This is a genomic window from Lacticaseibacillus casei DSM 20011 = JCM 1134 = ATCC 393 (assembly GCF_000829055.1).
Lineage (GTDB): Bacteria > Bacillota > Bacilli > Lactobacillales > Lactobacillaceae > Lacticaseibacillus > Lacticaseibacillus casei.
Window position 1 is genome coordinate 634386 of record NZ_AP012544.1, and the last position, 230686, is coordinate 865071.

The following is a 230686-nucleotide window of genomic DNA, read 5'->3' on the forward strand; positions in this document are numbered from 1 at the left end:
CCCCTGAATTTAGCGCGCCGGTGAATCAGACTGACATGCTTGGCCACCGGCTCCAGCGCCAAAGCCCAGTCAATGGCTGAATCGCCACCGCCGGCAATTGCCACGTCCTGATCGCGAAAGGTCTCCAGATCCTGAACAAAGTAAAACAATTGCCTGCCTTCTAATGCCGGATCGTAATCAACGGCCAATTTACGCGGCGTAAAAGCCCCGCCACCTGTCGCAACGATGACGGTTTTACTCCGGAAGTCGCCTTGACTTGTATGCAGAGTAAACGTCCCGTCTTCTGCTTCATCAATCGTTTGCACTTCCGTTGCGGTTTTAACATCCGGGTGAAAATGCATCAGCTGCGTTTTCAGCTGTGAAACCAGGTCTTTTCCGCTGACATGGGGGAACCCGCCAATATCGTAAAGAATTTTGGCTGGGTATAAATTACCGGTTTGGCCACCAAGTTCGTCCAGACTCTCCAGCAATAAGACGTCTGCCTGACGCAAGCCAGCATAAAAGGCGGCGAACATACCAACAGGCCCGCCACCAATCACGGTGATTTCATATACATGTTGCACTGACATTTGCAATGCTCCGTTTCTATATAGTATTACGTTCATACCCTACCATATTTTACGAATAGTTACCAAGTTGACGAAGGCGGAGGACGGCGTCAACTTTTCGTGGGTTCAAATCTGAAGTTTTTTGCTAGAATGATTTTCCTTTTGACGACAAGTGCTGCGACCCCTCTCTGGCCGCGGTGTTGCCAAAGCGAGTGGCGCTTATCACAGCTGGCGCCGTGATTTGTTTGATTATTGTCTGTTTTGATTCGACTTTCGCGACAAATGGCTCGTCGCTTCAACTTCTTCCGGCCAAGCCGACTGGTTGCTGTTTCTTCTTATATCGATGTTAAGACCATGTCGCTCATAGTTTTTTTAAATTTAGTGTTTGGGTGGGCTTAGTGCGTCATGCCGTATTGCCAACCGCGATGGCGACCACTGGCTAGTTCCACAAACGATGCCTCGACTGCCTGGGCATACTTGGCCATCTCTGCTTTGTAGCGAACTTTGATCCGATCATCGATGCGAATGTCGATTTTAGCTTTGTGCTGTCGTTTGGCGTTTGCTTCCAGTTTTTCAAACATATGACCACCTTGGAAGACGAAGACCCGCGTCTGGGATAAGCTATCCGTTCCTGCCTGTGACCAGCCCATAGGCCGCGAACTAAAGCGTTCTGAAAGCATATGACTAATATGGCCTTCAGCTGAAGTGCCATGAAAGCCTGGTGCGTGATTGGCTTGGATCTGTTTCCAATTACGATGAATTAAAGTCCGTGCGTGAAGGACTGCTTTACGTTCTGATGGACGCAGTTGAGGATCGTTGAGCCGCACGCGGAAATAGTCATTGAGATAGCTGGAGTGCCCTTGCATGGCCCAACTCATCAAGATATCGCCGAGGTTGCCTGGAACGCCGACTGCCGCTTGTTTGCACGCTTTACGCAGATGAAACTTGTCATAGACCAACGTACAGTTTGGTAAAAAATCTGCCCCTGTTTTGATCCAGTTAGCCCCATCGCCAGCCAAGAAGAAACGTTTGGGCATCTGGCCGCCATATTGTTTCATCATGCAGTCGAGCACCGTCTGCCAGATTTCTTCGGTTCCTTCAGTTCCAGGATATTCACCTGTGATATAGAACGGGCGGATCAAGCTGAACTTTTTCCCGACGGCCCGGTAACCCTCGTGCACATAAACCATTTTAAGAAAGTGATTGTGCCATCCTGGTGCGGTACATGATCTTCATCGGCTTCAACGAACAATATCTCAGGAACTGGCGCGGGTTCATCCTCAAGCTGATCTAAAGCTGAAATATCTTTCCCTGAGTGGTGGACGACATGCATCACCGCACTCTTGGAGATCTTAGCTTCGCCGCCATGGCGTTCACCTGATTGTTTGTATGATAATCGGGTCGCGTCTTCCAACAACTTGGCTTTGAGATCGAGTGACAGCCGACTGTGCTTTTCAATGCCCACGATTTCATCCAGAAGGAAAAGCCGCTCATTGGTTCGTTTATCCTCATAGTATCGACGAGTGAAAACCAAGGGCCCAATTGATGATAGAAAGGTGCGCTCGCGCTTGTCCTTGATCCGATAAAACTGACGGCGATACGAGCTCTCCATGATGACTTGATCCTTCTCTTCCAAGGCTTGGCCAATTAATTGGCACAGATGATTTCTAAAGCTCTGCTCACTGGCCAAGACCAACTGACTCAAACCACCTCCCCCTCGATCATGTCTGCGACTAAACCACTGAATTCTTTCACCATATCTGAGATGATTTGTTGTACCATAGATGACAAGAGCGAATTCCTCCTAATAGCTAGCTTGTTTTTCTTTCCAGTTAACATTCTAGCACGAAGGGATTCGCTCCCTTTTTGTCTATTCACATATCACCCACTAACTTTACACCATGAAACAGGCTCTTATTTTTGATCTAACTAATAGAAGGTGATAGGATGAGGTTGACTTTTTATGAAAGTCAATACAATCATTGTAGGATTTAACATGGATAATCGAAAGGTTGACATGCAACGGTTGGCAGAATTGGCAGAAATTTCTGACGGCAACATGGAAGTTAACACCACCTGGACGATTCCTTTGGGCGAGTTCACGTTTACGCTCGGAACCGCAGCCTACACGGCTTGGAAGCAACACCACAAACATTAGTAGCCATTGCTACTAATGTTGGAACCGAATGCCAAGACATTCGGTTTTTTATTATCACGATGAGTCTTAAGGAGCAGAGATGTTAAACCAAATCGTCGCAACAACTTGTTATTCAATAAAACGGGAACTAAAAAAAAGTGCCTACTGGGCTAGTATTCTGTGGGTGCCTTCACTACTAGTCCTGTTAAGCATGTTTATTACGATAACGAACACTTCCGCGCCGACGTTCAATTCAAAGATGGTTGCAACAACCTGGGAGGCTTTGTTGGGCGGCGGTGTTTTTGCAATCACGTTATTATTTTCTGCGATGACCGTACGTGAATTGTTCAATGATCGGGCCACGAAAATTAACGAGTTGCTCTGGGCAATGAGTAGTCCTGAAGCTCAATTCTATGGCAAACTAGGCGCGATGAACGCCCTGATCGGGAGCACGCTCTTGTTGTACATTAGCTTCATATTGGGGGTCATGTCGTTTGTGCCGTGGTTCAACCACGTGATTCGTGATTTGTGGCGAGGCTTGAGTGGGGGACAACTCTTGTTAGGGTTGCTGTTGCTGGTGGAAATCATCGAGTGGGTTGAACTAGCGGCGGCCCACTTGGCAACGAAAATCACCAATAAAACGCACATCAATCAGGCCGTTGTTACTTTGAATTTGGCTGTGGGTTTGGCGGTGTATGTCAGTTTATTCGCCTCTTTGTCAGAATCACGGTTCATTCAAGGTCTAGCGTATGTGCTGCCTGTTTTTTCTCAGCTCCGAGTGTTTAAAGCTGGATGGGATCAGTCTTTATCGGCAGTTTTCCTAGCCATGATCTTGGTGAGCGAAATTTTGCTACTCGGATTGTATTTCGCTTACGTACGTTACTTATATGTGCAACGGCATTGAGTTAAAGTGATTGCTAAGAGTTAAATGGGGGTTGATGATGAACGTGAAACAAATCGGAGCGGTGTTTCAACATGAATTTTTCAGTCAGTGGCGTTCTTTAACGTACTGGGGCATTATTCTATGGCCTCTAGCAATTGGCCTTGTATTTGCTAAATATGCGCAGTGGCAACTGCCGGAACAGATCCAAAAGCTTTCTTCACAGCAAGTGGCCTTTATTTGGGGCGTCGGCACGCCCACCTTCATTTTTATGTTATGTCTATCCTATGCGACCATCATGGCTAGCTCCGTGGCGAGTGATAAGACCAACAAACGAGCGGAGTTACTGCTATCAATGGTTGGAGCGAAGGAACAACTGGCAGGGAAAGTGTTAGCAGTTTACGGCTTAATCGCGTTCCAGCTATTATGTTATGGCATCGGCTTTTGTTTGTATAGTGTGTGGGATCATAATCCCATTGGCAGTATCCTCTTGAGTCAAACACCACCGTTTTTCATCGGTTATGTGGTCATCGACATTGTGGTTGCGATGTTGATGGTTTTGGTGTGGACAACGGAAATTGCCGCGTATGTTAATGACGACGCGCAAACAGCGCTAGCGGTGATCCCGGTGATGATTTTAATTATGACGGGAACAGCTGTCGCGGTTCTTTTGAATGTTGATTGGCGTGGTGTCGATTTGGGGGCACCTCTTAGGATTATTTTTAACCTTGGTTTTGCGATGCCTCCAGTAGGATCCATGCTGTTCCCGACATTGATAATTAACCAAGGATTCTCTTATTTTGAAGCCATTTTGAATTTAGTACTTGAGTTGGCCATTATGATTTTGATTTTCCGCACCAGCGTCAAACAATATCAACGTGGTCTGTTATCTACCGACAAAAAGAATCCGTTCATGCAAGCATTGAGTAACGACCCGCTGACTTTTCATGAACATGGGGGCCATTAAGTTGAATCCAGTGACAGATGTCCAACAATTCGCGCAAACTATTAAACTCTCGTTATTGGATGAACAAGCTGATCTGAAACGATTATGGCATGATGCAACGCATGATTTGGATCCCAAACCGATCGCGGCAGCATTGGATACTCAGGTTTTAAAGGTAGTCGGTGAAGCCATCATCCACAATTTCAATCAAATTTTTATGCCACAAGAAGCTGCAGGTATTGTTCAAGGTTGGGCAAATTTTAAGTCAAAATTTAAACTGTCCACCTTTTGGGCAACTTATCCAGGATTACAAGATGATGCAATCGGGGCCATGCAAGACTATCTCACACAAATCACGACTATTAAGTAGCAGTGGCAAGCCGATCACAATCAAGTTGAGGCAAAATTCAAACAAGATTTGGGTTCGCTCATACAGATTGACCCTCAGATGGGTGATCTACACAGTGGTCGGTCCGTAGCAAAGCTTACTTTTCAACGCGGATACCTCATCTATAAACCACAAGCCTACACACAGCATCGATTATTAAAAATGGTGCTTGATTGGTTAAATCATCGGACAACACGTCCAATAGACTATGTGATTCCACAAACTGTCGTAGTAGGCGCTCATGCTTGGGTGGCGTTCATCACGTCAGAACCGTTAGATCCCAGCCAGACAGATCAATTTTTCTATGAATGTGGGGTGTATTTGGCAATTTTTCACGTGTTGGGTTCTAATGACATGCATCTAGAGAATCTTCTCGTCCAAGATCAACATCCTGTCTTAATTGATTTAGAAACTTTGTGTGCTTATAAACAGGATCAAAATGTAAAATCGTTGAATTACAGTGTTTTATCAGCTGGTTGGATCCCGACGAGTACCACCAAAGCCATGGATCTTAATCTCAGTGCCTTGTTTCGCCGTCCCGAACAAACTTCGCTTTTTATTGCGCAACCCGTCTTAGCATTCGATGAACAACAAGGCTTTCATTACATCAAAGCTTCGCTCAAGTTGACATCAAATACGGCAAACCGGAAGCAGGAGCTTTTATTGTATGGCGATGAAGAAGGGTTGGCTCAACTATTGGCTGGTTTTGTGGGGAGTATCCGCATCATTCAACAGCATAGAGCTAATTTCAAACAAGCCGTCCAAGCCTTGTTTCAAGAACAGCCGCTGCGCTTTCGCGCGTTGGTTCGCAGCACGCAAGTTTATGGCGAATTTCTTGATGGGGTTCGCAATCCCAACACACGTTACCATCAACAACAAGGCAAAATTCTACAGATGCTGAAACGACCACAAGGACGCCTAAAAAAATCTTTCTGACAGCGAGATACGAGCAATTCAACACGGATGGATCCCTAGTTATTACGTACAGGGGGCTGATTTGACTTTATATGATGCTGACGGTCATGTGGTCGAAGAACACTTTTTAGAAGAAACTCTGATACAAAAAATTAAACACAAGGTGGCACATTTATCTGAGGCACAATTAAAGTATCAGATGAGAATGATTAAGTTAGCCTACTTGGAGACTCATCCACCTAAACTACCAATCGCTACCACTGGCGTGACGCGGGCAGCAGTAACGCACGCCTTCATAGACCAGTTGATGCAAAATCGATTGAATGAGCTGCCTGACAATTATTATGGTATCCAGATTCAACCACATGGGCGATTCAACATCTGGAGCGTGAGCCCTAGGCTTTTCAATACGTCTGGCTGGATCTTAGTGCTAGCGTCAACGGGTGATCCAGGCATGTTAAAAATTGCCGCTCGCCTCAATCAATTGTTGTTTGAACAAATCGATCACCAACAGTTTGAGCGCTATTTTGAGCCTGATGACAGTTTGGAAAGTGGCCTTTTGGGAAGTTTGGTGGGTGCGCGGGCGCTGCAACAAGCTGGCTTCAATCCGACCTTTAAAATGGTCAACTATTCGTTGGCTACCGAACGTTTGACTGTGCAGGAACAAGCCATCTATGCGCAACTGCAGCATGGTCAGTTGCCACTTCAGACGGTGGCACAGACCATTCAGATGGGGGAACCTGTCGGTCTTAATCAAGCGTTGGCTTTTTCAATGTCTGCCAAATTAACAGGAGTAATCGATGACTGGGCAAAGCAACAACACCAATGACAATGATTTCTTGAAACAAACAAATGCGACGCTTCTACAAGGTTTTGATCTGCCGACACGATGGCTGAGATCCGAAAAAATAAGCCGGATGGCCTTAATTGATACTGGGGTGAGTGCTCAGAATCCCTATTTTAGCCAAAAAGCGCTAGAAATGATCGGAGATCGTACTGACTGGGCTTGGCACGGGACCGCTGTAGCTGGTATGATCGCGATGTCGGTAACACGTCCTATCGTTCTGCACAGCTATAATGCTGTGCAAAATGGGCGGGTTCAAAGCGAAACTGTTCTTCAACTGATTGAAGCAGCACTCCAGGATGGCGCTCAATTGATCAATGTTGCTATGAACGCGCTACTGGATTTGCGAACACCGCGGGGACTAAAGCTTTGGCAACAATGGGAGCATGTTGTGTCGCTGACTCAGCAGGCTGGTGCACAGCTGATTGTTTCTGTAGGCAATAATGGCTTGGATCTCGATCAAATTGCCTCTTTAAAACTTTGTCCAGCCATGTTACCTGGGGTTCTCACTGTGGGGACGGCGGAGACGTTATATGCTAACCACGGGAAAGCCGTGGATATCACGGCTCCTGGTGGAACTGATCAGCTACCTTTGATCACCACGCGCAGTCTCGATTATGCTGAGTATGCTCCCTCATCAATTAGGGGCTTGCCGCCTATCTTCATGCGGTCGTATGGAACAAGTTTGGCGGCCGGACTCGTGACCGGGTTGTTATTAAGTTGAGCATCAAAAACATCAAAATACGGGAGGTCACCGAGACCATGTTAGAACTTAAAAACGTTAGCAAGCGTTACGGCACTTTTACGGCCTTATCCGACTTATCTTTTCAATTAAGACCAGGTGAGATTGTCAGTCTCATTGGCCAGAATGGTGCCGGAAAGTCCACGACGTTTCACATTATTCTGAATTTTATACAACCCACCCAAGGGACCGTAAAGGGTGATCCCGACTATTTGAAACAGCTTGGCTATATGCCAGAAGAACGTGGACTATATCCGAAAGAAACCATCCAAAGTCAAATGTTATATTTCGCTGCCCTGCATGGCATGGATCGGAAAACAGCTAAGCAGGAGCTTCACCATGGATGCAGAAACTAAACGTCATTGGGGAAGTAACGGATAAAGTTGAATCTTTATCAAAGGGGAACGCACAAAAAGTGCAGCTCATCACATGTCTCATGTTCAAACCCAAACTGTTAATCCTGGATGAACCTTTTTCTGGTCTGGACCCAGTGAACGCGGAGCTGTTAATTGATGCCATCCTTGAAGCCAAGCAGCAAGGTACCATGATTATTTTTTCCACTCATAACATGGCCAACGTCGAGCGTTTGTCAGATTATATCGTGATGCTCCATCATGGGCGCACGATTCTTCAAGGCACACCGCAGGACATTTATGCGCAATTTGGGCGGCGTCAATTAGAAATTGAGGGTTATCACGGCGATGTCCAACAATTGGCGGCTTGGCCAGGCGTTACAAAACTTGCCGAAAGGCCTTCCGGGCGATTAAGCTTGGAATTAGTTGATGAATCCGTAGGAAAGGCTATTTTTCGTGAAGTGACCCAAAATGGCTACCTGCCGGTATTTGATCAGCATTATCCAACGCTAGACGAGATTTTTAAATATGAGGTGGCTCATGCAAAGTAAGCAAGCAACTAAGTCTGAATTCTTTAGTTTGGCGGCTTTTATTAAGGAAAATAAATATTCTCTTTGTGGAATAGTTGTGAGTTGTATAGTCGCTGTCGTCTGCACCATGGTCTATCTTTACGGCATGAAGTTTTTAATCGATGATGGGCTACTAAAAAAGCACTTCACTTTGTTGATGTATCTTATTCCCATCATGAGTGGGAGTATTGTGACGTAAATTGCAAGAACAAGTTAGCCAGTCGTTGAGGACAATCCCAGAACAGGCCGTTATCAAATAGAAGTTGTGGCGCTAGAGAGACTACTGGGCCATGCGGCGAACGCGCCGAGCTTCGGCCTCAAAGTTTTGCTGGGGTGTGCAGTAGCCCTGTTGTTTGCGAGGCAACTGATTCAAGCGGTCTTGCGTGGCCTGCACTTGACTAGGGCTAATGTCATCTAGGGACATGCCCTTAGGGAAGTCCTGGCGAATCATCCGGTTATGTGCCTCGTTGGTGCCACGGTCGCAGGACGTGTAAGGATGGGCGTAGAAGATCTCAGTTTCCGTCCCAGCAAAAGCAGTATTTAAGGCGGTGAACTCGGGTCCGTTGTCGGCTGTGATGGTCTTGATGCAAGCTCCCCATTCGCGCTTGATTCCACGCAATGCATAGCTCACAGAGTCTGCATCTCGTCCTTCGATCAAGCGGAGAAGTTGGCAACGGGTCTTGCGCTCAATCAGAGTCAAGATGACGCTCTCCTTGCCATTGCGTTTACCGACAATGGCATCCATCTCCCAGTGACCGAACTGCCTGCGTCGTTCAACGACCTTAGGCCGTTCCTCGATACTGCGGCCAGCCAGGCGCTTAGCCTTGGTGTGGTGCTGGTGAGAGGTCTTCCGCTTAGTCTTCTCCAACAGGTCGATATTTCGAATCTCTAGGCGTTGGTCGTCAATGTACTGGTACAAAGTCGAGGCACAAACAAGCTCTTCAGGAGTAAACAGCTTGTGTCGCTTGGCATAGCCGATTGAAGCATCCGGCGACCATTTGTCCTGCTTAGCTCGCTGTACGTACCAGGCTAAGAAGACCTGTACGCTGGCGAACTTGTCAGGACGATGACAGCTCAAGCGTGCAGTCTCGTAACGTGCCTGAGCAGCCTCTGGCAGGTATTGTCGATGGTAGACGCGCTTGCCATTACTCTTCTTGACCTGATCTACTGTACCTCGCTTGATTTCATTATTAATGGTCTGCGGGCAGACGCCAATTTCAGCAGCAATCCAACGATTGGACTTCCCAGCTTGGCGGAATCCGGCCACTTTTCCGCGCTCGAGTGATGTTAAGTGCTGACCTTTTTGGCGGTGTGTGCTATCCTGTTTCTGCATCAAGACAATATCCTCTTCCATTGTTTGTGTAGGAACTTCAATGATACAGGATATCTGTTCTTGATGTTTTTTATTGTCCAAAAAATTTTGAGACAGTGGCTAACTTGATTCTAAAATGCGCGGGGAGTATTGTGATCGAGGTGATTTTGAATTATTTAATTAGTTTTTTCTCAGCTAAAATTTCGCAGAATTACATTCAAAAAAACGTACTGTGTTGCTACAATTCACCCTGCAGCAAACTGATGTAATTGACAAACCCGTTTCACTGTCAACACTTCTCAATAGTGATTTTGAACGAGTTGGTGATTATCTAGCAGATTTAATAGTTGGCACCCTAATTGCTATCTTAACCATTCTTTTCTATCTTGCGGCCTTATTCTCACTAACACTATGGCTGACACTGCTTATTTTGGCCTTTATTCCCCTTGTTATTATCGTAAATGTCAAGCTGGGTAATTATGTACAATCAGTCTACTTAAAAGTGCAAAAAAATCTGGACCATCTGAACGGAGAGATTGCCCAGATACAAGCAGGACTGGTCTTAATTCATGCTTTCAAAGGAGCACAACGTGTACTCGATCGGTTTGAACATTACAACGAGCGCCTGAAGCGCGATAACATCAAATATGTGGCCGCTAGTTCATTTTTGAACAATAGTTTATCCCTGGTAGCAAGCGTTGTTCCCTTTCTGATTCTCATGTTAGGCAGCTTCTTTGTTTTGCAGGGAACGATGTCGGTGGGATCCATTATGGCTGTCTTTAGTTTCAGCTCAACTATTTTTGTACCTATTGCCGGATTAATTAGCATGATTCCCCTTTACAAAGAATTACAAGGGTCGATAGTGCGGATCAACTCATACGTGGACACTTCTAATGGCAATCAATATAAGGAACACATTTTGTCAGAGGACATTGACGCAACTGAAGCGCGCATCGAATTAAAAGACTTCAATGTCGGATACGCACAAGCCCCTCGCCTTACACACTTAAATCGTACGATTGTTGGCTTAACTTTTATTATTGGTGAAAACGGCAGTGGTAAAAGCACGCTAGCGAAGACAATCGCGGGACTGATTCCTAGCCTATCTGGCACGCTCACAATTAAGGGTGCCCAACATGTTGCTTATATTCCAAATACCAGTTTTTTTATTTCAGGGAACAGTAGAAGACAATCTTACCATTGGGTTAACCGACGTTAGTCACAAAAAAATGTCTGATCTGTGTCAACTATTGGAGTTAGAGGTACCTTTGGCGACAGTGGGGGGGTATGATCACTCTTTAAGTACAGGACAAATTCAAAAGATTAAAATCATTCGGGCACTGTTAGATGAAAGAACAATTCCAATTTTTGATGAAATCTTTAGCAATCTATCAAAAAAAATCCAAGCTAAAATGTATGCTTATTTGAAAAACTTATCTGGTAAAACGATCATCATCATCGACCACAACGCACCTAAAGTAACGGGAGCCACTTATTGGGAGTTGTAATCACGAGTCTATTCTGTCTAGATGATCATATCTATCGTGCACGCCATTTGCTCAAGAACTCTTTAATCAAAAAAAGAACCGTTACGGCGTAGCTATTTGGCATCAGTGGTTAAGTTGGTACTTCTGGCGATAACGGCGAAAGGTGGCCCGCAAGACACTTTCACCATGTACTTGACGCCTATGCCGGACATCCTCAAAAATAGCCATATCCCCCTGATAGGATACGGCTATTTTGCTATCGTGACACAATAGTTAAATTATTGCGCTATAGCATTCTATTCATATACATATCTGGTATTAGTATAGCGTCCGGATGCAGCTGTTCCTTGAGTTTGGTAGGTGTATTTAACAGTTAAACCAGTCCCACGATCATAGGCCTTACGGAAGGGCTCAGACCAATGGCCCCATGCGCCACCAAAGTAAAATGCTAGTGCACTTAGCTTAGGATTGAAACCAGCAACAGAGGCAACCCCAGAATAACTTTCAAAACGTTTATAGATAGTCTTCACTTCTGACCTTGAAAACCGGAAAGACATATCGTATGAATACCATTCTGTTGTTGCTGCATGTACAACCTTTGCACCATCATTCGAAGCTAACACGGCACCTTCGGTATTGTGGACTTTGTTTTGCGAGTAATCCCTCTACTAATGCCAATGAGTGCAAGTGTGGCAATTAGGATAACAGCAAAAATGGCTAATGTTAACTTATTCCCCTTGCGAAGAAAGTTGATAACTAGATCATGCCGTGTAATTGCAAGAACCAAAACCAGCCAACTGATCCAGAAAAGTGTCGGATTTACAAATTTAAAAGTTGTCCAGAGGAGATACCATAAACCACCAGCAACAACGGCAAGTAGGCCAGTAACAACTCGTTGTCGGTTAAAATGCAGTGACAGCTTCATCATAAACGCCCCTTTATATAACAAATAATAACGCCCATTAAGCAACAAATCAACTTTAGTATATGGATTAAACTTGATAAGTCTTCAATCGCCAATCGATCGAAAGCATGGAGATTCTCCATTCTGATATCAGCACTATGTACCGATATATATTCTGAAAGCCTTATGGTCAGCAGCTTCTCCGTGTGAACAACTGGCTATGTTAATTGATTTTACATGTAATTGGTATATTACTTTGTTAAGGGGGATATATTCTATAAATAACGATATTTCATCACCATTGCGGCATTAATATTGGGGACTTTCACCCTAACGATGAAGAGTTTCCACTTAACTCGAAGTTTAGAATCGACACAAAAGACCTGCACAGATAGAGGGACTCTTTTAAATGCCGTCTGCGAACTATCACATTGACTTAAATCTGTCCTTGTAAAAGCCACTGCTCTGTCACGTTTTAGCTTAGGGAATGTTTGAGACTCGGTCAGTAATACCTTCCGCTTTTCGAGAATCTAATTTGTCCTTCTCATTTGCAGATAATGCGTCACGGCAAGAACCAACGTCGGTAGAAGAAAATAGTTATCGATTAACCTTCGCATCGGCGCGGATAGCAAAGCAAATACCAAATCAAATAGAACGCAACAACGCCGTCGTCAAAGCCTGTGCTCGCTGCTGACCACGTCGCTTATCGGCCGGACGAATCACGGTCAGCTGATCCGCCTCTGGATCCGCCGCGATGACCCCAAAGGGTGCGGGTACATCGGTCGCTGCTTGGGCCCGCATCGCAGGTGTATCGGCAATGACCACCCACAAATAATCAACGAAGTCAAGGCGGAGAATGCCGGCAATTTAGGGAGATTAAAGTGCCATAAAGCGCGGGCGTTGCGTTAATTGGGGAAAAGTGTAGAAAGCGCAGCAACTGATTTTTAATGCCAACGTTAAGGTTATAGAAGGGTTCCATCTATTCATTTGATTGGCGCAAGTTGCCGATGCTGGTATACTACGCCTAGAACGATGCACGTTATTTGATTAAAGAAGGAGAACGAACATGAACTATCCACAATTAGAACTGGCCGATTTCAAAGGCCCAAAAGCGATCTTTAAAACCAGTGAAGGGCAATTTGAAATTGCATTATTTCCGGAGCAAGCCCCTAAAACCGTTGAGAACTTCATCGGCTTGGCCAAAAAGAACTATTATGATGGCATCATTTTTCACCGGGTTATTGAAGACTTCATGATTCAAGGCGGTGATCCGACTGGCACTGGCATGGGTGGTGAAAGCCTCTGGGGAAAGCCGTTTGCGGATGAATTTTCGAATCAGCTTTTCAATCTGAAAGGTGCGTTGTCAATGGCCAACGCTAGGCCCAATACGAACGGCAGTCAATTTTTCATCGTGACAAATACGCATTTGGATCCAAGCATGAAGGCTCAGCTAAGCGAAGCGGGGTTCCCGGAACCGATCATTGACGCTTACCAACAAGGCGGGACACCATGGCTTGATCATCGCCATACAGTTTTCGGGCAGGTATTGTCTGGAATGTCAGTGGTTGAGAAGATCAGTAAAGTCAAAACGGGTGCCAATGATAAGCCAGTTGAGCCTGTGACGATTGATGAATTGACAATTCAAGACTGATATTGGTTGCAAGTGATTTTTAGGGTATACTCAAAGAGAAATCCAATGAAATGAAGTGTCAGAATGGAATATCGCATAGGAGATATCTTGACTGGCAAAGTCACCGGCGTCCAACCATACGGGGCGTTTGTGATGCTGGATGAGCACACGCAAGGATTAGTGCACATCTCAGAATGCCAGCATGGTTACGTCAAGGACACCAGCGATATTTTTACCGTCGGCCAGCGAGTTGAAGTTGTGATTTTGGACATCGACGAATATACCCATAAAATCAGTTTATCCTTACGTGCTTTACAGGCGCCGCCTAGATTAAGCAAGAAACGCCGCTGCAAGCACTATTGGACCAGTCGTAAATTTCACACCGGCTTTGCGCCGATTGCCGCTCACTTAGATGGGTGGGTCGCTGAAGCACTTGAACATTTAAACGAAGAAACCACTCAAAAATGAGTGGCTTTTTTCTTCCGTTGATGCGATAGGCAGTTGTGAAAGCGTGAGGGCATGGCAAGTAAGAACGGGAGGGTACGGGCCTTGGATGGCTGGTTTGCGGAAACTAGTAGACTTTCATTGAGAAGTAACGATGCAATAACGATCGGTGGCTGATTTGTAAAACTGATACAAGCGCGGGCACTGCACGTTATTGGGATGACTGGGTATCAACGATTAGAATCGGTTAGCTAAGCGAAGTGATTTTCAAGATTTGAAGTTTAGCTGAAATGGCGTTTATTATTTTAGATGATTGGCAAATACATGTGAGCGAAGTGCGTCCAGTGACCGTTTTGCTCAGTAGTTAGGGCAAACTGCAGCATACACGGCTATAAGTGCTATGAGTTTAGTGAACTTTAAATGTGTTTTGCTGAATATTGTTCGCGATCAATGCGAATATTTATACAATTTGGATTAAAATGTTCGCTATTTATCGGAACTGACAATTCTTTGAATTTCTGCAATTTTTTTGTTGACTAGATTGTTGAAGTGCTGGTATGATACTTGTTGTTGTCAAAACAAAGACGTCGATTCATGACGGATGAAATAAACCACTCGTATGATGAAGCCACAATTGAAACAGATTGAATAAATATTCACTCTAAAAAGTTGTTGACATGATACGTTGGTCATGATAATCTATCAAAGTTGTCTTTTGGCAAGATCGTCCTTTGAAAACTGAACAAAGTTTCGTTTAAATGTGCAGGGTCCTTGATACTTCGGTATCGAGGCAAAAAGTAACATTTGCGAAGTCAATTCGCTAGAACAACAAATCGAGCTATTCGAACAGCTCATATTTATATGAGAGTTTGATCCTGGCTCAGGATGAACGCTGGCGGCGTGCCTAATACATGCAAGTCGAACGAGTTTTGGTCGATGAACGGTGCTTGCACTGAGATTCGACTTAAAACGAGTGGCGGACGGGTGAGTAACACGTGGGTAACCTGCCCTTAAGTGGGGGATAACATTTGGAAACAGATGCTAATACCGCATAAATCCAAGAACCGCATGGTTCTTGGCTGAAAGATGGCGCAAGCTATCGCTTTTGGATGGACCCGCGGCGTATTAGCTAGTTGGTGAGGTAACGGCTCACCAAGGCGATGATACGTAGCCGAACTGAGAGGTTGATCGGCCACATTGGGACTGAGACACGGCCCAAACTCCTACGGGAGGCAGCAGTAGGGAATCTTCCACAATGGACGCAAGTCTGATGGAGCAACGCCGCGTGAGTGAAGAAGGCTTTCGGGTCGTAAAACTCTGTTGTTGGAGAAGAATGGTCGGCAGAGTAACTGTTGTCGGCGTGACGGTATCCAACCAGAAAGCCACGGCTAACTACGTGCCAGCAGCCGCGGTAATACGTAGGTGGCAAGCGTTATCCGGATTTATTGGGCGTAAAGCGAGCGCAGGCGGTTTTTTAAGTCTGATGTGAAAGCCCTCGGCTTAACCGAGGAAGCGCATCGGAAACTGGGAAACTTGAGTGCAGAAGAGGACAGTGGAACTCCATGTGTAGCGGTGAAATGCGTAGATATATGGAAGAACACCAGTGGCGAAGGCGGCTGTCTGGTCTGTAACTGACGCTGAGGCTCGAAAGCATGGGTAGCGAACAGGATTAGATACCCTGGTAGTCCATGCCGTAAACGATGAATGCTAGGTGTTGGAGGGTTTCCGCCCTTCAGTGCCGCAGCTAACGCATTAAGCATTCCGCCTGGGGAGTACGACCGCAAGGTTGAAACTCAAAGGAATTGACGGGGGCCCGCACAAGCGGTGGAGCATGTGGTTTAATTCGAAGCAACGCGAAGAACCTTACCAGGTCTTGACATCTTTTGATCACCTGAGAGATCAGGTTTCCCCTTCGGGGGCAAAATGACAGGTGGTGCATGGTTGTCGTCAGCTCGTGTCGTGAGATGTTGGGTTAAGTCCCGCAACGAGCGCAACCCTTATGACTAGTTGCCAGCATTGAGTTGGGCACTCTAGTAAGACTGCCGGTGACAAACCGGAGGAAGGTGGGGATGACGTCAAATCATCATGCCCCTTATGACCTGGGCTACACACGTGCTACAATGGATGGTACAACGAGTTGCGAGACCGCGAGGTCAAGCTAATCTCTTAAAGCCATTCTCAGTTCGGACTGTAGGCTGCAACTCGCCTACACGAAGTCGGAATCGCTAGTAATCGCGGATCAGCACGCCGCGGTGAATACGTTCCCGGGCCTTGTACACACCGCCCGTCACACCATGAGAGTTTGTAACACCCGAAGCCGGTGGCGTAACCCTTTTAGGGAGCGAGCCGTCTAAGGTGGGACAAATGATTAGGGTGAAGTCGTAACAAGGTAGCCGTAGGAGAACCTGCGGCTGGATCACCTCCTTTCTAAGGAAACAGACTTTAAGTCTGACGGAAACCTGCACACACGAAACTTTGTTTAGTTTTGAGGGGACGACCCTCAAGCACCCTAGCGGGTGCGACTTTGTTCTTTGAAAACTGGATATCATTGTTGTAAATGTTTTAAATTGCCGAGAACACAGCGTATTTGTATGAGTTTCTAATTTAGAAATTCGCATCGCATAACCGCTGACGCAAGTCAGTACAGGTTAAGTTACAAAGGGCGCACGGTGGATGCCTTGGCACTAGGAGCCGATGAAGGACGGAACTAATACCGATATGCTTCGGGGAGCTATAAGTAAGCTTTGATCCGGAGATTTCCGAATGGGGGAACCCAGTACACATCAGTGTATTGCCTGCAAGTGAATTCATAGCTTGTCGGCGGCAGACGCGGGGAACTGAAACATCTCAGTACCCGCAGGAAGAGAAAGAAAACTCGATTCCCATAGTAGCGGCGAGCGAAGTGGGAAGAGCCCAAACCGAGAAGCTTGCTTCTCGGGGTTGTAGGACTGGACATTGGAGTTACCAAAGTTCGACGTAGTCGAAGTCAGCTGGAAAGCTGCGCCATAGAAGGTGAAAGCCCTGTAAACGAAACGGCGGACCCTCCGTCCAGGATCCTGAGTACGGCGGAACACGTGAAATTCCGTCGGAATCCGGGAGGACCATCTCCCAAGGCTAAATACTCCCTAGTGACCGATAGTGAACCAGTACCGTGAGGGAAAGGTGAAAAGCACCCCGGAAGGGGAGTGAAACAGTTCCTGAAACCGTGTGCCTACAATTAGTCAAAGCCCGTTAAGGGGTAATGGCGTGCCTTTTGTAGAATGAACCGGCGAGTTACGTTTGCCTGCGAGGTTAAGATGAAAAGTCGGAGCCGGAGCGAAAGCGAGTCTGAACAGGGCGAATGAGTAGGCAGATGTAGACCCGAAACCAAGTGACCTACCCATGACCAGGTTGAAGGTGTGGTGAAACACACTGGAGGACCGAACCCATGTATGTTGAAAAATGCTGGGATGAGTTGTGGGTAGCGGTGAAATTCCAAACGAACTTGGAGATAGCTGGTTCTCTCCGAAATAGCTTTAGGGTTAGCCTCGGAGGATGGATCATGGAGGTAGAGCACTGTTTGAACTAGGGGCCCATCAAGGGTTACTGAATTCAGATAAACTCCGAATACCATCGATCTTACTCCGGGAGTCAGACAGTGAGCGATAAGGTCCATTGTCGAAAGGGGAACAGCCCAGATCACCAGTTAAGGTCCCTAAATTTATGCTAAGTGGAAAAGGATGTGGCGTTGCACAGACAACTAGGATGTTGGCTCAGAAGCAGCCACCATTTAAAGAGTGCGTAATAGCTCACTAGTCGAGTGGCACTGCGCCGAAAATATACCGGGGCTAAGCATAATACCGAAACTGTGGGTGCACCCGTAAGGGTGCGCGGTAGGAGAGCGTTCTAAGGGCGTTGAAGGTCGATCGTGAGGACGGCTGGAGCGCTTAGAAGTGAGAATGCCGGCATGAGTAGCGAAAGATCAGTGAGAATCTGATCCACCGTATGACTAAGGTTTCCTGGGGAAGGCTCGTCCTCCCAGGGTTAGTCGGGATCTAAGGCGAGGCCGCAAGGCGTAGTCGATGACAAGCAGGTTGAGATTCCTGCACTAGTTTATTTTGTTTAAGCGATGGAGGGACGCAGGAGGCTAAGGAAAGCGCACGGCTGGAAAAGTGCGTCCAAGCCGCAAGTCTGGTGGCGAGTGAAATGCTTGCGACCATAAGGACAAGCGGTGATGGGGAGCGAAATTAAAGTAGCGAAGTTCCTGATGTCACACTGCCAAGAAAAGCTTCTAGTGAGAAATAAACTACCCGTACCGCAAACCGACACAGGTAGTCGAGGAGAGTATCCTCAGGTGAGCGAGCGAACTCTCGTTAAGGAACTCGGCAAAATGACCCCGTAACTTCGGAAGAAGGGGTGCTGACCGCAAGGTCAGCCGCAGTGAATAGGCCCAAACAACTGTTTATCAAAAACACAGGTCTCTGCTAAATCGAAAGATGATGTATAGGGGCTGACGCCTGCCCGGTGCTGGAAGGTTAAGAGGATGAGTTAGCGCAAGCGAAGCCCAGAATTGAAGCCCCAGTAAACGGCGGCCGTAACTATAACGGTCCTAAGGTAGCGAAATTCCTTGTCGGGTAAGTTCCGACCCGCACGAAAGGCGTAATGATTTGGGCACTGTCTCAACGAGAGACTCGGTGAAATTATAGTACCCGTGAAGATGCGGGTTACCCGCGACAGGACGGAAAGACCCCATGGAGCTTTACTGTAGCTTGATATTGAGTGTTGGTACCGCTTGTACAGGATAGGTAGGAGCCGTAGAGATCGGAACGCTAGTTTCGATGGAGGCGTTGGTGGGATACTACCCTAGCTGTATGAACACTCTAACCCGCGCCACTGATCGTGACGGGAGACAGTGTCAGGTAGGCAGTTTGACTGGGGCGGTCGCCTCCTAAAATGTAACGGAGGCGCCCAAAGGTTCCCTCAGAATGGTTGGAAATCATTCGCAGAGTGTAAAGGTAGAAGGGAGCTTGACTGCGAGACTGACAAGTCGAGCAGGGACGAAAGTCGGGCTTAGTGATCCGGTGGTTCCGTATGGAAGGGCCATCGCTCAACGGATAAAAGCTACCCTGGGGATAACAGGCTTATCTCCCCCAAGAGTCCACATCGACGGGGAGGTTTGGCACCTCGATGTCGGCTCATCGCATCCTGGGGCTGTAGTCGGTCCCAAGGGTTGGGCTGTTCGCCCATTAAAGCGGTACGCGAGCTGGGTTCAGAACGTCGTGAGACAGTTCGGTCCCTATCCGTCGCGGGCGCAGGAAATTTGAGAGGAGCTGTCCTTAGTACGAGAGGACCGGGATGGACGTTCCGCTGGTGTACCAGTTGTGCCGCCAGGCGCATCGCTGGGTAGCTATGAACGGAAGGGATAAACGCTGAAAGCATCTAAGTGTGAAGCCCCCCTCGAGATGAGATTTCCCATTCCTATATGGAAGTAAGACCCCTGAGAGATGATCAGGTAGATAGGCTGGAAGTGGAAGTGCAGCGATGCATGGAGCGGACCAGTACTAATCGGTCGAGGACTTAACCAAGTAGAGCGTGAGCAGGAGCGCTTAGAAACCGGAGCATAAGCGGGCCTGAGTTCGTTGGCCGGGTTTTGGCCAATGGATTCAGGGTTCTTATGTGGAGGTTTCTGCGACTGCGAACGCGTTTCGATGAAATACACTGGTTCCCGACAACACAAAAACAACAATGATAGCCAGTTTTGAGAGCGCAAAGTTCTCATAAGTGTGGTGGCGATAGCAAGAAGGATACACCTGTTCCCATGCCGAACACAGAAGTTAAGCTTCTTCACGCCGAGAGTAGTTGGTGGGAAACTGCCTGCGAGGGTAGGAAGCTGCCACGCTTACATATGGAGGATTAGCTCAGTTGGGAGAGCGTCTGCCTTACAAGCAGAGGGTCACAGGTTCGAGCCCTGTATCCTCCATTGAGCCGTTAGCTCAGTTGGTAGAGCAACTGACTTTTAATCAGTGGGTCGACAGTTCGAGCCTGTCACGGCTCAGAGAATTATTGGTTTTAAATGGCGGCTCAAGTCGATATTTTTGCCGACTTAGCTCAGTTGGTAGAGCATCTGTCTTGTAAACAGGGGGTCGAAGGTTCGAATCCTTTAGTCGGCATGGCACCAATAATTTGATAAGCTTTTTGTTTCATGCGGAAGTAGTTCAGTGGTAGAACATCACCTTGCCATGGTGGGGGTCGCGGGTTCGAATCCCGTCTTCCGCTTTCCAAACGCAGTGCCGAGGGTGCGTTTGGTCGAAAGATTCCTCGGTATTATCATGATTTGCACCCATAGCGCAATTGGATAGAGTGTCTGACTACGAATCAGAAGGTTGTAGGTTCGACTCCTACTGGGTGCATTTGACGGGAAATAGCTCAGCTTGGTAGAGCACCTGGTTTGGGACCAGGGGGTCGCAGGTTCGAATCCTGTTTTCCCGATTGGACGCTAGTCCATATGGTTTTTTCGCGGTGTAGCTCAGCTGGCTAGAGCGTCCGGTTCATACCCGGGAGGTCGAGGGTTCGATCCCCCCCGCCGCGATTGAGCTTGGACCTTTAGCTCAGTTGGTTAGAGCAGACGGCTCATAACCGTCCGGTCGTAGGTTCGAGCCCTACAAGGTCCATCTTTACAGGGTGGTCACTGTTCGGTATAATCGATTTGTTACTGTTATCGCGGGATGGAGCAGTTCGGTAGCTCGTCGGGCTCATAACCCGAAGGTCGCAGGTTCAAATCCTGCTCCCGCAATTATATGGTTCCATGGTCTAGTTGGTTAGGACGCCTGCCTGTCACGCAGGAGATCACGGGTTCGAGTCCCGTTGGGACCGTTTGCGGCTCGGTAGCTCAGTCGGTAGAGCAATGCATTGAAGCTGCATGTGTCGGCAGTTCGATTCTGTCCCGAGCCATTTTCATAATCACCCTTATGCGGGTGTAGTTTAGTGGTAAAACCACAGCCTTCCAAGCTGTTGTCGCGAGTTCGATTCTCGTCACCCGCTGCGATTATGATATGGGCCTATAGCTCAGTTGGTTAGAGCGCACGCTTGATAAGCGTGAGGTCGGTGGTTCAAGTCCACCTAGGCCCATTGTTCCATTAGTTTTATATTGCACATGGAGAAGTACTCAAGTGGCTGAAGAGGCGCCCCTGCTAAGGGTGTAGACCGGGAAACTGGTGCGAGGGTTCAAATCCCTCCTTCTCCGTTGTGGCCCGTTGGTCAAGTGGTTAAGACACCGCCCTTTCACGGCGGTAACATGGGTTCAAATCCCGTACGGGTCATGGTTAGATGGAGAATTACCCAAGTCTGGCTGAAGGGAACGGTCTTGAAAACCGTCAGGTGGGCGTAAGTCCACGCGAGGGTTCGAATCCCTCATTCTCCTTTATTATTATCGCGGGATGGAGCAGTTCGGTAGCTCGTCGGGCTCATAACCCGAAGGTCGCAGGTTCAAATCCTGCTCCCGCAATTACATGGTTCCATGGTCTAGTTGGTTAGGACGCCTGCCTGTCACGCAGGAGATCACGGGTTCGAGTCCCGTTGGAACCGTCCCCCTCTAATTGAGGGGAACATCAACTTCATAAAAACGATCTAAATGGCTCGGTAGCTCAGTCGGTAGAGCAATGCATTGAAGCTGCATGTGTCGGCGGTTCGATTCCGTCCCGCGCCATTATGGAGGAGTAGCGAAGAGGCTAAACGCGGCGGACTGTAAATCCGCTCCTTCGGGTTCATAGGTTCGAATCCTATCTCCTCCATTTATAGGGATATAGTTTAATGGTAGAACTACGGTCTCCAAAACCGTCAGTGTGGGTTCAACTCCTACTATCCCTGCTTATCATGGCGGTATTGGTGAAGCGGTTAACACACCGGTTTGTGGCACCGGCATACGTGGGTTCGATCCCCACATACCGCCCTTTTACTGGGGTATAGCCAAGCGGTAAGGCAACGGACTTTGACTCCGTCATGCGCTGGTTCGAATCCAGCTACCCCAATTTTCTCCAACTGCCATAGGAGAAACGCGCTTAACTTGATGAATATGGCGGTGTAGCCAAGCGGTAAGGCATGGGTCTGCAAAACCTTGATCGTCGGTTCGATTCCGATCACCGCCTTATCTTGCGGTTAACGCCCAGCAAGAGAGTGCCATTTTACATTATGCCGGTGTGGCGGAATTGGCAGACGCGCGGGATTCAAAATCCCGTTCCAGCAATGGAGTATCGGTTCGACCCCGATCACCGGTATATTGGCCCCTTTTAGGGGCTTTTTTAGTGCTCAGAAATGGCTTTAAACCGGCATTATTGCATTTATCTGAACTCCGAAAAACCCCTAAAAAATATAATCCATCGAACCACATCGAACCAAATAGCCTGAAATTGCGATTTTTTAGGAAAATGGTTCGTGATCTAAAATTGAATGTGTGCTGTAGGCCTTGCGGCAGTTGACATTGATCCGTGTTCTCTGGTTCGATTTTGAGTCACAATACATTCAGTGCTTTCTCGTCTTGCTTCTGTGTCATCGCGTCCAGTAGATGCGTATAGATCTTGGTGGTAATGCCGACGTTCTCGTGTCCGAGGCGGTGTGATACGTATTGAATATCAAGACCTTTATAAAGCAGGTAGCTGCCATGCGTGTGCCGCAATCCGTGGAAACCGAACCCAGGACGCTCAATACCGAGATGTTTGAGAGCACGGCGAAGTTCCTTGTTGACACCGTTACTATATATTGGCAAGCCGGTCGGCCCAAGAAATAGTAAATGGTACGGATTGCTAATCGCTTTTATTTTATCAGCCAATATGAGCTTATGGAGGCTAGCGATAAGAACTGGACTTACTTTGATGGTACGAACACTCGAAGGAGTTTTGGTCGGACCGAAGACTTCTTCACGGTCTGGCCAGCTACCATCAGCGCCGCGAATGACAAACCTGTACTTGAAGGTCTTGTCGATACTGATGGTGCTCTTCTTCTCATCAATATCTTCCCACGTTAAGCCACCAATTTCTCCAAGCCGAGCGCCAGAGTATATGGCCGTTTGAACCATCATGAGAGCAATTCGTTGCGGGTTGGCAAATTGATCAACATAATCTCGCAGTTTCTCGAACTGATCAGCTTCAAGAAATTTTGTGTCTTCTGATCTGCCTGCGGTACCACCCAGTTCTGCATGAGCGGCATAATCGCGCCTAATCAAGCCTTCGTCTGCTGCGGCCATAATTGCTTGATGAGCGTGTGAATGTAGCTTCTGGACTGATTGCCTTGCGTGCTTGTGGCCGTAACCGTCATCAATATAGTTGTTAATAAACTGTTGATAAACCATGCGCGTTAAGTCAATTAATTTAAGGTCTTTGAAGTAGTTTCTGATGATTGTACCCGAAGTTGCATACTTGGTCATCGTCAGTTCGGACACAGAACGTATCTTATACGTATGCAACCACTTGTCATACCAATCTGCGAAAGTAATCACTGGATCGATTTTTACAGATCCTCCAGTAGAAGTGAGGTACTCTGCCTCAGCAGCCTTAGCTTCTTTTCTTGTTTTGTAAAATGATGTTTTCTGCTTGGAAATACCGTCCACTTTGTATGAATACTGGAATCCCCAAGGCTTACTTTTTCGGTTAGCTCGCTTGAATACCGCCATATTATTGTCCTCCTGTGTTAAAATGTGTATACAAAGAGCCTTATGACTCCGAGTATTTGTTAGGCGTCTACCCGTTCACTTTGGTCGGTGGGGTAGGCGCTTTTTTATTTTGTGTTCAGCCCCACTCTCCGGCTTGCACGGGGACGCCGCTTGCGTGGGGGAAGAAACAAGTCACTGAAGGTTAATGGTGGCATCGTAATCTTTGTTGGCATTGTCGTCTTCCATGTCATCGGTGTCGTAATTTGCACTCCACTTAAGTCGGATAGTCTTTAACGATCTAGGATCATCCATTTTTTCTAGTGCCCAAACGACAGTGCCGTCGCGATCTACATCTTTAGAAATTTGCCCGTCAAAATCATCACCACTAAAGTTGGTGCCATCTACTTGCTGACCGTCAGAAGTTACCAATGTGCCCTGACTCGGGTAGATTGAAATATCACGAGTTGTATGAATTTTAAAGTGAGCGGTGACTAACCCCTGATAGGTTTTCTTACTTGCATCCGTGAATGGTTTGACACGATAAACGGTTACCTTGTCAATTCCAACGGTTGTTCCCGCCCAAGAATTATCAGAATAGCTTACGGGGTATGTTGCCTTGCTTAATACAGATACGTCTTGGTAATTGTAAGTAATCTTTTCTGAGCTGTCTGAAGACCCTTTACTACTAGATGTATTTTGTCCTTTAGCAACAGACACCTTATTGCTACTTGAACTGTTGCTATTAGCAGAACTACTGCAACCAGCCAATGCCAACGCAAGCAACGCAACAGACACTAATACTAGCTTCTTCATGATGAATCCCTCCAAAAAATCCAGCTTTTAACGTCGATCAGGGGTTGGACGTAGCATAATCCTTGGCTAAATTAAAAAATTGCGTTGATAGTATGAATTAATTGAAGATGACGCAGTGTCTTCAAGCCAACTTGGTATTGCCAGGTCATTCATAAACTGAAATAGATTCGCTTCATCAGCTTCTATATCTTTAAAGTACATCGGAATGACAATTGAAAGTGCTCGCTTATTGGCATTGCCCTCAGTTCTACTTTTGGAATAAAAGTTTGAATATTTGAATTTCCCACGATCACCGTTTAGAACATGCGAGCATTCGTGTGCTGCTTGAAAAGCCATCTCGTTTGGCTGATACCAGTTTGAGTTTAGAACAATCAGCCTCAATTCAGTGTTGCAAGTTGGTGGTGTTTCGGAGTTGTCAAAGGGTACCATGCTATAGCTGATTTTGTGGTCATATGCATAGTTGAGAACATTAGCCAGCATTTCATTCATGGTTCTTACCCCTTTTCTTGCGATAACTGTCAAGAATGTAACGGAGAGTTTCCATGTCCTCTTCTGGAATAGGCTTACCTTGATACATAAAAAGATTGTCGTCGGCAAGGTCAGGTGGTTTAACTGATGACTTAGGTGAAGGGTTATCCGTATTCCCCAATAGATAGTCCACAGAAACATGAAGAACGTCTGCAACTGCTTGCAGTTTGTCAGCAGAAGGCTTTGTCTTTTTCCAACGATAAATAGCATTTGTTCCTAAGCCAGCCTTTTCGTTTAATTCCCGAAGGCTCATGGCATGTTCTCTTGAAACTTTTTGTATACGTTCAAACAGTGTCATAAAGGCATTTCTCCTCTATGATGGCCAAAAATTAGCAGATATGTTAAAAATGTCCTTGCAAAGTTTAACATATATGCTTATACTTGGTTCATCAAGTAATAAAGCAGTAACTTAATAACCCTTTACCGGATGAGTTTTGGAAGACGATCACTGGTAAAAAAGGATCAGTAGGTTTATTTGCTATGGGTATATTTTAGCATATTTGCTAAATTGTGCAACTTCTTGATTAATTAATTAAATGTAGGAGGTGAGTACATGGTAAACGTGCAACTCAATTGGACTGCTAATCGTAATGACTGGAAAGGCTATTTATTACATTTGAATTTGTCACAGCTCGAAATTGCTAAATTTCTCGGTATCAGTGATCAGGTAATGGCAATTCTGGTTAAGAAGATGACTGACGGCCAGGGATTAACTGCTAATCAAATCGACAAAGACCGTTGGAAGCGAGCTATCGAATACGTCAAATATAAGCAGTCACAGCAAAAGGAGGCCGTCTAGATATGAACGAACTACAGCATTTTGATTTTAAAGGTCAGCAAGTAAGAACGGTAGTTGTTGATAATGAACCAATGTTTGTCGGTAAGGACATTGCAGAAGTGCTGGGATATAGTAAGCCAGCTAACGCAGTAAACAAATATGTACCCGACAAATTCAAAGGGGTCACCAAATTGATGACCCCCGGTGGAAAACAGGATTTCGTTGTTATTGCCGAACCCGGGCTTTATAAATTAGTTTTCAAATCTGATATGCCAAACGCAGATGAATTTACAGATTGGGTAGCAGAGAAAGTTCTCCCATCAATCCGCAAGCATGGTGCCTACATGACGCCTGAAACGATTGAGAAGGCCATCTATAACCCAGACTTCATTATCAATCTGGCAACGCAGCTAAAGGACGAACAAGCCAAAACAGCGGCACTTACGGCTGATAACGAAACAATGAAGCCTAAAGCGTTGTTTGCAGACGCGGTAGCCACAAGTCACACGACTATCTTAGTTGGTGATCTTGCAAAAGTGCTCAAACAGAACGGCGTTGACATTGGTGCCAAGCGGTTGTTCGCCTGGCTGCGTGAGCAAGGCTATCTGATCAAACGGATTGGTGCCGACTATAACTCACCGACACAACGCGCGATGGAGCTAGGCTTGTTCGAGGTCAAGGAAACGGCGATCAGTCACTCGGACGGCCATGTAACAGTTCAGAAGACCCCAAAGGTTACCGGCAAAGGCCAGCAGTATTTTATCAACAAGTTTCTACAAAAGGAGGCTGTCTAAATGAACGGACGCACACAGGAAAAACTAGAAAATGCCGTTACAGAATTTGTTGTTGCTCAACTGAAGAACAAAGGAAAAAGCCCCGAGATGGTGGCAGCCATCGCGGAGCTCATCGGATCACTTAGCAAGAACTAAATACAGTATATCGGCGCCATTAGCTTGGAGCGAATCAGCATGGCCAACAAATGAATAGGTAATTTTATTTTCCAAGTAAATATTGGAAAAGTCTTCAGCTTTAACAACACTTTTATCCATTCCTAGGCAAACCACTGATTCAAAGTCTGGGATTTCTTCCGTGTTGCCATCGCGGAAATGAACAGTTAGATCCATATCAATCACCTCCTTTCGGGTTTCATTATCCGTCAGGAGGCGATCACAGGAAAGGAGGAAATGCCATGCCGCTAACAAAATTAGATATTCGGCCTATCACGCCTCCAGAAAATTGGCGTATGGATCTTGGCGGTAAGACTTGGACCATCACCGATGTTGCCAAAGAGCTACATCGCAAAGTCGATTATGTCAAAGACAACGTGATAAAGCCGAATCGATTGCAACTTGATGCTGAGCACGGAGGTCCTGTGCGCTGGTCAAAAGGACATGGCAGCCCGTATTTAATCAAAGCACGTGAAATGAGTTACTGGATAGACAAAAACTGGCAGCAGATTCAGAAGGGAGGATGGAGCTGATGCTACAAACGGTATTGTATGTTTTGCTCACGCCAACTGCACCGATATGGCGTTACCTGCTATTGGTAGTGACAGGCGTCATCATCGGCACAACGATCGCAAAGGGATGGAGGCAGTGGATTGAATGAAGCAGAACGTACCATTGGTGATTTGCTGAAAGATCACAACAAATTGACGTTAGACATCATTCGCGGCAACCACACACCAATTGCAAAGATGTTGCTTGCCGAGAATAAGAAGTTGCGTGCACGACTAGCAAAACTAAGGGGATGACGTGATGACCAATGAGGAATACGAACGAATTCTAGCCGAAGCGAACCGCCAGATCGCGGCATATCGCAAGGTTGCCACTGACTATAGGCCCGACAATACTGATTTCCACCAAACGTATGCGATGGGTCAAGAAGATGGGGCACACGCAATCCTATTCATTATCAAACAAGCCATGAAAAAAGCCGCTGGCCCGCACGCCAACGACTGATAGAAAGGAAAATATTATATGTCAGTATTATACGACTTAACAGACAAATTGACCAGTTTGCAACGAATGGCAGAAAGTGGCAACGCTGATCCACAAGCGATTGCTGACACGATGGAAATGGTTGATGGTGACTTTGAAGACAAGGCAGTCGGCTATGTCAAGGTTTACAGATCAATTGAAGCAGACGTCAAAGAAATCGACGCTGAAATCAGGCGTTTGCAAGAACGAAAGACAAGTGCCAAGAAAAACGCTGCGACAATCAAATCACGATTGGCGCAAGCGATGGTTGAAACTGGTCGTGAACACATTCATACACCACTGTTCAGCATTTACACACGCAGAACAATGAGCGTGGAAGCACCAGAAGACCCGAATAAGTTGCCACCAGAGTTCATTAAGACAACGTTGATGGTCAACAAAGCTGACTTGAAGAAAGCACTACAAGCTGGCCGCGAGGTACCAAACGCGCGACTGGTTGAGAACATCGGACTGGGGGTGCGGTAGATGATGGTTGATAAAGAGACTTGGCTGGATGTTGACGGATATGAAGGCTTATATAAGGTTAGTAGCCTTGGAAACGTATCGACCACAAGGCGCCAAGGAACAACGGGAAAACCATTGAAACCAATTCTTGAGAACACCGGTTATTTTAGTGTTCGTCTGTGCAAATATGGACACACTAAAAAATACTATGTACATCGATTAGTCGCTGCCGCTTTTCTTGGATTCTATCCATTAATGCAAGTCAATCACAAGAATGAAGTCAGAAATGACAATCGTATTTCCAACTTAGAATGGGTGACACCTAAAAATAATTGCAATTATGGCAACCACAACTCACGAATGGCAGCAACTAATCGGGGCGGTAAAAAATGGGTTATTCAATATGATTTAAAAGGAAACAAAATTAATTGTTACAAAATTTTACATGATGCAGCACTCGCTGTTGGTGGGAATGCAATCAACATCAGCCGAGCGGCACGAGGGACTAGAAACCGGAAAACAGCATATGGATATGTCTGGAGGTATGAATAATGGCAATTGTAAATGGCAAAAAATTGCATCGTTCAAAAAATTGGAAAGTATTGATTTACGGGAAGCCAGGGGTTGGAAAAACCAGCGCTGCAAGAGAACTGAGCGGTAAAACGCTTTTGCTGTCACTAGATAATAGCCATCGTGTTCTTGCTGACTTTGACATTGATGTATGGAAAGATCCAACGCTAGATCCAGATGACGAATCAGCAATGTTTGACCGCATTCATCCCAATGAATCACTAACACGTTTTTTAGAAGAGCATGGAACAAACAAGAATGATTACACGAATTTTGTTATAGACAATGTCTCTTCCCTTGAAAAAGACTGGTTTGTTGAGCAAGGACGCAAAAGCCATAACAAAATTAGCAATGAGATTCAGGACTATGGGATGTGGAGCAACTATTTTTCTAGAATTATGACAACGATATTACTCATTCCAAATGTTAACGTACTAGTAACTGCTTGGGAGAACACACGAGATGTTACGAGCGAAACTGGACAATCGTTCAGCCAGTATGCACCAGCAATTCGTGACAGCGTACGTGACGGACTATTAGGCCTGACGGACGTTGTAGGACGCGTTGTAGTCAATCCCAAGACTGATGGACGTGGCGTCATTCTTGAGGGAACTGATGCAATCTTTGCTAAAAACAGACTAGACAATCGGAAACTGGTGCCAATTAATGAGCTGTTCAATTTTGGAAATCAGGAAAAGCAAAGCAAACAGGAGGACTAAAGCATGGGAATCAAAATGGACTATTCAAAAGCAGCAGAAGGAAACGGCGACATTCAGAACGGTGTATATGAATGTGTTATTAACCGTTTCGGATTTGACAACTACAAAGATCGTGAGTTCATCAAGTTCGACCTAATCGTACGCAATGACGTTCCACAGAAATATCAGAACAAGCATATCTTCGACAACCAGTATCCGAAAAAGGACACCGGAGAGTATGCAATGAGTTACCTGTTCATGATTGGCAAAAATGCTGGCATTCCAGATCACAAAGAATGGAATGATCTTGCCTCAATGCTTCGTGACTTTGCTGGACACGCTGTTAAAGTAACCGTCAAAAACGAAGAGTACAACGGTAAAACCTATCCGCATATCAAGAAGTGGGAGCCAACAGCCTTTCCGCAGATTCAGCATCGTTGGAAAGACAGCAAAGATGCGTCTTCTTCAAATTATAATCCATCTTTCGGCACACCGGCACAAGCGAGCCAAGCCAATACGGCCGATCCATTTGCCAATAGCGGTCAGCCAATCGATGTTAGCGATGATGATCTTCCATTCTGATTTGAGGTGATCACATGGCAGACGGAGGCTGGATAAAAGTATACCGAAAAATACGCCAGTCCTTCGTATGGACTGACGCGAATCAGTTGAAGCTTTGGTTGCTTATTTTGATGAAAGCATCTCATGAGGGTAACCGGTTTTTGTTCAATGGTCAGCAGGTGGACGTGTCCAGCGGACAATTCGTCACGGGGCGCGACGCACTGGCATTTGAGTTCAACGAAGGTGTTAAGCGTGACCATCGGATTGTTGCAAGAACGTTATGGAGATGGATAAAGCAATTTGAAAAAGAGCAAATGTTGTCCATCAAATCAACCCCGCAATACAGCGTCATTACAGTGATTGAGTGGTCAACATATCAAGACGGTGACCATCAAGTGTCCATCGACCGTCCATCAAGTGTCCATCACTTGTCCACAATCAAGAATGCTAAGAATGCTAAGAATGCAAAGAAAGAAGATAGTCAGCAATCACGCAAGCGTGAATATGCTGACGACTCTCCTGAAATGATTGAAGCTGTCTATCTCTGGAAAAAGATCAAAGGCAACAACCCTGAGCATAGAAAACCAAACTTGCAGTCTTGGGCTGATGACATTAGAAAGATGCACGAGTTGGATCATCGACCATTCGATAAGATTCATAAAATGATTGACTGGTGTCAGTTCGATTCATTCTGGCAAACAAACATTCTAAGCGCATCAAAGCTGAGATCGAAGTACGACACCATGGCAGCTCAAGCAAATCGCAAGTTTTCATCTGGCAGACGGATAGAGCACACGGAAACAAAGGAGAACTGGGGATATGGAGTCGACTAAAGGACTATTCACACATGCGGACGTGCAAAGAATCATTGAGAAGCGTGGGATTGACGTTAATACGCTGCCAACTCAGGCCGAGATCGAGCACCGCTTCTACGAACGCTCTATGGCCACTCTGAACCGTAAAAAGGCACGCGCCATTTATCGCTACTCAGTCTTCCCCGGAAACGTTCCGGCTAAGTTTACGTTCGAAAAATGGCAGCCTGAAATGCAGACGGATTTGCAGAAATCAAGAGATCTGGGAAATAGGGCATACAAGTTGGCAAAACAAATGCAAAAAACGCCTGAAACCGTGATTTTATTTGGCCCTCGTGGAACAGGAAAGACATCACTTGCTTTGGCGATGCTGACGAGCATACGAGATGAAGGCCAGTCAGGGCTGTTTATTTCAACAGCAGAGCTGAGTAACCTAATGAGCTTGCAATATGATGCACCAGACGTTCGCAAGCGTTTGGCAGGCATTGAGCGGGCAATGAAAGAGGCTGACGTGCTGTTGTTGGACGACTTCGGGACAGAAGGCGGCATGAAACTCGACATCAAGCCGGTTAGACGCGACATGCAAGAGCTGATGTATCGTGTTGCGAATGCCCGTCTTGATTTTGAGAGCAACAGTCCTCGTCTATCAACAATTGTCACAACGAACAACGAGATGAGCGAGCTTGAGCACATGTACAACAGCAAACTCATCAGTCGAATTATTCCAAAATCAAAAGACTGCACATTAAATTTTGAAAAGCTAACCGACGTAAGGGGGAAAAGATCGTGACAGCAGAAGAAATGACGAATAGATATTTGCAACGCTTGGATAAGCGACTGTGGGCCTACGGAATGTCCTTGAATCAAACAGTAGCGGACATCGAACGTGATTATGACAGTGGTTGCCTAAACGTTACTGAAGCACAGTGGCAAGACATTGTCGTTCTTGTTGAGAGCATTGTTCAGGCAAATACACGCATGATTCATGAAGCGTCAGATAGCATATATGCTGATGGCGAAGTTTCGGAAAGCTTGCTTAAACTGCTTGAGCTTGCCAATCACTTCGCAACACTGGACTTCTCAGAAACGTCATTAATCAAGCAGGGGGCAGAATTATGACACAAGTAACAGTGCGTTTATACAAGCAGGGCGACAAAGTGTGGTGCGACTTCAAGGCTGAATTGCGAAAGCGATACGAAAACGCAGTTAAGCTAGATATCTCAAAAAGCGAAGCATTCTCAAAAATTGAGAAGCAAGAGTTCAATAACCTGATCGTTGTATCCAAACGCGCGATTGTTGATAAACGTGCGGTATCTGGTATTGATGACAGTGACATTTTGAAGACCTCAGTCAACAACGGCCTTAAAAAGATTTCAAAAAAGCGAAAAGAAGCCCGTGCCAAATACGCGCGCGGAATTGCAGAAGCGGCCTCACAATGCGACACACTGACTGACGTTGCAAAACGGATTGGAAAGTCAACAACGTTCGTGAAGCGAGTTGCAAGCGAGTTTGAGATCAAGTTGCCCCGCCGCAACAACGGCCATGAAGAGATCGTGAGTCGTTAGCCATGGTTATCCGCAAGAGACGCAGAGGCAAGTACAATGCGCAGCCAGTCGTAATTGATGGCATTCGATTTGCAAGCAAAGCAGAAGGCGCCTACTACATGCTGATACGCAACAATCCACAGAAAATTACAATGCAGGAACATTTCGAGATTATTTCGGCATTCACGATAAATGGAAAGCGATATTCAGCACGAAGATACACTCCAGATTTCTGCTTTTATAAAAATGGCAAGCTAACGAAAGTGGTAGACGTCAAAGGTGGGAATGCCACACTGACGCGTGATTCTAAGCAGAAAATGTTGCTGTTCATGATCAGGTACAAGATACCAATCACGATTGCTAGATATGACTATCAAACAGGGCTATTCACGGAAGAACAACTTTAAAAACTAAGGAGAAAAAATCATGAATAGCCCAGTAGAATTATGGAAAAAGCACCCAGACATTGACAAAATTGAAGTTAGCTCGTTTGGCAGGGTTCGATCAGTGAAGGGGCACTATTATACGAGTTGCCATGATCATGGCGGCTATCTGCTAGTAGGGTTTCGCATGAATGGAAAACATGTTAGTAAATTAGTTCACCGGCTTGTAGCACAAGCATTCATACCTAATCCGAATAATCTACCGCAGGTCAACCACAAAGACAGCGATAGAACGAACAATAACGTTAGTAATCTTGAATGGTGCAACAACTCTTATAACCAGATATACATGGAGAAATTTGGAATATCAAACACAGAATCACGAGGAAAACCCGTCTTCGCAATCAATTTAACCACTCTAGAAGTATCTCGGTTTCGTTCGCAACATGAAGCTGAACGAGCACTTGGGGTTTACCAAGCAAACATTAACAGCGTTATTAGGGGAAGATACAAGCAGACAGGTGGTTACTGGTTTGTAAATGATGACGGTCATAAAGACGCCCAGATTCAGCAAAAGATCGTTGAAGGCCAGCGAGCGGTTGCCCAGAAACAGGCTGAGGTCGATGCTAAGCAACAGAAAATCAATGATCTTACATCTCAGTTAGAAGCCGTCAAACAGGCAAACAATGACTTATCACAGGCCATCAAAGACGCACAGAGCATCAAGGACTATTCCGATCAGGCTGTGAAGTCAGTCAGCGCGAAATGAGAGGCTAACAAATGTACGTAGTAGCAGGCTTAAACACAGGAACCGAGTATTACCGATCCAAGTATCAATCTCGGTGTATCCGCTGGATAAACGAGAACATGGCCAAGCACAAAAAGGCACACAATACCCGTGGTGATGACATTAAAGTCGATATTCCGGAACCACTGATTATCAAGAAAGTAGAGGACGAAAAATGAAAGTAACGTCAGCATTTGCATTGCCGCATGACCACTACGATTGGAATCAGGGACTGTATCAGTTGGCGATGGTTACGCGTAACTACTTAGTTGACAATGATCATGAAAATTTTCGGAAGTACAATGTCATGCTTTGCAATTACGCACGGGAAATCTTTAAGATTCCTAACTTGATGATTGTTGAATGGGAGCCGTCAAATGACATTGCAGTCATCGTGTTAGATGGTACACCGGATGGTCGTTGTCACACAGCATATGACATTGGCCATCATCTTCCAGAAGAATACAAGGGAGATGACGCGCACTTTAGCATTCCATTAATCCATTCGCAAGAGGAACTTGACGATACGCTGGCACACATTCACAGCATGAACATCTTACACAAGTTGGAGGACGAAAAATGAGCGAAGAAAAACTGTACGCGGTAAAAAACGATGAAGGCGAATGGTTAGATCAAGACCATATTTTCGGGCCAGGAGCATGGGCAACACCAGACAAAGATGAGCGTGAAAAAGTTGCAAAATGTTATGGTGGCCACGTTGTCGCGCTCGTTGAGGAACCTAAAAAGGTAGTCCTAACCGAGGAACAAGCCGAAATCGTTGAAGGTGCTCGTGATTCTGCGTGGCCAGCAAATTATATTTCTGGTAATGGTGCAAATGAGGAATTGCTGATGAACGCTTACGTCAACGGCTACACCGTGGCAAAGGAGAAGAAGTACAACGTCAAGGTGCCACATGCGGAAGGCTGGCATTTTCAGAAGTATTCTAGTGCGTCCAAGCTAGGGGTTCGCAATAACTGGAGACCATTTCCAGCGAAAGACATTGATTCCAATATGAGCAAAGAATTATTCCAGTTCACCGAAGCGGAGATCGAGCATTACGGATTGCAAGACTGCGAAAAAGAAGAGGTGACTGACGATGAGCAATGAAACGAAGCGGGACGTGTTTGAGGCGGCACTAGACGACTGGAAACAAAATTTTATTAGTAGTTTGCCTAGGGACGGGTCATTTGAAGACTGGTCGGAAAGCCTGTCTGATTATAGTGCTCGTTACGCCGGAGCCTTGCCAGATGATCTGCCAGTGATTCCTAAAGAGGTGGGAGAGATATTGCGGTCAGCACACGGGCAAAATAATTTGCTTTGCGTGTTGTACACGGCCAAAAACGGACACAAGGTTAGCGAGACATTGGCATGGATAATTGCTAATCAAAACACATTTGCCCTTGCATGGTTGCTAGGTATCTGGCGCGTTGAGGAAACCGGTGAAATCGTGAAATTGGAGGAAGAAAAATGAGTAAACATTTTGAAGAAATGAGCCAACTGGATAGGATTGATAAAAAAATGAAATTCAAGATTGTGGGCCGCAATGGCGAAACCAAAATCAAGGAATTCAGGTCTCAGTACGAAGCAGATTTATACTGCGAGCGTCTCAACCATGAGCGGTTGGAACGCCTTGGCTTGATTGAGCACCTGAACACACCAGCAATCGAATTTGAGTAGGAGTACATCACCATGAAGACATACACCAAGCGGCGCTGCGGAAGGAAAGCCAGAATGTATTGAGCAATGTGTAACATGGAGAAATCGTGAAATTGGAGGCTGAGAAATGAACATACATGAGCAGTTTAAAGGTGGTTTCACACGTGGATCAGGGATTAATACCGAGGAAATTTTACATGATGATCGTGTCACGAATGAGCATAAACTACAATTCTTGATGTATGATGCTAACTTGTATCCTTGCCCAGACTTAAGTACTTGGAAGCCAAAGGCTAAGCAAGAAGTAATTGACTTTGTAAAAGAACAAGTGGCCAAAGTAAATGCTGATGTTTGGGTTGATGACGTGCAAGTCAAGACATATGAGGTTGAGAAATGAAGAAATACGATGCGGAAAAAGACGTTTCAACTGTTCAAAGCGCACTTAGGAAATATATTCTTGATGACTTCATGGATGGAGATGGCGATAGCGATTTAGAAGACTTGATTGATTCACTTGAAAATAAGCCAAAGTATCTAGTTGAGGGCAAGGACATAGACGCATTTGATCGTCTTTACAATTATAATCAAGCTAAATTTGTTGAGATTATTTCTTCTGAATGGCATGAGGTGGAAGCCTGCAACATTAATGCCTTATTAGACTACTGCCATGAGCAAAAATTTGAACACTACTGTGAAGATAGCGAGGATAAGAAATGAGAATCGGCATTAATCGGTTCATGTCATGGATTGGTTTCACGTTAGCTGTTGTGGCTTCATTCATGCCTGAGAAGCATTTGGCTTATGGCCATTACAAAACGTTTGTTTGCTTGGCACTAGGAGCAATATTGTTTGCGCTTTGGGACATCGCGGATGTAATCAGGGAGGCGCGGGAATGAAACGAGAGATTAAGTTCAGAGCGTGGGATAAGGAAAATGAGTGTTACTTGTATGACATACAAAGAGCATACGACATGCTGAGTGGCTGTGTTAAGTATGACGATGGTGAGGATGCTGTTTATGAAGAAGAATGCTTTGCCGGATTCTTAGATAATGAGCAATATATTATCGAACAGTACACCGGCCTTAAAGACAAGAACGGACGAGAAATCTACGAAGGCGATATTATTGTTACTCACCCTAAAGGAAAATACGAGATTCCTAAGATTGGTGTAGTTCAGTATGGTGATTGTCGCCCCATGTTTCAATACAAATCGGGAGATGGGGAAGAATATAGCATCTGGAGCAATAATGTTTATCGAACATACGAGATCATAGGGAATATCTTTGAGGATAAACAGCTACTGGAGGGGAAACAATGATTGCCGTCATGTTGCTAATCGCAGGTGTTGCAATGTGGATGTGGGCTAACTGGAAAAGAATCAAATGATTGCAAATGAAAAAGCGCACCACGAGGGCACGCCTTTGCTTGATTATCCACAAAATAATTATACCATAAGGGGTGGCACTGGTGATGGAGCTTTTATCAATTAGTGATGACAAGGATAGAGCAGCAGTCGAGGATATACTCAACAAATATCGATCAGAGCGTGGCTTCATGATGGCTCCAATCAATCCAAAGATCACGAGTGCATGGGGAGACGGGACAGCAGCCAGTACGGCCGATCGTCCCTCATATGCGCAAGAAAGACTGGAGAGACAGTCGTCAGCACAAAAGTTTTGCGACTGGTGCGATAGTTGCATTGCCGCAATGCCCAAGCAGTCGCACCAACGCTTACTTAGAATTAGGTACTGTGATGGGCCGGAAACTGAAACCCCTGATGGTACGACCATGGATATACTCGACATTTCGGCAGCAACATACACACGAAGAAAACGGAATGCGCTTTTGGCAGCGGCATGGTACTTTGGAGTTACGCCCAGAAAAAGTAGTGAGCAATGAATGAGCACTAATTGAGCACTAATTGAGCGATAAATGAGTGGTAAACTAAAAACGCAAACCATTATGATTGTATTGTGCCAAGGGAGCGATCCTGAGGCACCGCGTTTTTCCTCCGAGCCATGGTGATGATAAAGCTGTGGCAAGGCGTGGCAAATGGACTGGCTGTGATAGTCAGGCGGGTTCGATTCCCGCATGCCACATTGTCCAGTTTAGCGACCGGACACAGCTTGCGATGACCCCATCTGACACTGGGAGAGCGAGCAGCAACTGACGTTTAGGCGTTAATGGGAACCAGAAATCGCGTTTTCGTGGTACCTGTTATCAGGTTCGATTCCTGACAGTTGCATTGGATCAAGTCTGGTAAACCCTAGGAGTAGGCACCGGACTATGGCACTTCACTTTTCGTGAGGTGCTATTTTTATACATATTTTCGGAGGCGAGTAGATGCAATGGACAGATGAACAAATTAGCGGCATTAGGAAGCTCGCCTCTGAAGGCTTTACCAGACGAGAGACGGCCGACAAGCTCGGGATTAGCTATGACGCGCTTCAGGGCAAAGCAAGACGGCTTGGCATCGAGTTCCAAAAGCCATTGAAGAATGAATACGATTCAGCGAAAACAGATAGAAAGAGCCAACCCGTTGATAGAAAAGTCGCTCTTAATGCTGATGGTAGTCAAACAGTCACGGCCTTAATGAGACTCAAGCATGAGCCAAATAAAGACCCACGAACTTTGATGGAGTTGTGTGGATACGATCCTGATAAGTTCGAGATGGTCTTAGGCGATTACAAAGTGTATGAGCAGCATAGTACCGAAGACGGCACAGTTCCGCAGTACAGCATTCATATTCGCGTAAAGCCGAAACAAGGCTTATCGATAAGTGAAATGGCTGAAGCGTTCAACGACAAAATCATTCCGGTCAATTACGGCATGAAGAAATCGGGCGATCGCAACTTAGTCATCCCATTGCCTGACCTGCATTTTGGCTGGACAACATTCGCCGATCTAAAAGACATGGTGAGTCAACTTAGAGAGATCATCATGGACGGCTACAACGAGATTGTGATCGAGCAATTGGGAGATCTGTTCCATAGTGATCAGATTCATGCAACACAAACGGTTAGAGGGACACAACTAGATCACGCAAACATGCGTCAGGCATTCCATGATGCTGTGAAGTTGTTTGACCAGATTATTCCGCTGGCAATTGAATATAGCAATCGCGTCTCAATCAAGAGCGTGTTCGGTAACCATTCAGGTGATCTCGAATACGCTTTTCTTTATGCGCTGATAGATCGCTATCCACAAGTACACGTTGATCTCAATGACAGCAATTTGGCAACCGACTGGCGCTGTGCATACTTGCTAGGGCATGTTGGCATTATGCTCGCCCACGGAGATGTAGCTAGGGACAAGCTGACAGGGCTTTTTCCATTTGAGTACAAAAAGATATTCAATATGGCGAAAACATACGAACTTCATTCTGGACACTATCATAGCGAGCGGTTTAAAGATGATCGTGGCATTATGTGGCGTCAGCTTGGAACTGCGAAACCAAATGATCCCTATGAGATTAAGAATGGCTTCACCACGGGCAAACATCTGCTGTATGCGTTCGTTTATGATGATGAAAGGCTACGGTGCACTTATGAGCTCAACTGAAATTTGGAAAGATATTGAAGGATTTGAAGGCCTCTACCAAGTTAGCAACATGGGAAGAGTAAGAAGCCTTGACCGCGAAGACATGCGAGGGCATCACGTAAAAGGGAAGGCGCTATCCGAACGCCCAAACAAGGGGTATCTAGGGGTTGCTTTGTACCGAGATGGGAACGCCAAAGGTTACCCAGTTCATCGCCTCATTGCTAAAGCGTTCTTAGATAACCCGAGCAACTTACCTGAAGTCAATCACAAGGACGAAGACAAGACGAACAACGCGACGTCTAACCTCGAGTGGTGCACGCGTCGCTATAATTGCAACTACGGAACCCGCAACGATCGTGTAGGGAAAGCGAGCGGAAAATCAATCTATGTTGTGATGAACTCAGGACATTGCTATTTCTTCCGTAGTGCCACAAAAGCCGCTGAACTCCTTGGGTTAAACACGCAAGCGATATGTAACTGTCTTCACGGTAGATGTAAACATCACCGCGGATTTTCATTCGAGTGGGCGGTGTAAGCTATGTCTGGTATGAATCGAGTAAGTTATGGATACGTTAGCCGCACGGAGCAAGCAATCATCGAAGAATTGTCTAGAGAAGAAAAGAAAATACAAGCAATCATCTACACGAAGCCGCACTGTAAAAAGTGCTGGCGAACAGTATATAAGCTATCACGTGTCATGCCAGTGCAAACCATCACAGCCGACGAGTGTGACATTGAACGGTTCCGGAAACAAGGCTATCGATCGTTTCCCGTTGTAACCGTGTATAAGGCGAATGGCGTACATGACCGCTGGTGTGACTTGCGGGTTGACAAGATCAAACAATACACGGAGGTGATTTAGCATGTGCAATTTTTTATTACTGCTAACACTAATATTCGTGCTTGCTAAGCTATTCGGCTTGATCGCATGGAGTTGGCTGCTAGTATTCGCGCCACTAATAGTGATGATTGCTTTGCTGGCGTTGTTTATCTTATTTGGGATCATCATTAGATTGCATGAGGACTAGTGCATGCGTGTGAAGGTATGCCGCAAGGCTGGATGCAACAATGTAATCCCGTATGATCAAGCAAACCCATACTGCGCTAAGCACGCATCCTTGTATAAGCCTAACCATGCTGATGCCGCAAAGCACGTTAAACGTGACACATCGTACTACGACAAGTACAAGCGCGACAAAGAGTCTGCTGCATTCTATAAGTCTAAGATATGGGAACACACCGCACGTGATGCCAAAGCTCATGCCTACTTCACTTGCGCGTGCTGTGGCAAGACCTATGACAAGCCTGGCTATCTAGTCACTGATCACATCGTGCCTTTGAGAGTTGACAGAAGCAAGTGCTTAGACCATTACAACCTATGGGTGCTGTGCAAAGGCTGTCACTATTGGAAGACACAGCTTGAGGACAAGATATATAAATCACAATCACGAATAGAGAATCTTGACACTGCGACAAAATGGACACGAGAAAAAATATCAGCATGGATTCTCGCTCACAAAAAATAACGGGGGCCCCTATGTAGGTCGCAGGGGACCTCACACACCAGTGTCCATTTGCCGAAAACCCATTTTTTGAAAAATTTCGGCTTTTTAGACTTGAATCCCAATAAATAGCGGTTTCTGATGCTGAAAGGAGGTGTGTTTTTTGCCTGAAAATCAACCAAAATTGACAGTATTGCACTCAAAAAGCTCAAATACCGTGACAGCTGATGACGATGATCTTAAGGAGATCCAGAACACACCGCCAGCTCATCTTGATGACGAAGCAAGCCGACTTTGGAAGGCGATTGTTCCGGAAATAAAGAAAATTGGCTATCTTAAAAAGATAGATCAGCCAGCGCTTGAATTGTATTGCCGTTATTACGCTCTTTACATCAAGTCAGAGCAGCTGATTGAACAGCAAGGGTTGTGGATCTATGACAATGACAATGTTGCTGTTAAACGTTCTCCCGGAGCGATACAGATGGACTCTTGTGTAAAAAACATGAAGTCACTAGGACATGATTTAGGCCTTACGTTTGATTCTGGATTACGTCAGATAACTGTCGAAGAGCCAGAAAAGCCTAAGCAAGATAGCCCATTAAAGGAGGTTGGATTTGGTGCAGACGTTTGATTTTACCGGCGTGCGTGATATCTGTAGCTGCGTAAAGCCATACCAATCGGACTATCAAAAGTTGCTAGATAAGTACCATGATCCAGGGACAAGGTACGCTTATGACGTGATGTTTACGGATAAGTACATGACTGGTAGAGACGTTCAGCTGGCATGTATTCGGCACTTAAACGATTTGCTTAGAATTGGCAATGATGATTTCCCCTACCAATACAGCTCAGACATGGTCAACGCAATTGAATACTTTTCACGGTTGCTGCCCAATCCAGACGACACCTCAAAGAAAATTCAGCCATTCAAATGGCAATCGTTTATCCTTGATAGCTTGATTGGTTGGCGAACCGTTGACAATGGCACCCGATTCACAACTTCCAACATATCTATTGCTCGGCAGCAAGGCAAGACTTGGCTTGCTTCTATCCTGATCAATTTCTACTACTTTGTAGTGTGCTGGAATGCGACATCACAGGACTTGCTGGTGGCCAGCTACGATAGTGAACATGCAACCAAGCTGTTCAATGACGTATCTTTACAGGCAAAGACAATTTTATCTCTGCCGGACTTTGCAGATGATGCAAGAGAGCGAGGCGTGGAAGCTCAAACCACGCAAGTTATTGCAAAAAACACTAAGAACACGATCCGAAAAGGTACCTCACAGGGCGGTGGCTTTGATAGTTTCCACAATGCAATCGCTGTTTATGATGAAATTGGCAACTTAAGGCCGGCCTTGAATGAGACCTTAAAGCAGATTACATCCGGGCAAAATGGCATTAAGAACCGAATGTTTGTCAAGATTTCAACAGCTTATCCTGATATCAAGGTTAAGTTTAAGAATGATGAAGACGTAACTAGGGCTGCCATTGAGCATGACGCCGTTCGAGACGCTGACAACGTTTTTCAAGTAATTTATTCTCAGGACTCGGAGGATGAGGTATTTGAACCCGAAACATGGGCCAAATCAAATCCTAATTTGATTGAGCTGCCTAAAAGCAAACGCGATAACCTTCAAAAGGCTCTTAATCAAGATCGCAACGATAACGAACGTGAGGGAACGCTTGAAACCTTCGTAAATAAGTCATTAAACCTGTGGAGCCGGCGCTTTCAGAACAGCTATCTGTCTCTAGATACCATTCAGCGCAGTATTATCGACCATTTTGATGTGAATGGACGTGATGTGTTCATTGGATTTGACGGATCACAGACCAATGATAATACATCTTTTGGCTTCATTTATCCGTACACTGATCATGACAAACACATGTTTCATGTTCAGCAGCACAGCTTTATTCCCTTCGCACAGGCAAAAACCATTGAAGCCAAGTCGAAACAGGACGGATTAGATTACCTTAAATTGCAAGATAAAGGCTTTGTTGACATCACCAATCTTGCATCAGGCGTAATCAATACCAATCAGGTTTATCAGTGGTTGGTTGATTACGTTAATCAACATCGGCTCAAAGTAAAATTCATTATTGCAGATCCAAACCATGGTGAATGGCTAGAAAAGAAACTGGAGAATTATCAACCGCAGTGGCAATGGTTTCCCTTGCCTCCTACCTCGTTCAAGCTGAATGAGCCTACTAAAGACTTTCAGAATTTGTTTATTAATGGCAACATTTCGATGCTGAACGATCCCCTCCTGATTGATGGGCTGAACAACGCTGTGTTGGTAGAAGATCGCGGCGGTTCGGTCAAGATTGACCGTCAAAATCGCACGAGTGATCATATTGATACGACTGATGCGCTTATTAATGCCCATGCGCAGGCAAAGTTCTATTTTGAAAACTATCATGATGAGGGATATAACCCGTTGAATGATTTGGACGCGCAGGAAAAACGTGACTTTTTCAAGGCAATGTTTGGAGGTGGTAAATAATGGCAAAGATTATTAGCAATTTATTTAGCAATTGGGGCACAGTGATGCTGTTCGTCATTGGCTTAGCACTGATTGCATTGGCGGCATTCACCTTTAATATTGTAATTGGCTATCTAGTTGCGGGTATTGAGACGTGCTTAGCTGCTTATATTTTGGACAAAGAAAGGGGGTGAAGCTAAATGGGACTTCTAACCCCTAAAAATTTCAGCAAACGCAATGCCAAAAATATGGTCTATCCGAGCAATTCTGCTTTTTTCACGACCACGGTTGGCGGCATGCAGCTGTCTTATGTTTCGGCGCTGTCCGCTTTGCAAAATACTAATGTTTATAGCGTAATCAACCGTATTGCGAGCGATGTTGCCTCGGCACACTTCAAAACTGAAAATACTGCGACATTGAACCGACTTGAGAGTCCTAGCGGCTTGATAGGCCGGTTTTCTTTTTGGCAAGGTGCGTTGATGCAACTTTGCTTGTCAGGTAACGACTATATCCCGTTAGTTGGGCAGAATATGGAGCATATTCCTAACTCTGACGTCCAAATTAATTATTTACCAGGCAATATGGGCATTGTTTATACGGTTTTGGAGAGCAATGATCGGCCTCAAATGGTGCTTAGGCAAGACCAAATGCTGCACTTTAGGCTCATGCCAGACCCACAATATCGGTATTTGATTGGTCGATCGCCTTTAGAGAGCTTGCAAAACGCCCTTAATTTGGACGATAAAGCCTCAAAGAGCAACATGAGCGCTATGGAAAATCAGATTAATCCTGCCGGTCAGCTAAAAATAAGTAACTATTTAAGCGATGGTAAAGACTTAGAATCGGCTCGTGAAGAGTTTGAAAAGGCGAACACCGGTGATAACTCCGGTCGCTTGATGGTTTTACCCGATGGGTTCGATTACACCCAGCTTGAAATGAAGACTGACGTTTTTAAGGCCTTGGCTGACAATTCAGCATACTCTGCTGATCAAATCTCCAAGGCCTTTGGTGTGCCCAGCGACATTTTGGGTGGTGGCACATCGACTGAAAGCCAACATTCCAACATTGACCAAATCAAGGCAACATATCTGGCAAACTTAAACTCATATGTTAATCCGATCCTGGATGAGTTGCGCTTGAAGATGAACGCACCTGACCTCGAATTGGATATCAAAGATATGTTGGATGTTGATGATTCGGCGCTTATCAACCAGGTATCAAATCTTGCTAAAGCTGGGGTGCTAGGTGCAGAACAGGCACAATTTATACTCACCCGATCTGGTTTTTTGCCAGATAACTTGCCGGAGTTCAAACCACTTACTAACCAAACGAAGGGAGGTGATGACAAGTGATTATTCCTGTTAAGGGCTACATTACAAGCGATGATTCTGCCCCTATTTATCGTGATTGGTTAGGAATGACTGTAACATCTCCATCCGATATTGTTCAATCACTTCCAAATGACGGGTCTGATGTTGTATTAGAAATCGCGTCAGATGGCGGGGAAGTTGACCCAGCTACAGAAGTATGCAACGCACTGCGTGATTATAAAGGCAATGTAACGGCAAAGATCGTATCAAACGCATACTCTGCTGCAACAATTGTTGCTATGGGGGCCAATAAGGTTCAGATGGCGCCAGGTGCCAAGATGATGATTCATCGAGCATCAAGTGATGCTAGTGGCAATTCGCACGAGATGGATGCCGCTTCTGGCATGCTACAAACCACCGATAGCGCAATTGCAAACCTGTACTCTGCAAAGACGGGCAAGCCTGCCAATGACTTTTTGGCATTGATGGACAAAGAAACTTGGCTCGACGCAGACGATGCAATCAATCTGGGCCTAGCCGATGAAAAGCTAGACTTCGATACGCCAATTGTAAATGCGGTGGGCCCGATTATTTCGCATCAAGCAGTTCAACGAATTAAGAATCTGAAAGATGAAAATGAAAAGCTACGTAGTCAACTTCCAAAGCAGAACGATCTGCTAACCAAGAAGCTGGCTATTTTTTATGACAAAAAGGAGGTCCAATAATGGACAAATTACAAACGCTTTTTAATGAAGTTAGCGCCAAGTGTGCCGACCTAAATGCTCAACTCAACGCCAAGTTACAAGACGAAAACGCTTCGGTTGACGATTTTCAAAAGATCAAGGATGACTTGACCGCTGCGAAGGCACGCCGGGACGCTATTAACGATCAGATTAAAGCACTTGAAGCTGAAAACAAGGATGATTCTAACTCTGAAAAACCAAACGACAAGGCTAATCCGAATGGTACCGACTTAAAGAAAAAGCCAATTGACGCCAAGAAGAAAGCTATCAACGACTTTATCCATAGTCATGGCAAGGTAATTGATGCTGCAGCCGGCCACGTCACTTCGACCGAAGCAGGCGTGCTGATTCCGGAAGAAATCATCTATGACCCTAACGCAGAAGTAAATTCGGTTGTGGATCTTTCCACTCTGGTCACCAAGACACCGGTTACCACTCCTAAGGGCACGTACCCTATTTTGAAACGGGCAACCGATCGTTTTTCTAGCGTGGCAGAACTGGCTGAGAATCCGGCACTTGCTGAACCGAATTTCACTCAAGTAGATTGGTCAGTCACTACGTATCGTGGCTCAATCCCACTTTCGGAAGAGGCTATTGCCGATTCACAAGTCGATTTGACTGCGCTTGTTGGTCAATCTATTAAGGAAAAGTCTGTTAATACTTACAACGCGATGATTGCGCCAGTATTGCAGTCATTTGCAGCTAAAGCAACGACAACTGATACTTTGGTAGACAGTCTTAAGCACATCCTGAATGTTGATCTTGACCCGGCATATAGCCGTGCGCTTGTGGTTACTCAGTCTTTGTTCAACACGCTTGACACTTTAAAGGATAAGAACGGCCGCTACTTGCTTCATGACGCCTCCGATTCTATTACTGACGGAACTGCAAAGGGCACGATTCTTGGTGTTCCCGTATATGTTGTTGGTGATACTCTTCTCGGCTCTCTTGCCGGTGATCAAAAGGCATTCGTTGGTGACTTGAAGCGTGGTGTCCTGTTTACGGATCGTCAACAGGTGACGCTTGCATGGATTGACAACAGCATTTGGGGCCAATATCTTGGTGCCGCATTCCGGTTTGGCGTCCAAAAGGCCGATAGCAATGCCGGATATTTTGTAACCAACACAGATGCTGCATCCGGTTCAACTTCAGGTACTGGTAAGTAATACGATTTCAGTCGCCTAAGAAATAAACAATTCGCCGATATGACGGGCGGCTGCTGAAGGAGGGCTGAATATGGCAGATGAAACGGCTGATACCGTTGGAGTTACCGCTGATGATATGCAATCCTATCTTAATCTGGACAGTGATGGCGATGCATCGATTCTAGAAGGCTTGATTAGTACGGCGGAAAGCGCAGTGATGAATGCCATCGATGACACGATTGCGGTTGAAGTTTATCGAACGTACCCTCTGTTCAATCAGGCGGTTCGGGTTCTGGTAGACTTCATGTACTACAGTCGTGGCACGTTGTCTGACCAAAGTAAGGCCTATCCACCCAGCTATGCTTACATGATCAACAGTATTCGTTGGAAGATTCAGCGTGATCAAGCAGCAAAGGCTGGTGGGAATGATGGCTAAATTTAAAGTAGCCGATTTCAGCCGCAAGGTTGATCTCGGCTCTCCACAATCACACAAGACTGGTGCCGGCATTAATATCACTAGCTTTGTTCCGAATTATAGTCTGCATTTCAAGCAGCAGACGCGGACACTCACCCAGCAGTACACTCTTGTGGGCACACGTTTGGACAATTCAATCACTATTATAGTCCGTCACGACACTAGAAATGCTAGTCAGAAACAGGCACGCCTTGATGGTATTGTGTATGACATTTCAGACATTAGCCCGGACGACAGTAACGATGCTATTCGTTATGACTATCTGACCCTAGTCAAAACAACTAAGGGGGCATAACCGTGGACATGGATGAAGCACTTGGCCAATGGCTTAAGCAAGTATCAAAGGCCGCACAGCTTTCTGTATCCGACCAAGAGAAGATTACCAAGGCTGGTGCTGATGTTTACGCCAAGGAGCTAGCAGAGACCACCAAAGAAAAACACCCAAATACTAAGGGAGACGGCGGTAAGTATGGACATTTGAGCGAGGACATCAGTAGTGCTGCGGGAGATATTGACGGTGACCATAATGGAAGTTCAACGGTTGGGTTCCACAATAAAGCCCACATTGCTCGCTTCTTAAATGACGGGACAAAGAACATCCGTGCTGACCATTTTGTTGATAATGCCCGTGACGATGCCAAAGATGCTGTATTTGCCGCTGAAGCCGAGAAATATCAGGCAATGATTGCCAAAGCGAATGGCGGTGACAGCAAGTGAGTGCAGTAGATGATGCAGTAACAGTGCTGAATCAGGCACATATTGCTGGTATTGACGCTATTTATGGTAATAACTTGCCAAAATCAGAGCTAGACAATGTGAACAAAACAGTTGTTCTTGTCACTGATTCCGCCGATGATCCAGCATCTTTTGGTAATAATGACTTTTGGTCACTAAATCAAGAAGTTGAATTGCAGATTTGGTACGCGCAATTGCTCGATTCTGATACCGAGGCCATTGAGATAGCCATGATGAAGGCTTTTACTCATCAGCATTGGCAGGTAGCCGCGGTTAGACAACGAACATTTGACCCAGACACACAGCAACTTTTTAACACATTTTATTTCAGTAGAACAAAGAATATTTAGGAGGCATTCAAATGGCAACAGTAGGTTTATATGGGATTGCTTTTGGGTTAGTTGACAATAACCAGAAGATTATTGCAGATGCAACTAACGGATTAGGGACAGACGGAGTTTATCAGGTTGGACGTGCAGATCTTGGCGGTAAAACTGCTAACATCACTGGCTTATCAGCCGCACCTGTCAAAATTTATGGATTCAATCAAGTACAAGACGTGACAATGCCAACGAGCGAGCCTTCGGTGGCCATTGACATTAATAATTTGAACTTCCAAATTAAGCAAAAGATTAAGGGGTTTGTATCAGATGGCAAGGGCGGATATGTTGACGAAAACCTGAAAGCACATGTGGCTTTGCTTATCACGGCGCAAACGATTGATCGACAGCATTTTGTTTATTACGGTTTTGGCGATGGTATTTTGACCGAAACCGCAGCTAACATCCAGACTGATAACAATGCTGAACAGCGTACTGATGACACTTTAACTTACACTGCTCTTTCCACGATTGCCTTCAATAGCCAACCGTACAAGATTTACAGTGATCTTGATCCTAAGTTCGACAAAGCCAACATGTACAAAGAGGTATTCGGTGGCTACGTATTGCCGGCAAGTTCAACAGGATCTGGTACCACTGCAACTCCAGCTAAATAATGCTGACAGACGCAATCTGACACAGTTTCATAGCAACAACTGATGAATGGCTCACGAACGTGCACTATTTTTTATGCTCAAAAGTCGCTTTCTGGTGAACTTGGTGGTGTCCGATTCACCACAGCGACCTTATCAAATACAAAGGATGGTATTACCAATGAAAATCAAAGTTAGTCAACTTAGCAATCGTGTACATGAAGTTAAGACAACCAATCGCAACATGGAAAAGATGTACGACTTACAGTTACTGATGGCCAAGGCAGACGATGTTGCCGATATGGAACCAGTAGAAATTATTAAGATGCAGCGCGATATGTTGCATGACTCAATCGACTTCTTGACCACCGTTTTAAACCTGAACAAGCAAGAAACGGACAAGCTTGGGGATCTAGAATTTGCCGACACTATTCAGGCGGTTAATTACACTTTTGAACGCATGATGGGCATGAGTGATGAGGATATTGACTTAGCTGCCAAGAAGCAGGATGCCAGCAAAAGCAAAGATTAACCCAGCCGTCAAAGTTTATGAACTTGAAAATCAGCTACAAGACTTTAGATTGATGAAAAAGCAAGCAGTCATGTATTTCCACTGGTCAATGCAGGATTTTGATGATGCCGACTATTTTGAAATGCTGGAAATGATGTCCGCCAAGGATAAGAAAGACCGGCCAATTGATCCGGCAATTATGTGGAAGCAATACCAAGAGAAAGGGTGATTAAAGTGGCACAACAAATTAACGCAACAATGAGTACCAAGATTGCCCTTGATCTATTGTCGGCAAGCGAATCCGTCAAATCATTAACAGCGGTTGTTCGTTCGAGCCAAAATGCTTGGAAAGCTCAAGAAGCGGAGATGAAATCTGCTGGTGATGCAGTTGGCGCTGCTCAGGCTAAATATGACGGCTTGGGTAAGTCTATTGAAGCACAGCAGTCTAAGATTGACGCTCTCAAAGCTAAGCAAAGCGAACTCAAGGGCAACACTGCCGATGTTGCTCAACAGTTCTTGAAGTATCAACAGCAAATTGATGGTGCCACTAAGCAACTGGCCAGTATGCAAGCTCAGCAAGACCGCGCTAAGCAAGCAATGGACTATCAAAAGTCCGGTTTGGCTGGCCTACAGCAAGAGTACACAGCTGCTGCACGCGCCAATCAAGCCTATGTGACTCGCCTAGAGGCTGAAGGCAATCAGCAAGAAGCCAATAAGGCAAAGATGGAGGGTTATAAGTCCTCCATTGTCAACCTTAACGAACAATTGGCCAAGCAATCTGCTGAGTTGGATAAGATTGCGGCGGCTAGTGGCAAGGATTCAGACGCTTGGCGAACGCAGAAGACACGTGTTGACGAGACAGCAACCAGTTTAGCCAAAGCTAAGTCATCAATGACCGGCTTGCAAGCTGAAATGGACAAGGCTAATCCGTCTATTTTTGATCGAATCAAGAGCCACATTGCAGGCACGAAGAGTGAAGCTGACAAGACAAAATTAAGTTTCAAGAAAATGGTTAGCGCTACTGCAATTGGACAAACAATAAGTAATGGTTGGTCAGAATTTAGTGGCACTATTAAATCGACCATAACGCAAGGCATTCAATTAGCTGAAGCTGGAGAACAAGCAACACGAGTATGGAAAACTTTAGGCGTCAGCGGCAAGGGTGCAGAACAACTAGTTGGTCAAATGCGTGACTTGAAGTCTGAGACTAACTTGTCAGCAGATCAAGTATCTGTTTTGCAAAAGCGCTTTTATGGCATGACAGGTAATGTTGACAAAACTAAGGCTTTGACACTAGGCGTAGCCACACTTGCAGACAAGCTAAGGCTTTCTGGTGACGGTGCAAGTACATTTGCTAAGTCCTTGCAGCGTGCATTTAACAATGGGAAGCTTACTACTGGTGTTCTAACACGTATGGAAAATGCTGCGCCTGGTCTTGGAAGTGCATTGGCTAAGGCCGGTGGCGTATCTGAAACGGCCTTTAACTCCATGGTAGCAAGCGGTCAAATCAGCAGTAAGAAACTGCAGGATTTGATCGTAAAAATCAGCAAGGACAGCAAGTCTACTTTTAATGACTTTGGTAATACTGCCGAGGGTGCTACGCAAAGATTAAAGGGCGCTTGGCAGGGAGTTGAAGCAACACTTGCTAAACCTTTGGTATCAGTTCAAAGCACTGGTATTAACAGCATTGTTAATGTTTTAAAGTCGTCCGCAGTGACTTCCTTGTTTACTTCATTGGGGAAAGCCATGGCCGGTGTAGCGCAACAAGCTAGCAACTTATTGAATTATGTGGCTCAACATCAAAAAGATATTGGCGGCATTATCACCAGCTTAGGTACCATTGTGAAGATTTTTGCCAGTGCTGTGTGGCATACAATTTCTGGAGTCATATCTGGGATTGCTAAGAGTATGGGGCTTGTTAGTGATAATGCAAAAAAAGCAAGTGACCCACTAAAATCAATGAACTCGTTTTTGAGAAACATAGCTAAAAACAAAAGCGGGATTGAATTTGTTGCTAAGGCACTTTTGGGAGTCTATGCTGCTGTAAAGCTAATGACGACGGCTCAAAAAGCACTCAACTTCGTGATGGCTGCCAATCCGTACATTCTGCTGGCTGGTGCAATCATTGCCGTGGGTGCAGCGCTTATTGCTTTATACCAGCACAACAAAAAGTTTAAAGCATTTGTCGATGGCATCGTCAAGTCTGTTCAAAACATGTGGAAGGGCATGCAGAAATGGATTGGCCAGATTGTCAAGGGCTGGAACAACTTTTGGTCATCGGTCGGTAAGGGCTGGAATAGATTTTGGAACGGCATTAGCAAATCCACTGATGCTGCGCAAAAAAAGCAGCAGAAACAGCAAGAAGCAGCTGATAAGCAGGCGCAGAAAGAATGGAATGGATTTTGGAACGATGTTGGTAAAGGCTGGACTAGCTTTTGGAATGATGTAAACAAGAGGAATTCTAGCGCACAAAAGCAGCAGCAGAAGCAACAGGATGCTGCTAATAAGCAGGCGCAAAAAGATTGGAATGGATTTTGGAACGATGTTGGCAAGGGCTGGAATGGATTTTGGAATGATGTAAACAAGAAAAATTCTAGTGCACAACAGCAACAGCAAAAACAGCAAGATGCAGCTAATAAGCAGATAAAGAAAGATTGGGATAGTTTTTGGAGTAATGCAAGCAATGGCTGGAACAACTTTTGGTCAGATACTTTAAAAAATGCCAAAAACGGTATGAATGATACAAAATCACGGATTGATAGTGGCAATGACAGTATCCACAAAGGCTGGGATAGCTTCTGGTCGAGCACTTCGGAAAACTGGAACGGATTTTGGGGAAATGTTGGTAAAAATGCTCAAAGTGGAATGTCAACAGTCCGCGGTTGGATTAGTGACGGCAACAGCAAAATAGATTCCGGATGGCGTTCCATGTGGTCAGGGATCAAGTCTTACTTCGGCAGCATATGGGATGGCATTAAAAATGATGCAGAGAATGGCATGAATGCTGTTATCAACGTTATTAACGGTGCTATCGGCGGCATCAACTGGGTTTGGGAAAAGTTCACTGGCAAAGACGCCCTGAGAAAACTATCTCATGTTCACTTTGCCAATGGTGGTATTGTCACCCAAAAGATGCACCTTGTCATGGTCAACGATGGTGCTGGACCTGATTGGAAAGAACTTTATCAGCTACCAAATGGGCAACTCGGTATGAGTCAACAGCGTAATGCCACAGGACTATTGCCAGAAGGCACTCGTGTCTTCAATGGGAAAGAAACCAAAGCCATCATGAAGATGGCTGGCGTTGAACACTATGACTTAGGTGGTGTAATTGGCGGTGTTGGCAAATTCTTTTCTGGTGCTTGGGACAAGTTGGAGGCCGTTGGTGATTGGCTTGCTAACCCAGTTGGGAAAGTAACCGATTTAATCAAGTCAAGTATTAGCGGCATTTCAGGCGGTGTTGAAATGTTTAGCAACTTAGCCAGTGGTGTTATTAACAAATTGACAGGCAGTGTTGTTGATTGGTTTAAAAAAGAACTAGCAAAGTTGCAAGACACACTAGGCGCTAACCCCGGTGGATCAGGCGTGCAACGTTGGCGCCCATACGTTATTCAAGCTTTAAAGGCCAATGGTTTTGATGCTAGTGATTATCAAGTTGCTGCATGGATGCGAGTTATCCAGCGTGAATCCAATGGTAATCCTAAGGCAATAAACTTGTGGGATAGCAACGCTAAAGCCGGCATACCTTCAATGGGGCTTGTACAAACCATTGGGCCAACGTTCAATGCGTATAAGTTCCCCGGCCACAACGATGTCTATAACGGCTATGACGATCTACTTGCTGGTATTCACTACATGAAGGCCATCTACGGCTCTGGAAGTTCTGCTTTTGCTCGTGTCAGTGGCCCTGAAGGTTACGCCAATGGTGGCTTGATCACACAGCCAATCCATGCGCTTGTTGGCGAAGATGGTCCAGAAACAATTCTACCGTTAACTAAAACAAGCCGTGCTTGGCAACTATTGGGACAGGCTGTTACCAACATCAATCACGGCTTGGGTAATGGTGCGGTTGCTGAAAGTGAAAGCAGCGGTACAGATGATTTAGGAAAGAAGTTGGACAATATTGCCGATCTTCTCACGAAACTCAGCTTCGTTCTGCAAGTTGGGGACGACCAGTTTTATCCAAAAGTTGCGCCAAAAGTTAAGCAGTACAACGACAGAAAAGACAGGTTCAATGCTTATTGGAAAGGAGGAACCGTTTAATTGAAACAAGCAGGCATGACCATCACATACGCCGGAGTAGATATTACCCAATGGATGTATGTACAGATGGTCAAACGTGATGTAGGAACTAATCACATCAACACAATGCAAAAGGTCGGCATCAGCGATGGTCAGATGTTGAAATACATGTCACGGGACGTCAAGACAATTGTGGTAACTGGGATCGTTATGAATGACAATTTGGTGCCACTAAGACGTTCTTTTGCCGCTGCTATTGATGCGGACGAACCCCAGCAGCTAATCTTTGGGGATGAGCCAGATAAATATTATCTTGCCATCGTAGACAGTCAGCCTACCTTCACCGAAGGCTTTCGATCAGGAACAATCTCAATCAGCTTCATCTGTCCAGATGGTGGCATTGCGCACTCGGTAGCCACGAAGACGTTTGACAATATGCCATACAATGACTTGCCAGTAAACATGCTGGTCGACTCTGGTTTTGAATCAGGAAAAACCCCAGCAAACCATGTTTGGGGTGACGGTAAAGACACAAATGATAGAATGTTACAAGTAATCGGACAAGCTCCTTCATTCCCAACGCCATTTGGAAATTATATGCTTGAAATTGCAAACTGGAGTACTGATTCATCAACTATTCCAGATCAGTACGTCCAAATTCCTTTATCCGAACCAGTTTACATTAAGAAAGGCGAAACATGGACTTATAGCTACTACTACGCAACTGCTGGATCAGCAGTTGGGCAAGCGTCTGACTATTTGCTGACAACCGAACCAGATCCACTTACTGAATTGTCAATGGGGCATGACGCACGGGATGCTTCAGGAGGTCAGACAACGTGGCATCGTTTTGTAAAAACGTGGACGGCGGACAGAGACGTAACTGTAACCACTTTGCGCTTTGGCTTTACTAAAACATCGGCAAGCGCAGGATGGGTATGTATTGACAATGTAAAGCTAGCACAAGAACCCACCGTTTCTCCGTGGTCACCTAACCCAGCGGATCCTGAATACTATACCAACACCATCACGGTTCACAATGGCGGTACTTATCCTGTCGAGCCAGTTATTACGGCAACTATGCATGCTGATAACGGCTTTCTAGGATTTGCCAATAGTCAGGGTGGCGTTCTTCAATTTGGCAACCCCGAAGAAATTGATGGCTATACCAGCGAAGAAAGTGAAGTGGCCTTGAATTTGGCAGCCGTTCAAGGATCGCACATGGATAATCAAGCAGCTTCCAATAATCTTTACTGGGGAGACAATCCAGCTACGCCGAATGAACAGATTGGCAATGCGATTTGGACAGAGGACAGGTTCGATGGCTGGAAGGTTGAGCCTAATTGGCCCAGTATTACTGGCGCCCACAAGTATTGGAATGGTCCTTCAATCAAACACAACCTTGCTCAGACACATAACGGTAACTTTAAGAGCAATCTGACTTGGGATGTCATGGCACGTTTTCAAACTAATGCCTATGAGGTTGGTACACTCGAAACAACCTTAGAAAGTGACGGCAAGCCAATCTTTCAGATGATGCTGAAAGACAATAGTTCACTGTCTGACCAAATATGGTGGATATGTTACTACAAAAATCAGCTAGTCGTCTATGAACAGTTGGATCGCAATATCTTCACTAACGACAAATTCATTCAGCTGGAATTGCAGAAATTTGGTAATTCGGTTGTTTTCAGAGTGTCACCATGGGTTGGCAATCGAGGACGAGAGACGACTATTACCCGTCAATTCACTTTTGCGGACGCTGCTAGTGTCGAGACTAAGCAATTTTCAGCATGGTTTATGCGAGACAAGACATGGGGCGAGTCGACTATGTATCTAATTGCATCTATCGTTAAATGGCAGAACGTCAGTTGGTATACAGATATTAAGAATCGCTTCAGCAATGGCGATGTAATTACGGTCGATGTGGCTAATACCAAAACTTATTTCAATGGCAGTGAAGATCGCACTTTGCATACATTAGGCAACCTGGATGTAAGCTGATTCCTGAGACAACTTTTAAGAGAGGGTATAATGAATAAATCGTCTCTCAAAAGGAAGGAATTTTTACATGACAAGTCGTTACGACAAAGAATTCAAACAAAACATTATCAACCTATATAAGCAAGGCGAATCAGCTGCCCAAATGGCCAGAGAATATGGCATTGGCTATTCAACAGTTCATAAGTGGATCCAGGGCCAGGCCAAAACTCAATCCGGTAAATCGCCAGACGAAATCAAAGCGATGGAAAAGCGACTGGCTTCGCTGTCTGAGGAGAACGAAATCCTAAAAAAAGCCCTAGGCTTTCTTGCGCAGAAGTAACCAATATCTTTGATTACATTCACCAAGAAAGCCATCACCACCAGGTAACCAAGATGTGCCGAATCCTCGGTGTTTCCAGAGCTCAGTATTATCGTTATCGATCCCCCAAACCTTCAAAACGCCGGGCCGAAGATGCGGGCTTGAAACAACGGATTCTGCGGATCTTTGCGGAATTTAAGCAGCGATACGGTGTTATGAAGATCCACCATGAATTGAATCTGGAACTTCAACCACTGCAGCTTCGGTGCAGTCCACGACGGATTTCCCGGCTCATGAAGGAACTGGATATCCACTCCGTTACCGTCAATAAGTGGAAAGCGGCTTCGGCTTCCAAAACCAAGGTTGAACAGCGTCCCAACTTGCTTAAGCAGGATTTCTCGACCACTGGTTTAAATCAAAAATGGACCGCTGATATGACCTATATTCAAACGAAGCGTAATGGCTGGTGTTACTTATCAACCATCATGGACCTGCACTCACGACGGATTATCGGCTATTCGTTCTCAAAAAAGATGGATACTGATTTAGTCTTAAAGACCCTTGAAAGCGCGGTTAAAAATCGAACCATTACTGGGGACCTGATTATCCATACGGATTTAGGATCACAGTATACCAGCGATGATTACAATCAACGTTTAACTGAGCTACATATCCGCCACTCATACAGCCGTAAGGGTTGTCCGTATGATAATGCGCCAATGGAATCCTTTCACGCTTCCCTCAAAAAGGAATGTGTTTATCCAGTGCCGGTCTTTGAAGATTATGAAACTGCCGCTGCCGTCCTTTTTGAATATGTGCATGCTTTCTACAATAGGAAGAGAATTCATAGTTCACTGGGCTACCAGACCCCCTTACAAGTTGAAATTGCAACACTTACGAGCCAAATGGCCGCCTGACTTAATGCTTTCCAGGGTTCAAATAAGTTATTAATCGCAATTAATGATTTATTTGAGCTGTGGAAGGTAAACGCGGTTCTGAATGTCTCTTAAAATCTGTCTCAAATATTGACTTCAATCCAACCAGTGGGACAAGTTTCTTTTGCCACCCGGAGATACCATCATTCAGCTCATGCCATCAAGCTGGGCACAACCATTTGCGTGTGAAGTTGATTTGAAGGAGGCGTGGTTATAAGTGGAATACTATTTCTCAGACCGAAAATTCAACATCATGGGTGTTGCACGTACAACTGGAAAAGGCGAATGGCTGGTTAGCGCTGATAGTGAAGTAAAAGCAACTGATGATAGGCCTTCCATTGCCTTGACCTTGACGATTCCATTTAAAACTGAGCAAGAGCAGGCCATTGATGAAATGGCGGCTGAAAACAATTTTGTCTTATATCAAGATGAAGAAGGCAATGGGCATCAAATGGTCATTGCCAGTGTTACTCACGATACATTAGCGCATATTCATACAGTCGTTTGTACGGATGCAGGCAATGATCTGATGAATGAAGTGGTGGGCGCCTATGCCGCTGACAAAGCCTATACTATCGCTGATTACATCCTCAGGTTTACAAATGATTCTGGCTGGGAGATCGGTATTAATGAATTTCCTACAGACGTCAGAACACTTACATGGACAGATGAAGACACTGCACTTAGCCGCATTAAATCAGTCGCAAAAGATTTTGATGCAGTGCTTAGCTTTGGCTTTGTTTTTGTAGGTACGACTGCCGTAAAACGTGTTATCAATATCAGACATGAGGAAACTTCCGACAGCTTGATTTCCTTTGAGATGAACAAAGACATCAACAATATCGTAAAGACAGTTGATATATACGACATGGAAACCTCGGTGAAGGCCTATGGTGCTACACCTGATGGTTCAAACGATCCAATTAATTTGATTGGGTATAGTTGGACTGATCCAACCGGACAATTTGTACTTGACCAGTACGGATTCTTGCACGATGCCATTGCTGTGCAGAAATATTCACGTTTGTTAAGCAACAACAACCCTAACCCAACACAATCTGATTGGAATCGGGTCAAAACATTTGATTCGACTACTCAGGCCACGTTATTACAAGCAGCCCTAGCAGACCTGAAAAAGTATAACCATCCAAATGTCAACTATGAAGTTGATTTGGCAAATGCGCCCTATGTGCCATTGAATCAAACGGTACACATTGTTGACGAGAACCAGAATCTATTTCTTTCTGCGAAAGTGTTGTCGGTTGAACGCAGCCGCGCTGGTCATTATACCAAGCTCACTTTAGGAGATTACGCAAATGAGCAGCCTAATTTGTATTCAGCGCTTAAGGATATGGCAGTTAAGATTGAAAATATCCCTAAAACCGTTCAATACTATCCTTGGCTTCGTTATGCCGATGATGATCAAGGAACAAATATGAGTGCCTTCCCAACTGGTAAGAAGTATATGGCAATCGTTTGGTCGAACAAGTCGTCAGTCCCGAGTGACAATCCGGCCGATTATGCTGGCAAGTGGGCACTGATTAAGGGAGCGGATGGTGCTAACGGTAAACCGGGGCCTAAAGGTGCCGACGGTACCAGCAGCTATCTTCATACTGCGTATGCTAATAGCATCGATGGTAAAACTGATTTTTCAGTAACAGACGCTAGCGGCAGATCTTACTTCGGGCAGTACGTTGACGAAAATCAAGCTGACAGTACCGACCCGACACGCTACTTGTGGGCATTATTTAAAGGCGCCGATGGGCGCGATGGTAAAGACGGTAGTGACAATGTTCCAGTTGTGACGGTTGGCCCGAGTTATCCTGATAAGCCAAAGGCCGGCGACCAGCACTGGCTAACTGATGAGGACGGCAATGTTTCCGCTTTTGCTATTTTTGATACCACAAACGGGTGGGACACAAAGCCAATTGCCGCGGCAGCGTTAAATGCCGAAACTTTTAATGGTATGACTTTCAATGGGGTAACTTTTAACGGTTCTACTTTTATCTCGTCTTTTAAGGGTTTCAAGCCTGCCGGATTTGCCAATACAGTCAGTGGGAAAACCGTCATTGGCGATGGAACCATTGTTACAGATGCCAAGATGGACGGTAACGACAAGGCAGCGTATCACAATGAGACTAACCAATTGGGCTTCATTTCGCAATATATATATGATGGTCAAGTATTCAGTTCGTTCAGCGCTCAGGGCGGCAGCATGGTGTTGTCTTCCACGTATGCCCCGCATGGAACGAACGTTAAGCTGACATCGGCTTTCAACGCTTCGGATGCTGTCTACTATCAACACATTGACAGCGGACTTGAAACCAATGATGTTAAAAACATGAGACTTGGATATTCGAGGCAAGGCCCTAACGTTACCATTGGGATTGCTTTTGAAATGAAAACTGGCAATGGATGGGTCAGAATTGCCGACATTCGATCGGGGTACAAACCATTTAACAATGACGATGCAGCAAGGCTACTTGGGAGCATGTCATATACAGGGGCGGCCTGTCAATTGTATGCTTCGGCAGGGGGATTTTACATCATTCCATGGCGTGGGCAAGGCTCCTATTATGGAAGCGTAAACTTTGTCACTCGAGACGATTATCCGATTGATGATGCGGTGGTGATATAAGATGAAAATTAAGATTTGGCTGAATAAACAAAACAGACTGACAAACTGGGCCTATCAAGCGGAAGATGCCAAGGTAGGCCCAACAGAGGACGGTCAACAAATCATAGAAGCAGATGACGTGTCTCAGTTTTTTGAGGGTCACGCATCTCTTGTAGACGGCAAAATCGTTGCCGATGAGGGTTACGATCCGGCTAATGATCATCCATTGCCACAACCGTCCCCCTCTGACTTAGCAAATGCTGAAACTATGAAGACGATTGCTAGTCTAACTGTGTCAAACGCAGCTTTGATAAAGCAGGTGGCAACGTTAACCAAGGAGGCAAAGTTGTGAGCGCATATACACCATTGATTATCAGCTACTATCAGCAAGGGATCTACAACAAGGATGACTTATCGTTGTTCGTGAGTGTTGGTTGGATTAGCCAAGCGGAAGTGGATGAGCTTGTTAAGTAAGTCGCCAGCAAAAGCTAGCGGCTATTTTTGTGGAAGGAAGTGATGACAATGTTAAATAAAATTAGAGATCACCCGATGCATACAGTACTCGCCATTGGCATAGTTGCCATTGGCTTGTTTCTAATCATCAATGACCATTATTTCATCTGGCCCCCACATTACACTGACTGGTTAAACGATGACATTGTGGGGTTTTTGTTTGTTATTGATGGGCTCGGGATTTGGGGTTGGGTTCTATGGGAAACACAGTTGGCAGTAATCAATCGTCTGTTGCTTACGACTACCAGCTTTTTAATGTCATTCTTGACAATACTGCAATTGCTGACCTCGATCTCAACTGGAATCTACACAAGTTGGATCAGCAATGCGATCATAACAGCCTTCGTGCTGATTCTGGCGCGAAGGAGTGACAGCCGTGACAGCAGCGATAACCAAAGCAATTGTTGATTTTGCCCCATATCTTGCCGGTATAGCATCGGCCGTTATTGCCTTCATGACCTACCGCGAGGGTAAACGAAAAAACAGGCATGATGAGCTTGAGGATATGAATGACAGATTACGCGCAGACAATGACCGTTTGAGACGTGAGAATGAGCGTCTCAGGAAGGAAAACAAATCATGAATAATTGGACAGAACTTTTAGTATCACTCGCAGTAGCAGCAATCCCAATCATTGGGGCTTGGATCTCAAAACAATTGCTGGCTAACAAACAGGCACTCACCTTGGTAAAGGTACTAGGCCCATTGGCAAACGCTGCGGTAACAGCAGCAGAACAGCTCGGTGTGACACAGGCGATTGACGGTGCGGTTAAGAAATCGACTGCCATTCAAGCGGTTAAAGATGGTTTGAAGTCGCTTGGCTTCACCAGCACAGACGAGCAGACGATTGCCAACGCGGTTGAGAAAGCTTATGCGGATTTGAAAGACAGCCTAGCAGAAACCTATCCGAAAAGAGAAGGCATTCAAGTAACGAATTTGCAATATTATCCCCATGTTGCTTATGCCAACAGCGCTGACGGCACAGTAGACTTCTCTACAAATGATCCCCTTGGAAAATCATATATGGGTGCATACTTCAGCTATGACCAAGAAGATAGCAATGATCCAAGCAAATACCAGTGGACAAAGCTGGTTGGCCCTAGCTATGGAGAATCGGCTACTCAGGCAGCACCATCATCTGTTGCTCCACAACAATAAGGAGGGCACCATGAAATTTAAAACTAAACTAATCACTTTGGTAGTCGCCTTCTTGGCGGCTATTTCTTTTGCCCTGCCATCGCAGGTGAATGCGGCCAAGGGAGATCAGGGTGTCGACTGGAGCCGATACCAATATGCTAACGGTGTGTTCGGCTATTCCAGCGACAAGTTCGGAATTTCTCAGATTGGTGGTTACGGCAGTAATGGCTTGTATAACCAGAGCACATACAATACGCAAGTTGCTTCACTGATTGCCGCGGGTAAGCGAGCACACACCTACATTTGGTGGCAGAATATCAACGATACGAACTTGGCCAAGCAAGTGCTTGACTACTTCTTGCCGAAGGTTCAGACACCAAAAGGCTCGATCGTTGCGCTCGACTATGAAAGTGGTTCAGGCAACACTGCTATACTGCTGTGGGCACTTGATTATATCCGTAGCGCTGGATATACGCCAATGCTGTACGGGTATAAGAACTTTCTGGTAAATCACGTCAACCTATCTCAGATTGCCTCCCGCTACCAGTTGTGGCTCGCTGAGTATCCAGACAACAATGTCACCACCTCACCGAATTACAACTACTTCCCGAGCTTCGAGAACGTTGGAATTTTTCAATTCACCTCGACTTATCGCGCTGGTGGACTAGACGGGAACGTCGACCTGACAGGCATTACTGACTCGGGTTACAACGGTAGCACGACAACTGACAGCGGCAAGACCTACGTCAAGCCATCAACCGATACACCGGCAACCAACGCAGGCCAGCAAGCTAATAACACCACGCTTAGCCAGATCAAAGTTGGCGATAGTGTTAAGGTAAACTTCGGCACAACCCGTTGGGCGAACGGTGTCGCAATGCCTAGCTGGGTTCAGGGCAAGACGTACACCGTGCAGCAAGTATCTGGATCTAACGTATTGCTTGGTGGCATCATGAGCTGGATCAATCGTAGCAATGTTGAGTTGCTGACAACGACCAGTGTGCCGTCAGTAAGCTCTGGCTCTACCTACACGGTTCAGTTTGGTGACAGCTGGTGGTCGATTGCTTACAAGTATGGCATGAGCATGTATACTTTGGCCTCTACCAACGGCAAGTCAATCTACAGTGTGATTCACCCAGGCGATGTATTGCGTGTCTCTGGTGGCTACTCAGTGTCCGTATCAAGTCACACGTACTACACAGTCCGCTCTGGTGACAGCTTCTGGAGCATTGCCAGCAAGTACGGAATCAGCATGTACACACTGGCAGCCAACAACGGCAAGTCAATCTACAGCCTGATCTACCCGGGCGAAAGTCTATACATCAGGTAACAAAAATGCCTCCTACCAGCAATGGCGGGAGGCTTATTTTTGTGCCCATATTTCTGAACTCTTAAAACGTATTTCTACCAATTATATAGAGATGTGTTGTTGGTCGCTGTCGTTTGAAGCATCGAACCACATCGAACCACTTTTTGTCATAAACGCAATCATATCAGCACGTATACATTCAGTGATACCCCGATCACCGGTATCTTTGCCCCTATAGTGGGGCTTTTTTTGTACCTTGAAATAGGTGAGGGGTCTAAAGAAAAAATGATCGGCTATCTGGTAATTTCTGTGCCAAATGCCGATCATCTTTCATTCATGAACCGTTTTCGAATTTACTGTTCGGTGTTTGATTTTTGTCATTTGCCGCCAGCTTTTTCTGGTGAATAGGCTCATGGTGTGGTCTGAGTGGTACTTTTCGGTGCGCATAAGGAACTTTGGGCTTTATTTTCCGATTTATTGGGTCTGAGACAGGCTTACTGTCCATTTGCCATGAATTTAAGAATGACGATCCCTAAACCGATGATGATGAGCAGTATCGCGATCAGATTAACGCCGCGGTTGACACTTCGATAGTGGGTGAAGAATCCATAATCAATGCGCGTGTTTACGGCTGCGATCAACATGCCTAAGACAAATAGCGCACCACCGATAACAATAACGATATCCATTTTGATTTCCTCCATTTCTGCGTGGAAATTGACTGCTCAATATTTTGGTTCTGTTTTGAAAAGAGGAATGCCAAGCAGTCATAAATAAGTGTATGGCAGCGTTAGTCATTCATCACTGTGGACGTGTGAATGCGGCCTCAGGCTTTTTCAATGTCATCTAATTAACAGGTACCTTCTGTAGATGTGATGGACAAGCTCAGGTTAGTGTTTTTTGTGTCACCAGGTTTTCTGAGTGCATGTGAGACGCGCTGTCTTTTGCAGCACACATCTTGAGGCCTGTCGCTGTTGCTTTTCCATAACTTGTCGCCTTCTATTGATCATATCAATAATGACGCCAAAAATCGACTCTTCGGAATCGATCGATCTCTACGTGTGTCCAACTGGCTTGGTAGGCTGATTTGAAGAGATTTCGGCGTGAGCTGGACTGTTTCAATACTGAATAGATAAAGTTTTTTAAAGTGGCAAGTTTTACAAGGATTTGACACTCCAACTTGGCTGGATTGATGCGTATTGCTTGCTTAAAAGTTGTGGGTTAGCTTTTTGTGTTTGCTGTCCCAAATCCCTAAACGTGGTCGCTTTAACGGAATGAGACTATGGCCACTCTCAGGATTCCAGAAAGTTGAAGATAAAAGCACTCCTAAGCTAAATGCCGGCTTGTAACCCGGTTTTTAGCTAAATAAGTTCATATCACGCAAAACTGCCTTACCGTGTCCGTTGTTAACGGCCATGGTAAGGCAGTTGTGGCGTTTCAGCAATCCCGGGAAGCTTTTTGGAGTTCTTGTTACTCGTCTTCCCGCGAGAACTTCAGAATCTTCGCGCGAGCGCGTTCCAACGCGCGTCGATGCCGATCAAGCATGGGCTTTTTGGACGGATATAGAATGGCCGCCTCAAATGCCTCATATTCCAAGGGTGACAAACTTTCCAGAAACTGTAAGAATTCGACGCGCATTAGCAGTCCGTCTTCAACTGAGCGAATTGCCAGTCGATCATGCAAGGACTCGAGTGACGTGTCATTGACCGGAATAGCGTTGGCGTCAATGCGGCGTTTATGGGCAAAGTGTTTGCGCAACACCGAGCGCAGGTGGGATTTTAAAACCATCCGATAGTAGGGGCCAAACTGTGAACCGCTGCTGCCGTCATAGCGAACAACGGCTTTAAGCATCGCAATCCGGGCCTCCTGCATCCAGTCGTCGTATGAAAAGTCTCTGAGATGGTAAGGTTTTAAAACCGTCAACACCAATGGCCGATACTGAGCGAACAGTTTGCCAAATGCTGCCGAATCGTTTACAGCTTCACGTATGAGTTCTATTTCTACTTGTTTCATATCGCCTCCTCCCTCCGATTAACTAGCAGTATTACCCTGTAATGACAAGATTATTCTACAATAAAACGTTTGCAATTGAATAGCGAACAATTGTTCAGTTATACCATTTAATCACTTGTATGCTCGCAAAAAGGAGAACTGATAGCACTTTTGAAAATACAAAATTAATAACATTATTTTCTTATTTTTTCGCGAAAAAATGAGAGCGTGCGTATTTAATGCCGAAGTGACAACTTTTTTAAATGAGATCCCGCAATTGAAGCTTCAACTAAATCCCACATTAACGATTGCCAAAATAAAATCGGTATGTGAGGACAGATCGTTTCTATTTTTCGTTTCAGGTGACAAGGATGATTGATTTCTGCAAAGACCTCAAAAAATCTCAGGTACGCGCCACCAGTCCCATGACTTTGTTTGTGGCGCCATCCTACGAGTCAGGTTATTTTACATATGGAGAAATCTGCGTTAAATTATAAAAGTCATTTTATAAGGAGGGTTCATATTATCGCTTCTAAAGGGAAAGATAATAAAATTGGTCTATTTCAATTAGTCATGCTGGCGCTTGGTTCGTTGATCGGTTCCGGCTGGCTTTTTGGATCATGGGAAGCAGCCGCAGTTGCCGGACCAGCTGCGATTTTTTCCTGGATCATTGGTGGCGTCATCATTGGGGTCATCGCTTATAACTATGTCGAACTGGGGACCATGTTTCCTGAGTCTGGCGGGATGAGCAAATTTGCCCAGTATTCACATGGTTCGCTGGTCGGTTTCATCGCATCATGGGCCAACTGGATTTCGTTGGTCACCTTGCTGCCGATCGAAGCTGTGGCGGCCGTGCAGTATATGGCGTCGTGGCCGTGGCAATGGGCGGGCTTTACTCGCGGCTTTTTAAAGGCAGGCAAGATAACGCCGGAGGGCTTGCTAGTCGTCTTTGCGTTTATTATTATTTTCACATTGCTTAATTACTGGTCAGTCACGCTGTTGACGCGGTTTACCAGCTTCATTTCGATTTTTAAAATCGGGGTGCCACTGCTGACGATTATTTTGCTGGCAATGTCGAGCTTCCATCCCGAAAATTATGGACACTCGTTTGCCAGCTTGATGCCATATGGGAGCGCACCGATTTTTGCGGCAACATCGGTATCAGGAATTATTTTCTCGTTTAATGCGTTCCAGACCGTGATCAATATGGGCAGCGATGTTAAACGCCCGCAGAAAAACATCGGACGCGGCATCGGCATCTCGCTGTTAATCAGCGGGGTGATCTATATTTTGCTGCAAAGTGTCTTCATTACGACGATCTCGCCGAACATGTTGGCAACGCACGGGTGGAAAGGATTGAATCTCAATTCACCATTTGCTGATCTGGCCACTTTATTAGGAATTCACTGGTTATCCGTTTTACTTTATATGGATGCCTTTGTGTCGCCATTTGGTACCGGCGTCTCGTTTGTCGCTTCATCAGGGCGCGCACTTCAGGCCATGGTCGGGAACAACCATATTCCTAAATTCATCGGTAAAATTGACGAAAAATACGGAACGCCGCGAGTCGCAATGGTAGTCAATGCAGTCTTGAGTATGGTCATGGTCTCGATTTTCCCGTCTTGGGGAACACTGGCAAGCGTCATTTCGACGGCCACGCTGATCGCTTATCTGACTGGTCCGGTTACGGGTATCTCATTACGCGACATGGCACCTGACTTTAAGCGACCGGTTAAGTCAGCCAGATTGCGTTTCATGGCACCCTTGGCGTTTGTGTTAACTTCACTGGCAGCATATTGGGCGAAGTGGCCAACGACAGTGGAAGTCATCGGCGTCATCTTCTTAGGCATTCCACTGTATTTATTTTATGAATGGCGTTCGGGCTGGCGTTCGACATGGCAACAGCTGAAAGCGTCCGCGTGGATGATCGGCTACCTGATCTTCCTGTCGGTCATTTCCTTAATTGGCAGTCGTGAGTTTAATGGTTTAAACTGGATTCACTATCCCATGGACTTTGTGGTGATTGTGATAGGCGCGATTGTTTTCTACTTCTGGGGAATCAACAGCCACATTTTTTCCAAGTATTTCCGCAGAGCACGGCGGGTCAATGCCAAAGTTAAAATGCCGCCATCTGATGACAGCACCCATGCCGAGCAGACGGCTAAAAGATGATTGCTTTGTTGGCTATTATTAAAAATGTTATGGATAGCGAATGGAGAAGATAGTTTATAAAAGGCTTGGCTTCAACAATGCTTACAAAACGACTGGGAAAAAACTTACGACTTTTGCCTGATGAGGTTAATTTGACGGCAAGGTAAGATAATTCTAAAGGTTTGTGAGAAAATTGCATTTAGCTAAGCCTATCTTTATACTTATACTAAACAAATGACGTCTGGAGGGGATCAGGTGAATATCGGGATTTTTACAGATAGCTACTTTCCGCAAGTCAGCGGTGTCGCGACGTCCATCAAGACCTTGAAGGACGATCTAGAACGCAAAGGTCATCAGGTTTATATTTTTACGACCACTGACCCACATGTGCCGGATGATGCTGTCGAGCCCAACTTATTCCGTTTTACGAGTGTGCCATTCGTGTCCTTTACCGATCGGCGAATTGCGGTGCGCGGATTGTTCCATGCTTATGCCGTGGCTAAGGAACTGAACCTGGATATTGTCCACACACAAACCGAGTTTTCAATGGGTTACATCGGCAAATTTGTGGCAAAGCAACTTAAGATTCCAACCATCCATACTTATCACACGATGTATGAAGATTACCTGCACTATGTTTTAAATGGCCATCTGCTAAAGCCTTATCATGTGAAGCAATTTACGCGCGCCTTTCTTTATCATGTCAGTGGCGTGATTGCGCCGTCTGAACGGGTTTACGACACGTTACGGCGCTATGGTGTTAAAACGCAGATTAAGATCATACCGACCGGAGTTGACTTAACCCAATTTGCCGAGCAAAAAGATCCGCATCTTCGTGAAAAGCTGGGCCTAGCTGATGTACCGGTCTTGATCTCACTCAGTCGGGTTGCTTATGAGAAGCGGATCGACAAGGTGATCAGTGCGATGCCGGCCATTTTGGCGCAGATTCCTAACGCCGTGCTTTTAATTGTTGGTGACGGTCCAGCGCGAGAAGATCTGGAGACACAGGCCGCCGAGTTAGAAATTGCCGATCATGTGCGATTCACCGGTGAAATCAATCATGATGATGTGGGTGATTATTACCGGGTTGGCGATGTTTTTGTGTCGGCAAGTGATTCGGAGTCCCAGGGGTTAACCTACATTGAAGCCATGGCGGCAGATCGAAAAGTGGTGGCTTTGTCAGGCGATTACACCGATCATTTACTTGATGATCCGGCACTTGGAACCACTTTTTCAACGGAAGCGGAAATGGTTCATCAAGTTGTGAATTATCTGCGTCATCCTAACGCTTATGATGACCCTAAACCGCGTGCTGAAAAACTAGCTGCCATTTCTGCGGATCGTTTCGGGGATCGCGTGCTTGATTTCTATCGTGATGTTATCAGTCATTATTCGCCTAAAGAAGCTGATGAATCTGCGCCATGGACCGATGAAAGTACGAGTAAACGGACCATGAAAGGCTAACTATGATCGTTATTAACATGTTTTCGTCCGCTAATAAAGTGGCGGGGCAAGGCGTGGGGGCAGTTTACACAGAATTAATGGGGCTGCTCAAGCATGACTTTGCCAATGAGTTTCAAATCAATGTGAATCGTTATACGCGCAGTGACATTAGCCATTATCATACAATTGATCCTAAGTTTTACGCCTCAACTTTTTCCAAAAAACGAGGTCGAAAAATCGGATTTGTTCATTTTGTTCCCAGCACGTTGGATGCCAGCTTAAAGTTGCCGCGAGTTGCGCGGTGGACGCTTGATAAATATACGCTTGCCTTTTATAAGCGGATGGATGAATTGGTCGTGGTCAATCCCAATTTCATTCCGAAATTGGAAGCTTATGGGATCAGTCCCGAAAAAGTGACGTATATTCCGAATTTTGTTTCGCAACGGACGTTTCATCCAGTGTCGGCCGAAAAAAGGCAGGCATTGCGCCATGCGAATGGGTTTAAGCCCGATGACTTTGTGATCTTTGGTGCCGGTCAGGTGCAAGATCGGAAAGGCGTCGGTGATGTTATCAAATTGGCCCAAAGGAATCCTGACTTTCGGTTTGTATGGGCTGGCGGATTTTCATTTGGCCGGATCACTGAAGGCTATGAACGGCTTAAGCAGGCAGTAGCAAATGCGCCGGCAAACCTGGACTTTACCGGCATTATGCCGCGGGAAACCATGATTGATTACTATAACATGGCGGACCTGTTTCTTTTGCCGTCTTTTGAAGAGCTGTTTCCGATGTCGGTGCTTGAAGCTTTTGCAACCGGTACGCCGGTTATGGTACGTGATCTTGAGCTTTACCAGCAGATCATCACCCCTTATGCCATTACCGCGGCTGATGTCGATGATATGCAGGCGCGGATTCGAGCCTTGGCGGATGATCGGGAGTTGTTGGCAACTTATGCGACTAAAAGTCATCAGGCAGCGCAGGTTTATGCGGAAAGCCGCCTTGAAAAGATCTGGCACGATTTCTACGTAAAGCAAGCCGCGTTAGGGAAGCAATAGCCGAGGAATTATATGACACGGAAGAACAAACTGGCCGTCCTAATCATGGTTCTGATTGGCGCCGGCATTTTTATTTACGAAGCGCGTGATTTGAATGGCGCCAAGCTGGTGCACGAGTTATTATCACTTGATCTCAAGTGGTTGCTGGTGGCCTTTTTGCTCATGTTCGGCTCATGGATCGTCGAAACGTTTGTCGTCCAGATTTTTATCAAGAACGGGACGGACACATTGAATTTTAAGACGGCGCTGCGAGTGCCACTGGTCGAGCAGCTGTTCAACGCAATTACGCCAATGGCTTCCGGGGGTCAACCGGCTCAGCTGTTTGCGTTGATGCAAAGCGGCGTTGAGGCGGGTCGCGCGAGCTCGGTGCTTTTGATGAAGTTTGTCGTCTATCAATTTATGGTCCTGATCAATTTCATTTTAACGTTGGTCATCGGTTTTGATCAGGTTTCCAGACATTTCGGCGCGCTGGCTTTATTTATTGTGTTTGGCTTTGTCATTCATGTCATCATGATTGTCGGTTTGTTGATGGTGATGTACTATTACAAATTTACCAACCGGCTGGTCAGACTCATCATGGTGCCGGTTGGCTGGTTTGTGAAGCCGGAAAGAAAACTGGCGATGCAGACCGATCTTGATCATAAAATCGATACGTTTTATGCGGAAAGCCTGCATTTAAAGCGGGAAAAAGTGCGCGTGATCAAGGCCTGTTTACTGACGTTGGTGCAGCTGTTGCTTTATTATGCAGTGCCGTATTTTGTTCTTCTGGCACTCGGGGTTAATCACGTCAGCATTGTTGAGGTGATTGTTCTGCACGTCATGATCGTTATGATCGTCAGCCTGTTCCCGATTCCTGGCGGTGCTGGCGGTGCGGAATACAGCTTTAAGACGCTGTTTGCGACGTATGTTGCCTCGCCATCCAAGTTGGTGTTAGGGATGTTATTGTGGCGTTTTTTAACTTATTATCTCGGCATGATTTGCGGCATCATTGCGATGGCCTTACCACCCAAGAAATCGGATAAGGTTTCCTGAGCATCAGGTCTTGCGCTACGGTTTGTGCGTAAAGATTCAGACAAATTAAAAGTGACGTTAGAGACATGAATCAAGATTGTCTCTAACGTCACTTTTTTAGGTGCTGTGTTCAGTCAGTACATTTTTGGCAGCAATCAGTCAGTGCGGCTGGCGATGAAAGCACGCAGCCGTTTGACCGCTTCTTTAAGGTCGTCCATTGAGGCGGCATAACTGATCCGGATGTAGCCTTCACCACCCGGGCCGAATGCAGTTCCGGAAATCAGGGCCAGTTTCTGTTCATTGGCTAACGCTTGGGTAAATTCACGCGAATGCATATGAAGCCGTTCAGGAATTTTGGCAAAAAGGTAAAAAGCACCATCAGGGCGGGCTACTTCAAAGCCCATTTGAATAAGGGCAGCATAAACAAAATCGCGCCGTTTGATATAGGCCGCCTTCATGATCTGGGCATCGTCTGCCCCCTTAGTCAGAGCTTCGATGCCGGCACGTTGCGCAATGGTAGTTGCGGCAGTAACGAGATACTGGTGCACCTTTTTGGCTTCAGCGATTAAGTGACGCGGACCCATCAGGAAACCGATGCGCCAGCCGGTCATGGCGTGGGATTTAGATAAGCCGTTGACGACGAATGTCCGATCGTAAGCGTAACGCCCCATTGAAATATGGGTAGCGTCATAAGTTAACTCAGAATAAATTTCGTCACAAATAATATAAAGGTCGTGTGCTTCGGCAATCGAGGCGATGGCCTTAACTTCGGCAGCGTGGTAGGTCACGCCCGTGGGATTGCTAGGGTAATTCAGGATGATACCCTTAATTTTGGCATCAGGGTTGGCAGCAATGGTGGCCTCGATGAGCTCCGGCGTCAATACAAAATCAGTTTTGCTGGTGTCGATATAAATCGGGGTCACATGATTCAAAGTCAAAAGCGGAATGTAGCCGGGGTAAATGGGGGAGGGAACCAGGATTGCATCACCTGGATCGCTAATCGTGGTAATTGCTGTTGCTAAGGCTTCGGTCGCCCCCACGGTCACCAGGATTTCATCCGCGGCATCATAATCCGTTCCATACTTAGTTTTGAAAAAATGCTGGGCCGCTGCCCGTAATTCAGGATCACCGACCATGCCGGTGTAATGGGAATAGTTTTCCTGAATGGCCGCGATACCCGCCTGTTTAACGTGTTCTGGTGTGTTAAAATCAGGCTCACCCAAGGTCAATTTCAAAATGCCGGGAATTTTACTGACACTTTCATCAAATTGCCGGATTTCACTGACCTCAATCGCCGGTAATTGTTCATTTAGTGGCTGCAATGTCATACGCGCGCTCCTTATATGTAGGTTGCAAATAGCATAGTCCATTTACCCGTCGTCGCGCAACGTTATCAAAGCGGATAAAACTGCAATTTGAAGTGATATTTCTCCCACAGAGGCGGCGGTTTATGCTAAGCTATTTCTTGAAATAGGAAAATTAGGAGGCCATTTTATGAAACAATCACAGCTCGTGGCCATCATCAAACGCCTCGAAGCCATGCAGACAGGCGACGGCGAGACACAGTCACGCCGCTTCGAAAAAAATGGTGATGAAAAGGGCCTCGTGACATACGATCCCAAGACCGAAACTTATGAACTTGAAGAACTTGGAACGCACCAGACTTTCCAGTTTGACAACATCGATCTTGCGGCCATGGAAATCTATGATCTGATGGATTTTGATGAAGACGAGGACACTAATGATACTAACGACAGCGACCAGGCTTAAGTCTGAGTGCTGAACGAGGCGGACTTGAAAGGGTTGGCCTCTTTTTTATGTGAGCGTGAGCAGGAGCGCTTAGAAATCGGAGTGTAAGTGGCCTCAAGCCTAAATGGCTGGGTTTTGCCATTTAGGCTTGAGGCCACTTACACTCCGATTTCTGCGACTGCGAACGCGTTATAGAAAGCGAAAATCAATTAGCTTTTTGCCTCTAATAGAACAATCCCCAGTAAGAAATCATTGACCACTGCGACCAAGGTCCTTACAATGCAGACTTCTGTGCCGGTGAACAGCTCTATGGAAAGCAGAGCTTCGCATGACACGCACCGTAAATAATACAACACTCGTTCTCCACGATATCCGGACGTCCCATTTTAAGGCTTCTTTAAGATTGCCCATAATTAAGCTTTAATCAACGGTGAACATTTGTCTTTTGAGAAACAAGCGGTTATCCTAGCGAATGTGCTATACTTTTGACATTAAACAATGACTTGGAGGCTCCAAATGAACCAGATCGGCACTAAACTTCGAGGTTTTTTCAATACAAGACTCGGCTTTTTGGCCCTTGCCATTGTCTTATTCTGGGCAAAGACGTACTGGGCATATCAAGCCAAATTTAACTTGGGAATCACCGGCAGCTTTCAACATCTGATTTTGGCGATTAATCCCATCCCGACAACGCTTTTTCTTTTTGGCATTGCTTTATATATGTCCGGACGAAAATCGTATGTCACGATGCTGGTGATTGATGCATTGACGTCTGTTTGGCTTTTTGCCAATGTGCTTTATTATCGGGAATTCTCAGACTTCTTGACGTTTGCGTTGATCAAAGGATCGGGAGCAGTTTCCAATAACTTAAACAAAGGGATCATGGGGATTGTTCAACCAACGGATTTCCTGGTTTTTGTTGACGTTGTGGTTTTGATTTTGTTGCTGGCGTTTAAAGTGATTCGCATGGATATTCGCCCGATCAAAAAACGGTTTGCTCTCGGTGTTTCGTTGCTGGCGGTATTGATGTTTGGCGCCAACTTGGCGATGGCCTACAGCGATCGTTCTGGTTTGCTGACCCGGACTTTTGATAACAACTATATCGTCAAGTATCTCGGCCTGAATGCTTACACGGTTGTCGATGGGGTTAAGACAGCTAAAAACAGCGCCACCAAAGCTAATGCCGATTCGAGCGATGTTAAGTCAGTACTGAATTACTTAAACAAAAATCGCGTTGCCCCAAATGCGGAATACACGGGTGTGGCAAAAGGTAAAAATGTTTTCATCATCCACCTGGAGAGCCTGCAGCAGTTTATGATCGACTTCAAATGGGATGACCAGGAAGTCACGCCAAACTTGAATAAGCTGTATCACGAATCTGACACTTTATCGTTTGATAACTTCTTTAATCAAGTTGGCCAAGGTAAAACCGCGGATGCCGAAATGATGATGGAGAACTCATTATTTGGCTTACCTGAAGGCGCAGCTATGGTGACAGATGGCACGACCAACACATTCCAGGCAGCTCCGGCTATTTTGGATCAGCATGGCTACACGACTGCTTCATTCCACGGGGATGTACCAAGCTTTTGGAATCGCGATAATACGTATAAGTCTTGGGGGTATGATTACTTCTTCTCGAAGAATTACTTCTCAAGCGGTAAGAATTATGACGTGGGCTATGGTCTGAAAGACAAGATCTTCCTTAAAGATTCGGCTCAATACATTGAACAGCTACCTCAGCCGTTTTATGCCAAAATGATCACGGTTACCAACCATTATCCGTATACTCTAGATAAGGCCAACCAAACGATCAGTAAAACCGATACAGGCGATGACACGGTAGACGGGTATGTGCAGACGGCGCGCTATCTTGACGAAGCCATGGGTGAATTTTTCAATTGGTTAAAAGAAACCGGGTTGTATGATAAGTCGATGATTGTGCTCTACGGCGACCATTATGGGATTTCTAACAACCATAAGAAGGCGATGGCTAAGTTAACCAACATCCCCGGCTTTAATGACTATAACAACGCTATGTATCAACGGGTGCCGTTTATGATTCACATGCCAGGGCTAAAAGGTGGCATTAATCACACGTACGGTGGAGAAATTGATGCCTTACCAACGATTTTGAATCTGCTTGGGGTCAAGGACAACAACACCGTTCAGTTTGGCTCCGATTTGCTGTCGCCCAACCATCCACAAACAGTTGCATTCAGAAACGGGGATTTTGTGACGCCTGACTTTACCAAGGTGGGAAGTCAGTACTTTAACACCAGCACTGGCAAGAAGATCAGCAAACTATCAGCCAGTCAGAAAAAGACAGTTGATGCGGCTACCAACCGCGTGACGACTGAACTTTCCTTGTCAGATCGCGTGATTAACGGCGACCTTCTCCGATTCTATACGCCAAGCGGCTTTAAAAAAGTCGATCGCAGTGACTTTTCGTATAAGTTAACCGATACGAAGAAGAAGCTCAAAGCTGCCCAAAAAGACGGTACGAGTCTGAAGGCGCAAAATAAGGGTAAGTCTACGGTGGATGAATACAAAACCGATGCACCTGAGCTTAAAAGTAGTAGTGATGACGATAGCAGCGATGACTCAAAGTAGTCATGATGATTATGGTTTAGCAGTGCCCACTGAGGCGCTGCTTTTTTCAATTGATAGCCTGTCTTCGTAGGGCGCTTTGTAATGTGTAAAGGTGACATTATGACCAAAGCCCTTGGCCAAATTAGATGTATCAGGGTTGTCGCTGAGGGTTAATCCGTTTTGGTGTACACAAATTCATGCGTGAGTCTTAAGTATCTAGTACTGAGAAATTCTAAACTTTTGTAAGTAAAGGTTGTGCTACATTAGAAAAAGGCGTACAATTTTACTAGATGATAATGTTTATAAATTAGGAGGTTGGCGATGAATCAGGCAGTTTATAACAAGACAATTAACTTGCTCAAAGCAAAGCAGATTCGGGTCACACCACAGCGTGAAGCGATCATTTCATACATGATCGACAGCACTGCACATCCGACAGCCGAGATGATTTATGCAAAGCTTTCACCGCAATTTCCGCATATGAGTGTTGCCACGGTGTATAACAATTTGCGTCTGTTGGTGGACCTTAATCTAGTTGAAGAAATGTCTTCCAATGATGCGGCAACACATTTTGATTTTCCAATTGAACCGCACTACCATGCGATCTGCACAAATTGTGGTAAGATTTTTGACTTTACCTACCCAGGAGTGACAGACGTTGAAGCCGTTGCTGCCAAAGAAACCGGATTTAAGGTGAGCGGTCATCACCTTGAAGTCTACGGTATTTGTCCTGATTGCCAGGTTAAATTGGGTATGAAGCCAGCAAAGCAGCATACAAAGTGAACAATAATTTGCGTCGAAAAAGTTAAGTTATTTCAGTTTATGCGGCAATCAGGCCTAGCCTGATTGCCGCATTTTTTGATTTTGCAAGAAAAGTTGTGAGTGGATACTTTTCCTTTGTGACAAGCATTTTACGACCATGATTCATGCAGATATTTTGAGGAAAATGCTTGCGCGCCGACGAGGTTACTGGTATTATATTATTGCTGTCAAAAACCGAACTTTCTTTTTAGAAAGTGATAGAAGGCGCTTCATAATCTTGTTGTGAAGCTGATTAATAAAAAGTGTTGACACTCGTTTGTTGGCATGATAATCTATCAAAGTTGTCTTTTGGCAAGATCGTCCTTTGAAAACTGAACAAAGTTTCGTTTAAATGTGCAGGGTCCTTGATACTTCGGTATCGAGGCAAAAAGTAACATTTGCGAAGTCAATTCGCTAGAACAACAAATCGAGCTATTCGAACAGCTCATATTTATATGAGAGTTTGATCCTGGCTCAGGATGAACGCTGGCGGCGTGCCTAATACATGCAAGTCGAACGAGTTTTGGTCGATGAACGGTGCTTGCACTGAGATTCGACTTAAAACGAGTGGCGGACGGGTGAGTAACACGTGGGTAACCTGCCCTTAAGTGGGGGATAACATTTGGAAACAGATGCTAATACCGCATAAATCCAAGAACCGCATGGTTCTTGGCTGAAAGATGGCGCAAGCTATCGCTTTTGGATGGACCCGCGGCGTATTAGCTAGTTGGTGAGGTAACGGCTCACCAAGGCGATGATACGTAGCCGAACTGAGAGGTTGATCGGCCACATTGGGACTGAGACACGGCCCAAACTCCTACGGGAGGCAGCAGTAGGGAATCTTCCACAATGGACGCAAGTCTGATGGAGCAACGCCGCGTGAGTGAAGAAGGCTTTCGGGTCGTAAAACTCTGTTGTTGGAGAAGAATGGTCGGCAGAGTAACTGTTGTCGGCGTGACGGTATCCAACCAGAAAGCCACGGCTAACTACGTGCCAGCAGCCGCGGTAATACGTAGGTGGCAAGCGTTATCCGGATTTATTGGGCGTAAAGCGAGCGCAGGCGGTTTTTTAAGTCTGATGTGAAAGCCCTCGGCTTAACCGAGGAAGCGCATCGGAAACTGGGAAACTTGAGTGCAGAAGAGGACAGTGGAACTCCATGTGTAGCGGTGAAATGCGTAGATATATGGAAGAACACCAGTGGCGAAGGCGGCTGTCTGGTCTGTAACTGACGCTGAGGCTCGAAAGCATGGGTAGCGAACAGGATTAGATACCCTGGTAGTCCATGCCGTAAACGATGAATGCTAGGTGTTGGAGGGTTTCCGCCCTTCAGTGCCGCAGCTAACGCATTAAGCATTCCGCCTGGGGAGTACGACCGCAAGGTTGAAACTCAAAGGAATTGACGGGGGCCCGCACAAGCGGTGGAGCATGTGGTTTAATTCGAAGCAACGCGAAGAACCTTACCAGGTCTTGACATCTTTTGATCACCTGAGAGATCAGGTTTCCCCTTCGGGGGCAAAATGACAGGTGGTGCATGGTTGTCGTCAGCTCGTGTCGTGAGATGTTGGGTTAAGTCCCGCAACGAGCGCAACCCTTATGACTAGTTGCCAGCATTGAGTTGGGCACTCTAGTAAGACTGCCGGTGACAAACCGGAGGAAGGTGGGGATGACGTCAAATCATCATGCCCCTTATGACCTGGGCTACACACGTGCTACAATGGATGGTACAACGAGTTGCGAGACCGCGAGGTCAAGCTAATCTCTTAAAGCCATTCTCAGTTCGGACTGTAGGCTGCAACTCGCCTACACGAAGTCGGAATCGCTAGTAATCGCGGATCAGCACGCCGCGGTGAATACGTTCCCGGGCCTTGTACACACCGCCCGTCACACCATGAGAGTTTGTAACACCCGAAGCCGGTGGCGTAACCCTTTTAGGGAGCGAGCCGTCTAAGGTGGGACAAATGATTAGGGTGAAGTCGTAACAAGGTAGCCGTAGGAGAACCTGCGGCTGGATCACCTCCTTTCTAAGGAAACAGACTTTAAGTCTGACGGAAACCTGCACACACGAAACTTTGTTTAGTTTTGAGGGGACGACCCTCAAGCACCCTAGCGGGTGCGACTTTGTTCTTTGAAAACTGGATATCATTGTTGTAAATGTTTTAAATTGCCGAGAACACAGCGTATTTGTATGAGTTTCTAATTTAGAAATTCGCATCGCATAACCGCTGACGCAAGTCAGTACAGGTTAAGTTACAAAGGGCGCACGGTGGATGCCTTGGCACTAGGAGCCGATGAAGGACGGAACTAATACCGATATGCTTCGGGGAGCTATAAGTAAGCTTTGATCCGGAGATTTCCGAATGGGGGAACCCAGTACACATCAGTGTATTGCCTGCAAGTGAATTCATAGCTTGTCGGCGGCAGACGCGGGGAACTGAAACATCTCAGTACCCGCAGGAAGAGAAAGAAAACTCGATTCCCATAGTAGCGGCGAGCGAAGTGGGAAGAGCCCAAACCGAGAAGCTTGCTTCTCGGGGTTGTAGGACTGGACATTGGAGTTACCAAAGTTCGACGTAGTCGAAGTCAGCTGGAAAGCTGCGCCATAGAAGGTGAAAGCCCTGTAAACGAAACGGCGGACCCTCCGTCCAGGATCCTGAGTACGGCGGAACACGTGAAATTCCGTCGGAATCCGGGAGGACCATCTCCCAAGGCTAAATACTCCCTAGTGACCGATAGTGAACCAGTACCGTGAGGGAAAGGTGAAAAGCACCCCGGAAGGGGAGTGAAACAGTTCCTGAAACCGTGTGCCTACAATTAGTCAAAGCCCGTTAAGGGGTAATGGCGTGCCTTTTGTAGAATGAACCGGCGAGTTACGTTTGCCTGCGAGGTTAAGATGAAAAGTCGGAGCCGGAGCGAAAGCGAGTCTGAACAGGGCGAATGAGTAGGCAGATGTAGACCCGAAACCAAGTGACCTACCCATGACCAGGTTGAAGGTGTGGTGAAACACACTGGAGGACCGAACCCATGTATGTTGAAAAATGCTGGGATGAGTTGTGGGTAGCGGTGAAATTCCAAACGAACTTGGAGATAGCTGGTTCTCTCCGAAATAGCTTTAGGGTTAGCCTCGGAGGATGGATCATGGAGGTAGAGCACTGTTTGAACTAGGGGCCCATCAAGGGTTACTGAATTCAGATAAACTCCGAATACCATCGATCTTACTCCGGGAGTCAGACAGTGAGCGATAAGGTCCATTGTCGAAAGGGGAACAGCCCAGATCACCAGTTAAGGTCCCTAAATTTATGCTAAGTGGAAAAGGATGTGGCGTTGCACAGACAACTAGGATGTTGGCTCAGAAGCAGCCACCATTTAAAGAGTGCGTAATAGCTCACTAGTCGAGTGGCACTGCGCCGAAAATATACCGGGGCTAAGCATAATACCGAAACTGTGGGTGCACCCGTCAGGGTGCGCGGTAGGAGAGCGTTCTAAGGGCGTTGAAGGTCGATCGTGAGGACGGCTGGAGCGCTTAGAAGTGAGAATGCCGGCATGAGTAGCGAAAGATCAGTGAGAATCTGATCCACCGTATGACTAAGGTTTCCTGGGGAAGGCTCGTCCTCCCAGGGTTAGTCGGGATCTAAGGCGAGGCCGCAAGGCGTAGTCGATGACAAGCAGGTTGAGATTCCTGCACTAGTTTATTTTGTTTAAGCGATGGAGGGACGCAGGAGGCTAAGGAAAGCGCACGGCTGGAAAAGTGCGTCCAAGCCGCAAGTCTGGTGGCGAGTGAAATGCTTGCGACCATAAGGACAAGCGGTGATGGGGAGCGAAATTAAAGTAGCGAAGTTCCTGATGTCACACTGCCAAGAAAAGCTTCTAGTGAGAAATAAACTACCCGTACCGCAAACCGACACAGGTAGTCGAGGAGAGTATCCTCAGGTGAGCGAGCGAACTCTCGTTAAGGAACTCGGCAAAATGACCCCGTAACTTCGGAAGAAGGGGTGCTGACCGCAAGGTCAGCCGCAGTGAATAGGCCCAAACAACTGTTTATCAAAAACACAGGTCTCTGCTAAATCGAAAGATGATGTATAGGGGCTGACGCCTGCCCGGTGCTGGAAGGTTAAGAGGATGAGTTAGCGCAAGCGAAGCCCAGAATTGAAGCCCCAGTAAACGGCGGCCGTAACTATAACGGTCCTAAGGTAGCGAAATTCCTTGTCGGGTAAGTTCCGACCCGCACGAAAGGCGTAATGATTTGGGCACTGTCTCAACGAGAGACTCGGTGAAATTATAGTACCCGTGAAGATGCGGGTTACCCGCGACAGGACGGAAAGACCCCATGGAGCTTTACTGTAGCTTGATATTGAGTGTTGGTACCGCTTGTACAGGATAGGTAGGAGCCGTAGAGATCGGAACGCTAGTTTCGATGGAGGCGTTGGTGGGATACTACCCTAGCTGTATGAACACTCTAACCCGCGCCACTGATCGTGACGGGAGACAGTGTCAGGTAGGCAGTTTGACTGGGGCGGTCGCCTCCTAAAATGTAACGGAGGCGCCCAAAGGTTCCCTCAGAATGGTTGGAAATCATTCGCAGAGTGTAAAGGTAGAAGGGAGCTTGACTGCGAGACTGACAAGTCGAGCAGGGACGAAAGTCGGGCTTAGTGATCCGGTGGTTCCGTATGGAAGGGCCATCGCTCAACGGATAAAAGCTACCCTGGGGATAACAGGCTTATCTCCCCCAAGAGTCCACATCGACGGGGAGGTTTGGCACCTCGATGTCGGCTCATCGCATCCTGGGGCTGTAGTCGGTCCCAAGGGTTGGGCTGTTCGCCCATTAAAGCGGTACGCGAGCTGGGTTCAGAACGTCGTGAGACAGTTCGGTCCCTATCCGTCGCGGGCGCAGGAAATTTGAGAGGAGCTGTCCTTAGTACGAGAGGACCGGGATGGACGTTCCGCTGGTGTACCAGTTGTGCCGCCAGGCGCATCGCTGGGTAGCTATGAACGGAAGGGATAAACGCTGAAAGCATCTAAGTGTGAAGCCCCCCTCGAGATGAGATTTCCCATTCCTATATGGAAGTAAGACCCCTGAGAGATGATCAGGTAGATAGGCTGGAAGTGGAAGTGCAGCGATGCATGGAGCGGACCAGTACTAATCGGTCGAGGACTTAACCAAGTAGAGCGTGAGCAGGAGCGCTTAGAAACCGGAGCATAAGCGGGCCTGAGTTCGTTGGCCGGGTTTTGGCCAATGGATTCAGGGTTCTTATGTGGAGGTTTCTGCGACTGCGAACGCGTTTCGATGAAATACACTGGTTCCCGACAACACAAAAACAACAATGATAGCCAGTTTTGAGAGCGCAAAGTTCTCATAAGTGTGGTGGCGATAGCAAGAAGGATACACCTGTTCCCATGCCGAACACAGAAGTTAAGCTTCTTCACGCCGAGAGTAGTTGGTGGGAAACTGCCTGCGAGGGTAGGAAGCTGCCACGCTGTTTATTCCGGTTTAGCTCAGTTGGTAGAGCACCTGACTGTTAATCAGGTTGTCGTCAGTTCGAGCCTGACAACCGGAGTTTTTTATGGAGAGTTGTCCGAGAGGCTGAAGGAGCATGGTTGGAAACCATGTATACGGGTTTTACCTGTATCAAGGGTTCGAATCCCTTACTCTCCGTTTTTATGCTTCTAGATGCTTTCTATAGCTTCCCAGAATGCTGGTATAAAGGCATTCTGGGATTTTTGTTTCCTTTTATTTTCGGTTGTTTTTTCCCTCCGGTGCACAAAATGTGCACAAGCTAAAGTCTTGAAAGTGCTTGTAGCGTCTGGGATACCTGCTCTTTTCTTTGATCTTCAAGAAGATGAGCGTAGACTTTTTGAGTGATCATTGTATTGGCATGCCCAAGTCTTTTTGAAATATAGTTAATGTCAACGTGATTGGCAATCAAATAGGAAACGTGAGTGTGTCTAAGCCCATGGAAAGTAATCGCGGGGGAAATGTCGAGAGTCTTCTCGATCGTCCTTAGATCCTTATTAATTGCCGTGCTCGATAGCATGTTATGCCGTATGCTGCGAAATAATAGTTGTTTGCTATCACGATATCCCTGAGCAAGGTAGACCTCTTGCTGTTCTTTCTTGAGACGTAAAAGCAAGTCTGCAAGTTCTCTCGTGATGTCGATGTCACGTACACTTGATTTGTTCTTAGTAGCAGCAAAGCCGCTGCCATATCTGTGATCCCACGTTTTTGTAATGTGCACAACGCGCTTTTTAAGATCAACACGATCCCACGTGAGCCCAAGAACTTCAGAATACCTAGCTCCGGTCAGTGCCCCGGTTGCGATGATGTAGTAAGCAATATGCTCGTAGTCTGCAAATTCTAGGCAGTAATTGACGAGCTTGCGCAAATCCTTTACTTGCAAATATTTGATGATTCCTGCTTGGCCTTCATTACCAGTGAGGACGACGTTATGAGTGAAGTTAGTATATATTATTTGGTCATCGACGGCAGAATCAGCCATTGAGCGAACATAGCCATTCAATTTGCTGACTGTATCTTTAGCCCTTTTTTTGCCAAACTCATTGATAAACCCCTGCCAGTCTGATTTTGAAATTGATTTTAGTTCACGGCTTTCGCCCCAGTAGGCTAATAACTGTTTACGAATTGTTTTATACCGGGCTTCGGTGATACGAGAATGCTTACCAGATTTGTACAGCTCAATCCATTTGTCCCAGTAGTCGATTAACGTTATCTTGTTAAGATCCAAATTTGCACCGCGATTATGCTGACGTTCGACTTCGATTGCCGCTATATCAGCAGCTTTTTTTGAGGGGAAGCCACCTTTGTTGACATACTTGCGTGTTCCATCATTATCCTTGTACGAGACACGATATTGCCATTTTTTGCCACGTTTACTAATGCTGGCCATCATTTACACCTCCTTGTGCTACAATAAAGACGGGTGCTATTGCACCTAATCATGCAATCACGTTCTGTTAGGCGTCTACCCATTCACTTTGGTCGGTTGGGTAGGCGCTTTTTAGGCAAAATAAAAACCCACACGAATGTGGGTTCCAACAAAGAGTAGGGTGCATTTCTGCACAATCCATGAATGGCCGAATCTCCTTATTTGACAGAAGTATTACTTCTTAACCACATTCTAGCATATAGTATTGCTTAAGTCACGGTAGTTTTAGTCTTATTACGTCTGATTTTTCAAGGCCCTTCTCAACATCATTATGTCCGTGAATATAGTGATTCCACTTTGCATTAGCTAAAACGTCACAGAGCTGTATTCGCCTGTCAAAATTGGAGTCCATAAATTTTACGCTTATTTTAGCATTTGAGGTAATGTATGACGGAGAATAGTACTGGGCGTGAAGGTGATTTGATAAATAGTTGGGAAAGTCATCATATGAAATCATTTTGGTTTTTGGCTGATCATCTATGTATACGTTTATTGTTTCTGATGTATACCCACATTGTCGAAAATCTACAATACACTTTTCGACAAATCGACGAAGAAGATAGTTCTTATGAAGCTGCTTTTCTTCCTTTGTGCTCAGCGGTTTTTCTAGAGATTTTAGATATTCAGAAACAAACACAGGATGAAAAGATCCTTCGCTATCTGAAACGATTTCGCTCAGTAGAATTCGCTCTTTTCGATGCTTCATCGTCGAAGCTTTTTTCTCACCATTTTTACAACTGGGGAAAAGCCTAATTAATTCTCTGCCAAAATTTGCTGAAATATTTTCAGACTGATCAGAGGTACACCAAAAACCTCCATATACAAAATAGTCAGGACTAGCATCACTTTTACAAAGGGTGCCAGATTCGTCTATATAAATTGATAGTTGTGTCTCATCCATGTGTTATGTCTCCATATCATTTTATATTAATATTTTTTGTATCCAGCCAACACTCAGTTAAACTGCTCGACATTTTGATCATCGTCTTGGTCACTAGCGCAAGCGGTTGTTGCACCAGCCAACAAAACAATGAGTAAGATGGCAACTATCTTTTTTAGCATGATGACTCACATCCTTTACTTGGTATGCGATACAAGCCCCACTCTCCGGCTTGCACGGGGATGCTGCTTGCGTGGGGGAAAGGACTAATCACCATAGTCGTCGGGAGCAGTTCCGGCGTCATCAATCTTCTTGGCCAAAGCCAATGGAACTGTGATTTTGCCACCCATGGTAGATTTGTAAGTGGTGGTACCCAAGCTTTCAGCATAGAAGGTGATCTTGTCATTTTCTAGAATGCGAGAGCCGTTCATAATATCTGGATCATAACCGACCATGATTACATTGTCATAATTACCATCAACTGCAACACGCAAATCAGTTTCATCGTCACCCTCAACGACTTGAATAACTTCGCCCGTTAAAGTGATGTTCTTGCCCTTGTAGTCGTCTGGAGTCCGTGCTAACTGTTCATAAGTGATCCCAGTGTTGTAGTCAGCTGCGTTGAATGTTTCTGTGCTTGATGATTCTTCATCATCAGAGTCATCGCTATCAGTGTCTTCGTAACTGTCATCATCATCTTGTGACGATTTTGCCTTTGACGATTCAGCCTTCGAAGACGAACTAGATGCAGCTGACCTGTTGCTTTCTCCCGAATAGGTGCCAATCCAAAAAAAGATTGCAATAAATGCTATCGCCGACAACGCGGTAATAATAAGGTTCCGTTTTAGTTTTCTCGAATCCTTTCGTTGAACTATAGACAATGTGCCAAATACTGCAGCCAATAGGAGCGATCCCAAAAAGGCAATTAAGATAAGTAGTTTCATTATTCCCCTCCAAAAAATCCAGCTTTTAACGTCGATCAGGGTTTGGACGTAAGATTATTTAAATGCGTATGACCCGACAACTTTGCCGATCACATCAATATTGTCGGTTTCGTCCGCGTAGAAGTCTGGGTAGATACGTTCGCCCGTTTTTTCGTCCACATCATCATTCAATGAACGAAGACACAAACGGTTCTCTTCAAAAATCAGCTTCTTAATAAATGTCATACCATTAATATCAACTACCGCGATCATTCCGTTCGTAACGTCTTGCGTTTTCTGAACAAATACGAACTCACCATCATCATAGGTAGGGTGCATACTGTCGCCGACAACCTTAAAACAGTAATCGTAGTGAGCTGGAATAGCGCTGTCCGGAATCTTAACTGTATCCATTGGCTCATCGCGATCATCATTAAAGGCACCATAGCCAGCGGCCACAATACCATCAACCTCAACATTGAACTCTGGTTCATCGAGATTACGTTCTACACGCGCTTCATCTAAGCTGACAACGTTGTCGGGGTTCTGCTGTTCATTGAGCTGCTTTTCAGCATAAGTGTAGACTTTCTGCTGACGTTCAGGGTGGAGCTTACTATATATAGGGAGAATGTCATTTGTTTTGGTCATAATGTTGCTATTGACTGAATTGTCAATAATTTGGTCATTTTCAGACCATGATTCGTGTATAAAAGCATTGGGATCGACTCCAAAAAAATTGGTTATCAATCGTACATAGAACATTTGTGGATCAGCTTTGCCGTTTTCCCAGCGAGATATCATGCTCTTGCTAATTTTAGCTTTATTGTTTGGATCATGTTTAGCTGTCCAGTCATTTAGCTTATCTGCAAGCTCCTGCTGAGACATTTTTTTTAATAGCCTAAGATTGTGTAGCCTCTTGCCAAATAGGGCTTCTGTCATGATTGCACATTCCTCCTTTAGGAACATGGTAACACGATTGTTCCTAAAATGGAACTCTTTTTGTTGACTGAAAGCATGAACTGGGCTAAGATATATTTGTTCCTTGATAGGAACGGAAACTATAAAGGGAGGTTAAGCCATGAATAATCCTGGATACAGAGATTTGAAAGGGTGGTTAGTTGCGCGGGGAATTTCGCAAAATAAAGTTGCTAGTTTTCTTGGTACTACTCCAAATTATGTAAACAAAAAGCTCAATGGAACTGGTCCTGATTTTCGTTTGTCAGAAGCACGCAAGCTTCATACGGGCTTTGGGGTACCAATGGCATATTTTTTTGAAGTTGATGTTCCTTTTTCGGAACGAAAGGAGACTGTTTAAATGAATGAACTAATTAAGACCATCACACGTGATGATGGAACGATCGCGGTAAGCGGCCGCGAGCTACACGATTTCTTGGAAGTAGATACGCCATATACACAGTGGTTTGACCGCATGATTGACTATGGATTTACGGAAAACACTGACTTTAAAGGTTTATCACAAAAAAGTGAAAAACCTATTGGTGGTCGTCCACGGATTGATCACGTCATGACGCTCGACATGGCAAAGGAAGTTGCAATGATTCAGCGAACCGATCGAGGCAAGCAAGCGCGTCAATATTTTATCGAAATTGATAAGCAGGCACATCACGATATGACCGGTCTAAGTCCAGCGACACGGGCGGCTGTTGCAGCTACGCAAGCGCTAGCCGCACAAGAGCGACGCTTGAATCGAGTTGATGCAAAAGTAAATGCCATCAGTGACATCGTAAGTATTTCCACAATGGACTGGCGCCGAGCAACTCGGGACATCATTACTAAGATCGCACATATGAGAGGAGACGATTATCAAGCCACACGGAAAGATATCTACAAAGATGTCGAACAACGAGGCGGATACAGCTTGAGTACACGGCTTACCAACCTACGCAACCGAATGGCTGGGGAAGGCCAATCTTTATCCAAGCGAAATAAGACTAACAAAGTTGATGTGATCGGCAATGACAAGCGGCTCATTGAGATCTACATGGCGGTTGTTAAGGACCACGCCATCAAGTATCGCGTCTGGGACAACGAGTATTAAAGGAGATGTCAGTATGAAAAATGTTTCAAATAGCACCAAAGCACCTGATTTAGGCATGGCGTCTTTTGATCTTTATACAGTAAAGGAACTTTTAGAAGCTCTTCGTGATCAGTTCGACACTATGGAAGGCTCTGTAGTTTCATATCGAAACAATCGTACCGAAAAAAATGCTGCAATCTTGGCATACGGTACGAATCGATCATTTTATACATGGATGGCACTCCTGAGGCCAATTCAAGAATACGTTGAAAGCAGCCTGGCAACAATTGATGAGGTAAACAAATGATTAAAACACCTGAAGCTAAGCTATTTGATCTTCGGCTTGCTGCTTATGAGCGAATTTCATCGATGGTGATGATTGAGCTTTCAACTAACACAAGTCCACTGCACCGCATGCAGGTAGCCCAATGGTCACTTCCAAAGCTCGTGTACTACGGGATAAAAGCCTATGCATTTTATGACCGTACGGCTGAGTTTGATGATCAGCAAGACCGATTTTTACAAATGGAGGAAGTGCTAACCAGTGTTGGAGGATTAACGCCACGCGAGTTCATGGGCATTTTCCCAATAGAGAAAACTTATGACGGCAAGAAGTACGGATGCAAAGACTATTTCAGTACCATGTTGGATTCGATTAATGCTAACGGAATTGATAAGCCAATTGCTGAACCCTTCAAATTTTTGATGGAGTACTGGAACGATGACATCACCGATTTCATGGTCAATATGATGATGACCATGTCACGAATTAACCGTGAAAAAACAGGAAAAGGACTGTTTGAACAGTTCATGGACGAAAACAGGTTATAGGGCCAAGGAGGATATCTAAATGAACGGACGCACACAGGAAAAACTAGAAAATGCCGTTACAGAATTTGTTGTTGCTCAACTGAAGAACAAAGAAAAAAGCCCCGAGATGGTGGCAGCCATCGCGGAGCTCATCGGATCACTTAGCAAGAACTAAATACAGTATATCGGCGCCATTAGCTTGGAGCGAATCAGCATGGCCAACAAATGAATAGGTAAGTTTATTTTCCAAGTAAATATTGGAAAAGTCTTCAGCTTTAACAACGATTTTATCCATTCCTAGGCAAACCACTGATTCAAAGTCTGGGATTTCTTCCGTGTTGCCATCGCGGAAATGAACAGTTAGATCCATATCAATCACCTCCTTTCCGGTTTCATTATCCGTCAGGAGGCGATCACAGGAAAGGAGGAAATGCCATGCCGTTGTTGCAGGTTGTTGAAGATGATCAGATTTCAAGCAAAAAGTATTTAGCGGTCAATGAAGAAGAACTGGCAAAGATGATCGAGGAGAACCAAGAGCTAAAGCGCAAGCTAGCAGCACGAGGCATGTGGACGCTCACCACCGCAACAAGCTATGTCGAAGGACATAACAACACGTGGGTAGTTAACAATATCTTGAACGTCCCACGCTTCCACAAGTTCTTGCAAGATACCGTGGTTTCATATCCACCGCCTGGCAAAAAGGGGTATCTGTTTCATCCGAAACCATGGCTCGAGTTCTTAGACAAATGGTTCCCAGAGATTTCAAGGTCACTTAGAGAGAAGGACAAATAATGATTGGTTATTTACTAATTGCTGGTGGCTTCGGCGTGATCATTGGTCACTGCTTAGGTCACAGCGGAAATTGGAGGCAGTGGATTGAATGAAGCAGAACGTACCATTGGTGATCTTCTTAAAGAGCATAACAAATTGACGTTAGACATTATGCGTGGCAACCACACACCAATTGCAAAGATGCTGCTTGCCGAGAACGAGAAGCTACGTGCACGACTAGCAAAACTAAGGGGATGACGTGATGACCAATGAGGAATACGAACGAATTCTAGCCGAAGCGAACCGTCAGATCGCGGCATATCACAAAGTTGCTACCGACTATGGGCCGAACAACACAGACCCTCACCAAACGTATGCGATGGGTCAAGAAGATGGCGCACACGCGATCCTATTTATTATCAAGCAAGCCATGAAAAAAGCCGCTGGCGTCCAGACCAACGACTGATAGAAAGGAAAATGTTATATGTCAGTATTATACGACTTAACAGACAAATTGACCAGCTTGCAACGACTGGCAGAAAGTGGCAAGGCTGATCCAAAAGCTATTGCTGACACGATGGAAATGACTGAGGGCGACTTTGACGACAAAGCGGTTGGCTATGTCAAAGTCTATAAATCAGTCGAAGCAGACATCAAAGAAATCGACGCTGAAATCAGGCGTTTGCAAGAACGCAAGACAAGTGCAAAGAAAAACGCTGCGACGATTAAATCACGATTGGCGCAAGCGATGGTTGAAACTGGTCGTGAACACATTCATACACCACTATTCAGCATTTACACACGCAGAACAGTAAGCGTGGAAGCACCAGAAGACCCGAATAAGTTGCCACCAGAGTTCATTAAGACCACATTGATGGTCAACAAATCCGACTTGAAGAAAGCATTGCAAGCTGGCCGTGAGGTACCAAACGCGCGACTGGTTGAAAACATCGGACTGGGGGTACGGTAGATGCAGCCAATTAAACATGCATCTTCAATTGATCGAACAAAGAACTGGCGAGTTTTAATTTATGGAAAGCCTGGTGTCGGTAAGACGTCAGCTATCCGCAATCTTGATGGCAAAACACTCGTATTAGATCTGGATGACAGTTCCAAGGTGCTATCCGGTGCAACGAACATTGATGTGCAACCATTTGACCGAAGCAAGCCGAGCGAGGAATGGAAAGAATTTCTGAAGAATCTGGCTGAACGTGTTTCTGGATATGACAATCTGGTGATCGACAACGTATCAGCATTCGAAAAAGACTGGTTTGTCGAACGTGGTCGTGCCAGCAAGAACGGCATTGGCAACGAGATTCAGGATTATGGACAATGGGCGAATTACTTTGCCCGTATCATGACCATGATTTTCATGGACGCACCAGTAAACGTGCTAGTAACCGCTTGGGAAAACACACGAGACGTTACGAGCGAAACTGGGCAATCATTCAGCCAGTATGCACCAGCAATTCGTGACAGCGTGCGTGACGGGCTATTAGGTCTGACAGATGTGGTAGGACGCGTGGTCATCAGCACAAAGACAAGCCATCGAGGAGTTATCCTTGCAGGCTCAGATGCAATTTTTGCCAAAAATCGTTTGGATGATCGAACTGCGTGTGCCATTGAGGACCTCTTTAAGTTTGGAGGTGACAGTGATGTTTCAGCTTCATCCTTACCAGAAGGAGCTAGTTAATCAAGCAAGAGAAAAGCTGGCTGACGGTCACAAATCTGTACTGCTAGTCAGCCCAGCGGGATCTGGTAAGTCAGTTATCATCGCTGAAATAGCTAGGTTGGCAGTCGAACGTGGCGGCCATGTGATGTTTATGGTGCACCGACAAGAACTAGTTAACCAGATCGTGCAGACTTTTCAGGCTGATGAGATCGACTTGCAGGCAACCACAATCATGACAGTTGGTAAGATTGCCAACCGCCTGAATCGATTGCCGCGACCCTCTTTGATCGTTACCGACGAGAGCCATCACTCTCTGGCAAAGACTTACCTAAAAATATACAGCTTTTATGCAGATGTTCCGCGTCTCGGCTTTTCGGCCAGTCCGTGGCGAATGAATGGTCAAGGATTAGGGAATGTTTACGAAGCGATGGTAGAAGGTCCATCAGTTAAATGGTTGATTGATCACCAGTACCTAGCACCTTACGACTATTATGCCCCCACACTGATTGATGTTCAGAAACTGCAAACATCTAGTACCGGCGATTATACTAACAAGTCGATGGATGCGGCCGTGCCTAAGGCCATCTTCGGTGATGTGGTTAGCCACTATCAGCATTTGGCTGGTGGCCGCCAAGCGATCGTTTACGCCCATAGTATCGAGGCGAGTAAACAGGTCGTTGAGGCATTTCAATCGGCAGGCATCACAGCTGTGCATGCGGATGCGAAAACACCAAAAGGACAACGTGATCACATTATGGCTGACTTTAAAGCCGGAAAAATCACCATTTTATCCAACGTGGATCTGATCAGCGAAGGTTTTAACGTACCCGATGTCGGCGTGATCATCATGCTGAGGCCAACTGCTTCGTTGGTACTGGATATTCAGCAGTCAATGCGCGGCATGCGATACAAGCCGGGAAAACGGTCGATCATTATCGACCATGTAGCCAATGCATATCGGTTCGGCTTACCTGATACTGAGCACGAATGGACACTGAATGATCGGCCTAAAAAGAAAAAACGTGACAATATGGGGCCGCCTATTAAGACGTGTGATGCCTGTTATGCGGTCATTCCAGTACAGTACAAGATTTGCCCTATCTGTGGGCATGAGCTTGAAGCCGAATCGACAGGGATGGACGTTGACGAAGCCGCAAAGCTTAAAAAGTTAACTGCCAAAGACTTTAAGTTTGTGGTGCATCATCCGAACCGTATGCAGCCATCAGAAGCAAAAAGTCTCAAAGATTTACAGGAAATTGCCCGCGTTCGGGGTTACAAACCGGGATGGGCTTACTATCAAGCAAAAAATCGCGGCTTTATTGCCGACAGAAAATGGAGGAAACAAGCATGACTTTCAGTATGACAACAGACTATTCCAAGATTGAGGACCAGAGTTTTGAAGCTTTACCAACTAACTCCTATGAAGCACTGATTGAGAATGTGCAGGAACGTGCAACCAAGAATGGAGCAGAGTCATTACAAATCAAGTTGCGCATCCGAAACGACCTAGATGCGGCACTGCCAGAAACAAACGGCAAATATCACAATCGCGTTGTGTTCATGGATAACTGGAAGCGTAAGGCCACCAATCAATATGACATGGAAGGTTTGCAGTACGTTCTTGAGGCAGCACAGGTTCCGGAGGGTACTGCGATCAACTCATTTGAAGATTTTGGCCGTGCGCTTATTTTGAAGCCAGTCCAAGTCTTTATCAAAAAAGAAAAAAATACGTACAACGGCGAGACGACCGACGTCAATCGGATTGCCCCGTGGAATTTCAAGAAGACACAGTATCCGCAGGTGAACCACAAGTGGAAGGAAACTCCTACCAATCCAACGCAAGATAGCGGACAGCCAATTGATGTTTCAGACGAAGATCTTCCCTTCTAGGAGCGCGAGGTGGTGAATATGTATGAACAAATTCCATCAGAACTCCGGTCCCTAAAGCAATGGGGACTTTATCAAAAAATTTGGCAACCGGAAAAACACAAATATACGAAAATCCCATGGTCGGCGGTGACCGGAAAACGTGCTAGCTCTACAAATCCAGATGATTGGACGACCTTCGACAACGCTTTACAGTATCTGAAACAATCAGATTTCGCGGGTTTAGGCTTCTTTTTTGTTGATGGTTATGTTGGCATTGACGTTGACCACATCGGCCCCGACTTGGATCGCTTGGAAAACGGCGACAAGCAGGACAATATGGCGTTTGAATTTTTGGATGCAATGAAATCCTATGCCGAGACGTCCTTGTCAGGTGAGGGCATCCACATCATCATTCGCGGAAAATTGCCTGGTAGTCGGCACCGCAAAAAAAACGTTGAGATGTACGAATCAGGACGATTTTTTGCCATGACAGGCAATAAAATTGGCCCCTATAGCGGAATTAATAAACCGGATCCGCCAGCCTTAAAAAAGCTTTACGAAAAGTACATCGAACCGAAGTCAGTTTTGAAGATGCCAATGCGGACTGACGATCGCTTTGCCGTCAACAATCTTTCAGAGGATGAGATCATTGCAAAAATGCTTAATAGCAAGACCGGTGATCGGATCCGTTTGTTGTTAGTCGGTGGCTGGGAGAAGTTTTACACATCGCAGTCAGAAGCCGACCTGGCACTTGCAAATGATTTGGCATTTTGGACAGGCCGAGACTTCAGCAAAATGGACAGTATCTTCCGCGGATCTTCGCTCATGCGACCTAAGTGGGACGATAAACATGGCAAAACCACGTATGGCGTGGCCACACTCAATAAGGCCATCAATGAAACATCGAATGTTTATCATCCTGAACGTGAGCGAATGAAGTACGACCTCTCTGGCTTAATGGGGGAGTCCAAGAAACCGAAGAAGAAACTGCCGCCGCGGTCGTGGGATGACACCGGCAATGCCCAGCGCTTTGTTGATCATTTTGGAGATGCTGCCCGATATTCCTATGTTGACAAAGCATGGTATGTCTACAACGGCAGTTACTGGGAGCTTGATAAGCAAGGAAAACTCGGCTCAATGGTGGACATTGTCGTGGACGACATGAAACGCGAGAAAATTGTCATCGCAGATGGTATGGATCCGGAAGAAGCAAAGAAGAAATGGTCAAAATTTTTGAAACAATCACGTTCCAATTCTGCCAAGAAAGCCATGACCGAACAACTGCGACACCGTTTGGCCGTCATGCCGGAAGAATTCGATCGGGATAAGATCTTGCTAAATACCATTAACGGTTATGTTGATTTGTCCGATGGTGAACTGCATGACCATGACGTTAAGAAAATGTTTTCCAAAGAAACCGGTGTTGAATATACCGATACCGTGGATGCCCCAGAATGGCGGCAGTTCCTTGATCAGATATTTGATCACGATGAAGAGCTGATTGATTATCTGCAAAAAGCGATTGGCTATTCGTTAACTGGATCTACTGAAGAACAGGTCATGTTCATTCTTTATGGTAATGGGCGGAATGGTAAGTCAGTTTTCATGGATACGCTGAAACATGTGGCCGGATCCTATGCAAAGTCGATGTCAGCAAAATCAATCATGATTAAACAATCGGATTCTGCCGCCAATTCTGACATTGCCCGGCTCAAGGGCGCACGACTGGTCACGGCCAGCGAACCGAATGAAGGGGTGCGCTTAGATGAAGGCTTGGTCAAAGAACTAACCGGAGGAGATATGGTCACCGCGCGCTTCTTGTATGGTTCGGAATTCGAGTACAAGCCAGAGTTCAAGCTATGGTTGGCAACAAACCACAAGCCAATTATTCGCGGCACAGACGATGGTATCTGGAGGAGGCTGATGCTGATCCCGTTCAATGTTCAGATTCCAGAGAACAAAGTCGATAAACGCCTGGCATATAAACTTGAGCGCGAGTCGGTCGGCATTCTGAACTGGGCTGTGGACGGCGCGTTGAAATGGCAACGAGAGGGTTTGAAAGCACCGGCCAGCGTTCAAGCGGCAAGCAAATCTTACCGCGCCGAGATGGACACGCTTGAGTTGTTTGTCCGAGATTGCTGCGATCTGGGACCAGATTATCAAGCCCCGGCTGGTGAGCTGTTCAAAGCTTACCAGAGTTGGGCAGAGAGCAATGGCGAATACAAGATGCGCAAGCAGAAGTTTGGTGCGGAGATGAAACAAAAATTTAGGAGTAAGAAAAACAACAGCATTTTCTATGTGGGTTTGAAAATCAAAAGCGATCCAAGACTGAACTGGGCACAACGGGAGTAAAGATGGTTACGGGAGGATGAACGGGAGGATATAAAAATCTCCAAACCCTTTGTGGATCTAGTATTTGTCTCCTCTTTTCTTCTTACGGGAGGATGAATTCAAAAAGTATATATATAAAAACAAAAAATATATACGTAGAGAAAACTTTGTTTTGATTTATCCTCCCGTTCTCCCGTAACAGTTCTAAAACCCTTGTGAGAGTATGGACTAGCATCTGTATGCATCATCCCGTAAGTCCTCCCGTTGAAAAAGAAAGGAATGATTGAGATGAAAGTAACCGGAATGAACTTTGATGTCATTCAAGATGAATATGGCAAGATAAAAGTTGCTTTGTTTGCAGAAGATGAAAATGGATCATTAGATAGGGTGTTGTTGGTGACTGATAATTACGAACAATTGGTTCGAGCAGCACAGGCTTTGAACTTTGAAACTGTTAAAGGCACTTTAAGAACAACCGGCCTGAATTTTAATGATAGTGAAGAAGTAACCGGGGAAAATGAAAATACCGTGCGAACATCTGAGGGGTACTTCAAAACGACAAATCAATTCGGCGAATGGTCGATATCAAAAATGAATCCGGCTTATCATCTGACCGGCGGTGGTGCCGATTGAAATCAGAACACGAAATTCAATCAGAAATTATGTTGGCATTGTCGCGAGCTGACTGCACGATTATTCGTACGAATGTCGGAAAAGTCAGAACTGAAACTGGTCGAATATTCATTGCTGGACCACCGAAAGGATGGCCGGACCTAACCGGCTTTCGCCATCGCGACGGTCGGTTGATTTTAATCGAAGTCAAAAACGAAAAAGGCCGTCTTCGACCAGAACAAAAACACTTTGCCGAATTTATTCAGCGGTTTCCGGTAATTTACGGCGTATGCAGATCGGCAGACGATGCTGTGAAGCTATTGGAGGAAAACAAATGTACGTAGTAGCAGATTTAAACACAGGAACCGAGTATTACCGAGCCAAGTATCAATCTCGGTGTATCCGCTGGATAAACGAGAACATGGCCAAACACACGGAATCGCACAACACCCGTGGCGACAACATTAAGGTCGATATTCCGGAACCACTGATTATTACGAAAGTAGAGGACGAAAAATGAGCGAAGAAAAACTGTACGCGGTAAAGAACGATGAAGGAAAATACTGGGACTTTTCGGATGGTTCTGGTTTCTGGATATTAGACATCCCAGATTGCCCTACAACTACTAGTAAGGAAGAGGCTGAACTAGTAGCTAAAAATCAGGGTGGGCACGCTATCACGCTCGTTGAGGAGCCTAAAAAGGTAGTACTGAGCAAGGAAGAGGCCAAAATCGTTGAAGATGCACATAATGACAAATATCCAGCAAGTTATATTTCTGGAAACACCGATGGAGAGAAGTCTCTAATGGAGGCATTTGTCAACGGATACACCGTGGCAAAGGAGAAGAAATACAACGTCAAGGTGCCACATACCAAAGAGGTTTGGTATTACAAGTCTGGCGATACAGATTTGTTGACGATTTGCCCAGCGGATAAAGAGTTTCGTGGAAAGTTCACTGAAGCAGAGATCGAACATTACGGCTTGCAAGACTGCGAAAAAGAAGAGGTGACTGACGATGAGCAATGAGACGAAGCGGGACGTGTTCAACGATTTAGTAGAGCAACATCAAAACTATGTTATTACTGTTGTTGGTGACTGTGGAGTTAAAGACAAAGCAATTGAAGGCTGGAACAAACGCTATTCCGCCGCCTTGCCAGATGATCTGCCGGTGATTCCCAAAGCGGTGGGCGAATACATCCGATGGTGCAAATCATATGATGGCATTCATGGTATATCGGAAGCACTCTACTACGCAACGGAAAGCAATAGAAAATGGATATATAATGCAAAAAATTCAGATACCTTTGCCCGTGCATGGTTGCTAGGTGTCTGGCGCGTTGAGGAAACCGGCGAAATCGTGAAATTGGAGGCGGATCATGGCTAACAATAGGTGGAAAACAAGTTTTGGAGCAGAACGAAGATTTGAAGCGAAGCATGGCATTTATACGCAACGTAGGTTCTATATTCAGGCGTACAAGCTTTATCAAGCTGGGATAAAAGTTGGCCGAATGAAGTCTTCTATTGATGAATTCATAGGTGAGCTTTTGTGCATGAGCCAAATCTATCATATCGAAGAACTGCGATGGAACAACAAAAAAATTGACGAGTTCGTGAGAAAGAACAAGCAAAAATTGGAGGAAGAAAAATGAACATACATGAGCAGTTCAAAGGCGGATTCACACGTGGATCAGGAATTCGTACTGAGGAAATTCTACATGATGATCGTGTTACAAACGAACATGTGCTTCAGTTCCTGATGTATGATGCGAACTTGTATCCTTGCCCGAATCTAAGTACTTGGAAACCAAAAGCTAGGCAATCGGTAATCGATTTTGTTAAAGAGCGAGTTTCCAAAGTTAATGCTGATGTTTGGGTCGATGATGTGCAAGTCAAGACATATGAGGTGGAGAAATGAAGAAATACGATGCGGAAAAAGACGTTTCAACTGTTCAAAGCGCACTTAGGAAATATATTCTTGCTGACTTCATGGATGGCGATGGCGATAGCGATTTAGAAGACTTGATTGATTCACTTGAAAATAAGCCAAAGTATCTAGTTGAGGGCAAAGACATAGACGCATTTGATCGTCTTTACAATTATGATCAAACTAAATTTGTTGAGATTATTTATTCTGAATGGCATGAGATGGAAGCCTGCAACATTAATGCTTTATTAGACTACTGCCATGAGCAAAAATTTGAACACTACTGTGAAGATAGCGAGGATAAGAAATGAGAATCGGCATTAATCGGTTCATGTCATGGATTGGTTTCACGTTAGCTGTTGTGGCTTCATTCATGCCTGAGAAGCATTTGGCTTATGGCCATTACAAAACGTTTGTTTGCTTGACACTAGGAGCAATATTGTTTGCGCTTTGGGACATCGCGGATGTAATCAGGGAGGCGGAGAAATGAAACGAGAAATTAAGTTCAGAGCGTGGGATAAGAAAAATGAGTGTTACTTGTATGACATACAAAAAGCATACGACATGCTGAGTGGCTGTGTTAAGTATGACGATGGTGAGGATGCTGTTTATGAAGAAGAATGCTTTGCCGGATTCTTAGATAATGAGCAATATATTATCGAACAATACACCGGCCTTAAAGACAAGAACGGACGAGAAATCTACGAGGGCGATATTGTAAGCTTCGGTAGTGTCTGGGATAACGGTGATAATGAAGACCTAGATGAAGAGATTCATATCGGGGTTGTTGAGTATGATCCGCATTATGCTGTATACAGTGTAAATTGCGAGGAATCAGGCGAACGTCGCTTTCTGTTCACGGATGTTGTTAATTATGATGGCTTTGGAGTCATCGGGAATATTTTTGAGAACAAAGAGCTGCTGGAGGGAAAGCAATGATTGCCGTCATGCTGCTAATCGTAGGTGTTGCAATGTGGATGTGGGCTAACTGGAAAAGAATCAAATGATTGCAAATGAAAAAGCGCGTCTGATGAAGGACGCGCCGGAGGCCATAATGCATATGATTGATAGCAAATGGAATCATTTAAAAGGAGTTGGCCTCCTCGAGCATTATAACAAAAGCGCACCATCGCGGCACGCTTATCCTCAAACCCAGCAAAATTATACCATAAGGAGTGGACGCAGTGGTGCGAGCAACGAGATATTTTAGCCCAATTGATCATGACAAAACAATTGAAAACGCCAAAGAGGTCTTGAGGAACTACTGGCATCACAAGCGGCTCGCTCAACGCACCAAAATAGCGCTCAGAAGTCCCGTGATGGACGGCATGCCCAAGTCACCTAGCTATGGCAACAAAGCCGAGGAAAAGGTAATATCGCACGCTGACGAGCTGTACTACGTTGAATGTTGTGAATCGGCAGTTGATGCTATTGAAGATGAGGATTACAGAACGATATTGTCTGAAAGCTACCTTATTCCAGCAAGCAAACGAAAAACAAACGAAGCACTTTTCGATTTGATAGGTGTTGGCAAGACGGCATATCAAGACAAAAAGAAGCAAGCACTTATTGCATTCGGTGAACTATGTCCGCTGGTAAAGCTAGAGCGAACTAATGGCGAACTATATGCGAACTAAGTGCGAACCAACCAACCGTATTTCCGTCATATGATTGTATTGTGCCAAAGGTGAGAAACCTGAGACACCGCATTTTTCCTCCGAGCCATGGTGATGATAAAGCTGTGGCAAGGCGTGGCAAATGGACTGGCTGTGATAGTCAGGCGGGTTCGATTCCCGCATGCCACATTGTCCAGTTTAGCGACCGGACACAGCTTACGATGACCCCATCTGACACTGGGAGAGCGAGCAGAAGACATATGAAGCACAGATATCACCTCAATGTAGTATTCCAGTTCATGCTGGGGTACTATTTTGTTGACCTCCTATTTTCCACCCGTTATACTTACTTTGCTAAGGAAAAGATTTCATTACCAGCTTGATGCGAGGAGGAGAATGATATGATTTGGTCAAACGAACGCAAATTGTCGCTTAGCGGTTGGCTACAAAAAAACGACTATTCTAGTTTCGATACCCCATTGAAGCTGCAAAAGTTTTTATTTTTTTATGAGTCTTCTGCTAAAGTAGAGGCTGACAATTACGATTTCGCAAAACTAAAGGGATATAAGAATGGCCCTGTTTTTAGTCAAGTGTGGGGAGACTACACTAAAGAACGGCAAGGATTCGAGGAGAAAAGTAGGACCGCTTATGAAGAAGATCCTTCAATTGTCAACGAGCCACGCGCGAAAATAATTGACTTTTTCATCAGAGTTAGTAGCCCTGTTGAACTTTCTGAAGTTACACATCACATGGATATTTGGTCTAAAAAGAAGGATCGAATAGATCGAGATGAAAAACAAGTTGAGCTTGACAGTGACGACTTTTCCAAGCACGATGCCGACATTATAGAGACTATTAGAGAGGCATTTCCTATTTCATATGTGGAAACTCATAAGGTTTTACCAGTGGGCAATAAGAGTTTCGTGATGAGTAATGAGGATGCTGTGAGGTTAACGCCTGAGCAATCAGCTACTCTTCAAGCGCTTTCCCAAGAACCAGAGCTAGATAATCCTGTTTATGTGCATTTGGACGCAAACGGAGGGATTATTGTTGATTAAGGAAAAAGATGTGATAACCCTTTTGGTTCCTTATCCAACGGAGGAATCGGCGTTGGCCTCGAATTCGCATATGTACATTTGTGAAATTGCCAATGAAGGAGATGCGGCTCTAATAAAATGTGAAACTTTCAAAATTAAATTTTTGGCTCATCCTCCTGTCAGATCATTTGTTAAAGAATATCCTTCAATCGAAAGAAACCCGTTTGTTAATCCTACCCTAATAGATTGCGACAAGGATTTCCATGTCACTGGAGTTTACATTCCTGAAAAACTCTTAGCAAAAAGACGGAGAAATATATGCGATCCCCTTTTTTCAAAAGTTATTGAGATGTTGGACGATAACGGTCATGAGAGTGAGGAGCTTAACCCTAGAGAGCTAATGGTTCTAAATGCTGCATTATAGACATTATCTGAGACGCCACGTCGTCTTTTATTTACCCAAGCACTCCGCCAAACGGTGAGGTGCTATTTTTGTGCAACAAAAAAGCCTCCAGCCACCCAAGCTGAAGGCACACATGAGGAAGTAAGTGTGATTGCAAGGTGACCTGCCTTGCAAGATCAGTATAGCAGGTGAGTTTATCAAATGCGTAAAGCTCTTGTACCGGATTTGTACAGGTTTAAAAAGGCAATAAAAAAGCCGGCAGTTTGCCGGCCAGTTAATTAGTCTTTCTTATCTGTGCTGAGCTTGTTTTTCACATCATCTAATGTATCTTTAACAGCATCTTTGGCATCATCAAGCTTTTCCTTGGCCTTGCCAAGTATTCCTTCTGCTTTGCCCTGTGTTTCACGAGCCTTATCACCCGTTACTTTGCCTTCAACTTCTTTAGCTTTACCGGAGATCTTGTCCTTGGTGCTGTCGACTTTACCATCTAAACTCATAGATATTACCTCCTTTTAACATCAATTATCATATAAGCTTATCTAAAGTGCAACAAAAAAGGCCCTCTGAGCGATTAACTGAGGGCCAGCAATTATGGGAGTGAGCAATGACAATTGACTTGGAGGAGAAAGGCCACTGCTCACGCATACATAATAGCACATTCCTTGTATAAGGGTACTAAAAAAGCCCTCGGTTGGGGGCCGAGGGCCTAAAGATAGGGTATTACAGAGGAGTGAAAATGAGTATCTGTTGGGAACAATTTAATTTTAGCTTATCGAAATTATTTAAGCAACAAAAAAGCTCTCGGAGCCGAATCCGAGGGCTTAAGAACTCGGGAAGTTCTTTTTGAGGAAGCTTAGCAGAATCGCTAAACTGCTCACGATTATTATATTTTAGGAGGCGAGTAGATGCAATGGACAGATGAACAAATCAGCGGCATTAGGAAGCTCGCCTCTGAAGGTTTTACCAGACGAGAGGCGGCAGACAAGCTCGGGATTAGCTACGATGCGCTTCAAGGCAAAGCAAGACGGCTTGGTATCGAGTTCCAAAAGCCACTAAAGAATGAATACGATTCAGACGGCACAAATAGGGAGACACCACCCGCTGACAGAAAAGTAGCTCTTAATGCTGATGGTAGCCAAACAGTCACGGCATTAATGAGACTCAAGCATGAGCCAAATAAAGACCCACGAACTTTGATGGAGTTGTGTGGATACGATCCTGATAAGTTCGAGATGGTCTTAGGCGACTACAAAGTGTATGAGCAGCATAGTACCGAAGACGGTACAGTTCCGCAGTACAGCATTCATATTCGCGTAAAGCCGAAACAAGGCTTATCGATAAGTGAAATGGCTGAAGCGTTCAACGACAAAATCATTCCGGTCAATTACGGCATGAAGAAATCGGGCGATCGCAACTTAGTCATCCCATTGCCTGACCTGCATTTTGGCTGGACAACATTCGCCGATCTAAAAGACATGGTGAGTCAACTTAGAGAGATCATCATGGACGGCTACAACGAGATTGTGATCGAGCAATTGGGAGATCTATTCCATAGTGATCAGATTCATGCAACACAAACGGTTAGAGGAACACAACTAGATCACGCAAACATGCGTCAGGCATTCCATGATGCTGTGAAGTTGTTTGATCAAATTGTTCCGCTGGCAATTGAATATAGCAATCGCGTCTCAATCAAGAGCGTGTTCGGTAACCATTCAGGTGATCTCGAATACGCTTTTCTTTATGCGCTGATAGATCGCTATCCACAAGTACGCGTTGATCTCAATGACAGTAATCCGGCAACAGACTGGCGCTGTGCATACTTGCTAGGACATGTTGGAATTATGTTGGCTCATGGTGACGTCAGCAGGGACAAGCTGACAAGCCTTTTCCCATTTGAATACAAAAGGATATTCAGTGTGGCAAAAACATACGAACTTCACTCAGGCCACTATCATAGCGAGCGGTTTAAAGATGATCGTGGCATTATGTGGCGCCAGCTTGGAACAGCAAAGCCAAATGATCCCTATGAGATTAAGAATGGCTTCACCACGGGCAAACATCTGCTGTATGCGTTCGTTTATGACGATGAAAGACTGAGGTGCACTTATGAACTCAACTGAAGTTTGGAAAGATATTGAAGATTACAAAGGACTATATCAGGTTAGCAATCTTGGCCGAGTGAGGAGCCTTGACCGTGTGGACGCGAACAAACATTACAGAAAAGGGAGAGTTATTGCGTACAGTATGAGTAGTTCGGGGTTGGGGTATCGTCAGGTTAGCTTATGGCGAGACGGAAAGAGAGAGAACAGGCTCGTTCATCGTCTCGTGGCCTCGACGTTCCTAGACAACCACGATAATCTCCCTCAGGTAAATCACAAGGACGAAAACAAAGAGAACAACACAGTATCGAACCTTGAGTGGTGTTTGGCACTATACAATGTCATGTATGGTACTCGCAACGAACGCATGGCAAAAACGGAGGGACGCCCAGTTTATGTAATTGTTAATTCCGGACATCGTTACTTCTTCAGGAGTGTCAAAATGGCTTCAGAACTCCTTGGGTTAGACATAAGGGCTATGCACAGGTGCCTTCACGACAAGCGCAAACATCACCATGGCTATTCATTCGAGTTGGCGGTGTAAGTCATGTCAGGTATGAAACGTGTTAGCTATGGCTACGTTTGCAAAACCGAGCAAAAAATCATTGAAGAGATATCAAGGGAAGAAACACGTATGCAAGCTGTAATTTACACGAAGCCGCACTGTCAGAAATGTCGCCACACAGCGATGAAGCTAAAGCAGGTCATGCCGGTGTCAACCATTACAGCCGACGAGCGTGACATTGAACGGTTCCGGAAACAAGGCTATCGATCGTTTCCCGTTGTAACCGTGTATAAGGCGAATGGCGTACATGACCGCTGGTGCGACTTGCAAGTTGACAAGATCAAACAATACACGGAGGAATAGACATGCTAAAAGTAGTGAAACGGCCAAAGGAATACATTGCAATCAAGGTGCCGGAAGATTGCGAAGACGTAGGTAAGTTCGTCAGCAACAAGTTCAAAGAGAATGGCATTCCGATTATAGTTAACGTTTGCTATGGCGACTATGTCGTTACTACGTGTGGAGAAGGAAAAGATCAGCATCTTGTGAAACAAGGCGATATGCTTGTGACTGACTACAGTGAACCATGTGGATATGTGGTGCATGCAATGAGTCAAGAAGAGTTCAACAAACAATTCATGCCAGCTGATCACACAGAAGAAACTTCACCAACCTTAACTGCGTATGGTCTATATGTTGATAGTCCGCTTGATATCGAAGGCGTTGCGCTACCTGCTCGGCCTGGGTTCAGCGAATCATTTATTGCAGAGCTAGACAAAGCACTGAACGACTATCGGCAAAAGTTTGTCATTCAGCATTATGAACATGACGGTAAGAACATGCCTAAGGAGATCAAGACCGGGGAACGCTCGAGCACCGACAAAGATGACTAACATATCTTATACGGGAGATGTTCACAGTCACGCTGGGCGTGCACACTTCTATCGTTCAGCTGAATGGAAAGCATTGCGCGAACAGGTTCTTGAACGTGACCACTATGAATGTCAATGGTGCAAAGCGGAAGGACGCGTGACTACTGGCAATGACATGACACTGGAGATTGACCACATCAAGACGCTAGAGGAACGTCCAGACCTAGCGCTTGATCCAGATAACCTGCGCACACTCTGCCGCGACTGTCACAACAAGCGACACGGACGATTCAATTATAAACGTTTGGGGAGACCAAAAAATCCGTATGCCAACGATGAGAGATGGTAAAATAACATACCCCCGGGTCAAAAAATTCAATGCCATTTTGAAATTCGGGGACCGGTGGACGGGCTCGTCTTCCGCAAAAATGTTTCGTTTTTTTCGCGCGAGGGGGGGTACCCTATACCAAAAATGGGAGGTGATAATCCATGGACAAGCTAGATAAGCTTAAAAACAGGCTCTTGTCTCAGATAGACAAGACTAATCCAATTGAAACCGAGAAGGTGGACCGATATGTTTCAATGGTTGACATGTTCTACAGGCTTCAAAAAGAAGCTATCAAGCAGCCAATTATTGAAATTGAGAATGGCAGTCAGCATTTCACTAAATCTAATCCTGCTTTGGCTGATATGAACAAGATCAATGCAAGCCTAATTTCACTTGGCAAGGACATGGGATTGTCCGCTCCGCCTGGAATTGATGGAAAGGGCACGGGATATGATCCTGATGATCTGCTTTGATTCATAACAAGTATGTTAATGATTACATCAATGATTATGAAGAAGGACACCTGCTGTTTAATAAGGAACGTATTCAGCTTGTTGATTATCTAAAAAAGTCTGTGCTATCTGACGACACACTGCATTTTGACAACGAACAGATTGAGAAATGCATTAAGTTCAGTGAGAAGTGGTTTTTCAAACTTCAGTCGTTCCAAAAGTTCTTGTGCGATAATCCCTTTATGGTTGTCAGATGAAATATCATAATTCATCTGATGATCATGGAGGGATTTTCTATGCCCAGATCTAAGCATACAGCTCAAGAAAAGTTACTCATATTGGAGGAGTTCAGACATTCGAATATAAGTATCAGTAGTTTCTCCCGTCAACACGGTCTTGGTGATCGCACATTACAACGTTGGCAGGCGCGCTATGAACGCGATGGGATTAAGGGATTAGAGGAAGCTCGAAAGAATCAACATTATACCAAGGAACAAAAGCTTGAAGCAGTACTTGCTTATCTCAGTGGTGAAGGGTCATTAGCCGAAGTCACGATGCAATTTGGTCTGCGCTCATCAACACAATTGCAAAGATGGATAGCCATGTATAATAGGGATCATCAATCTTTGACGGCTTCACCGTCTAGAAAGCAGGTCCCCACCATGAGTCGTACAACCACCTTCGAAGAACGCATTAAAGTCGTTGAATATGTCACTAAGGGTAAGCACTCCTATACTGAAGCGGCAGCCCATTTTGATGTGTCTTATCAACAGGCACGGTCTTGGGTGATCAAGGCTCGCGAAGGCGGTTATGAGACGCTGGTAGATAACCGTGGTCACCACAAAGACAAGCGTGATCTAACCGAATTAGACAAGGCCAAACTGCGCATTCGTCAACTAGAAGCTGAGCTCAAGGACAAAGAGCTAGTGGAGGCCTTTGTAAAAAAATTACTGGAAATCCAGCACAAGGAGTGATCAAACAACACCGACAAGCTTACCGTGCCATCGAAGAAGTTAGTCAAGGCCAACATGGCGCTGTCACAAAGTTATTGGACGTTATTGGCATCAGCCGTCAAGCTTATTACAAAGGCTTAAGGCGGGAGGAAACAGTGTGGGAGGTCCACGATCGGCGGCTTAAGGAGCGGACTCAATATTGGTTTGATTTTCATCGCCAAGGCATTGGTGCTGGGAATCTTCTGATCAACTTACAACAAGATGAGCTGATTGACTTTCCGATCACGATCAAACAAGTTCGTCGCGTCATGCGCGAGCTTGACATTCGATGTCAGATCCGCCAAAAACGGCATAGTCGCGTCAAGCAATCTGAACAGTACCTGCAAGACAATGTGCTCAATCAATGTTTCTACGTGGAACGCCCTAATCAAGTCTGGCTAGCCGACTCAACCGAGTTGAAATACGGTATCAACGGCGAGTACAAGATGCGCCTCAGTGGCGTTCTTGACCTCTATGGCCGCAATCTGTTGGCTTACAACCTGAGTGCAACCGAAACAACCGCTGCCGAGATTCAGGTCTTCCAGCGCGCTTTCACTCGCGCTGGCAACGTCCATCCGCTCATTCATACTGATCGTGGTTCCGCCTATACATCCAAGGCATTCAACCGCTACCTCAACCAATTTGAAGTCACACGAAGTATGTCACGGCCGGGAACGCCCTATGACAACGCACCGATAGAGCGCTGGTGGAACGAGTTTAAACTGCGGTGGATGGATCGTCATCCAATGGCAAAGACTTACAAGGAATTCGTCAAGCTCGTTGAAGACGGGATCCACTATTTCAATCACGACAACCGTTCAGGACAAAGAGACGGCCTTACCCCAGAAGAATACTGGAATAAGGCCATCTAAAGGCTACCAAAATTTTATATTATTTCATCTGTCAACTTGACAGGGCCGACCGCATTGATCGCGTTCGTTTTTTTGTATCACGAAGACGGGACCAATTATTATGAAGACTTTTTGTGGATGATGGGTCGTGGGTCCGGTAAAAATGGGCTAATCTCTGCGCTCGGCACATTTTTGATTTCGGAGTTCAATGGGGTTCGTGGATATAACGGATCGATCATTGCCAACAGCGAAGAACAGGCGAAGACATCAGTAGCCGAAATAAAAGACGTCGTGGACAGCAGCCCAGCACTTGGCCGCGCGTTTTACGCGACAAACACCCAGATCAAATCGCGCCGGACAAACTCGACGCTTAAATATCGGACATCAAATGGTAACACCAAGGATGGTTTGCGAGACGGGTTTGTTATTTTTGACGAGATTCACGAATACCAAGACGATTCTAATGTAAAAGTGCACTTATCTGGCCTTGGCAAGAAGGCAAACCCCCGTGTTTTCTTCATTGGGACCGATGGCTACGTTCGCGATGGGTTCATTGACACCAAGAAGAAACAAGCGGAAAGCGTTTTGAAAGGCAAGGCGGCGCCTGATTTTCTGTTCCCATGGATTTGCAAGATTGACAGTGAGGACGAAATAGACAATCCCAGGATGTGGGAAAAGTCAGTGCCAATGATCGTCAAGCCCTTGTCCACATACGGAAAAACGTTATACCGGCAGATTAAAAAAGACTACGACGCATTGGTGGAGGCGCCAAGCGGCCGTGAAGAGTTTTTGACCAAAAGGATGGATTACCCCAGCCAGGCGATGAACAGTAATGTGGCGCCCTGGGAAGAGATTTTAGCGACCAATCAGCCGATCCCCAAAGATATTGATGGCCGAGAAGCGATTGGAGCTGTGGATTTCGCCAGTGTACGAGATTTCATTGCTGCCGCCGTTACCGTTCGTTATAAGGACAAGCTGGTGACTGTCGAAAAGCAATGGGCGCGAAAAGGATTCTGTGACAAATATTACGCATACAGTCGCAAGGAACGGATTGCCACACCTAATCAGCGAATCAATATTCCTCTGCACGACTGGGAACGTAGCGGCCTGGTTGAAGTCATCGACGAGCCGTTGATGGACCCAAAACATGCGCTGGAATGGATGCAACAGATGGCTCAGCAATTCAACATCAAAAAGGTGGTCATGGATAATTACCGAGCCCAGATCATGCGAAAAATGTTTGAAGACGGTGGCTTCGATGTAGATATTATTCACAACCCTACTTCAATCGACGGGTTGCTCGCATCGATTATCGACGATGGGTTTCCGCGCCACAGATTTATTTGGGGAGACAATCCAATGCTTCGCTGGAACGCGCAAAATGTGTTGGTTAAGGTCAACAAAGCAAACGGAAACAAGTCCTATGAGAAGAAAGAGGAAACTCGTCGTAAGACAGATGGTTTTAAGGCCTTTGAATATACGTTGTACAGAGCAAATGAATTATCCGATGTGGACGTCAGTGAATCGCTGGCGTTTTTAAATGACCTTGACTTCTGAAAGGAGGTGAAAGCGTGAACTTCAACTTATTTGATCTGTTTACTCAACGAAAAGATGCCAGTTTTGCCTATGATCTTGATTTGATTGGCGGACAGCAGACGCAAGTTTACCTGAAACAGTATGCGTTAAATACGTGTGCATCTTTTTTAGCCAGAACGGTTTCTCAGTCCGAGTTCAAAACTAAAAACGCTGCGCTTTATTACAAGCTAAATGTCCGACCAAACTATAATCAAACAGCAACGAGCTTTTGGCAGGAACTGATCTTTAAACTCATTACAGATAATGAAGTGCTGGTCGTTCAGGACGATACAGGCGACCTACTGATTGCTGACAGCTACGTTCATAATGTCAAGGCAGTATATCCTGATACATTTTCTGGAGTGGTGGTCAATGACTATCAGTTTCAGCGTGTGTTTGGAATGGATGACGTTTGGTTTATCAAATACAACAACGACAACCTAACCACATACACAAATCAGTTGTTATCCGACTATGCTAATTTATTCAGCCGCATGATTAGTTTCGCTATGCGTAACAAGCAGCTAAGAGCAACGGTGGATTTCTCAGGCGTTACAAGTTTTGACAGCCAAACGCCTAAAGATGATACGAATGGCAATAAGAAAGAGAATCCAGCTCAGAAATTCATTGATAAGCTCTTTAGTGCATTCAGAGACAACGACATTGCAATTGTGCCTTTACAAAAGGGTATTAAGTACGACGAAGTTTCGAGCCAGTATAGTGGCGCAGATCAGGCATTTTCTGACATTACTGCTGCACGTAAAGAGGCAGTTGACAGCGTTGCAGAGATTCTAGGAATTCCACCAGCATTGATCCACGGTGCACAGGCGGAAGTTGATCAGAATCAACAAGAATTATTGAATTTTTGCATTGCTCCGCTTAATCAAAAAATTGAGGATGAGTTAAATGCCAAGGCTGTAAGCCAGTCTTCATATGATCAAGATAAGGTCACCGTTTGGGGACTGAATAAGCCTGACCCATTCAAGCAAGCAGAAGCGATTGATAAGATCACAGCGGTTGGTGTCCTTAGCCGAAATGAAGTGCGTGCTCGTCTGGGATATGAACCAGTAGATGGCGGAGATGCGTACTACATGACTAAGAACTATCAAGTTATTACGGACACTCCTCAACCGGAAACCGACGATCTAAATGCAAAAACAATCAATGAACGGCGAAAAGCTCAGGGCCTAGAACCGTTGGCTGGCGGAGATGCTATCTGGATGTCAGATAAGCAAATACCGGTCATTCCAATCAAAGCATCACCGAAGGGAGGTGATAATAATGACGACAGTAATTCCAATTAACACTCAGCTTGTTGATGATGAGACTGCGAGTGTCATGAAGTCATGGGGACTGGATTTAGTAGCTCCAAACGTGATCCGCGAAATGCTTCCGACTGATAATTCAGACGTTGTAGTCGAAATTGATAGTCCAGGTGGATTGGTTACCGCCGGGAGCTCAATTGCGACGCTTTTGAAAGACTATCCCGGAACTGTAACGGCTAAGATTATCGGTCAGGCAGCATCTGCAGCTACAGTAGTAGCACTATCAGCTGACAAGATTATGATGGCACCGACGGCTACATTCATGATCCACCGTGTGTCAGTCTCTGGCATTTCTGGAAACTCCGGTGATCTTGACAAGTACAGTGATGTTCTTTCAATGCAAGATAAACAATTTGCTAACTTGTATGCATCAAAAACTGGGAAAACAGCTGATGAGATGCTCAAGCTAATGACAGACGAGACGTATATGTCAGCACAACAGGCCAAAGATATTGGTTTTGTTGATGAAATTATGTTTGAGGAACAGCCTACCTTGGTAGCAGGCCCAAAAACGATGCTGACAAAAGAGATCGTTGATGCCCTTAAGGAGTATCGAGAAATCAAAGGCAAGCAAAGTAATCCAGTTCTAAATGTCGACACTGATGAACTAGCAGAAAAGCTTGCAAACAAATTGAAAAACCATGAGGAACCTAAGCAAAGTAAGTTTGCAGGGTTCCTTTTTTAATACGAAAGGAGTCATAAAAATATGACTATGAGCTTTAAGAATTTAGATACCTTTGCGGAAAAACAAAAGGCATTCGCAGACATCGTCAAAAGTGGTGGTGATGCTGAAGCCCAAGGCAAGGCGTTTGGTGAAATGATGGACGCGCTTTCCACTGATCTCAATAGCTTCCAAGAGAAACTTAAGAATAAAACCCAAGAGGAAATTGATAACATCGTTGCAGCCAACACCGGTGATGTGAAGATGACACAAGATGAAGTTAAATTCTTCAATGATATCTCGACTGATACTGGGTTCAAAAACGACCAGCTTATTCCACAAACCACTGTGGATAAGATTTTCGAAGATATGACTTCTAATCACCCTCTGCTGCAAGCGATTGGTTTGCAGAACAACGGTGTGCGCCTGAAAATCTGGAAATCTGATGCTAAAGGTGCCGCTGTATGGGGCAAGATTTTCGGCAACATTCAAGGGCAGCTTGATGCTACGTTCACGTCTGTTGATGCAGAGATGAGCAAACTGACAGCATTTGTTGTGCTGCCTAATGATCTTGATTCATTCGGTCCGGCATGGGTACGCACATACGTTATTACCCAAATCACCGAAGCGTTTGCGGCCGCAGCTGAATCAGCATTTGTTGATGGTGATGGTAACAGCAAGCCAATTGGGCTTGATCGCGATCCGTCAAAAGGTGCCACATCCGTTGGTGTGACAACCTACCCGGTGAAGGCTGATGCGGGCACCGTAACTCTGAAAGATGCCGACACGGCTAAGTTTGAACTAATGACCATCATTAAGGCTCTGTCCAAGAATGCAAAAGGCAAGCCTGTAGTTGCACGTGGCAACACCATTTTGGTTGTACAGCCGGGTGCTTCGCTTGACTTTGAGCGTGCAATGACCATGCAAAACGTGAATGGTCAGTGGGTATATGCGCTGCCATATGGCATTCAGATCATCGAATCTCAGTACGTTCCAGACGGGAAGGCTATTGCTTTTGTTAAGGGCCGTTATGATGCATACATGGCTGGTGGCTTGAACATTTCTGATTTTAACCAAACGTTGGCCATTCAGGACGCAATTCTGTTCACTGCTAAGCAATTCTTCTATGGTGCGCCAGCAGATAGTAATGCCGCACTTGTCTATGCACTGAATATCGCTGCGCCAAGTGCTTCCACAACTGGTGGTTTGGGGAAATAGTATCCCCCGTTGAGGCGGGGGCAGACAGCAACTCCACCGTTGCACAGCTTAAGTCGTACCTCGATTCAAAGAGAATCAGTTACCCAAGCAATGCATTAAAGGCCGATTTACAGAAACTTGCGGGGGTGACACCAGATGAATGATAATCAGGTTAAATCGCTTTTGACAGAATTTAAAGCTCGAATGAGCATTTACCACTCGTCAGAAGATGCTGAGCTTGAGAACATGCTGCAGGCCTCGTACGATGCAGTTAAGCGCATGACTGGAGTGTCTGATATCACCAATAACCAATTCAAAGAGCTTATCATTGAACGCACCAGGTATGTCTACAATGATCAGGCTGAATTTTTCGAAGACAACTTCCTATCAACGATTATTGGCTTGAATTTACAAGCATATGGTGAGGGGGACGATGACAATGGCTAGTCGTCCAAGTTTTCAGTATCAGCCTCCCAAAGTTGATAGTGGAAAATTAAGAATACCGATTCACTTCTATGCTCAAGATGCTGGTGATTCACCTGAACCAACAGACATTGAGCCTAAGGAAGTGTTCTTTTGTCTTTGCGATGCCTATTCGCCAAGCAATAAGGACAAGGTAGTTCTTGATAGCCATGAGGTTGACCTGGGCGTCACTGTGATTATTCGCGATACCAAGGGTGAATTCATCCCGAACAACAAAATGACAGCATTTATTGACGACTCTCGCTATCGGGAAGTTAAGGAATGGCAGATTGAAGAAGTTCGCCATGATTTTGAAGCCAACAGGTTCATTACGTTGGTATTGGGGGCGAAGCAATGACAGTAACTTTGGACGTTAAAGGTTTAGAAGACTTAGAAAACAAGCTAAGTCAAAAGTTTAGCGATCGCAAAGTTGCTAAATATACGCGCATTTTAGAATCAAGTTAGCCACTGTCTCAAAATTTTTTGGACAATAAAAAACATCAAGAACAGATATCCTGTATCATTGAAGTTCCTACACAAACAATGGAAGAGGATATTGTCTTGATGCAGAAACAGGATAGCACACACCGCCAAAAAGGTCAGCACTTAACATCACTCGAGCGCGGAAAAGTGGCCGGATTCCGCCAAGCTGGGAAGTCCAATCGTTGGATTGCTGCTGAAATTGGCGTCTGCCCGCAGACCATTAATAATGAAATCAAGCGAGGTACAGTAGATCAGGTCAAGAAGAGTAATGGCAAGCGCGTCTACCATCGACAATACCTGCCAGAGGCTGCTCAGGCACGTTACGAGACTGCACGCTTGAGCTGTCATCGTCCTGACAAGTTCGCCAGCGTACAGGTCTTCTTAGCCTGGTACGTACAGCGAGCTAAGCAGGACAAATGGTCGCCGGATGCTTCAATCGGCTATGCCAAGCGACACAAGCTGTTTACTCCTGAAGAGCTTGTTTGTGCCTCGACTTTGTACCAGTACATTGACGACCAACGCCTAGAGATTCGAAATATCGACCTGTTGGAGAAGACTAAGCGGAAGACCTCTCACCAGCACCACACCAAGGCTAAGCGCCTGGCTGGCCGCAGTATCGAGGAACGGCCTAAGGTCGTTGAACGACGCAGGCAGTTCGGTCACTGGGAGATGGATACCATTGTCGGTAAACGCAATGGCAAGGAGAGCGTCATCTTGACTCTGATTGAGCGCAAGACCCGTTGCCAACTTCTCCGCTTGATCGAAGGACGAGATGCAGACTCTGTGAGCTATGCATTGCGTGGAATCAAGCGCGAATGGGGAGCTTGCATCAAGACCATCACAGCCGACAACGGACCCGAGTTCACCGCCTTAAATACTGCTTTTGCTGGGACGGAAACTGAGATCTTCTACGCCCATCCTTACACGTCCTGCGACCGTGGCACCAACGAGGCACATAACCGGATGATCCGCCAGGACTTCCCTAAGGGCATGTCCCTAGATGACATTAGCCCTAGTCAAGTGCAGGCCACGCAAGACCGCTTGAATCAGTTGCCTCGCAAACAACAGGGCTACTGCACACCCCAGCAAAACTTTGAGGCCGAAGCTCGGCGCGTTCGCCGCATGGCCCAGTAGTCTCTCTAGCGCCACAACTTCTATTTGATAACGGCCTGTTCTGGGATTGTCCTCAACGACTGGCTAACTTGTTCTTGCAATTTACGGTTGCTAAATATATCAACAACGCATTAACCATCGCTGGACGATATGCCGTTGTTGAACTTAAACAAGCTGCAGCAAGCTATCGAGACACTGGTGCAACGGTCAATGAAATTACTGCGGGCAAACCACGGCTTCGTGGTGGGGTTCGCAATATCAAGATTGGGTGGTCTGGTGATGGTTCAAAACAACGGTGGCGCTTAGTTCATCTCAACGAATTTGGGTACACCCGAAATGGGCGCACGTATGCTCCAAGAGGCATAGGGAAAATTCGATCATCCTATGATGAAATGCAGCCGAAGCTGAAAGAGCTAGAAGCGGCTGAATTGAGGAAACTGCTATGAAAGACATGCTGAACACGATTTATACAGAGATACGTGGTGATCCGCTAGTATCTCAGTACCCGATTAAGTATTACGACTATCCAGAGGCGGCTTCTAAGGAAACGTTTGTTCTCATCAAACCGTTATCTCCTCCAACAGCTGCTTTTGGTGCCAGTGATAAAGAATTAGCACAACAGCTAACTTACCAGATTGATGTGCAATCCGGTGATCACATGCTGTGTAAGCAGATACAACAAGCAATCAAAAAACACATGTACTCGTTAGGCTTCTCGCAATTATCCGAGGGTCTTGACGAGTTTTTTAGTGACACAAAACGGTATGTCGATGCACGGCGATATCGAACTGTCACACAGCTTTATGACGCTAACTATTAGAAAGGAGTCATCACATGACTTTAGTACATTTTCCACGCATGACCATTCAACCGTTTGACGCTAAAGGTGCCCCAAATGGAGAACCAATCGTTGTTCAAGGGGATACCAACAAAGGTGGTACCATTACAGCTGAAATCTCTGGGTTGTCTAGTAATCCACTGAAGACAGCTGCATCAGATATTGAATATTGGATTTCACAAGAAGGCGTTGGTGAGGTTTCGGTAGACTTCACCCTGATTGACTTGCCATTTGACGCAGAAGCGAAAATTCTCGGTCAAAAGACTACCGAAGCAGGCATTACCTATGTGGGTAATGACACTAACCCACCATACTGCGGCGTTCTTTTGGAAGCAGAAAGCTTGGCTGGGGACAGCGCATACTTAGGCTTCTTCCGCGGCAAGTTTGCCAAGGACAAAGAAACCTTGAATACACAAGATCCAGCTGACAAGAAGGCACCAGAAGGCGATAGCTATACGTTTACTGCGGCCGGTTCACCTGATAATGGTGATCAAAAAGGCGAGTACGTTGCTAAATATGTCGGGTCTGATACAAAAGCTATTAGCACGGTGAAAGCGCAGGTTTTAAAGGCAACCCCAAAACTGTAACGGTGTCTGGGGTATATCTGACACCGGCAACAGCGAGCGTAAAAGTGGGAGCAACCACGGCATTAACGGCTACAGTTAGCCCGGAAGATGCGACTGACAAGGCTGTTAGCTATGAATCCAGTAAAATATCGGTCGCTACTGTCAACAGTAGTGGCGTAGTAACTGGCGTTTCTGAAGGCTCTGCTACCATTACCGCAACAACACACGATGGCAGTAAAACCGCAAGCACGGCAGTAACAGTCACTGCCGCTTAAAAAGACAATTGTCGCCTCAGAAATAAACAATGCTGAATTGAATTCAGGGCGGCATTTAATATAAGGAGATTTATCATGCTAAAACTTGATTTACGTAATAAAGATGGCAAGGTTGAGCACTTTCAAGAAACATTCGTGCCTGCCTTAAAACTGATCGAAGGCCTAAAACTAACTCCCGAGAACTTTCCTGATCTAGATGAATCAGATTGGATGGAAAAAAACGCAGAATTTATGGCTTCTTGTTTTGAAGACAAAAGCGTAACTAAGCAACGAATTTTAGACGGTGTTGCCGCTTGGGATTTCAACAAAGTATTTAACACCTTCAATCAGCAGCTTTTCGGGATTGACCCAAAAAAAGTGGAAGCGAGCGAATCAGCAGAAAAGAAGCATTAAATCAAATCTACAAAATGATTCGTTCGGTCGTTACAAACGTTCCGGGGTTCACGATCAATGACATTATGAGAACTGATTGGGAGACGCTACAAGAGGTGCTGCTGCAAAGTGAACCAGAAAAAGAAAAGGCAGTATCGCTTACCGACTTTATCAAATCAATGTAGGAAGGAGGAAACAAATTGGCAGAACCATTAGGTCAAATGATGATCGAGCTTGGGCTTGATGATACCAAGTTCGGTAACGGTCTGAAGAACGCCAAGTCACAGTTGAAATATTTCGGGTCTGAGATGAAAGCTCAGGCCTCTTTTTATGACGCTTTTGGAAGTAAAGTAGACGGCTTAAGTGCCAAAGAACAAGGCTTGACCAAGATGATTGCTGCACAGTCAAAGGTTTTAGCTGAATCTAAGAAGGCGTACGACGGATCACTGACTTCAAAAGGCGAAATGACAAAAAGTTCCGCTAGACTTGCAGCTAATTTTGAAGCCGAACAAGCAAAACTTGCATCACTGGCTAAACAGTACATCAGTACCGCGCAAGCAGAAGCGGAAATGAGTGTTAAAACAACCGGCGTCACCGGTGCGATTAACAAGCTTGGTACGGCCCAGATAGCTATTGGCAATCGCATGAAGTCACTTGGCGACAGCATGACTACCGGCATAACCGTTCCTATAGCTACAGCTTTTGCAGCAGCCACAGCCAAGGCTATTGGATTCCAAAATAAACTTTTGGTAATCAAAAACCTTTTAACTACTGGTGGTGAGTCGGCAAAAGAGGCTATTTCTGGCGTCAATAAAATGCAGTCGGACGCCATTCAATATTCCAACCATTATGGTGTATCAGTAAGCAAGATTGCTGATGGCTATGAAGAGCTTGTGCGGCGTGGTTATACATCGAAGCAAGCTATCGCTGCCATGAAAACAGAACTTCAAGGTGCTTTGGCATCAGGCGATGATTTCAATGATGTTGTTTCTGTGGCATCATCCACATTGGAATCATTTGGTATGAAATCAAGCAATACTGCAAAAATGACTAGAAACACTAAGACAGCCGTCAATGAGCTTGCTTATGCGGCCGATTTGACAGCTACTAACTTCCAGGACTTGGGTGTTGGTATGTCATATGTTGGTGCTACTGCTCACCAAGCTCATTTCACCTTGTCAGAAACGGCATCTGCTTTAGGTGTTCTGTCTAACAATGGCGTGGAAGCTGACAAAGCTGGCACTGGGCTGCGTAAAGTGATTGTCAGCTTGAACACTGCCGTCAAAAATATTGGCACTAAGAATGACGTCTTGGCAAGTCTTGGCATCAAGAAAGAAGAAATCGTCGGGTCCAACGGTCAGCTCAAGAGCTTGAGCACTGTCATGGACGTACTCAATCAGCACACCAAGGACATGAGCGCGACTAAAAAAGCAGCTGTATTTAACAGTCTTTTTGGTACCACTGGTCAGCAAGCCGGTATTATTCTCGCACAAAACAGCAAACAGTTAGCTGAATTGAATAGCCAGGTTGATAAGGCTGAGAAAAAGAACTATGTGGGCAGCTTATCGGAAAAGAACCTTAAGTCTGCTCAAAATCAGTTAAAAGTTCTGCAACAAAATGTTGAAAACTTGGGGATGACGCTTGCACAAAAAGTTCTACCTAGTGTGCAGCCCATTATCAAGGATTTGACTGATGCTGTTAATTGGTTTGGTAAACTAAATCCACAAGTCCAGCAAAACATTGTTAAGTGGGGGTTGTTGGCTGCTGCCATGGGCCCGGTGCTTAGCATTGGTGGAAGATTAACTACAGGACTTGGAAAATTAGGTACCTCATCAGTTGGCCTTATTGCAAAAATAGCCGGATTGGGTGCTAAGTCGCAAGCAGCCAAGACGGTTATGGGTCAGTTAACAGATGCAACGGGTAATGTTGTAGGAACCTTGACGAAAGCTGGCGGTGCCGCAACCAATACAGGTGGCTTAATTGGAAATTTAGCCGGAAGAATGACTGTTGCCGCTGGTGAAACAGGCGTTTTAGGAAGCGCATTGACTCCGTTAGGACTTGGAATGATAGCTGTAGCCGGTGCGGCAACGATTGGTGTCGTTGCTTGGGAAGGCTTCGGAAAACAGATGGTTGAGTCTTCCAACCGTGCTTCGCGATGGGGATCTGACATCGGAAAAACGGCCGATACTGCGGCAACTGAAATGTCGCAATATCAAAGCAAAGTTGATGTTGCCATGTCTGGGGCATCCGGCTCTGTATCTAGCAATGCAAAGACTATTAACTCAGCATTTAGCGGTATGATTACATCTGCTCAAAAGGCAAGCAAGGCTCAGAAAAAGGCTGCTGATGATGTTGCCAAGGCTATTGGTGGTGAAGCTGCTGCTGCTCTTGAAGAAGAGGCCGGCAAAGAAGAAACCGCTCGTAACAAAGAGATTGCGAAGATGAAGTCATATGCTAAAGAAGCACATGACATTTTGAAAAATTCCGCTGACAACAACGTTGCTCTTAATGCAGAACAACGCGTTAAGATTGGCAACATTCAGGATGAAATGGCCGAAGCTCAGATTAAGACACTTGGATTAACGGCAAAACAGCAACGTCAAGTGCTTGCTGCTGAGCTAGGCGAAACCAGCAAGATGTCCGTAAAGCAATTGTCATCAATGGCAAAGTCCATTGGTGATGCTTCGTACCAAGAGATGTCGAGCTATGAGCAAAGGCTTAAAGCAATCAACGGAAATGCGCAGCTTTCTGAAACTGAAAAAAACGTGGCCATTGAAGCTCTTGAGCAAGAACACATTGCAACGATGGATAAGCTCGGCGGAGACTATATCAGAGTTGCTAAAGCGCAAGGCAAGTCACATTCTGAAATCATTTCTGAGCTGACACAAGAATATGGCTTTACTGCTACGCAAGCAGCTGAAGCTTGGGATACGTATAACAGCAGAACTAAGGCCGCCGCAGATGAAACAAAAAAAGCCGTCAGCGTCTCATTAGATGGCCTATCTGGCTCTGTCAAAAAGGCTGCCGAAAGCTGGAACAACCTGAAGCTGACAGACAAGGACGGTAAAGTCAAAACTAACGCCGTCGAAGAAGTTCAGAAGGCTGTAAAAAGTGGCAAGACTTGGAATGCTATTCAGCTTTTGCTACAAGAAGGCAAAATGACAACAAACGCTCAAGACATGGTTGCAAAAGCCCTAGCTGCTAACAAGCAGTGGGACGATTTGAAGTGGATTGAGAATGATCTGCACTTGTCTTCAAATGCTAAAGAGCAAGTTGCAAGCGCCATGATTGCTAACAATCAGTGGAATGTTTCTGACTGGAAGGAAGCTCAGATATGGGCAACTAACAAGACAAATAGTGCAACAATTGAAGCTCTTGCAAACGTAGGCAAATGGGATAGTTTGACCCCAGCACAGCAGCAATTGATTGCGCAAGCTAAGACAGGGGCTGCACTGAAACAAACATTGCAAGACTTGGGCTTATGGAATGATATGTCTGCGAAAGTTAGAAAAGCAATTTTGAAAGCCATTGACGAATCTACGCAACCCGCTGCACAAGCTAAGCGAGCTGTTGATTCATTTGTTGAACAAACCAAAACATCTGTTTTGAAAACTATTTATGTTGAAGAACATATCACGCAGGGACGAGCTGGTGGCGGTTCAGCAAATGTAGCAACACGAGCTAAAGGTGATTCTAATTTTGCCGGCGGCCTTGCAATGGTTAACGATCAAAAAGGTCCAACGTTCCGTGAAGCTATTTTCCATCCTAATGGTGGAATTGAGATTCCATTTGGTCGTAATGTGATTAAACCAATCGAAAAGCATGCTCAAATTGTCCCTGCCGGAATGACGGCTAGAATGTTTCCAAAATTGCCTCAGTACGCCAATGGTAAAGACATTCCAGCAAACGCAACAGCACTTAGCCTAGCAAACCAAGTGACCCAATCGCTTGGACAAGCATCTTCAGTCACAGTCACTAATAACTCTGACAACAGCAATATAGAAACATTGCTTGGATCAATAAAAGCGTTGTTAGCCACTTTGCTGACAAGAGAAACTGACTTTACCATAAATGGACAATCTGTAGCGAAAATAATGTATCCATATCTTGATCAGATACAAAAGATTAGTGACAAAAGACAAGCACGAGGAAGGGGCATCACAAGTTGAAAAAAGTTATTACGGTAACATTCGGAGATGTGGATTTGTCTCCTTATTTTATCGTGTCAAATATTACAATGCCATTTTTATATAAGGACAACAAATACGACCAGGTCGGCCTATCTGACGGGGAACAACTGACTTATTCGCGCAATGCTAAAACGCCAATTACGATTGAAGGCACAATACTTTCTGAAAATTCAGACTTAACAGTTGCTGAAACGCGAGATCATCTTATTTCATTGTTAAGCGGAAACGCGACAAAGCAACTGAAACTATCGAATTATCCAGATCGCTACTTTGATGCAATATTTGAAGGAACACAGGAATATGATGGAACATTTGATTATATTGCTAAAGTTGATTTGGTATTCATGGTCCCCGATGGCATTGCGCACTCGGTAGCCACGAAGACGTTTGACAATATGCCATACAAGGACGTGCCAGTGAATTTGTTGACGGGAACTAGTAACCAACCTCAGACAGCCACGGGCATCGACTATTTAATTAGCACCATTGGCACCTTTAATCCAAACAAAGGCATGCAGTACACGGGCAGCGTCGACATAAAGCAGATGGACCATACTATGCTTTTTCAAGTATGGACAATGTCAGAGAGTAAGAGAGTAAATCTGATTTTAACAAATGTCCTCAAAACTGCCGGACGCAGCTCAATCACATTTACGGCACCCACCTCAGATGACTATGACAGCATAGCAGTCCAACTTGCGTGGACAAACGGAACAGACATGGGCTCGTACACATGGAGTGAGGCTAAAGTAAATAACGGCACCACTGCTTCTCCATGGTCGCCTAACCCAGCTGATCCTGAATATTATACCAACACCATTACGGTGCACAATGGTGGCACTTATCCTGTTGAGCCAGTTATTACGGCAACTATGCACGCTGATAACGGCATGGTTGGGATTGTCAATGATCGCCCGGGTATTCTCCAATTTGGCACGCAAGAAATTGATGGTTTCACCACCGAAGAAAGCGAAGTAGCACTTGATTTAGCAGCCGTGCAAGGATCACATATGGATAATCAAGCCGCCACAAACAATCCCTATTGGGGTGGTGATCCTAGTATGCCTAATGAACAGATTGGCAATGCGATTTGGACGCAGGACAGCTACGATGGCTGGAAGGTTGAGCCTAATTGGTCCAGTATTACTGGCGACCACAAGTATTGGAACGGCCCTTCAATCAAGCACAATCTCGTCCAGACGCATAACGGTAACTTCAAGAGCAATCTCACATGGGACGTTATGACACGCTTCCAAACTGGGGTAGCACAGGTAGGTGCGCTCGAAACAACCTTAGAAAGTGACGGCAAGCCAATCTTTCAGATGATACTGAAAGACAATAGTGCACTGTCTGACCAAATATGGTGGATGTGCTACTACAAAAATCAACTAGTCGTCAATGAACAGCTTGATCGTAGCATTTTCACTAACGACAAGTTCATTCAGTTGGAATTACAGAAATTTGGTAATTCAGTTGTTTTCCGAGTGTCACCATGGGTTGGCAATCAAGGACGAGAGACGACTATTACCCGCCAGTTTACCTTTGCGGACGCTGCCGATGTTGAGACCAAGCAATTCTCAACGTGGTTCATGCGTGACAAGACGTGGGGCGAATCGACCATGTATCTGATTGCGTCCACCGTCAAATGGCAAAACGTTAGCTGGTATACGAATATCAAGAATCGCTTTAGCGATGGTGATGTTCTCAAGATTGATGTGGCGAATGCCAAGACATACTTGAATGGCTCTCTTGACCCAACCATGCACACGATCGGTAATCAATGGGAGCAATTTGAACTGCCACCCGGTGATACTGAGATTGCTATCACGCCCTCGAGCTGGGCACAACCATTTGCATGTGAAGTCGAGATAAGGGAGGTCTGGCTATAAATGGAGTATTACTTTGCAGATCGAAAATCAAACATTTTGGGTGTTGGGTCGACTGATGGCAAAGGCGAATGGCGAATTGACAACGATATAGAAACACAAAGTGTTGACAATCGTCCTGCGGTCGGTTTGTCTCTTGATATTCACTTCACGACTGATCAGGAACAAGCAGTCAATGAGATGGCCAAAGCAACCAACTTCATCATGTATCAAGACGAAGAAGGCAACGGCCACCAAATGGTGATTGAATCGGTTGACCATGATTCACTAGGCCACATTCACTCAATTGTTGCCAGCGATGCTGGTAATGATTTAATTAACGAAACCGTTGGCGCCTTCAAGGCCGACAAACCATATACGATTGCTGAATACATCCTCATGTTTACAAATGATTCTGGCTGGGAGATTGGCGTTAATGAATTTCCTGACAATGTTCGAACACTTGAGTGGACTGATGAAGCAACTTCACTGGCTCGTATTATTGCCGTGGCAAAAGATTTTGATGCAGTGCTTAGCTTTGGATTTGAGTTTGTTGGAACGAATTTGGTTAAGCATGTCATTAACATTCGACATGAAACGGCCGGTGACAGCTTGATTTCCTTTGAAATGAATAAGGATATCAACAATATCGTCACGCACCTCGATACCTATGACATGGAAACATCGATCAAGGCTTATGGAGCGGTGCCAGAAAGCACGGATGGATCAACTAATAAGGACCCAATCAACTTGATCGGCTACAACTGGACTGATCCAACGGGACAGTTTGTGCTTGATCAGTACGGGTTCTTGCACGATACCATTGCTGTGCAGAAATATTCACGTTTGTTAAGCAACAGCAACCCTAACCCAACACAGTCTGACTGGAATCGGGTTAAAACGTTTGATTCAAAATCGCAGGCGGCACTTTTGCAGGCAGCCCTGGCAGATTTGAAGAAATACAATCATCCGAACGAAACGTACGATATTGATTTGGTTAATTCACCATATGTGCCGCTCAATCAAACCGTCCACATCGCCGATGAAAACCAGCAACTATTCTTGTCTGCCAAGGTGTTGAGCATTCAGCGGAGCCGTGCTAACCATTCAGTCCAGTTGACTCTTGGTGAGTTTGCGCACGAGACTGTCAGCTTTGACGAACGGCTCAGTGAGCTTGCCAACCAGATGGCCAACATGCCCAAGACAATTCAATATTATCCTTGGCTTCGTTATGCCGATGATGATCAAGGAACAAATATGAGTGCCTTCCCAACTGGTAAGAAGTATATGGCAATCGTTTGGTCGAACAAGTCGTCAGTCCCGAGTGACAATCCGGCCGATTATGCTGGCAAGTGGGCACTGATTAAGGGAGCGGATGGTGCTAACGGTAAACCGGGGCCTAAAGGTGCCGACGGTACCAGCAGCTATCTTCATACTGCGTATGCTAATAGCATCGATGGTAAAACTGATTTTTCAGTAACAGACGCTAGCGGCAGATCTTACTTCGGGCAGTACGTTGACGAAAATCAAGCTGACAGTACCGACCCGACACGCTACTTGTGGGCATTATTTAAAGGCGCCGATGGGCGCGATGGTAAAGACGGTAGTGACAATGTTCCAGTTGTGACGGTTGGCCCGAGTTATCCTGATAAGCCAAAGGCCGGCGACCAGCACTGGCTAACTGATGAGGACGGCAATGTTTCCGCTTTTGCTATTTTTGATACCACAAACGGGTGGGACACAAAGCCAATTGCCGCGGCAGCGTTAAATGCCGAAACTTTTAATGGTATGACTTTCAATGGGGTAACTTTTAACGGTTCTACTTTTATCTCGTCTTTTAAGGGTGTCAAGCCTGCCGGATTTGCCAATACAGTCAGTGGGAAAACCGTCATTGGCGATGGAACCATTGTTACAGATGCCAAGATGGACGGTAACGACAAGGCAGCGTATCACAATGAGACTAACCAATTGGGCTTCATTTCGCAATATATATATGATGGTCAAGTATTCAGTTCGTTCAGCGCTCAGGGCGGCAGCATGGTGTTGTCTTCCACGTATGCCCCGCATGGAACGAACGTTAAGCTGACATCGGCTTTCAACGCTTCGGATGCTGTCTACTATCAACACATTGACAGCGGACTTGAAACCAATGATGTTAAAAACATGAGACTTGGATATTCGAGGCAAGGCCCTAACGTTACCATTGGGATTGCTTTTGAAATGAAAACTGGCAATGGATGGGTCAGAATTGCCGACATTCGATCGGGGTACAAACCATTTAACAATGACGATGCAGCAAGGCTACTTGGGAGCATGTCATATACAGGGGCGGCCTGTCAATTGTATGCTTCGGCAGGGGGATTTTACATCATTCCATGGCGTGGGCAAGGCTCCTATTCTGGAAGCGTAAGCTTTGTCACTCGAGACGATTATCCGATTGATGATGCGGTGGTGATATAAGATGAAAATTAAGATTTGGCTGAATAAACAAAACAGACTGACAAACTGGGCCTATCAAGCGGAAGATGCCAAAGTAGGGCCAACAGAGGACGGTCAACAAATCATAGAAGCAGATGACGTGTCTCATTTTTTTGAGGGTCACGCATCTCTTGTAGACGGCAAAATTGTTGCCGATGAGGGTTACGATCCGGCGAATGATCATCCACTCCCCGGACCGTCACCTGAGCAGCAGATGATTGCCGCACTGTATGCCCGCGTGACACAGCTGGAGGATGGTGGAAAGAATGAGTGACTTTGAGTTTTGCAGTATGCTCCATTCTTGGGGATGCCCGATAGAGCAGTACGTGGGGCGGCAAATAACGGAGGACCAATACAAACAAATTACAGGCAAGGACTATGTCGGTGGCAAAAGCTAGCGGCTATTTTTATGGAAGGAAGTGATGAAAATGCTAAATAAAATCAGAGATCACCCGACACACACAGCACTCGCCATTGGCATGGTTGCCATTGGCTTGTTTCTAATCATCAATGACCATTATTTCATCTGGCCCCCACATTACGCTGACTTGTTAAACGATGACATTGTGGGGTTTTTGTTTGTCATTGATGGGCTCGGGATTGGGGGTTGGGTGTTATGGGAAACACAGTTAGCGGTGACCAATCGTCTGTTGCTTACGACTACCAGCTTTTTAATGTCGTTCTTGACAATATTGCAATTCATGACCTCAATCTCAACCGGAATCTACACAAGTTGGATCAGCAATGCGATCATAACAGCCTTCGTGCTGATTCTGGCACGAAGGAGTGATAGCCGTGACAGCAACGATAACTAAAATCATTGTCGATTCTACTCCATACATTGCAACCATCGTTCCAACGCTTATTGCTTATCTGACCTACCGCGAGGGTAAACGGAAGAACAGGCATGATGAGCTTGAGGACATGAACGACAGATTACGCGCAGATAATGATCGATTGAGACGTGAGAATGAGCGCCTCAGAAAGGAAAACAATCATGAATAATTGGACAGATCTTGTAGTATCACTTGCAGTAGCAGCAGTCCCAATCATTGGGGCCTGGATCTCAAAACAGTTGCTGGCTAACAAGCAAGCGCTGACTTTGGTAAAGGTATTAGGCCCATTGGCAAACGCAGCGGTAACAGCAGCAGAACAGCTCGGTGTGACACAGGCGATTGACGGTGCGGTTAAGAAATCGACTGCCATTCAAGCGGTTAAAGATGGTTTGAAGTCGCTTGGCTTCACCAGCACAGACGAGCAGACGATTGCCAACGCGGTTGAGAAAGCTTATGCGGATTTGAAGGATAGCCTAGCAGAAACCTATCCGCAAAAGACGGTCGATCAGGAAGCATCTAATCAAGATAAGGTAGCGGCCGCAGCTCAAGCAGCCGCAGATGCAGTTAAGGCTCAACTGGCACCATCATCTGTTGCTCCGCAGCAATAAGGAGGGCACCATGAAACTAAAAACTAAACTCATCACTTTGGTAGTCGCATTCTTGGCGGCTATTTCTTTTGCCCTGCCATCGCAGGTCAATGCGGCCAAGGGAGATCAAGGTGTCGACTGGTCAGTCTGGCAAGGCGCTAATGGTGTATTTGGCTATTCCACTGACAAGTTTGGCATCTCTCAAATTGGCGGATATAGTGGTTATGGGGTGTATGAGCAACCGACTTATAAGACACAGGTTGCTTCTTTGATTGCCGCTGGCAAGCGGGCACACACCTATATTTGGTGGCAGAATATCGACAGCAATGACTTGGCCAAGCAAGTGCTAGATCATTTCTTGCCAGAGATTCAAACACCAAAAGGGTCGATTGTTGCGCTTGACTACGAAGCCGGTTCGACCAACACGTCAACCTTGCTGTGGGCACTCGACTATATTCGTGATGCTGGCTACACACCAATGCTGTACGGATATAAGAGCTTCTTGATGAGTCACATTGACTTGTCACAGATTGCCAGCCACTATCAGTTATGGCTTGCGGAATATCCTGACTACAATGTCACCACCGTTCCGAACTATGGCTACTTCCCGAGCTTTGACAACGTAGGCATCTTCCAGTTCACGTCAACCTATCGCGCTGGTGGTCTTGATGGCAACGTTGATCTAACCGGCATCACTGATTCAGGCTACAACGGTAGCACGACAACTGACAGCGGTAAGACTTACGTCAAGCCGTCAACCGATACACCGGCAACCAACGCGGGTCAGCAAGCCAACAACACCACACTTAGCCAGATCAAAGTAGGTGATAGTGTTAAGGTCAACTTCGGCACAACCCGTTGGGCTAACGGTGTTGCAATGCCTAGCTGGGTTCAGGGCAAGACGTACACTGTTCAGCAAGTATCTGGATCAAACGTATTGCTTGGTGGCATCATGAGTTGGATTAGCCGAAGCAATGTTGAATTGCTGACAACGACCAGCGTGCCGTCAGTAAGCTCTGGCTCGACCTACACTGTGCAATCTGGTGATAGTTGGTGGTCGATTGCTTACAAATATGGCATGAACATGTATACTTTGGCCTCTAACAACGGCAAGTCAATCTACAGTGTGATTCACCCAGGCGATGTATTGCGTGTATCTGGTGGCTACTCAGTGGCCGTATCAAGTCACACGTACTACACAGTCCGCTATGGTGATAGCTTCTGGAGTATTGCCAGCAAGTATGGAATCAGCATGTACACGTTAGCCGCTAACAATGGCAAATCAATCTATAGCTTGATCTATCCGGGCGAAAGCCTGTATATCAAGTAATGGGTTACCGTTGAAACAGAAAAATTAAATAAGGTGAGTGCATATGTCTAAAAAAATTGATCAAGCACGAGTTATTGAGCAAAGTTATGTGAGACGCGACTTAATGAAAGCAGTTTCAGAGTTGCTGGATTCCGCTTCAGACAAGCATTCAACTGATGAACTTATAGATGCTGTTGCCTCCGTTCAGTCTGTGACAATGGCCTTGGAGCATAAATCAGCCGTTTGCGGTCCTCCTGGTCTACGTGGCTGGGACGGAGAAGAATACTAATAATTTTTGTTGGAAAGCTGTTCTTTTACGTGACATCAGTTGTTGCTTACACTAAGATATTGGTGAGGTGATAATATTATGGCTGAAGATTTTGTGTTCTCAGATAAAGATGAATTAGTTCTTCACATATACAAAAGGCTTGACAATCCTACTTTATTGAAGGTGCAAAAGAGTTTGTATTTTTTGTGGGCTTATTACAGTGGCACCTATGGGAATGTTGACAAATCCGAGGAAACTGATCTCGACCAAACAAATTATCCGACAAGTTTGTTTAAACCTGAATTTGAGGCTTGGAGGTACGGTCCGGTTGACGATACGGTATATGCTAAGCAAAAAAGTGGATGTTATTCCAAAGATAAATGGAAAGAGTATCACCCTAAAAATAGTGAGGAAATTGAAGTCGTCTCATTTATTAATGACTTGTTGAGCCAAATAAATAAAGTCAATGACTTTGGATTAGTTAATCGATCACATGAAGATGAGTCTTGGTCGAAAGCGTTTAGGAGAGCTCACGGGAAACCTCATGCGCAAATGAACCCAGACGAAATCAGGCAAGAGTATGCTCAAGTCATCGATTGACAGAAAACACAAAAACAAATATTTGTCCGAATCTAAGGCCGATGTTAAGGGAAAAGAAATAGGAGAATTCAACAAACGATTTTTTTCGGCAGAAAGCGTGTATCCGACTGCGATTTTTAAAAAGTGTTCGTTAGAATTGACAAAAAACGATGATCTTCGGTTTACTAATCTTTTTCCGAATTCTAAGTTGCCAAACGAAATGCGAGAAGTGTTGGAAATATTAATAACAGATCAAGGAGGACATCTTGAACAGCCGAGAATGATTGATGAAGATGTGTCAAACGTTAATCGCGCGCGAGAAATAATAAACACAACTGTCGATAGGCCGATTAGAATTGATGGCACTGATTCTCTGTGGGAATGCTGTATTATGAAAGGTGACTCCAATGAAAGAGGAAGCTTTCGTATATTCGGAAAGTATGAAGACGTAGACAATAGAAGCGGAAAATTTGTAATTTGGTTCCTTGACCCGTATCATCTGGTGTTCCCGTGGCAAAGATCCCATTCAAAAAACGGTTACGGTGATAAGTATGAAGCCAATATTGATAACGCTTCTAAGTTCCCTGATGAGATACGTGCTGAGCTGGAAGGTATTGAAAAACTTTCAGAATGAGCTTATGTCATGTCACACACAAATAACCTCCTACCATAAATGGCGGGAGGCTTATTTTTGTGCACAAAATATGCACAAAATGTGGTTTCCTACTATTATATATACGTTTGTTTTCGCCCTTACTCTCCGTTTTATTGTCTCTACATACTTTCCAAAAGAACCCGAAATGCTGATTCGATAGCATTTCGGGTTTCTTTTTTTGCTCTGATTTTGTTTGCTTTAAAAAAACGAGACCAAAATGAGACCAAAATCGTTTCATGATTCGGCGGTATTTATTGAGCTGTGATGCATTGATTGGCAACTCATCTAAACCATCCTCATATATGCCCATGGTTGGGAGACGCACAAAAAGCCATGATAAGAGCCTCATTATGTCATCATGGCAATTTACTCATTAGTTCAATCTACTTGCGGACTTTAACGAATAGGGCAACGCCAATTAATGTTAGAAAGCTACCTAACATGGCGGCCGCGATTTCCAGGCGTTCTCCAGTGTCCAGCAGATGACGTTGATTTTGAGAATGATTCGTGCCTCCGGGCTGGTTGCTAGATTTGGATAGCAGTTTGGTACTGGAATTAGAAGAATCACTTATGGATATTGAAGGCTCTGACGATGTTGACGGGCGCTTAGGTGTTGAGGTAGAGGGATCACTTACCGATGTGGAAGGTTTTGATGAGGTGGATGGGAGCCTTGAACCTGATTCAGAAGGCTTGCTTGCAGACGCAGAAGGCATGGATGAAGTCGAGGGTTTAACTGGTGGCGGGGTCACGGACGCTCGATCGTTTGCTTGAATGGTGACTTGCGGGTGTTGGGTATTAATTGTAAAGGGTAACAGTGTTGGATTGCATTCGTAGCCATTAGGAGCTTTTGTCTCAACAAAGTAATAGCTACCGGCCAATAATTGACGAATGGTTAGCTGACCTTGGGCATCGGTTGTTAGGTTTGCGCGAACCAAGGTATGGTTGGCGCGGTAAAGAGCAAAAACCGCACCCGTTAACACCTTTTTGGGTTGGTCTTGATCACGTTTGGTTAGTGTGACTTGGCCAACTTTACCGTTACCGCTGCCATTATCTGTCCACACGATTTTGCCTTTTGCGTTTGTTGGCAAACCGCGGCCTTGATTCTGGCCTTCAGCAGATACTTGGTTTGTCCACGTTGTCGTTTGGGCAAAACTGGTTGGGTTTGGATTTGTCCATAAATCAATCTTAATGGTTTGATCGATATTACCTAGTTCAATTTTAATTTGGTTGCCGGTGATTTGATAATTCGGATTTATGGTGCCGCTTTGGTGGAACGCTCCTTGGGAATAGCTGCCAGTTTCAACTTGGATTTTTTGTGTGGTTTCAAAACTTTGACCACTGCCAAGGGTGTCACTGAGAACTAGTTGGTTAACTTGGACCATTTGGGGATTGACGGTGATTTCCCACTGGAGAATTTTAGGTCGGCCAAGGCTATCGACATACTGAGCTTTTTCAGCTGCTGAAGCATTAGTGGGTGGCATGACGGCCCAGCCTGATTTAGCAATATACCAGCCGACTTGATGATGCTCATGGTCATCATACGTACCTTGGGCAGTAAAGGTTAAAGTACCTGTTCTCTCTACAGTGGAATGACTAAAGAAGTCGGTGAACGTTAAAAGCGCTGTTTGGCTGCCTGCTTTAGCGGAAAATTTGCCGATAACGGCGCCTGTTTTGGGATCTTTCACTGGAAAACTAAGATCGGTTTGAATGACGACCGTGGCCGGTAAGTTAACTTTTGCCATATCGCCAGCCGCAATGACAGTTTGGTCGGGCACGCGCCAATGGTAATTAAGGGTGTAGATGAAGTCTTTGGAAAGTTTAAGCTCATTGGTGACATCATGGCCATTCATATCGGTAATCGTCGCATCGTTGCTATTCAATCCAATCATCGGAATACTTTTGTCAGCACTCGTGGTTGCAGCTTTGCTTGACGTGAATGCCAAAGCCGAAACCAACAACGAAAAAACAAACAAGATAACAAAGAACCGACGTGAAACGCGGTTGCCTTCACGACTTTGACTTTGCACGGGAATACCTCCAGTCAATTTCTATTAAATAAATTATAACATGATGACATCTGCTTGCTTGATTGATTTCGCACAATGTATCGCTAACCTCCAGATAAGGGCGTCAAACGGATCATCCTTATAAATTTATTTATTTAGCAATTAACTACTCACAAGAAACTTAACTGACAGCCAGTAATTATGAATAACTAAAATTTAGGCGAGTGCAGTGACTGTTACTATTTGTCTAAAACTCAAAAAATGAACATAACGAATCAAAAACAATAAAAAGGCAATCTTGAGCTTGTAATATTTACATAAGAATTAAAAACATGGTGTTCTCATAAAAGCTTATGGCCTTAATAGTTTATTTAGGAAACCAAAATATAAAAACGGGTATTATATTAACTTATAAGTCATGAAATATACATAATATTATGTTGCTCATGTTTAACAGCCTTGTTATAGTTATCGTACGGTAAGATTCGATAAAAGGAAACGCTTTTAAGAATTGCTGAAAAGTTGGGGGTGATGTGGGTGAAACGTGTACTGACGGTTGCTGGGATTTTCGTTGCGATGCTTTTTATGTTATTGTTTCCGATTCAAAAGGCCGTAGCGGCGGATGATGATATTCCACCTGATTCGGGTATTCCAGATTCTGCATTAAAGGCACCGGATTACTTTTTCAAGAGCACGGCAAAGCCGGAATACAACCAGAACCGTTCGTCTTTTAGTACAACTTATCCGCAAGCATTGATTGTGACTGGGTCAGCGAATTATCAAAATTGGCAAATTGGTGGTATGTGGAGTAAACAGCGGATTGATCTTAACAGCGCCTTTACCTACGAGACTGCTCATTACTTTGGTTCGCGGCCTGGTTATGATGCAGACGGGATGACGTTTACTTTGCAAAATGATCCTGAAGGTATTGCCGCTTATGGTGCGCGGGGCGGGGGCTTAGGCGCGTATCCATGGTCTAGAAGCGGTCCGCCGAAGCAGGAGTTGATCAGCCACTATATTCAAAATGCACTGTCTATTGAAATGCATAGTTACTGGAGCGGCGATACGGCTCAATTTGATGATATGTATGATTATGATTATCCCAATACCAAAATGACCGGCCATTTAGGGGTAGTTCGACCGGGTGAGACTCCATTGACCACCAAAACATCTAGAGACGTTGGGCATCTTCAATATGTTCCCTTAACGGATGCGACGAAACTTTCAAATGGTAAGTTTCGTCCGTTTACGGTTAAGTGGACACCGTCTGTCACGTATAAAGACGGTGTACGGATTCTAGGTGGTGATCTTCAGTATTACATGGATGGTAATCCTAAAGAAGGCGGCATTTTTAGAATTAACAACGTATTGGATTACTTCAAGTCAGACAAGGTGCTTTTTGGTTATACCGGTTCCAGCGGCACGCACCCGACTTTCCAAGCAGTAGCGTTGCTTAAGATGCCGCAAAATGCGCAGCCGGTTACTGTTAACTTTGTAGACACGGCAGGCAATGCGATCCAAGACCCACTGACGATTCCCGGTGATCCGGGGAATCAGTGGGATGCGGCTAAGCGGCGGCCGGAGTGGATTCACAAAGGCGACGACTGGTATCAGTACACAGGTAAATATACGGTGAATACGCCAGATTAAAAGGATGCCGGAACGTTTTCAGCCACTGTCCCGTATACCGTGACCTATCAATATGAAGCCCGCCGACCACCATTGAGTTATGTCTTGAAAAAGGCGGTTCGTAACGATACGGCTGGGGAAACGGATTTTAAAACATCAACTAACGCAAAAGACGGTGATCTGGTCACTTATGAGCTGACTTACACCAATTTGCTTGGCGGCACCACCGGTAGCATTAAAGACCAACTTGACGCCAACCACACTTACCAAAATGGCTCCTTACAGATGGCCAACGCTGACACAGGCGGCGCGTTTAAACCATACACTGCGGCTGAAGAAAATTTTAAAGCCAATCATACGATTCCGTTCCCTTACACCATTAAAGACGGCGACAGTTTTAAGATTCGGTTTACTGCCAAAATTGCCCGCCAAGATACTGCTGAAACGATTTTGAATCAAGCGTCGGTTGGCGGTTCGGGGAGTGACCAGATCACCTCGAACCAGACCACGATTCATCTACCGGCCACAACCGGCAAAGTTACTTTCCGTTATGTGAATCGGGCTAGCGATACGGCTAAGCCGGAAGTGATCGCACCTGAAGTGACAGTCACGGGCAAAATCGGGCAGAAAGTTTCAGACGTTGATGCTAGCGCAATTCGGCCTAAAGCGATTAAGGACTGGACCGTCATTGATCAGGCCAGCAGCGCCGACCTTACCCAGGCAACGTTTGATCAAGCTGCAGTTGTCGATCCGGTTTTCAATAAGGAAGAAACTGTGATCACTTATCGGTATGAAAAACCGATGCTGAAATTGACGGTTGACTCGTCGTTAGATTTTGGTGATTTTGACACCAACAGTGTTGATCGGACCTATTACATTGGCGAGAATCAGGCAAAAACCAAACAGAAATTGCCGTTTGGGGTCACGATTGAAGATTATTACGGGGTTTCCCAATGGCAACTCAGTGTTCAGCAAAATGGACAATTCACTTCGGAGGTAAAACCTGACAGCCAAAATCCTGATTTGCACGTGTCGCATACATTGGATAATGCTACATTGCATTTTCTGAATCCGCGGCTGCAACACACGATGGTTTCCGGACCGGCCTGGGCGCAACAAGACAATTTGATTTATAAAGCACCTGATGACTTTGCTTTGGATCCAACAGCTACAAAATCCACTGTCTTGGCTGCAATTGATAAGCGAGGTCATTATCTCAAGGACGATGCTGAACAAGCCGAAGCAACCGGCACCCAGTATGACAATAGCGGGGCAAGCACGTGGCGATTGAATTTCGGGGATGCTGACAGTGCCCCAACAAGTGTCGGCCTGCATGTACCAGCAAGCACCAAGCGTTACCAGGCACACTACAAAACAACGTTGACCTGGAATCTGTCGATGTTGCCGTGAGGGTCGAGTTGGCCAACCTGCCGCATTTGGTTAAAGCGGCAAGCGAGGGGGAATGAGGTTTGAAATGGAAAAAGTCGTGGTACGGCATGCTGCTTATTTTGGGGCTTGTGTTTTTTGGAACCGTACCACAACGCGTGTTTGCAGAAAACGAAAGTGAAAAGACTGATTTTGAAGTGCAACCGGTTTTGCCAGATGCCCAAACCAATACCCAGTTAAATTATTTTGACTTGGTTTATCTAAAAGATTCCACCCATACCATTCAAATGCGGGTTCAGAATTTTTCAGATAAAAATATTACGGTGGCCAGCGACTTGCGCAATGCCTATACGCAAGATGGTGGCGGGATTGAATTTACGCCTAAGACCAGTGATTTGGATCCGAGCTTGAAACATCCATTTACAACGGTGGCAACGTTAGACCGCGGCAGTGCCACGATTAAACTGGCGCCTAAGCAGATGAAGGTTATCACTGCCACAATTACCATGCCTAAGACCAATTATGACGGGATGATTTACGGTGATTGGCATTTCATTGAGCGGGTGGATAAAGGCAAATCAGGCAGCACGGCGATCGGCTCGAACTATGCTTATTCAGTCGGTGTCGTCTTGCGGGGACAGAACTATGAGGTCTTCCCGGATGTTAAATACGACGAAACCAAACCGATCTTGTTTCAAAAGCATCCGGCGTTAGGGGTGACCCTTCGCAACGTTGAACCGATGGCAATCTCTCAAGCAAAAGTCGACGTTAGTATCGGTGCCGATCAAGGAGAGGTACGCACTTATCAGGCTAGCAATGTCATGATCGCGCCAAATTCAAAAATGGTTTTCCCTGTCTCTTGGAGTTACGACGAGATGAAGCCGGGGACTTATCACATCAAAGCAACGATAAAGGGCTTGAGTACCTACAATCGTTTTCCAGTGAATTGGACATTTAAGAAAATCATGAAGGTGACGACTTCGTAGGCCAAAACTGTTAATGAACGGGCAATAAAAAAGCCGGTTAATCACTGGCTCTATGCCACCATCGGCAGCGGCGTGCTGTTGCTAGCGAGTTCAGGGGCGCTGTTATGGGTGCTTAAACTGAGGTCAAAGTCATGAAAAGGCGATTACGCTGCCAGCAATTGGCATTCATTGCGATGTTACTTGCGTGTTTGTTATTTAGCGGTTATCAGATAAAAACAGCGGCTGCTGCTGTCAATAACCCGCAACAGACGCTTATGGTGGCGCCTGTTGTTCCCGACGACAATCAGGTTAAAAAAGCGGCAGGATACTATGAGCTTCAATTGCCGCAAACCGAAGATCGAACGATTACCGTACAAGCCTATAACGCCAGTGCAAAAGCTTTAACTGTCGGGGTATCGATTCTCGACGCCCAAACCGGAACTAACGGGGTTGTGCAGTATGTCAAACCCAAACAAGTGAATCGGCAGTATTTAACCATTGCCGGCAGTGACCTAGTCAAAACGCCAGCGCAGATCACACTTGCACCGGGCGAGACAAAGGATGTATCGGTTGTCCTAAAAGCGAGTAAGGCCCGGCCAAAAGGCACTTACCTGTCGGCTATTCATCTAATCGCACTGACACCTACTGACACGGCCAACGTTCGTCAGCGCATTGCCTACACCATCGGGCTGGTTTTGCATCAAGGACGTGATTTCCAAAGTCTGGAGGCGCTGCGCCTAAAGCAGACGAGTTTAGTCAAAAGATCATCCGGATTTCAGTTGCGTTACCGGTTTCTGAATCCAGAGCGCCATTTTTTAAAAGACGCAACGGCATCCGTGCAACTGACCAATGCCTCCAGCCGCTTTTTCTCGCTTAAAATGCAGCAGCCGTTGTCACGGATCGCGCCTCAGACTCAGTTTGTGATGACGCACGATATTCAGGGGCAAAAACCTGTATCCGGTCAATATCGACTGGTTGCGGAAATTAAACAGGGACGCCATTTAAAGACCATCACCCAGTATGTGCGCATTACCGGTGATGGCAAACTAATCGCCGGCTCGCGCACCGCATTTCGCCTGGCGCAACAAAAATGGAATTTGCTGAAGGTTGCGATCGTTATCGTGGTGTTGGGCATCATCGGTTTTGTCCTTTTCCGCTGGCGTCAACACCGTAAAGCCAAAAAATCGGCTGAGATCTGATCGTAACATGCAACAAAGGAGGTGATGCAGGTGCAGGCATTGATCACGCGTTTTTCGTATCGTCGTGTCAAATGGTTCTTAATCGGCTTGACGATCGTCTTATTGATTGCTTTTGTGATTTGTCTAAGTTTAACGATTAAGACTTACAACGATTTCAATACGTGGAAAACAGTTAATCTATTTTAGCTGATTTAGCTGGGGGACACAGGTTTTGGATGATTTTATCTCATCATCACGCATTCACTAAGGCGTTCGCAACGATGATGGGATTGAATAACTAAGGAGGGTTTTCATGTTTAAAGTGACAAAAATGACCAGTGCACTTGCTACTGGGGCGCTGCTTCTTTCGGGACTGGCGATTGCAACACCGGCTGCGGTTCAAGCAGCAACGGTTGACGGTAACGCGAATGTTAACGGTGGCCAGGCGTTACCGCAGGAAGGTAAAACAACTGCAGGGATTTCCTTTGGGCAAACGGCACCATCTGGGAACACGGGTTATCTGCGACTACAGATGGTGCCAAAGATTCTTGACTTCGGGAATCACGAATCATTTGTTTCTGAATATCCGGTCTTCACTGCCGACGGGATCAACGCCGGAAATGCAACGAACAACCGGTATCCTAACTACAAGAGTGGCGACACAAACCTCACCGCGATTTTAAACACCGATGATAAGGCTCTGTCTGCCGTTAAAGGAAAAGTTTGGACCACCGTTGTTGACAAGCAAACCACGCGGACCGATGCAGAAAATAAGCTGGATGCAAGTGGTAAAACTGACAGCAAGGCTGGTTCCTGGACGCTTAATGTCAAAGCTGATTCTCCGTTGACACTGAAAAACGATAACGGCGGGGACACCGGTAAAACCATTGATGATGCAACTTTGACCTTCACCAACACGGCTTATGGCCAAACCGGCAGCGTCTATGCCTTGACCAACGAAGTGCAGGACGACGGCTTCACTCCTGTAGGCCCGCTGACACCGGTGGCTGACATTGCCAAGACCACAACGTTGAATCTGGGTACCAACGATACAAGTCATCAAGTTGCCTATGCCGCACCTGAACAAGGTGAAGGCGCGAACGTCTTTGCTTGGGACAAGAAAAATATCAAGCTGGTGCTACCTAAGACCGCGGTTGTTCAAAACGGTATCTATGAAGCAAGTCTGACATGGACGCTGGCATACGGCCTGAACTAATCAAAAGCTATGGGCTAATGCCAACAAGGATTTGCTGAATCAATATCAGTTGTTAATCTAAAAAATGCCTGCAACATTCAATTAAGTGAAGCGTCAGTCCGACAAAAAGGAGCTGACGCTTTTTCTGCGATTGGGAGCGTACTATAGAAAAACGAGATGATGACCAGTATTTTAACTGGGGAAAGCGTGAATTTTGGCTGAATTTCGACACAAAAGCCCGCAACAACCACCGTCGCGGGCTTGAATAAGTTGACATATTTAGAGATGGACAACCGAAGTGCTACTACCCATGCAACCGCGTTAAGTAAAGCAGTAACGCCAATACAAGAGGACTGAATTGATAGCTGTAAGCCGGTAACTTAAAGGATCGACGACTGCTGATGGCGAGCGCTACAACCAACATACCACCAATCGCAATTAGGTTCATGCGCTGTTGAAAATAACCGATACCCCCGACGACCAGTAGCAGGATTAAGTCAGTCCATTTTGGCAGGTGGTCGGCCCACAATCCAATGAGCGCAGGTAAATAAAGAAGCGCTAAATCCAATAACATCGTTCGATTGAAGAAGTGTAGGCAGGCATATATGATGATGACCTGCGCTAAAAGTGCCTGGCCGAAGATCACGGTGTTTATCCATTGGGAAGGCATTTTCTGTGTTCGTAAAAGTAACGTGATCACGAGTTGCACCGCAATTAGCGGTAGCAACAGCCATTGGTTGATGGCACCGAGAATTCCCATGATGGCAGCTAACAGCAGCATCAGGTCGTAGCGTTTCACAAGCCCCGTGCCGGCGAGACAGAGCGTCATAAGTAAAAGTGCGATCAGCTGGAAGTTCCAGCTGATTTGCAAACACGTGGCAATTAAGAATGGGTATGCAAGCACCTGGCCAATAAAAGTTGCTGCATAGGCATTTTGATTGAACTTTTTCAATATGAATGTCCTTTCCGTAACAATTTCATTTTACAAAACCCTAGTGGCATAGACAAAGATTTTCGGAAATTTTACAAAAATTATGTTATGCTACTATAGTTGCAAAACATTCCCGATGGGGTTCGTTATCCGTTAGCGAACATGCCTTGTAACCGAAAATCATGAGGGGGAAACAAACGATGCAAGAACGCCATTTATTTACTTCTGAATCTGTTTCAGAAGGACATCCGGACAAAATTGCTGACCAGATTAGCGATGCCATCCTGGATGCAATGCTAGAAAAAGATCCCGATTCCCGGGTTGCGTGTGAAACAACCGTGACAACAGGTTTAGTCCTGGTGGTTGGTGAGATTTCGACGAAGGCCTATGTTGACATTCAATCCGTTGTCCGCGGTACGATCAAGAAAATCGGGTATACCAAAGAGTCTGGTTTTGATCCTGACAGTGTCGGCGTTTTGGTGGCACTGGACGAGCAAAGCCCTGACATTGCCCAAGGCGTGGATGAAAGTCTTGAAGCGCGTGAATCGGATACCGATCCTTTAGACAAGATCGGTGCCGGTGATCAAGGGATGATGTTCGGATTTGCGATTGATGAAACCGATACTTATATGCCCTTGCCAATTTCGTTAGCCCATGCGTTAATGCGGCGGACCGATAAGTTGCGCCATAATGGTGAAATCAGTTATTTACGCCCGGACGCGAAGGCGCAAGTCACGGTCGAATATGATGACAACGAACAACCGATTCGCGTTGATTCGGTGGTCGTGTCCGTTCAACATGACCCTGACGTCACCCTTGAAGAAATTCGGCGTGATGTGGAAGCCAAAATTATTCGCAAAATCATTCCGGCTGACATGATGGACGATGACACGAAAATCTATGTCAATCCGACTGGCCGGTTTGTCTTAGGCGGTCCCCAAGCGGATTCCGGTTTGACTGGCCGCAAGATTATCGTTGATACTTACGGCGGCTTTGCCCGACATGGCGGCGGCGCCTTTTCCGGTAAAGATGCGACTAAGGTTGATCGCTCCGCCAGTTATGCCGCCCGCTATATTGCTAAGAACATTGTAGCAGCTGGTTTAGCCAAGCGCGTTGAAGTCCAACTTGCTTACGCGATCGGCGTTGCCAAACCGGTTTCCGTGTCAGTCAATACCTTTGGCACCAATGCTATTTCCGAACAACTGATTGAACAGGCAATCCGTGAGAACTTTGACTTACGGCCCGCCGGAATTATTAAAATGCTAGACCTCAAGCGGCCGATATACGAACAAACGGCGGCTTATGGTCATTTTGGACGTACAGATGTTGATCTTCCTTGGGAACACCTCGACAAGGTGCAAGCACTTCTCAAGTATCGAGATTAGCGAGAAAAGAGGCGGCCACAGCCGGAAAAAAACGGTTGGGTCGTCTTTTTGTGTGTGAGCGTGAGCAGGAGCGCTTAGAAATCGGAGTGTAAGTGGCCTCAAGCCTAAATGGCTGGGCTTTGGCCATTTAGGCTTGAGGCCCTTACACGTAGATTTCTGCGACTGCGAACGCGTTATGAAGAGCGGAAGTAAGAAGGCGGTCTTTGACCACCGTACCAAGGTCCTTACACGCAAGCTTCTGCGCCGGCGAACGCGTTATGGAGAGCGAAAGTAAGGGGTTGATTCTTTAACCTACAGACTTCCACGCTAGCAAACGTCTCTCCACACTTCACCGCTGCTGCTCGACCATCAACATCGCATCACCACTTTAGAGAGGTAGTTATGAAGCAAAGAAAAACAAATGTTGCACTTGTTACCACAGCCATTTTTATCGGCACTTTTATGACCGCCATCGAAGGCACGATCGTCTCGACCGCGATGCCAACGATTATCGGCAGCTTGCATGGTGTGCATCTCATGAACTGGGTTTTTTCGATTTTTCTGTTGACCAACGCCATGGCGACGCCGATTTATGGCAAATTAAGTGACAAAATCGGCCGTAAACCGGTCTTCTTAATTGGTCTGACTATTTTTGTCATTGGCTCGTTATTATCCGGCTTATCACAGTCAATGATCATGTTGATCATCTTCCGGGCGATCCAGGGCATTGGGGCCGGGGCCATTATGCCGGTGACGTTCACGATCATTGCGGATATTTATCCATTTGAAAAGCGGGCCAAAATGCTGGGCTTTAACGGGTCAATGTGGGGGATTGCCTCGGTGATTGCCCCGCTGCTTGGCGGGTTTATTGTCGACCAGTTGAGTTGGCATTGGATTTTCTTCATCAATGTGCCACTGGGCTTGCTGACGTTCGGCATTGTTTGGTTCTTTTTGCAAGAAGATCGACGGCAGGTGCGGCAGCCACTGGATGTTCGCGGGACCGCCTGGTTACTGATTGCGTTGCTGGCGTTGATGTACGGATTTCAAGCCCTTGCAGAACCAAACGCACTTTGGCAAATTGCCGGCATGGCCATTGTGGCAGCTTTTGGCTTTTGGCGGTTCTGGAAAGCGGAAAAGCATGCGATTGATCCGATCATCGATCTTAAGTTGTTCGAGAACCGGACGTTTGTCGTTCACAATTTGATTGCAGCACTGATTTCAGGATTCGTGATCGGTTTTGAAGTCTATATGCCGATGTGGATTCAGGGAATTCTCGGGATGGATGCCTCGCTCGGTGGATTCGCCGTTACCCCGAGTTCGTTAATGTGGGTCGTCGGTTCCTTTGTTGCCGGCAAGCTGCTCGGCCGCTTCCAGCCTAAGCCGATTCTGACCGGCGCCATGATTTGGTTGCTTGGCGGTAGTCTTGTCTTGGCGCTTGTACCTCAGTCAACGCCTTATTTTGTCTTCTTGCTGGTGGCCGGCAGTTTAGGCTTGGGTTTTGGTTTGGTGATTACGATTACGACCGTGACTGCCCAGGCCATTGTTGCGCCTGATCAGGTCGGGGTGGCAACAAGCTTCAATACGTTGTCGCGGACGTTGGGGCAAACGCTGACGGTCTCGATTTATGGCATTGTTCTCAACTTGCGGCTGACACAAGGTGTTGCCGCTGATGGCCGCTTAAATAGCAACATGCTTAATGAACTCATCAATCCGCACACGGCTCGGAATTTACCAGCGGCTGTTTTGCCGACACTTCGTCAGATTCTCTACGAAGGACTGCACAACATCTATTTCTTTTCGATTGTCATCGTTGCGTTGGCACTGATAGCAAACCACTTCGAAGCAAAAAAAGTTTTATCAAAAGAAGCGACTCAGGAAACTGATGAGGAAGCTTGAATCCTTGATAAAAGAATCTGAGTTTGCGAAATGGTAAAAATCGGCAATGCGCTTTATGACTGGGTAAAAAAACGATCCTCGAGAGCAAGCAAATTTTGCGTTGCTCTCGAGGATCGTTTTTGCCTGAAAATGGTCGCTAGTGCCAGTTCTGCCACCGTGGACTTATCAAGTCGGCTTACCCGTATCATCTTTATTTTCGGAAAGAGGGTCGTGATGCGGTGGCATAGGTGGCTGGATGGCTTTTTTATAAAGCTTGGCCGTGTTTTCCTGAACCACGGCAACGACATCAAAACCAGGGTCATTTTCCAGCGGGCCGAAATTTAAAAAAGTTTGATCGTCGTCATACTGAATGCCTTGCAAACGGGTGCTCATGAGGACGTGTAGCATATCGGCTTTTTGGTGTGACTTTTCGATTTCTTCACTGGCCTTGGCTAAGGTGTAGCCTTCATCCAGCATGGATTTGATCATGACGATCAACGCGATATTAGAAAGCGAATAACGCTTGTTGCCATTTGCTTCGTGTCGCAGTGAGTGGATCAGATGCTTTTTTTCCCAATAGCGGATTTGGGTCGGGGTGGCCCCGGTAACCCGGCTGGTTTCGCCGATACCTAGCGAAATATCGAGTGAGCGTAATCGTTCATTGAAGAGTCCCATGGTCTGGTCTGCCTCCTTTGCCTTGACAACTAATCAGTTTAATTGTAATATTTTATCTTGTCAATATTACATTGTGTGATATAGAAAACACAAAACATTATAAAGAAATCAGGCGAAGTTATGGACGTTAAAGATATCAACGGGAAGCAGGTTAACGTCCCTATGATGGTCATCACGCTCATTGTCGGGACGTTTATTACAGTACTAAACCAGACGATCTTTTCCACTGCGTTTCCGACGTTGATGAAAGCCTTCGACATTTCGACCGCAACGGTGCAGTGGTTGTCGACTGGCTTTATGTTGGTCAATGGGATTATGATCCCGGTTTCGGCATACTTGAGCGCGAAGGTGCCTTCCAAATGGTTATATATGAGTGCCATGGGAACTTTCTTTGTTGGCACACTGGTCGCTTTTGTTGCCAATAGTTTTGCGATTTTATTGGCCGGCCGGTTGATTCAGGCTGTCGGTGTTGGGATCACGATGCCATTATTACAAAATATTATGATGTCGATTTTTCCGCCAAACCGACGTGGCGCCGCCATGGGGATGGCCGGCATCGCGATCGGGGTTGCGCCAGCGATTGGACCGACCCTTTCCGGATATATCATTGATAATTTCGGCTGGCGGGTCTTGTTCGGGATGATTCTCCCGATTGCCGGTTTGGTCATCATCGCGGCGTTGTTCTTCTTCAAAAACGTTTTGCCGCTGTCGAATCCCAAATTGGACGTGCCGTCACTGATTGGATCGTCCATTGGCTTTGGTGCCTTGCTATACGGATTCTCCGAAGTCGGGAACGATGGCTGGGGTGATCCGATGGTGCTTGGTTCAATTGCCGTGGGGCTGATTTTCATCGTGATTTTTGGCTATCGGCAGCTGCATTTAAAAGAGCCCTTTGTCGAGCTGCGGGTGTTTAAGAGTAAAATCTTTGCGCTGTCAACTGTTTTGGGGACGATTGCCAACATGGCGATGGTCGGTGTTGAAATGATTCTTCCACTATATTTACAGATTATTCACGGTAAAAGTGCGCTAGAATCTGGCTTGACACTGCTGCCGGGGGCACTTTTGATTGCGGTCATGAGCCCTGTTACCGGCCAAGTGTTCGACCGTATCGGTGCCAAACGGTTGGCGCAATTGGGGCTTTTTCTCCTCACGATTGCGACACTGCCATATTTCTTCTTGACGACAAACACCCCGTCAATCTTCATTACAGTGATTTATGCGGTACGGATGTTTGGGATTTCAATGGTCATGATGCCATTGACGACCAATGGGATGAATGCGTTGACGCCTGACATGATTCGCCATGGCACGGCGGTGAACAACACGGTACGACAGGTTGCGACTTCGATGACGACGGCGGTTTTGATCTCAGTCCTGTCAAACGTCACCAATCTCACTAAACCGGCAGCCAGCCTGGTAAAAAGTAATCCGCTGCAGTATAAGCAAGACTTTTTCAATGCTACACTCAACGGTTATCACGCGGCCTTTTTACTGGCAGTCGGGTTTAGTCTTGTCGGCTGGATTCTGACATTCTTCCTGAATAGTCACGCTATGTCGCAAGAAGTGACGATTAAAGATGAAAAGAAGGTGAAGGCATGATTCTTTGGTTTTTAGGGTTGATGGTCGTTGGCCTTTATCTTAGTTTCATCATGATGCACCGTTCGCTTAAACGCACCGCATTGATCATTGTGTTTGGTATCGGCGTCGTGGGCAGTTTGTTGCTCATCACGCTGCATGATAATACCCATTTTGGGATGGTTAAGCGGACAACGACCGACGAGCAGACTATTTATACTGCATCGCCTAATGCGCAAATGCCGATGCTTTTGAAGCAAACCGCGGGGACTGCCGGCAAACATGCCGTTTATATTTACAAAACGGATCCTAAGAAAAAGGCCGTGCATACCAAAGCTGACCTGGCCGTGCGTAACAAGGTTGTTAAAACTTCTGATACGACGGCTTCCTTGACTAGTAAGACGACGCGGTGGGAATATCAAAATGGCTTTTATGGTGCGCTATTCAACCATGAAGGCACCGGCCAGTTCGTCTCTCAGCATAACCAGCTCGCCATTCCCAAAAGCTGGTTCGTTTTGACCACGACGCAGGCCAAACAGCTCAGCACCAAGTTAAAAGCGTTGCAGCACCCAACTGCGCAGCAAAAAGCCGCCTTGGCGACAAAGGTGAAAGCCAAAGCAGCAGAACTGATCAAAGCCAATCCTAAGTTGGCGACCGATCAGACCACGCTAATGAAGCAGGCTCAAAAAGCCGTGCAACAAGAGCTGATCCAGCAAGCCGTGCAGGATGTGCAGGCACATAAATAGTTAATGACAATGTATGTGGTGCAGTGACGCACGCACAATAGTCAACTCAAGGCATTAAAAAAGCAGATGGCGAGTTTTCTCTCAGCGATCTGCTTTTTGCTTACGTTGATGCTGGCGAGATAAGTAGGGATTGAAAAACCACCAACTCAGCATTAACAAGGCGAATCCCAACGAAAAGCCGGCAAAGACATCGGTCGGATAGTGGACACGGACAAAGATGCGTGAATAGCCGGTCAAGCCGATCATCAAGACTGACAGGATCGTGATCAGCCATTTGCCGGTCGGATGTTTGAGCAATGTCCATGCCAAAAGAATAATCGTGCCATAAAACATCATGGTGCCACTGGAATGCCCGCTGGGGAAACTGAATCCGCTGGCTTTGACTAAGGCGCGAATTTGCGGATCGGCGATGAACGGCCGCGGCCGTTGGATCAGATATTTGATGCTGACATTGAGCACCCCCATGATGGCGCCAACGCTGGCTGTAAACACGGCTGCACTCCGATAACGGCAAAGTAAAAGCCCTGCCGCCAAGACCATGGTTAAAACAATTAAAATGCTGGGGTTTCCTAATTCGGTAATGACGAGAAGCAGCGGTTTAAGCGTTGCTGCGTGAAAGTGGGTCACAAAGGCGATAACGCGCTGATCGACCGTATGAATCCAGTTTGCGTTGTTAACAATGCCGACTAGTAAGGTGATGAAAATGATTAATGCAGATCCTGATAGATAAAGTGGTAGTGAACGACGTTGTGCCAAAACAAACCTCCCAAAATAAGCACAATCGACTGTAACGAATGCGCTAAGAAAATGCCTAATATAAATAGAATAGCATAATGACCATTGAACACATCTAAGGTTTTTGCTATGATTGACGCAATAATCAAACGAACAAAGGAGTAGTAAGTCGATGCGGGGATCAGAGAGCAGGCGGTGGTGCGAGCCTGACGATGCTAAGACTGAACTGGCCTTTGAAGTTGCTGCGGTGAAGCCAGTAATCGCAGCCGGTCGGACCGTTATCTCCTTTGAGCGCTGTGCAAACAGAACTTAGGTGGTACCGCGGCTGAGCCGTCCTAATGAAGATAGGGCGGTTTTTTGTTTGAAAAATTAGTGAACCAGTTCACGTTGTAACGTGTTCACAAAATAATCAGGAGGTAAAGAAATGGCATACGATCATCATAAGATCGATAAGAAGTGGCAACGTTATTGGGCAGAACATAACGAGTTTAATACCACGACTGATCCGAAAAAACCGAATTTTTATGCGTTAGACATGTTCCCATATCCGTCAGGTCAAGGCCTGCACGTTGGACATCCGGAAGGGTATACGGCAACGGATATTGCTGCACGGATGAAACGGATGCAGGGCTTCAACGTGTTGCATCCGATGGGCTGGGACGCATTCGGTTTGCCGGCTGAGCAATATGCCTTGAATACCGGACACAATCCGCGTACCTTCACCAAGCAAAACATTGAAACATTTAAGCGTCAAATTAATAGTCTTGGCTTTTCATACGACTGGAATCGCGAAATCAATACGACAGATCCAAATTACTACAAGTGGACGCAATGGATTTTTGAACAGTTGTATAAACATGGGTTGGCCTATGAAGCCGAAGTGCCGGTTAACTGGAGTCCGGACTTAGGAACAGTTGTGGCCAATGAGGAAGTTATCGATGGCAAAACCGAACGCGGCGGCTTTCCGGTCATTCGCAAACCAATGCGGCAGTGGATGCTGAAGATTACGGCGTATGCGGATAAGCTACTTGCTGATCTCGATGACCTAGACTGGCCGGAATCGATCAAACAGATGCAACGCAACTGGATCGGCAAATCCACCGGTGCGCAGATTACCTTTGCAGTCACCGACAGTCAGGAAAAATTCGACGTGTTCACAACGCGTCCGGACACCCTTTTTGGCGCGACCTATGTGGTGATGGCGCCCGAACACGAATTGGTTGAAAAGATTACGACACCAGAACAGCAGGCAGTTGTCGATGCCTATGTGGAGGAAGCTGCGCATAAGTCTGATCTGGATCGAACCGCACTGGACAAAGAAAAAACCGGTGTCTGGACCGGTGCTTATGCTACCAATCCGGTTAATGGCGAAAAACTACCAATCTGGATCTCGGATTATGTCCTGGCGACGTATGGTACTGGGGCAATCATGGCGGTACCGGCGCATGATGATCGTGACTATGCTTTCGCCAAAAAGTTTGGGATCGAAATCAAGCCGGTTATCGAAGGTGGCAATATTGATGAGGCAGCCTACACTGGCGATGGGGTCCACATCAATTCCGAATTTTTGGATGGTTTAAACGAGCAGGACGCTATCGATCGGATGATCAGCTGGCTGGAAGATAAAGGCATTGGTCACGCCAAAGTCAATTATAAGTTGCGTGACTGGGTCTTTTCCCGTCAACGGTATTGGGGCGAGCCGATTCCGGTGATTCATTGGGAAGACGGCGAAACCACACTGGTACCGGAAGATGAACTGCCACTGGTATTGCCTGAAGAAGTCGATATCAAGCCAAGCGGGACTGGTGAAAGTCCATTGGCCAATTTGACAGATTGGGTCAATGTTGTCGACAAAAACGGGCGCAAAGGCAAGCGGGAAACCAACACGATGCCGCAATGGGCCGGTTCTTCATGGTATTTCCTGCGCTTTGTCGATCCGCACAATAAAGAAGCACTTGCCGATTACGACAAGCTCAAGCAGTGGATGCCGGTTGATCTTTATATTGGCGGCGCTGAACACGCCGTCCTGCATCTTTTGTACGCGCGCTTCTGGAACCTGTTCCTTTATGATATTGGCGCGATTCCGAATAAAGAGCCATTCCAGCGCCTGTATAACCAAGGCATGATTCTGGGCGACAATCATGAAAAAATGAGTAAATCCAAAGGCAATGTCGTCAACCCTGACGATGTGGTCGACGAATATGGTGCCGACACGCTGCGCCTCTATGAGATGTTCATGGGCCCGCTGGATGCCGGCATCGCGTGGTCCACAAAGGGCTTGGCCGGTGCGCGCAAGTTCCTGGATCGTGTCTGGAGTGCCTTTATCGATGACGAAGGCAAACTGCGTGATCGCATCACAACCATCAATGACGGCCGTTTGGACAAGGTTTACAACGAAACCGTTAAAAAGGTAACCGAAGACTACGAAGCCTTGCATTTTAACACTGCGATTTCTCAAATGATGGTCTTCATCAATTCGGCACGTAAAGACGATGATTTGCCGCTTGAATATGTCGAAGGTTTTGTCAAAATGCTCGCGCCGATCGCCCCGCACTTGATGGAAGAAATCTGGTCGCGGCTCGGTCACGATCACAGCCTGACATACGCGCCATGGCCGACTTACGATGAAAGCAAGCTCAAGACCGATACGTACGACATGATGGTCCAAGTCAACGGCAAGCTCCGCGGCTCCGTTACTGCCAATGTCGACGAATCCGACGACGATATCAAGCAAGCTGCACTGGCCAATGAAAACGTTCAGAAGTTCACGGCCGGTAAGGATATTAAAAAGATCATCGTGGTTCCAAGAAAAATCATCAACATCGTGGCCAAGTAACGAGATGATATTGCGAGTTATTGAAGATCCGTGACGTCAAGATCTTACGACAACCATTCAACGTTAGGTTCCAGCGAAACAAAATCGGTGCCAAAGACTGAGAGGGTCGATGGGACTGATTTTTTTGAGCGCGAGTCAGCGCGGTTAGAAGCCGGAGTGTAAGTGGCCTTGGGCGTGATGGCCATTGCGTCCAAGGCCCTTACACGCAAGGCTTCTGCGCTGTCGAGCGCGTTATGGCGAGCATCAACCAGCCCCCTAACAACTATAAACACAAGTTAACCCCCCAAGCAAAGCCCGTCATTCCAGACTATCCTAGACTATTACGCCAAGTCGGTCTTTAAACCTCCTTTGGCGTGGTATCATATTAATAATTGCCTTATCCAGAATTATCAAAGTTTTCTTTTGATTCACCAAAGAAATCCGGGAAAGATTGCAAGTGAGGCGTGGATTGCCTAAAATATAAAGGATTACGCAACACGACAGGAGCTTATCATGGAAAATTTGCTGGGCAGCGGCAATCAGCCGCCACGTTCAGACAAGGAAAAAATGATCCGCGGTTCGGCGTGGATGACTGCCGGCAGTGTTTTTTCACGGATTTTAGGAGCCATCTATGTCATTCCGTGGCGTATTTGGCTCGGTGCAGCTTTTCTAACGGCAAATGCCTTATTTACCAAGGGCTATCAGATTTATAGTCTGTTTTTGATTATTTCAACCGCGGGTGTTCCAGGGGCGGTTTCCAAGCAAGTTGCCCGGTACAACGCGATGGGCGAGTATAAAACGGGCATGCGGCTCTTTTATCATGGAACAATCGCCATGCTGCTTATGGGTGTTTTGTCTTGCGGTGCGATGTGGCTTTTGGCACCGTTATTAGCGGCAGGGGATGCGCGGATGATCCCGGTTTTCCGGTCGTTGGCGTGGCCGTTGCTGCTAATCCCATCGTTGAGTCTGATTCGCGGCTTTTTCCAAGGGTACAATGAAATGGCACCAAGCGCGATCAGCCAGTTTGTTGAACAGGTCGCCCGAATTTTGTATATGCTGGTGATGACGTATGCGATTATGGTTGCCGGCAATCATCATTACTTAGATGCGGTGGTTCATTCAACGTTTGCGGCGTTTATTGGCGCAGTTTTTGGACTCGGTCTATTGGTTGTGTATTTTGTTCAGCAAAAGCCGCGCTTAGATGCGTTAGAGGCGCAAAGTAAACAGGCTCTGAACATCAGCGTCAACGAGATTTTGTTGGATGTGGTGCGTCAGGCAATTCCATTCATCATCATGGATTCGACGATTAACATTTACTACATCATCGATCAATATACGTTTAACCCGATGATGAAGGCTTTTTATCGCGTAAGTGAGGATCAGCTGGATCGGTTCTATGCCTTATTTGCCGGTAATGCGAATAAGTTGATTATGATTATTGTTAGCTTGGCGGTTGCCATGGCCATTACCGTTGTGCCCTTGCTGGCCGGTGCCAAAACGCGTGGTGATGTTGCGGGGTTGGCGCGGCAAATCACGAACACCTTACAGCTGTTCTTTATTGTGATGATTCCTTCAGCCTTTGGGATGGTGGCGGTTGCGCGTCCCTTATATGTTTTGTTTTATCGTGATATGGATTGGTTGGGCATCAGGCTATTACAGTGGTCATCAATTTTAGCAATTTTACTGGGCCTATTTACGGTGTTAGCTGCGATTCTTCAGGGCCTGTTCAACAATCGTCTGGCGATTCAGGAAATGTTAGTGGGGATGGCGGTCAAAGTTATCGCGCAGTGGCCGATGATTTTCTTTTTCGATGTCTATGGGCCGATTATCGCAACGATGCTTGGCATGACGGTATCAAGCCTGTTGATGCTGTATTCGACGAATCGGATGTACAATATTCACGTGCGTCAAACGATTCGTCGCGGTATCGGTATTCTGGCGTTTTCATTGATCATGTGCGCCGTTTGCTACCTGATCGTGAACCTTTCCGGCATGATCATCAACCCGCAAAGTCAGTTTGGCGCTGCTTTGGTTTTGTTGGTAGCGGTTGGTGTCGGGGTACTGATTTATGGTTATTTAATTTTAAAAACGCGCTTGGCAGATATGATTATTGGCGAACGAGTCAGTCGGTTACGCGAAATTTTACACATTCGGTGATGTTATGCGATTAGATAAGTATTTAAGTCATTTGCAATTTGGCAGTCGAAAAGAAGTCAAGGCGCTCATTCGTGATAAACGCGTTCGGGTTGCCGGGGAACTCGTAACGGATCCGGGCTACAATATTTTACCGGGCGTTGCAGTGGAAGTGAACGATGCTCAAGCCGATGGGCCACTTGAAGTCGATTATTTGATGAATAAGCCGGCAGGGGTCATTACAGCAACCGAGGATCCGGTACAACCGACTGTTCTTGATTTGATTCGGCCGCATGATTACCGGCCTGGTTTATACCCGGTTGGCCGGTTGGATAAAGACACGACGGGACTATTATTACTGACCACCGACGGCAATTTAGGGCATCGACTCTTGGCGCCGAATCATCACGTTGCCAAAACCTATACGGCTACACTGGCAAAAGCGCTCACTGATGACATGAAGCGCCAATTAGAACAAGGCGTGGTTTTAGAGGATTTTACGACAGCTCCGGCAGAAGTAACGGTGGTGCCGGCAACTGACAATAAAGTGATCCAAATGACGATCACGGAAGGTAAGTATCATCAAATCAAGCGGATGCTGCTGGCGGTCGATAATGAGGTGCTGGCTTTGACCCGCATAGCGATGGGACCGCTGCGTTTACCGGAAAATATGGCAGCTGGCGACTATCGCGCGTTGACGGATGAAGAACGGGCACAGTTGGCACAGATATCCCAATAACGGCTAGATTGGTTTGGAGCATAAATAAGCTGGCGTTAATAAAAAGCGGCGGCAAGAGTGGAAAAATCTGCTCTTGCCGCCGCTTTTAATCTGACTTGCCTAATTATATGAAGGAAATGCCCGGAACTGGTTGGCAAGCTTTTTAAGATTCAGACAATTGTTTCAGATAGGCAGGCAGCTCCCGAATCACCATCGTGGGTAATGCCACGTAGCTATTCATAGCGACAATATCAGCGACGTGTGAGTGGACGAATACGGCTGCCAACACCGCTTGCTTCAGTGGCTGAAATTGACCCGCAAACGCAGCAATGATGCCGGTTAGCGTGTCGCCAGAGCCGCCTGTGGCCATTGCCGGACCACCGGCCATATTTTCGTAAACGTCATCGCCAACAAAAACATGCGTCTGGGAACTTTTGGCCACAACGATGCCAGGGATGCGTCTGGCTGCCTGTTGACTGGCGGTGACAGTTTGGTCGGGGAGTGCGAGGCCAGACAATCGCTGCCATTCAACCTGGTGAGGCGTCCAAATGAGCTGCGCGTTCGGGTAGTCGAGATGATGCGCAGCCACAAGGGTAATGGCAGAACCATCAATGATTAGAACCTGCGTCTGTTCAACTGCCGCAAAGACTCGCTTTAAAATCGCCAAGGCAGCGTTATCGGTTCCCAATCCCGGACCGACGACAATTACCGTGGCTTGACGAATAGCCGTTTCTAGGGCAGATGAGGCAGCATCGAGAATCATGGCTTCAGGCAAGCGGGCGTGCAAGGCGCTGCGGTTGACCGGATCGGTCGCCACACTGATCAGTCCGGCACCAGCATAAACCGCCGCACTGGCACTCATGATCGCGGCACCCCCGAATTGGGCGTTGCCCCCGACAATAAGGATTTTGCCAAAACTACCTTTGTAAGTATTGCGTTGCCGCGGCCGCACGACTGCCTGCGCTAACTGTTCCGTTAATTGTTTCATAAAGCAGGTGCCTCCTTCAGCACGGTCCATTCACTAAATGTTTTGGTGGTTAAATCCGCCTGGCCGGTTTGTAAAAAGCTTTTTGCAAACATGACCAGTGGCGAAGCATTATCCCAAGTTAATTTTTCCAGTGGGACGGCCTGTGCGCCAAGTGAATCCTGACCGATGAATTGCGGTACGGTTTTAGCTAATTGACCACCGGTGATCGTGAGTGTGTAGAAAACGCAAATATGTTGATTAATGGTCCAGTGCTCATACCGCCAAGGATAAACAAAACTGGTAGCGCCCAACTGACGATCAATTGTGGCGGTGAGCCCCGTTTCTTCGTTGAACTCCCGCAAAACATCATGTTCGAGAGGCTCGGGTCCGTCTAAGCTGCCGCCGGGAAGGTCAAAGCGGTGGATGTAAGGGCCGCCATTTTTACGAATGACGATCAAGCGTTGATCAATGGTTGCAATCCCATAGCAGCCAAATGCGCGGTGCGTCTTATGTGTCATTGGTTCGCCTCCATCTTTTAAGGTTAGCACGGGGGTTGTGCAGGGGCAATGCGGTGTTAAAATAAAAAAAGCCCTCCCAATCATCTTGGGAAGACCAATTGTATGTTGCCCGGACATTGAATACTCAAGAAAGTGAGTATTTATAATGCCGCGAACAGGAATCGAACCTGCACGGGAATAAATCCCACAGCGACCTGAACACTGCGCGTCTGCCAGTTCCGCCATCGCGGCAACAACATAAATGATTATAGCGGAAGCGCGTAGGCCACGCAAGCGAAAGTTTTAAGAATTTTTTCGGTACCGTTTGTTTCGCCAAAAGTGTTAGTATAAGGCATCAACTTTGATTAAGAAAGGCGGACCAACTATGTCAATTTATGATTTCGATGCAACTTTGGAAGATGGCGCAGCGTATTCATTAAGCAAATATAAGGGGCAACCGTTGCTGATCGTGAATACGGCGACTAAATGCGGGTTTGCGCCACAATTTGACGGTTTGGAAAAACTGTATAAAAAGTACAAAGATCAAGGACTAGTCATCTTGGGTTTCCCTTCTGATCAATTCAAACAGGAGTTGGCGGACGGTCATGCAGCGGCGGAGGCGTGCCGAATGAAGTATGGGGTCAGTTTTCCGATGCATCAGCTTATCAAAGTTAACGGTGCGCACACGGCCCCACTTTTCAAATACCTTAAAACCGAAGCGCCTGGTGAATTGGGGAAGTCGATCAAATGGAACTTCACGAAGTTTCTTGTGGATCGCGATGGCCGAGTTGTAAAACGTTTTGCACCGAAAACAACGCCTGAAGCCATTGAGCCGGCGTTGAAACAGGTTCTTGCTTAAGTGCATTAGCTGTAAGTCGATAGCAAGAATTCGGTCTGACCGTGGTGGACACACCCTGACAGGATGCGTACAATGGCAACAAAAGCAAGAAAGCAGGGATCGTTGATGGAAGAATTGCCAGCTGACGTTGCAGCCTTTGTTGATGCACATTTGGTTGATCGGCGAAATAGTAACGCCGTCAAGTGGGATGGCTTAAAAGATGAATTTGGCCGGGATGATTTGTTGCCAATGTGGATTGCCGATACGGAGTTCAAGGCGCCGCAAGCGGTTTTGGATGCACTAACCGCCCGTGTGCAAGAAGGGACGTTTGGTTATTCCATCCGCCCACAATCGTATTATGATGCGTTCATTAATTGGCAAAAAGAGCGCCATGGCGTGACAGTCGAACCGGAATGGATGCGGTTTGGCGTCGGCGTGGTGAAGTCGTTATATGCCATGGTCAACTGGCTGACCGACCCCGGCGATCCGGTTTTAATCATGCAGCCAGTTTATTATCCATTCATGAATGCGATCAAAGACCTCGGACGCCGCGTGGTTTCGGTTGATCTGAAATTAACTGCCGATGGCTGGCGAATGGATTTCGATCAACTGGAAAAGACACTGGCAACAACCCACATTAAAGCGATGATTCTGTGTTCGCCGCATAATCCGGTCGGTAGGATTTGGACGCGGGACGAATTAACTCGGCTGTTTGCGATTACCAGTCAGCATGATATCACGGTGGTTTCTGATGAAATCCATGGCGACCTTGAAGTCAGCGGCCCTAAATTTAGGTCAGCCTTGCAGGTGGCGGAAGGCAAAGCCCGCCAAAATCTCGTGGTGTTGAATGCCCCTTCGAAAACGTTCAATCTTACTGCGTTGCTGAATTCCCATATCATCATTCCGGATGAAGAACTGCGCGCCAAGTATGACGATTTTATCAAGCAGCTGCATCCAGTTGATACCAGCCTGATGGGCCAAGTTGCCGGCGAAGCTGCTTATCGGCATGGCGCTGCGTGGCTGGATCAGGTCCTTCAGGTAGTTCGGTATAACTACCGGCAATTGTTGGATGGCTTAGCGCAGGCGGCCCCCAAAGCGACCGTTGCCGATCTTCAAGGGACTTATTTAGCCTATGTTGATATTGGTGCATACGTGGCACCTGACCACATCAAAGCCTTTGTTGAGGGCATCTGTGGTTTGGCAGTTGACTACGGTGCATGGTTCTCGCCCAAAACGGCGACGTATATTCGCTTGAACTTAGCTACTGATCCGAAACTTGTTACCAAAGCGATCACTCGGTTAACAGAGCATTTAAGCCAGCCGCAATTGTGATCCTAGTCTCAAGAAACCAGTCGTTCATCAATACTGATAAAAGCAGGCCTTAGAGTAACGCTTTTGGCGTTGACGCTAAGGCCTGCTTTTTAGAAAATAAAACATTGCCGATGAACAGTATTAGGGATGCTTGATGACAAGATGTTGATCATTCAGATTGTGGTCCTGCACAATGGTTTTAAGATAACGGCGCAACATCGGCGAGCGTTCGAGGACAGCCCAACCCGGGTCGGCATGCAGGCGCTTGAGTTCAGCTTTGCTTGGGTGGTCATCACCCGTGAAAAAGCGCCAGTTAAGGATCCCCATCAGTCTGGCCGCCGCATCTAAATCGTGTTCATTGGTCACACCGTTGTCCATCAAATCACCATATGCCAAACCTTCACCATCTTGAAGGAAGAGACGTTTTAAGTATTGTTGATAATGCAATAAATCAGGATTTTTTCGTTGCGCAGACGTCAGGTAAGGCGTTAGATCCGTAGCTTTTTTCTGATAAGTAATTTTATTCGGACTGAAACTAACAATGCCACAACTTGCCGGACTGATTGAAAAAGCCCCGCTGACGACTTCAATCGTTGCGCACTGACCAGTCGGATCACGACTGATGTCCTGGGCGTGGATATGACCAGAAAATAGTAGCGGAACATGATATTTGGTCAGTAACTTCTTTAACGCATCACTATTGTCTAAAACATAGCCCTCATTCACAGCCTCATTATGGTTGTATAGGTTGTGGTGCATAAAAACGATTGACTTGCGATGGGCATGAGCGCCAATGGCAAGCTGCTGACGGACCCAACTCAATGTTTGCGGCGAGAGTTTACCACCTGTGTTAGGCGGGCGATTGGATGGCTCTATCGTGTAAATATTGCTGTCAAGCAACAACAACTGGTATTGATGATTCAGATTGACGCGGTAGCTCAGGCTATTCGAATCTTGGGCCGCTGCCTGCGCGTAACTTGTATGAAAAATCTGTCGCCAGTCATGAGGACTGATTTGCTCTGTTATCAGTTGCTGTTTGCCTTTGTAAGCACGTGCCCAGCCGTCGTAAATGTCATGGTTGCCCGGAATGATTAAAACCTTAGTCCCATTATCGACAAGTGGCTGTAAGCGCCGCATCAAGCTTTCCGCGCTGGCTTTTTCACCATTAAACGTCACGTCACCGGTGATGACCACAGCTGTTGGCCGCGCCTTAAGCGCACTTTGCACCAAGGCGTGAATGGCTACCGGTTGATAGTCCATGTCTTTGCCCGCGGCGGATTTCTTGATTTCAGTGTAAGCAGTGCGCTCATCGTGCAGGCTAGGCGCGATGAAGTGGGTATCGCTCAGCACCCAAATGTTGGCGCGAGTATCATTGGTTAAAGGCGCGTTGTGATCGGGATGCACCTGACTTAACACGAATGCGAATAGCACCATGCCAAGCAGTGCCGCAAAATATTTAACGACTTTCATTTTCTGCCTCCATGATTTAGTTTATCACGGCATTTGTTCAGTGCTGCCTTGAATCTTAAGATAGTTTGATTGAAAAAATAATTTGTCGATGCCAAGGTCTAAGTACTTGAAGATCTCCCAAAGTTGCGAAGCAGATTATGGTAAAATGAGACATCGTTTTAAGCACCAATCAAAATGAAGCTTTTAGAGAGAGGACAAATCATGCAAGTCATCGTAACCGTTATTGGAACTGATAAAGTCGGGATTATTGCCCAAGTGACAACGGCATTGGCCGACTTGAACGTCAATATTTTGGATGTGTCACAAACCATCATGCGAGGCGCTTTTACCATGATGCTACTTGCCAAGATCCCGGATGATGCCAGCTTTAAGTCTGTTAAGCAGCATCTGACGGCTTTAGGCGACAAGATCGGTGTGGAGATTAAAGTTTCCCGCCAAGAAATTTTTGATGCCATGCATCGGCTTTAATCACCATCAATCAGCTCAATGAGGGAGTAGTCATGGAAACGCAACAGATTAAAGAAACAATTGAAATGATCAGCGAGGAAAATCTGGATATTCGTACCATCACGATGGGAATTTCCTTGCTGGATTGTGTGACCGGCGATTTACAGACAACGGCCGATCACGTTTATGCCAAAATCATGCGCAAAGCTGCCAAACTTGTTCCGGTTGCGGAGGCCATTAGCGATGAGTACGGCATTCCGATTGTCAATAAACGTATCAGTGTGACACCGGTCAGTCTATTGGCAGGTGCTGACCAAACGTTGGATTTTCGTCCGGTTGCCAAGGCAATGGATCGGGCAGCGAAAGATCTGGGCGTCGACTTAATCGGCGGCTATTCGGCTTTGGTTCAAAATGGCAGTACAGACGCGGAAGTCGCTTTGATGAAAAGTTTGCCAGAGGTGCTGGCAACGACAGAACGGGTTTGCGCCTCGGTCAATATTGGCAGTACCCGTAGTGGCTTGAACATGGATGCCGTGAAGCTAATGGGTACGGTGGTCAAGCAGGTCGCTGCTCGTAAGCCACAGAATGCGATGAAACTGGTGATCTTCTGCAATGCCGTTGAAGATAATCCGTTTATGGCCGGCGCCTTTTGGGGTGTTTCTGAGGGTGATGTGGCGATTAATACTGGGGTTTCCGGTCCCGGAGTCGTGCAACGGGCGTTGGCCGCTGAACCGGACGCCAGCTTTGAGGGCGTTTGTGAAACCATTAAACAGACCGCGTTTAAAGTGTCACGAATGGGACAGTTTGTGGGCAAAGTGGCGGCTGAGCGGCTAAAAGTACCGTTTAATATCGTTGACCTGAGTCTCGCACCAACGCCAGCTCAAGGCGATTCGGTGGCCCAGATTTTAGAGACGATGGGCCTCAGCCATGTTGGCACACCGGGAACAACGGCGGCGCTTGCTTTGCTTAATGATGCCGTGAAAAAAGGCGGCATTATGGCAGCAGAACGGGTCGGCGGTTTGTCAGGCGCCTTTATTCCGGTATCCGAGGACGCAAACATGATTACGGCCGCAGCTAACGGCCAGATCAGTTTGGAAAAGTTGGAAGCAATGACGGCTGTTTGCTCGGTCGGACTGGATATGGTGGCAGTTCCGGGTGATACACCGGATACTACGATTAGCGGCATGATTGCCGATGAGGCAGCGATTGGCATGATCAATAATAAAACCACGGCCGTTCGCGTCATTCCCGTGCCAGGCAAACATGTGGGTGAGCAGGTAGAATTCGGCGGACTTTTTGGTACCGCTCCGATCATGGCAGTCAATGACGGCGATGCCACTCAGTTCATCAACCGCGGCGGGCGGATCCCGGCGCCAATTCACAGTTTTAAAAATTAATTTGGGTGTCCATTTTAACTTTGCAAAAAGTGTCTAATTCAATAGCTCGTAACCAAAATGCCCTGTCCAACCGACGATTAGCGGAAGAACAAGGCATTTTTGATTGTTGGCGTAATCTGTAGACGAGGTGAAGATGATGTTTGTAGCGTTAGACGAGAACAATCGCCGCATCACATTAACCAGTCATCAGCAGGCCCGTCAATTGGCTGGCGGTCGTTTTCATTGCCCACCTTGCCAACAGCGGGTGTTCATCAAAAATGGCGTCGTACTGCCGGCACACTTTGCCCATCGACAGCGACCAGTTGGTGAAGGCGAGCCGGAAAGTGCCGAACATCTGGCCGGGAAAAGCTGGTTGGCAACCTGGCTGCGTCAGCATGAGCGATCGGCAACACTGGAATACTATGATGCCGCGATCCGCCAGCGTGCCGATATTCTGATTCACCAACAACCACCTAAAGTGTTGGAATTTCAGGCGAGTCCGTTGAGTATTCCTGACTTAAAGAAACGGACGACGATGTATCATCGCCGTGGCTGGCAAGTGAGTTGGATCTTAGGACGTCGGTACCACGATTCACAAGGAAAAAGACAAGCCCGCAAATTCTTGACGCTGGAAAATGATCGGTTAACGTTGTGGTACTTAAACGTACAGATCGGAACTTTGTCGCGGTTACAGCTAAAAGAAACAGGTCGGCTTTGGACGCACTATGCGCATGACCACTCGCCAAGCCAACAATGGCATTCCGAACCAGTTGATGGCTATCGACAGGCTAGACAAATCGCTTTAAGCTTGCAAAAGCGCGCTCGTCCATGGATGAGTCTCCAAGCATTGGCATATGAAAGGCGGCATAATCTGCAAGGTGCCCCTGGGTGGTTCATAACCAACCGCATCCGCTGCGGCATTTTGGCGTGCCGGAATTACGGTTGCGGATTCAGTGGCTACTGACATTTGAAGGCAAGAGCTTCACAGCAGCGCAAAGCCAGCGTTTCTGGGTAAGCGCGTTACCAGATGTTTGGACGCCCTTATTGCCAGCCGGAACACTTGCTAGCGTGCTTGATACTCATTGGCTGGCGCTGATCAAAGACGCCGGTATCATCGGTTTTAATGGTTCGCGTTATCGGTGGCGTCAATTGCCCCAATGGTTTGCGGATATTGATCGGAAGCTGGCCAACATAACGCGCTTATCAGGAAAAGATTGCGGATGAGGGGGTTAGCGCTTAAATGGCCTAAACCCGGGCCATCACACTCAAGGACACTTACACTCCGGCTTCTAACCGGGCTGGCTCACGCTCATATAAAAAGGACCTTGCATGATCGCAAGGCCCCAAGTACACCATAGAACTATTCAGCTAAACTGTTTGCTGCCAGATGAAACCGATCAGCTAAGAAACCTGCCAGTTATCAAGCTAGGTCGTTTAATCGAGAAGGTGGGTGACAATGTTAGAGGCGTTTAAAAGAATCGAAAATGACCGCCCATATTTTCCGGTTGTTCAGTGAAGAATCGCGCTGGATCTGTTCTGATGAGGTCACAGAGTTGCGGAATGAGATCGGCGTCACTGATTTGCTCGATTAAGACAGCATGACCGTCATCAACGGCGCGATCCGTGTCCACAATGACAAGGGAAGGGGTCTGGGTAATACCCATCTGGTTGGCAGTACGCTGATCGGAATCAAACCCCATTTTGACTTCGGTGCGCTGCCGATCCTCGTAAAACATTTCATGATCTAAATGACATTTCGTCAGCATTTTGGCAACGAAGGCGGCGTCGTATTGATACTGAACCAATGGCGCGTGTTGTTGTAATCGTAACAACAACATGCGTGCCTTCTTATTGCCTTGGTACTGGGCCGCTTTATAATCCAATGCAAGGTTATAAGCGGCACGCAACAATTGATTTCGTTTGGCAAGGCTGTGAACGTTTAATTGTTCGTACTGCATGAATTGTTCAATAATGTCCAGATTGAGAACCGGAACAAAATGAACTTTTACCTCTTGTTGGAATTTATCCAGTTGGTGTAGCAGCTTTTGTTCTGTACTCAGACAGATACTGCCAATCGGATTGAAAAAAAGAAAAATTTCTAACACGGTCTTGGCCTCCAATGTGCTGGCAACAAATTTCTACACTTACTTTATCAGAAATCGCGCAAGTAACAATTATTTAGCTTGTGAATCATGCACATGCTCATATGCACGTTGTACTTTATTGATGACAGGTTGTTTTTTTATGTGAAAATTCTGTAGCAAGTTATCGTAGAATTTTTTGGCTTCATCTAGGTTTTGATACTCCATTTCCAATTCAAAATCGGAGGTTTGGTCGATATAAAAGGTCTGATCGAGTGTTAACAAGCCAGCCGGCAGATGTGCGAGTCGTCTGATTGTTTTGGCTTGTGTTTGCGGATGGACGTTTGCCGGGTCAATGTGGCGGGCTGCCAATGCTTGCGTGACCTGGCCGGGCTTAAGCTCACCCCGTTCAATTAAATTTTGCGCTTCCATCGATGTGAGCGGATCGGTAATTTCCTGAAGATCACGATGCCGACTGTCGTTGGGAACTTTTAGCGTTTGCTCGGCGTGGTCGGCAAACTGGCGAATCCGCAAGCCAAGACATGCCGCTTTGACAGCGCCGTCAGCTGTGTCATAATAGGTGTTCATTTGGGAAAAAGCCGGGTCAAACTCAAAATGATTCAAAATCGCCAGGAATGCGGTTTTGGTTAAACAAGTTTTAAATTCCTGTTCGCGGGAAATAGCCATGGGTTGCCTCCAAACGCAACGGCACCGGTTACATGCCAAAAATATGATAGAATGGTGGTAGTGAGTGCTGTCGGTAACTATCAACAAGTCAAACGATTAAGCTTTGACTTGTTGGCTGACAGACATACCACATTATTAGTAGTTTAGTATGGGAGGGCCAGTAATGCAAAGAGACTGGGACAGTTTCTTAATGCCATATGAACAAGCGGTCGGGGAATTAAAGATTAAATTTCGTGGCATGCGTAAACAATTTCAACAGGCCAATGAGCATACGCCCATTGAATTCGTGACGGGACGGGTTAAACCGGTCAGTTCGATTATTGAGAAGCAGAGTCGCCGGTTCATTAGCGATGAGCTTTTGGAACAGGATATGCAAGACATTGCTGGTCTGCGAATTATGTGCCAATTTGTGGAAGACATTTATCAGGTGGTCGATCTGCTTCGTCAACGGACAGATATGAAGATCGTCGAAGAACGGGATTACGTGACCAATGTGAAACCTTCCGGCTATCGCAGCTACCATGTTGTGATTGAGTATCCGGTGCAGCTGATTCACGGCGAAAAAAAGATTCTAGCCGAGGTCCAGATTCGCACCATGTCGATGAATTTTTGGGCAACGATCGAGCACAGCCTGAATTACAAATACAATGGTGAATTTCCGGACACGTTAAAAGCCCGGCTTAAGCGAGCGGCGGAAGCTTCCTTCATGCTTGATAAGGAAATGTCCGATATTCGCGAAGAAATTCAGGAAGCCCAACATTTATTTGTTTATGGCAAGGGACAATAGCCGTATCCCGATACAACTGACGAAAAAAAGCCTGACAGTAAAAAGGATGAATAAGATGCGCGTAACGGTTTTTCATAATAGCATACCTGCCTCCATCACGGCAGCCCAAAAGTTAATTAAACTGTTAAAAAACGGCCATTTTGAACTGGATGAACGGCACCCCGATGTTGTCATCACAATCGGCGGTGATGGCACGTTGTTGTCGGCCTTTCATCGGTACGCTGACCAACTGGATACCATTCGCTTTATTGGCGTGCATACCGGTCATCTGGGATTTTACACGGATTGGCGTGATTTTGAAATTGAAGACCTTGTCATTGCCTTAAAAGAAGATTCCGGACAAAGTGTGAGCTATCCGCTTTTGGATGTTCGTGCCATGTATGCGGATGCTACGAGTGCCCATTATCTGGCGCTTAATGAATCAACTTTGAAGCGATTAAACGGTACGATGCGGACAGAAGTTTATATTAAAGGCGATTTCTTCGAGAGCTTTCGAGGCGATGGCTTGTGTGTTTCCACACCGACCGGTTCGACAGCTTACAGCAAATCAAACGGCGGTGCCGTCATGCATCCGCGGTTGGACGCGCTTCAGGTAACCGAAATTGCGTCGATTAATAATCGGGTGTTTCGAACGCTCAGCTCACCGATCATTACGGCGCCTGATGAATGGGTGACGCTGGAGCCAACTGGTCGGGATGATTATGTGATGACAGTCGATCAGTTCGTCATCAATCCGCCAACGATCAAACAGATTCGTTATAAGATTGCCAAAGAGCGGATTCATTTTGCCCGTTATCGGCACATGCATTTTTGGGATCGGGTCGAAGATGCTTTTATTGGAGCGAAACATTAATGCGTTTTGAATGGCATTACGAAGGGCCGCCGCTTAAGTTGGGGGCTTTTTTTAAACAACAGGGCTTTTCCCGTGCCCAACTCAAAAAGCTCCACTATCGAGGCGGTTTTATTTTTGTCAATAAGCGGCAACGCAATACCGCGTATGGGATTCGCACGGGCGACCGAATCCTGGTTCAAACCGCTCCCGAGCAAGCGGCAGACAGTGTTGTTCCGTACCCGCATGATCTGACAATTTGTTATGAGGATGATGATTATCTAGTCGTCAACAAACCAGCCGGCGTGGCGTCGATTCCAGCGATTGGTCGCAAGAATGACAGTATGGCCAATATGGTCAAGGCGTATTTGATTAAAACCCATGCGGAAAGTCAGGCGGTCCACGTTGTCACTAGGTTAGATCGCGATACCAGTGGTTTAATGGTATTTGCCAAGCACAGTCTGGCGCATAGTCTGCTGGATCGACAACTGCATAGTGAGGGGTTCCTGAAGCAATACGTGGCAATTGTCACCGCTAAGTCGCCGTTGCCTGCCCATGGGTGGATCGTGTTGCCGATTGGGGTGAGTCAAGGCTTTTATATGCGGCGAATCGTGAGCACGACTGGCAAGCCATCCGTGACCGAATATCGAACGCTGGCGCAGAATTCGCAGGCAGCGGCGGTGTTGGTCACGCTGCACACCGGCCGGACGCACCAGATTCGGGTGCATTTTGCGGCGATCGGGCACGTGTTGTTTGGGGACGATTTGTACAGCCGGCAACCTGTCAGCTTTGAACGGCAGGCGTTGCATTGCGCCCATCTGCGCTTTTGGCAGCCACTGAAAAAGAAGTGGCTGGATTTACAAGCACCGTTGCCAAAGGATATGGCGGGGCTGGCTGAGCGTTTGCAGTTACCACTGCGGGGATGAGTGGGAAAATTTTACACATTTCCAATTAATAAATTCATCTATTTTTGCATATAAATACGCCCAAAGTCGGCTTTAAACGGTCATCGACTTTGGACGTATTTGCATTTAGCGCGAAACTTTAGAAATTACCTTTGTGGTAACCTGAATCAGCATCAAATTTAAATTGTTTCTTGAGTCCGTTGGTTAAGTAGATCTTTTTGTCGTTGGTAATGAAGATGGCTTGAATGTGCTGATCGTTTTTAGCATTCATATATTGCAAGCCATCTTTGAGCCCCTTGTCAAAAGCGGCGTTTGACAGCGCATCGCCATCCACGCTTTTTTTGGAAACAATGGTGACTGAAGCTAGATTATTGTCATAAGGATAACCGGTTTTGGGATCAAAAAGGTAAATGTATTTATGGCCGTGGGAAATCAGATATTGCTCGTAGGTACCGGCAGTGACGATCGATTCATCACTTTCCGGAATGGTGCCAACAGCGGTGCCGCGCGCGGCAGTCGGATCCTGGATGCCCACATGCCAGTCGCGTTTGGCCCCAAGTGGCGAGTGGCCCATGACCACCACGTTACCGCCAAGATCGATAATCGCCGCGGTGACGCCGTCTTTGCGTAACACGTCGCGGACTTTATCAGCCACCCAGCCTTTCGCAATGCCGCCGAAATCAAGGCGCATACCTTTTTTGGTGAGATAGGCGGTGTTGTTCTTTGAATCAAGCTTAACATCGCGCCAGTTAACCAGCGGTAATGCTTGGTCGATCTCGCTTTGCGCTGGTACCCGCGCCCCTGGTAAGCCGATTTGCCACAGATTCGTCACTGCACCGATCGCCATATCAAAACTGCCATTTGAGTTTTTGGAAAAATAATAAGCTTTCTCCAATAGCGGCATGAAGTCTTTTGGCACTTTGACCGGTTTAATGCCGGCATTGTCATTGATTTTATCAAGCACCGAACCACCGCGGGTCAGCGTCGCTTCATCGTCAACATGATGAATCATGGCAAAACCGTCTTTTAATGCCGATTTTTTGCCTTTATCATAAATCGTCAAGGTACAAGTCGTGCCCATCACGAATTCATTTTGTGTATACGGCGTTTTGAGGTAAGTCGGCTGGGCCTTTTTCTGGCAGCCGGATAAGGTCAAAAGTCCAAAGAATGCTATTATGCCGATAAAAATTTTTCGCATCATGCGTAACCCTCGTTTCATTTTTCCCTCTAGTATCATACCGCGCGTTATCTAAAAAGAAAAACCGGTTTGAGCTAGTTCGAAGCAGTTTATCAATGCATCAAAAAATCGGTTCCGAGACGAAAGGCGTGTTGGTGGGCCTTTTGTTCCGAGAACCGATTTTGGTGTAGCCTTATTCGGTCACGTCTAGCACAGGCGGGACGTGAAAGTGATTGATCTAAAATTGAATTAACTTAGTGCCGTGTAACTCCTTAACGCCTAACTTGTCGGCAATTGCCGTAGCATTTTGGCTGGTGATGCCGCCGCCGGGAAGAATCGTAATTTGATCCGCGGCGTGAGCGATCAGCGTTTGTAAATGGGGCAGAGTGGACTCGATTGGGGTCGTGAGCGGTCCGCCATGCGTTAAGATGCGGTCAACATGATGGGCCGCCAGCCAGTCGATAGCGGCCGGTTGCTGGTCTTCGGGGATGGCATCAAAGGCCATATGGAAAACCACACTCATGCCGGCACTCGCAGCAATCAGACTGGTCATTGCATCTTCGTCAATCAGGCCATCTGCGGTCAAGGCGCCAAAAGCAACACCGTCAACACCGAGTGCCTGGGCTTCAAACAAGTCGGCTTCCATTATCTTTAATTCGGTGTCATTGTAGACAAAGTTTCCGCCCCGTGGCCGAATCATGGTCACAAGGCTGCGACCATGTTCGTGAACATATTTTGCACTTTCCGCCATAACGCCTTTCGAAACCGTTGTGCCGCCTACCGCTAGATTATCGTTAAGTTCGATGCGATCGGCGCCGGCAGCTAAGGCCTGGGGAATATGCGTATAATTTTCAACAGCAACTTCTCGTAACATGTTAGCCTCCTATGGCAATTTTAAAGGAACATCACAAGCAACACGATAGCACCGAGCGCGATTCGGTACCAGCCAAAGGGTTTAAAGTCATGCGTCTGGACGAATTTAAGCAGCCACTTGATGGCGACGATGGCAACCAGGAATGAAACGACGGAGCCGGTTAACAAGACCATCCACTGCTCACCGGTGAAGCCGTTGCCTTGTAGCAAGTACTTGCCGATTTTTAGAATCGACACCCCAACCATGGTCGGAATCGCCAGGAAGAAAGAGAACTCGGTCGCAACGTAGCGGGATGTGCCGATTAATAAGGCTCCCAGAATCGTTGCGCCGGAGCGGGATGTGCCGGGGACAATTGACAGAACCTGGAAAAGACCGATCAGTAGCGCGGTTTGGTAAGTGATGTCAGCCAATGTCGTGATGTGTGACGGTTTATTTTTAAGGTAGTTTTCAACGATGATGAACAACACTCCGTAAACGATCAAAGTAGTAGCAACGACGAGTGGTGTATGTAAATGTTTATCCATCCAGTCGTTAAGCGGCAGGCCAACGACGACGGAAGGCAAAACCGCAATGATGACTTTTGCCCACAGCTGCCAAGTTGCGTTTTGTTCCTTAACAGTGGGCTTAGAAAATGGATTCAACTTATTGAAATATAATAGAATGACGGCCAAAATCGCACCGAACTGAATGACGTATTCAAACATGTTCATGAATTCGCGTCCCTGGGACAACTTAACCACCTGATCAACCAGGTCAATGTGGCCGGTGGAACTTATCGGGAGAAATTCCGTCAGCCCTTCGACGATCCCGATAATCACGGCTTTAATAATATCAAACATAATAACCCTCCAATTCTCAATGTTAACAGTATACAAGGTTTTAGCCCGCTTGCCACATTGAAGCCGCAATTTATTGGGATCTTACAGAATCCGACGGCTGTGGTAGGTGGTGTTGTTCGAAGACGGGTACGGGGGATGTCGTCAAAAAAATCGGCCAGCATTTGCTGACCGATTTCATCATATGTGGTAATTAAGCAAGTCCCACGCGAGTTAAAAAATCCACTACTTATCCGCTAAGAACAAGACATTAACAGCTTCCGGTGTTGGAATGTCGCGTTGCTGTTCTGTGAGTGTGCCGGTTTTCGGATCGCGGCTGTATAAGGTTCCGTTGCTGGTATTTTGGTTGACGGCAAGGATGTAATGTTCAGTCAGATCAAAATTAAAGTCGCGCGGAAAGTCACCGGCTGTGCTGATTTGCTGCAACTGCGTCAAATTGCGGCCGTCGGGGCTGACAGCAAAGACCGTTAAGCTGTTGAAACCGCGGTTAGAGATGTAAAGAAAACGCTGGTCACTGCTGAGGCGGATCGCGGCTGCACCATTGTGGTCAGTATAGTCGGCCGGAATGGTTGGCAATGTTGTAATAAGCTCAAAGCTGCCGGTAGCGGCGTCGTAGCTTAAAACACTGACTTTGCTGGATAACTCACCAAGCAGATAGGCGATTGGCTGATTGTGATTAAAGGCAATATGCCGCGGACCAAATCCGGGTTCGGTATGGAAGACGACGGGATCGCTGAGTTTGCCGGCATCGCTAACGGCATAGGTCGTCAAGGTGTCGTTACCAAGATCTACAACTGCGAGTCGCTGAAAATCCAGTGTGACTGCCGCAAAGTGGACGTGCGCACTGTCCTGTTCCGGACGGGGGCCGTTGCCTGAATGAACGACCTCATCCGTTGTCGTTAGACTGTGGTCGCGGTTGATTTTATAAACATTGATGCGGCCTTCGTGGTAGTTACTGGCATAAACGAGCTGGCGATTTTCATCGATGGAAACATGGGCGGGTGATGAGCCGGGTGCCAAAACCCGGTTGATCAAACGGGGAGGATTAGTATTCAGATCATAGCTGGCAACCCCGCCTTCATCACCTTCTACATCGACGGCATATAAAATATTGTCATCGGATACAGCTAAGTAGGTCGGTGAGCCTAAATCGGAAATCAGTGGGGTGGGCGCGGCCAAATGTCCTTGAGTATCGTCAAACGTACCTGCGTAGATACCGGCACCGCCATGGCGCGTGTAACCGCCTAATAAGAGTCTTTGCTTCATGAACCGATTGCTCCTTTCGAATTTATGTTGAGTATAGCATGTTTTGACTTTGCTTATGCTATGATATAAAGTGTGACCTGAGCGAAAATAGCGGGTTACTATACGAAGCATCGTGACTGGAAGGCTATGGTCAATGAAGGCTGCTTTTCCAATATGTATGCAATCATAATTATTTTTGGCTATAACGCGTTCTCTAGCCGATTTCTGGATTGGCAAACGTGAAACAATCGGAGGCTTTTAATATGCAATTTAAAGCAACAGTAACGGCAATTGGTAAGGATGCCTTGAGCTCTAAGGATCCCATGATTATTTTGTTTGGACCGCAAGCAACGGACGCATTACGTGATGTCGCCGTGATTCAGCAATTTGCTGACCCCGCATCACTTGCGCAGTTTTCGATTCAAGCAGGCGATCGGATAACGATTGACGAGACAACCTTTACGATGACCTATGTCGGGCAACTGGCCGTTAGCAATCTGAAAGCAATCGGGCATGTGACCTTATTGTTTCAGGATGTACCTGCAGATAAGCCGATGCAAAACGCGATTTATCTCAAGCCTACGCACCGGCCGACCTTTAAAGTTGGTACGACCTTGCTGTACGAAACACAGGATTAGCCTAAGCGGTTTCTCCATAACGCGCTCATAAAAAAACACCTAGCACGGCTTGCTCCGCCAAGATTTGGGGGACAAGCCAGCTAGGTGTCTTTTTTTTACCAAGATGCCTTGCGAACGCCGGGGATCTGACCTTTATGGGCCAAATCGCGGAAGTTCAAGCGCGACATCTTGAATTTACGCATGTAAGCATGCGGCCGACCATCAAGCTCATCACGACTATGGGCACGAACAGGGGACGCATTTCGCGGTAACGCCTGCAATGCGGCATAATTGTGCTCAGCCTTATACTTGGCACGCAGCGGTGCGTATTTGGCAATCGTCGCTTCAATCTTTTTTTCTTTGGCAATCTTTGACTTTTTAGCCATGTATGCTATCACTCCTTGTTTGTGGTTTGTTTTTTAACGGTTATATTCGAACAGTTCAACCCACTTAGCATAGCACAGCCGCAGTCGACTCGCAATACTTACAAAAGGTAAGGTTTTTAGTATTGGTCACCATTAAAAATTGAGTTTTTAACAATCACGTAATCAACTTTGGTTAAGGCTTCAAGGTCGCGACCACCAGCATAGGAAACAGCAGACTGCAGATCTTCCTGCATTTCTTTTAACGTGTCACCGATCTTACCCTTCACCGGCAAAAGAATCTTCTTACCTTCAACGTTATGGTGGGTACCTTTTTGATATTCCGATGCGGAACCGTAATATTCCTGGTATTCTTTGCCGTCAATCGTGACGTGTTTGCCCGGTGTTTCCTCATGGCCGGCAAACAAGGAGCCGATCATGCACATGGTTGCACCAAACCGAATGGACTTGGCAATATCGCCATTGTTGCGAATGCCGCCGTCAGCGATAATCGGTTTACGGGCGGCTTTTGCGCACCAGCGAACGGCAGCCAGCTGCCAGCCGCCGGTCCCAAAACCGGTTTTTAATTTGGTAATGCAGACTTTACCGGGGCCAATCCCGACTTTAGTTGCATCGGCGCCGGCGTTTTCGAGTTCGCGGACAGCTTCGGGCGTACCCACGTTGCCGGCAATCACAAAGGCATTTGGCAGATAGTGTTTGATATGTTGAATCATGTCAATCACAATTTGCGCATGACCATGGGCAATATCGATGGTGATATAGTCCGGGCTCAATTCATTAGCTGCCAGTGCTTCGATAAAATCAAATTCTTCATCTTTGACGCCGACACTGATTGAAGCAATCAGGCCGCGCTTCTTCATGTCACGGACAAAATCCATGCGCCGTTCCGGTTGAAACCGGTGCATAATATAGAAGTAATCGTGTTCGGCCAGCCAGATCGCCAAAGGTTCATCAATGATGGTCTGCATATTGGCAGGAACAACCGGAATCTTAAAGGTGTGTGGGCCGAATTTCACACTGGTATCAACCTCTTTGCGTGAGCGCACCACACATTTGTTGGGAATCATTTGAATGTCTTCATAATCAAAAATCTGCATGCCGTTGTTCATCGGATTCATCCTTTCGCAAAAGCCGAACATTGTTAAGCATTTTTAGTGTTATTCAAAACACCAAGTGCTAAGATACGCGAATCAAATGTAAAAGTCAATCAAAATAGATCATTTTCTTTTTAATGTTCGGATTTTACCTAAAGAAAAAGAAAAGCCGGCGGTGCCGGCTTGGTGAGATGTGCTTAAAAGTACTTGTTGCGCCAAAATTGAAAGGCCAGGACAACGGCGAGTGCGATGGAGATGGCAATAGTGATGGTCCAACTGACTTTCATATCTGCCAGCGGTAAATGGACGTTCATACCATAAAAAGAGAAGACCAGCGTCGGAATTGTCAGTAGAATCGAGTAGGAAGTTAAAACCTTCATGACACCGTTCATGTTATTGTTGATAATTGACGAGTAGGTATCAGCGGTTTCATTGATGATGGAATTGCTGATTTGCGCCATCTCAACTGCCTGCTGATTTTCGATAAGGGTATCTTCTAAAGAATCCTGATCGTCTTCGTTGAGATTTAACGGATTGGTTCGTTTGAGTTGTTCCAAAACATTACGATCCGTCCGAAGACTCATCATGAAGTAAACCAGGGAACGTTGGATGCCCATCAACCCATAAAGTTCTTCGTTACGCAGGTTATGTTGAAGTTTACTTTCAATGGCTTCGCGAGCTTTGTTCAAGTCGCGCAGATAAGTCAGGTAACTAATGGAAATTTGATAAAGAATTTGAATCACGGAACGGCTTTGGTGTTCGGGGTTAAAGTTACTGATCTTGCCTTCAGAAAAAAGGCTTAGCAGCGGAATAGGCTCTTCATTGATCGTGATCACCGCGATATTGGTGATAATGATGGCTAGCGGGCCCGTTTTGTAAACGACTTTTTTGCGTGCATCCCGCGTGACGGTGGGCATATCAAAAATAAATAGGTGGCTGTCATTGTCCTCATCAAATTCGTAACGGGCACCTTCATCGGGATCAAGTCCGTACAGTAGGAAAGCCTCTGAAAGGTTGGCTTTATCCTGAAGTTGCTGACGCTCTTCCGGTGTGGGATTGACAGCATTAATCCAGACGCCGGGGCGAATACGCGATTGCGGATTCAGCTGGCCGGATTTCTCATCAAAGCGATAAATTGAAAGCATGGCACGCTCCTTGGCTTTTTTCTTTTAGTTTACAACAAGCGCCAGTAATGTACAGAAGGGAAAATAATGAGAAAACGTGAAGCAAAAATTCAATTAGCCGCGCAGCAGGAGCCACTTTTTGCCTGTCCGGTTTGCGGCAACGCGATGCGGATTGAGAAGGACTCGCTGGTATGTTCCCAGGGGCATGTCCGTGATTTTAGTCGAAAAGGGACCGTGAACTTTTTAAGCCAGCAAGTCGCAACCGAATATACAGCGACGATGTTGGCAGCTAGACGGCGAATGCTTGCGGCCGGCTTGTTTAGGCCATTTTTGGATGCCATGGCAGTGCATTTGCAACCGCATCAACGCTTACTGGATGTTGGCTGTGGAGAAGGCACGCCGACAGCTTACTTGGCAGAGCAAAAGCAGCAGGTGGCCGTGGGATTTGATATCTCGGCGCCAGCGATTAATTTAGCTGGCAGCTTGGCGACGCCGGCTTTATTTGCGGTGGCTGATTTGGCCCATTTACCGTTTGTCGATGCTGCTTTTGACACGGTCACCGATATTTTTTCGCCTGGCAACTATCAAGAATTTCGCCGGGTGTTGCGGCCAGACGGTCAGTTGTTGAAAATTATTCCCCGCGCTGGGTACCTCAAAGAACTGCGGACCGGGTTGTACGCCGGAACCGCCAAGGCAATTTACGACAATCGCCCGGTGCTGGATCGCTTTTTGGCGACTTTTCCCCAAGCAGAGATTCACCCAATTACGTATGACTTTCCGTTAGCGGCCGATCAGTTTGCTGATTTGTTGACGATGACGCCATTGTCTTGGCAGGCGCCGGCTGAACGTCGCCGCGCGATGCTCGCGAATCCGCTTTCGAGCATTCACATTGAAGTCGATCTGTTAATCGTTGCACATCTTGTCAAGTAAAGGGGTTGAAAACGGGGGTAGCCGGTGTTAATATTCTTTTAAGCTATTTATTTCGGGCTTTTATCAGGGCTAGCTTTTGGGTAATTGATAAAAGTTTGCGATAAATTACTTCACTAACGTATCGCTTCGCTGAGTGCGCTCCGAAGCAATGCGTTTTTTTGTTGCCCCAAAACGGCCTTGCTCAGAGCTTCTCGTTGTTTTGCCACTTTGGGCCATGAAACGACGGAGAAGGCGGGGCACAAATCGTCGGAGCTGGCTATAAAGTTGCGGTGATACGGGCGGACTGTGTGCTGCAAGTGTGCTACACTGAAAGCACTTGTGTTGAAGGGACGATAACATGGCGAATCACATAGTTTTATTTGAACCGCTGATTCCGGCAAATACCGGCAATATTGCGCGGACCTGTGCCGCAACCAATAGTTACCTACATCTGATTAAGCCGTTGGGGTTTGAAACCGACGACAAGCACCTGCGTCGCGCTGGCTTGGATTATTGGGCGAAGGTGCGGATTATTTATCACGACAGCCTGGATGATTTTATGGACACAGTCGCGGATCCACGGTACCTGTATCTCATCACTAAGTTTGCCGATCAGACCTACTCAGATCGCGATTATACCGATACTGATGTGGATCATTACTTTTTGTTCGGCAAAGAAACCACCGGATTGCCAGAGGGCTTCATGCGGCAACATGCCGACCAGTGCTTGCGGATTCCAATGACGGAAAATGTCCGGGCACTTAACCTGTCAAACTGCGCGGCGCTGGTAGTATACGAGGCGCTGCGGCAGCAACAGTTTGCCGGACTGGAAACCGTTCATACTTACCAACATGATAAACTGAAGTAACTTACCTTTAGGAGGCGCGAAGATGGAAGCAAAACGTTACCCAATTACCGTCGAATCATTTCATTATGATCTCGTTAAATCAGACACCCCGGCTAAGAATGATTTACAGGTTGCGATGCGGCAGATTCAGTGGTCTGATCCCAAAAGACAGGAAGAACTGAAAAAAGGCAATCTTTTTGAGATGATGATCCCGTTTGATGTTGTTCCGGATAATAGCGGTTTTGAAATCTCAGGGAAGATTACCCAGATCGTTCAGGTGATGGACTACTTTGGTGAAGCTAATGAGTTGCCGCAAGAAGAACTGGGTAAGCTTAGTCGGCCGTTAGTTGAAACGATTGAAACGTTAACTTATCAAGTGACAGCGGTCGCTTTGGATCAAGGGGTTAATCTGCAATTCGGGGCAAGCGATGAACAACCCGGCCAGCATTAATGGCGTTTGATACTTAAAGAAGCAAAAAAAGGCGGCTGGGTGGCCGCCTTTTTTAATTGCAGCTTCAGCTCGTGTATAATAAGCAGGAATGGAAGGAGTATCAGCATGGCACAAAAACGCGGCGGGCGCAGAAGTCCGCGCAAAAAGCGACCGACTAAACAACAGCAGCACACCCTGAGCTGGGTTGGGGCGCTATTTGTAGTGTTTTCAAGCCTGGCGTTTTTCCGTCTGGGAATGGTTGGAACAGTGTTGGCGAATGTTTTTCGGTTAGTTGTCGGCGATAGTTTCCTAGTTGTGAGTGCCGCAACGATTGTGACCGGCATTTGGTTTCTTTTAGCTGACCGCTTACCCAAACTGGCACGCCATGTGTGGGTCGGATTGGCGATTGTCCTCATTGCCGCGCTGGTTTTGTTGACGTCAACCACGATGGCGACCTTAAATGTTCACAGCCATTATCTTTTGACCACTTGGCGGCTGCTGCAAAATGATTTCGGCCTGATGACGACCGCTTCGCAAGTTGGTGGCGGTTTACTCGGAGCTAGCCTTTTCTCACTACTAGCGCCATTGTTGAGCAGTCTTGGTGCAACGATTCTGGCATGGTTTGGTGTTGTTGCTGGCGTGCTTGTATTTCTGGGGGTAGGTGCCAACCAGGTTTTTAACTGGTTGCAAGCATTGGGACAGGCTTGCAAGCGAGGGGTACTTCAAATCCATAGCAGCTTCGTTGATTTAAGGAAGGAACACGCCAAGAAAGCGGCAGCACGACCGACAACATCGACGGCAAAACCTAAGCCAGCGGCAGTATCGGCTGACACTCAGGCAGATTCGGCCTCGGAACGGACAGATGACTTTACGATTAATGGGCCTGCACCGGTACCGCCAGCACCACAGAGCGAGACACCGACAAGGGTTACCCCGCCAAGTTCAACGGCTGCGCATGTTTCGGCGCCAAGCCCAAAGCCCGCTGCTGTTCACGATCCAGATTCAGACATGCCCGCAGCGGATTATCAACTGCCGAGTTTAAACATGCTAACCGCGACGCCGCCAGTTGATCAAAGTGCTGAATACCAAGCGATCAAGACCAATCGAACCAAATTAAAAGACACATTTGAAAGCTTCGGTGTCAAGGTGGCTGTCAAAAGTGCCACGTTAGGTCCGTCAATTACCCAGTATGAGATTCAACCGGCTGTCGGCGTGAAGGTTTCCAAGATTGTGAATTTATCCGATGATCTGGCCTTGGCGCTTGCTGCTAAAGACATCCGAATTGAAGCACCGATTCCGGGGAAATCATTGATTGGGATTGAAGTACCGAATCAGCACATTGCGACCGTTGGCTTTAAAGAAGTCATGGCCGAAACACCCAAAGCACCGAACCATCCGCTGGTTTTGCCGCTTGGCCGCGATGTCAACGGTAAAGTCGTGACGTTTGATTTGACTAAAATGCCGCATTTATTGATTGCAGGGGCAACCGGTTCGGGTAAGTCGGTAATGATCAACGTCATTTTAACCAGCATTCTGATGCGCGCGAAGCCGACCGATGTTCGCTTAATGTTGATTGATCCTAAGCGGGTTGAACTGTCGGTTTATAATGGCGTACCGCATCTGTTGACTCCGGTGGTCACTGAAGCTAAAAAAGCGCCAAGTGCGTTGAATAAAATTTTGACAGCCATGGACGTGCGATACCAACGATTTGCCGCAGCCGGTGTCCGTAACATGAAGGAATTTAATCAAAAAGTTGCCGCCGATCCGGCCAGCGGGCAGACAAAAATGCCCTACATCGTTGTCATTATCGATGAATTGAGTGATTTAATGATGGTCGCCGGTCATGAGATTGAAACGGCGATTGTCCGACTGGCCCAAATGGCGCGCGCCGCTGGGATTCATGTCATCATTGCGACCCAGCGCCCTTCCGTGGATGTGATTACAGGACTGATGAAGGCCAACATTCCGTCCCGGATTGCGTTTGCCACATCTAGCGGAATTGATTCGCGCACAATTTTGGATAGTAACGGTGCAGAGAAGTTGCTTGGGCGCGGAGATATGCTATTTTCGCCAATTGGTGCGTCAAAGCCATTGCGAATTCAAGGTGCCTTTATTCCATCGATTGATGTCGAGCGGGTCGTTAAGGCGATTACGGATCAGGTTTCACCGGCATACGTTGAAAGTATGACACCCACGGAAAGTGTCGAAACCGAGCAACAAGGTGATTCCGAAGACGAGTTATACGATGATGCCAAGGCGTTTGTCATTGCTCAGCAGAGTGCGTCGACATCCATGTTGCAACGGCGTTTTCGCATTGGCTATAATCGCGCCGCGCGACTTATTGATGATCTTGAGGCTAATCAAATCGTTGGCCCAAGTGAAGGCAGTAAACCCCGAAAAGTTTTTGCCACACCAGAATCGGCAACCAATGCTAATCAGTCATGAGGGAGACTATGCAAAAAGAAATCAAGCCGGGAGTTTGGCTCATTGTTTTGCCAACGACCCAATTCAAAACAACACGCATTAATGTTCAGTTTTTGACGCCATTGCGGCGCGCGACGATCACCAAGCGCACTTTATTGACCAGTTTATTGGAAACAAATAGCAAGCAATATCCAACACAAGCGGCGATGGCGGCCCATTTAGAGGCACTGTATGGCGCCAACTTTAGTATCGGCGTGGCGCGAAAAGGCCGATTGCACCGGATCGGCGTCACAATGAGCACGGTCGATGATCGGTTTACGGATCAACCGTTGTTACCGCAAGCGGTCGCCTTTTTGCGGTCGGTTCTTTTTGCACCGAATTTTCACAATGATCAATTTGATCAGGTGACCTTTGATCGGGAAAAAGAGAATCTGGATCACTATCTGGCTAGTTTGGATGATGATCGCCAGACACAGGCCGCATTGGGTGTGCAACGCTTGTATTTTGGCGTTGATCCCGATCAAGCCATTCCGAGTTTTGGTACGCGGGAGGATTTAGCTCCGCTGACGGCGGCAGATTTGACGGACTATTATCATCAACTGATGAGTCAGGATCAGGTGATTATTACGGTTCTGGGGGATGTGCAGGAGCAGCAGGTGGAGAAGCTGTTTGCTGATTGGCCGCTGGCAGCGCGTGCCCGGACGATGCCGGCAATCGCCTTTGATCTGCCTCCGCACCCTGAAGTGCTGACCCAGACGAAAACCGTGGTGGCACAACAGGCCAAATTTGACTTGGCTTACCATATCACAACGGATTTGATGGGTCCCAAATATACTGCTGCGCTAGTGGCCGAGGAATTATTTGGCGGATCCAGCCTGTCGCTTTTATTCACTAATGTGCGTGAAAAAGCCAGCTTGGCTTATTACGCAAGCTCGATGTTGGACGCGTTTCGTGGCCTGATGTTGGTTCAAACCGGGATTGAAGGTAAAGCCCATGATCAGGTTGCCGACTTGATTCAGCAGCAACTGGCAGCGGTCGTTAATGGTGACTTTTCCGATAAGCTTTTGCAGTCGGTTAAAGACGGGATCTTGGATCATCAACGGGCAACGTACGACAGCCCGCGGTTTTTAACCAATCAGGCACTGTATCAGCTGTTGGTGCCAGATGCGCCTCAAGATTTTGAAAGCTTTGCGCGCCGTATTCAAGCGGTGGATCGCCAAGCGGTTCAGGAAGCAGCAGCCGGCATGCAACTTCAAGCCACATATTTTCTGACTGGGGAGGACATCGAATGAAGACGCAATATTTTAGCGATGTTGACGAAACTTTGGTCACGACAAAGCTGCCCAACGGTTTGCGGCTGCAGGTCGTGCCACGGCCGGCGTATCATAAAAGTTATGCGATTATGACCACAGACTATGGCGCGATCGATACGCGGTTTGCCCCAGATGGCAAGAAAATGGTCACTTACCCGGCTGGTATCGCGCATTTTCTGGAGCACAAGCTTTTTGAAAAAGAAGACCATGATGCATTTGACCTTTTCGGTGAGACCGGGGCTTCAGCCAATGCGTTTACCAGTGCAACCAAAACCAGTTTCTTGTTCTCGGCGACGACGCAGTTAACCAAGAATCTGCAGATTTTGCTGGATTTTGTTCAAGAACCGTTCTTCTCCGAAAGTTCGGTCGCCAAAGAACAGGGTATTATCGGCTCGGAAATTCAGATGTATCAAGATGATCCCGGCTGGCGTGTTTATGCCGGGCTGTTGGAAAATCTTTTTCCAAATCATCCGGCGCACGTTGACGTGGCAGGAACTGCAGACAGCATCGCGCAGATCACACCGGAAATGCTGTACACCATTCACCGGATTTTTTACCAACCTAGCAATATGACGTTGGTGATTGTCGGCAATATTGATGCCTCTGAAATCATTGATTTTGTTGCCGATAATCAGGCAAAGAAGCATTTCCCGGCACCACAGCCCATTGTGCGCGGCGTCGAGGCGGATTTACAAACAGCTGACATTATCCCTTATCGCGAGTTGAAAATGCCGGTTAGTCGGCCGAAAACGCTAGTCGGCTTCAAAGGCCAGGTAGCGATCCCGCAGACAACGGAAGGCTGGCGGTATCAGCTGACCATCAGATTGTTACTGGAAGTTTTATTTGGCGACTCATCCCAGCTATACCAGGAATGGTATGATCAGGGGCTGATTGATGATTCATTTGATTTTGACTTTACCAATCAGCGCAGTTTCAGTTACGGGCTTGTCGGCGGTGATACGGATGATCCTCAAGCGTTGAGTGTCGCCATTAAACAGGTTTTGCTGCATGCCACGGCGCAGTCTGATTTGACGAGCGAGCGAGTGGAACTGATTAAGCGAGCTTCGTTAGGCCAGTATTATGCGGGTCTGAATGGCCTGAATGGGGTCGCCAATCAATTGAGTGCCTTGAGTTTTGGCCAGGCACGACTGTTTGATTTTCCGCAGATTTTGAACAGCATCAGCTTTGATGACGTCAAACAATTGATTCCGCAAATTTTCCAATCTGACGCCTTAACGGTTTTGACCATGCTTCCGGAGGGTCAATCATGAGATCTGCACTGATTATTGGCGCTTCCGGTGATATTGGCCAGGCGGTCGCTGCAAAAATGACGGCAGATGGCTGGTCGCTATATCTTCACTATTATCGTCACGAGAAAATCGTAACGAATCAGGTCAAAACCTTTCAGGCGGCCTATCCGCAGCAGGACTTTATTCCGCTCCAGTATGATCTGACCGATGATCAGCATTTAGACAAATTAACCGCGCAACTATTCAGCCTTGATGCGGTTGTTTTTGCTGCCGGGATGACTTATTATCATCTTTTCAAAGAAACGACCGTACCTGAAATGACGGCGTTGATGCGGGTGCATTTGTTGACGCCGATGGTGCTGTTAACCAAGGTGGAACATAAGCTGGCACAATCCGGACATGGCCGGGTGATTTTCATCGGTTCGGTTTACGGCGGAACCGGTTCGGCGATGGAAGTGGCTTATAGCACGGTAAAAGGAGCGCAAAGTGCATTTGTCAAAGCTTATGCGCAAGAGGTGGCAAGCCTTGGCATTACGGTTAACGTTGTGGCTCCCGGTGCGGTGTCGACTAAAATGAATACGCAGATGTTTGATCAGTCATCGTTAGCCAAGGTCCGGGCCGAAATTCCGGCGGCTAGGTTTGCGACCCCGCAGGATATTAGTTACTATGTCACTATGCTGACTGCCAAAGATGCTGCTTACCTGACAGGCCAGACCCTTTACGTCACAGGTGGCTGGCGCATCTAGCAAACAAAGGATTTCTTAAGGCTTACAGATGGTTTTTCATGCTATACTAAAAATGGTTAATAAAAAATAGCGGGTGAAGAAAACATATGGATGAAATTGGGCAAAAATTACGGGACGCCCGGATTGAAAAGGGTTATACCATTGATGATCTGCAACAGATCACCAAAATCCAAAAACGCTATCTGATTGCCATCGAAGAAGGACATTTCGATGCGCTGCCAGGTGATTTTTATGTGCGTGCTTTCATCAAACAATATGCCGATACGGTCGGTCTTGACGGCGATGAGCTCCTAACGCAGTTCCAGCAGGATATTCCGGAACCGCAGCCAAAAGAATATGCTGCTCAGTCGGTTGAAAATAAGACGCGCGCAACCCGTGCTGAAGAAGCCAGTCCAGTCAACCGCTTGCGCCGTTATTTACCGCAAATTGCAGTGGCAGGGATTGTGGTGGTAGCGGTTATTGTCATTTATGCTGTGATGTTGATGTCACAATCAGGACCGAAGCAGACGATACCGGCAGATTCTGAAAGCGTTGCGGTTTCGTCTAAACGCAGTAGCGCAAAGTCATCAAAATCATCGAAGTCGTCAAAAGCGTCCTCAAAGTCCAGCAAGGCATCCGCTTCAAGCAGCTCCAAGCCATCTGAAAAAGCGTCCAAGCAGAAGAAAGAAAAGAGCGGTAAACTCGATATTTCTGTCGCGGCTGCTAATGGCGCAACACAGGCGGTTACACTCAAAAATCTGCCGACTACCGGCAACAAGCTTACTTTAGGGGCTAAGGGAGCAACGGCATGGGTTTCAGTGATTGTCAATGGTACGACCACTTGGCAGGGATCCTTAACACCCGGCAATACGCAAGAAGTCTCACTACCGGATGACGCATCAACCTTCCAAGTCCGTTCTGGTAATGCAACGGCAACAACCATCAAACTGAATGGCAAAGACGTTGATATTTCAAACGGAACCAGCATCGTGCGGACAATCACCTTCACAAACAGTACCAGTGAAAGCGAGGGGTCCCAAGAATGAATCTTCCAAACAAGTTGACGTTGATCCGGATCTTCCTAATTCCGGTTTTCACGTTGTTGCTTGCGTTTAATTGGCCAGCGGGTTATCTGACCATTGCAGGAACCAAGGTGGCGGTCAGTTGGTTCATCGCACTGATTATTTTCATCATTGCGTCACTCACCGACTTTGCGGACGGTCATATTGCCCGCAGTCAACACTTGATAACCAACTTTGGCAAGTTTGCCGATCCATTGGCGGACAAGCTGTTAGTCATGACCGCCTTTATCTTTTTAACCGCTGCCGGCCAGATTCCGGCATGGGGAACGGCGATCATTCTTTGGCGGGAACTGGCCGTGACCGGTTTACGGCTCCTGCTTTCCAATAAAGGCGAAGTTCTCGCGGCAGCGTGGCCCGGCAAGATTAAAACCAACACCCAGATGTTTGCGATCATTTTTCTGATGTTAAACAACGCGTGGTTTAACAACATCAATGTGCCATTCGCGTTGATTCTCTTCTACGTCGCCGTGTTCTTCACCATTTATTCAGGTGTGGAATACTTCTACAAAAATCGCGCTGTATTCGCCGATTCGTTTGGTTCGAGTCATGAATAAGTTTGGTAAAAACCCAGGTCAGGTGATCTGGGTTTTTTAGTACGCAGACTTTTGCGCCAGTGTGGGCTATGTAAGCCGGTAGTTAGGGGACCACACAGTCTTGTTGGCAAGGGCTGTTTTGTGCAATCGCAGGTAGTAAAATGGATTGTAAGCAAATAGCAGCGTTTTTAATGTGAGATGCGTCACGTTGCAATGGCCTTTATCCAGAAAATTTTGATTTGAAAAAGGGAAAAAAGAATTAAAGTCGAACTCTATTGTTAGGTGGGAAAGATATGCAAGCAGAAATTATTGCTGTCGGAACTGAAATTCTGATGGGACAGATTACTAATACTAATGGCGCCTATATGGCTAAACAGTTGGCCGCTTTAGGCATTGCCAGCTATCATCAACAGGTTGTCGGTGACAATGTGCAACGCCTGGTTGATGCGATCAGCTTAGCCGAAAAACGCAGTGACATTGTGATTTTGATCGGTGGTTTAGGACCCACACCAGATGACCTGACGAAACAAACGTTGGCGGCTCATCTGAATTTGCCGTTGGTTGAAGATGCGGACGCCATGGCAAAACTGGCGGCGGGGGTTAAACAACAGCAACGGGCGATGACGCCAAATAATAAGTTACAGGCAATGTATCCGCAAGGTGCTGATATATTGGTTAATCGCGTCGGGCTGGCAGTCGGTGCCTGGGTCGAACAACACCAACATGCCTATGTACTACTGCCTGGTCCGCCTAGGGAATTTATCCCAATGGTTGATCATGAGCTATTACCTCATTTGGCCAAGTATAGCGGCCATCATGAAGCTTTTGTCAGCCGCGTCATGCGCTTCTTTGGTGTTGGTGAATCACAATTGGTGACGGATTTGGGTGATTTAATTGCCAAGCAGACGAATCCGACACTGGCAACGTATATCAAGGATCATGAAGTGACCATTCGAGTGACGGCCAGCGGTGAGACCCAGGCAGATGCTGAAGCCAAACTGGAACCGGTGATCGGTGCCATTATGGATCGCGAGGGACGTTACTTTTATGGTTATGGTGATGATAATAGCCTCGCTAAAGAGTTGGTCAAGGCATTAGCGGCGACCGACAAGCAAATAACGGCAGCAGAGAGCTTGACAGCCGGTGCGTTTCAGGCGGCTTTGGGGGATGTTCCCGGCGTCTCGAATTATTTCAAAGGCGGTTTTGTGACGTACGCATTAGCCACTAAAGCAGCATTTTTGAATATCGATGCGCGTGAGTTAGCGGCTCATGGGGTAGTGAGTGAATTTACCGCCAAAGCAATGGCCGAGCATGCCCGTCAGCGGGCTGCGGCCGATATTGCAGTCAGTTTTACCGGCGTGGCCGGGCCCGACACACTGGAAGGTCAGCCAGCCGGGACAGTTTGGATCGGCTTGGCGCGGATGGGCCAAGTGCCGGTTGCACAGATTTATCATTTTCCCGGTGGCCGCAATGATGTTCGCAAACGCGCGGTTATGACCGGCATGATGATCGCATTGAAGAGCTTGCGGGATTAATTTTCAGAACGATTGAAAAGTTGGATAGGTAGCAATGACAGGGGGCGGCAGGAAGTGGCAGACACAGAACGACAAGAAGCGTTAGCAACAGCACTAAAAAAGATTGAAAAGAATTTTGGCAAAGGTGCCATCATGAAAATGGGGGACAAGGCTGATACGCGGGTTTCGGCCATTTCCAGTGGCTCACTTGCGATTGACGAAGTGCTTGGCGTTGGTGGGTTGCCACGCGGGCGGATTGTTGAGATGTACGGTCCTGAAAGCTCCGGGGAAACCACCGTTGCCTTGCATGCGGTGGCAATGGTGCAGCAGCATGGCGGAACCGCCGCGTATATTGATGCGGAAAATGCCATGGATCCTAAGTATGCGACCGCGCTGGTTCCGCAAGCCGAGATTGACGGAGATATGGGCGATGCGCACGTTGGCCTACAGGCGCGACTGATGTCACAAGCGCTGCGGAAGCTGTCTGGCAACATCAGTAAGACGAAAACTATTGCCGTCTTTATTAACCAAATTCGTGAGAAAGTCGGCATCGTTTTTGGCAACCCAGAAATAACCCCGGGTGGTCGGGCATTAAAGTTTTATGCAACAGTGCGGCTGGAAATCCGCCGTTCCGAACAGGTTAAAAACGGTGCTGAAATTGTCGGCAATCGTACTAAAATCAAGGTCGTTAAAAATAAAGTGGCACCGCCTTTTAAAGTGGCGATTGTGGACATTATGTATGGCCGCGGCATTTCGCAAAGCGGTGAACTAGTCGATATGGCGGTTGAAAAAGACATCGTTGAAAAGTCCGGGTCGTGGTATGCCTATCAAGGTGAGCGGATTGGCCAAGGACGCGAGCATGCCAAGGCTTATCTTGAAACTCATGAGGAAATGCGTAAAAAGATTGAGGGGCAAGTGCGTGAAGCTTACGGGATGCCGTTAAATCAGGTGATTGAAGTGGACGATCCGGATGAATCGGCGCGAGCTTCATGACAGTATCGACTTGTTAAATGATTCGGAAATTGAATAGTGAAATTCATGTTGTACAGACACTAACCGGCGATTTTTGGGTTAGTGTCTGTTTGATTTGAGGTTGGGGTTGGGGGAATAAGGAGTGTGGGGCAATCCGGTTTCGAAACGCGCTCGCTGGCGCAGAAATCTACGTGTAAGGACCTCAAGCCTAAATGGCCAAAGCCCGATTCATGATTTGTTATAGAGGACGATGATTGGCCGATACTGCTCGGAAACGCGTTCACAGGCCCAGAAACCTGCACATAAGGACCCCGGACCTAAATGGCCAAAGCCCGATCCGTGACTTGTTATAGAAGATAACTACTGGCCGATGCTGCATGGAAACGCGTTCGCTAGCGCAGGAGCCTGCGTGTAAGGACCTTGGTCGCAATGGCCAAAGACCGGCCATCACGCCCAAGGTCGCTTACACTCCAGCTCCTAAACGCGCCAGCTCATGCTCTTGCCCTGTTGACACCTTCATTGCCAGCACGTAAACTGATAGAGGTGTAATAATTTAAAAAAGCATCAAAGATTTTGATCAACAAGATGATTGAATCGCTTAGATGATGCGGAGGTGAAATGATGAGTTCAGTAACACTGGTCTCAATAACCCTCGCAGCAGTCATCGCTTTAGCGGTCGGTTTATTGATCGGATTTGCACTTCAAAAGAAGCTCCACCAGAACAGTTTGGATCGAGCGACGCAGACAGCAGAAGGTATCATTGAGGCCGCTAAAAAAGAAGCAGCGACTTTAAAAAAAGAGAAACTGCTAGAAGCAAAAGATGAGAATCATCGCTATCGAACCCAACTTGAAGATGAATTGAAAGATCGGCGGGCGGAAGTCCAGAAGTCGGAACATCGACTGAATCAGCGGGAAGATACTCTGGATCGGCGTGATGACACGCTGGATCGTAAGGAGCAGAGTCTTGCTGACCGAGAAGCAAATTTGAACAAGCGGCAGCAACAGCTAGATGAACGTGAACAAGATATCTCTTCAGAAATCAGCAAACAACAGACGGAGCTTGAACGAATTGCCGAGTTAACGCATGAACAGGCTCGAACTCAGATCCTTGATGAAACGCAATCGGAATTGACGCATGAACGCGCTGTTATGATCAAAGAAAGTGAAGATGAAGCTAAGGAAGCTGCGGATAAGAAAGCCAAGGTACTGATCGCGGATGCTATCCAGCGCAGTGCTTCGGATATCGTTGCAGAAACAACGGTTACCGTAGTGAACTTGCCTAATGACGACATGAAAGGCCGAATTATTGGTCGTGAAGGTCGCAATATTCGGACGCTTGAGACTTTGACGGGTATCGACTTGATTATTGACGATACCCCACAAGCCGTCGTTTTGAGCGGTTTTGATCCGATCCGGCGAGAGATCGCCCGGATCGCTTTGGAGAAGCTCATTCAAGATGGTCGGATTCATCCGGCACGCATTGAAGAAATGGTTGATAAAGCACGCAAAGAAATGGATGACCGTATCCGAGAAATTGGTGAACAAGCCATTTTTGACGTGGGCATTCATAACATGCATCCTGATCTGATTAAGATTTTGGGTCGGTTGCATTTTCGGACAAGTTACGGCCAGAATGTTCTGGATCATTCGATTCAGGTTGCAAAGCTGGCCGGTGTCATGGCTGCTGAATTAGGAGAAGATGTTACCTTAGCAAAACGTGCGGGGTTATTACATGATATTGGTAAGGCACTCGATCACGAGGTAGACGGATCTCACGTTGAAATCGGGGTTGAGCTGGCAACAAAGTACAAGGAACCAAAGACGGTCATTAACGCCATTGCATCCCATCATGGTGACGTTGAGCCGACCAGTGTCATTTCGGTGCTGGTCGCCGCCGCTGATGCTATTTCCGCCGCTCGCCCAGGCGCACGGTCGGAATCGCTTGAAAATTACCTGCATCGCTTAGAAAAACTGGAAGCCATTGCCAACAGTCATGCTGGCGTTGATCACAGTTTTGCGATTCAGGCTGGTCGCGAAGTACGCGTGATTGTTCAACCGGAAAAGCTCTCTGATGACCAGAGTGTGATTTTGGCACGGGACATTCGCAATGAAATCGAAAAAGAATTAGAGTATCCGGGTCACATCAAAGTTACCGTGATTCGTGAAACCCGAACCGTTGAATATGCTAAATAAACACGCGGTGAGCCAAAGCTAGTGCTTGGATGCCGAGTGTCGCGTCAAAAAGATCCGCAAGATGAGCTCGTCTTGCGGATCTTTTTGTATACGAATGACCGCTGGCTTGATGACGATTTTTTGAGTTACAATCTGTCCGCGACCGTCATTCCCGATTTTGGGCAAATGGATATGGTGCTTCGCGATACTCACTCTGGCCGATTGTCGGTGAAAATTGACCATTCAGAAAATCATTAATCAACGCTAATGAAGCCTCTAGTTGGTCTTCATCCAAGTACAGCGTCATGGTGACCTTCACGCCGTAATCAATTTTGGCAATGGTGAGGTGATGAGTGGTCAAAAAGTGTTGTAACGGTTCAAGATCGGCGTAAGGGATCTGAAATGTGACCGTTTTTTGCTTGATGCGCGCCACAATGCCAATGGTTTCAATGGCGTTGTTGACGTTGCCGGCATAGGCGCGAATCAGACCGCCGGCACCAAGTTTGATGCCGCCAAAATAGCGGGTCGTGACGGCTACCACGTCGCGGATGTCGTGGTTCAGCAAACCTTCGAGGGTCGGATTTCCGGCGGTTCCGGACGGCTCGCCGTTGTCGCTTGCCCGCTGAATCTGGCTTTCATCGCCGAGAACATATGCATAGACATTGTGATTGGCTTTGGCATTTTCGTGGCTGATTTGGTTAATGATGGTTTTGGCTTCATCTTCGCTTTGGATGCGGGCTAAGTGGGTGATGAAGCGCGATTTTTTGATGATCCGGGTGTAATTTCCGGTTTCTTTAATAGTGAGATATGGCTTGGTCATGCGTAATCTCCTTTTGAGGTGATAAAAATGGATCTTGCTGGGGCACAACTCACCCAACCTGAGCTGGCGCGGTTGGCTGTCTCTAATATAGCACAGGCCACCGTGGTACCGGCATTGGTTAAAAATAAAGGACGCTGGTGCTGTCAGCGGTGTCGCAGCCAGTTGCCCGTGGCATTGCCGGATGGCCGCTTCTATTGTCCGGAATGCGTGACGCTGGGACGATTGACTGACCGGGATAGCCTTTATCGATTTGACCAATCACATCAGCCAGTTGGAGACGGTCGACTGACTTGGCATGGTACACTCACGCCTGACCAGCAAGCGGCTTCGGATGCGTTAATGGCGAGTGTGACGACTGGCCGCGATCATCTCATCTGGGCAGTCACCGGTGCAGGGAAAACCGAGATGCTATTTCCAACTGTGGCGCGACTGATCCAGCAACAACAACGCGTTGCGATCGTCTCGCCGCGAATTGATGTTATCCGAGAACTGGCACCCCGATTTCGGGCAGCATTTGCAACGACACCGATCACCGTACGCTATGGCGGGCATTTTGATCAGACCGATAGTGACTTGCTATTGGCGACGGTGCACCAGTTGTTGCGATTTTATCAGGCGTTTGACCTGATTGTTGTTGATGAGGTCGATGCGTTCCCCATGAACGGCACGCCAATGTTGCATCAGGCCGTTCAGCAGGCACGCCGCGGATCAGTGGCATATTTAACCGCAACACCGGATCGAGTATTGAAAAAAGCGCTGCATCACGGTCTGGGTGTTAGCAGGCTGTTTCGCCGATTTCATGGGCATCCCTTACCTGTTCCGACTATTCGATTGATGAATCTGCAAAAAGTGCCACGCCAACTTCCGACTGCCATGATCACATGGATTCGCCAAGTGCTTGCAACGGACCGGATTTGTCTGTTATTCGTACCAAAAATCAGCTGGGCAGAACAAGTCGCCGACGTGCTTCGCCAACTGGGTTTAAAAACTGCTGGGGTAGCCAGTACCGATCCACAGCGGGCGGAAAAAGTCATGGCATTTCGGCAACGGCAACTCGATGTTTTGGTCACGACCACCATTTTAGAACGAGGGGTGACGGTCACCCAGTGTGCAGTGGGGGTGATTGCAGCCGCGGATCGGGAATTCTCGGCTGCGGCTTTGATTCAGATTGCGGGCCGTGCCGGACGGGCGGCGGACAGCCCAGATGATCCGGTCGTGTTCTTCACGGATCGCTATACGCTGGCGTTATTGGTCGCTAAACGCCAGATTGTGATGATGAACGGAAGGTGATGGTATGCGTTGCATCGGATGTGATCGACCCACCGACCGCAGTTTGCAACTGACGACTTTATTTGCGCATGGACCACTGCTGGCACCGAGATTATGCCACAGTTGTTTAAGTCGCTTTTGCCCGATAACCGGGGCGACCTGTGCCGGATGCGGGCGGATGCAGCCTACCGAGCAATTGTGTTCGGATTGTCGCAAGTGGGAACGCCAAGGAACGCTTTTACATAATCGGGCGTTATTTGCATATGATGCTAGCATGAAAGCGTGGATTTACCAGTATAAAGGGCTTGGCGATTACCGACTGCACGTGGCGTTTCAGGATCTGATCGCGGCGCGTTTGCGGCATGCTACTGCGCTTGTGCCGATTCCAAGTGAGCCGAAGCACTTTGAGCTGCGTGGCTTTGATCCGATTCTCGGTTTATTTGGCTGCTTACGATTGCGGCCGTGGTTGCGTAAAACGGCCACCGAGCGACCACAAGCCCAAAAGACCCGACAGGAACGCCTGAAGACACCGCAAAGTTTTCATGTTCTGGTGCCGGAACAGACGTTGAACCGGGTTCGGCAAATCACACTGCTCGATGATTTGTATACGACTGGACGGACTTTATACCATGCACGCGATGCATTGGTGGCAGCCGGTTTTAAAGGAACAATTGACGCGTTGACATTAATTCGCTGAATTGCGGCTTTTGTTGTGTCTGACTGCAACATTCGGGTATAATGAAATTGAAGATTGGAAGGGTTTTATCCCAGCCAATCAGCGTGTAAGCATTTGGTTACACGCAGGAAAGGGGAGAAGTTTTATGCTCACATACAATGTTCGTGGCGAAAACATCGAAGTCACCGAAGCCATCAGAAATTACGTGGAGAAGCGAATTAGCAAACTGAACAAGTTCTTCGGAGGTTCAGTCACTGCGACGGCGCACGTCAATTTGAAGGTTTATCCGGATAAGACCGCAAAAGTCGAAGTGACGATCCCGCTCTCGTTTTTGACCCTGCGTGCGGAAGAAACCAGTCCTGATTTATACGCCAGCATTGATCTTGTAACTGATAAGCTGGAGCGGCAGGTTCGCAAGTTCAAGACGAAGATCAATCGTAAATCCCGTGAAAAAGGCTTCGGCCAAATTGATGTTGACACCAGTGCACCAGCTGAGCCAAAGCCAGCCGAAGATGACGATAATCTGACGGTGGTACGGACAAAGCGAGTTTCATTAAAGCCAATGGATTCGCAGGAAGCCATTTTGCAAATGGATATGCTGGGCCACAACTTCTTCATTTTCGAAGATGCCGATACAAATGGTACGAGCATTGTTTACAAGCGTCGTGATGGACGTTACGGCCTAATCGAAACCAACGAATAAATAAATACCCTTTAAACAAAAACAAGGCTGCTGATTTGCCGGCGGTCTTGTTTTTGTTTGGTAAGCGCGGCAACCATTTGCTTTCATTGGCTGGCATTAAGTTTGGTGGCATTCATGTTCTGGGCATCACGACTGAGTTAAATAACCGAAAATGTCATCATGGTATTTTCAATCTCCCCGTGAAAATGTTAAGATGTTACAATGTATCAATGTTAGAATGATTAAAGTGTGTTAGATTCACGAGGTTTCGACAGAGAGGAATCCATTTATGGCCAATATTCTTAGAAAATGGGTCGAAAGCGATAAGCGAGAGATCGGTCGCCTCGGCAAAATCGCTGATCAGGTTCAGCGCTATGAAGATGAATATGCAGCATTATCTGATGAACAATTAAAAGCAAATACCCAGAAATTTAAAGATCGGCTTGCAGCAGGCGAAACTCTGGACGACATTTTACCAGAAGCCTTTGCAACTGCTCGCGAAGGTGCTAAGCGGGTTTTGGGACTGTTTCCGTTTCGGGTTCAGATTATCGGCGGCATCGTGTTACACGAAGGTAATATTGCGGAGATGAAAACCGGTGAAGGTAAAACTTTGACCGCTACCATGCCCGTTTATTTGAATGCCTTGACTGGTAAAGGCGTGCACGTTGTCACGGTTAACGAGTACCTATCCACCCGTGATGCCACGGAAATGGGCGAGTTGTATAACTGGCTTGGCTTGAGTGTTGGGCTGAATCTCAACTCCAAGAATAGCGATGAAAAGCGTGAAGCCTACAATTGCGACATTACCTATTCAACCAACAGTGAACTTGGGTTTGATTACCTGCGGGATAACATGGTTGTTTACAAGGAACAAATGGTTCAGCGTCCGTTGAATTTTGCCATTGTCGATGAGGTGGATTCCATCTTGATCGATGAAGCGCGGACACCGTTGATTATTTCCGGTGGTGCTGAAAAGACAACCGGTCTCTATATTCGGGCTGATCGGTTTGTGAAGACGCTGAAAGCCGATACCGATTACAAGATCGACTGGCCGACCAAGACCATTTCCCTGACAGAAAGCGGCATCCGCAAAGCCGAAAAGAACTTTGGCTTGGATAACTTGTATGACACGGAAAATACTGCGTTGACCCATCATATCGATCAAGCCTTGCGCGCTAATTATATTATGCTCAAGGATATCGATTATATGGTTTCCAACGGCGAAGTTCTGATTGTCGATCAGTTTACGGGTCGTGCGATGGAAGGCCGGCGTTATTCTGATGGCCTGCATCAGGCGATTGAAGCTAAAGAAGGCGTTCAGATTCAAGATGAAAATAAGACGATGGCCAACATCACTTATCAGAATTTCTTCCGGATGTATAACAAACTGGCTGGGATGACTGGGACGGCGAAGACCGAACAAGAAGAATTCCGTGAAATTTACAACATGGAAGTTATTTCGGTGCCGACCAATAAGCCGGTCATTCGGGTTGATTCGCCTGATGTTCTTTACCCGACATTGGATGCCAAGTTCAATGCCGTTGTTGAAGACATTAAAGAACGCCACAAGAAGGGCCAGCCAATTCTGGTCGGGACCGTTGCGATTGAATCGAGCGAACGGTTGAGCAAGCAGCTTGATGAAGCCAAAATTCCGCACACTGTTTTGAATGCGAAAAACCATTTTAAAGAAGCAGAGATTATCATGAATGCCGGCCAGCGGGGCGCGGTTACGATCGCGACCAACATGGCCGGACGTGGTACCGATATTAAATTAGGACCCGGCGTGACCAAATTAGGCGGCCTTGCTGTCATCGGGACTGAGCGCCACGAAAGCCGCCGGATTGACAACCAGTTGCGTGGCCGTTCCGGTCGACAAGGTGATCCGGGTTCAACGCAGTTTTATTTGAGTCTTGAAGATGATTTGATGAAGCGTTTTGGTTCTGAACGCATCAAAGCCATGCTGGATCGATTCAAAGTGGCTGATGATGATCAGGTCATCCAAAGCCGCATGATTTCCCGGCAAGTCGAATCTGCCCAGAAGCGGGTTGAAGGGAACAACTACGATACCCGCAAGAATACCTTGCAATACGATGACGTGATGCGTGAACAGCGCGAAGTCATCTACAAGCAGCGGCAGCAGATCATTGATGAAAACGAGACGCTGAAGCCAGTCTTGATGGCGATGATCAATCGTACGATTACCCGGATTGTTCAGACCCACACGCAAGGCGAGCAGAAAGACTGGAATCTGGATGCGCTGTATGCGTGGATCACCGCGAACATGGTTGATCCGGAGAAATTCAAGCGCAGCGAACTGGATGGCAAGTCACAGGATGAGCTGATTGGTTTGCTGGCAGATCTTGCGGAAACAAACTTCAAACAAAAGAATAAGCAACTCGGCGATGACGCCCAGATGCTTGAATTTGAGAAGGTTGTTATCTTGCGGGTTGTTGACTCGGCTTGGACCGATCACATTGATGCCATGGATCAGCTACGTCAGTCCATTGGCTTGCGTGGTTACGGTCAAATGAATCCGTTAGTTGAATATCAAGAAGAAGGCTATCGGATGTTTGAAGAAATGATTGCCTCAATTGACGATGACGTTACCCGGCTGTTCATGAAAGCCGAAATCCGGCAAAATATTCGCCGTTAACAATGAACAGACGCCCCGGCACTGCAATTTTGACTTGCGGTACTGGGGTGTTTTGGGGATAGCGGTAGAAAAACGATAGTCAAGCAGTGGGTTTTTAACCGTGCTGGCTCACCATAACGCGTTCGGTGGCGCAGAAGCCTGCGTGTAAGGACCTTGAGCGTAATGGCCAAAGACCGGGCCATTACGCTCAAGGCCACTTACACTCCGGCTTCTAACCGCGCCACCTCACGCTCACTTATTTGGGAAAGGATTTAGACCATGGAACTTAATGTTATGCGCAACACCTTGGCCGCCATGCGGACCAAAATAAATCAATTTAGGGGGTCACTTTGACCTCGATGCCTTGAATGAACGGATCACTGAAAACGAAGGCAAAATGGCTGAGCCGGGCTTTTGGGATGACTCTGAGGCCGCGCAAAAAGTGATTGATGCCAACAATGCGTTGAAGGAAAAGCATGATCGTTTTTATGCGCTTGAAAACGAGTTGGAGGATCTTGAAGCTGGTCTCGAGCTGTTGCAGGACGAACCTGATCCGGATCTGCAGCATGAAGAAGAGACCAAGATTAAGGATCTTCAAGACAAGCTCGATCAGTACGAAATGCAGCTCCTTTTGAACGGCCCGTATGATCACAATAATGCTATTTTGGAAATTCATCCCGGAGCTGGTGGTACGGAATCGCAAGACTGGGGTTCCATGCTAATGCGCATGTATCAACGTTGGGCCGACCAGAATGGTTTCAAGGTGGAAGTGGCCGATTATCAACCGGGTGACGAGGCCGGAATCAAAAGCGTGACGCTGCTTATTAACGGTGAAAATGCCTATGGATTGCTTAAAAGCGAAAAAGGTGTGCATCGGCTAGTCCGGATATCACCGTTTGATTCCGCTGGCCGTCGTCATACCAGTTTTGCCTCCGTGGATGTGATGCCAGAGCTCGATAATTCAATTCAGGTCGACATTCGCCCGGAAGACGTCAAAATGGAAGTGTTCCGGTCTAGCGGTGCCGGTGGTCAGCATATTAACAAAACCTCCAGTGCGGTTCGACTGATTCATATTCCAACTGGTATTGTCACCTCAAGTCAGGCACAGCGGTCACAATTCCAAAACAAAGCGACCGCGATGGCGATGTTAAAAGCCAAGTTGTATCAGCGTGAAGAAGAGGCCAAACGCGCCAAAGCCAAGGCGATTCAAGGCGAACAAAAAGATGTCGCGTTTGGCTCCCAGATTCGGTCTTACGTTTTCCATCCCTATACGATGGTCAAGGATCATCGAACCAATTACGAAACCGGCAACGGTAACGCCGTCATGGATGGCGACCTCAATCCTTTTATCAACGCTTATTTACAGTGGGAACTTTCACAGAAAAATCCGGATTAAAACTGTAATCTGCCTGAAACCTTGCTGACTTAATCGCCTGTTATACTGTCTCTAGCTTAGAAAAAGGAGCAAAATGCATGATTCAAATGGAAAACGTGACGAAGCAATACGCTAACGGCGTCACCGCCATCAAGGATGTGAACCTTAAGATCCAAGATGGTGAGTTTGTTTACGTCATCGGGCCTAGTGGTGCCGGAAAATCGACACTTGTTAAAATGCTATACCATGAATTGATGCCGACCAGCGGCACCATTAAAATTGATAACTTTGACTTTTCGACCATGAAGCCTTCAGAGGTACCATTCTTGCGTCGCCACATCGGCATTGTCTTTCAAGACTTTAAACTCTTGCCGCGATTGACCGTGTATGAAAATGTTGCCTATGCGATGCAGGTTATCGAAGCGCCGGATGATGAAATCAAAGACCGGGTGCTCGAAGTACTGGGGCTCGTTGGCTTGGAGCAGAAGTTGCGCCGTTTTCCTGATGAATTATCTGGTGGTGAACAACAGCGGGTGTCAGTTGCCCGTGCAATTGTGAACAAGCCAAAGGTACTGATTGCCGATGAGCCAACCGGTAACCTAGACCCACAAACCTCCGATGAAATTGTCGATATCCTCGAACGGATCAATGCCAACGGTACGACCGTTATTATGGCGACGCATAACAAGGATATTGTCAATGAACGGCAACACCGGCTGCTTGAAATTGCCGGTGGTCGTTTAGTTCGTGACGAAGAAGGAGGCACATACGGCAATGAAGAGTAAAGTCTTTTTCCGCCATGTCAAAGATTCTCTGCGCAGCTTACGGCGTAACGGCTGGATGTCAGTTGCCGCCGTCAGTGCCGTGACGGTAACCTTGTTACTTGTCGGAATTTTTATGGCATTAATCTTCAACTTGCACCATATTTCGCAACAGGTTGAAAATGATGTTCAGGTGCGGGTTTATATTGATAAAAAAACAACAGTCAAGCAGCGGGATGAGTTAAAAAACAAGCTGAAGAAACTTGATCACGTCAATAAAGTGACTTACCGTTCCCGTCAGCAGGAATTGGATACGATTATTGGCGGTTACGGATCTCAGTGGCGAATGTTCTCCGGCGATCAGAATCCGTTAAGCGACGTCTATATGGTTAAGACGACCAGCCCCAAGGCAACGATAACTGTGTCTAAAGAGGCGCAGAAGCTGGATCATGTTGTTGATGCCAGTTACGGCGGCCGGACAGCGAAGAAACTCTTTAATTCTGTCGATCTTGCCCAAAAGTGGGGACTTGGCTTTACAATCCTGCTGCTATTTGTTGCCGTATTCCTGATCAACAACACCATCCGAATTACGATTCTATCGCGTTCCGACGAAATCAGAATTATGCGGTTAGTCGGTGCAACCAATTCCTATATTCGGTGGCCGTTCTTACTTGAAGGGGCATGGACCGGCTTGTTCGGGGCAATCCTGCCGATCGTCGTTGTCGATGTCGGCTATGCCGTTGTCTACCACAGTTTCAGCATGGCTAACGGCGCCAGTGGTTATTCACTGTATGCCAATATGCCATTCCTGTTCTGGTTAGACTTGATGTTAGCCGGCATCGGGATCGTCATCGGCGCGCTCGGATCGGTCATCTCAATGCGGCGGTTCCTGAAGTTCTAGGGCATCAACCAGTATACGAAAAATCCGCTTAGTCAAATTGACAAGAAAAGGATCACTCTGGACATGAGTGATCCTTTTTATATGCCTCAATACTGCCTCCGTATCACTTGAGCCGTCCCTGATTGCGCAAACCTTATAGGAGCAGCAGTTGATTTCTGCTATACTGTTTACAGTGAATAGTGGAGGGTTACGAATGGCAGTGATCATTGCCTTACTTATCAGCCCGGTTGGTTTGGCGTTTTGGCTAGCCTTAGGGTTGACGATTTTGTTTGCGGTTCGGCGCACGAGCCGTGAACGCCACCAGTACTTGCGGGCGATTCACCCCAAACATATTGAGATTGCCCGGTTTTTTTGGGTAGGTATCCTGATCGGTATTGTGGTATCCGCCATCTCGGTTTTGGCACGACTTCAGGTCAGTTTAGCTGCGTTATTGGCATTAAGCGGCTTGACCGTGATTGGTTTGATATTGTCTGCATGGTCGTTTAGTCCATGGTGGCTAGGTCTTGCAAGTTTGGCCACGTTTATTCAACCAGATTATTCTGATACAGATGGGCAGCTAGCAGCTAATTTGGCGCTTTTGATCGGCCTGCTTTGGCTTGCCCAGGCTGTGTTGGCGCGGCTGAATCGTGGCGACCAACTTGAATCGCCGGTTATTTTGGTAGATCGGCGGCAGCGAAAAAGTGCGAAGTTTCGTTTGCGGCAATTTTACTGGGTACCGTTGCTGGTACCGGTGGATCCCGCTCAGGTTGCCGGTTCACCGGTGTTGACTGTGATCATTCAAGCATTTGCAATCGTCGGCCTGCCTTTGATCTTAGGTGCCTCATTTACGGCACGGCATGATCGGGCGAAGATGCATTGGCAACGCAGCTGGCCATGGTTTGCTGGGGCAGGCGGTGCATTAGTTGTTTACGGCGTAGCTGCACGATTACTGTTCCTTCCTGCAGTTGCGAGCGCCATCGTGCCTGCATGTATCAGTGTTATTCTTGGAAGCGGGTTACTCTGGCAAGGCCATAAGGTGTACCTGACAGTGACGCGCACTGATCGCGGGGTTGTTTTAATCGGGGTTGTGCCTGATACCCCGGCAGCACAAATGAATCTGCAACCCGGAGATCGGGTGCTTTCCTGTAACCACATCGCGGTGAATAGCGCCAGCGAATTGTACAATGCCATTCAAAAGGAACCCACTTATTGTCGCTTGCGGCTTCAACAGGCAGATGGCGAGTTACGTCTTGCCGAAACTGCTATTTTTTCAGGTGCGCCGCATGAACTTGGTATGATTTTATTCCCGGAGGAGACAGCATGAAGAAGATCTTGATTGTTGATGACGAGCCAGCCATCTTGACGTTGCTGCAATATAATTTAGAAACCGAACACTATCAGGTGGAAACAGCAACCGATGGGCAAGAAGCCTTAGACAAGGTACGTAGCGAACCGTTTGATTTTATTATCCTCGATCTCATGTTACCAAGCCTGAGCGGACTGGATGTTACCCGCAAGATTCGTGAAGATAAGATTCAGACCCCCATCATGATCCTGACAGCGAAGGATAATGAAACCGACAAAATTGTGGGACTTGAACTGGGTGCCGACGACTATGTCACCAAACCGTTTTCGCCACGGGAAATCATCGCACGGATCAAGGCCATCGAACGGCGTAGTCAGAGCCAGCCGCAAACCACGGCGCGCTCCGGTAACGACAATCAGATTACCGTTGGCCAAATCACCATCGATCCGGAAAACTATAAGGCTAGCAAAGCCGGTCACCGGCTGCAACTGACCCCTAAGGAATTTGAGTTGCTGGTTTATTTTGCCCAGCGAGTAGGTAAGACCTTGTCTCGTGACGCTTTGTTAAATGGCGTCTGGGGGTTTGATTATCCAGCCGAAACCCGCATGGTCGATATTCAGGTCAGTCATTTACGGGATAAGATTGAAACCGATCCAAAACATCCGGATTATTTAAAGACAGTTCGGGGATTCGGCTATCAAATGGAGGCACCACATGAATAAACGGGTTTTTCGCCGTGCACTTGTTATTAGTCTGCTATCATTGGCAGGCTTTTTTGTGCTTGTGACAACAGTGAATCAACAAATCGTTCACCAGCAGGCACGTGATCTTCGCCGGGTGGCCAGAACTTACGTGACGTCTGATCATGATGGCGTTGATCGCCAGGCGCTGGCTGAATCAGAAGCTGCTTTTATCACGATCATTCCGGATAATCCTCAGACCACCAGACAGAAGGTAATGGCTGATGCGTTGCGAGGACGCCGCGCCAAGGCTTTCGTCACATCAGTCAATGTTTATGGGCGAACGGAGCAGGCTTATCTGTTTCGGGATCACGGTCAATGGGTTGCCGTTATCCGGTATAAATCAAGCGTATGGACCACGGCGCCAGAGCAATTTTGGATTCTGACACTGATCTTCGCGGCCTTAATTGCGTTGATCTTACTCTGGCTTTTCCGATCTGAACATCAGTATCAGGAAGCCATCCGGGTCATGAGCCACAATCTGGATCGCATCCGCGAAAAAAAGGAACCCGATCCGGTGATTTTGCCGCCGAAGTCACCATTTGTACCTGTGGCACAGCGAATCAATGCGCTCGCCGCTGAACAGGCGCATCTCCGCGAAAAAGTAGCTGTGCGCCAGTCGAGCTTTGATCGCTTAATCGACAACCTACCTCTAGGCGTCATGTTGATTGACACAAACAAAGACGTCATTCTGCATAACCATGCCATGTCGCAGCTTTTAGGGCATCAGATTCCCCAACCGCGTCACAGTTATCTCGACGATGTCAAAACTTACGCGCTTGCTCGGATGATCGAGCATACATTCCGCCATGAAAAGACCCATCATCAGGAACTGACCGTCTTGGCGACCCAAAAGTCGGTGGACGCCTCCGTTATTCCGTTGAATCAAGGCATTAGCCGGCTGCAAGTATTGGTGATTTTATATGATGTGACGTATCTTCGCCAGGTGGAAAAAATGCAGTTGGATTTTGTCGGCAATGTCAGCCACGAATTAAAGACACCGGTTACCGCGATTGCCGGGTTTGCGGAAACCTTATTAAACGGGGCTAAAAATGATCCGGCGACCCTGGATAAATTTTTAGGCATCATTTTCGATGAAAGTAAGCGACTCACCCAGCTAATCAATGATATTCTGACACTGAGCCGGCCGGAAACCAATCAGGCGGTGCAGGCGACAGTTGCGCTCAAAAAGCTGGTCGATGATGCCTTACGCAATCTGGATAAAGTGATTAAAGATAAGCAAATCCGGGTCGAAGTCGCGATTGCACCCGACTTACAGATTGTGACCGACGAACGTAAGCTTACCCAGATCGTGCGGAATCTTTTGAATAATGCCGTCTTTTACAATCGTCTGGCCGGTCACGTGACGGTTACCGCGCAAGTCGTTGGCGATCACTTATCGTTAGCGGTGGCGGATACGGGAATCGGGATTCCGGAAGAAGAACAGGCCCGTATTTTCGAACGCTTCTACCGGGTCGATAAAGCGCGCAGCCGGCACAACGGTGGCACGGGCTTGGGCTTGGCCATTGTAGCCGAGCTGGTGAAAAGTATGGATGGCCGGGTCGCGGTTAATAGTCAGGTTGGGGTTGGTTCAACCTTTACCGTAACATTGCCGGTCGGCCAAAATAATCGTCCGGCTTAACGTCGATGTTTACACAACCTTTACATTCAACAGCATGAACATTTACACACAGCTGATAAGATGGTTGGAGCTTGAAATGGAGGATTTCGTGTGAAAAAAATTGTGACCCTGTTTACGATCATGCTTCTGGCGTTTATGGCAAGTGCATGCGGCAGCAGCAGTAATAGCAAACAGTCAGGTGAATCCATCACCGCAGTTGGATCAAGTGCGTTGCAGCCATTGGTTGAAGCAGCAGGTGAACAATATCAGACGGAACATCTCGGCGTCTTTATTAACGTTCAAGGCGGCGGGAGCGGCACCGGATTGAGCCAGATCCAGCAAGGGGCTGTTGATATTAGCAATTCGGATCTTTTCGCTGAAGAAAAACCGGGTATTAACGCTAAAAAGCTTGTGGACCATAAAGTTGCCGTTGTTGGCATTGCGCCGATTGTTAACCCGGACGTCGGGGTCAAGAATGTCACGATGGCCCAATTGCAACAGATATTCCTAGGCCAGATCACCAATTGGAAGCAGTTGGGCGGCAAGAATGTGCCAATCGTCTTGGTTAACCGGGCGCAAGGATCCGGTACCCGCGCAACATTTGAAAAGTGGGTGCTTCAAGGCAAGCAGCCGGTTGCCGCGCAAGAACAGGATTCGACCGGGATGGTTAGGCAGATTGTCGGCAGTACGCCTGGGGCTATTTCGTACGTTGCCTTTTCCTATATCGATAAAACGGTTCAGAGCCTGTCGGTAGATGGCGTTGCGCCGACTGATACCAATGTGACAACCAACCGGTGGCGGATCTGGTCGTATGAACACATGTACACGAAGGGGCAACCGCGCGGGCTAACCAAGCAATTCTTGGCTTATATTATGTCATCACCGATTCAAAAAAAGCTGGTGCAGAAAATGGGCTATATCCCGATGACCCAGATGAAGGTCGTCCGTGATGCCAGTGGCCATGTTAGCAAGCAATAACTGCACAACGGCAGCTTTTTGACGGGCACTTTGCAGCCGAGTGCGCTGTGAATGTGGCGCTCGGCACCGAAGCACGTGGATCGTTGCCAAGGAGCGCCATTTATTGACATGCATGGGCTCGGTGATGAGATTTTAGGAGGATTATGATGGATCCAATTCGAGAAGCGATGTTAAAAAAATCGCGTTCAGCCAAGTTAGAGCGGCGCGGCAAAATGATTAGCCTATTTTGTATCACCTTGATTGTGATTGTGGTGGTGGCCATCTTTTTCTTTGTTGCATCAAAAGGACTGGCAACCTTTTTCCAAAACAAAATCAATCCTTGGTCGTTCTTGACTAAGAGTGTTTGGAACCCTTCGATTAAGGATGCTCATGGGAATCCCGAAGTCGGGGCTTTGCCGATGATTGTCGGCTCGTTTGGCGTCACGTTCCTTTCGGCAATTATCGCGACGCCTTTTGCGGTTGGTGCCGGCATTTTTATGACTGAAATTTCCCGTAAATGGGGGCAAAAGATTCTGCAACCGGTCATTGAGCTGCTGGTTGGGATTCCGTCAGTGGTTTATGGCTTCATCGGTTTGTCCGTCATCGTGCCGTTCATTCGTCACATTTTTGGCGGCACCGGCTTTGGGATTCTGGCCGGGACGTTTGTTTTGTTCGTCATGATCTTACCAACCGTGACGTCCATGACGGTTGATGCCTTAAAAGCGGTGCCGCGCCATTATCGTGAGGCATCGTTGGCCTTGGGTGCGACTCGCTGGCAAACGACTTACCGAGTTGTCTTGCGAGCAGCCATTCCCGGCATTTTGACCGGGATCGTGTTCGGCATGGCACGGGCGTTTGGTGAAGCCTTGGCGGTGCAGATGGTCATCGGGAATGCGGCTTTGTTGCCAAAGAATCTGGTGTCTCCGGCCTCGACACTGACATCGGTTTTAACCAGCGGCATCGGCAACACTGTCATGGGATCGCTTGATAACAATGCGTTGTGGTCCTTGGCCCTGCTGCTACTCCTAATGTCACTGGCCTTTAACCTGTTGATTCGGTGGATCGGGAAGAAAGGGGAACTGAACAAATGAATCCGAAAATTGCGGATAAAGTGGCAACCACAGTGCTTTACATTATCTCAGGCATCATCATTATTATTTTGGCAAGCCTGCTTGGTTATATTCTGTTTCAAGGGGTTCCCCATATTTCCTGGCACTTTCTGACAAGTCCGGCGCAAAGCTTTGAGGCTGGCGGTGGGATTGGCATTCAACTATTCAACTCGTTTTATTTGTTGCTGCTGGCCATGTTGATTTCAACGCCGATTTCCTTGGGGGCCGGCATTTACTTGAGTGAATACGCAAAGAAAAACTGGTTGACGGATGTGATCCGGACTTCCATTGAAATCCTGAGTTCGTTGCCATCAGTTGTTGTCGGTTTGTTTGGTTTCCTGATTTTTGTTTTGCAGTTTAAGTTTGGATTTTCGATTTTGTCGGGTGCGCTGGCATTGACGGTTTTCAACTTGCCACTGTTAACGCGAAATGTTGAAGATTCATTGCGCGGCGTTGGCAATGAGCAGCGCGAAGCAGGCTTGGCCCTTGGACTTTCACGCTGGGAAACGGTGTTACATGTCGTGATGCCTGAAGCGTTGCCGGGGATCATTACCGGGATGATTCTTGGCGCCGGCCGTGTGTTCGGTGAAGCTGCGGCATTGATTTATACGGCTGGACAAAGTGCGCCGGCGCTTGATTTTACCAATTGGAATCCAGCGAACATTGCTAGCCCGTTGAACCCGTTCCGCCCAGCCGAGACGCTGGCGGTGCATATCTGGAAAATCAACTCTGAAGGGATTCAGCCGGATGCGGTTGCGGTTTCCGCCGGTGCCAGTGCGGTGCTGGTTATCGCCGTTCTAATCTTCAATGTGGGTGCGCGGTATTTTGGTAATCGTTTATTCAAAAAGATGACCGCCGCTTAATGCGTGGTTCACGATGATGATTTGCGCGGATGACGTGATGAAGATAGTCATGGCGCCTATCATGAAAAGGCATGGAGGTTCAAGATGCAAGAACTTGAAAAGTATTCTTTAGATGATACGTATATCCGCCCGTTTGATCGGGACAAGCAGGAGATTGCCATTGAAACGAAGGACCTGCATGTTTTTTATGGCGACAGTGAGGCCATTCACGGCGTATCGCTGCCTTTTGAACGGTATAAAATCACCGCATTGATCGGCTCGAGTGGCTCCGGGAAGTCGACCTACTTGCGTTCGCTGAATCGAATGAACGATAATATTGAAAGTGCCCGTGTCACTGGCAAGATCATGTATCGCAACATCGATATTAACAGCGATGCCGTTGATGTCTATGAAATGCGCAAACACATCGGAATGGTTTTCCAACGGCCTAATCCGTTTGCGAAGTCTATTTATGACAATATTGCCTTTGCATTACGCCGCTTTGGTCTTAAGGACAAAAAGAAGCTGGATGAGATTGTTGAAACCAGTTTGAAGCAAGCCGCCTTATGGGATCAGGTTAAAGATGATCTGAATCAAAGCGGCATGTCGCTGTCAGGTGGTCAGGCACAACGGTTGTGTATCGCCCGGGCCATTGCAATGAAGCCGGATATTCTGTTGCTTGATGAGCCGGCCAGTGCGTTGGATCCGATTTCGACTTCAGCGGTCGAAGATACCTTGCTAGCGTTGAAGGATAAGTATACGATTATCATCGTGACACATAACATGCAGCAGGCAGCTCGGATTAGCGACTATACCGCGTTCTTTTATAGCGGCGCCGCACTTGAATATGATGAAACCCGTAAGATCTTCACGCGTCCCAAGATTAAAGCAACCAACGATTATGTTTCCGGACATTTCGGCTAGGAGGTCCCCATGGCTGAAGCACAAAAAATCATTACCAGTTCAGATGTTCATCTTTTTTACGGCAAGTTTGAAGCACTAAAAGGGATCAGTCTGGATTTCAACCAGCATGAAATCACGGCTTTAATCGGGCCTTCAGGTTGTGGCAAATCGACTTATTTACGCACCCTGAATCGGATGAACGATCTGATCCCAGGCGTCACGATTACCGGCACGATCAGCTTGCGTGGCCAAAACATCTATGCGCCAAGCGAAGATGTGGTTCAGTTACGCAAGCAAGTTGGCATGGTGTTTCAACAACCGAATCCTTTTCCTTTTTCGATTTATGAAAATGTGATTTATGGATTACGTTTGGCCGGTGTTAAAGATAAAAGTAAGCTGGATGAAGCCGTTGAAACAAGCTTAAAGCAAGCGGCCATTTGGGATGAAGTCAAAGACCATTTGCATGACAGTGCGTTATCATTGTCAGGTGGCCAACAACAGCGGGTGTGCATCGCGCGGGTGCTGGCGGTTAAGCCGGATGTTATTTTGTTGGATGAACCGACCAGTGCCTTGGATCCGATATCCAGCACTCAGATCGAAAATATGTTGCTGGGCTTACGCGATCAGTACACGATTATTTTGGTAACGCACAGTATGCATCAAGCATCCCGAATCTCGGACAAAACGGCCTTTTTCTTAACCGGTAATTTGATCGAATTCGCTGACACGAAACAAATGTTTTTAAATCCAAAAGAAAAGGAAACCGAAGACTACATCACTGGACGCTTCGGGTAGGAGGGGTAGTATGCGACGACTTTTTGTTGACGAATTGAACGATCTTCATGTACGTTTTTCGGAAATGGGGATGATGGTCAATGAGGCCATCTATAAGTCCGTGAAAGCCTTCATTAATCATGACAAGAGTTTGGCCCGCGAAGTGATCCAGGAAGACAAACACATCAATGAACGCGAAGTCGATTTGGAAAAACGCAGCTTTGAACTGATTGCTCTGCAGCAACCGGTTACGACGGATCTGCGGGTGATTGTGACGGTGATGAAGGCCAGTTCTGATCTCGAACGAATGGGTGATCATGCGGTTTCCATTGCCAAATCAACGATTCGCGTCAAAGGCAAAACCCGGGTGCCGCAAATCGAAACCGAGATTGCCGGCATGGCCGAAGCGGTCAAGGAAATGGTAGAGCAGGTTTTGGACGCCTATGTTAAGGAAGACTCCGCGCGGGCGCGCAAAATTGCGCTTGAAGACCACGGAATTAACGACTTCTCATCCCGAATTTATAAAGAATGTATTCGCCAGATGCAGGATAACCCGGAAACCGTGGTTGGCTCGATGGACTACATGCTGGTCTCCTCTTATCTGGAACGGATCGGCGATTATGTCACCAACATCTGCGAGTGGATTGTTTACTTAAAGACCGGGAAGATCACTGAACTTAACTCTAATGCGATTGAAGACAAGTTCTGATGAAGGAACACTTTAACAATGGGGATTGTTAAAAGTGCCCAGTTAGTATTTATGCTCAATCAACAGGCAGGACCATAAATTCACAGCTACAGCAAAAAGCAAACATGCTCTGCGATAACGAGGGAGTATGTTTGCCTTTTTGTTTCCCTGAAGTAATCTGGTGGGTTTATTTAAGATATGAGTGCCAAAGCGGAGCAATCGTAGGCCAGATGGGGCTCAGGGGTGAAGTTGGCATTAAACGGGCGGTTTTCCCGTTTTAGGCCAAGGCCGAGCTTTGAGACTCAGCCGGGTTTGCTGAGGCTCAAAGTCGTGCCCACCCCTCTAGCTTCGCGGTCGCCAGCCCCAGATGGACGGAGATTGCGGAGTTTGGCACGGCTTGGAACTTATTGCCTAAGCTTTTTCGACCGTTCAGAATCAAACTATGAGCGCACCTACTAAATTATGATTTAACCTCGTTATAAATGAACCGTCCGCCTTCCGTCCCGTTTAAAAATCAACCTTTGGACCTATGCGCTGTGGTCAAATTCCGTGCATACTAATCATGTAATCAAATCCTGGAGGGATAACCCATGAATGAACGCGAAAGAATTTTAGACCTCGTCAAAAAAGGCGTCATTTCAAGCGAAGAGGCACTGGTACTTTTGGAGAACCTCGCCAAACAGCAAGGCTCCCAAGCCGACAGCCCGGCCGATCATACTGCTCCCGAAGACAACTCGGAGTCAGATACGCATGATCAAGCCAAGCACGATGATCACGAAGAAACCGATACTGACACAGATGCCGCGTTGACCGAACTCAACACCGAGATTGCCGAAGCAGCCGGTGCGTTGGATGCGGCAACAACGCAAGTAACCAGCATCAACAAGCAAATTGAAGCTAATAACGAACAGATTATCGTCTTAGACACGATGGAAGATCTTGAAGCTTTGTCCCCAGAGAAATACCAAAAGCGTGGGGAATTAAAGCAGGAGAATCAGAAACTCACCGATCAACTAGCCGAGTTAAACGGCCAGGTTGAGTCGCTCAAAGCTAACCTCGCCACACTTCGTCATCAGAAACACGATCTGGAACGTCAAAAGATCAGTGATAAGATTTTCAATGACGAGTGGCAAAAAGATGCCCGTGACGTCTTTTCCGAACTTGGCAAAAATATCGGGGATGCGACCTCGCAAATCGGCGGCTTTGTCAAAGATACCGTCAACAATGTACTAGACAATGTTGATTGGAAGAATGTCACCGTTACCGTTCCTGGCCTAGCCACAGAGAAGTTCGAGCATGTGTTCGAATTTCCTGACAGTAAGGCAACCATTTTGGATGTGAAGGTTGCGAATGGCGACGTGCACTTTAAGCCTTGGGATCAACCGGGTATTCAAGTCGAAGCTGCCATCAAGCTGTACGGCAAAATGGATGCGCCGACGCCGCTGGACGCGTTTAACGACCGCAGCCGGATTGATGTCACCGATGATCATTTCAGTTTCCAGGTGCCTAATAAGCGCGTTCAGGCCGACCTAGTCATTTCACTGCCAAAACGCAGCTACGATCATGTGGCGGTGCGCTTACTCAACGGTAGTGCGGACCTGACCGGCATGAGCGGAAAAGATTTTTATGTCAAGAGTACCAATGGTCAAATGACCTTCACTAATATTGATGGTGTCATGATCGAAAGTGAAGGTGTTAATGGCTCTATCAAGGTTCAGGGTGGCCATACGCATGACTTATTGCTGACCACTGTTAACGGTGATGTTTCAGTTGATGCCGACCCGGCAAGTGCCGCACTGAAAACCGTAAATGGCACAGTTCGCGCAACCTATCACACTGACTTTACCAAAATTGAAGGAACTTCGATGAATGGCAATGTGAAAGTTGCTGTGCCGGCTTCGATTGCCTTAAATGGCGAAGCCCGGACCCATTTTGGCAGTATTAAGAGTCGCCTGAGCAATGTGACTGAACCGGCAAAAGGTAGCAAACGCTTCGGACTGGAGCGTCCAGGAACCGGCAGTAGTGAGTTGAAACTCAATACGACCAGTGGCAATATTCAATTGAAAGATTCAAATGACTAAGGGGGATCGCTTATGCCTTTTCTATTAATTCCATTAATGTTTTTCATCGTTGGCTTGGTTTTGGTGGCGGTATTTGCGATCGGGATCATCTTGTTGAAAATGTTAATCGTACCGGCACTTCTGGTGGTTTTGGCTGTATGGCTATTCTCGCGCCATGACCGTGATGGCCGCCGTGGTCCACGGCATCCATATCGCGATCAAGGTACGTCGCGACCGCGTAAAAACGCCACCCACGTTACCGAGTCACATGATGATGATTGGAGCGATTTCTAGTCATGAATTTCATCAAACGTACCATCATCACAACCGCCGTTTTCTTAATCTATGCGCAACTGTTTCCTAGTCAACTCTATGTTGCGGGCTTTGGTGTGGCCGTTGTCGGTGCGCTTGTTTTAGGAGTTCTTAATGGCTTGCTACGACCAATCCTGGTGATTCTGTCGATTCCAATTACAATTCTCACGTTAGGGTTGTTTTTAATCGTTCTTAACGGCCTGATGCTCAGCATGATGACATGGTTCGTGTCCGGCATTGTTTTCAGCAGTTTTGGCTCAACCATGATGCTGGCCATCATCATCTCGGTGATGAATATGATTTTTGTCGGTAAAAAATAGCGCAGCTTGATCAACAGTTGCGCCAGAAGTTGGTCCTCGAGACATAAATTGTCCGGGGGTCTTTTTTTGGGCTAATGCAACCTTTCTTGACCATATTCTGACGGAACCAAACAACTTTGGCGTCGGTTTTTACCTGTCGTTCCCGTGTGGTTCACCGAGTTATGGTAAAATGAAGCAAACATGGCGAAAGAAAGGTGGACTTCATGGCAGACAGCGTGACGGTACGGCAACTCGTCAAGGCGACTAAGCTTGAGGTATACAGTGGTGAGGAGTATCTTGATTCTCGGCAGGTCGTTTTGAGCGATATTTCGCGTCCCGGACTTGAGTTGACAGGTTACTTTAATTATTATCCGCATGAACGGATTCAACTTTTTGGTCGGACAGAAATTTCATTTGCGCGGAATATGTCCTCGGAAGAGCGGTTATTGATTTTGAAACGGATGGCAACCGAGGACACCCCGGCGTTTCTGGTGTCGCGCGGGTTGCAACCACCGGCGGAAATGATTACGGCGGCCACCGCGGCGCATATTCCGGTATTGGGTTCACGGTTACCGACAACGCGGCTGTCAAGCTTGATCACCGAATACTTAGACGGACAGCTGGCAGAACGCCGCAGTATGCATGGCGTTTTGGTTGATATTTATGGTCTGGGCGTGCTGATCACCGGCGATTCCGGCGTTGGTAAATCAGAAACGGCTTTAGAACTGGTTCAACGTGGGCACCGGCTGATCGCTGATGACCGGGTGGATGTTTATCAACAGGATGAACAAACCATCGTGGGTGCTGCGCCGCCGATTCTCTCACATCTGCTGGAAATTCGTGGCTTGGGTATTATTGATGTCATGAATCTTTTTGGTGCCGGTGCTGTTCGCGAAGACACCACCATTTCGCTTATTGTTCATTTGGAAAACTGGACGCCGGATAAGACATTTGACCGGCTGGGTTCCGGTGAACAGACACAGCTTATTTTTGACGTACCGGTTCCTAAGATTACGATACCGGTTAAAGTTGGGCGTAACCTGGCGATCATCATTGAAGTGGCGGCCATGAATTTCCGCGCCAAGTCAATGGGCTATGATGCGACCAAGACATTCGAAAAAAATCTTAATCATCTGATCGAACATAACGAAGCAAGCGACCAGAGCAGTTCGGAGGAAAAATAACTTGTTATTAGTACTCAATCCAATCGCGTTTCAGTTGGGTGGTCTGGAAGTTCATTGGTACGGGATTATTATTGCCAGCGCCGTTTTACTGGCAGTCTATCTGGCGATGAAGGAAGCCCCAAAACGCGGTATTAAAGAAGATCACATTCTGAATTTGATTTTATGGGCGTTGCCATTTGCACTCATCGGGGCACGCCTTTATTATGTGGCATTTGAATGGCCATATTATGCTGCCCATCCCGGCGAGATTATTGCCATTTGGCATGGCGGCATTGCGATTTATGGGGCTTTGATTGCCAGCGTGATTGTTTTTGCCATTTATTGCCGAATTGAGTGGCTGCCAGTCTGGCTAGTACTTGATATTGCGGCTCCCACGGTTATGCTGGCGCAAGCGATTGGCCGCTGGGGCAATTTCATGAATCAGGAAGCCCATGGTGCGATCACAAGTCTGGCTTATTTACGCGGCTTGCATCTGCCAGAGTTTATCATTCAGCAAATGAATATTGGCGGCGCATATCGCCAGCCGACATTTTTGTATGAAAGTATGTGGAATCTGGTTGGATTTGCCTTAATCATGACAGTGCGGCATCATCAGCATTGGTTCAAGCAAGGCGAGATCGTTTTGAGTTACGTGATGTGGTACAGCTTCGGCCGCTTCTTTGTTGAAGGCATGCGGACCGATTCACTGTATGTGGTGCCAGGTCTGCGGGTTTCCCAGATTCTGTCGATTATTTTGTTCATCGCGGCTGGTGCGTTAATCTGGTATCGGCGGCGCCGGGGAGACGTTGCGTGGTATTTAGACGGCAATCCGCTGAAAGCAGTTGAATAGGAGTGATTTTGTGCCGACAAAAATAGCAGTGTTAGGTGCTGGTTCATGGGGAACGGTGTTAGCAAACTTGATAACAGAAAATGGCCATGACGTTTATTTATGGAGTCATAGTCCGGAACAAGTTGCGACCATGAAGCAGACTCACAAAAATGAGCATTACCTGGGTGCTGAATTTACATTACACGATGCGCTTCACGTGACCGCAGATTTAGGCCAGGCGTTGGACCAGGCGACCGTGATTTTATTTGTGGTGCCGACCAATGCCATTCGCAGTGTGGCCGAACAAGTCAAGCCGATTTTGCAGGCGCACCGTGGCCGCGGCGAACAGCCGATTATTGTCCATGCGGCAAAAGGCTTGGAACGCGGCAGTGAGTTGCGAATTTCGCAGGTTTTGGCTGAGGTCTTGCCACCGGATCTCATTCAGGGTATTGTTGTGATTTCCGGGCCGAGTCATGCCGAAGATGTTGCAACGCATGACATTACCACCTTAACCGCCGCATCTGAAGATTTACCGCTGGCGAAAAAAGTGCAACAATTATTCATGAACGACTATTTTCGGCTTTACACGAATACCGATGTGATCGGCGTCGAAATCGGCGCAGCGTTAAAAAACGTGATTGCGATCGGCGCCGGGGCGTTGCATGGCCTCGGTTACGGTGATAACACCAAAGCCGCCTTGATGACCCGCGGACTGGCAGAAATCAGCCGGGTGGGCGTAAAACTAGGTGCCGAGCCGCTCACGTTTATCGGCCTATCCGGTGTCGGTGACTTAATCGTGACCTGCACTTCCGTTCACAGCCGCAATTGGCGGGCTGGTAATGCATTGGGTCAAGGCGAGAAGCTTTCAGACGTGTTGAAGAACATGGGGATGGTGGTCGAAGGCGTTTCAACGACCAAGGTCGCCCATCACATGGCACGTGAGTTAGGTGTCGATATGCCAATTACCGATGCCATTTACCAGGTCCTTTATGAAAATGCCCCGATTCGCGCAGTCATTACCGATCTCATGCAGCGATCCGGCAAACCGGAATTTGATTTTGACAATGCTAGTTTACAAAAGCACTAAAACCCTGTATATTAGACTACGTAGCTTACTATTTGTAAGCAATACGGCAAAAGGAGAGACTGCCAATGGCAAAAAAATATGATGTAATCGTGATCGGTGCCGGTCCCGGCGGCATGACGGCGGCGCTTTATGCTTCGCGTGCCAATCTGTCAGTGTTAATGCTTGATCGCGGTGTCTATGGCGGTCAAATGAACAACACCGCTGAAGTAGAGAACTATCCGGGTTACAAGTCAATCCTTGGACCTGATCTTGGCCAAAAAATGTACGATGGCGCCACTCAATTTGGTGCCGAATACGCCTATGGTAATGTCATCAGCGTCCAGAATCATGGTGCAACCAAGTTGGTCAAGACTGATGAAGACGAATTTGAAGCCAAGGCGATTGTCATTGCGACAGGCGCAGAACACAAGAAGCTGGGTGTACCTGGCGAAGAAGCCTATAGCGGCCGTGGCGTTTCGTACTGCGCAGTCTGCGACGGTGCCTTCTTCAAAGACCGCGAGCTTGCCGTTATTGGCGGTGGCGATTCCGCGATCGAGGAAGGCCTTTACCTGACCCAAATGGCCAAAAAGGTAACGGTTATTCACCGGCGTGATCAACTGCGTGCGCAACAGATTATCCAGAAACGCGCATTTGCCAATGACAAGATGCATTTTGTCTGGAACGCCCAGGTTCAGGAAATCCAAGGCGATGACATGAAAGTCACCGGCGTCAAGTATCGTGACAAGGAAACCGGTGAAGAGCATGTTCTGCCAGTTGCCGGTGTCTTCATTTATGTCGGCATCATGCCGATGACCGAACCATTCCAGGATCTCGGCATTCTGGACGATCATGGTTGGATTCCAACCGATGATCACATGCGGACAAAGGTACCGGGCATCTTTGCCATCGGTGACGTTCGTGCCAAAGACCTGCGGCAGATTACCACAGCGGTAGGCGAAGGCGGTACTGCTGGGCAAGGCGTTTTCAACTATATCCAAAGTTTGAACGATACCAACATTGAAGTTAAAGCTTAGTTATTTTTAGTGTACTAGAAGTGATTCGAAGCTAAAAATAGGAAACGGCCATGGCCTAGTATAGGGTCAAACTTTAAAAGCAAACTTACTTTCCGTTGATACGATGGTGGTAAGCTTGTTTTTTTGTTTACTTATGAATAATTTGTCAAGTCTCTTGAGATCTTAGTGCCAAAGCGGAGCAATCGTAGGCCAGATGGGGCTCAGGGGTGAAATTGGCCTTAACGGGCGATTTTCCCGTTTTAGGCCAAGGCCGATCTTTGAGACTCAGCCGGATCTGCTGAGGCTCAAAGTCGTGCCCACCCCGTTCCAGCCCCAGCTGGCCGGAGATTGCGGAGTTTGGCGCGGTATAGAATTTATTGCCCCGATTTTTCAATGGATCGCAAAAGAATTTTCTTATTTGAGCGCGTTTTCAACCAAGCGTTGGTTACTTATAGTATGATTGGAAAAGGAAGGGCTGTACCCGAAATTATCAATTTAGACAGATAGGAGCTGATCACGTGAGTTACCGTGATACGTATCAACAATGGGTCGATGAACCAACACTTGATCCGGAGCTAAAAGCTGATCTTAAGAAAATGGCCGACGACGAAACAACTAAGGAAGAAGCGTTTGCTGCCCCCATGGCATTTGGGACTGCTGGCATGCGCGGCGTTCTTGGTGCCGGCATTGGCCGGATGAACATTTATACGGTACGCCAGGCAACTGAGGGTCTGGCGCGGTTTATGGACACCTTAACGGATGAAACAAAGGCGCGCGGCGTGGCCATTAGCTATGATTCCCGCTACATGAGTCAGGAATTTGCTTATCAAAGTGCCGGTGTGCTTGGCGCTCACGGCATCAAGAGTTATGTGTTTGACCAGTTGCGGCCAACACCGGAGTTAAGTTTTGCGGTACGCCATTTGAAGACTTACGCCGGGATTATGATTACGGCCAGTCATAACCCGAAGCAATACAATGGCTACAAGATTTATGGTCCAGATGGCGGTCAAATGCCGCCGGAAGAATCCGACAAAATTACCAAGTACGCTCGGTCGGCATCTGATCTTTTTGCGATTAAAGCGTTAAATGTTCACGAATTGCGGGCCAAGGATTTAATGCAGCCGATTGGTGAAGACGTTGATGAAGCCTATTATGCTGAAGTGGCCACAGTGACAATCAATCCCGACTTGGTCCACACTGTCGGGAAGAATATGTCACTGGTTTATAGCCCATTACATGGGACTGGCCGCATTCCGGCACAAATGGTTTTGCGCAATGCCGGGTTTGAAAACTTCCGCTTGGTTCCGGAACAAAGCATTGCTGATCCGGAATTTGCGACAACCCCGTTCCCGAACCCTGAATTTGCCCAAGTCTTTGATTTGCCGATCGCATTGGGCAAGAAAATCGGTGCGGATGTGTTGATTGCCACTGATCCGGATGCCGATCGTTTGGGCACTGCGGTTAAAGTCGGCGACCACTATCAGTTATTGACTGGTAACCAGATTGCTTCCGTATTGCTGCACTATATTCTCGAAGCCCGCAAACAAGCCGGCACGTTGCCAAAAAATGGCGCGGTTGTGAAGTCAATCGTTTCAACCGAATTAGCGACGGCAATTGCAAAAGATTACGGCGTGGACATGATCAATGTTTTGACCGGCTTCAAGTTTATCGGCGATCAAATCAAGCACTTCCAAGCCACTGGCGAGCATGAATTTCTTTTTGGCTTTGAAGAAAGCTATGGTTATTTGATCAAACCATTCGTTCGAGATAAAGACGCGATCCAGTCCACGGTCTTGCTGGCTGAAGTAGCCGCATACTACCAGTCACAAGGCAAGACACTTTGGGATGGCGTTCAGGAACTGTACAAGAAGTACGGTTATTATGCTGAAAAGACGGTTGGCGTTGATTTTGAAGGCGTTGACGGTCCAAAGCAAATGGTTAATCTCATGACGAAGTTCCGCGAAGAGCAGCCAGACGATTTTGCCGGTGTCAAGATTGCCAAAGTGGAAGACTTCCTGAGTCAAGAAGCGAAGTCGGCAGACGGCACGGTTGAAAAACTGACGATGCCTTCCAGCAACGTGCTGAAATACATCTTGGACGACGGTACATGGATTGCGATTCGCCCATCCGGCACCGAGCCAAAAGTCAAATTCTATGTTGGCACCAAGGCAGAAACTGACGCAAAAGCGCAAGAGAAACTCGAGGCGTTCGAAAAAGCCTTGAATGATTTTCGTGAAGAAGCCTAAACCAATCAGCGTGGTAAAGGTGTTTTCTGCGTAAGCTTAAATAGATCCTGACGAAACATTCAGGGTCTATTTGTTTGCATTCACTTATGTACAACCAAGTCCCAAAATGTGAAACACCTTGCAATGGTCTGGCTATGGTGGTAGTCTTTTAGCAATTTAAGTAATTTTTTGATCGTCACACCAAATAACAGGAGGTCATTTTGACATGGGCATGCACCAATTTATCCAAGGACTGAGTAATCTGGAGACACTGCGGCGGGCACCGGGCTTTTTCAAGTATCAGGAACACTCGGTGGCAGCTCACAGCTTCAAGGTTGCGGAAATCGCACAGATGCTGGGCGATGTCGAGGAATTGGCGGGGAACAAGGTTAATTGGCAGATGCTCTACGAAAAGTCGCTGAACCATGATTACACGGAACGTTTCATCGGCGATATCAAAACGCCGGTCAAATATGCCACGCCGACATTGCGGCAGATGCTTGCCGACGTTGAGGCCACGATGACGGAGAACTTCATCAAAAATGAAATTCCGCGCGATTTTCAGGATCGTTATCGCCGTCGTTTGTCTGAAGGCAAAGACGACACGCTTGAGGGCCAAATCTTGAGTGTGGCCGATAAAATCGACTTGCTTTACGAAGGATTTGGCGAAATTGAAAAAGGCAATCCTGAACAGGTCTTTCTTGACATCTACACGGAAAGCCTGAGTACTATTCTGGAATTTAAGAATCGACCAAGCGTCCGGTACTTCCTCGATCAGGTTTTGCCGGATATGCTGGAAGAAAAGTTTGCCAGTCGTGATCAATTGGCCAAACTGACCAAAGCAACCATGGCAGAACACGAGCCGAGTAAGTAGCGAAAGTATGTTCGCTATGTTATAATATGCGAGATGAAAGTTGGAATGCGTTTCAAATCGGTTCCAACTTTTTTGATGAAAAATTTTGGTACAACGGCGGGATACCGCATACAAATGGATGTTAATGCGCGTGGGAATAGCCGCGCGTCACATGTTGATTGGAGGCATGTCGATGATCGAACGAATCGCTGATCGTAAATTTGATCTGGTTTCACCTTATCAGCCGGCTGGGGATCAGCCTCAAGCGATTGCCAAGCTGACAAAGGGATTTGAAGAAGGCAAGAAAGAACAAATCCTGTTAGGCGCAACCGGAACCGGCAAGACGTTTACGATGAGCAACATCATCGCCAACCTGAATAAGCCGACTTTGATTTTATCGCACAATAAAACCTTAGCGGGACAGCTCTATGGCGAGTTTAAGGAATTCTTCCCGCATAATGCGGTTGAATATTTTGTCTCTTACTATGATTATTACCAGCCTGAAGCATATGTGCCTAGCACGGACACGTATATTGAAAAAGACAGTGCCATTAATGACGAAATCGACAAGTTGCGGCATAGTGCAACCAGTGCGTTACTTGAACGAAACGACGTGATTGTGGTGGCGTCGGTATCATCTATCTTTGGATTAGGTGATCCGCATGAATATAAAAATCACGTGTTATCGCTTCGGACTGGGATGACGATTGACCGGAATACATTGTTGCGGCAATTGGTCGATATCCAATTTGATCGGAATGACATTGATTTTCAGCGCGGTCGTTTTCGGGTTCGCGGGGATGTTGTTGAAATCTTCCCGGCCAGCCGTGATGATCATGCCATTCGGGTTGAGTTCTTTGGGGACGAGATTGACCGAATTACTGAAGTGGACGCATTGACCGGTGAAGTCATTGGCACGCGGGATCATGTTGCCATTTTCCCGGCCACCCACTTTATGACCAGTGACGAACAGATGCAACGTGCGATCAAGAGTATTTCGGCGGAATTGGAAGATCGACTGAAGGTGCTGCGCGGCGAGAACAAGTTGCTTGAAGCGCAGCGCCTGGAACAGCGGACCAACTATGACATTGAAATGATGCGCGAAATGGGCTTCACCAGTGGCATCGAAAATTATTCCCGCCACATGGATGGCCGCAAACCGGGCGAACCGCCGTATACACTGCTGGACTTTTTTCCGAAAGACTTTACGATCATGGTTGACGAAAGCCATGTCACAATGCCGCAGATTAAAGGGATGTACAACGGTGACAGAGCGCGGAAACAGATGCTGATTGACTATGGCTTCCGTTTGCCAAGTGCATTGGACAATCGGCCGCTGAAGATTGAGGAGTTCGAAAAGCACGTTAAGCGTATCTTGTATGTCAGCGCCACCCCGGGACCTTATGAACTGAGCCGTGTCCCCAAAGAAGATATTACTGAGCAGATTATCCGGCCGACCGGTTTGCTGGATCCGAATATTGAAGTACGTCCGGTGATGGGACAAATCGATGATCTGGTTGGTGAGATCAACAAACGCATCGATGCTCATGAACGGGTCTTCATTACCACCTTGACTAAGAAAATGGCGGAAGACCTGACCGACTATCTGAAGGATATGGGGATTAAAGTCCGCTACCTGCATAGCGATATCAAGACACTGGAACGGACCAAGATTATTCGTGATTTACGGCTAGGTAAGTTCGATGTGCTGATCGGCATTAACCTTTTGCGTGAAGGAATTGACGTGCCGGAAGTTTCGTTGATTTCGATTCTTGATGCTGACAAGGAAGGCTTCTTGCGGGCAGAACGATCTTTAATCCAGACGATCGGCCGGGCATCGCGTAATGAGCATGGTAAAGTGATTATGTATGCGGACAAGGTCACTGATTCGATGAAGGCCGCGATTGATGAAACCAAGCGGCGGCGGGCGATTCAGGAGAAGTTTAACGAAGAACATCATATTCAGCCTAAGACCATTATCAAACCGATTCGGGCAGCTATTTCGACTTACGAGCAATCTGACGATGAGAAAGCCGAGGCCAAGAAGACCTTTGCCGAGGTTGATTATGAAGACATGACCAAAGCCGATAAGAAAGAATTGGTGGCCAACCTGCGTTCACAAATGCAGGCGGCGGCCAAGAAACTGGATTTCGAACAGGCGGCATCGTTACGGGACACTATTCTGGAGTTGCAGGCAGATATGTCTTGAGATTTTTGTAACGAACTTGCATGATGAAACAAAGTCAGCCATGATTACCTTGATTAGATCCGGCGATCGTGGCTGTTTTGTTGTCGTGATCCTGGCGTTGGCTGAGACGCAGGAACTGATCCGCTTTGTCGTGCCAGATGGGGTGACGTTCTGGCTACGGGCGGCTTGTTTTAAATGAGGAGATTTTTTGTGAATGGCAAATGATAAAATTGTGATCCATGGGGCACGTGCCCATAACTTAAAAAACATTGACGTGACTATTCCCCGTAACAAACTCGTGGTCATGACGGGGTTGTCAGGTTCTGGCAAGTCCAGCCTGGCGTTTGATACGCTATATGCAGAAGGCCAGCGTCGGTACGTTGAAAGCTTATCTGCCTATGCCCGCCAATTTCTGGGCCAGATGGAGAAACCGGACGTCGACTCGATTGATGGGCTCAGTCCGGCGATTTCGATTGACCAAAAGACGACTTCCAAGAATCCCCGTTCAACGGTCGGCACCGTTACGGAAATCAACGATTATCTGCGGTTGTTGTGGGCGCGGGTCGGTCATCCGATTTGTCCGAACGATGGGACACCGATTACGAGCCAGAGTGTCGAACAAATGGTGGATCGCGTCTTAGCATTACCGGAAAAGAGCCGCATTCAGATTCTGTCGCCAATTGTGCGACGCAAAAAAGGCAGTCATAAGAAAGTCTTCTCCAAGATTATGCGTGAAGGTTATGTGCGGATGCGCGTTGACGGCGAGGTAATGGACGCAACGGCCGACTATGAGCTGGATAAAAACAAGGCTCATGATATTGATATCGTGATTGACCGGATTGTGGTGAAGCCTGAAGCGCGCAGCCGGTTGTTTGATTCATTCGAAGCGGCGTTACGTCTGTCGGAAGGTTACGCCAATGTCGATGTGATTGGCGGCGAGACGTTACGTTTTTCCGAACATTTTGCCTGCCCGATTTGTGGCTTTACCATTGGTGAAATGGAGCCGCGCCTCTTTTCGTTCAATGCCCCATTTGGTGCCTGCCCGGAATGTGATGGCTTAGGGGTTAAGCTCACGGTCGATATGGATCTGGTCGTCCCGGATCCAAGCATGACCTTGGCACAAGGCGCGATTGCTCCGTGGAATCCCATCAGTTCCCAGTACTATCCGGAATTGTTGGAACAAGCCGCAACGGCCTTCAAAGTGCGCATGGATGTGCCATTTGAGAAGTTGACCAAACGGGAGCGCACCGTTGTCCTTGATGGCAGTAACGGTAAGCCGTTCCATTTTCATTATGAAAATGATTTTGGCGGCGTTCGGGATGTCGATGTCCCGTTTGAAGGGGTACTGACCAACATTTCCCGGCGCTATGCCGAGACTAACAGCGATTTTACCCGCCAGCAGATGCGCAGTTACATGACCGCGTTGCCTTGCCCGGTTTGCCATGGCAAGCGGCTGAATCGGCAAGCACTTGCCGTAAAAATTTCCGGTCGTGATATTGCCGAAGTTTCCGATTTGGCGATCAAAGATGCCTTACCGTTCTTTAAGCAGATTCAGCTGAGCGAGGCTGAAAGTGTGATTGCTCAGCCAATCGTGAAAGAGGTTGTCGATCGTTTAACTTTTCTTGTCAATGTCGGCCTTGGCTATCTGACCTTGAGTCGTAGCGCCGGGACGCTGTCTGGCGGTGAAGCACAACGGATTCGGTTGGCAACCCAGATCGGCTCCAACTTGAGCGGAGTCATGTATGTTCTGGATGAGCCGTCAATCGGCCTGCATCAACGCGACAACGATCGCTTAATCGCCTCTTTGAAAAAAATGCGTGATTTAGGCAATACGCTCATTGTGGTTGAACATGACGAGGACACCATGCGGGCAGCCGATTACCTGATCGATGTCGGCCCGGGTGCCGGTGACCATGGCGGCCGGATCATGGCTGCAGGCACGCCTAAGCAAGTGGCGCGGGTACGCAAGTCGATCACGGGGCAATACCTATCTGGCCGTAAGTTTATTCCGGTACCGTTGAAGCGTCGGACAGGCAATGGCAAAGTGATCCGTTTAGAAGGGGCTGCCGACCATAATCTCAAGCACATCAATGTTGATTTTCCATTAGGCAAGTTTATTGTGGTTACCGGGGTTTCCGGATCGGGCAAGTCAACGCTTGTTAATTCGATTTTGCGGCGAGCATTGGCCCAAAAACTGAATCACAATTCCGAAAAACCCGGACCATATGATAAAATTCTGGGTTATAAAAACATCGAGAAACTAATCAATATCGATCAGAGCCCCATCGGCCGGACGCCACGGAGCAATCCAGCTACCTACACCAGCGTTTTTGATGATATTCGCGGATTATTTGCAGAAACCAATGAAGCTAAACTGCGTGGCTACAAAAAAGGGCGGTTCAGCTTTAACATCAAAGGCGGTCGCTGTGAAAACTGTAAAGGCGACGGAATCATTAAGATCGAAATGAACTTTTTGCCGGACGTTTATGTGCCTTGCGAAGTTTGCCATGGCAAACGGTATAATTCCGAAACGCTTGAAGTGACGTACAAAGGCAAGAATATTGCGGAAGTCCTCGACATGACCGTTGAAGAAGCCACCAACTTTTTCAAAAATATTCCAAAGATTCGCCGCAAGTTGCAGACGATTGTGGATGTCGGCTTGGGCTATGTGAAGCTTGGTCAAAGTGCTACAACCCTTTCCGGTGGTGAAGCGCAGCGGATGAAGCTGGCCAGCGAATTGCAGAAGCTTTCGACCGGTAAGAACTTTTATATTTTGGATGAACCGACGACCGGTTTGCATACTGATGATATTAAGCGATTGCTGGAAGTGCTGGAACGCTTGGTCGATGAAGGCAACACGGTTTTGGTCATTGAGCACAATCTGGATGTGGTTAAATCTGCCGACTGGGTCATTGATCTGGGTCCTGAAGGCGGGGACGGCGGTGGCCGTGTCATTGCCACAGGCACGCCGGAACAAGTCGCTGAGGTGGCTGATAGCTACACCGGCCAGTACCTCAAACCGGTTCTGATCCGTGACACCAAACGGACCAAAGAAGCGGTTGCGGGCAAGGATGGCAAAGCAAAAAGTGCACCTAAGAAATAAAGCGTTCGATAGTCGCGTTTAAAACCGCGACTATTTATGTACATAAATGAGCAGCGCGGAACCGATTTTTGATAACTTTTTAAAGGTTGCGGATCATGCGTGGCTAGCGGCATTTGCCAGCGTCTTCAAAAATTCCGGTAATTCAATTTGTTGAATTGCTTTTTGAAATGGTATGATAGAAATGATTAAGAAAGTAGGGAATAATATGTTAAATCGAAAGAGTTTTGGCTTTGACTGGGGGCAGTTCATCACCGGTATTCTGTTTCTGGTTGCTGCTTTTGTGGTCTTACGGTACCCGTTAGCGACATTAAGGACGGTTGCCTTTATCTTTGCTGTCGTTGCCATTATTCGAGGGATTGCGGTTCTTGCGGGCTTTTCCATATTGCGCCAGTTTACCGGTAGATTGGCATGGATTTCCTTGATTATGGGGATTTTTGACCTTGTCATTGGCCTGATTTTCTTATTGAATTCTGGCTTAGGCGTGGCGACGATCACCATGATGTTTGCTATCTGGTTCCTGGTCGATTCTGTCGGCTCATTGTTCAACGTCGGTCATCTGCGCGTTGCCGGTACCGGCTGGTTTGTTGTTTATCTGATTCTGGATATTCTGGCGGTCATTGTTTCGCTGATGCTGTTCATGCAGCCGGTGATTGCGGCAGTGACGCTGGTGACCTTGCTGGCGATGTTCTTCGTCCTGTTCGGCATCGAGTGTATTGTCATCGCCTTTGCTCGACGCAACATTTAAATTGTCCACCAAAAGCCCGAAGGATCGGTGTTTCTAAGCCGGTTCTTCGGCTTTTTTGATTTCGGGAGTCTGTGATGGTAGGAATGACACGCCCGGAATGTTATACTTGATTGAATATGAGCACAAAGGAGCCTTTTATGACTGAAAGTTTGGATCTTGTTATTATCACTGGGATGTCGGGTGCCGGCAAAACCGTTGCAATGCAGGCGTTTGAAGATTTGGGGTATTTTTGCGTTGATAACATGCCGCCAGCGCTGCTTCCTAAATTCTGGGAACTCGTTAAGGAATCCGGGAAGATTTCGAAGGTCGCGCTAGTCGTGGATCTGCGCAGTCGGGCTTTTTATGACCAGATTATCGACATGTTGGCTAATCTGGACAACAACGCTTACGTTCATTCGCGCATTTTGTTCTTAGACGCGACGGATGAAGAACTGGTTTCGCGCTACAAGGAAACCCGCCGCTCCCATCCCTTGGCAATGGAAGGCCGGTTGATGGACGGCATTAAAAAGGAGCGCGTGCTATTAACCGAGTTGCGGAATCGAGCGCAAGTCGTGATTGATACCACCACGTTAAGTCCGCGGCAGTTGCGCGAAAAGATCTTTTTAAACTTCAAAGAAAATAGCGGGCAGCCAGCCTTTCATATTGAAGTCATGTCATTTGGGTTCAAATACGGGTTGCCGATTGATGCGGACATTGTCATGGATGTCCGGTTCCTGCCTAATCCGTTTTACGTCAAGGCTTACCGGCCAAAAACCGGTTTGGATCAGGAAGTTTATGACTATGTAATGGACAATGAAGATGCCGAAAGCTTCTACAACAAATTTTACGATTTGCTGGCTGAGATCATGCCCAAGTATAAAGCCGAAGGGAAAACCAGTGTGACGATCGCGATCGGTTGCACAGGCGGCCAACACCGGAGCGTTGCGTTTGCGGAGCGCATCGGTAAGGCATTTTCGGATGCGTATGCGGTTGATATTACCCATCGGGACATTAAGAAACATAAGGAGACGGTGAATCGTTCATGAGTCGGGAAACTAAATTTATCCGCGTCATTCGCGGGCGGCGTCCTAAAGTCGTCGTGATTGGCGGCGGAACCGGATTGCCGGTTATCTTGCATAGCCTGCATGAACAAGATGCTGACGTAACGGCGATTGTGACGGTTGCCGATGATGGCGGGTCGTCAGGCACCATCCGCAATTATATTAACGTGGTGCCGCCTGGGGATATTCGGAATGTGCTTGTTGCCTTGTCGGAGTTGCCGAGCCTGTATCTGGATATTTTCCAGTATCGCTTTAACACGACCGATGCGTTTTTCGCCGGCCATGCGATTGGCAACTTAATCATTGCGGCTTTGTCAGAGATGAAAGGCGGCATTTTTTCGGCGGTTCAGCAGTTGAGCGAAATGATGCAGGTGGATGGTCACGTTTATCCTGCCAGCAACACACCACTCACACTTAATGCCGAATTCACAGATGGAACGAGCCTATCCGGTGAATCCGAAATTACCGCGGCCGGTAAGAATATCAAGCATATTTCCGTCTCCGAAACCGATCCGGCTAATGGCGAACCCAAAGCCGTCCATGAAGTCATTGATGCCATTATGGATGCCGATGTGGTCGTGCTGGGGCCCGGCAGTCTGTTTACCAGCATCCTGCCGAACCTGATGATTGGCAATCTGGGTGACGCTGTGAAGAAAACGCAGGCCGAAGTCATCTATATCGTCAACATCATGACGCAGAAAGGCGAGACGCAAAACTTCACCGATGCCGACCATGTTCGGGTGTTGAATGAACAGATGGGCGAGGATTTTGTCGATACCGTGCTCGTCAATATCGAACCGGTCCCCGAGAATTATCTCGATCACCAAAAGTACAACGAAATTCTGACGCCGGTTAAGCATAATTATCAAGGTTTGCGGGATATGGGTTGTCGCGTGATTTCGGAAGACTTTTTGAAGTTGCGTGATCGCGGCGTTTTCCATGATGGCGACAAGGTGGCTAAGGAAATTTTGAATTTGGCCTTTCAAGTGAGCACAAAAATCCGGAGGTGAGGGCATGGCAAGCTTCGCCAGTATGGTGAAAAAAGAACTGACCCAACTCGAGGTTCATCCTGAACATGCGAAGGCAGAGCTGTCGGCATTGATCCGGATGAACGGCAGCCTGACATTGATGGCCCATCGGTTTGTCTTAAACATTCAGACTGAAAACCCGGCCATTGCCCGGCGAATTTATAGTTTGATTCGCCAGGTTTACCGGCATGAAGCCAACTTGGTCGTTCATCGCAAAATGAAACTCAAGAAAAATTATCAGTACATTGTCCGCCTGACGGAAGGCGTCAATGATATTCTGTCGGACTTGTCGATTTTGGATCCGACAACGATGGCGATTTCGACGACGGTCCCGGCAACGGTTTTGGAAGAACCACAACGGATGCGTTCGTACTTGCGCGGCGCTTTTTTAGCCGGCGGATCGGTGAATAATCCGGAAACATCGCGCTATCACCTGGAAATTTATTCATTGTATGCCGATCACAATGTCGGCATTTTGAAAATGATGAATCATTTCAACCTGAATGCGCGCACTGTCGAACGCCGAAGCGGCTATATTGTTTATTTAAAAGAAGCCGAAAAAATCGCGGATTTCCTGCAGGTGATCGGGGCAACGAATGCGATGCTTAAGTTCGAAGATGTCCGGATTGTGCGCGATATGCGTAACTCGGTGAACCGCCTCGTTAATTGCGAAACGGCGAATATGAACAAAACCATTGATGCGGCCCAGAAACAAATCGAGAATATCAACTACCTTAAAGATCATGTGGGGTTGGATAACCTGCCGACCAAACTGCGCGAAATTGCCGTTTTGCGCTTAGCCCATCCGGATGTCTCGTTGCAGGAGTTGGGTGCTATGGTTCCGGGTGGGACAATTTCGAAGTCAGGCGTCAATCATCGGTTGCGCAAACTCAATCAGATTGCTGAGGGTTACCAGCAACCGGAAGATGCCTAGCAGCTATGATAATTGCAAGATAAGCAAAAAGTCATATTTATAAGATAATGCCTTTGTTTCCTCAAGATAATCGTGTACAATGTAACCGACATCAAGTTATTTGATGTAGGCATTTGAACGACCCAGCTGCCACTTTTAGGATGCTAAAAACTGTCCGGTAGTGTGCTGGTTGACGAGTGCCACGACAAGAAACACGAGTCAGTTTACATTCGGATTTACAGTGATGTTATTACCAGATGAAGCGGTAATCGTCACGTTCAGCGGGATACAATTGTTGCTTAGGTTTTAGGAGGAAGCACTATGGTCAAACCGATTACATTAAATGAACAACTTTGTTTTGCAATTTATAAGGCACAGAAACAATATAATCATTTCTATGCTCAGGCATTGGGGCCATTTAAGTTGACTTATCCGCAGTACATTACGTTGCTGTCGCTGTATGAACACGGCACGATGTCGGTTAAGCAGGTGGGCCAAACACTTGAGTTGGACAGCGGTACCTTGACACCGTTAATGAAGCGTCTGGAAAAAGACGGCTGGATCAGCCGCAAACGATCAACCGAAGATGAACGTCGCGTTGATGTTAGCTTGACGCAAAAGGCTTTGGACGCTCGCGACGAGATTTTTGAACATGTTGGCTCCTGCATGGAATTGATGAATTTGCCGCAAACTGAATATGATCGTATCAAGACTGAGGTAACGCGTGTCGATGAGCATCTGAGTGCTATCGCTGACGACGCCTACCCACAAGTCTGAACGATTTTTATAAGGTCAAAGATTGTGATTAAAATCTTTGACCTTATTTGACTTTAGCAGTATACTTAGCACTGTACTTTAAAGAGTGCTAAAAAACGATTTTCAGGAGGTTAGGACATGCTAGTACCTACCGTCGTTGAACAAACCAGTCGTGGCGAACGCGCTTACGACATTTACTCACGTCTATTAAAAGACCGGATCATCATGTTGTCCGGTGAAGTAAACGATCAAATGGCAAACTCGGTCATCGCCCAGTTACTTTTTCTTGATGCACAGGATTCTGAAAAGGATATTTACCTTTACATCAACAGTCCCGGTGGTGTGATCACCAGCGGCTTGGCGATGCTTGATACTATGAACTTCATCAAGTCCGATGTTCAGACCATTGCTATTGGGATGGCTGCATCCATGGCATCTGTCCTGTTAGCTGGTGGCACGAAAGGCAAGCGCTTTGCTTTGCCGAATTCGACCATTTTGATCCATCAGCCTTCAGGTGGTGCCCAAGGTCAGCAAACCGAAATCGAAATTGCGGCCGAAGAAATTTTGAAGACCCGTAAAAAGATGAACCAGATCCTGGCCGATGCAACAGGTCAGACAGTTGAGCAAATCAAGAAGGATACTGAACGTGATCACTATATGAGCGCTCAGGAAGCCAAGGATTATGGCTTGATTGATGATATTCTGGTTAATAAGAATAATCAAAAATAAAGGCTTAAACGAATTGGCACACCGCTTTGGTTAGTGGTGTGCTTTTTTCGTGGGAGTGGAAGGACGGGTAGAAGGACTTTGAGGATAACCGCCGAGAATGAATCAGTATAGGCAGTGAAAAAATAAGGTTTGGGGGCAATCCGGTTTCGAAACGCGCTCACTGGGCCAGAAACCTGCGTGTAAGGACCTTGGTCGCAATGGTGCAGACCGTGACTGAAGTCCTCCGACGCAAAAACGCGCTCACAGTCGCAGAAATCTACGTGTAAGGACCTCAAGCCTAAATGGCCAAAGACCAGCCATTTAGGCTTGAGGCCACTTACACTCCGATTTCTAAGCGCTCCTGCTCACGCTCTACAGAAAAGACTTGCAAATTACCTCCTGATTGAGTAATATAATTAGGTACTTGCGCGGTTAGTGTAATGGATCGCACGTGAGATTCCGGTTCTCGAAATCCGGGTTCGACTCCCGGGCTGCGCAGAAATAGCCCATTTAGGACAAATTGGGACAAACAAAACGCCTAGAAATAGGCGTTTTTGTTTTGCGCTCAAGTGGGGAATTTTGAAATGTGTGCAATGGGTTGTGCAATGGGCCAAAAAAATAGGGAAAAACGAGGCTCATTGCACACATATTGCACACCGTAGCCGCTATCCGTTGCGGCGCAAGGCTTACAGCAATCGCAAAAATTCGACTAAAGTGTATTAAGCGCCTTGAGTATCTTCTTGTCGTCCTTCTGCTTGAGTTCGTCAATCTCGTGCATGTAGACGCGCATGGTGATGGCCAGACTCGCATGGCCAAGGCGGCGAGAGATAGACATCAGCTCCATGCCTTCATACATGAGCATGAATCCGTGCGAGTGGCGCAGACCGTGGCTGGTGATGGCGTTCTTAGCGCCGACTGCCTTGCAGAGACCCTTGACCGTTTTGCTCATTGCCTCATTGTCAATGATGCGGTGCTCTGAATTGCGGAAGACCAGATTATCTTCATCTCGCCAGCCATCAGCCATGAATGCTGTCTGCTGTTCCAGGCGTAGCTTCTTCAATATTTCAACCAAGTTCTTCGAGATCGGGATGGTGCGGTAAGACTGCTTGTTTTTGAGCGCTCCAAAGTTGTCATGCTGCTTGCGCGTCTTGTATTGCCACGAGTGGGTGAAGGTCACAGTGCCCGCAGCCAAATCTATATTGTCCCAGGTCACGCCCAGAGCTTCCTCAAAGCGGGCACCAGTGAGGGCCATGAAGACCGTGATGTAGTTGCTCATGTGGCTTAGGTCGGCGTACTTGGTGGCGAGTTGGATCATCTTCTTGAACTCGCGGAGGTCAACATACTTCTTTGACTCATCCTTCTCGGCAGTGCCACCAACGATGGCGCGGCGGGTGAAGTCCTTCTTGGTGTAGCCGTCTTCGATTGCGTCCTTGAGCACCGCACGCATATACGAGTTTATTCTAGCCACGGTTGAGTGGCTGAGGGGCTGTTGAAGCTTGCCGCGAGGGTTTGAACCACACCAGTCCAAAAACGTCTGGTAGGTCGTTCTATCCACGTCAGCGATGAGCAGGCCGGGGCGCTCTTTGTCAAACCATTCGTGGATGTAGCCACCGACCACTCGGTACCACTCATCAGTGATGGCTGATGCTCGACCGATTTTGAAAGCCTGCGTCCACCGATCATAATAGTCTGGAAGTGTAGCCGCCTTGCTGTCCTCTTTGTAGTCAAGTGAAGCCTCCGCTTCTGCTGCCGCAATGGTGGCTTCTCGCTTGGTGCTGAACCCCGACTTGTAAACCTGGTGGCGTGCTTCGCCGCTGCCGATTGTCGCGCGGTAAGCCCAGCCATTAGTTGATGACTTCGTGATTGATGCCATGATTTTCCTCCGTTTCTGCTATAATAGGGTACGCAAAGAGCGCACGTGTGTTGCTGTTTGTCCGCGCGTCTGTCCTGACCGGCCAAGGTATGGGAACAGGCGCTTTTTTGTTCAATAGTATGTAGGAATCGCTATAGACGCGACTTATCACTCTTATTTCCGCCGATAAGTGTATGAACACTTTTGGGAATGGTCGTGTCCTCGAGTTCCATGGCCTGAATTAACATATTTTCGTCTTGCGGGAAGTTTTGCAAATAGTTTGCCAGGAGCACGTCAATCCAAGACGAAATTGTTTGTTTTGGGTCGGGATTATTTATAATACCTAGTGTTAAAATTAGTGCCCCAATGCTACTTTTTCGGTATCCGGTGCGATGCTTGGCTTTTGATATATTTAAAATGTTTTTACGAAGCAGAAAGGGCGAACTGTGTAACTCGTGATCGGAGGCACGATGATTGTAGACACGACCACCGTGGGCGGTTAAGTTCCGATAGTCTAGTACTAAATCGAGTAAATCACCAAAGGATTGTCTAATTCTCATGGTCTCATCTAGAGCTTCAATTACTGTAGAATCCATACTCAGCATTCTGCTTATGATATCCAGCCTGACTTTGGGCTTTGACAGCTTATACCAATAAATGACCTGCCCTAGCATCAAATTCTTTATCATAATCCACGGTGGAATGTTTCCATGATTTTCTCGATAATATTTGTAAGGCTGATCGTTTGAGCCTAACAGTTTTCCAAAATTGTAAAGCATTTTATCCCGCTCATTAAATGGTGGCGTTGTCCGCGGTGAACCGTCGTGCTGGTAGTAAATTTTTCCGCGGTTATAATATGCTCTGTCGGTGTATATTTGTTGATCGGGGGATATACATTTAGAAATCGAATAAGCGACCGCTTGCTTAAACGTGCTTTCAAACTATTCGATACCTTGTAGGGTGCATTCTCGAATATGCTTGTCAAGGATGAAGAGCTGAAATATATGTTCGAAGTTTGCCTCCGGTCTAAAACCGTCATCGTCATTGTGCGGATTGTTTAAAAAGGGCTCCTTATATCCGTTAATGATTTCATAGTAACCATACCGAGTAAGAGCTTTCTTAGCGGCTTCGAAGTTCAAAACGCTTAGCCCTCGTTGATCATGAAGGATTGATAGTTGCTCATCGATTGTTTTGAATGGCTTATCGATCATTTTGTTCACCTCACTAAATGAAAAGAGCGAGCACATAATGTGCTCGCTCAGTTGCCTCTAAGGAGGCATTAACTTGATTGAATACATTATGCGCCAGGTAATCCGGACGCGTCAACCGATTTTTTCAATGTTTCTATCCATGGTGTATGGAATTTTAAACAGTCTAAATATGGTGGTTCAATTTTTCCCGCCCTCTCCGGGGGCTTTTTGTTTGCCGCGCATTTTAGAATCAAGTTAGCCACTGTCTCAAAATTTTTTGGACAATAAAAAACATCAAGAACAGATATCCTGTATCATTGAAGTTCCTACACAAACAATGGAAGAGGATATTGTCTTGATGCAGAAACAGGATAGCACACACCGCCAAAAAGGTCAGCACTTAACATCACTCGAGCGCGGAAAAGTGGCCGGATTCCACCAAGCTGGGAAGTCCAATCGTTGGATTGCTGCTGAAATTGGCGTCTGCCCGCAGACCATTAATAATGAAATCAAGCGAGGTACAGTAGATCAGGTCAAGAAGAGTAATGGCAAGCGCGTCTACCATCGACAATACCTGCCAGAGGCTGCTCAGGCACGTTACGAGACTGCACGCTTGAGCTGCCATCGTCCTGACAAGTTCGCCAGCGTACAGGTCTTCTTAGCCTGGTACGTACAGCGAGCTAAGCAGGACAAATGGTCGCCGGATGCTTCGATCGGCTATGCCAAGCGACACAAGCTGTTTACTCCTGAAGAGCTTGTTTGTGCCTCGACTTTGTACCAGTACATTGACGACCAACGCCTAGAGATTCGAAATATCGACCTGTTGGAGAAGACTAAGCGGAAGACCTCTCACCAGCACCACACCAAGGCTAAGCGCCTGGCTGGCCGCAGTATCGAGGAACGGCCTAAGGTCGTTGAACGACGCAGGCAGTTCGGTCACTGGGAGATGGATACCATTGTCGGTAAACGCAATGGCAAGGAGAGCGTCATCTTGACTCTGATTGAGCGCAAGACCCGTTGCCAACTTCTCCGCTTGATCGAAGGACGAGATGCAGACTCTGTGAGCTATGCATTGCGTGGAATCAAGCGCGAATGGGGAGCTTGCATCAAGACCATCACAGCCGACAACGGACCCGAGTTCACCGCCTTAAATACTGCTTTTGCTGGGACGGAAACTGAGATCTTCTACGCCCATCCTTACACGTCCTGCGACCGTGGCACCAACGAGGCACATAACCGGATGATCCGCCAGGACTTCCCTAAGGGCATGTCCTTAGATGACATTAGCCCTAGTCAAGTGCAGGCCACGCAAGACCGCTTGAATCAGTTGCCTCGCAAACAACAGGGCTACTGCACACCCCAGCAAAACTTTGAGGCCGAAGCTCGGCGCGTTCGCCGCATGGCCCAGTAGTCTCTCTAGCGCCACAACTTCTATTTGATAACGGCCTGTTCTGGGATTGTCCTCAACGACTGGCTAACTTGTTCTTGCAATTTACGGCTTTTTGTTTGCGTCTAGTTCGGACGTAAGCCCACGGCACGTCCTGCCCGTGCCTGCTGCTTAGTGGGTTAGTTCAGCACAACACCGATGATGCTGACATCTTCGGGATCCAAGTATCGGTCAGGGTACGCATCATTCAGTGAGTGTAGAACAATTTTCTTTTGTTGATAATCGCGGGATACCTGCTTGAATGTGACACCTTCGTCAGCCACACGGACAACAGCCAGATCGCCGTCATCGATTGTGTCTTGCCATCGAACAAATATCTGCGAATACTTCGGGTAGTCTGGCTCCATCGAGTCCCCCTCAACGGTCACGATTTCATCTGCACTAGCTGGGATGTCGTCAACATTGACGCGCGTCCTATGCACCTCAGCGTCCTGTGTGGCGCCATCGATAGGAGCACCGGCAGCTGTACCGCGCCCAGTAACAATCTCACGCTGTTCTGGGAACGGGACGACATTCTCGTTCTGCTGATCTTTCAGCTGCTTCTCTGCGTATGTGTAGACTTTCTGCTGACGGGCGGGCTGAAGCTGTTGCATGGTGCTTACAGTTTGATCAATCACTTTACTGTTAGTATTTTTTGACAGGTCGATGTTCATCATGTCGTCTAACTTTACGCCAAATATATTAGCAATGTCAGCCAGAATTCCTGCTTTTGGAGTGTACTTGCCAGACTCCCATTCGCTGATAGTTGATACGCTTCGGTGAATCATTCCAGCGAATGTCTGCTGATCATAGCCACGTTTCGCACGCAGATATTTTAGATTTTTTGCAAACATGTCAAGTTCCTCCTCATTTCTATTAGGAACAGTATATCACCACTTCGGAAAAGCGGAAATATATTTCCGAATTTAATTTCGAAAAAACGAAATTCTATTATTGACTTCGGAAAAACCGAAACGTATGATATAGTCATAAAGAACGAAAGGAGTGAAGCAATCATGAGCGAAAAGCCTGAAAAATTTAGCCGTAAATTGCAAGAACAAGTTAGCCAGTCGTTGAGGACAATCCCAGAACAGGCCGTTATCAAATAGAAGTTGTGGCGCTAGAGAGACTACTAGGCCATGCGGCGAACGCGCCGAGCTTCGGCCTCAAAGTTTTGCTGGGGTGTGCAGTAGCCCTGTTGTTTGCGAGGCAACTGATTCAAGCGGTCTTGCGTGGCCTGCACTTGACTAGGGCTAATGTCATCTAGGGACATGCCCTTAGGGAAGTCCTGGCGGATCATCCGGTTATGTGCCTCGTTGGTGCCACGGTCGCAGGACGTGTAAGGATGGGCGTAGAAGATCTCAGTTTCCGTCCCAGCAAAAGCAGTATTTAAGGCGGTGAACTCGGGTCCGTTGTCGGCTGTGATGGTCTTGATGCAAGCTCCCCATTCGCGCTTGATTCCACGCAATGCATAGCTCACAGAGTCTGCATCTCGTCCTTCGATCAAGCGGAGAAGTTGGCAACGGGTCTTGCGCTCAATCAGAGTCAAGATGACGCTCTCCTTGCCATTGCGTTTACCGACAATGGTATCCATCTCCCAGTGACCGAACTGCCTGCGTCGTTCAACGACCTTAGGCCGTTCCTCGATACTGCGGCCAGCCAGGCGCTTAGCCTTGGTGTGGTGCTGGTGAGAGGTCTTCCGCTTAGTCTTCTCCAACAGGTCGATATTTCGAATCTCTAGGCGTTGGTCGTCAATGTACTGGTACAAAGTCGAGGCACAAACAAGCTCTTCAGGAGTAAACAGCTTGTGTCGCTTGGCATAGCCGATTGAAGCATCCGGCGACCATTTGTCCTGCTTAGCTCGCTGTACGTACCAGGCTAAGAAGACCTGTACGCTGGCGAACTTGTCAGGACGATGACAGCTCAAGCGTGCAGTCTCGTAACGTACCTGAGCAGCCTCTGGCAGGTATTGTCGATGGTAGACGCGCTTGCCATTACTCTTCTTGACCTGATCTACTGTACCTCGCTTGATTTCATTATTAATGGTCTGCGGGCAGACGCCAATTTCAGCAGCAATCCAACGATTGGACTTCCCAGCTTGGCGGAATCCGGCCACTTTTCCGCGCTCGAGTGATGTTAAGTGCTGACCTTTTTGGCGGTGTGTGCTATCCTGTTTCTGCATCAAGACAATATCCTCTTCCATTGTTTGGGTAGGAACTTCAATGATACAGGATATCTGTTCTTGATGTTTTTTATTGTCCAAAAAATTTTGAGACAGTGGCTAACTTGATTCTAAAATGCGCGCAGCGATTCAACTGGCCTGTTTACTTCTGTTTACGCGCGTGGTGCTACTCCAGATGGGGCTGATTCACCAATTACTTTAAAAGGTTACAAGTGGACTGATCCGGACGGCCGCTATGTCCTGTACAGCGATGGGACACTTCTCGATACTGTTGCCAACCGTTCGTATTCACGGTTGCGTAAGAAGTCCACAACAGACCTAAACGGGTCATACTTGAACCAGTGGCGGGATTATGAAGCTACTACGCAAGCAGACCTATTACAGTCGGCACTGAGCGACTTAAAACAGTATGCAGTACCAGTTACCAACTATACAGTAGACTTCGCATTCATTCCGGAAAACATCAGCATTGGCGATACGATTCATGTGGTAGATGAAAAGCGAAATATGTATGTTTCAGCACGAGTGCTTGAGCTTTCTTGCTGCTATTCCTTGCCAAGTTCAAGCACCGCTACACTAGGCGATTACAAAATAGAAGCAGATAAGGTTTCAGCAGCCCTCAAGACGGCGGCGAAACTAGCACAAGCAACAGCCAGCACCGCTCAGGCCACTGCAACACAGGCATACTCCGCAGCTAATGATGCAGCTAACAATGCGACAGCTGCTCAGACTGCTGCGACTAGTGCACAAGCCACAGCTAACACCGCTCAGACTAATGCGGCTGCTGCGCAGACAACTGCCAATACCGCTCAGACTACTGCTACCAACGCTGCTCAAGTTGCCGAAAAAGCGCAAACAACGGCCAATACTGCACGAACCTTCATCAAGTCAGCTACTGCGCCTGATACAACTAATTTGTTAGTTAACGCAGTATGGATTACACCAGCAACGACTGACAGCAATGGCAACGCGGTAGCCGCATCTGCAAAGACTTGGGACGGGGCCAATTGGCAGGATACGCCAATCGAGTCAAGCCTGATCGCTGACAACATCGTTGGTAAGACTATCACCGGTAGTACCTTTGCTAACACAAATGGCACATTCAGCATTGACAAAGATGGTAACATCATTGGCTCAAAGATAACCGGGTCTGAAGTGGAGCTTTCCACCGTTGATACCCCTGGACTGACTAAGACGGGCATGCTGTTCACCGGCGGCCTACTTTTTGACTCAAACTATAAAAATGTCACGATTGATACCAACATTGTGCAGAATGAGACAGCTATAGACTGGTACGGTCCGCGGGTGATAGCTGGTTACAAAAATGGCAGTAGCGCGACTGCAGGAATCAACGCGGGGAGTGGTGCTTCGCGCGCATTTGCCCCGCAGTTATATGCCACGCGGACTAACAGCAATGGCCAGCTGACCGGTTACACGGCTTTGAGCCCCGACGGCATAACAGTCGAAACGTTCGATTCATCAGCCAATAACACGGGTATGGGCACGGTGACGCCTGACCAAATCATACAGCTTAGCAACGTTGGCACTCTTGCATGGTCTGGTATTCTCTATCAGCAAGGTGGAGATACGGCGACAATGAGCATCCCACTTTCTAATACACAAACTGGATGGCTAATCAGATGGTCATACTACAATAGCTCAAAAATACAGAATACGTATTACAACTACACTTTGCTTCCCAAAGTGGCCGTAGATGCCCAGAGCAAAAATATGATTGTGACGTTGTCGATGCCAGGCGTAGGTATGTTCTTCAAACATCTGTGGTACAGCGATACGAACATTGCCGGAGACGCCATGAATAATCAAGGAATGCAAGCACCACATGCAGTAATGGATGCGGTGTACGCAGTTTAGGAGGCTGACATGGAAACAAAAGAAAAAATGAGGGTACTTTTCACACTGGACTCCGATGGCTACATCATAGGCTACCAGCGGGAGTTTTTTGATGGCAAAGAATGGCAGACACCATTCGATACCACGAATGCGGTGGAAGTGGCTCCGGGCGACCTCGACACAATCGTCATGGGGGCAACCAAGCTCAGGAACGGCAAGCTGGTGGTCGATGAGGCCAAACAGGCAGAGCTAGAACAGCCCGTCACGCCACAGCCCACGACTGACCAGCAGATGCTTGCGGCTGTGATGCTGAGGGTCGCGAAACTGGAGGCGGGCGCATGACAGATTACGATATGTGCCAACGGTTCTATGCGTGGGGCATCGACATCGAACCCTATGTGGGGTTGATGATAACGGCTGATGAGTACAAGCAGATTACCGGTAATGACTACGTCGCCAGCAAAAGCTAGCGGCTATTTTTGTGGAAGGAAGTGAGAAAGTGACATTTTTTGGATACACGATTGGTGACTGGGCGGAGTTCATATCAATCATAGGGGTGGGCGTGAGCGCGGGTAGCTGGCTGTTCAAAAAGATTGCCTTGGATCCGTTACGCTCTGATATTCAAGTGCTTTCAGAGACGATTAATCGACAGCTCAAGCTACACGAACAATCGCTGGCAGACTTGAATACTCATCTGAAAACACATGATGAAGAGCTTGGCAGTCACTCGGTTAGGATTACTCGATTGGAAGACCATGTAGGCATCAAAGGAGATAATGATGATGAATAATTGGACAGAACTATTAGTATCACTTGCAGTAGCAGCAGTCCCAATCATTGGGGCTTGGATTTCAAAACAGTTGCTGGCTAACAAACAGGCATTAACTTTGGTAAAGGTATTAGGCCCGTTGGCAAATGCTGCGGTTACAGCGGCAGAACAGCTCGGTGTGACACGAACTATTGACGGCGCCGTCAAGAAATCGACTGCTGTTCAGGCTGTGAAAGATGGTTTAAAATCGCTTGGCTTCACCAGCACAGACGAACAGACGATTGCCAACGCGGTTGAAAAGGCATACGCAGACTTGAAAGATAGCCTAGCTGAAACCTACCCGCAAAAGACAGCAGATCAGGATACATCTAATCAAGAAAAAGTGGCCGCCGCCGCTCAAGCCGCTGCGGATGCAGTTAAAGCTCAATTGGCTCCCGCATCTGTTGCTTCACAGCAATAAGGAGGGCGCAGTGAAATTAAAGAATAAACTCATTGCCTCGGTAGTCGCCATCTTGGCGGCTATTTCTTTTGCCTTACCAACGCAGGTTCGTGCAGCAAAGGGAGACGTTGTCCTTGATTGGTCGGTTTATCAAGGCAATTATGGTAAGTATGGCAACGCTCCAAGTAAGGCAGTCATTGCTCAGGTTGGGGGCACCTATAACGGCCTATATGTCGTACAGAGCACTTATCGCACTCAGGTAAGCTCAGCTATTGCGGCCGGCAATCACGCCCATACCTATATCTGGTATCAAGTTGGTGGTAGTATCCCTGTTGCTAAAGCGGCGATGGACAAGTTTTTGCCGATGGTGCAAACACCAAAGCGTTCTATTGTGGCCCTGGACTATGAGGCCGGTGCATCTGGCAACAAGCAGGCTAACACTGATGCAATTATCTATGGCTTGCAGAGAGTTAAAGCTGCTGGGTACACGCCAGTTCTGTATTCAGGTAAGTATTACTTGAACGAACATACCCACTACTCACAGATTAATAAGGCCTTTCCAACTAGCCTATGGATTGCTTCTTACCCAACGACAAGGACAGTCACAGCTCCGAACTTTAACTACTTCCCGTCAATGGACGGCATCAATATGTGGCAGTTCACAGATGCTTATAGCACCCCTGGCTTGGATGCCAGTGTTGATTTGACTGGTATTACAGACAATGGTTATGGACGTTCAACTACTACTGATACTGGTAAAGTGATTGTTAAGCCTGATACGAAGACACCAGCTACTAATGCCGGTCAGAGTGCTAACGATACTCACAAGTCTAGCATCTCCGCAGGATATGCGGTAAAGGTAAACTTAAGTGCCA

Annotated in this window: 232 protein-coding genes, 29 tRNA genes, 6 rRNA genes, 12 pseudogenes, 1 riboswitch and 1 other annotated feature (2 of these 281 only partly in view); of the genes and pseudogenes, 238 read left to right on the top strand and 41 right to left on the bottom strand. The window is 46.8% G+C overall.

What is annotated here, in order from left to right:
- A protein-coding gene (locus tag LBCZ_RS03075) for an NAD(P)/FAD-dependent oxidoreductase (RefSeq protein ID WP_025012343.1) crosses the window boundary here: on the bottom strand, positions 1 to 569 show its 5' portion. The gene continues 418 nt to the left of window position 1, outside the view; only the first 569 of its 987 coding nucleotides appear in the window; the start codon lies at positions 567 to 569; its stop codon lies off the left edge, out of view.
- Positions 570 to 943: 374 nt separating this feature from the next.
- Positions 944 to 2339, bottom strand: a pseudogene (locus tag LBCZ_RS03080) (ISLre2 family transposase).
- A 205-nt stretch (positions 2340 to 2544) separates the two neighbouring features.
- Here LBCZ_RS03080 and LBCZ_RS15925 point away from each other — a divergent pair.
- The 9 genes and pseudogenes from LBCZ_RS15925 (at position 2545) to LBCZ_RS03125 (ending at position 8521) form a co-directional block, all read left to right on the top strand.
- A complete protein-coding gene (locus LBCZ_RS15925; protein ID WP_156129369.1) occupies positions 2545 to 2706 on the top strand; it encodes a hypothetical protein in 162 nt (53 codons plus the stop codon).
- 79 nt (positions 2707 to 2785) lie between these two features.
- The gene (locus LBCZ_RS03090; protein WP_025012345.1) at positions 2786 to 3589 is read left to right on the top strand and encodes a hypothetical protein; all 804 of its coding nucleotides are present in this window, start codon (positions 2786 to 2788) and stop codon (positions 3587 to 3589) included.
- Between the two features lie 37 nt (positions 3590 to 3626).
- On the top strand, positions 3627 to 4532 hold the full coding sequence (locus tag LBCZ_RS03095; RefSeq protein ID WP_039639507.1) for an ABC transporter permease: 906 nt from the start codon (positions 3627 to 3629) through the stop codon (positions 4530 to 4532).
- A 1-nt stretch (position 4533) separates the two neighbouring features.
- Positions 4534 to 4881: a hypothetical protein gene (locus tag LBCZ_RS03100; RefSeq protein WP_025012348.1), complete on the top strand. Its 348-nt coding sequence runs from the start codon at positions 4534 to 4536 to the stop codon at positions 4879 to 4881.
- Between the two features lie 18 nt (positions 4882 to 4899).
- Positions 4900 to 5835: pseudogene (locus tag LBCZ_RS03105) on the top strand (DUF4135 domain-containing protein); the annotation flags it as partial.
- A 61-nt stretch (positions 5836 to 5896) separates the two neighbouring features.
- Entirely contained in the window at positions 5897 to 6643 is a 747-nt protein-coding gene (locus tag LBCZ_RS03110) for a hypothetical protein (protein WP_025012350.1), read from the top strand.
- Positions 6615 to 7382, top strand: a complete 768-nt coding sequence (locus LBCZ_RS03115) for a S8 family serine peptidase (protein ID WP_025012351.1) — start codon at positions 6615 to 6617, stop codon at positions 7380 to 7382. Before LBCZ_RS03110 ends, LBCZ_RS03115 begins: the two co-directional genes overlap by 29 nt.
- A gap of 38 nt (positions 7383 to 7420) precedes the next feature.
- A pseudogene (locus LBCZ_RS03120) lies at positions 7421 to 8304 on the top strand (ABC transporter ATP-binding protein).
- The gene (locus tag LBCZ_RS03125) at positions 8294 to 8521 is read left to right on the top strand and encodes a hypothetical protein (protein WP_025012352.1); all 228 of its coding nucleotides are present in this window, start codon (positions 8294 to 8296) and stop codon (positions 8519 to 8521) included. The pseudogene LBCZ_RS03120 and the gene LBCZ_RS03125 overlap by 11 nt, the downstream one beginning before the upstream one ends.
- 81 nt (positions 8522 to 8602) lie before the next feature.
- Here LBCZ_RS03125 and LBCZ_RS03130 read toward each other — a convergent pair whose 3' ends face one another.
- Positions 8603 to 9655: an IS30 family transposase gene (locus LBCZ_RS03130; protein ID WP_041084710.1), complete on the bottom strand. Its 1053-nt coding sequence runs from the start codon at positions 9653 to 9655 to the stop codon at positions 8603 to 8605.
- 211 nt (positions 9656 to 9866) lie between these two features.
- Here LBCZ_RS03130 and LBCZ_RS16545 point away from each other — a divergent pair.
- Positions 9867 to 11142 (top strand): annotated as a pseudogene (locus LBCZ_RS16545) (ABC transporter transmembrane domain-containing protein).
- Between the two features lie 275 nt (positions 11143 to 11417).
- Here LBCZ_RS16545 and LBCZ_RS15440 read toward each other — a convergent pair.
- Together LBCZ_RS15440 and LBCZ_RS03150 are read right to left on the bottom strand one after the other, a co-directional pair.
- Positions 11418 to 11744, bottom strand: a complete 327-nt coding sequence (locus LBCZ_RS15440) for a hypothetical protein (RefSeq protein WP_129334725.1) — start codon at positions 11742 to 11744, stop codon at positions 11418 to 11420.
- A 926-nt stretch (positions 11745 to 12670) separates the two neighbouring features.
- Complete coding sequence (locus LBCZ_RS03150) at positions 12671 to 12850, bottom strand: hypothetical protein (RefSeq protein WP_025013930.1); 180 nt, start codon at positions 12848 to 12850, stop codon at positions 12671 to 12673.
- 241 nt (positions 12851 to 13091) lie between these two features.
- Here LBCZ_RS03150 and LBCZ_RS03155 point away from each other — a divergent pair, with 241 nt between their 5' ends.
- The 30 genes from LBCZ_RS03155 to LBCZ_RS03300 all read left to right on the top strand — a co-directional run bounded on the left by LBCZ_RS03155 (position 13092) and on the right by LBCZ_RS03300 (position 22351).
- Positions 13092 to 13676 carry a peptidylprolyl isomerase gene (locus tag LBCZ_RS03155; RefSeq protein WP_025013931.1) on the top strand — a complete coding sequence of 195 codons (585 nt, stop codon included), beginning with the start codon at positions 13092 to 13094 and terminating at the stop codon, positions 13674 to 13676.
- 63 nt (positions 13677 to 13739) lie between these two features.
- Positions 13740 to 14123 (top strand): CvfD/Ygs/GSP13 family RNA-binding post-transcriptional regulator, encoded by a 384-nt coding sequence (locus LBCZ_RS03160; RefSeq protein WP_032959192.1) that lies wholly within the window; start codon positions 13740 to 13742, stop codon positions 14121 to 14123.
- Between the two features lie 833 nt (positions 14124 to 14956).
- Positions 14957 to 16526 (top strand): 16S ribosomal RNA (locus LBCZ_RS03165).
- A 219-nt stretch (positions 16527 to 16745) separates the two neighbouring features.
- A 23S ribosomal RNA gene (locus tag LBCZ_RS03170) occupies positions 16746 to 19663 on the top strand.
- Positions 19664 to 19860: 197 nt separating this feature from the next.
- Positions 19861 to 19977: ribosomal RNA gene (rrf, locus tag LBCZ_RS03175) — 5S ribosomal RNA — on the top strand.
- The 16S, 23S and 5S rRNA genes sit together here with 25 tRNA genes alongside, the layout of an rRNA operon.
- An 8-nt stretch (positions 19978 to 19985) precedes the next feature.
- Positions 19986 to 20058, top strand: a tRNA-Val gene (locus tag LBCZ_RS03180).
- Positions 20059 to 20060: 2 nt separating this feature from the next.
- A tRNA-Lys gene (locus LBCZ_RS03185) sits at positions 20061 to 20133 on the top strand.
- Positions 20134 to 20175: 42 nt separating this feature from the next.
- Positions 20176 to 20248, top strand: a tRNA-Thr gene (locus LBCZ_RS03190).
- A gap of 34 nt (positions 20249 to 20282) precedes the next feature.
- Positions 20283 to 20354: transfer RNA gene (locus LBCZ_RS03195), tRNA-Gly, on the top strand.
- Between the two features lie 60 nt (positions 20355 to 20414).
- Positions 20415 to 20488, top strand: a tRNA-Arg gene (locus tag LBCZ_RS03200).
- A 5-nt stretch (positions 20489 to 20493) separates the two neighbouring features.
- Positions 20494 to 20567: transfer RNA gene (locus LBCZ_RS03205), tRNA-Pro, on the top strand.
- 26 nt (positions 20568 to 20593) lie between these two features.
- Positions 20594 to 20667 (top strand) — tRNA-Met (locus LBCZ_RS03210).
- An 8-nt stretch (positions 20668 to 20675) separates the two neighbouring features.
- Positions 20676 to 20749, top strand: a tRNA-Ile gene (locus LBCZ_RS03215).
- 48 nt (positions 20750 to 20797) lie between these two features.
- Positions 20798 to 20871: transfer RNA gene (locus LBCZ_RS03220), tRNA-Met, on the top strand.
- 6 nt (positions 20872 to 20877) lie between these two features.
- A tRNA-Asp gene (locus LBCZ_RS03225) sits at positions 20878 to 20951 on the top strand.
- 5 nt (positions 20952 to 20956) lie between these two features.
- A tRNA-Phe gene (locus tag LBCZ_RS03230) sits at positions 20957 to 21029 on the top strand.
- A 19-nt stretch (positions 21030 to 21048) separates the two neighbouring features.
- Positions 21049 to 21119 (top strand) — tRNA-Gly (locus LBCZ_RS03235).
- Positions 21120 to 21132: 13 nt separating this feature from the next.
- A tRNA-Ile gene (locus LBCZ_RS03240) sits at positions 21133 to 21206 on the top strand.
- A gap of 27 nt (positions 21207 to 21233) precedes the next feature.
- Positions 21234 to 21321, top strand: a tRNA-Ser gene (locus LBCZ_RS03245).
- Between the two features lie 4 nt (positions 21322 to 21325).
- Positions 21326 to 21397 (top strand) — tRNA-Glu (locus tag LBCZ_RS03250).
- 9 nt (positions 21398 to 21406) lie between these two features.
- Positions 21407 to 21498: transfer RNA gene (locus tag LBCZ_RS03255), tRNA-Ser, on the top strand.
- Between the two features lie 10 nt (positions 21499 to 21508).
- Positions 21509 to 21582, top strand: a tRNA-Met gene (locus LBCZ_RS03260).
- A gap of 6 nt (positions 21583 to 21588) precedes the next feature.
- Positions 21589 to 21662 (top strand) — tRNA-Asp (locus tag LBCZ_RS03265).
- 48 nt (positions 21663 to 21710) lie between these two features.
- Positions 21711 to 21783, top strand: a tRNA-Phe gene (locus tag LBCZ_RS03270).
- Positions 21784 to 21787: 4 nt separating this feature from the next.
- Positions 21788 to 21868: transfer RNA gene (locus LBCZ_RS03275), tRNA-Tyr, on the top strand.
- Between the two features lie 5 nt (positions 21869 to 21873).
- Positions 21874 to 21944, top strand: a tRNA-Trp gene (locus LBCZ_RS03280).
- A gap of 9 nt (positions 21945 to 21953) precedes the next feature.
- Positions 21954 to 22026 (top strand) — tRNA-His (locus LBCZ_RS03285).
- Positions 22027 to 22033: 7 nt separating this feature from the next.
- Positions 22034 to 22105, top strand: a tRNA-Gln gene (locus LBCZ_RS03290).
- Between the two features lie 46 nt (positions 22106 to 22151).
- Positions 22152 to 22222, top strand: a tRNA-Cys gene (locus LBCZ_RS03295).
- Between the two features lie 45 nt (positions 22223 to 22267).
- A tRNA-Leu gene (locus LBCZ_RS03300) sits at positions 22268 to 22351 on the top strand.
- Between the two features lie 233 nt (positions 22352 to 22584).
- Here LBCZ_RS03300 and LBCZ_RS03305 read toward each other — a convergent pair.
- The 4 genes from LBCZ_RS03305 to LBCZ_RS03320 form a co-directional block, all read right to left on the bottom strand.
- A complete protein-coding gene (locus LBCZ_RS03305) occupies positions 22585 to 23742 on the bottom strand; it encodes a tyrosine-type recombinase/integrase (RefSeq protein WP_039639501.1) in 1158 nt (385 codons plus the stop codon).
- A 171-nt stretch (positions 23743 to 23913) separates the two neighbouring features.
- On the bottom strand, positions 23914 to 24534 hold the full coding sequence (locus tag LBCZ_RS03310; RefSeq protein ID WP_021354153.1) for a hypothetical protein: 621 nt from the start codon (positions 24532 to 24534) through the stop codon (positions 23914 to 23916).
- A gap of 66 nt (positions 24535 to 24600) precedes the next feature.
- Positions 24601 to 25023, bottom strand: a complete 423-nt coding sequence (locus LBCZ_RS03315) for an ImmA/IrrE family metallo-endopeptidase (RefSeq protein ID WP_025013977.1) — start codon at positions 25021 to 25023, stop codon at positions 24601 to 24603.
- The gene (locus LBCZ_RS03320) at positions 25016 to 25360 is read right to left on the bottom strand and encodes a helix-turn-helix domain-containing protein (RefSeq protein ID WP_025013976.1); all 345 of its coding nucleotides are present in this window, start codon (positions 25358 to 25360) and stop codon (positions 25016 to 25018) included. The genes LBCZ_RS03315 and LBCZ_RS03320 overlap by 8 nt, the downstream gene beginning before the upstream one ends.
- A 255-nt stretch (positions 25361 to 25615) precedes the next feature.
- On the opposite strand from LBCZ_RS03320, the gene LBCZ_RS03325 reads away from it, so the two are divergent.
- From LBCZ_RS03325 to LBCZ_RS16550, 3 genes are read left to right on the top strand one after another with little or no spacing between them, the layout of a single operon-like run.
- The gene (locus LBCZ_RS03325) at positions 25616 to 25861 is read left to right on the top strand and encodes a hypothetical protein (protein ID WP_025013975.1); all 246 of its coding nucleotides are present in this window, start codon (positions 25616 to 25618) and stop codon (positions 25859 to 25861) included.
- A gap of 2 nt (positions 25862 to 25863) precedes the next feature.
- Complete coding sequence (locus tag LBCZ_RS03330) at positions 25864 to 26634, top strand: phage antirepressor (RefSeq protein ID WP_039639497.1); 771 nt, start codon at positions 25864 to 25866, stop codon at positions 26632 to 26634.
- Entirely contained in the window at positions 26635 to 26769 is a 135-nt protein-coding gene (locus LBCZ_RS16550; RefSeq protein ID WP_263854301.1) for a hypothetical protein, read from the top strand.
- Here LBCZ_RS16550 and LBCZ_RS03335 read toward each other — a convergent pair.
- Positions 26752 to 26964, bottom strand: a complete 213-nt coding sequence (locus LBCZ_RS03335; protein ID WP_025014042.1) for a hypothetical protein — start codon at positions 26962 to 26964, stop codon at positions 26752 to 26754. The two genes, LBCZ_RS16550 and LBCZ_RS03335, sit on opposite strands and share 18 nt — an antisense overlap.
- Positions 26965 to 27029: 65 nt before the next feature.
- On the opposite strand from LBCZ_RS03335, the gene LBCZ_RS03340 reads away from it, so the two are divergent.
- From LBCZ_RS03340 to LBCZ_RS03575, 50 genes and pseudogenes are all read left to right on the top strand, one after another.
- Positions 27030 to 27320 (top strand): DUF771 domain-containing protein, encoded by a 291-nt coding sequence (locus LBCZ_RS03340; RefSeq protein ID WP_003596708.1) that lies wholly within the window; start codon positions 27030 to 27032, stop codon positions 27318 to 27320.
- Positions 27320 to 27448 carry a hypothetical protein gene (locus LBCZ_RS16555; protein WP_263853179.1) on the top strand — a complete coding sequence of 43 codons (129 nt, stop codon included), beginning with the start codon at positions 27320 to 27322 and terminating at the stop codon, positions 27446 to 27448. Before LBCZ_RS03340 ends, LBCZ_RS16555 begins: the two co-directional genes overlap by 1 nt.
- Positions 27441 to 27593: a hypothetical protein gene (locus LBCZ_RS16045; protein ID WP_164476271.1), complete on the top strand. Its 153-nt coding sequence runs from the start codon at positions 27441 to 27443 to the stop codon at positions 27591 to 27593. The genes LBCZ_RS16555 and LBCZ_RS16045 overlap by 8 nt, the downstream gene beginning before the upstream one ends.
- A 4-nt stretch (positions 27594 to 27597) precedes the next feature.
- A complete protein-coding gene (locus LBCZ_RS03345) occupies positions 27598 to 27801 on the top strand; it encodes a hypothetical protein (protein WP_039639494.1) in 204 nt (67 codons plus the stop codon).
- 18 nt (positions 27802 to 27819) lie between these two features.
- Positions 27820 to 28305: a siphovirus Gp157 family protein gene (locus tag LBCZ_RS03350; RefSeq protein WP_025014062.1), complete on the top strand. Its 486-nt coding sequence runs from the start codon at positions 27820 to 27822 to the stop codon at positions 28303 to 28305.
- On the top strand, positions 28306 to 28836 hold the full coding sequence (locus LBCZ_RS03355; RefSeq protein ID WP_225421724.1) for an NUMOD4 domain-containing protein: 531 nt from the start codon (positions 28306 to 28308) through the stop codon (positions 28834 to 28836). It begins immediately after the preceding gene.
- The gene (locus tag LBCZ_RS03360) at positions 28833 to 29573 is read left to right on the top strand and encodes an AAA family ATPase (protein ID WP_404820098.1); all 741 of its coding nucleotides are present in this window, start codon (positions 28833 to 28835) and stop codon (positions 29571 to 29573) included. Before LBCZ_RS03355 ends, LBCZ_RS03360 begins: the two co-directional genes overlap by 4 nt.
- Before the next feature lie 3 nt (positions 29574 to 29576).
- On the top strand, positions 29577 to 30134 hold the full coding sequence (locus LBCZ_RS03365) for a DUF669 domain-containing protein (RefSeq protein WP_025014011.1): 558 nt from the start codon (positions 29577 to 29579) through the stop codon (positions 30132 to 30134).
- Positions 30135 to 30148: 14 nt separating this feature from the next.
- Complete coding sequence (locus LBCZ_RS03370; RefSeq protein WP_039639492.1) at positions 30149 to 30946, top strand: hypothetical protein; 798 nt, start codon at positions 30149 to 30151, stop codon at positions 30944 to 30946.
- Positions 30933 to 31715 carry an ATP-binding protein gene (locus tag LBCZ_RS03375; RefSeq protein ID WP_039639490.1) on the top strand — a complete coding sequence of 261 codons (783 nt, stop codon included), beginning with the start codon at positions 30933 to 30935 and terminating at the stop codon, positions 31713 to 31715. The genes LBCZ_RS03370 and LBCZ_RS03375 overlap by 14 nt, the downstream gene beginning before the upstream one ends.
- Positions 31712 to 32044 (top strand): hypothetical protein, encoded by a 333-nt coding sequence (locus LBCZ_RS03380; RefSeq protein WP_025013941.1) that lies wholly within the window; start codon positions 31712 to 31714, stop codon positions 32042 to 32044. Before LBCZ_RS03375 ends, LBCZ_RS03380 begins: the two co-directional genes overlap by 4 nt.
- On the top strand, positions 32041 to 32490 hold the full coding sequence (locus LBCZ_RS03385; protein ID WP_015975076.1) for a hypothetical protein: 450 nt from the start codon (positions 32041 to 32043) through the stop codon (positions 32488 to 32490). Before LBCZ_RS03380 ends, LBCZ_RS03385 begins: the two co-directional genes overlap by 4 nt.
- A gap of 2 nt (positions 32491 to 32492) precedes the next feature.
- Entirely contained in the window at positions 32493 to 32876 is a 384-nt protein-coding gene (locus tag LBCZ_RS03390) for a DUF1064 domain-containing protein (RefSeq protein ID WP_015975077.1), read from the top strand.
- A gap of 163 nt (positions 32877 to 33039) precedes the next feature.
- Positions 33040 to 33375, top strand: a pseudogene (locus LBCZ_RS16680) (HNH endonuclease); the annotation flags it as partial.
- Positions 33376 to 33390: 15 nt separating this feature from the next.
- Positions 33391 to 33621: pseudogene (locus LBCZ_RS16305) on the top strand (HNH endonuclease); the annotation flags it as partial.
- A gap of 11 nt (positions 33622 to 33632) precedes the next feature.
- Positions 33633 to 33818, top strand: a complete 186-nt coding sequence (locus tag LBCZ_RS03400; protein ID WP_015975079.1) for a hypothetical protein — start codon at positions 33633 to 33635, stop codon at positions 33816 to 33818.
- The gene (locus LBCZ_RS03405) at positions 33815 to 34222 is read left to right on the top strand and encodes a hypothetical protein (RefSeq protein ID WP_015975080.1); all 408 of its coding nucleotides are present in this window, start codon (positions 33815 to 33817) and stop codon (positions 34220 to 34222) included. The genes LBCZ_RS03400 and LBCZ_RS03405 overlap by 4 nt, the downstream gene beginning before the upstream one ends.
- Positions 34219 to 34746 carry a DUF1642 domain-containing protein gene (locus tag LBCZ_RS03410; RefSeq protein WP_015975081.1) on the top strand — a complete coding sequence of 176 codons (528 nt, stop codon included), beginning with the start codon at positions 34219 to 34221 and terminating at the stop codon, positions 34744 to 34746. Before LBCZ_RS03405 ends, LBCZ_RS03410 begins: the two co-directional genes overlap by 4 nt.
- A complete protein-coding gene (locus LBCZ_RS03415) occupies positions 34736 to 35110 on the top strand; it encodes a hypothetical protein (RefSeq protein ID WP_025013942.1) in 375 nt (124 codons plus the stop codon). Before LBCZ_RS03410 ends, LBCZ_RS03415 begins: the two co-directional genes overlap by 11 nt.
- The gene (locus tag LBCZ_RS03420; protein ID WP_025013943.1) at positions 35107 to 35316 is read left to right on the top strand and encodes a hypothetical protein; all 210 of its coding nucleotides are present in this window, start codon (positions 35107 to 35109) and stop codon (positions 35314 to 35316) included. The genes LBCZ_RS03415 and LBCZ_RS03420 overlap by 4 nt, the downstream gene beginning before the upstream one ends.
- Positions 35317 to 35422: 106 nt before the next feature.
- Entirely contained in the window at positions 35423 to 35692 is a 270-nt protein-coding gene (locus tag LBCZ_RS03425) for a hypothetical protein (RefSeq protein ID WP_025013944.1), read from the top strand.
- Positions 35689 to 36012, top strand: coding sequence for a hypothetical protein (locus tag LBCZ_RS03430; RefSeq protein WP_039639486.1), 324 nt, complete (start codon positions 35689 to 35691; stop codon positions 36010 to 36012). Before LBCZ_RS03425 ends, LBCZ_RS03430 begins: the two co-directional genes overlap by 4 nt.
- Before the next feature lie 175 nt (positions 36013 to 36187).
- Complete coding sequence (locus tag LBCZ_RS03440) at positions 36188 to 36613, top strand: YopX family protein (RefSeq protein WP_025014026.1); 426 nt, start codon at positions 36188 to 36190, stop codon at positions 36611 to 36613.
- Between the two features lie 1025 nt (positions 36614 to 37638).
- Positions 37639 to 38856, top strand: a complete 1218-nt coding sequence (locus LBCZ_RS03450) for a GcrA family cell cycle regulator (RefSeq protein ID WP_039639481.1) — start codon at positions 37639 to 37641, stop codon at positions 38854 to 38856.
- Positions 38843 to 39370, top strand: coding sequence for an NUMOD4 domain-containing protein (locus LBCZ_RS03455; RefSeq protein WP_025014036.1), 528 nt, complete (start codon positions 38843 to 38845; stop codon positions 39368 to 39370). Before LBCZ_RS03450 ends, LBCZ_RS03455 begins: the two co-directional genes overlap by 14 nt.
- A 3-nt stretch (positions 39371 to 39373) precedes the next feature.
- A complete protein-coding gene (locus LBCZ_RS03460; RefSeq protein ID WP_015975095.1) occupies positions 39374 to 39697 on the top strand; it encodes a thioredoxin domain-containing protein in 324 nt (107 codons plus the stop codon).
- 794 nt (positions 39698 to 40491) lie between these two features.
- Entirely contained in the window at positions 40492 to 40968 is a 477-nt protein-coding gene (locus tag LBCZ_RS03470; protein WP_225423314.1) for a phage terminase small subunit P27 family, read from the top strand.
- On the top strand, positions 40955 to 42844 hold the full coding sequence (locus tag LBCZ_RS03475) for a terminase TerL endonuclease subunit (protein WP_039639477.1): 1890 nt from the start codon (positions 40955 to 40957) through the stop codon (positions 42842 to 42844). Before LBCZ_RS03470 ends, LBCZ_RS03475 begins: the two co-directional genes overlap by 14 nt.
- The gene (locus tag LBCZ_RS16050; RefSeq protein WP_164476273.1) at positions 42844 to 43017 is read left to right on the top strand and encodes a hypothetical protein; all 174 of its coding nucleotides are present in this window, start codon (positions 42844 to 42846) and stop codon (positions 43015 to 43017) included. Before LBCZ_RS03475 ends, LBCZ_RS16050 begins: the two co-directional genes overlap by 1 nt.
- A 6-nt stretch (positions 43018 to 43023) precedes the next feature.
- Complete coding sequence (locus LBCZ_RS03480) at positions 43024 to 44175, top strand: phage portal protein (RefSeq protein WP_025013900.1); 1152 nt, start codon at positions 43024 to 43026, stop codon at positions 44173 to 44175.
- The gene (locus tag LBCZ_RS03485) at positions 44172 to 44858 is read left to right on the top strand and encodes a head maturation protease, ClpP-related (protein ID WP_025013899.1); all 687 of its coding nucleotides are present in this window, start codon (positions 44172 to 44174) and stop codon (positions 44856 to 44858) included. The genes LBCZ_RS03480 and LBCZ_RS03485 overlap by 4 nt, the downstream gene beginning before the upstream one ends.
- On the top strand, positions 44858 to 46042 hold the full coding sequence (locus LBCZ_RS03490; RefSeq protein ID WP_039639475.1) for a phage major capsid protein: 1185 nt from the start codon (positions 44858 to 44860) through the stop codon (positions 46040 to 46042). The genes LBCZ_RS03485 and LBCZ_RS03490 overlap by 1 nt, the downstream gene beginning before the upstream one ends.
- A 70-nt stretch (positions 46043 to 46112) precedes the next feature.
- On the top strand, positions 46113 to 46457 hold the full coding sequence (locus LBCZ_RS03495) for a head-tail connector protein (RefSeq protein WP_015975048.1): 345 nt from the start codon (positions 46113 to 46115) through the stop codon (positions 46455 to 46457).
- Complete coding sequence (locus LBCZ_RS03500) at positions 46447 to 46791, top strand: phage head closure protein (protein WP_015975049.1); 345 nt, start codon at positions 46447 to 46449, stop codon at positions 46789 to 46791. The genes LBCZ_RS03495 and LBCZ_RS03500 overlap by 11 nt, the downstream gene beginning before the upstream one ends.
- Positions 46792 to 46793: 2 nt before the next feature.
- On the top strand, positions 46794 to 47213 hold the full coding sequence (locus LBCZ_RS03505; protein ID WP_015975050.1) for an HK97-gp10 family putative phage morphogenesis protein: 420 nt from the start codon (positions 46794 to 46796) through the stop codon (positions 47211 to 47213).
- Positions 47210 to 47581, top strand: coding sequence for a DUF806 family protein (locus tag LBCZ_RS03510; RefSeq protein ID WP_025014015.1), 372 nt, complete (start codon positions 47210 to 47212; stop codon positions 47579 to 47581). Before LBCZ_RS03505 ends, LBCZ_RS03510 begins: the two co-directional genes overlap by 4 nt.
- A gap of 11 nt (positions 47582 to 47592) precedes the next feature.
- Positions 47593 to 48228: a phage tail protein gene (locus LBCZ_RS03515; protein WP_039639473.1), complete on the top strand. Its 636-nt coding sequence runs from the start codon at positions 47593 to 47595 to the stop codon at positions 48226 to 48228.
- A 157-nt stretch (positions 48229 to 48385) separates the two neighbouring features.
- Positions 48386 to 48736: a phage tail tube assembly chaperone gene (locus LBCZ_RS03520; RefSeq protein WP_039639471.1), complete on the top strand. Its 351-nt coding sequence runs from the start codon at positions 48386 to 48388 to the stop codon at positions 48734 to 48736.
- A complete protein-coding gene (locus LBCZ_RS03525; protein ID WP_025014019.1) occupies positions 48714 to 48944 on the top strand; it encodes a hypothetical protein in 231 nt (76 codons plus the stop codon). The genes LBCZ_RS03520 and LBCZ_RS03525 overlap by 23 nt, the downstream gene beginning before the upstream one ends.
- A 29-nt stretch (positions 48945 to 48973) precedes the next feature.
- Complete coding sequence (locus LBCZ_RS03530) at positions 48974 to 52978, top strand: tape measure protein (RefSeq protein ID WP_164476283.1); 4005 nt, start codon at positions 48974 to 48976, stop codon at positions 52976 to 52978.
- On the top strand, positions 52979 to 54961 hold the full coding sequence (locus LBCZ_RS03535; RefSeq protein ID WP_039639467.1) for a distal tail protein Dit: 1983 nt from the start codon (positions 52979 to 52981) through the stop codon (positions 54959 to 54961).
- 67 nt (positions 54962 to 55028) lie between these two features.
- Positions 55029 to 55280, top strand: coding sequence for an IS3 family transposase (locus LBCZ_RS03540; protein WP_015975056.1), 252 nt, complete (start codon positions 55029 to 55031; stop codon positions 55278 to 55280).
- 17 nt (positions 55281 to 55297) lie between these two features.
- Entirely contained in the window at positions 55298 to 56176 is an 879-nt protein-coding gene (locus LBCZ_RS03545) for an IS3 family transposase (protein WP_019875241.1), read from the top strand.
- Positions 56177 to 56411: 235 nt separating this feature from the next.
- Positions 56412 to 58832: a phage tail protein gene (locus LBCZ_RS03550; RefSeq protein ID WP_041084712.1), complete on the top strand. Its 2421-nt coding sequence runs from the start codon at positions 56412 to 56414 to the stop codon at positions 58830 to 58832.
- Position 58833: 1 nt separating this feature from the next.
- A complete protein-coding gene (locus tag LBCZ_RS03555) occupies positions 58834 to 59163 on the top strand; it encodes a hypothetical protein (protein ID WP_039638757.1) in 330 nt (109 codons plus the stop codon).
- Positions 59160 to 59285 (top strand): XkdX family protein, encoded by a 126-nt coding sequence (locus LBCZ_RS14665; protein ID WP_003564877.1) that lies wholly within the window; start codon positions 59160 to 59162, stop codon positions 59283 to 59285. The genes LBCZ_RS03555 and LBCZ_RS14665 overlap by 4 nt, the downstream gene beginning before the upstream one ends.
- A 48-nt stretch (positions 59286 to 59333) precedes the next feature.
- A complete protein-coding gene (locus LBCZ_RS03560) occupies positions 59334 to 59732 on the top strand; it encodes a hypothetical protein (protein ID WP_025014054.1) in 399 nt (132 codons plus the stop codon).
- The gene (locus LBCZ_RS03565) at positions 59701 to 59907 is read left to right on the top strand and encodes a hypothetical protein (RefSeq protein ID WP_016369922.1); all 207 of its coding nucleotides are present in this window, start codon (positions 59701 to 59703) and stop codon (positions 59905 to 59907) included. Before LBCZ_RS03560 ends, LBCZ_RS03565 begins: the two co-directional genes overlap by 32 nt.
- A pseudogene (locus tag LBCZ_RS16315) lies at positions 59904 to 60239 on the top strand (phage holin); the annotation flags it as partial. The gene LBCZ_RS03565 and the pseudogene LBCZ_RS16315, both read left to right, overlap by 4 nt.
- Positions 60240 to 60492: 253 nt before the next feature.
- Complete coding sequence (locus LBCZ_RS03575; protein WP_025014034.1) at positions 60493 to 61791, top strand: LysM peptidoglycan-binding domain-containing protein; 1299 nt, start codon at positions 60493 to 60495, stop codon at positions 61789 to 61791.
- Between the two features lie 473 nt (positions 61792 to 62264).
- Here the strand turns inward: LBCZ_RS03575 and LBCZ_RS03585 are convergent, their stop codons facing one another.
- Positions 62265 to 62459 (bottom strand): hypothetical protein, encoded by a 195-nt coding sequence (locus tag LBCZ_RS03585; RefSeq protein WP_025013782.1) that lies wholly within the window; start codon positions 62457 to 62459, stop codon positions 62265 to 62267.
- A gap of 781 nt (positions 62460 to 63240) precedes the next feature.
- Positions 63241 to 63783 (bottom strand): sigma-70 family RNA polymerase sigma factor, encoded by a 543-nt coding sequence (locus tag LBCZ_RS03590; protein ID WP_010493845.1) that lies wholly within the window; start codon positions 63781 to 63783, stop codon positions 63241 to 63243.
- A 450-nt stretch (positions 63784 to 64233) separates the two neighbouring features.
- On the opposite strand from LBCZ_RS03590, the gene LBCZ_RS03595 reads away from it, so the two are divergent.
- The 4 genes from LBCZ_RS03595 to LBCZ_RS03610 all read left to right on the top strand — a co-directional run bounded on the left by LBCZ_RS03595 (position 64234) and on the right by LBCZ_RS03610 (position 69440).
- Positions 64234 to 65934, top strand: a complete 1701-nt coding sequence (locus LBCZ_RS03595; protein ID WP_080769584.1) for an APC family permease — start codon at positions 64234 to 64236, stop codon at positions 65932 to 65934.
- Positions 65935 to 66168: 234 nt separating this feature from the next.
- Positions 66169 to 67377, top strand: coding sequence for a glycosyltransferase family 4 protein (locus LBCZ_RS03600; protein WP_025013780.1), 1209 nt, complete (start codon positions 66169 to 66171; stop codon positions 67375 to 67377).
- Between the two features lie 2 nt (positions 67378 to 67379).
- On the top strand, positions 67380 to 68408 hold the full coding sequence (locus LBCZ_RS03605; RefSeq protein WP_025013779.1) for a glycosyltransferase family 4 protein: 1029 nt from the start codon (positions 67380 to 67382) through the stop codon (positions 68406 to 68408).
- 12 nt (positions 68409 to 68420) lie between these two features.
- Positions 68421 to 69440, top strand: a complete 1020-nt coding sequence (locus LBCZ_RS03610) for a lysylphosphatidylglycerol synthase transmembrane domain-containing protein (protein ID WP_025013778.1) — start codon at positions 68421 to 68423, stop codon at positions 69438 to 69440.
- Between the two features lie 134 nt (positions 69441 to 69574).
- Here LBCZ_RS03610 and LBCZ_RS03615 read toward each other — a convergent pair whose 3' ends face one another.
- Positions 69575 to 70747, bottom strand: a complete 1173-nt coding sequence (locus LBCZ_RS03615) for a pyridoxal phosphate-dependent aminotransferase (protein ID WP_025013777.1) — start codon at positions 70745 to 70747, stop codon at positions 69575 to 69577.
- A gap of 166 nt (positions 70748 to 70913) precedes the next feature.
- On the opposite strand from LBCZ_RS03615, the gene LBCZ_RS03620 reads away from it, so the two are divergent.
- The 8 genes from LBCZ_RS03620 (at position 70914) to LBCZ_RS03655 (ending at position 80211) form a co-directional block, all read left to right on the top strand.
- Positions 70914 to 71189: a YkuJ family protein gene (locus tag LBCZ_RS03620; RefSeq protein WP_010493839.1), complete on the top strand. Its 276-nt coding sequence runs from the start codon at positions 70914 to 70916 to the stop codon at positions 71187 to 71189.
- Between the two features lie 495 nt (positions 71190 to 71684).
- The gene (locus LBCZ_RS03625) at positions 71685 to 73781 is read left to right on the top strand and encodes an LTA synthase family protein (RefSeq protein ID WP_039638771.1); all 2097 of its coding nucleotides are present in this window, start codon (positions 71685 to 71687) and stop codon (positions 73779 to 73781) included.
- Positions 73782 to 74081: 300 nt separating this feature from the next.
- Positions 74082 to 74543, top strand: coding sequence for a Fur family transcriptional regulator (locus LBCZ_RS03630; RefSeq protein ID WP_025013988.1), 462 nt, complete (start codon positions 74082 to 74084; stop codon positions 74541 to 74543).
- 469 nt (positions 74544 to 75012) lie between these two features.
- A 16S ribosomal RNA gene (locus LBCZ_RS03635) occupies positions 75013 to 76582 on the top strand.
- 219 nt (positions 76583 to 76801) lie between these two features.
- Positions 76802 to 79719 (top strand): 23S ribosomal RNA (locus LBCZ_RS03640).
- 197 nt (positions 79720 to 79916) lie between these two features.
- Positions 79917 to 80033, top strand: a 5S ribosomal RNA gene (gene rrf / locus LBCZ_RS03645).
- 7 nt (positions 80034 to 80040) lie between these two features.
- Positions 80041 to 80113 (top strand) — tRNA-Asn (locus LBCZ_RS03650).
- Positions 80114 to 80121: 8 nt separating this feature from the next.
- Positions 80122 to 80211: transfer RNA gene (locus LBCZ_RS03655), tRNA-Ser, on the top strand.
- Between the two features lie 121 nt (positions 80212 to 80332).
- Here LBCZ_RS03655 and LBCZ_RS03660 read toward each other — a convergent pair.
- From LBCZ_RS03660 to LBCZ_RS03675, 4 genes are all read right to left on the bottom strand, one after another.
- Positions 80333 to 81460, bottom strand: a complete 1128-nt coding sequence (locus LBCZ_RS03660; RefSeq protein ID WP_025013656.1) for a site-specific integrase — start codon at positions 81458 to 81460, stop codon at positions 80333 to 80335.
- 253 nt (positions 81461 to 81713) lie between these two features.
- Entirely contained in the window at positions 81714 to 82400 is a 687-nt protein-coding gene (locus tag LBCZ_RS03665) for a DUF3800 domain-containing protein (RefSeq protein WP_025013657.1), read from the bottom strand.
- A 245-nt stretch (positions 82401 to 82645) separates the two neighbouring features.
- Positions 82646 to 83323: a tcdA-E operon negative regulator gene (locus tag LBCZ_RS03670; RefSeq protein ID WP_032959024.1), complete on the bottom strand. Its 678-nt coding sequence runs from the start codon at positions 83321 to 83323 to the stop codon at positions 82646 to 82648.
- Positions 83324 to 83377: 54 nt separating this feature from the next.
- Positions 83378 to 84241, bottom strand: a complete 864-nt coding sequence (locus LBCZ_RS03675; protein WP_025013659.1) for an XRE family transcriptional regulator — start codon at positions 84239 to 84241, stop codon at positions 83378 to 83380.
- Between the two features lie 139 nt (positions 84242 to 84380).
- Here LBCZ_RS03675 and LBCZ_RS03680 point away from each other — a divergent pair, with 139 nt between their 5' ends.
- Genes LBCZ_RS03680 through LBCZ_RS16560 form a run of 5 tightly spaced genes read left to right on the top strand, consistent with a single transcriptional unit; the run spans position 84381 to position 86325 of the window.
- Positions 84381 to 84617: a helix-turn-helix domain-containing protein gene (locus tag LBCZ_RS03680; protein ID WP_003575669.1), complete on the top strand. Its 237-nt coding sequence runs from the start codon at positions 84381 to 84383 to the stop codon at positions 84615 to 84617.
- Positions 84618 to 85361 (top strand): antA/AntB antirepressor family protein, encoded by a 744-nt coding sequence (locus tag LBCZ_RS03685; RefSeq protein WP_025013660.1) that lies wholly within the window; start codon positions 84618 to 84620, stop codon positions 85359 to 85361.
- Between the two features lie 13 nt (positions 85362 to 85374).
- Positions 85375 to 85647: a hypothetical protein gene (locus LBCZ_RS03690; protein WP_025013661.1), complete on the top strand. Its 273-nt coding sequence runs from the start codon at positions 85375 to 85377 to the stop codon at positions 85645 to 85647.
- Complete coding sequence (locus LBCZ_RS03695; RefSeq protein ID WP_025013662.1) at positions 85644 to 86171, top strand: hypothetical protein; 528 nt, start codon at positions 85644 to 85646, stop codon at positions 86169 to 86171. The genes LBCZ_RS03690 and LBCZ_RS03695 overlap by 4 nt, the downstream gene beginning before the upstream one ends.
- Positions 86172 to 86190: 19 nt before the next feature.
- Positions 86191 to 86325, top strand: coding sequence for a hypothetical protein (locus LBCZ_RS16560; protein WP_263853178.1), 135 nt, complete (start codon positions 86191 to 86193; stop codon positions 86323 to 86325).
- On the opposite strand, the gene LBCZ_RS03700 is transcribed toward LBCZ_RS16560, so the two are convergent.
- A complete protein-coding gene (locus tag LBCZ_RS03700; protein WP_025013663.1) occupies positions 86308 to 86520 on the bottom strand; it encodes a hypothetical protein in 213 nt (70 codons plus the stop codon). The genes LBCZ_RS16560 and LBCZ_RS03700 overlap by 18 nt on opposite strands.
- Positions 86521 to 86585: 65 nt before the next feature.
- Here LBCZ_RS03700 and LBCZ_RS03705 point away from each other — a divergent pair, with 65 nt between their 5' ends.
- The 20 genes from LBCZ_RS03705 (at position 86586) to LBCZ_RS03800 (ending at position 98406) form a co-directional block, all read left to right on the top strand.
- Entirely contained in the window at positions 86586 to 86942 is a 357-nt protein-coding gene (locus LBCZ_RS03705) for a DUF771 domain-containing protein (RefSeq protein WP_025013664.1), read from the top strand.
- Positions 86943 to 87026: 84 nt separating this feature from the next.
- On the top strand, positions 87027 to 87179 hold the full coding sequence (locus LBCZ_RS16055; RefSeq protein WP_016375940.1) for a hypothetical protein: 153 nt from the start codon (positions 87027 to 87029) through the stop codon (positions 87177 to 87179).
- Between the two features lie 4 nt (positions 87180 to 87183).
- Positions 87184 to 87387, top strand: a complete 204-nt coding sequence (locus LBCZ_RS03710; protein ID WP_025013665.1) for a hypothetical protein — start codon at positions 87184 to 87186, stop codon at positions 87385 to 87387.
- A gap of 18 nt (positions 87388 to 87405) precedes the next feature.
- Positions 87406 to 87891: a siphovirus Gp157 family protein gene (locus LBCZ_RS03715; RefSeq protein ID WP_025013666.1), complete on the top strand. Its 486-nt coding sequence runs from the start codon at positions 87406 to 87408 to the stop codon at positions 87889 to 87891.
- Positions 87892 to 88614: an AAA family ATPase gene (locus LBCZ_RS03720; protein WP_032959027.1), complete on the top strand. Its 723-nt coding sequence runs from the start codon at positions 87892 to 87894 to the stop codon at positions 88612 to 88614. It abuts the gene before it with no gap.
- On the top strand, positions 88577 to 89944 hold the full coding sequence (locus LBCZ_RS03725; RefSeq protein ID WP_025013668.1) for a DEAD/DEAH box helicase: 1368 nt from the start codon (positions 88577 to 88579) through the stop codon (positions 89942 to 89944). Before LBCZ_RS03720 ends, LBCZ_RS03725 begins: the two co-directional genes overlap by 38 nt.
- Entirely contained in the window at positions 89941 to 90483 is a 543-nt protein-coding gene (locus tag LBCZ_RS03730; protein ID WP_025013669.1) for a DUF669 domain-containing protein, read from the top strand. The genes LBCZ_RS03725 and LBCZ_RS03730 overlap by 4 nt, the downstream gene beginning before the upstream one ends.
- An 18-nt stretch (positions 90484 to 90501) precedes the next feature.
- Positions 90502 to 92814 carry a phage/plasmid primase, P4 family gene (locus tag LBCZ_RS03735; RefSeq protein ID WP_039638777.1) on the top strand — a complete coding sequence of 771 codons (2313 nt, stop codon included), beginning with the start codon at positions 90502 to 90504 and terminating at the stop codon, positions 92812 to 92814.
- A 243-nt stretch (positions 92815 to 93057) separates the two neighbouring features.
- Positions 93058 to 93426, top strand: a complete 369-nt coding sequence (locus LBCZ_RS03740; protein WP_198408228.1) for a hypothetical protein — start codon at positions 93058 to 93060, stop codon at positions 93424 to 93426.
- Complete coding sequence (locus tag LBCZ_RS03745) at positions 93423 to 93749, top strand: VRR-NUC domain-containing protein (RefSeq protein ID WP_025013671.1); 327 nt, start codon at positions 93423 to 93425, stop codon at positions 93747 to 93749. Before LBCZ_RS03740 ends, LBCZ_RS03745 begins: the two co-directional genes overlap by 4 nt.
- Positions 93740 to 93925 carry a hypothetical protein gene (locus LBCZ_RS03750; RefSeq protein WP_025013672.1) on the top strand — a complete coding sequence of 62 codons (186 nt, stop codon included), beginning with the start codon at positions 93740 to 93742 and terminating at the stop codon, positions 93923 to 93925. The genes LBCZ_RS03745 and LBCZ_RS03750 overlap by 10 nt, the downstream gene beginning before the upstream one ends.
- Positions 93922 to 94431: a DUF1642 domain-containing protein gene (locus LBCZ_RS03755; protein WP_025013673.1), complete on the top strand. Its 510-nt coding sequence runs from the start codon at positions 93922 to 93924 to the stop codon at positions 94429 to 94431. Before LBCZ_RS03750 ends, LBCZ_RS03755 begins: the two co-directional genes overlap by 4 nt.
- The gene (locus tag LBCZ_RS03760; RefSeq protein ID WP_015975082.1) at positions 94421 to 94789 is read left to right on the top strand and encodes a DUF1642 domain-containing protein; all 369 of its coding nucleotides are present in this window, start codon (positions 94421 to 94423) and stop codon (positions 94787 to 94789) included. The genes LBCZ_RS03755 and LBCZ_RS03760 overlap by 11 nt, the downstream gene beginning before the upstream one ends.
- Entirely contained in the window at positions 94782 to 95054 is a 273-nt protein-coding gene (locus LBCZ_RS03765) for a hypothetical protein (protein WP_025013674.1), read from the top strand. Before LBCZ_RS03760 ends, LBCZ_RS03765 begins: the two co-directional genes overlap by 8 nt.
- Positions 95051 to 95320, top strand: coding sequence for a hypothetical protein (locus tag LBCZ_RS03770; protein ID WP_025013675.1), 270 nt, complete (start codon positions 95051 to 95053; stop codon positions 95318 to 95320). The genes LBCZ_RS03765 and LBCZ_RS03770 overlap by 4 nt, the downstream gene beginning before the upstream one ends.
- Positions 95317 to 95640 carry a hypothetical protein gene (locus tag LBCZ_RS03775; protein ID WP_039638780.1) on the top strand — a complete coding sequence of 108 codons (324 nt, stop codon included), beginning with the start codon at positions 95317 to 95319 and terminating at the stop codon, positions 95638 to 95640. The genes LBCZ_RS03770 and LBCZ_RS03775 overlap by 4 nt, the downstream gene beginning before the upstream one ends.
- Positions 95641 to 95815: 175 nt before the next feature.
- Positions 95816 to 96268: a YopX family protein gene (locus LBCZ_RS03785; RefSeq protein ID WP_025013978.1), complete on the top strand. Its 453-nt coding sequence runs from the start codon at positions 95816 to 95818 to the stop codon at positions 96266 to 96268.
- Positions 96269 to 96513: 245 nt separating this feature from the next.
- The gene (locus tag LBCZ_RS03790; RefSeq protein WP_025013980.1) at positions 96514 to 96966 is read left to right on the top strand and encodes an ArpU family phage packaging/lysis transcriptional regulator; all 453 of its coding nucleotides are present in this window, start codon (positions 96514 to 96516) and stop codon (positions 96964 to 96966) included.
- A gap of 380 nt (positions 96967 to 97346) precedes the next feature.
- Positions 97347 to 98003: a hypothetical protein gene (locus LBCZ_RS03795; RefSeq protein WP_025013981.1), complete on the top strand. Its 657-nt coding sequence runs from the start codon at positions 97347 to 97349 to the stop codon at positions 98001 to 98003.
- Complete coding sequence (locus tag LBCZ_RS03800; RefSeq protein WP_025013982.1) at positions 97996 to 98406, top strand: hypothetical protein; 411 nt, start codon at positions 97996 to 97998, stop codon at positions 98404 to 98406. The genes LBCZ_RS03795 and LBCZ_RS03800 overlap by 8 nt, the downstream gene beginning before the upstream one ends.
- Before the next feature lie 257 nt (positions 98407 to 98663).
- Here the strand turns inward: LBCZ_RS03800 and LBCZ_RS03805 are convergent, their stop codons facing one another.
- The gene (locus LBCZ_RS03805) at positions 98664 to 98882 is read right to left on the bottom strand and encodes a CsbD family protein (protein ID WP_025013983.1); all 219 of its coding nucleotides are present in this window, start codon (positions 98880 to 98882) and stop codon (positions 98664 to 98666) included.
- Between the two features lie 408 nt (positions 98883 to 99290).
- Between LBCZ_RS03805 and LBCZ_RS03810 the strand changes: the two genes are divergently transcribed.
- The 32 genes and pseudogenes from LBCZ_RS03810 to LBCZ_RS03975 all read left to right on the top strand — a co-directional run bounded on the left by LBCZ_RS03810 (position 99291) and on the right by LBCZ_RS03975 (position 126100).
- Positions 99291 to 100508 carry a GcrA family cell cycle regulator gene (locus LBCZ_RS03810; RefSeq protein WP_039638785.1) on the top strand — a complete coding sequence of 406 codons (1218 nt, stop codon included), beginning with the start codon at positions 99291 to 99293 and terminating at the stop codon, positions 100506 to 100508.
- Positions 100495 to 101031, top strand: coding sequence for an NUMOD4 domain-containing protein (locus LBCZ_RS03815; protein ID WP_025014006.1), 537 nt, complete (start codon positions 100495 to 100497; stop codon positions 101029 to 101031). Before LBCZ_RS03810 ends, LBCZ_RS03815 begins: the two co-directional genes overlap by 14 nt.
- A 3-nt stretch (positions 101032 to 101034) precedes the next feature.
- Positions 101035 to 101355: a thioredoxin domain-containing protein gene (locus LBCZ_RS03820; protein WP_025014005.1), complete on the top strand. Its 321-nt coding sequence runs from the start codon at positions 101035 to 101037 to the stop codon at positions 101353 to 101355.
- A gap of 2 nt (positions 101356 to 101357) precedes the next feature.
- A pseudogene (locus tag LBCZ_RS16240) lies at positions 101358 to 101795 on the top strand (hypothetical protein); the annotation flags it as partial.
- Between the two features lie 82 nt (positions 101796 to 101877).
- Positions 101878 to 102213 carry an HNH endonuclease gene (locus LBCZ_RS14680; protein ID WP_025014003.1) on the top strand — a complete coding sequence of 112 codons (336 nt, stop codon included), beginning with the start codon at positions 101878 to 101880 and terminating at the stop codon, positions 102211 to 102213.
- Positions 102214 to 102353: 140 nt separating this feature from the next.
- Positions 102354 to 102665, top strand: a complete 312-nt coding sequence (locus LBCZ_RS03840; protein WP_225421726.1) for a P27 family phage terminase small subunit — start codon at positions 102354 to 102356, stop codon at positions 102663 to 102665.
- Positions 102666 to 102940: 275 nt separating this feature from the next.
- Positions 102941 to 103618, top strand: coding sequence for a helix-turn-helix domain-containing protein (locus LBCZ_RS03850; RefSeq protein ID WP_010493863.1), 678 nt, complete (start codon positions 102941 to 102943; stop codon positions 103616 to 103618).
- Entirely contained in the window at positions 103615 to 104508 is an 894-nt protein-coding gene (locus LBCZ_RS03855) for an IS3 family transposase (protein WP_010493862.1), read from the top strand. The genes LBCZ_RS03850 and LBCZ_RS03855 overlap by 4 nt, the downstream gene beginning before the upstream one ends.
- 54 nt (positions 104509 to 104562) lie before the next feature.
- The gene (locus tag LBCZ_RS03860) at positions 104563 to 106044 is read left to right on the top strand and encodes a terminase large subunit domain-containing protein (protein WP_225423325.1); all 1482 of its coding nucleotides are present in this window, start codon (positions 104563 to 104565) and stop codon (positions 106042 to 106044) included.
- A gap of 14 nt (positions 106045 to 106058) precedes the next feature.
- A complete protein-coding gene (locus LBCZ_RS03865; RefSeq protein ID WP_025013893.1) occupies positions 106059 to 107366 on the top strand; it encodes a phage portal protein in 1308 nt (435 codons plus the stop codon).
- A complete protein-coding gene (locus tag LBCZ_RS03870) occupies positions 107344 to 108072 on the top strand; it encodes a head maturation protease, ClpP-related (protein WP_025013894.1) in 729 nt (242 codons plus the stop codon). Before LBCZ_RS03865 ends, LBCZ_RS03870 begins: the two co-directional genes overlap by 23 nt.
- Positions 108073 to 108093: 21 nt before the next feature.
- Entirely contained in the window at positions 108094 to 109266 is a 1173-nt protein-coding gene (locus LBCZ_RS03875; RefSeq protein WP_025013895.1) for a phage major capsid protein, read from the top strand.
- Positions 109263 to 109409, top strand: coding sequence for a HeH/LEM domain-containing protein (locus LBCZ_RS16685; protein WP_080648983.1), 147 nt, complete (start codon positions 109263 to 109265; stop codon positions 109407 to 109409). Before LBCZ_RS03875 ends, LBCZ_RS16685 begins: the two co-directional genes overlap by 4 nt.
- Positions 109402 to 109692, top strand: coding sequence for a head-tail connector protein (locus tag LBCZ_RS03880; protein ID WP_025013896.1), 291 nt, complete (start codon positions 109402 to 109404; stop codon positions 109690 to 109692). Before LBCZ_RS16685 ends, LBCZ_RS03880 begins: the two co-directional genes overlap by 8 nt.
- Positions 109685 to 110065 carry a hypothetical protein gene (locus LBCZ_RS03885; RefSeq protein ID WP_003603962.1) on the top strand — a complete coding sequence of 127 codons (381 nt, stop codon included), beginning with the start codon at positions 109685 to 109687 and terminating at the stop codon, positions 110063 to 110065. The genes LBCZ_RS03880 and LBCZ_RS03885 overlap by 8 nt, the downstream gene beginning before the upstream one ends.
- Positions 110066 to 110271: 206 nt before the next feature.
- Positions 110272 to 111324 (top strand): IS30 family transposase, encoded by a 1053-nt coding sequence (locus LBCZ_RS03890; RefSeq protein ID WP_010620018.1) that lies wholly within the window; start codon positions 110272 to 110274, stop codon positions 111322 to 111324.
- Between the two features lie 74 nt (positions 111325 to 111398).
- A complete protein-coding gene (locus LBCZ_RS03895) occupies positions 111399 to 111749 on the top strand; it encodes a hypothetical protein (protein ID WP_225423318.1) in 351 nt (116 codons plus the stop codon).
- On the top strand, positions 111746 to 112123 hold the full coding sequence (locus tag LBCZ_RS03900) for a hypothetical protein (protein WP_025013788.1): 378 nt from the start codon (positions 111746 to 111748) through the stop codon (positions 112121 to 112123). Before LBCZ_RS03895 ends, LBCZ_RS03900 begins: the two co-directional genes overlap by 4 nt.
- Before the next feature lie 14 nt (positions 112124 to 112137).
- A complete protein-coding gene (locus LBCZ_RS03905; protein ID WP_025013787.1) occupies positions 112138 to 112728 on the top strand; it encodes a major tail protein in 591 nt (196 codons plus the stop codon).
- 2 nt (positions 112729 to 112730) lie between these two features.
- Entirely contained in the window at positions 112731 to 112982 is a 252-nt protein-coding gene (locus LBCZ_RS14690; RefSeq protein WP_225421709.1) for an Ig-like domain-containing protein, read from the top strand.
- Between the two features lie 75 nt (positions 112983 to 113057).
- Positions 113058 to 113375, top strand: coding sequence for a phage tail assembly chaperone G (gpG, locus tag LBCZ_RS03915; protein WP_025013785.1), 318 nt, complete (start codon positions 113058 to 113060; stop codon positions 113373 to 113375).
- A 179-nt stretch (positions 113376 to 113554) separates the two neighbouring features.
- Complete coding sequence (locus LBCZ_RS03920; RefSeq protein WP_039638797.1) at positions 113555 to 117523, top strand: phage tail tape measure protein; 3969 nt, start codon at positions 113555 to 113557, stop codon at positions 117521 to 117523.
- Positions 117520 to 119433 carry a distal tail protein Dit gene (locus LBCZ_RS03925; RefSeq protein WP_025013784.1) on the top strand — a complete coding sequence of 638 codons (1914 nt, stop codon included), beginning with the start codon at positions 117520 to 117522 and terminating at the stop codon, positions 119431 to 119433. The genes LBCZ_RS03920 and LBCZ_RS03925 overlap by 4 nt, the downstream gene beginning before the upstream one ends.
- A complete protein-coding gene (locus LBCZ_RS03930; protein ID WP_039638799.1) occupies positions 119434 to 121869 on the top strand; it encodes a phage tail protein in 2436 nt (811 codons plus the stop codon). It begins immediately after the preceding gene.
- A 1-nt stretch (position 121870) separates the two neighbouring features.
- The gene (locus tag LBCZ_RS03935) at positions 121871 to 122161 is read left to right on the top strand and encodes a hypothetical protein (protein WP_039638801.1); all 291 of its coding nucleotides are present in this window, start codon (positions 121871 to 121873) and stop codon (positions 122159 to 122161) included.
- Positions 122162 to 122315: 154 nt separating this feature from the next.
- Complete coding sequence (locus LBCZ_RS03945; protein WP_025013965.1) at positions 122316 to 122702, top strand: hypothetical protein; 387 nt, start codon at positions 122316 to 122318, stop codon at positions 122700 to 122702.
- The gene (locus LBCZ_RS03950) at positions 122683 to 122892 is read left to right on the top strand and encodes a hypothetical protein (protein ID WP_025013966.1); all 210 of its coding nucleotides are present in this window, start codon (positions 122683 to 122685) and stop codon (positions 122890 to 122892) included. The genes LBCZ_RS03945 and LBCZ_RS03950 overlap by 20 nt, the downstream gene beginning before the upstream one ends.
- Positions 122885 to 123331: a phage holin gene (locus LBCZ_RS03955; RefSeq protein ID WP_025013967.1), complete on the top strand. Its 447-nt coding sequence runs from the start codon at positions 122885 to 122887 to the stop codon at positions 123329 to 123331. Before LBCZ_RS03950 ends, LBCZ_RS03955 begins: the two co-directional genes overlap by 8 nt.
- 10 nt (positions 123332 to 123341) lie before the next feature.
- Complete coding sequence (locus LBCZ_RS03960) at positions 123342 to 124640, top strand: LysM peptidoglycan-binding domain-containing protein (RefSeq protein ID WP_039638802.1); 1299 nt, start codon at positions 123342 to 123344, stop codon at positions 124638 to 124640.
- Positions 124641 to 124683: 43 nt separating this feature from the next.
- Positions 124684 to 124908, top strand: a complete 225-nt coding sequence (locus LBCZ_RS03965; RefSeq protein ID WP_025013969.1) for a hypothetical protein — start codon at positions 124684 to 124686, stop codon at positions 124906 to 124908.
- Between the two features lie 78 nt (positions 124909 to 124986).
- Positions 124987 to 125487 (top strand): Panacea domain-containing protein, encoded by a 501-nt coding sequence (locus LBCZ_RS03970; protein ID WP_025013970.1) that lies wholly within the window; start codon positions 124987 to 124989, stop codon positions 125485 to 125487.
- A complete protein-coding gene (locus LBCZ_RS03975) occupies positions 125468 to 126100 on the top strand; it encodes a hypothetical protein (protein WP_025013971.1) in 633 nt (210 codons plus the stop codon). The genes LBCZ_RS03970 and LBCZ_RS03975 overlap by 20 nt, the downstream gene beginning before the upstream one ends.
- A gap of 404 nt (positions 126101 to 126504) precedes the next feature.
- Here LBCZ_RS03975 and LBCZ_RS03985 read toward each other — a convergent pair whose 3' ends face one another.
- The gene (locus LBCZ_RS03985; RefSeq protein ID WP_025012482.1) at positions 126505 to 128148 is read right to left on the bottom strand and encodes a SpaA isopeptide-forming pilin-related protein; all 1644 of its coding nucleotides are present in this window, start codon (positions 128146 to 128148) and stop codon (positions 126505 to 126507) included.
- Positions 128149 to 128664: 516 nt separating this feature from the next.
- Here LBCZ_RS03985 and LBCZ_RS16690 point away from each other — a divergent pair.
- The 6 genes and pseudogenes from LBCZ_RS16690 (at position 128665) to LBCZ_RS04005 (ending at position 134501) form a co-directional block, all read left to right on the top strand.
- Positions 128665 to 129777, top strand: a complete 1113-nt coding sequence (locus LBCZ_RS16690) for a lectin-like domain-containing protein (protein WP_225421666.1) — start codon at positions 128665 to 128667, stop codon at positions 129775 to 129777.
- An 84-nt stretch (positions 129778 to 129861) separates the two neighbouring features.
- Positions 129862 to 131166 (top strand): WxL domain-containing protein, encoded by a 1305-nt coding sequence (locus LBCZ_RS16695; RefSeq protein ID WP_225421665.1) that lies wholly within the window; start codon positions 129862 to 129864, stop codon positions 131164 to 131166.
- Between the two features lie 86 nt (positions 131167 to 131252).
- Positions 131253 to 132263 (top strand): annotated as a pseudogene (locus tag LBCZ_RS03995) (WxLIP family cell surface protein).
- Positions 132260 to 133306 (top strand): DUF916 domain-containing protein, encoded by a 1047-nt coding sequence (locus tag LBCZ_RS04000; RefSeq protein ID WP_025012483.1) that lies wholly within the window; start codon positions 132260 to 132262, stop codon positions 133304 to 133306. The pseudogene LBCZ_RS03995 and the gene LBCZ_RS04000 overlap by 4 nt, the downstream one beginning before the upstream one ends.
- Positions 133307 to 133336: 30 nt before the next feature.
- On the top strand, positions 133337 to 133492 hold the full coding sequence (locus LBCZ_RS16060; protein ID WP_093997912.1) for a hypothetical protein: 156 nt from the start codon (positions 133337 to 133339) through the stop codon (positions 133490 to 133492).
- A 106-nt stretch (positions 133493 to 133598) separates the two neighbouring features.
- Positions 133599 to 134501, top strand: coding sequence for a WxL domain-containing protein (locus tag LBCZ_RS04005; RefSeq protein WP_025012484.1), 903 nt, complete (start codon positions 133599 to 133601; stop codon positions 134499 to 134501).
- A 283-nt stretch (positions 134502 to 134784) separates the two neighbouring features.
- Here the strand turns inward: LBCZ_RS04005 and LBCZ_RS04010 are convergent, their stop codons facing one another.
- The gene (locus LBCZ_RS04010; protein WP_025012485.1) at positions 134785 to 135432 is read right to left on the bottom strand and encodes a hypothetical protein; all 648 of its coding nucleotides are present in this window, start codon (positions 135430 to 135432) and stop codon (positions 134785 to 134787) included.
- A gap of 94 nt (positions 135433 to 135526) precedes the next feature.
- Positions 135527 to 135614, top strand: a riboswitch (SMK box riboswitch).
- Here LBCZ_RS04010 and metK point away from each other — a divergent pair.
- Positions 135612 to 136796 (top strand): methionine adenosyltransferase, encoded by a 1185-nt coding sequence (gene metK / locus LBCZ_RS04015; protein WP_025012486.1) that lies wholly within the window; start codon positions 135612 to 135614, stop codon positions 136794 to 136796. Its footprint overlaps the riboswitch before it by 3 nt.
- Positions 136797 to 137177: 381 nt before the next feature.
- Entirely contained in the window at positions 137178 to 138671 is a 1494-nt protein-coding gene (locus tag LBCZ_RS04020; protein ID WP_025012487.1) for an MDR family MFS transporter, read from the top strand.
- Positions 138672 to 138836: 165 nt separating this feature from the next.
- Here LBCZ_RS04020 and LBCZ_RS04025 read toward each other — a convergent pair whose 3' ends face one another.
- Complete coding sequence (locus LBCZ_RS04025; protein ID WP_025012488.1) at positions 138837 to 139325, bottom strand: MerR family transcriptional regulator; 489 nt, start codon at positions 139323 to 139325, stop codon at positions 138837 to 138839.
- 120 nt (positions 139326 to 139445) lie between these two features.
- Here LBCZ_RS04025 and LBCZ_RS04030 point away from each other — a divergent pair, with 120 nt between their 5' ends.
- The gene (locus LBCZ_RS04030; protein WP_025012489.1) at positions 139446 to 140924 is read left to right on the top strand and encodes an MDR family MFS transporter; all 1479 of its coding nucleotides are present in this window, start codon (positions 139446 to 139448) and stop codon (positions 140922 to 140924) included.
- A complete protein-coding gene (locus LBCZ_RS04035) occupies positions 140921 to 141646 on the top strand; it encodes a DUF4811 domain-containing protein (RefSeq protein WP_025012490.1) in 726 nt (241 codons plus the stop codon). The genes LBCZ_RS04030 and LBCZ_RS04035 overlap by 4 nt, the downstream gene beginning before the upstream one ends.
- A gap of 81 nt (positions 141647 to 141727) precedes the next feature.
- On the opposite strand, the gene LBCZ_RS04040 is transcribed toward LBCZ_RS04035, so the two are convergent.
- Complete coding sequence (locus tag LBCZ_RS04040; protein ID WP_025012491.1) at positions 141728 to 142402, bottom strand: phosphatase PAP2 family protein; 675 nt, start codon at positions 142400 to 142402, stop codon at positions 141728 to 141730.
- 126 nt (positions 142403 to 142528) lie between these two features.
- Positions 142529 to 142722 (top strand) — a binding site (T-box leader).
- Between the two features lie 83 nt (positions 142723 to 142805).
- On the opposite strand from LBCZ_RS04040, the gene leuS reads away from it, so the two are divergent.
- The 3 genes from leuS (at position 142806) to LBCZ_RS04060 (ending at position 148068) form a co-directional block, all read left to right on the top strand.
- The gene (gene leuS, locus LBCZ_RS04045; RefSeq protein WP_025012492.1) at positions 142806 to 145217 is read left to right on the top strand and encodes a leucine--tRNA ligase; all 2412 of its coding nucleotides are present in this window, start codon (positions 142806 to 142808) and stop codon (positions 145215 to 145217) included.
- Between the two features lie 492 nt (positions 145218 to 145709).
- A complete protein-coding gene (locus LBCZ_RS04055; RefSeq protein WP_025012494.1) occupies positions 145710 to 147353 on the top strand; it encodes a putative polysaccharide biosynthesis protein in 1644 nt (547 codons plus the stop codon).
- Between the two features lie 4 nt (positions 147354 to 147357).
- A complete protein-coding gene (locus LBCZ_RS04060) occupies positions 147358 to 148068 on the top strand; it encodes a pseudouridine synthase (RefSeq protein WP_039639336.1) in 711 nt (236 codons plus the stop codon).
- A gap of 142 nt (positions 148069 to 148210) precedes the next feature.
- Here the strand turns inward: LBCZ_RS04060 and LBCZ_RS04065 are convergent, their stop codons facing one another.
- From LBCZ_RS04065 to LBCZ_RS04075, 3 genes are all read right to left on the bottom strand, one after another.
- Positions 148211 to 149035: an NAD(P)H-hydrate dehydratase gene (locus LBCZ_RS04065; protein ID WP_025012495.1), complete on the bottom strand. Its 825-nt coding sequence runs from the start codon at positions 149033 to 149035 to the stop codon at positions 148211 to 148213.
- Complete coding sequence (locus LBCZ_RS04070) at positions 149032 to 149532, bottom strand: NUDIX hydrolase (protein ID WP_025012496.1); 501 nt, start codon at positions 149530 to 149532, stop codon at positions 149032 to 149034. Before LBCZ_RS04070 ends, LBCZ_RS04065 begins: the two co-directional genes overlap by 4 nt.
- A 146-nt stretch (positions 149533 to 149678) precedes the next feature.
- Positions 149679 to 149763, bottom strand: a tRNA-Leu gene (locus LBCZ_RS04075).
- A gap of 133 nt (positions 149764 to 149896) precedes the next feature.
- On the opposite strand from LBCZ_RS04075, the gene LBCZ_RS04080 reads away from it, so the two are divergent.
- Both LBCZ_RS04080 and LBCZ_RS04085 read left to right on the top strand, forming a co-directional pair.
- Complete coding sequence (locus LBCZ_RS04080) at positions 149897 to 150370, top strand: glutathione peroxidase (RefSeq protein ID WP_025012497.1); 474 nt, start codon at positions 149897 to 149899, stop codon at positions 150368 to 150370.
- Positions 150371 to 150475: 105 nt separating this feature from the next.
- On the top strand, positions 150476 to 151681 hold the full coding sequence (locus LBCZ_RS04085) for a MalY/PatB family protein (RefSeq protein WP_025012498.1): 1206 nt from the start codon (positions 150476 to 150478) through the stop codon (positions 151679 to 151681).
- A 120-nt stretch (positions 151682 to 151801) separates the two neighbouring features.
- On the opposite strand, the gene LBCZ_RS04090 is transcribed toward LBCZ_RS04085, so the two are convergent.
- Positions 151802 to 153130, bottom strand: a complete 1329-nt coding sequence (locus tag LBCZ_RS04090) for a metallophosphoesterase (RefSeq protein WP_039638810.1) — start codon at positions 153128 to 153130, stop codon at positions 151802 to 151804.
- A gap of 201 nt (positions 153131 to 153331) precedes the next feature.
- Between LBCZ_RS04090 and LBCZ_RS04095 the strand changes: the two genes are divergently transcribed.
- The 3 genes and pseudogenes from LBCZ_RS04095 to LBCZ_RS04105 all read left to right on the top strand — a co-directional run bounded on the left by LBCZ_RS04095 (position 153332) and on the right by LBCZ_RS04105 (position 156177).
- The gene (locus tag LBCZ_RS04095; RefSeq protein WP_010489536.1) at positions 153332 to 153598 is read left to right on the top strand and encodes an ACT domain-containing protein; all 267 of its coding nucleotides are present in this window, start codon (positions 153332 to 153334) and stop codon (positions 153596 to 153598) included.
- Positions 153599 to 153630: 32 nt separating this feature from the next.
- Positions 153631 to 154974: a PFL family protein gene (locus LBCZ_RS04100; protein ID WP_039638812.1), complete on the top strand. Its 1344-nt coding sequence runs from the start codon at positions 153631 to 153633 to the stop codon at positions 154972 to 154974.
- Positions 154975 to 155110: 136 nt separating this feature from the next.
- A pseudogene (locus tag LBCZ_RS04105) lies at positions 155111 to 156177 on the top strand (competence protein CoiA).
- 245 nt (positions 156178 to 156422) lie between these two features.
- Here the strand turns inward: LBCZ_RS04105 and LBCZ_RS04110 are convergent.
- The gene (locus LBCZ_RS04110) at positions 156423 to 157058 is read right to left on the bottom strand and encodes a DsbA family protein (protein ID WP_025012499.1); all 636 of its coding nucleotides are present in this window, start codon (positions 157056 to 157058) and stop codon (positions 156423 to 156425) included.
- 69 nt (positions 157059 to 157127) lie between these two features.
- Positions 157128 to 157721 carry a CYTH domain-containing protein gene (locus tag LBCZ_RS04115; RefSeq protein WP_025012500.1) on the bottom strand — a complete coding sequence of 198 codons (594 nt, stop codon included), beginning with the start codon at positions 157719 to 157721 and terminating at the stop codon, positions 157128 to 157130.
- Between the two features lie 163 nt (positions 157722 to 157884).
- Between LBCZ_RS04115 and yjbM the strand changes: the two genes are divergently transcribed.
- From yjbM to LBCZ_RS04130, 3 genes are read left to right on the top strand one after another with little or no spacing between them, the layout of a single operon-like run.
- Positions 157885 to 158508 (top strand): GTP diphosphokinase, encoded by a 624-nt coding sequence (yjbM, locus tag LBCZ_RS04120; RefSeq protein WP_052253323.1) that lies wholly within the window; start codon positions 157885 to 157887, stop codon positions 158506 to 158508.
- On the top strand, positions 158492 to 159361 hold the full coding sequence (locus tag LBCZ_RS04125; RefSeq protein WP_329518099.1) for an NAD kinase: 870 nt from the start codon (positions 158492 to 158494) through the stop codon (positions 159359 to 159361). The genes yjbM and LBCZ_RS04125 overlap by 17 nt, the downstream gene beginning before the upstream one ends.
- Positions 159361 to 160263 carry an RluA family pseudouridine synthase gene (locus tag LBCZ_RS04130; protein WP_025012501.1) on the top strand — a complete coding sequence of 301 codons (903 nt, stop codon included), beginning with the start codon at positions 159361 to 159363 and terminating at the stop codon, positions 160261 to 160263. The genes LBCZ_RS04125 and LBCZ_RS04130 overlap by 1 nt, the downstream gene beginning before the upstream one ends.
- A 118-nt stretch (positions 160264 to 160381) precedes the next feature.
- Here LBCZ_RS04130 and LBCZ_RS04135 read toward each other — a convergent pair whose 3' ends face one another.
- The 4 genes from LBCZ_RS04135 to LBCZ_RS04150 all read right to left on the bottom strand — a co-directional run bounded on the left by LBCZ_RS04135 (position 160382) and on the right by LBCZ_RS04150 (position 164395).
- Positions 160382 to 161440 carry an FAD:protein FMN transferase gene (locus LBCZ_RS04135; RefSeq protein ID WP_025012502.1) on the bottom strand — a complete coding sequence of 353 codons (1059 nt, stop codon included), beginning with the start codon at positions 161438 to 161440 and terminating at the stop codon, positions 160382 to 160384.
- 217 nt (positions 161441 to 161657) lie between these two features.
- Positions 161658 to 162293 carry a copper homeostasis protein CutC gene (locus LBCZ_RS04140; RefSeq protein ID WP_025012503.1) on the bottom strand — a complete coding sequence of 212 codons (636 nt, stop codon included), beginning with the start codon at positions 162291 to 162293 and terminating at the stop codon, positions 161658 to 161660.
- 20 nt (positions 162294 to 162313) lie between these two features.
- Entirely contained in the window at positions 162314 to 163132 is an 819-nt protein-coding gene (locus LBCZ_RS04145; RefSeq protein WP_025012504.1) for an undecaprenyl-diphosphate phosphatase, read from the bottom strand.
- A gap of 222 nt (positions 163133 to 163354) precedes the next feature.
- Positions 163355 to 164395: a lactonase family protein gene (locus tag LBCZ_RS04150; RefSeq protein WP_039638814.1), complete on the bottom strand. Its 1041-nt coding sequence runs from the start codon at positions 164393 to 164395 to the stop codon at positions 163355 to 163357.
- A gap of 242 nt (positions 164396 to 164637) precedes the next feature.
- Here LBCZ_RS04150 and LBCZ_RS04155 point away from each other — a divergent pair, with 242 nt between their 5' ends.
- Positions 164638 to 165012, top strand: coding sequence for a PTS glucitol/sorbitol transporter subunit IIA (locus LBCZ_RS04155; RefSeq protein WP_010489512.1), 375 nt, complete (start codon positions 164638 to 164640; stop codon positions 165010 to 165012).
- A gap of 95 nt (positions 165013 to 165107) precedes the next feature.
- Here the strand turns inward: LBCZ_RS04155 and rpsN are convergent, their stop codons facing one another.
- The 3 genes from rpsN to LBCZ_RS04170 all read right to left on the bottom strand — a co-directional run bounded on the left by rpsN (position 165108) and on the right by LBCZ_RS04170 (position 167613).
- Positions 165108 to 165377, bottom strand: a complete 270-nt coding sequence (gene rpsN / locus LBCZ_RS04160; protein WP_003564153.1) for a 30S ribosomal protein S14 — start codon at positions 165375 to 165377, stop codon at positions 165108 to 165110.
- A 116-nt stretch (positions 165378 to 165493) separates the two neighbouring features.
- Positions 165494 to 166471, bottom strand: coding sequence for a GMP reductase (locus tag LBCZ_RS04165; protein WP_032958395.1), 978 nt, complete (start codon positions 166469 to 166471; stop codon positions 165494 to 165496).
- Between the two features lie 194 nt (positions 166472 to 166665).
- Complete coding sequence (locus LBCZ_RS04170) at positions 166666 to 167613, bottom strand: magnesium transporter CorA family protein (RefSeq protein ID WP_025012506.1); 948 nt, start codon at positions 167611 to 167613, stop codon at positions 166666 to 166668.
- A gap of 66 nt (positions 167614 to 167679) precedes the next feature.
- Between LBCZ_RS04170 and LBCZ_RS04175 the strand changes: the two genes are divergently transcribed.
- From LBCZ_RS04175 to rny, 12 genes are all read left to right on the top strand, one after another.
- Positions 167680 to 168522, top strand: a complete 843-nt coding sequence (locus tag LBCZ_RS04175) for a methyltransferase domain-containing protein (protein WP_025012507.1) — start codon at positions 167680 to 167682, stop codon at positions 168520 to 168522.
- A 337-nt stretch (positions 168523 to 168859) separates the two neighbouring features.
- Positions 168860 to 169369, top strand: coding sequence for a tRNA (uridine(34)/cytosine(34)/5-carboxymethylaminomethyluridine(34)-2'-O)-methyltransferase TrmL (gene trmL / locus LBCZ_RS04180; RefSeq protein WP_025012508.1), 510 nt, complete (start codon positions 168860 to 168862; stop codon positions 169367 to 169369).
- Between the two features lie 22 nt (positions 169370 to 169391).
- On the top strand, positions 169392 to 169799 hold the full coding sequence (locus LBCZ_RS04185) for a DUF1149 family protein (protein WP_010489470.1): 408 nt from the start codon (positions 169392 to 169394) through the stop codon (positions 169797 to 169799).
- A gap of 105 nt (positions 169800 to 169904) precedes the next feature.
- On the top strand, positions 169905 to 172223 hold the full coding sequence (locus LBCZ_RS04190; protein WP_025012509.1) for an FtsK/SpoIIIE family DNA translocase: 2319 nt from the start codon (positions 169905 to 169907) through the stop codon (positions 172221 to 172223).
- 8 nt (positions 172224 to 172231) lie between these two features.
- Positions 172232 to 173494, top strand: coding sequence for an EF-P 5-aminopentanol modification-associated protein YfmF (gene yfmF / locus LBCZ_RS04195; protein ID WP_025012510.1), 1263 nt, complete (start codon positions 172232 to 172234; stop codon positions 173492 to 173494).
- Positions 173491 to 174786, top strand: coding sequence for an EF-P 5-aminopentanol modification-associated protein YfmH (yfmH, locus tag LBCZ_RS04200; RefSeq protein WP_039638820.1), 1296 nt, complete (start codon positions 173491 to 173493; stop codon positions 174784 to 174786). Before yfmF ends, yfmH begins: the two co-directional genes overlap by 4 nt.
- The gene (gene ymfI, locus LBCZ_RS04205; RefSeq protein ID WP_025012511.1) at positions 174783 to 175511 is read left to right on the top strand and encodes an elongation factor P 5-aminopentanone reductase; all 729 of its coding nucleotides are present in this window, start codon (positions 174783 to 174785) and stop codon (positions 175509 to 175511) included. The genes yfmH and ymfI overlap by 4 nt, the downstream gene beginning before the upstream one ends.
- A gap of 86 nt (positions 175512 to 175597) precedes the next feature.
- Positions 175598 to 176536, top strand: coding sequence for a helix-turn-helix domain-containing protein (locus tag LBCZ_RS04210; RefSeq protein WP_025012512.1), 939 nt, complete (start codon positions 175598 to 175600; stop codon positions 176534 to 176536).
- Positions 176533 to 177126: a CDP-diacylglycerol--glycerol-3-phosphate 3-phosphatidyltransferase gene (gene pgsA / locus LBCZ_RS04215; RefSeq protein ID WP_025012513.1), complete on the top strand. Its 594-nt coding sequence runs from the start codon at positions 176533 to 176535 to the stop codon at positions 177124 to 177126. The genes LBCZ_RS04210 and pgsA overlap by 4 nt, the downstream gene beginning before the upstream one ends.
- A 272-nt stretch (positions 177127 to 177398) precedes the next feature.
- Positions 177399 to 178640: a competence/damage-inducible protein A gene (locus tag LBCZ_RS04220; RefSeq protein ID WP_025012514.1), complete on the top strand. Its 1242-nt coding sequence runs from the start codon at positions 177399 to 177401 to the stop codon at positions 178638 to 178640.
- A gap of 54 nt (positions 178641 to 178694) precedes the next feature.
- The gene (locus LBCZ_RS04225) at positions 178695 to 179612 is read left to right on the top strand and encodes a recombinase RecA (protein ID WP_025012515.1); all 918 of its coding nucleotides are present in this window, start codon (positions 178695 to 178697) and stop codon (positions 179610 to 179612) included.
- A 600-nt stretch (positions 179613 to 180212) separates the two neighbouring features.
- The gene (gene rny, locus LBCZ_RS04230) at positions 180213 to 181784 is read left to right on the top strand and encodes a ribonuclease Y (RefSeq protein WP_010489446.1); all 1572 of its coding nucleotides are present in this window, start codon (positions 180213 to 180215) and stop codon (positions 181782 to 181784) included.
- A gap of 145 nt (positions 181785 to 181929) precedes the next feature.
- On the opposite strand, the gene LBCZ_RS04235 is transcribed toward rny, so the two are convergent.
- A complete protein-coding gene (locus LBCZ_RS04235) occupies positions 181930 to 182583 on the bottom strand; it encodes a YigZ family protein (protein ID WP_025012516.1) in 654 nt (217 codons plus the stop codon).
- Positions 182584 to 182610: 27 nt separating this feature from the next.
- Here LBCZ_RS04235 and LBCZ_RS04240 point away from each other — a divergent pair, with 27 nt between their 5' ends.
- The 34 genes from LBCZ_RS04240 to LBCZ_RS04415 all read left to right on the top strand — a co-directional run bounded on the left by LBCZ_RS04240 (position 182611) and on the right by LBCZ_RS04415 (position 220597).
- Positions 182611 to 183873 carry a DEAD/DEAH box helicase gene (locus LBCZ_RS04240; protein ID WP_039638822.1) on the top strand — a complete coding sequence of 421 codons (1263 nt, stop codon included), beginning with the start codon at positions 182611 to 182613 and terminating at the stop codon, positions 183871 to 183873.
- A gap of 157 nt (positions 183874 to 184030) precedes the next feature.
- Positions 184031 to 184549 (top strand): ComF family protein, encoded by a 519-nt coding sequence (locus tag LBCZ_RS04245; RefSeq protein ID WP_025012517.1) that lies wholly within the window; start codon positions 184031 to 184033, stop codon positions 184547 to 184549.
- Between the two features lie 124 nt (positions 184550 to 184673).
- Positions 184674 to 185231 carry a ribosome hibernation-promoting factor, HPF/YfiA family gene (gene hpf, locus LBCZ_RS04250; RefSeq protein WP_010489439.1) on the top strand — a complete coding sequence of 186 codons (558 nt, stop codon included), beginning with the start codon at positions 184674 to 184676 and terminating at the stop codon, positions 185229 to 185231.
- Positions 185232 to 185499: 268 nt separating this feature from the next.
- On the top strand, positions 185500 to 187863 hold the full coding sequence (gene secA / locus LBCZ_RS04260; RefSeq protein WP_039638826.1) for a preprotein translocase subunit SecA: 2364 nt from the start codon (positions 185500 to 185502) through the stop codon (positions 187861 to 187863).
- A 258-nt stretch (positions 187864 to 188121) separates the two neighbouring features.
- Positions 188122 to 189238 (top strand): peptide chain release factor 2 gene (gene prfB / locus LBCZ_RS04265; protein WP_107750272.1). Its coding sequence is split into 2 segments (ribosomal slippage): positions 188122 to 188193 and positions 188195 to 189238, totalling 1116 coding nucleotides; the frame shifts between segments, so codons are not numbered across the junction.
- Positions 189239 to 189315: 77 nt separating this feature from the next.
- A complete protein-coding gene (ftsE, locus tag LBCZ_RS04270) occupies positions 189316 to 190002 on the top strand; it encodes a cell division ATP-binding protein FtsE (protein ID WP_025012520.1) in 687 nt (228 codons plus the stop codon).
- The gene (gene ftsX, locus LBCZ_RS04275) at positions 189992 to 190879 is read left to right on the top strand and encodes a permease-like cell division protein FtsX (RefSeq protein ID WP_039638830.1); all 888 of its coding nucleotides are present in this window, start codon (positions 189992 to 189994) and stop codon (positions 190877 to 190879) included. The genes ftsE and ftsX overlap by 11 nt, the downstream gene beginning before the upstream one ends.
- 193 nt (positions 190880 to 191072) lie before the next feature.
- A complete protein-coding gene (locus tag LBCZ_RS04280) occupies positions 191073 to 192182 on the top strand; it encodes a PDZ domain-containing protein (protein WP_039638831.1) in 1110 nt (369 codons plus the stop codon).
- On the top strand, positions 192179 to 192886 hold the full coding sequence (locus LBCZ_RS04285) for a response regulator transcription factor (protein ID WP_010489426.1): 708 nt from the start codon (positions 192179 to 192181) through the stop codon (positions 192884 to 192886). The genes LBCZ_RS04280 and LBCZ_RS04285 overlap by 4 nt, the downstream gene beginning before the upstream one ends.
- Positions 192879 to 194546: a two-component system histidine kinase PnpS gene (gene pnpS, locus LBCZ_RS04290; protein WP_025012521.1), complete on the top strand. Its 1668-nt coding sequence runs from the start codon at positions 192879 to 192881 to the stop codon at positions 194544 to 194546. The genes LBCZ_RS04285 and pnpS overlap by 8 nt, the downstream gene beginning before the upstream one ends.
- Before the next feature lie 90 nt (positions 194547 to 194636).
- Entirely contained in the window at positions 194637 to 195503 is an 867-nt protein-coding gene (locus LBCZ_RS04295; protein ID WP_025012522.1) for a phosphate ABC transporter substrate-binding protein PstS family protein, read from the top strand.
- Positions 195504 to 195649: 146 nt separating this feature from the next.
- Entirely contained in the window at positions 195650 to 196573 is a 924-nt protein-coding gene (gene pstC / locus LBCZ_RS04300; protein ID WP_025012523.1) for a phosphate ABC transporter permease subunit PstC, read from the top strand.
- A complete protein-coding gene (gene pstA / locus LBCZ_RS04305) occupies positions 196570 to 197454 on the top strand; it encodes a phosphate ABC transporter permease PstA (RefSeq protein ID WP_010489412.1) in 885 nt (294 codons plus the stop codon). The genes pstC and pstA overlap by 4 nt, the downstream gene beginning before the upstream one ends.
- 84 nt (positions 197455 to 197538) lie before the next feature.
- Complete coding sequence (gene pstB, locus LBCZ_RS04310) at positions 197539 to 198357, top strand: phosphate ABC transporter ATP-binding protein PstB (protein WP_025012524.1); 819 nt, start codon at positions 197539 to 197541, stop codon at positions 198355 to 198357.
- A 9-nt stretch (positions 198358 to 198366) separates the two neighbouring features.
- Positions 198367 to 199131 carry a phosphate ABC transporter ATP-binding protein PstB gene (pstB, locus tag LBCZ_RS04315; protein WP_010489407.1) on the top strand — a complete coding sequence of 255 codons (765 nt, stop codon included), beginning with the start codon at positions 198367 to 198369 and terminating at the stop codon, positions 199129 to 199131.
- A 10-nt stretch (positions 199132 to 199141) separates the two neighbouring features.
- Positions 199142 to 199819 carry a phosphate signaling complex protein PhoU gene (gene phoU / locus LBCZ_RS04320; protein WP_010489405.1) on the top strand — a complete coding sequence of 226 codons (678 nt, stop codon included), beginning with the start codon at positions 199142 to 199144 and terminating at the stop codon, positions 199817 to 199819.
- A gap of 569 nt (positions 199820 to 200388) precedes the next feature.
- Positions 200389 to 201879, top strand: a complete 1491-nt coding sequence (gene liaX / locus LBCZ_RS04325) for a daptomycin-sensing surface protein LiaX (protein ID WP_025012525.1) — start codon at positions 200389 to 200391, stop codon at positions 201877 to 201879.
- Positions 201880 to 201891: 12 nt separating this feature from the next.
- On the top strand, positions 201892 to 202152 hold the full coding sequence (locus tag LBCZ_RS04330) for a hypothetical protein (protein WP_010489401.1): 261 nt from the start codon (positions 201892 to 201894) through the stop codon (positions 202150 to 202152).
- Positions 202153 to 202154: 2 nt separating this feature from the next.
- Positions 202155 to 202490, top strand: coding sequence for a phage holin family protein (locus tag LBCZ_RS04335; RefSeq protein ID WP_025012526.1), 336 nt, complete (start codon positions 202155 to 202157; stop codon positions 202488 to 202490).
- A 203-nt stretch (positions 202491 to 202693) separates the two neighbouring features.
- On the top strand, positions 202694 to 203653 hold the full coding sequence (gene hprK, locus LBCZ_RS04340) for an HPr(Ser) kinase/phosphatase (RefSeq protein WP_010489397.1): 960 nt from the start codon (positions 202694 to 202696) through the stop codon (positions 203651 to 203653).
- A 1-nt stretch (position 203654) separates the two neighbouring features.
- Positions 203655 to 204482 carry a prolipoprotein diacylglyceryl transferase gene (gene lgt, locus LBCZ_RS04345; protein WP_025012527.1) on the top strand — a complete coding sequence of 276 codons (828 nt, stop codon included), beginning with the start codon at positions 203655 to 203657 and terminating at the stop codon, positions 204480 to 204482.
- A gap of 10 nt (positions 204483 to 204492) precedes the next feature.
- Positions 204493 to 205548, top strand: coding sequence for an NAD(P)H-dependent glycerol-3-phosphate dehydrogenase (locus tag LBCZ_RS04350; RefSeq protein WP_025012528.1), 1056 nt, complete (start codon positions 204493 to 204495; stop codon positions 205546 to 205548).
- A gap of 65 nt (positions 205549 to 205613) precedes the next feature.
- Positions 205614 to 206561, top strand: coding sequence for a thioredoxin-disulfide reductase (gene trxB, locus LBCZ_RS04355; protein WP_010489391.1), 948 nt, complete (start codon positions 205614 to 205616; stop codon positions 206559 to 206561).
- A 497-nt stretch (positions 206562 to 207058) separates the two neighbouring features.
- Positions 207059 to 208786, top strand: a complete 1728-nt coding sequence (locus LBCZ_RS04365) for a phospho-sugar mutase (protein ID WP_039638835.1) — start codon at positions 207059 to 207061, stop codon at positions 208784 to 208786.
- 205 nt (positions 208787 to 208991) lie between these two features.
- Positions 208992 to 209639 (top strand): YfbR-like 5'-deoxynucleotidase, encoded by a 648-nt coding sequence (locus tag LBCZ_RS04370; protein ID WP_010489378.1) that lies wholly within the window; start codon positions 208992 to 208994, stop codon positions 209637 to 209639.
- Between the two features lie 172 nt (positions 209640 to 209811).
- Entirely contained in the window at positions 209812 to 211827 is a 2016-nt protein-coding gene (gene uvrB, locus LBCZ_RS04375; RefSeq protein ID WP_039638837.1) for an excinuclease ABC subunit UvrB, read from the top strand.
- A gap of 193 nt (positions 211828 to 212020) precedes the next feature.
- Complete coding sequence (gene uvrA / locus LBCZ_RS04380; protein WP_025012530.1) at positions 212021 to 214909, top strand: excinuclease ABC subunit UvrA; 2889 nt, start codon at positions 212021 to 212023, stop codon at positions 214907 to 214909.
- Positions 214910 to 215114: 205 nt separating this feature from the next.
- Positions 215115 to 215654 carry an HdeD family acid-resistance protein gene (locus LBCZ_RS04385; RefSeq protein WP_025012531.1) on the top strand — a complete coding sequence of 180 codons (540 nt, stop codon included), beginning with the start codon at positions 215115 to 215117 and terminating at the stop codon, positions 215652 to 215654.
- Between the two features lie 137 nt (positions 215655 to 215791).
- Entirely contained in the window at positions 215792 to 216679 is an 888-nt protein-coding gene (gene rapZ, locus LBCZ_RS04390) for an RNase adapter RapZ (protein ID WP_010489370.1), read from the top strand.
- Positions 216676 to 217704, top strand: coding sequence for a gluconeogenesis factor YvcK family protein (locus LBCZ_RS04395; protein ID WP_025012532.1), 1029 nt, complete (start codon positions 216676 to 216678; stop codon positions 217702 to 217704). Before rapZ ends, LBCZ_RS04395 begins: the two co-directional genes overlap by 4 nt.
- Before the next feature lie 4 nt (positions 217705 to 217708).
- Positions 217709 to 218656 (top strand): DNA-binding protein WhiA, encoded by a 948-nt coding sequence (gene whiA, locus LBCZ_RS04400; protein ID WP_025012533.1) that lies wholly within the window; start codon positions 217709 to 217711, stop codon positions 218654 to 218656.
- 300 nt (positions 218657 to 218956) lie between these two features.
- Positions 218957 to 219412, top strand: a complete 456-nt coding sequence (locus LBCZ_RS04405) for a MarR family winged helix-turn-helix transcriptional regulator (protein ID WP_025012534.1) — start codon at positions 218957 to 218959, stop codon at positions 219410 to 219412.
- Positions 219413 to 219529: 117 nt separating this feature from the next.
- Positions 219530 to 220120, top strand: a complete 591-nt coding sequence (gene clpP, locus LBCZ_RS04410; RefSeq protein ID WP_005684526.1) for an ATP-dependent Clp endopeptidase proteolytic subunit ClpP — start codon at positions 219530 to 219532, stop codon at positions 220118 to 220120.
- 405 nt (positions 220121 to 220525) lie between these two features.
- Positions 220526 to 220597, top strand: a tRNA-Arg gene (locus LBCZ_RS04415).
- 211 nt (positions 220598 to 220808) lie between these two features.
- Here the strand turns inward: LBCZ_RS04415 and LBCZ_RS04420 are convergent.
- Together LBCZ_RS04420 and LBCZ_RS14295 are read right to left on the bottom strand one after the other, a co-directional pair.
- Complete coding sequence (locus LBCZ_RS04420; protein WP_025012535.1) at positions 220809 to 221972, bottom strand: tyrosine-type recombinase/integrase; 1164 nt, start codon at positions 221970 to 221972, stop codon at positions 220809 to 220811.
- A gap of 131 nt (positions 221973 to 222103) precedes the next feature.
- Positions 222104 to 223198, bottom strand: a pseudogene (locus LBCZ_RS14295) (Abi family protein).
- Positions 223199 to 223235: 37 nt separating this feature from the next.
- Between LBCZ_RS14295 and LBCZ_RS15930 the strand changes: the two are divergent.
- Entirely contained in the window at positions 223236 to 223400 is a 165-nt protein-coding gene (locus LBCZ_RS15930; RefSeq protein WP_156129363.1) for a hypothetical protein, read from the top strand.
- 99 nt (positions 223401 to 223499) lie between these two features.
- Positions 223500 to 224552, top strand: a complete 1053-nt coding sequence (locus LBCZ_RS04430; RefSeq protein ID WP_039638840.1) for an IS30 family transposase — start codon at positions 223500 to 223502, stop codon at positions 224550 to 224552.
- Positions 224553 to 224707: 155 nt separating this feature from the next.
- On the opposite strand, the gene LBCZ_RS04435 is transcribed toward LBCZ_RS04430, so the two are convergent.
- Both LBCZ_RS04435 and LBCZ_RS04440 read right to left on the bottom strand, forming a co-directional pair.
- The gene (locus tag LBCZ_RS04435; protein WP_025014052.1) at positions 224708 to 225421 is read right to left on the bottom strand and encodes an XRE family transcriptional regulator; all 714 of its coding nucleotides are present in this window, start codon (positions 225419 to 225421) and stop codon (positions 224708 to 224710) included.
- Positions 225422 to 225699: 278 nt separating this feature from the next.
- Positions 225700 to 226749: an IS30 family transposase gene (locus LBCZ_RS04440; RefSeq protein ID WP_039639281.1), complete on the bottom strand. Its 1050-nt coding sequence runs from the start codon at positions 226747 to 226749 to the stop codon at positions 225700 to 225702.
- Between the two features lie 132 nt (positions 226750 to 226881).
- Between LBCZ_RS04440 and LBCZ_RS16340 the strand changes: the two are divergent.
- The 6 genes and pseudogenes from LBCZ_RS16340 to LBCZ_RS04470 all read left to right on the top strand — a co-directional run.
- Positions 226882 to 228624, top strand: a pseudogene (locus LBCZ_RS16340) (phage tail protein); the annotation flags it as partial.
- A gap of 9 nt (positions 228625 to 228633) precedes the next feature.
- Positions 228634 to 228945 (top strand): hypothetical protein, encoded by a 312-nt coding sequence (locus tag LBCZ_RS04450; protein WP_025013870.1) that lies wholly within the window; start codon positions 228634 to 228636, stop codon positions 228943 to 228945.
- On the top strand, positions 228942 to 229073 hold the full coding sequence (locus tag LBCZ_RS14715) for an XkdX family protein (RefSeq protein ID WP_032959115.1): 132 nt from the start codon (positions 228942 to 228944) through the stop codon (positions 229071 to 229073). The genes LBCZ_RS04450 and LBCZ_RS14715 overlap by 4 nt, the downstream gene beginning before the upstream one ends.
- A gap of 29 nt (positions 229074 to 229102) precedes the next feature.
- Complete coding sequence (locus LBCZ_RS04460) at positions 229103 to 229393, top strand: hypothetical protein (RefSeq protein WP_025013871.1); 291 nt, start codon at positions 229103 to 229105, stop codon at positions 229391 to 229393.
- Entirely contained in the window at positions 229386 to 229832 is a 447-nt protein-coding gene (locus LBCZ_RS04465) for a phage holin (protein ID WP_025013872.1), read from the top strand. Before LBCZ_RS04460 ends, LBCZ_RS04465 begins: the two co-directional genes overlap by 8 nt.
- 10 nt (positions 229833 to 229842) lie before the next feature.
- Positions 229843 to 230686, top strand: the 5' portion of a protein-coding gene (locus tag LBCZ_RS04470) for a GH25 family lysozyme (RefSeq protein WP_025013873.1). Its footprint extends 479 nt past the window's final position; only the first 844 of its 1323 coding nucleotides appear in the window; the start codon lies at positions 229843 to 229845; its stop codon lies off the right edge, out of view.

Bases quoted from the DNA above. Each gene is read 5' to 3' on its own strand.
- LBCZ_RS04385 (WP_025012531.1), top strand. From the start codon at position 215,115: ATGTTAAATCGAAAGAGTTTTGGCTTTGACTGGGGGCAGTTCATCACC.
- LBCZ_RS03515 (WP_039639473.1), top strand. From the start codon at position 47,593: ATGGCAACAGTAGGTTTATATGGGATTGCTTTTGGGTTAGTTGACAAT.
- LBCZ_RS04435 (WP_025014052.1), bottom strand. From the start codon at position 225,421: ATGTTTGCAAAAAATCTAAAATATCTGCGTGCGAAACGTGGCTATGAT.
- LBCZ_RS04280 (WP_039638831.1), top strand. From the start codon at position 191,073: ATGGCAGTGATCATTGCCTTACTTATCAGCCCGGTTGGTTTGGCGTTT.
- pstB (WP_010489407.1), top strand. From the start codon at position 198,367: ATGGCTGAAGCACAAAAAATCATTACCAGTTCAGATGTTCATCTTTTT.
- LBCZ_RS03130 (WP_041084710.1), bottom strand. From the start codon at position 9,655: ATGCAGAAACAGGATAGCACACACCGCCAAAAAGGTCAGCACTTAACA.
- LBCZ_RS03615 (WP_025013777.1), bottom strand. From the start codon at position 70,747: ATGACATTGCAGCCACTAAATGAACAATTACCGGCGATTGAGGTCAGT.
- LBCZ_RS03755 (WP_025013673.1), top strand. From the start codon at position 93,922: ATGAGCGAAGAAAAACTGTACGCGGTAAAGAACGATGAAGGAAAATAC.
- LBCZ_RS03575 (WP_025014034.1), top strand. From the start codon at position 60,493: ATGAAATTTAAAACTAAACTAATCACTTTGGTAGTCGCCTTCTTGGCG.
- LBCZ_RS03605 (WP_025013779.1), top strand. From the start codon at position 67,380: ATGATCGTTATTAACATGTTTTCGTCCGCTAATAAAGTGGCGGGGCAA.
- secA (WP_039638826.1), top strand. From the start codon at position 185,500: ATGGCCAATATTCTTAGAAAATGGGTCGAAAGCGATAAGCGAGAGATC.
- LBCZ_RS03660 (WP_025013656.1), bottom strand. From the start codon at position 81,460: ATGGCCAGCATTAGTAAACGTGGCAAAAAATGGCAATATCGTGTCTCG.
- LBCZ_RS03520 (WP_039639471.1), top strand. From the start codon at position 48,386: ATGAAAATCAAAGTTAGTCAACTTAGCAATCGTGTACATGAAGTTAAG.
- LBCZ_RS03090 (WP_025012345.1), top strand. From the start codon at position 2,786: ATGTTAAACCAAATCGTCGCAACAACTTGTTATTCAATAAAACGGGAA.
- pnpS (WP_025012521.1), top strand. From the start codon at position 192,879: ATGAATAAACGGGTTTTTCGCCGTGCACTTGTTATTAGTCTGCTATCA.
- LBCZ_RS03430 (WP_039639486.1), top strand. From the start codon at position 35,689: ATGAAGAAATACGATGCGGAAAAAGACGTTTCAACTGTTCAAAGCGCA.
- LBCZ_RS04125 (WP_329518099.1), top strand. From the start codon at position 158,492: ATGGCAAGGGACAATAGCCGTATCCCGATACAACTGACGAAAAAAAGC.
- uvrA (WP_025012530.1), top strand. From the start codon at position 212,021: ATGGCAAATGATAAAATTGTGATCCATGGGGCACGTGCCCATAACTTA.
- hprK (WP_010489397.1), top strand. From the start codon at position 202,694: ATGGCAGACAGCGTGACGGTACGGCAACTCGTCAAGGCGACTAAGCTT.
- LBCZ_RS04330 (WP_010489401.1), top strand. From the start codon at position 201,892: ATGCCTTTTCTATTAATTCCATTAATGTTTTTCATCGTTGGCTTGGTT.
- LBCZ_RS03585 (WP_025013782.1), bottom strand. From the start codon at position 62,459: ATGGATATCGTTATTGTTATCGGTGGTGCGCTATTTGTCTTAGGCATG.
- LBCZ_RS03525 (WP_025014019.1), top strand. From the start codon at position 48,714: ATGCCAGCAAAAGCAAAGATTAACCCAGCCGTCAAAGTTTATGAACTT.
- rapZ (WP_010489370.1), top strand. From the start codon at position 215,792: ATGACTGAAAGTTTGGATCTTGTTATTATCACTGGGATGTCGGGTGCC.
- LBCZ_RS04210 (WP_025012512.1), top strand. From the start codon at position 175,598: ATGGATGAAATTGGGCAAAAATTACGGGACGCCCGGATTGAAAAGGGT.
- LBCZ_RS03495 (WP_015975048.1), top strand. From the start codon at position 46,113: ATGGCAGATGAAACGGCTGATACCGTTGGAGTTACCGCTGATGATATG.
- LBCZ_RS15925 (WP_156129369.1), top strand. From the start codon at position 2,545: ATGGATAATCGAAAGGTTGACATGCAACGGTTGGCAGAATTGGCAGAA.
- LBCZ_RS03315 (WP_025013977.1), bottom strand. From the start codon at position 25,023: ATGAATGAAATGCTGGCTAATGTTCTCAACTATGCATATGACCACAAA.
- LBCZ_RS04090 (WP_039638810.1), bottom strand. From the start codon at position 153,130: ATGAAAGTCGTTAAATATTTTGCGGCACTGCTTGGCATGGTGCTATTC.
- LBCZ_RS14680 (WP_025014003.1), top strand. From the start codon at position 101,878: ATGACTAACATATCTTATACGGGAGATGTTCACAGTCACGCTGGGCGT.
- LBCZ_RS04155 (WP_010489512.1), top strand. From the start codon at position 164,638: ATGCAATTTAAAGCAACAGTAACGGCAATTGGTAAGGATGCCTTGAGC.
- LBCZ_RS03805 (WP_025013983.1), bottom strand. From the start codon at position 98,882: ATGAGTTTAGATGGTAAAGTCGACAGCACCAAGGACAAGATCTCCGGT.
- LBCZ_RS04220 (WP_025012514.1), top strand. From the start codon at position 177,399: ATGCAAGCAGAAATTATTGCTGTCGGAACTGAAATTCTGATGGGACAG.
- trmL (WP_025012508.1), top strand. From the start codon at position 168,860: ATGGCGAATCACATAGTTTTATTTGAACCGCTGATTCCGGCAAATACC.
- metK (WP_025012486.1), top strand. From the start codon at position 135,612: ATGCAAGAACGCCATTTATTTACTTCTGAATCTGTTTCAGAAGGACAT.
- LBCZ_RS03750 (WP_025013672.1), top strand. From the start codon at position 93,740: ATGTACGTAGTAGCAGATTTAAACACAGGAACCGAGTATTACCGAGCC.
- LBCZ_RS03305 (WP_039639501.1), bottom strand. From the start codon at position 23,742: ATGGCGGTATTCAAGCGAGCTAACCGAAAAAGTAAGCCTTGGGGATTC.
- LBCZ_RS04465 (WP_025013872.1), top strand. From the start codon at position 229,386: ATGAATAATTGGACAGAACTATTAGTATCACTTGCAGTAGCAGCAGTC.
- hpf (WP_010489439.1), top strand. From the start codon at position 184,674: ATGCTCACATACAATGTTCGTGGCGAAAACATCGAAGTCACCGAAGCC.
- LBCZ_RS03765 (WP_025013674.1), top strand. From the start codon at position 94,782: ATGGCTAACAATAGGTGGAAAACAAGTTTTGGAGCAGAACGAAGATTT.
- LBCZ_RS03500 (WP_015975049.1), top strand. From the start codon at position 46,447: ATGATGGCTAAATTTAAAGTAGCCGATTTCAGCCGCAAGGTTGATCTC.
- LBCZ_RS03125 (WP_025012352.1), top strand. From the start codon at position 8,294: ATGCAAAGTAAGCAAGCAACTAAGTCTGAATTCTTTAGTTTGGCGGCT.
- LBCZ_RS03785 (WP_025013978.1), top strand. From the start codon at position 95,816: ATGAAACGAGAAATTAAGTTCAGAGCGTGGGATAAGAAAAATGAGTGT.
- LBCZ_RS04065 (WP_025012495.1), bottom strand. From the start codon at position 149,035: ATGAAACAATTAACGGAACAGTTAGCGCAGGCAGTCGTGCGGCCGCGG.
- LBCZ_RS03710 (WP_025013665.1), top strand. From the start codon at position 87,184: ATGACCAATGAGGAATACGAACGAATTCTAGCCGAAGCGAACCGTCAG.
- LBCZ_RS03690 (WP_025013661.1), top strand. From the start codon at position 85,375: ATGAAAAATGTTTCAAATAGCACCAAAGCACCTGATTTAGGCATGGCG.
- LBCZ_RS04030 (WP_025012489.1), top strand. From the start codon at position 139,446: ATGGACGTTAAAGATATCAACGGGAAGCAGGTTAACGTCCCTATGATG.
- LBCZ_RS03735 (WP_039638777.1), top strand. From the start codon at position 90,502: ATGTATGAACAAATTCCATCAGAACTCCGGTCCCTAAAGCAATGGGGA.
- LBCZ_RS03760 (WP_015975082.1), top strand. From the start codon at position 94,421: ATGAGCAATGAGACGAAGCGGGACGTGTTCAACGATTTAGTAGAGCAA.
- LBCZ_RS03410 (WP_015975081.1), top strand. From the start codon at position 34,219: ATGAGCGAAGAAAAACTGTACGCGGTAAAAAACGATGAAGGCGAATGG.
- LBCZ_RS04240 (WP_039638822.1), top strand. From the start codon at position 182,611: ATGGATCTTGCTGGGGCACAACTCACCCAACCTGAGCTGGCGCGGTTG.
- LBCZ_RS03625 (WP_039638771.1), top strand. From the start codon at position 71,685: ATGAACCAGATCGGCACTAAACTTCGAGGTTTTTTCAATACAAGACTC.
- LBCZ_RS04085 (WP_025012498.1), top strand. From the start codon at position 150,476: ATGGAAGAATTGCCAGCTGACGTTGCAGCCTTTGTTGATGCACATTTG.
- LBCZ_RS16560 (WP_263853178.1), top strand. From the start codon at position 86,191: ATGAACGGACGCACACAGGAAAAACTAGAAAATGCCGTTACAGAATTT.
- LBCZ_RS04450 (WP_025013870.1), top strand. From the start codon at position 228,634: ATGGAAACAAAAGAAAAAATGAGGGTACTTTTCACACTGGACTCCGAT.
- LBCZ_RS03095 (WP_039639507.1), top strand. From the start codon at position 3,627: ATGAACGTGAAACAAATCGGAGCGGTGTTTCAACATGAATTTTTCAGT.
- LBCZ_RS03705 (WP_025013664.1), top strand. From the start codon at position 86,586: ATGCCGTTGTTGCAGGTTGTTGAAGATGATCAGATTTCAAGCAAAAAG.
- LBCZ_RS03370 (WP_039639492.1), top strand. From the start codon at position 30,149: ATGGCAGACGGAGGCTGGATAAAAGTATACCGAAAAATACGCCAGTCC.
- LBCZ_RS03970 (WP_025013970.1), top strand. From the start codon at position 124,987: ATGGCTGAAGATTTTGTGTTCTCAGATAAAGATGAATTAGTTCTTCAC.
- LBCZ_RS03335 (WP_025014042.1), bottom strand. From the start codon at position 26,964: ATGGATCTAACTGTTCATTTCCGCGATGGCAACACGGAAGAAATCCCA.
- LBCZ_RS03965 (WP_025013969.1), top strand. From the start codon at position 124,684: ATGTCTAAAAAAATTGATCAAGCACGAGTTATTGAGCAAAGTTATGTG.
- LBCZ_RS03960 (WP_039638802.1), top strand. From the start codon at position 123,342: ATGAAACTAAAAACTAAACTCATCACTTTGGTAGTCGCATTCTTGGCG.
- LBCZ_RS03555 (WP_039638757.1), top strand. From the start codon at position 58,834: ATGAAAATTAAGATTTGGCTGAATAAACAAAACAGACTGACAAACTGG.
- LBCZ_RS03820 (WP_025014005.1), top strand. From the start codon at position 101,035: ATGTCAGGTATGAAACGTGTTAGCTATGGCTACGTTTGCAAAACCGAG.
- LBCZ_RS04285 (WP_010489426.1), top strand. From the start codon at position 192,179: ATGAAGAAGATCTTGATTGTTGATGACGAGCCAGCCATCTTGACGTTG.
- LBCZ_RS03775 (WP_039638780.1), top strand. From the start codon at position 95,317: ATGAAGAAATACGATGCGGAAAAAGACGTTTCAACTGTTCAAAGCGCA.
- yjbM (WP_052253323.1), top strand. From the start codon at position 157,885: ATGCAAAGAGACTGGGACAGTTTCTTAATGCCATATGAACAAGCGGTC.
- LBCZ_RS03795 (WP_025013981.1), top strand. From the start codon at position 97,347: ATGATTTGGTCAAACGAACGCAAATTGTCGCTTAGCGGTTGGCTACAA.
- LBCZ_RS04060 (WP_039639336.1), top strand. From the start codon at position 147,358: ATGCGATTAGATAAGTATTTAAGTCATTTGCAATTTGGCAGTCGAAAA.
- LBCZ_RS03675 (WP_025013659.1), bottom strand. From the start codon at position 84,241: ATGACAGAAGCCCTATTTGGCAAGAGGCTACACAATCTTAGGCTATTA.
- LBCZ_RS03115 (WP_025012351.1), top strand. From the start codon at position 6,615: ATGACTGGGCAAAGCAACAACACCAATGACAATGATTTCTTGAAACAA.
- LBCZ_RS16050 (WP_164476273.1), top strand. From the start codon at position 42,844: ATGGCAAAGATTATTAGCAATTTATTTAGCAATTGGGGCACAGTGATG.
- LBCZ_RS03885 (WP_003603962.1), top strand. From the start codon at position 109,685: ATGGCTAGTCGTCCAAGTTTTCAGTATCAGCCTCCCAAAGTTGATAGT.
- LBCZ_RS03630 (WP_025013988.1), top strand. From the start codon at position 74,082: ATGAATCAGGCAGTTTATAACAAGACAATTAACTTGCTCAAAGCAAAG.
- LBCZ_RS03880 (WP_025013896.1), top strand. From the start codon at position 109,402: ATGAATGATAATCAGGTTAAATCGCTTTTGACAGAATTTAAAGCTCGA.
- LBCZ_RS16550 (WP_263854301.1), top strand. From the start codon at position 26,635: ATGAACGGACGCACACAGGAAAAACTAGAAAATGCCGTTACAGAATTT.
- LBCZ_RS04115 (WP_025012500.1), bottom strand. From the start codon at position 157,721: ATGGCTATTTCCCGCGAACAGGAATTTAAAACTTGTTTAACCAAAACC.
- LBCZ_RS03385 (WP_015975076.1), top strand. From the start codon at position 32,041: ATGACACAAGTAACAGTGCGTTTATACAAGCAGGGCGACAAAGTGTGG.
- LBCZ_RS03955 (WP_025013967.1), top strand. From the start codon at position 122,885: ATGAATAATTGGACAGATCTTGTAGTATCACTTGCAGTAGCAGCAGTC.
- LBCZ_RS03975 (WP_025013971.1), top strand. From the start codon at position 125,468: ATGCTCAAGTCATCGATTGACAGAAAACACAAAAACAAATATTTGTCC.
- LBCZ_RS03935 (WP_039638801.1), top strand. From the start codon at position 121,871: ATGAAAATTAAGATTTGGCTGAATAAACAAAACAGACTGACAAACTGG.
- LBCZ_RS04100 (WP_039638812.1), top strand. From the start codon at position 153,631: ATGGAAACGCAACAGATTAAAGAAACAATTGAAATGATCAGCGAGGAA.
- LBCZ_RS03730 (WP_025013669.1), top strand. From the start codon at position 89,941: ATGACTTTCAGTATGACAACAGACTATTCCAAGATTGAGGACCAGAGT.
- LBCZ_RS03700 (WP_025013663.1), bottom strand. From the start codon at position 86,520: ATGGATCTAACTGTTCATTTCCGCGATGGCAACACGGAAGAAATCCCA.
- ftsX (WP_039638830.1), top strand. From the start codon at position 189,992: ATGAAGAGTAAAGTCTTTTTCCGCCATGTCAAAGATTCTCTGCGCAGC.
- LBCZ_RS03900 (WP_025013788.1), top strand. From the start codon at position 111,746: ATGAAAGACATGCTGAACACGATTTATACAGAGATACGTGGTGATCCG.
- LBCZ_RS03815 (WP_025014006.1), top strand. From the start codon at position 100,495: ATGAACTCAACTGAAGTTTGGAAAGATATTGAAGATTACAAAGGACTA.
- LBCZ_RS03405 (WP_015975080.1), top strand. From the start codon at position 33,815: ATGAAAGTAACGTCAGCATTTGCATTGCCGCATGACCACTACGATTGG.
- pstA (WP_010489412.1), top strand. From the start codon at position 196,570: ATGAATCCGAAAATTGCGGATAAAGTGGCAACCACAGTGCTTTACATT.
- LBCZ_RS04145 (WP_025012504.1), bottom strand. From the start codon at position 163,132: ATGTTTGATATTATTAAAGCCGTGATTATCGGGATCGTCGAAGGGCTG.
- gpG (WP_025013785.1), top strand. From the start codon at position 113,058: ATGCTAAAACTTGATTTACGTAATAAAGATGGCAAGGTTGAGCACTTT.
- LBCZ_RS04165 (WP_032958395.1), bottom strand. From the start codon at position 166,471: ATGCAGATTTTTGATTATGAAGACATTCAAATGATTCCCAACAAATGT.
- yfmF (WP_025012510.1), top strand. From the start codon at position 172,232: ATGCAAAAAGAAATCAAGCCGGGAGTTTGGCTCATTGTTTTGCCAACG.
- LBCZ_RS03610 (WP_025013778.1), top strand. From the start codon at position 68,421: ATGACACGGAAGAACAAACTGGCCGTCCTAATCATGGTTCTGATTGGC.
- LBCZ_RS04095 (WP_010489536.1), top strand. From the start codon at position 153,332: ATGCAAGTCATCGTAACCGTTATTGGAACTGATAAAGTCGGGATTATT.
- LBCZ_RS03450 (WP_039639481.1), top strand. From the start codon at position 37,639: ATGCAATGGACAGATGAACAAATTAGCGGCATTAGGAAGCTCGCCTCT.
- pstC (WP_025012523.1), top strand. From the start codon at position 195,650: ATGGATCCAATTCGAGAAGCGATGTTAAAAAAATCGCGTTCAGCCAAG.
- LBCZ_RS03400 (WP_015975079.1), top strand. From the start codon at position 33,633: ATGTACGTAGTAGCAGGCTTAAACACAGGAACCGAGTATTACCGATCC.
- LBCZ_RS04055 (WP_025012494.1), top strand. From the start codon at position 145,710: ATGGAAAATTTGCTGGGCAGCGGCAATCAGCCGCCACGTTCAGACAAG.
- LBCZ_RS03665 (WP_025013657.1), bottom strand. From the start codon at position 82,400: ATGGATGAGACACAACTATCAATTTATATAGACGAATCTGGCACCCTT.
- LBCZ_RS03355 (WP_225421724.1), top strand. From the start codon at position 28,306: ATGATGGTTGATAAAGAGACTTGGCTGGATGTTGACGGATATGAAGGC.
- LBCZ_RS03480 (WP_025013900.1), top strand. From the start codon at position 43,024: ATGGGACTTCTAACCCCTAAAAATTTCAGCAAACGCAATGCCAAAAAT.
- LBCZ_RS03460 (WP_015975095.1), top strand. From the start codon at position 39,374: ATGTCTGGTATGAATCGAGTAAGTTATGGATACGTTAGCCGCACGGAG.
- LBCZ_RS03320 (WP_025013976.1), bottom strand. From the start codon at position 25,360: ATGACACTGTTTGAACGTATACAAAAAGTTTCAAGAGAACATGCCATG.
- LBCZ_RS03560 (WP_025014054.1), top strand. From the start codon at position 59,334: ATGTTAAATAAAATTAGAGATCACCCGATGCATACAGTACTCGCCATT.
- phoU (WP_010489405.1), top strand. From the start codon at position 199,142: ATGCGACGACTTTTTGTTGACGAATTGAACGATCTTCATGTACGTTTT.
- LBCZ_RS03595 (WP_080769584.1), top strand. From the start codon at position 64,234: ATGGAGAAATCTGCGTTAAATTATAAAAGTCATTTTATAAGGAGGGTT.
- LBCZ_RS04185 (WP_010489470.1), top strand. From the start codon at position 169,392: ATGGAAGCAAAACGTTACCCAATTACCGTCGAATCATTTCATTATGAT.
- LBCZ_RS03770 (WP_025013675.1), top strand. From the start codon at position 95,051: ATGAACATACATGAGCAGTTCAAAGGCGGATTCACACGTGGATCAGGA.
- rpsN (WP_003564153.1), bottom strand. From the start codon at position 165,377: ATGGCTAAAAAGTCAAAGATTGCCAAAGAAAAAAAGATTGAAGCGACG.
- LBCZ_RS03160 (WP_032959192.1), top strand. From the start codon at position 13,740: ATGGAATATCGCATAGGAGATATCTTGACTGGCAAAGTCACCGGCGTC.
- LBCZ_RS16555 (WP_263853179.1), top strand. From the start codon at position 27,320: ATGCTACAAACGGTATTGTATGTTTTGCTCACGCCAACTGCACCGATA.
- LBCZ_RS04175 (WP_025012507.1), top strand. From the start codon at position 167,680: ATGAGAAAACGTGAAGCAAAAATTCAATTAGCCGCGCAGCAGGAGCCA.
- LBCZ_RS03725 (WP_025013668.1), top strand. From the start codon at position 88,577: ATGTTTCAGCTTCATCCTTACCAGAAGGAGCTAGTTAATCAAGCAAGA.
- LBCZ_RS03455 (WP_025014036.1), top strand. From the start codon at position 38,843: ATGAGCTCAACTGAAATTTGGAAAGATATTGAAGGATTTGAAGGCCTC.
- LBCZ_RS03720 (WP_032959027.1), top strand. From the start codon at position 87,892: ATGCAGCCAATTAAACATGCATCTTCAATTGATCGAACAAAGAACTGG.
- LBCZ_RS04080 (WP_025012497.1), top strand. From the start codon at position 149,897: ATGTCAATTTATGATTTCGATGCAACTTTGGAAGATGGCGCAGCGTAT.
- LBCZ_RS03685 (WP_025013660.1), top strand. From the start codon at position 84,618: ATGAATGAACTAATTAAGACCATCACACGTGATGATGGAACGATCGCG.
- yfmH (WP_039638820.1), top strand. From the start codon at position 173,491: ATGAAGACGCAATATTTTAGCGATGTTGACGAAACTTTGGTCACGACA.
- LBCZ_RS03930 (WP_039638799.1), top strand. From the start codon at position 119,434: ATGGAGTATTACTTTGCAGATCGAAAATCAAACATTTTGGGTGTTGGG.
- LBCZ_RS03890 (WP_010620018.1), top strand. From the start codon at position 110,272: ATGCAGAAACAGGATAGCACACACCGCCAAAAAGGTCAGCACTTAACA.
- LBCZ_RS03620 (WP_010493839.1), top strand. From the start codon at position 70,914: ATGAAACAATCACAGCTCGTGGCCATCATCAAACGCCTCGAAGCCATG.
- LBCZ_RS04025 (WP_025012488.1), bottom strand. From the start codon at position 139,325: ATGGGACTCTTCAATGAACGATTACGCTCACTCGATATTTCGCTAGGT.
- leuS (WP_025012492.1), top strand. From the start codon at position 142,806: ATGGCATACGATCATCATAAGATCGATAAGAAGTGGCAACGTTATTGG.
- LBCZ_RS14715 (WP_032959115.1), top strand. From the start codon at position 228,942: ATGACAGATTACGATATGTGCCAACGGTTCTATGCGTGGGGCATCGAC.
- LBCZ_RS03310 (WP_021354153.1), bottom strand. From the start codon at position 24,534: ATGAAGAAGCTAGTATTAGTGTCTGTTGCGTTGCTTGCGTTGGCATTG.
- LBCZ_RS03905 (WP_025013787.1), top strand. From the start codon at position 112,138: ATGACTTTAGTACATTTTCCACGCATGACCATTCAACCGTTTGACGCT.
- LBCZ_RS04190 (WP_025012509.1), top strand. From the start codon at position 169,905: ATGGCACAAAAACGCGGCGGGCGCAGAAGTCCGCGCAAAAAGCGACCG.
- LBCZ_RS03425 (WP_025013944.1), top strand. From the start codon at position 35,423: ATGAACATACATGAGCAGTTTAAAGGTGGTTTCACACGTGGATCAGGG.
- clpP (WP_005684526.1), top strand. From the start codon at position 219,530: ATGCTAGTACCTACCGTCGTTGAACAAACCAGTCGTGGCGAACGCGCT.
- LBCZ_RS04020 (WP_025012487.1), top strand. From the start codon at position 137,178: ATGAAGCAAAGAAAAACAAATGTTGCACTTGTTACCACAGCCATTTTT.
- LBCZ_RS03490 (WP_039639475.1), top strand. From the start codon at position 44,858: ATGGACAAATTACAAACGCTTTTTAATGAAGTTAGCGCCAAGTGTGCC.
- LBCZ_RS04335 (WP_025012526.1), top strand. From the start codon at position 202,155: ATGAATTTCATCAAACGTACCATCATCACAACCGCCGTTTTCTTAATC.
- LBCZ_RS03330 (WP_039639497.1), top strand. From the start codon at position 25,864: ATGAACGAACTACAGCATTTTGATTTTAAAGGTCAGCAAGTAAGAACG.
- pstB (WP_025012524.1), top strand. From the start codon at position 197,539: ATGCAAGAACTTGAAAAGTATTCTTTAGATGATACGTATATCCGCCCG.
- LBCZ_RS04150 (WP_039638814.1), bottom strand. From the start codon at position 164,395: ATGAAGCAAAGACTCTTATTAGGCGGTTACACGCGCCATGGCGGTGCC.
- LBCZ_RS04135 (WP_025012502.1), bottom strand. From the start codon at position 161,440: ATGCGAAAAATTTTTATCGGCATAATAGCATTCTTTGGACTTTTGACC.
- ftsE (WP_025012520.1), top strand. From the start codon at position 189,316: ATGATTCAAATGGAAAACGTGACGAAGCAATACGCTAACGGCGTCACC.
- LBCZ_RS03365 (WP_025014011.1), top strand. From the start codon at position 29,577: ATGGGAATCAAAATGGACTATTCAAAAGCAGCAGAAGGAAACGGCGAC.
- LBCZ_RS04440 (WP_039639281.1), bottom strand. From the start codon at position 226,749: ATGCAGAAACAGGATAGCACACACCGCCAAAAAGGTCAGCACTTAACA.
- LBCZ_RS03155 (WP_025013931.1), top strand. From the start codon at position 13,092: ATGAACTATCCACAATTAGAACTGGCCGATTTCAAAGGCCCAAAAGCG.
- LBCZ_RS03325 (WP_025013975.1), top strand. From the start codon at position 25,616: ATGGTAAACGTGCAACTCAATTGGACTGCTAATCGTAATGACTGGAAA.
- rny (WP_010489446.1), top strand. From the start codon at position 180,213: ATGAGTTCAGTAACACTGGTCTCAATAACCCTCGCAGCAGTCATCGCT.
- LBCZ_RS03850 (WP_010493863.1), top strand. From the start codon at position 102,941: ATGCCCAGATCTAAGCATACAGCTCAAGAAAAGTTACTCATATTGGAG.
- whiA (WP_025012533.1), top strand. From the start codon at position 217,709: ATGGCAAGCTTCGCCAGTATGGTGAAAAAAGAACTGACCCAACTCGAG.
- ymfI (WP_025012511.1), top strand. From the start codon at position 174,783: ATGAGATCTGCACTGATTATTGGCGCTTCCGGTGATATTGGCCAGGCG.
- LBCZ_RS03340 (WP_003596708.1), top strand. From the start codon at position 27,030: ATGCCGCTAACAAAATTAGATATTCGGCCTATCACGCCTCCAGAAAAT.
- trxB (WP_010489391.1), top strand. From the start codon at position 205,614: ATGGCAAAAAAATATGATGTAATCGTGATCGGTGCCGGTCCCGGCGGC.
- LBCZ_RS03670 (WP_032959024.1), bottom strand. From the start codon at position 83,323: ATGAAACTACTTATCTTAATTGCCTTTTTGGGATCGCTCCTATTGGCT.
- LBCZ_RS03590 (WP_010493845.1), bottom strand. From the start codon at position 63,783: ATGAAACAAGTAGAAATAGAACTCATACGTGAAGCTGTAAACGATTCG.
- LBCZ_RS04000 (WP_025012483.1), top strand. From the start codon at position 132,260: ATGAAAAGGCGATTACGCTGCCAGCAATTGGCATTCATTGCGATGTTA.
- LBCZ_RS03530 (WP_164476283.1), top strand. From the start codon at position 48,974: ATGAGTACCAAGATTGCCCTTGATCTATTGTCGGCAAGCGAATCCGTC.
- LBCZ_RS04130 (WP_025012501.1), top strand. From the start codon at position 159,361: ATGCGTTTTGAATGGCATTACGAAGGGCCGCCGCTTAAGTTGGGGGCT.
- LBCZ_RS03540 (WP_015975056.1), top strand. From the start codon at position 55,029: ATGACAAGTCGTTACGACAAAGAATTCAAACAAAACATTATCAACCTA.
- LBCZ_RS04370 (WP_010489378.1), top strand. From the start codon at position 208,992: ATGGGCATGCACCAATTTATCCAAGGACTGAGTAATCTGGAGACACTG.
- liaX (WP_025012525.1), top strand. From the start codon at position 200,389: ATGAATGAACGCGAAAGAATTTTAGACCTCGTCAAAAAAGGCGTCATT.
- LBCZ_RS04170 (WP_025012506.1), bottom strand. From the start codon at position 167,613: ATGCTTTCAATTTATCGCTTTGATGAGAAATCCGGCCAGCTGAATCCG.
- LBCZ_RS04395 (WP_025012532.1), top strand. From the start codon at position 216,676: ATGAGTCGGGAAACTAAATTTATCCGCGTCATTCGCGGGCGGCGTCCT.
- uvrB (WP_039638837.1), top strand. From the start codon at position 209,812: ATGATCGAACGAATCGCTGATCGTAAATTTGATCTGGTTTCACCTTAT.
- LBCZ_RS04420 (WP_025012535.1), bottom strand. From the start codon at position 221,972: ATGGCATCAATCACGAAGTCATCAACTAATGGCTGGGCTTACCGCGCG.
- LBCZ_RS03870 (WP_025013894.1), top strand. From the start codon at position 107,344: ATGACGACAGTAATTCCAATTAACACTCAGCTTGTTGATGATGAGACT.
- LBCZ_RS04070 (WP_025012496.1), bottom strand. From the start codon at position 149,532: ATGACACATAAGACGCACCGCGCATTTGGCTGCTATGGGATTGCAACC.
- LBCZ_RS03415 (WP_025013942.1), top strand. From the start codon at position 34,736: ATGAGCAATGAAACGAAGCGGGACGTGTTTGAGGCGGCACTAGACGAC.
- LBCZ_RS03350 (WP_025014062.1), top strand. From the start codon at position 27,820: ATGTCAGTATTATACGACTTAACAGACAAATTGACCAGTTTGCAACGA.
- LBCZ_RS03440 (WP_025014026.1), top strand. From the start codon at position 36,188: ATGAAACGAGAGATTAAGTTCAGAGCGTGGGATAAGGAAAATGAGTGT.
- LBCZ_RS03945 (WP_025013965.1), top strand. From the start codon at position 122,316: ATGCTAAATAAAATCAGAGATCACCCGACACACACAGCACTCGCCATT.
- LBCZ_RS03695 (WP_025013662.1), top strand. From the start codon at position 85,644: ATGATTAAAACACCTGAAGCTAAGCTATTTGATCTTCGGCTTGCTGCT.
- LBCZ_RS03810 (WP_039638785.1), top strand. From the start codon at position 99,291: ATGCAATGGACAGATGAACAAATCAGCGGCATTAGGAAGCTCGCCTCT.
- LBCZ_RS04140 (WP_025012503.1), bottom strand. From the start codon at position 162,293: ATGTTACGAGAAGTTGCTGTTGAAAATTATACGCATATTCCCCAGGCC.
- LBCZ_RS04035 (WP_025012490.1), top strand. From the start codon at position 140,921: ATGATTCTTTGGTTTTTAGGGTTGATGGTCGTTGGCCTTTATCTTAGT.
- LBCZ_RS03420 (WP_025013943.1), top strand. From the start codon at position 35,107: ATGAGTAAACATTTTGAAGAAATGAGCCAACTGGATAGGATTGATAAA.
- LBCZ_RS03375 (WP_039639490.1), top strand. From the start codon at position 30,933: ATGGAGTCGACTAAAGGACTATTCACACATGCGGACGTGCAAAGAATC.
- LBCZ_RS04005 (WP_025012484.1), top strand. From the start codon at position 133,599: ATGTTTAAAGTGACAAAAATGACCAGTGCACTTGCTACTGGGGCGCTG.
- LBCZ_RS04245 (WP_025012517.1), top strand. From the start codon at position 184,031: ATGCAGCCTACCGAGCAATTGTGTTCGGATTGTCGCAAGTGGGAACGC.
- LBCZ_RS03680 (WP_003575669.1), top strand. From the start codon at position 84,381: ATGAATAATCCTGGATACAGAGATTTGAAAGGGTGGTTAGTTGCGCGG.
- LBCZ_RS04405 (WP_025012534.1), top strand. From the start codon at position 218,957: ATGGTCAAACCGATTACATTAAATGAACAACTTTGTTTTGCAATTTAT.
- LBCZ_RS03390 (WP_015975077.1), top strand. From the start codon at position 32,493: ATGGTTATCCGCAAGAGACGCAGAGGCAAGTACAATGCGCAGCCAGTC.
- LBCZ_RS04235 (WP_025012516.1), bottom strand. From the start codon at position 182,583: ATGACCAAGCCATATCTCACTATTAAAGAAACCGGAAATTACACCCGG.
- LBCZ_RS03840 (WP_225421726.1), top strand. From the start codon at position 102,354: ATGGACAAGCTAGATAAGCTTAAAAACAGGCTCTTGTCTCAGATAGAC.
- LBCZ_RS03345 (WP_039639494.1), top strand. From the start codon at position 27,598: ATGACCAATGAGGAATACGAACGAATTCTAGCCGAAGCGAACCGCCAG.
- LBCZ_RS04430 (WP_039638840.1), top strand. From the start codon at position 223,500: ATGCAGAAACAGGATAGCACACACCGCCAAAAAGGTCAGCACTTAACA.
- LBCZ_RS03875 (WP_025013895.1), top strand. From the start codon at position 108,094: ATGACTATGAGCTTTAAGAATTTAGATACCTTTGCGGAAAAACAAAAG.
- pgsA (WP_025012513.1), top strand. From the start codon at position 176,533: ATGAATCTTCCAAACAAGTTGACGTTGATCCGGATCTTCCTAATTCCG.
- LBCZ_RS03715 (WP_025013666.1), top strand. From the start codon at position 87,406: ATGTCAGTATTATACGACTTAACAGACAAATTGACCAGCTTGCAACGA.